At 64.1% G+C, this 228,418-nt stretch carries 214 protein-coding genes, 1 tRNA gene and 4 pseudogenes (1 of these 219 cut by a window edge); 105 read left to right on the top strand and 114 right to left on the bottom strand.

What is annotated here, in order from left to right; translation table 11 throughout:
* Nucleotides 1-515: 515 nt before the first annotated feature.
* Both I6F20_RS20610 and I6F20_RS20615 read right to left on the bottom strand, forming a co-directional pair.
* Nucleotides 516-3,257, bottom strand: coding sequence for an EAL domain-containing protein (locus I6F20_RS20610; RefSeq protein ID WP_225127613.1), 2,742 nt, complete (start codon nt 3,255-3,257; stop codon nt 516-518).
* A 47-nt stretch (nt 3,258-3,304) separates the two neighbouring features.
* A complete protein-coding gene (locus tag I6F20_RS20615) occupies nt 3,305-4,546 on the bottom strand; it encodes a FecR domain-containing protein (protein WP_225127614.1) in 1,242 nt (413 codons plus the stop codon).
* A gap of 131 nt (nt 4,547-4,677) precedes the next feature.
* Between I6F20_RS20615 and I6F20_RS20620 the strand changes: the two genes are divergently transcribed.
* Together I6F20_RS20620 and I6F20_RS20625 are read left to right on the top strand one after the other, a co-directional pair.
* Nucleotides 4,678-6,474, top strand: coding sequence for a ShlB/FhaC/HecB family hemolysin secretion/activation protein (locus tag I6F20_RS20620; protein ID WP_225127615.1), 1,797 nt, complete (start codon nt 4,678-4,680; stop codon nt 6,472-6,474).
* Between the two features lie 531 nt (nt 6,475-7,005).
* A complete protein-coding gene (locus tag I6F20_RS20625; RefSeq protein WP_036007678.1) occupies nt 7,006-7,323 on the top strand; it encodes a c-type cytochrome in 318 nt (105 codons plus the stop codon).
* A gap of 279 nt (nt 7,324-7,602) precedes the next feature.
* Here I6F20_RS20625 and I6F20_RS20630 read toward each other — a convergent pair whose 3' ends face one another.
* Together I6F20_RS20630 and I6F20_RS20635 are read right to left on the bottom strand one after the other, a co-directional pair.
* Nucleotides 7,603-7,944 (bottom strand): phasin, encoded by a 342-nt coding sequence (locus I6F20_RS20630; protein ID WP_225127616.1) that lies wholly within the window; start codon nt 7,942-7,944, stop codon nt 7,603-7,605.
* Nucleotides 7,945-8,077: 133 nt separating this feature from the next.
* On the bottom strand, nt 8,078-8,263 hold the full coding sequence (locus tag I6F20_RS20635) for a hypothetical protein (protein WP_036007684.1): 186 nt from the start codon (nt 8,261-8,263) through the stop codon (nt 8,078-8,080).
* Nucleotides 8,264-8,833: 570 nt separating this feature from the next.
* On the opposite strand from I6F20_RS20635, the gene I6F20_RS20640 reads away from it, so the two are divergent.
* Entirely contained in the window at nt 8,834-9,190 is a 357-nt protein-coding gene (locus tag I6F20_RS20640; protein ID WP_225127617.1) for a hypothetical protein, read from the top strand.
* A gap of 45 nt (nt 9,191-9,235) precedes the next feature.
* Here I6F20_RS20640 and I6F20_RS20645 read toward each other — a convergent pair whose 3' ends face one another.
* Together I6F20_RS20645 and I6F20_RS20650 are read right to left on the bottom strand one after the other, a co-directional pair.
* Entirely contained in the window at nt 9,236-9,811 is a 576-nt protein-coding gene (locus tag I6F20_RS20645; protein WP_225127618.1) for a hypothetical protein, read from the bottom strand.
* 45 nt (nt 9,812-9,856) lie between these two features.
* A complete protein-coding gene (locus I6F20_RS20650; protein ID WP_225127620.1) occupies nt 9,857-10,393 on the bottom strand; it encodes a GcrA family cell cycle regulator in 537 nt (178 codons plus the stop codon).
* Nucleotides 10,394-10,548: 155 nt separating this feature from the next.
* Here I6F20_RS20650 and I6F20_RS20655 point away from each other — a divergent pair, with 155 nt between their 5' ends.
* A complete protein-coding gene (locus I6F20_RS20655) occupies nt 10,549-11,157 on the top strand; it encodes a S24 family peptidase (RefSeq protein ID WP_036045323.1) in 609 nt (202 codons plus the stop codon).
* Nucleotides 11,158-11,257: 100 nt separating this feature from the next.
* On the top strand, nt 11,258-11,533 hold the full coding sequence (locus I6F20_RS20660; RefSeq protein ID WP_057028627.1) for a hypothetical protein: 276 nt from the start codon (nt 11,258-11,260) through the stop codon (nt 11,531-11,533).
* A gap of 164 nt (nt 11,534-11,697) precedes the next feature.
* Here the strand turns inward: I6F20_RS20660 and I6F20_RS20665 are convergent, their stop codons facing one another.
* A complete protein-coding gene (locus I6F20_RS20665) occupies nt 11,698-12,672 on the bottom strand; it encodes a quinone oxidoreductase family protein (protein ID WP_036007700.1) in 975 nt (324 codons plus the stop codon).
* Nucleotides 12,673-12,895: 223 nt separating this feature from the next.
* On the opposite strand from I6F20_RS20665, the gene I6F20_RS20670 reads away from it, so the two are divergent.
* From I6F20_RS20670 to I6F20_RS20680, 3 genes are all read left to right on the top strand, one after another.
* Entirely contained in the window at nt 12,896-13,096 is a 201-nt protein-coding gene (locus I6F20_RS20670) for a hypothetical protein (RefSeq protein WP_036007702.1), read from the top strand.
* A 146-nt stretch (nt 13,097-13,242) separates the two neighbouring features.
* Complete coding sequence (locus I6F20_RS20675) at nt 13,243-14,190, top strand: AAA family ATPase (protein ID WP_036007771.1); 948 nt, start codon at nt 13,243-13,245, stop codon at nt 14,188-14,190.
* Between the two features lie 5 nt (nt 14,191-14,195).
* Complete coding sequence (locus tag I6F20_RS20680; RefSeq protein WP_036007773.1) at nt 14,196-15,575, top strand: vWA domain-containing protein; 1,380 nt, start codon at nt 14,196-14,198, stop codon at nt 15,573-15,575.
* Between the two features lie 19 nt (nt 15,576-15,594).
* On the opposite strand, the gene I6F20_RS20685 is transcribed toward I6F20_RS20680, so the two are convergent.
* Entirely contained in the window at nt 15,595-15,771 is a 177-nt protein-coding gene (locus I6F20_RS20685; RefSeq protein WP_225127622.1) for a hypothetical protein, read from the bottom strand.
* Nucleotides 15,772-16,122: 351 nt separating this feature from the next.
* Here I6F20_RS20685 and I6F20_RS20690 point away from each other — a divergent pair, with 351 nt between their 5' ends.
* From I6F20_RS20690 to I6F20_RS38180, 3 genes and pseudogenes are all read left to right on the top strand, one after another.
* Nucleotides 16,123-16,344, top strand: coding sequence for a hypothetical protein (locus I6F20_RS20690; RefSeq protein ID WP_225127624.1), 222 nt, complete (start codon nt 16,123-16,125; stop codon nt 16,342-16,344).
* Between the two features lie 135 nt (nt 16,345-16,479).
* Nucleotides 16,480-17,493: a formamidase gene (locus tag I6F20_RS20695; protein ID WP_225127625.1), complete on the top strand. Its 1,014-nt coding sequence runs from the start codon at nt 16,480-16,482 to the stop codon at nt 17,491-17,493.
* Nucleotides 17,494-17,530: 37 nt separating this feature from the next.
* Nucleotides 17,531-17,667 (top strand): annotated as a pseudogene (locus tag I6F20_RS38180) (C4-dicarboxylate transporter DctA); the annotation flags it as partial.
* Nucleotides 17,668-17,678: 11 nt separating this feature from the next.
* Here the strand turns inward: I6F20_RS38180 and I6F20_RS20700 are convergent.
* Nucleotides 17,679-19,052, bottom strand: a complete 1,374-nt coding sequence (locus tag I6F20_RS20700) for a hypothetical protein (RefSeq protein ID WP_225127628.1) — start codon at nt 19,050-19,052, stop codon at nt 17,679-17,681.
* 107 nt (nt 19,053-19,159) lie between these two features.
* Nucleotides 19,160-20,416 carry an allantoate amidohydrolase gene (locus tag I6F20_RS20705; RefSeq protein ID WP_225127872.1) on the bottom strand — a complete coding sequence of 419 codons (1,257 nt, stop codon included), beginning with the start codon at nt 20,414-20,416 and terminating at the stop codon, nt 19,160-19,162.
* A 397-nt stretch (nt 20,417-20,813) separates the two neighbouring features.
* On the opposite strand from I6F20_RS20705, the gene I6F20_RS20710 reads away from it, so the two are divergent.
* The 10 genes from I6F20_RS20710 (at nt 20,814) to I6F20_RS20755 (ending at nt 31,750) form a co-directional block, all read left to right on the top strand.
* Entirely contained in the window at nt 20,814-21,926 is a 1,113-nt protein-coding gene (locus I6F20_RS20710) for a BMP family ABC transporter substrate-binding protein (protein WP_225127630.1), read from the top strand.
* Entirely contained in the window at nt 21,923-23,035 is a 1,113-nt protein-coding gene (locus tag I6F20_RS20715; RefSeq protein WP_225127631.1) for an ABC transporter permease, read from the top strand. The genes I6F20_RS20710 and I6F20_RS20715 overlap by 4 nt, the downstream gene beginning before the upstream one ends.
* Before the next feature lies 1 nt (nt 23,036).
* A complete protein-coding gene (locus tag I6F20_RS20720; RefSeq protein WP_036007718.1) occupies nt 23,037-23,963 on the top strand; it encodes an ABC transporter permease in 927 nt (308 codons plus the stop codon).
* A 17-nt stretch (nt 23,964-23,980) separates the two neighbouring features.
* A complete protein-coding gene (gene biuH / locus I6F20_RS20725; RefSeq protein WP_057028619.1) occupies nt 23,981-24,664 on the top strand; it encodes a biuret amidohydrolase in 684 nt (227 codons plus the stop codon).
* The gene (locus I6F20_RS20730) at nt 24,661-26,193 is read left to right on the top strand and encodes an ABC transporter ATP-binding protein (RefSeq protein ID WP_225127632.1); all 1,533 of its coding nucleotides are present in this window, start codon (nt 24,661-24,663) and stop codon (nt 26,191-26,193) included. The genes biuH and I6F20_RS20730 overlap by 4 nt, the downstream gene beginning before the upstream one ends.
* 11 nt (nt 26,194-26,204) lie before the next feature.
* Nucleotides 26,205-26,690 (top strand): nucleoside deaminase, encoded by a 486-nt coding sequence (locus I6F20_RS20735; RefSeq protein WP_057028617.1) that lies wholly within the window; start codon nt 26,205-26,207, stop codon nt 26,688-26,690.
* A gap of 357 nt (nt 26,691-27,047) precedes the next feature.
* Entirely contained in the window at nt 27,048-28,619 is a 1,572-nt protein-coding gene (locus I6F20_RS20740; RefSeq protein WP_225111996.1) for an ABC transporter ATP-binding protein, read from the top strand.
* A complete protein-coding gene (locus I6F20_RS20745) occupies nt 28,603-29,694 on the top strand; it encodes an ABC transporter permease (RefSeq protein WP_109142970.1) in 1,092 nt (363 codons plus the stop codon). The genes I6F20_RS20740 and I6F20_RS20745 overlap by 17 nt, the downstream gene beginning before the upstream one ends.
* Entirely contained in the window at nt 29,681-30,598 is a 918-nt protein-coding gene (locus I6F20_RS20750; protein WP_109142969.1) for an ABC transporter permease, read from the top strand. The genes I6F20_RS20745 and I6F20_RS20750 overlap by 14 nt, the downstream gene beginning before the upstream one ends.
* A 75-nt stretch (nt 30,599-30,673) precedes the next feature.
* Nucleotides 30,674-31,750, top strand: a complete 1,077-nt coding sequence (locus I6F20_RS20755; RefSeq protein WP_192893407.1) for a BMP family ABC transporter substrate-binding protein — start codon at nt 30,674-30,676, stop codon at nt 31,748-31,750.
* Between the two features lie 110 nt (nt 31,751-31,860).
* Here the strand turns inward: I6F20_RS20755 and I6F20_RS20760 are convergent, their stop codons facing one another.
* Nucleotides 31,861-33,210, bottom strand: coding sequence for an 8-oxoguanine deaminase (locus I6F20_RS20760; protein ID WP_225127633.1), 1,350 nt, complete (start codon nt 33,208-33,210; stop codon nt 31,861-31,863).
* Nucleotides 33,211-33,356: 146 nt separating this feature from the next.
* Here I6F20_RS20760 and I6F20_RS20765 point away from each other — a divergent pair, with 146 nt between their 5' ends.
* The 3 genes from I6F20_RS20765 to I6F20_RS20775 are packed head-to-tail and all read left to right on the top strand — an operon-like array spanning nt 33,357 to nt 38,326.
* Nucleotides 33,357-34,184 (top strand): FAD binding domain-containing protein, encoded by an 828-nt coding sequence (locus I6F20_RS20765; RefSeq protein ID WP_225127634.1) that lies wholly within the window; start codon nt 33,357-33,359, stop codon nt 34,182-34,184.
* Entirely contained in the window at nt 34,181-36,904 is a 2,724-nt protein-coding gene (locus I6F20_RS20770) for a molybdopterin-dependent oxidoreductase (RefSeq protein ID WP_225127635.1), read from the top strand. Before I6F20_RS20765 ends, I6F20_RS20770 begins: the two co-directional genes overlap by 4 nt.
* 24 nt (nt 36,905-36,928) lie before the next feature.
* Entirely contained in the window at nt 36,929-38,326 is a 1,398-nt protein-coding gene (locus I6F20_RS20775) for a nucleobase:cation symporter-2 family protein (RefSeq protein ID WP_225127636.1), read from the top strand.
* A gap of 97 nt (nt 38,327-38,423) precedes the next feature.
* On the opposite strand, the gene uraD is transcribed toward I6F20_RS20775, so the two are convergent.
* The 4 genes from uraD to I6F20_RS38390 form a co-directional block, all read right to left on the bottom strand.
* Complete coding sequence (gene uraD, locus I6F20_RS20780) at nt 38,424-39,311, bottom strand: 2-oxo-4-hydroxy-4-carboxy-5-ureidoimidazoline decarboxylase (protein ID WP_057028791.1); 888 nt, start codon at nt 39,309-39,311, stop codon at nt 38,424-38,426.
* Between the two features lie 4 nt (nt 39,312-39,315).
* Nucleotides 39,316-40,251, bottom strand: a complete 936-nt coding sequence (gene puuE / locus I6F20_RS20785; protein ID WP_225127637.1) for an allantoinase PuuE — start codon at nt 40,249-40,251, stop codon at nt 39,316-39,318.
* The gene (locus I6F20_RS20790) at nt 40,252-40,665 is read right to left on the bottom strand and encodes a DUF3830 family protein (RefSeq protein WP_036045261.1); all 414 of its coding nucleotides are present in this window, start codon (nt 40,663-40,665) and stop codon (nt 40,252-40,254) included.
* A 1,222-nt stretch (nt 40,666-41,887) separates the two neighbouring features.
* Entirely contained in the window at nt 41,888-42,541 is a 654-nt protein-coding gene (locus I6F20_RS38390; protein WP_518513064.1) for a hypothetical protein, read from the bottom strand.
* 57 nt (nt 42,542-42,598) lie between these two features.
* On the opposite strand from I6F20_RS38390, the gene I6F20_RS20800 reads away from it, so the two are divergent.
* Nucleotides 42,599-42,850 (top strand): DUF2798 domain-containing protein, encoded by a 252-nt coding sequence (locus I6F20_RS20800; protein ID WP_057026603.1) that lies wholly within the window; start codon nt 42,599-42,601, stop codon nt 42,848-42,850.
* Between the two features lie 6 nt (nt 42,851-42,856).
* On the opposite strand, the gene I6F20_RS20805 is transcribed toward I6F20_RS20800, so the two are convergent.
* Both I6F20_RS20805 and I6F20_RS20810 read right to left on the bottom strand, forming a co-directional pair.
* The gene (locus tag I6F20_RS20805; protein WP_225127638.1) at nt 42,857-44,644 is read right to left on the bottom strand and encodes a chloride channel protein; all 1,788 of its coding nucleotides are present in this window, start codon (nt 44,642-44,644) and stop codon (nt 42,857-42,859) included.
* Nucleotides 44,645-44,657: 13 nt separating this feature from the next.
* Complete coding sequence (locus I6F20_RS20810; protein ID WP_193374969.1) at nt 44,658-45,311, bottom strand: L-fuculose-phosphate aldolase; 654 nt, start codon at nt 45,309-45,311, stop codon at nt 44,658-44,660.
* A 261-nt stretch (nt 45,312-45,572) separates the two neighbouring features.
* Here I6F20_RS20810 and I6F20_RS38395 point away from each other — a divergent pair.
* From I6F20_RS38395 to I6F20_RS20845, 8 genes and pseudogenes are all read left to right on the top strand, one after another.
* Nucleotides 45,573-45,773, top strand: a pseudogene (locus I6F20_RS38395) (DUF3606 domain-containing protein); the annotation flags it as partial.
* 6 nt (nt 45,774-45,779) lie between these two features.
* Nucleotides 45,780-46,598 carry a gamma-glutamyl-gamma-aminobutyrate hydrolase family protein gene (locus tag I6F20_RS20815; RefSeq protein WP_346276375.1) on the top strand — a complete coding sequence of 273 codons (819 nt, stop codon included), beginning with the start codon at nt 45,780-45,782 and terminating at the stop codon, nt 46,596-46,598.
* Nucleotides 46,599-46,601: 3 nt separating this feature from the next.
* Nucleotides 46,602-47,789, top strand: coding sequence for a carboxylate-amine ligase (locus tag I6F20_RS20820; protein ID WP_225127641.1), 1,188 nt, complete (start codon nt 46,602-46,604; stop codon nt 47,787-47,789).
* Nucleotides 47,790-47,875: 86 nt separating this feature from the next.
* On the top strand, nt 47,876-48,082 hold the full coding sequence (locus I6F20_RS20825) for a hypothetical protein (protein ID WP_036007833.1): 207 nt from the start codon (nt 47,876-47,878) through the stop codon (nt 48,080-48,082).
* Between the two features lie 104 nt (nt 48,083-48,186).
* The gene (locus tag I6F20_RS20830) at nt 48,187-48,753 is read left to right on the top strand and encodes a YciE/YciF ferroxidase family protein (protein WP_036042072.1); all 567 of its coding nucleotides are present in this window, start codon (nt 48,187-48,189) and stop codon (nt 48,751-48,753) included.
* Between the two features lie 168 nt (nt 48,754-48,921).
* A complete protein-coding gene (locus I6F20_RS20835; RefSeq protein WP_024342525.1) occupies nt 48,922-49,305 on the top strand; it encodes an Hsp20/alpha crystallin family protein in 384 nt (127 codons plus the stop codon).
* Between the two features lie 8 nt (nt 49,306-49,313).
* Nucleotides 49,314-51,692 (top strand): endopeptidase La, encoded by a 2,379-nt coding sequence (lon, locus tag I6F20_RS20840; RefSeq protein ID WP_225127643.1) that lies wholly within the window; start codon nt 49,314-49,316, stop codon nt 51,690-51,692.
* A gap of 5 nt (nt 51,693-51,697) precedes the next feature.
* Nucleotides 51,698-51,853: a hypothetical protein gene (locus I6F20_RS20845; protein ID WP_225127644.1), complete on the top strand. Its 156-nt coding sequence runs from the start codon at nt 51,698-51,700 to the stop codon at nt 51,851-51,853.
* Between the two features lie 70 nt (nt 51,854-51,923).
* Here I6F20_RS20845 and I6F20_RS20850 read toward each other — a convergent pair whose 3' ends face one another.
* From I6F20_RS20850 to I6F20_RS20865, 4 genes are all read right to left on the bottom strand, one after another.
* On the bottom strand, nt 51,924-52,226 hold the full coding sequence (locus I6F20_RS20850; RefSeq protein WP_018320691.1) for an HU family DNA-binding protein: 303 nt from the start codon (nt 52,224-52,226) through the stop codon (nt 51,924-51,926).
* A 345-nt stretch (nt 52,227-52,571) separates the two neighbouring features.
* The gene (locus I6F20_RS20855; protein ID WP_225127645.1) at nt 52,572-53,804 is read right to left on the bottom strand and encodes an acetyl-CoA C-acetyltransferase; all 1,233 of its coding nucleotides are present in this window, start codon (nt 53,802-53,804) and stop codon (nt 52,572-52,574) included.
* 243 nt (nt 53,805-54,047) lie between these two features.
* Nucleotides 54,048-55,508 (bottom strand): GH1 family beta-glucosidase, encoded by a 1,461-nt coding sequence (locus tag I6F20_RS20860; RefSeq protein WP_225127646.1) that lies wholly within the window; start codon nt 55,506-55,508, stop codon nt 54,048-54,050.
* Between the two features lie 159 nt (nt 55,509-55,667).
* Nucleotides 55,668-56,621 (bottom strand): LysR family transcriptional regulator, encoded by a 954-nt coding sequence (locus I6F20_RS20865; RefSeq protein WP_225125434.1) that lies wholly within the window; start codon nt 56,619-56,621, stop codon nt 55,668-55,670.
* 79 nt (nt 56,622-56,700) lie between these two features.
* Here I6F20_RS20865 and I6F20_RS20870 point away from each other — a divergent pair, with 79 nt between their 5' ends.
* Nucleotides 56,701-57,276, top strand: coding sequence for a YybH family protein (locus tag I6F20_RS20870; RefSeq protein WP_036007869.1), 576 nt, complete (start codon nt 56,701-56,703; stop codon nt 57,274-57,276).
* 75 nt (nt 57,277-57,351) lie between these two features.
* Here the strand turns inward: I6F20_RS20870 and I6F20_RS20875 are convergent, their stop codons facing one another.
* Entirely contained in the window at nt 57,352-57,759 is a 408-nt protein-coding gene (locus I6F20_RS20875) for a hypothetical protein (RefSeq protein WP_057026612.1), read from the bottom strand.
* Between the two features lie 61 nt (nt 57,760-57,820).
* Complete coding sequence (locus I6F20_RS20880) at nt 57,821-57,988, bottom strand: hypothetical protein (RefSeq protein ID WP_225127647.1); 168 nt, start codon at nt 57,986-57,988, stop codon at nt 57,821-57,823.
* Nucleotides 57,989-58,370: 382 nt separating this feature from the next.
* On the opposite strand from I6F20_RS20880, the gene I6F20_RS20885 reads away from it, so the two are divergent.
* From I6F20_RS20885 to I6F20_RS20895, 3 genes are read left to right on the top strand one after another with little or no spacing between them, the layout of a single operon-like run.
* Nucleotides 58,371-59,324 carry a sugar-binding protein gene (locus tag I6F20_RS20885; RefSeq protein WP_225127648.1) on the top strand — a complete coding sequence of 318 codons (954 nt, stop codon included), beginning with the start codon at nt 58,371-58,373 and terminating at the stop codon, nt 59,322-59,324.
* A 33-nt stretch (nt 59,325-59,357) separates the two neighbouring features.
* Nucleotides 59,358-60,875, top strand: a complete 1,518-nt coding sequence (locus tag I6F20_RS20890; RefSeq protein ID WP_109142952.1) for a sugar ABC transporter ATP-binding protein — start codon at nt 59,358-59,360, stop codon at nt 60,873-60,875.
* Nucleotides 60,872-61,897 (top strand): ABC transporter permease, encoded by a 1,026-nt coding sequence (locus tag I6F20_RS20895; protein WP_036007882.1) that lies wholly within the window; start codon nt 60,872-60,874, stop codon nt 61,895-61,897. Before I6F20_RS20890 ends, I6F20_RS20895 begins: the two co-directional genes overlap by 4 nt.
* Before the next feature lie 4 nt (nt 61,898-61,901).
* Here I6F20_RS20895 and I6F20_RS20900 read toward each other — a convergent pair whose 3' ends face one another.
* Together I6F20_RS20900 and I6F20_RS20905 are read right to left on the bottom strand one after the other, a co-directional pair.
* Nucleotides 61,902-64,373 carry a TonB-dependent receptor gene (locus tag I6F20_RS20900; RefSeq protein WP_225127649.1) on the bottom strand — a complete coding sequence of 824 codons (2,472 nt, stop codon included), beginning with the start codon at nt 64,371-64,373 and terminating at the stop codon, nt 61,902-61,904.
* Between the two features lie 164 nt (nt 64,374-64,537).
* Entirely contained in the window at nt 64,538-65,890 is a 1,353-nt protein-coding gene (locus I6F20_RS20905; RefSeq protein WP_192893121.1) for a histidine kinase, read from the bottom strand.
* Nucleotides 65,891-66,091: 201 nt separating this feature from the next.
* On the opposite strand from I6F20_RS20905, the gene I6F20_RS20910 reads away from it, so the two are divergent.
* Nucleotides 66,092-66,712, top strand: a complete 621-nt coding sequence (locus I6F20_RS20910; protein ID WP_036007891.1) for a response regulator — start codon at nt 66,092-66,094, stop codon at nt 66,710-66,712.
* Between the two features lie 69 nt (nt 66,713-66,781).
* Entirely contained in the window at nt 66,782-67,627 is an 846-nt protein-coding gene (gene fghA / locus I6F20_RS20915) for an S-formylglutathione hydrolase (RefSeq protein ID WP_225127650.1), read from the top strand.
* Nucleotides 67,628-67,786: 159 nt separating this feature from the next.
* Here fghA and I6F20_RS20920 read toward each other — a convergent pair whose 3' ends face one another.
* Nucleotides 67,787-68,356, bottom strand: coding sequence for a DUF3280 domain-containing protein (locus I6F20_RS20920; RefSeq protein ID WP_225127651.1), 570 nt, complete (start codon nt 68,354-68,356; stop codon nt 67,787-67,789).
* A gap of 60 nt (nt 68,357-68,416) precedes the next feature.
* Here I6F20_RS20920 and pedA1 point away from each other — a divergent pair, with 60 nt between their 5' ends.
* The 6 genes from pedA1 to I6F20_RS20950 all read left to right on the top strand — a co-directional run bounded on the left by pedA1 (nt 68,417) and on the right by I6F20_RS20950 (nt 73,273).
* A complete protein-coding gene (pedA1, locus tag I6F20_RS20925) occupies nt 68,417-69,598 on the top strand; it encodes a lanthanide ABC transporter ABC transporter substrate-binding protein PedA1 (RefSeq protein WP_225127652.1) in 1,182 nt (393 codons plus the stop codon).
* Nucleotides 69,599-69,606: 8 nt separating this feature from the next.
* On the top strand, nt 69,607-70,575 hold the full coding sequence (locus I6F20_RS20930) for a YVTN family beta-propeller repeat protein (protein WP_057026749.1): 969 nt from the start codon (nt 69,607-69,609) through the stop codon (nt 70,573-70,575).
* Nucleotides 70,572-71,378 carry a lanthanide ABC transporter ATP-binding protein PedB/LutE gene (pedB, locus tag I6F20_RS20935; RefSeq protein WP_225127654.1) on the top strand — a complete coding sequence of 269 codons (807 nt, stop codon included), beginning with the start codon at nt 70,572-70,574 and terminating at the stop codon, nt 71,376-71,378. Before I6F20_RS20930 ends, pedB begins: the two co-directional genes overlap by 4 nt.
* Complete coding sequence (pedC, locus tag I6F20_RS20940) at nt 71,375-72,223, top strand: lanthanide ABC transporter permease protein PedC (protein WP_225127656.1); 849 nt, start codon at nt 71,375-71,377, stop codon at nt 72,221-72,223. Before pedB ends, pedC begins: the two co-directional genes overlap by 4 nt.
* Nucleotides 72,220-72,834, top strand: a complete 615-nt coding sequence (locus I6F20_RS20945; RefSeq protein ID WP_225127658.1) for a BAR domain-containing protein — start codon at nt 72,220-72,222, stop codon at nt 72,832-72,834. The genes pedC and I6F20_RS20945 overlap by 4 nt, the downstream gene beginning before the upstream one ends.
* A 136-nt stretch (nt 72,835-72,970) precedes the next feature.
* Complete coding sequence (locus I6F20_RS20950) at nt 72,971-73,273, top strand: copper-binding protein (RefSeq protein ID WP_036007909.1); 303 nt, start codon at nt 72,971-72,973, stop codon at nt 73,271-73,273.
* Nucleotides 73,274-73,329: 56 nt separating this feature from the next.
* On the opposite strand, the gene I6F20_RS20955 is transcribed toward I6F20_RS20950, so the two are convergent.
* Both I6F20_RS20955 and I6F20_RS20960 read right to left on the bottom strand, forming a co-directional pair.
* Nucleotides 73,330-73,887: a PQQ-dependent catabolism-associated CXXCW motif protein gene (locus I6F20_RS20955; protein WP_036042023.1), complete on the bottom strand. Its 558-nt coding sequence runs from the start codon at nt 73,885-73,887 to the stop codon at nt 73,330-73,332.
* A complete protein-coding gene (locus tag I6F20_RS20960; protein WP_225127660.1) occupies nt 73,884-74,768 on the bottom strand; it encodes a substrate-binding domain-containing protein in 885 nt (294 codons plus the stop codon). Before I6F20_RS20960 ends, I6F20_RS20955 begins: the two co-directional genes overlap by 4 nt.
* Nucleotides 74,769-74,894: 126 nt before the next feature.
* Here I6F20_RS20960 and I6F20_RS20965 point away from each other — a divergent pair, with 126 nt between their 5' ends.
* Together I6F20_RS20965 and I6F20_RS20970 are read left to right on the top strand one after the other, a co-directional pair.
* Nucleotides 74,895-75,818 (top strand): quinoprotein relay system zinc metallohydrolase 2, encoded by a 924-nt coding sequence (locus I6F20_RS20965; RefSeq protein WP_225127662.1) that lies wholly within the window; start codon nt 74,895-74,897, stop codon nt 75,816-75,818.
* Nucleotides 75,819-75,872: 54 nt separating this feature from the next.
* Nucleotides 75,873-76,691 carry a quinoprotein dehydrogenase-associated SoxYZ-like carrier gene (locus I6F20_RS20970; RefSeq protein ID WP_225127664.1) on the top strand — a complete coding sequence of 273 codons (819 nt, stop codon included), beginning with the start codon at nt 75,873-75,875 and terminating at the stop codon, nt 76,689-76,691.
* Nucleotides 76,692-76,894: 203 nt separating this feature from the next.
* Here the strand turns inward: I6F20_RS20970 and I6F20_RS20975 are convergent, their stop codons facing one another.
* A complete protein-coding gene (locus I6F20_RS20975; protein ID WP_109142938.1) occupies nt 76,895-77,254 on the bottom strand; it encodes a hypothetical protein in 360 nt (119 codons plus the stop codon).
* An 87-nt stretch (nt 77,255-77,341) separates the two neighbouring features.
* Between I6F20_RS20975 and I6F20_RS20980 the strand changes: the two genes are divergently transcribed.
* The 5 genes from I6F20_RS20980 to I6F20_RS21000 are packed head-to-tail and all read left to right on the top strand — an operon-like array spanning nt 77,342 to nt 81,003.
* Nucleotides 77,342-78,316, top strand: a complete 975-nt coding sequence (locus tag I6F20_RS20980) for an ABC transporter substrate-binding protein (protein WP_109142937.1) — start codon at nt 77,342-77,344, stop codon at nt 78,314-78,316.
* 1 nt (nt 78,317) lies between these two features.
* On the top strand, nt 78,318-79,055 hold the full coding sequence (locus I6F20_RS20985) for an ABC transporter permease (RefSeq protein ID WP_036007920.1): 738 nt from the start codon (nt 78,318-78,320) through the stop codon (nt 79,053-79,055).
* On the top strand, nt 79,045-79,773 hold the full coding sequence (locus I6F20_RS20990; RefSeq protein WP_128263283.1) for an ABC transporter ATP-binding protein: 729 nt from the start codon (nt 79,045-79,047) through the stop codon (nt 79,771-79,773). Before I6F20_RS20985 ends, I6F20_RS20990 begins: the two co-directional genes overlap by 11 nt.
* Nucleotides 79,774-79,820: 47 nt before the next feature.
* Nucleotides 79,821-80,630 carry a pentapeptide repeat-containing protein gene (locus tag I6F20_RS20995; RefSeq protein WP_225127874.1) on the top strand — a complete coding sequence of 270 codons (810 nt, stop codon included), beginning with the start codon at nt 79,821-79,823 and terminating at the stop codon, nt 80,628-80,630.
* Between the two features lie 25 nt (nt 80,631-80,655).
* Complete coding sequence (locus tag I6F20_RS21000) at nt 80,656-81,003, top strand: hypothetical protein (RefSeq protein ID WP_225127666.1); 348 nt, start codon at nt 80,656-80,658, stop codon at nt 81,001-81,003.
* 23 nt (nt 81,004-81,026) lie between these two features.
* Here I6F20_RS21000 and I6F20_RS21005 read toward each other — a convergent pair whose 3' ends face one another.
* The 5 genes from I6F20_RS21005 to lanM all read right to left on the bottom strand — a co-directional run bounded on the left by I6F20_RS21005 (nt 81,027) and on the right by lanM (nt 83,731).
* Complete coding sequence (locus I6F20_RS21005) at nt 81,027-81,236, bottom strand: hypothetical protein (protein ID WP_036007926.1); 210 nt, start codon at nt 81,234-81,236, stop codon at nt 81,027-81,029.
* Between the two features lie 223 nt (nt 81,237-81,459).
* Nucleotides 81,460-82,329, bottom strand: coding sequence for a DUF6662 family protein (locus I6F20_RS21010; RefSeq protein ID WP_225127668.1), 870 nt, complete (start codon nt 82,327-82,329; stop codon nt 81,460-81,462).
* Nucleotides 82,330-82,557: 228 nt separating this feature from the next.
* Nucleotides 82,558-82,638: a pyrroloquinoline quinone precursor peptide PqqA gene (gene pqqA / locus I6F20_RS21015; RefSeq protein ID WP_008562446.1), complete on the bottom strand. Its 81-nt coding sequence runs from the start codon at nt 82,636-82,638 to the stop codon at nt 82,558-82,560.
* 218 nt (nt 82,639-82,856) lie between these two features.
* The gene (locus I6F20_RS21020; RefSeq protein WP_225127670.1) at nt 82,857-83,342 is read right to left on the bottom strand and encodes a hypothetical protein; all 486 of its coding nucleotides are present in this window, start codon (nt 83,340-83,342) and stop codon (nt 82,857-82,859) included.
* Nucleotides 83,339-83,731, bottom strand: coding sequence for a lanmodulin LanM (gene lanM, locus I6F20_RS21025; protein ID WP_036007934.1), 393 nt, complete (start codon nt 83,729-83,731; stop codon nt 83,339-83,341). The genes I6F20_RS21020 and lanM overlap by 4 nt, the downstream gene beginning before the upstream one ends.
* 317 nt (nt 83,732-84,048) lie before the next feature.
* Between lanM and I6F20_RS21030 the strand changes: the two genes are divergently transcribed.
* The 4 genes from I6F20_RS21030 (at nt 84,049) to I6F20_RS21045 (ending at nt 88,105) form a co-directional block, all read left to right on the top strand.
* Nucleotides 84,049-85,713 (top strand): methanol/ethanol family PQQ-dependent dehydrogenase, encoded by a 1,665-nt coding sequence (locus I6F20_RS21030; protein WP_225127671.1) that lies wholly within the window; start codon nt 84,049-84,051, stop codon nt 85,711-85,713.
* Nucleotides 85,714-85,724: 11 nt separating this feature from the next.
* Nucleotides 85,725-86,078 carry a c-type cytochrome gene (locus tag I6F20_RS21035; protein ID WP_225127672.1) on the top strand — a complete coding sequence of 118 codons (354 nt, stop codon included), beginning with the start codon at nt 85,725-85,727 and terminating at the stop codon, nt 86,076-86,078.
* Nucleotides 86,075-87,004: a substrate-binding periplasmic protein gene (locus I6F20_RS21040; protein WP_036007940.1), complete on the top strand. Its 930-nt coding sequence runs from the start codon at nt 86,075-86,077 to the stop codon at nt 87,002-87,004. Before I6F20_RS21035 ends, I6F20_RS21040 begins: the two co-directional genes overlap by 4 nt.
* A 111-nt stretch (nt 87,005-87,115) precedes the next feature.
* A complete protein-coding gene (locus I6F20_RS21045) occupies nt 87,116-88,105 on the top strand; it encodes a Bug family tripartite tricarboxylate transporter substrate binding protein (protein ID WP_036029360.1) in 990 nt (329 codons plus the stop codon).
* Between the two features lie 54 nt (nt 88,106-88,159).
* Here I6F20_RS21045 and I6F20_RS21050 read toward each other — a convergent pair whose 3' ends face one another.
* Nucleotides 88,160-89,128 (bottom strand): helix-turn-helix domain-containing protein, encoded by a 969-nt coding sequence (locus I6F20_RS21050; RefSeq protein WP_025037738.1) that lies wholly within the window; start codon nt 89,126-89,128, stop codon nt 88,160-88,162.
* 513 nt (nt 89,129-89,641) lie between these two features.
* Between I6F20_RS21050 and xoxF5 the strand changes: the two genes are divergently transcribed.
* The 7 genes from xoxF5 to I6F20_RS21085 all read left to right on the top strand — a co-directional run bounded on the left by xoxF5 (nt 89,642) and on the right by I6F20_RS21085 (nt 97,562).
* Nucleotides 89,642-91,447: a lanthanide-dependent methanol dehydrogenase XoxF5 gene (gene xoxF5, locus I6F20_RS21055; protein WP_036029357.1), complete on the top strand. Its 1,806-nt coding sequence runs from the start codon at nt 89,642-89,644 to the stop codon at nt 91,445-91,447.
* A 113-nt stretch (nt 91,448-91,560) separates the two neighbouring features.
* Complete coding sequence (locus I6F20_RS21060) at nt 91,561-92,052, top strand: c-type cytochrome, methanol metabolism-related (RefSeq protein WP_036007993.1); 492 nt, start codon at nt 91,561-91,563, stop codon at nt 92,050-92,052.
* 60 nt (nt 92,053-92,112) lie between these two features.
* A complete protein-coding gene (locus I6F20_RS21065; RefSeq protein ID WP_027574628.1) occupies nt 92,113-93,222 on the top strand; it encodes an S-(hydroxymethyl)glutathione dehydrogenase/class III alcohol dehydrogenase in 1,110 nt (369 codons plus the stop codon).
* A gap of 31 nt (nt 93,223-93,253) precedes the next feature.
* On the top strand, nt 93,254-93,817 hold the full coding sequence (gene gfa, locus I6F20_RS21070) for an S-(hydroxymethyl)glutathione synthase (RefSeq protein ID WP_036007953.1): 564 nt from the start codon (nt 93,254-93,256) through the stop codon (nt 93,815-93,817).
* Nucleotides 93,818-94,465: 648 nt separating this feature from the next.
* Entirely contained in the window at nt 94,466-94,918 is a 453-nt protein-coding gene (locus I6F20_RS21075) for a (2Fe-2S)-binding protein (protein WP_024342565.1), read from the top strand.
* A 1-nt stretch (nt 94,919) separates the two neighbouring features.
* Nucleotides 94,920-97,232, top strand: a complete 2,313-nt coding sequence (locus I6F20_RS21080; protein ID WP_225127673.1) for a xanthine dehydrogenase family protein molybdopterin-binding subunit — start codon at nt 94,920-94,922, stop codon at nt 97,230-97,232.
* A gap of 72 nt (nt 97,233-97,304) precedes the next feature.
* Complete coding sequence (locus tag I6F20_RS21085; protein WP_225127674.1) at nt 97,305-97,562, top strand: hypothetical protein; 258 nt, start codon at nt 97,305-97,307, stop codon at nt 97,560-97,562.
* Nucleotides 97,563-97,656: 94 nt separating this feature from the next.
* On the opposite strand, the gene I6F20_RS21090 is transcribed toward I6F20_RS21085, so the two are convergent.
* From I6F20_RS21090 to I6F20_RS21105, 4 genes are all read right to left on the bottom strand, one after another.
* A complete protein-coding gene (locus tag I6F20_RS21090) occupies nt 97,657-99,381 on the bottom strand; it encodes a methanol/ethanol family PQQ-dependent dehydrogenase (RefSeq protein WP_085972394.1) in 1,725 nt (574 codons plus the stop codon).
* Between the two features lie 130 nt (nt 99,382-99,511).
* A complete protein-coding gene (locus I6F20_RS21095; RefSeq protein ID WP_036007969.1) occupies nt 99,512-100,165 on the bottom strand; it encodes a QcrA and Rieske domain-containing protein in 654 nt (217 codons plus the stop codon).
* Between the two features lie 237 nt (nt 100,166-100,402).
* Nucleotides 100,403-100,867 carry a group III truncated hemoglobin gene (locus I6F20_RS21100; RefSeq protein WP_036029348.1) on the bottom strand — a complete coding sequence of 155 codons (465 nt, stop codon included), beginning with the start codon at nt 100,865-100,867 and terminating at the stop codon, nt 100,403-100,405.
* Nucleotides 100,868-101,004: 137 nt separating this feature from the next.
* Complete coding sequence (locus tag I6F20_RS21105) at nt 101,005-101,856, bottom strand: 3-hydroxybutyryl-CoA dehydrogenase (protein WP_036007996.1); 852 nt, start codon at nt 101,854-101,856, stop codon at nt 101,005-101,007.
* Nucleotides 101,857-102,153: 297 nt separating this feature from the next.
* On the opposite strand from I6F20_RS21105, the gene I6F20_RS21110 reads away from it, so the two are divergent.
* Nucleotides 102,154-102,852 (top strand): ABC transporter permease, encoded by a 699-nt coding sequence (locus tag I6F20_RS21110; protein WP_036007971.1) that lies wholly within the window; start codon nt 102,154-102,156, stop codon nt 102,850-102,852.
* On the opposite strand, the gene I6F20_RS21115 is transcribed toward I6F20_RS21110, so the two are convergent.
* Nucleotides 102,826-103,632 carry an ABC transporter substrate-binding protein gene (locus I6F20_RS21115; RefSeq protein ID WP_225127675.1) on the bottom strand — a complete coding sequence of 269 codons (807 nt, stop codon included), beginning with the start codon at nt 103,630-103,632 and terminating at the stop codon, nt 102,826-102,828. The two genes, I6F20_RS21110 and I6F20_RS21115, sit on opposite strands and share 27 nt — an antisense overlap.
* A gap of 453 nt (nt 103,633-104,085) precedes the next feature.
* On the opposite strand from I6F20_RS21115, the gene I6F20_RS21120 reads away from it, so the two are divergent.
* Nucleotides 104,086-105,219: a hypothetical protein gene (locus tag I6F20_RS21120; protein WP_225127676.1), complete on the top strand. Its 1,134-nt coding sequence runs from the start codon at nt 104,086-104,088 to the stop codon at nt 105,217-105,219.
* Nucleotides 105,220-105,487: 268 nt separating this feature from the next.
* A complete protein-coding gene (locus I6F20_RS21125; RefSeq protein WP_225127677.1) occupies nt 105,488-107,497 on the top strand; it encodes a putative bifunctional diguanylate cyclase/phosphodiesterase in 2,010 nt (669 codons plus the stop codon).
* Between the two features lie 89 nt (nt 107,498-107,586).
* Here the strand turns inward: I6F20_RS21125 and hutU are convergent, their stop codons facing one another.
* From hutU to hutI, 3 genes are read right to left on the bottom strand one after another with little or no spacing between them, the layout of a single operon-like run.
* Nucleotides 107,587-109,257, bottom strand: coding sequence for a urocanate hydratase (gene hutU / locus I6F20_RS21130; protein ID WP_225127678.1), 1,671 nt, complete (start codon nt 109,255-109,257; stop codon nt 107,587-107,589).
* 10 nt (nt 109,258-109,267) lie between these two features.
* Complete coding sequence (hutH, locus tag I6F20_RS21135; protein WP_225127680.1) at nt 109,268-110,827, bottom strand: histidine ammonia-lyase; 1,560 nt, start codon at nt 110,825-110,827, stop codon at nt 109,268-109,270.
* Nucleotides 110,824-112,038, bottom strand: coding sequence for an imidazolonepropionase (gene hutI, locus I6F20_RS21140; RefSeq protein WP_225127682.1), 1,215 nt, complete (start codon nt 112,036-112,038; stop codon nt 110,824-110,826). The genes hutH and hutI overlap by 4 nt, the downstream gene beginning before the upstream one ends.
* Nucleotides 112,039-112,125: 87 nt before the next feature.
* Here hutI and I6F20_RS21145 point away from each other — a divergent pair, with 87 nt between their 5' ends.
* The 7 genes from I6F20_RS21145 to I6F20_RS21175 all read left to right on the top strand — a co-directional run bounded on the left by I6F20_RS21145 (nt 112,126) and on the right by I6F20_RS21175 (nt 119,376).
* Complete coding sequence (locus I6F20_RS21145) at nt 112,126-113,484, top strand: formimidoylglutamate deiminase (protein ID WP_225127684.1); 1,359 nt, start codon at nt 112,126-112,128, stop codon at nt 113,482-113,484.
* Nucleotides 113,481-114,206 carry a histidine utilization transcriptional repressor HutC gene (gene hutC / locus I6F20_RS21150; RefSeq protein WP_225127686.1) on the top strand — a complete coding sequence of 242 codons (726 nt, stop codon included), beginning with the start codon at nt 113,481-113,483 and terminating at the stop codon, nt 114,204-114,206. The genes I6F20_RS21145 and hutC overlap by 4 nt, the downstream gene beginning before the upstream one ends.
* 105 nt (nt 114,207-114,311) lie before the next feature.
* Nucleotides 114,312-115,256, top strand: coding sequence for an ABC transporter substrate-binding protein (locus I6F20_RS21155; RefSeq protein ID WP_225127688.1), 945 nt, complete (start codon nt 114,312-114,314; stop codon nt 115,254-115,256).
* 61 nt (nt 115,257-115,317) lie between these two features.
* Nucleotides 115,318-116,091 (top strand): ABC transporter permease, encoded by a 774-nt coding sequence (locus I6F20_RS21160; protein WP_225114630.1) that lies wholly within the window; start codon nt 115,318-115,320, stop codon nt 116,089-116,091.
* Entirely contained in the window at nt 116,088-116,873 is a 786-nt protein-coding gene (locus I6F20_RS21165) for an ABC transporter ATP-binding protein (RefSeq protein ID WP_036041970.1), read from the top strand. Before I6F20_RS21160 ends, I6F20_RS21165 begins: the two co-directional genes overlap by 4 nt.
* Nucleotides 116,866-118,098, top strand: coding sequence for a Zn-dependent hydrolase (locus tag I6F20_RS21170; RefSeq protein ID WP_225127690.1), 1,233 nt, complete (start codon nt 116,866-116,868; stop codon nt 118,096-118,098). The genes I6F20_RS21165 and I6F20_RS21170 overlap by 8 nt, the downstream gene beginning before the upstream one ends.
* A 117-nt stretch (nt 118,099-118,215) precedes the next feature.
* Nucleotides 118,216-119,376 (top strand): MFS transporter, encoded by a 1,161-nt coding sequence (locus I6F20_RS21175; RefSeq protein WP_225114627.1) that lies wholly within the window; start codon nt 118,216-118,218, stop codon nt 119,374-119,376.
* Between the two features lie 70 nt (nt 119,377-119,446).
* Here I6F20_RS21175 and msrA read toward each other — a convergent pair whose 3' ends face one another.
* The 4 genes from msrA to I6F20_RS21195 all read right to left on the bottom strand — a co-directional run bounded on the left by msrA (nt 119,447) and on the right by I6F20_RS21195 (nt 123,675).
* Nucleotides 119,447-119,962, bottom strand: coding sequence for a peptide-methionine (S)-S-oxide reductase MsrA (msrA, locus tag I6F20_RS21180; RefSeq protein ID WP_036008049.1), 516 nt, complete (start codon nt 119,960-119,962; stop codon nt 119,447-119,449).
* Between the two features lie 269 nt (nt 119,963-120,231).
* Nucleotides 120,232-120,654: an OsmC family protein gene (locus tag I6F20_RS21185; RefSeq protein WP_036029314.1), complete on the bottom strand. Its 423-nt coding sequence runs from the start codon at nt 120,652-120,654 to the stop codon at nt 120,232-120,234.
* A gap of 20 nt (nt 120,655-120,674) precedes the next feature.
* Nucleotides 120,675-122,996, bottom strand: coding sequence for a molybdopterin guanine dinucleotide-containing S/N-oxide reductase (locus tag I6F20_RS21190; RefSeq protein ID WP_225127691.1), 2,322 nt, complete (start codon nt 122,994-122,996; stop codon nt 120,675-120,677).
* A 484-nt stretch (nt 122,997-123,480) separates the two neighbouring features.
* Nucleotides 123,481-123,675, bottom strand: a complete 195-nt coding sequence (locus I6F20_RS21195; protein ID WP_036029310.1) for a hypothetical protein — start codon at nt 123,673-123,675, stop codon at nt 123,481-123,483.
* Between the two features lie 87 nt (nt 123,676-123,762).
* Here I6F20_RS21195 and I6F20_RS21200 point away from each other — a divergent pair, with 87 nt between their 5' ends.
* Nucleotides 123,763-124,278 carry a YciE/YciF ferroxidase family protein gene (locus I6F20_RS21200; RefSeq protein ID WP_225127693.1) on the top strand — a complete coding sequence of 172 codons (516 nt, stop codon included), beginning with the start codon at nt 123,763-123,765 and terminating at the stop codon, nt 124,276-124,278.
* 64 nt (nt 124,279-124,342) lie between these two features.
* Here I6F20_RS21200 and I6F20_RS21205 read toward each other — a convergent pair whose 3' ends face one another.
* Nucleotides 124,343-125,200 carry an SDR family oxidoreductase gene (locus I6F20_RS21205; RefSeq protein ID WP_036029308.1) on the bottom strand — a complete coding sequence of 286 codons (858 nt, stop codon included), beginning with the start codon at nt 125,198-125,200 and terminating at the stop codon, nt 124,343-124,345.
* A gap of 249 nt (nt 125,201-125,449) precedes the next feature.
* On the opposite strand from I6F20_RS21205, the gene I6F20_RS21210 reads away from it, so the two are divergent.
* A complete protein-coding gene (locus I6F20_RS21210) occupies nt 125,450-125,947 on the top strand; it encodes an EamA family transporter (RefSeq protein ID WP_225127695.1) in 498 nt (165 codons plus the stop codon).
* A gap of 152 nt (nt 125,948-126,099) precedes the next feature.
* Here the strand turns inward: I6F20_RS21210 and I6F20_RS21215 are convergent, their stop codons facing one another.
* Genes I6F20_RS21215 through I6F20_RS21240 form a run of 6 tightly spaced genes read right to left on the bottom strand, consistent with a single transcriptional unit; the run spans nt 126,100 to nt 133,160 of the window.
* Complete coding sequence (locus I6F20_RS21215; RefSeq protein WP_109142917.1) at nt 126,100-126,735, bottom strand: pyridoxamine 5'-phosphate oxidase family protein; 636 nt, start codon at nt 126,733-126,735, stop codon at nt 126,100-126,102.
* 39 nt (nt 126,736-126,774) lie between these two features.
* Entirely contained in the window at nt 126,775-128,070 is a 1,296-nt protein-coding gene (locus I6F20_RS21220) for an ArgE/DapE family deacylase (protein ID WP_225127696.1), read from the bottom strand.
* Nucleotides 128,067-129,755 (bottom strand): dipeptide ABC transporter ATP-binding protein, encoded by a 1,689-nt coding sequence (locus I6F20_RS21225; RefSeq protein ID WP_225127697.1) that lies wholly within the window; start codon nt 129,753-129,755, stop codon nt 128,067-128,069. The genes I6F20_RS21220 and I6F20_RS21225 overlap by 4 nt, the downstream gene beginning before the upstream one ends.
* Nucleotides 129,752-130,585: an ABC transporter permease gene (locus tag I6F20_RS21230; protein WP_225127698.1), complete on the bottom strand. Its 834-nt coding sequence runs from the start codon at nt 130,583-130,585 to the stop codon at nt 129,752-129,754. The genes I6F20_RS21225 and I6F20_RS21230 overlap by 4 nt, the downstream gene beginning before the upstream one ends.
* Nucleotides 130,585-131,586, bottom strand: coding sequence for an ABC transporter permease (locus I6F20_RS21235; RefSeq protein ID WP_225127699.1), 1,002 nt, complete (start codon nt 131,584-131,586; stop codon nt 130,585-130,587). Before I6F20_RS21235 ends, I6F20_RS21230 begins: the two co-directional genes overlap by 1 nt.
* Entirely contained in the window at nt 131,583-133,160 is a 1,578-nt protein-coding gene (locus I6F20_RS21240) for an ABC transporter substrate-binding protein (protein WP_036029296.1), read from the bottom strand. Before I6F20_RS21240 ends, I6F20_RS21235 begins: the two co-directional genes overlap by 4 nt.
* Before the next feature lie 211 nt (nt 133,161-133,371).
* On the opposite strand from I6F20_RS21240, the gene I6F20_RS21245 reads away from it, so the two are divergent.
* Nucleotides 133,372-134,232: an AraC family transcriptional regulator gene (locus I6F20_RS21245; protein ID WP_036008091.1), complete on the top strand. Its 861-nt coding sequence runs from the start codon at nt 133,372-133,374 to the stop codon at nt 134,230-134,232.
* A gap of 538 nt (nt 134,233-134,770) precedes the next feature.
* Nucleotides 134,771-135,886 (top strand): L,D-transpeptidase family protein, encoded by a 1,116-nt coding sequence (locus I6F20_RS21250; RefSeq protein WP_346276401.1) that lies wholly within the window; start codon nt 134,771-134,773, stop codon nt 135,884-135,886.
* Nucleotides 135,887-135,900: 14 nt separating this feature from the next.
* Here I6F20_RS21250 and I6F20_RS21255 read toward each other — a convergent pair.
* A pseudogene (locus tag I6F20_RS21255) lies at nt 135,901-136,093 on the bottom strand (type III glutamate--ammonia ligase); the annotation flags it as partial.
* A 154-nt stretch (nt 136,094-136,247) separates the two neighbouring features.
* Between I6F20_RS21255 and I6F20_RS21260 the strand changes: the two are divergent.
* Both I6F20_RS21260 and I6F20_RS21265 read left to right on the top strand, forming a co-directional pair.
* The gene (locus I6F20_RS21260; protein WP_157784020.1) at nt 136,248-136,493 is read left to right on the top strand and encodes a hypothetical protein; all 246 of its coding nucleotides are present in this window, start codon (nt 136,248-136,250) and stop codon (nt 136,491-136,493) included.
* 141 nt (nt 136,494-136,634) lie between these two features.
* Nucleotides 136,635-137,546, top strand: coding sequence for a catalase (locus I6F20_RS21265; protein ID WP_036008212.1), 912 nt, complete (start codon nt 136,635-136,637; stop codon nt 137,544-137,546).
* Between the two features lie 27 nt (nt 137,547-137,573).
* Here the strand turns inward: I6F20_RS21265 and I6F20_RS21270 are convergent, their stop codons facing one another.
* Nucleotides 137,574-138,503, bottom strand: a complete 930-nt coding sequence (locus I6F20_RS21270) for a helix-turn-helix domain-containing protein (RefSeq protein ID WP_036008095.1) — start codon at nt 138,501-138,503, stop codon at nt 137,574-137,576.
* Nucleotides 138,504-138,884: 381 nt separating this feature from the next.
* Between I6F20_RS21270 and I6F20_RS21275 the strand changes: the two genes are divergently transcribed.
* The 10 genes and pseudogenes from I6F20_RS21275 to I6F20_RS21320 all read left to right on the top strand — a co-directional run bounded on the left by I6F20_RS21275 (nt 138,885) and on the right by I6F20_RS21320 (nt 150,075).
* The gene (locus I6F20_RS21275; RefSeq protein ID WP_036041930.1) at nt 138,885-139,841 is read left to right on the top strand and encodes a helix-turn-helix transcriptional regulator; all 957 of its coding nucleotides are present in this window, start codon (nt 138,885-138,887) and stop codon (nt 139,839-139,841) included.
* Between the two features lie 1,160 nt (nt 139,842-141,001).
* On the top strand, nt 141,002-142,219 hold the full coding sequence (locus I6F20_RS21280; protein WP_225127700.1) for an NAD(P)/FAD-dependent oxidoreductase: 1,218 nt from the start codon (nt 141,002-141,004) through the stop codon (nt 142,217-142,219).
* A 93-nt stretch (nt 142,220-142,312) separates the two neighbouring features.
* The gene (locus I6F20_RS21285; protein WP_225127701.1) at nt 142,313-143,242 is read left to right on the top strand and encodes an MBL fold metallo-hydrolase; all 930 of its coding nucleotides are present in this window, start codon (nt 142,313-142,315) and stop codon (nt 143,240-143,242) included.
* Between the two features lie 111 nt (nt 143,243-143,353).
* Nucleotides 143,354-143,560 carry a carboxymuconolactone decarboxylase family protein gene (locus I6F20_RS38400; protein ID WP_225127702.1) on the top strand — a complete coding sequence of 69 codons (207 nt, stop codon included), beginning with the start codon at nt 143,354-143,356 and terminating at the stop codon, nt 143,558-143,560.
* The gene (locus I6F20_RS21295; protein ID WP_036032483.1) at nt 143,560-144,207 is read left to right on the top strand and encodes an NAD(P)-dependent oxidoreductase; all 648 of its coding nucleotides are present in this window, start codon (nt 143,560-143,562) and stop codon (nt 144,205-144,207) included. Before I6F20_RS38400 ends, I6F20_RS21295 begins: the two co-directional genes overlap by 1 nt.
* A gap of 105 nt (nt 144,208-144,312) precedes the next feature.
* Entirely contained in the window at nt 144,313-145,341 is a 1,029-nt protein-coding gene (locus I6F20_RS21300) for an HlyD family secretion protein (protein ID WP_518513065.1), read from the top strand.
* A pseudogene (locus I6F20_RS21305) lies at nt 145,338-146,915 on the top strand (DHA2 family efflux MFS transporter permease subunit); the annotation flags it as partial. The gene I6F20_RS21300 and the pseudogene I6F20_RS21305, both read left to right, overlap by 4 nt.
* 30 nt (nt 146,916-146,945) lie before the next feature.
* Nucleotides 146,946-147,602 (top strand): TetR/AcrR family transcriptional regulator C-terminal domain-containing protein, encoded by a 657-nt coding sequence (locus I6F20_RS37980; RefSeq protein WP_225127877.1) that lies wholly within the window; start codon nt 146,946-146,948, stop codon nt 147,600-147,602.
* Entirely contained in the window at nt 147,599-148,612 is a 1,014-nt protein-coding gene (locus tag I6F20_RS21315) for a TetR/AcrR family transcriptional regulator C-terminal domain-containing protein (protein WP_225127703.1), read from the top strand. Before I6F20_RS37980 ends, I6F20_RS21315 begins: the two co-directional genes overlap by 4 nt.
* Nucleotides 148,613-149,304: 692 nt before the next feature.
* On the top strand, nt 149,305-150,075 hold the full coding sequence (locus I6F20_RS21320; RefSeq protein ID WP_225127704.1) for a hypothetical protein: 771 nt from the start codon (nt 149,305-149,307) through the stop codon (nt 150,073-150,075).
* A 37-nt stretch (nt 150,076-150,112) separates the two neighbouring features.
* On the opposite strand, the gene I6F20_RS21325 is transcribed toward I6F20_RS21320, so the two are convergent.
* The 15 genes from I6F20_RS21325 to I6F20_RS21395 all read right to left on the bottom strand — a co-directional run bounded on the left by I6F20_RS21325 (nt 150,113) and on the right by I6F20_RS21395 (nt 164,875).
* The gene (locus tag I6F20_RS21325) at nt 150,113-150,649 is read right to left on the bottom strand and encodes a tetratricopeptide repeat protein (RefSeq protein ID WP_085969012.1); all 537 of its coding nucleotides are present in this window, start codon (nt 150,647-150,649) and stop codon (nt 150,113-150,115) included.
* An 82-nt stretch (nt 150,650-150,731) separates the two neighbouring features.
* Nucleotides 150,732-151,136, bottom strand: a complete 405-nt coding sequence (locus tag I6F20_RS21330) for a hypothetical protein (RefSeq protein WP_036008116.1) — start codon at nt 151,134-151,136, stop codon at nt 150,732-150,734.
* A gap of 14 nt (nt 151,137-151,150) precedes the next feature.
* Nucleotides 151,151-152,806 (bottom strand): type II and III secretion system protein family protein, encoded by a 1,656-nt coding sequence (locus tag I6F20_RS21335; protein ID WP_225127706.1) that lies wholly within the window; start codon nt 152,804-152,806, stop codon nt 151,151-151,153.
* A 452-nt stretch (nt 152,807-153,258) separates the two neighbouring features.
* Nucleotides 153,259-153,675 (bottom strand): TadE family protein, encoded by a 417-nt coding sequence (locus I6F20_RS21340; RefSeq protein ID WP_225127708.1) that lies wholly within the window; start codon nt 153,673-153,675, stop codon nt 153,259-153,261.
* Nucleotides 153,675-155,048, bottom strand: coding sequence for a pilus assembly protein TadG-related protein (locus tag I6F20_RS21345; RefSeq protein WP_225127710.1), 1,374 nt, complete (start codon nt 155,046-155,048; stop codon nt 153,675-153,677). The genes I6F20_RS21340 and I6F20_RS21345 overlap by 1 nt, the downstream gene beginning before the upstream one ends.
* 8 nt (nt 155,049-155,056) lie before the next feature.
* A complete protein-coding gene (locus tag I6F20_RS21350; RefSeq protein WP_225127712.1) occupies nt 155,057-155,551 on the bottom strand; it encodes a hypothetical protein in 495 nt (164 codons plus the stop codon).
* 30 nt (nt 155,552-155,581) lie between these two features.
* Nucleotides 155,582-156,229: a methyltransferase family protein gene (locus tag I6F20_RS21355; protein WP_057026672.1), complete on the bottom strand. Its 648-nt coding sequence runs from the start codon at nt 156,227-156,229 to the stop codon at nt 155,582-155,584.
* Nucleotides 156,230-156,231: 2 nt separating this feature from the next.
* Nucleotides 156,232-157,140, bottom strand: coding sequence for a type II secretion system F family protein (locus I6F20_RS21360; RefSeq protein ID WP_036008129.1), 909 nt, complete (start codon nt 157,138-157,140; stop codon nt 156,232-156,234).
* Entirely contained in the window at nt 157,137-158,069 is a 933-nt protein-coding gene (locus I6F20_RS21365) for a type II secretion system F family protein (RefSeq protein WP_192893117.1), read from the bottom strand. Before I6F20_RS21365 ends, I6F20_RS21360 begins: the two co-directional genes overlap by 4 nt.
* Nucleotides 158,066-159,448, bottom strand: coding sequence for a TadA family conjugal transfer-associated ATPase (locus I6F20_RS21370; RefSeq protein WP_036008135.1), 1,383 nt, complete (start codon nt 159,446-159,448; stop codon nt 158,066-158,068). Before I6F20_RS21370 ends, I6F20_RS21365 begins: the two co-directional genes overlap by 4 nt.
* Nucleotides 159,445-160,647, bottom strand: coding sequence for a CpaE/TadZ family protein (locus I6F20_RS21375; RefSeq protein WP_036008138.1), 1,203 nt, complete (start codon nt 160,645-160,647; stop codon nt 159,445-159,447). Before I6F20_RS21375 ends, I6F20_RS21370 begins: the two co-directional genes overlap by 4 nt.
* Nucleotides 160,647-161,615 (bottom strand): Flp pilus assembly protein CpaB, encoded by a 969-nt coding sequence (gene cpaB / locus I6F20_RS21380; RefSeq protein WP_192893116.1) that lies wholly within the window; start codon nt 161,613-161,615, stop codon nt 160,647-160,649. The genes I6F20_RS21375 and cpaB overlap by 1 nt, the downstream gene beginning before the upstream one ends.
* 1 nt (nt 161,616) lies before the next feature.
* Nucleotides 161,617-162,123, bottom strand: a complete 507-nt coding sequence (locus I6F20_RS21385) for an A24 family peptidase (protein ID WP_225127714.1) — start codon at nt 162,121-162,123, stop codon at nt 161,617-161,619.
* A gap of 104 nt (nt 162,124-162,227) precedes the next feature.
* The gene (locus tag I6F20_RS21390; protein WP_346276409.1) at nt 162,228-162,476 is read right to left on the bottom strand and encodes a Flp family type IVb pilin; all 249 of its coding nucleotides are present in this window, start codon (nt 162,474-162,476) and stop codon (nt 162,228-162,230) included.
* A gap of 1,679 nt (nt 162,477-164,155) precedes the next feature.
* The gene (locus I6F20_RS21395; RefSeq protein ID WP_225127716.1) at nt 164,156-164,875 is read right to left on the bottom strand and encodes a hypothetical protein; all 720 of its coding nucleotides are present in this window, start codon (nt 164,873-164,875) and stop codon (nt 164,156-164,158) included.
* A 473-nt stretch (nt 164,876-165,348) separates the two neighbouring features.
* Between I6F20_RS21395 and I6F20_RS21400 the strand changes: the two genes are divergently transcribed.
* Both I6F20_RS21400 and I6F20_RS21405 read left to right on the top strand, forming a co-directional pair.
* On the top strand, nt 165,349-165,690 hold the full coding sequence (locus tag I6F20_RS21400; RefSeq protein ID WP_081494539.1) for an H-NS histone family protein: 342 nt from the start codon (nt 165,349-165,351) through the stop codon (nt 165,688-165,690).
* 983 nt (nt 165,691-166,673) lie between these two features.
* Nucleotides 166,674-166,910 carry a hypothetical protein gene (locus I6F20_RS21405; RefSeq protein WP_057026676.1) on the top strand — a complete coding sequence of 79 codons (237 nt, stop codon included), beginning with the start codon at nt 166,674-166,676 and terminating at the stop codon, nt 166,908-166,910.
* A 387-nt stretch (nt 166,911-167,297) separates the two neighbouring features.
* Here the strand turns inward: I6F20_RS21405 and I6F20_RS21410 are convergent.
* The 5 genes from I6F20_RS21410 to I6F20_RS21430 form a co-directional block, all read right to left on the bottom strand.
* Nucleotides 167,298-167,373: transfer RNA gene (locus tag I6F20_RS21410), tRNA-Lys, on the bottom strand.
* Between the two features lie 165 nt (nt 167,374-167,538).
* Nucleotides 167,539-168,126 (bottom strand): Spy/CpxP family protein refolding chaperone, encoded by a 588-nt coding sequence (locus tag I6F20_RS21415; RefSeq protein WP_225127717.1) that lies wholly within the window; start codon nt 168,124-168,126, stop codon nt 167,539-167,541.
* 198 nt (nt 168,127-168,324) lie between these two features.
* Nucleotides 168,325-169,329, bottom strand: a complete 1,005-nt coding sequence (locus tag I6F20_RS21420; protein ID WP_036025066.1) for a TRAP transporter substrate-binding protein — start codon at nt 169,327-169,329, stop codon at nt 168,325-168,327.
* A 118-nt stretch (nt 169,330-169,447) separates the two neighbouring features.
* Nucleotides 169,448-171,007 carry a 2-isopropylmalate synthase gene (locus I6F20_RS21425; protein WP_036006756.1) on the bottom strand — a complete coding sequence of 520 codons (1,560 nt, stop codon included), beginning with the start codon at nt 171,005-171,007 and terminating at the stop codon, nt 169,448-169,450.
* Between the two features lie 387 nt (nt 171,008-171,394).
* Nucleotides 171,395-171,658 carry a hypothetical protein gene (locus I6F20_RS21430; protein WP_225127879.1) on the bottom strand — a complete coding sequence of 88 codons (264 nt, stop codon included), beginning with the start codon at nt 171,656-171,658 and terminating at the stop codon, nt 171,395-171,397.
* A 182-nt stretch (nt 171,659-171,840) separates the two neighbouring features.
* On the opposite strand from I6F20_RS21430, the gene I6F20_RS21435 reads away from it, so the two are divergent.
* Both I6F20_RS21435 and I6F20_RS21440 read left to right on the top strand, forming a co-directional pair.
* Nucleotides 171,841-173,073, top strand: a complete 1,233-nt coding sequence (locus I6F20_RS21435) for an SMP-30/gluconolactonase/LRE family protein (protein ID WP_036006753.1) — start codon at nt 171,841-171,843, stop codon at nt 173,071-173,073.
* A 145-nt stretch (nt 173,074-173,218) separates the two neighbouring features.
* Nucleotides 173,219-174,529 carry an ABC transporter substrate-binding protein gene (locus tag I6F20_RS21440; protein WP_057026370.1) on the top strand — a complete coding sequence of 437 codons (1,311 nt, stop codon included), beginning with the start codon at nt 173,219-173,221 and terminating at the stop codon, nt 174,527-174,529.
* A 199-nt stretch (nt 174,530-174,728) separates the two neighbouring features.
* Here I6F20_RS21440 and I6F20_RS21445 read toward each other — a convergent pair whose 3' ends face one another.
* The 8 genes from I6F20_RS21445 to I6F20_RS21480 form a co-directional block, all read right to left on the bottom strand.
* Entirely contained in the window at nt 174,729-175,898 is a 1,170-nt protein-coding gene (locus I6F20_RS21445; RefSeq protein WP_225127718.1) for a Gfo/Idh/MocA family protein, read from the bottom strand.
* A gap of 113 nt (nt 175,899-176,011) precedes the next feature.
* Nucleotides 176,012-176,857 carry a CmcJ/NvfI family oxidoreductase gene (locus I6F20_RS21450; protein ID WP_225127719.1) on the bottom strand — a complete coding sequence of 282 codons (846 nt, stop codon included), beginning with the start codon at nt 176,855-176,857 and terminating at the stop codon, nt 176,012-176,014.
* A gap of 332 nt (nt 176,858-177,189) precedes the next feature.
* Nucleotides 177,190-178,128 (bottom strand): ABC transporter substrate-binding protein, encoded by a 939-nt coding sequence (locus tag I6F20_RS21455; RefSeq protein ID WP_225127720.1) that lies wholly within the window; start codon nt 178,126-178,128, stop codon nt 177,190-177,192.
* Complete coding sequence (locus I6F20_RS21460; protein WP_225114506.1) at nt 178,125-179,225, bottom strand: LLM class flavin-dependent oxidoreductase; 1,101 nt, start codon at nt 179,223-179,225, stop codon at nt 178,125-178,127. Before I6F20_RS21460 ends, I6F20_RS21455 begins: the two co-directional genes overlap by 4 nt.
* Before the next feature lie 20 nt (nt 179,226-179,245).
* On the bottom strand, nt 179,246-180,418 hold the full coding sequence (locus tag I6F20_RS21465; protein WP_225114507.1) for an acyl-CoA dehydrogenase family protein: 1,173 nt from the start codon (nt 180,416-180,418) through the stop codon (nt 179,246-179,248).
* Nucleotides 180,412-181,209 carry an ABC transporter ATP-binding protein gene (locus I6F20_RS21470; RefSeq protein ID WP_109144910.1) on the bottom strand — a complete coding sequence of 266 codons (798 nt, stop codon included), beginning with the start codon at nt 181,207-181,209 and terminating at the stop codon, nt 180,412-180,414. The genes I6F20_RS21465 and I6F20_RS21470 overlap by 7 nt, the downstream gene beginning before the upstream one ends.
* Nucleotides 181,203-182,225 carry an ABC transporter permease gene (locus I6F20_RS21475; RefSeq protein WP_225127721.1) on the bottom strand — a complete coding sequence of 341 codons (1,023 nt, stop codon included), beginning with the start codon at nt 182,223-182,225 and terminating at the stop codon, nt 181,203-181,205. Before I6F20_RS21475 ends, I6F20_RS21470 begins: the two co-directional genes overlap by 7 nt.
* Nucleotides 182,203-183,303, bottom strand: coding sequence for an ABC transporter substrate-binding protein (locus I6F20_RS21480; protein ID WP_225127722.1), 1,101 nt, complete (start codon nt 183,301-183,303; stop codon nt 182,203-182,205). The genes I6F20_RS21475 and I6F20_RS21480 overlap by 23 nt, the downstream gene beginning before the upstream one ends.
* Nucleotides 183,304-183,781: 478 nt before the next feature.
* Between I6F20_RS21480 and I6F20_RS21485 the strand changes: the two genes are divergently transcribed.
* Complete coding sequence (locus tag I6F20_RS21485; RefSeq protein ID WP_225127723.1) at nt 183,782-184,762, top strand: ABC transporter substrate-binding protein; 981 nt, start codon at nt 183,782-183,784, stop codon at nt 184,760-184,762.
* A gap of 318 nt (nt 184,763-185,080) precedes the next feature.
* On the opposite strand, the gene I6F20_RS21490 is transcribed toward I6F20_RS21485, so the two are convergent.
* Complete coding sequence (locus tag I6F20_RS21490) at nt 185,081-185,539, bottom strand: hypothetical protein (RefSeq protein WP_036006709.1); 459 nt, start codon at nt 185,537-185,539, stop codon at nt 185,081-185,083.
* Nucleotides 185,540-185,880: 341 nt separating this feature from the next.
* On the opposite strand from I6F20_RS21490, the gene glgC reads away from it, so the two are divergent.
* The 3 genes from glgC to I6F20_RS21505 all read left to right on the top strand — a co-directional run bounded on the left by glgC (nt 185,881) and on the right by I6F20_RS21505 (nt 189,076).
* Nucleotides 185,881-187,143, top strand: coding sequence for a glucose-1-phosphate adenylyltransferase (gene glgC / locus I6F20_RS21495; RefSeq protein ID WP_036006706.1), 1,263 nt, complete (start codon nt 185,881-185,883; stop codon nt 187,141-187,143).
* Entirely contained in the window at nt 187,140-188,594 is a 1,455-nt protein-coding gene (glgA, locus tag I6F20_RS21500; RefSeq protein WP_225127724.1) for a glycogen synthase GlgA, read from the top strand. The genes glgC and glgA overlap by 4 nt, the downstream gene beginning before the upstream one ends.
* Before the next feature lie 221 nt (nt 188,595-188,815).
* A complete protein-coding gene (locus I6F20_RS21505; protein WP_025037992.1) occupies nt 188,816-189,076 on the top strand; it encodes an SWEET family sugar transporter in 261 nt (86 codons plus the stop codon).
* 176 nt (nt 189,077-189,252) lie between these two features.
* Here I6F20_RS21505 and I6F20_RS21510 read toward each other — a convergent pair whose 3' ends face one another.
* On the bottom strand, nt 189,253-190,047 hold the full coding sequence (locus tag I6F20_RS21510; RefSeq protein WP_225127725.1) for a DODA-type extradiol aromatic ring-opening family dioxygenase: 795 nt from the start codon (nt 190,045-190,047) through the stop codon (nt 189,253-189,255).
* Nucleotides 190,048-190,201: 154 nt separating this feature from the next.
* On the opposite strand from I6F20_RS21510, the gene I6F20_RS21515 reads away from it, so the two are divergent.
* Entirely contained in the window at nt 190,202-190,381 is a 180-nt protein-coding gene (locus I6F20_RS21515; RefSeq protein WP_212290232.1) for a hypothetical protein, read from the top strand.
* A 7-nt stretch (nt 190,382-190,388) separates the two neighbouring features.
* Here the strand turns inward: I6F20_RS21515 and I6F20_RS21520 are convergent, their stop codons facing one another.
* Together I6F20_RS21520 and I6F20_RS21525 are read right to left on the bottom strand one after the other, a co-directional pair.
* Entirely contained in the window at nt 190,389-191,873 is a 1,485-nt protein-coding gene (locus tag I6F20_RS21520) for a carboxylesterase/lipase family protein (RefSeq protein ID WP_225127726.1), read from the bottom strand.
* Between the two features lie 77 nt (nt 191,874-191,950).
* Nucleotides 191,951-192,199: a hypothetical protein gene (locus I6F20_RS21525; RefSeq protein WP_036006688.1), complete on the bottom strand. Its 249-nt coding sequence runs from the start codon at nt 192,197-192,199 to the stop codon at nt 191,951-191,953.
* Between the two features lie 191 nt (nt 192,200-192,390).
* Here I6F20_RS21525 and I6F20_RS21530 point away from each other — a divergent pair, with 191 nt between their 5' ends.
* The 3 genes from I6F20_RS21530 to I6F20_RS21540 all read left to right on the top strand — a co-directional run bounded on the left by I6F20_RS21530 (nt 192,391) and on the right by I6F20_RS21540 (nt 195,893).
* Nucleotides 192,391-195,078, top strand: a complete 2,688-nt coding sequence (locus I6F20_RS21530) for a flavin-containing monooxygenase (protein ID WP_225127727.1) — start codon at nt 192,391-192,393, stop codon at nt 195,076-195,078.
* Between the two features lie 137 nt (nt 195,079-195,215).
* Nucleotides 195,216-195,488 (top strand): hypothetical protein, encoded by a 273-nt coding sequence (locus tag I6F20_RS21535; RefSeq protein ID WP_036006682.1) that lies wholly within the window; start codon nt 195,216-195,218, stop codon nt 195,486-195,488.
* Between the two features lie 84 nt (nt 195,489-195,572).
* Complete coding sequence (locus I6F20_RS21540) at nt 195,573-195,893, top strand: hypothetical protein (protein WP_036006679.1); 321 nt, start codon at nt 195,573-195,575, stop codon at nt 195,891-195,893.
* A gap of 318 nt (nt 195,894-196,211) precedes the next feature.
* Here the strand turns inward: I6F20_RS21540 and I6F20_RS21545 are convergent, their stop codons facing one another.
* The 15 genes from I6F20_RS21545 to I6F20_RS21615 all read right to left on the bottom strand — a co-directional run bounded on the left by I6F20_RS21545 (nt 196,212) and on the right by I6F20_RS21615 (nt 212,387).
* The gene (locus I6F20_RS21545; protein WP_192893313.1) at nt 196,212-196,367 is read right to left on the bottom strand and encodes a hypothetical protein; all 156 of its coding nucleotides are present in this window, start codon (nt 196,365-196,367) and stop codon (nt 196,212-196,214) included.
* 103 nt (nt 196,368-196,470) lie between these two features.
* Nucleotides 196,471-196,989, bottom strand: coding sequence for a septal ring lytic transglycosylase RlpA family protein (locus tag I6F20_RS21550; protein WP_225127729.1), 519 nt, complete (start codon nt 196,987-196,989; stop codon nt 196,471-196,473).
* Between the two features lie 199 nt (nt 196,990-197,188).
* Nucleotides 197,189-198,841, bottom strand: a complete 1,653-nt coding sequence (locus tag I6F20_RS21555) for an NAD-dependent malic enzyme (protein ID WP_074448138.1) — start codon at nt 198,839-198,841, stop codon at nt 197,189-197,191.
* A 204-nt stretch (nt 198,842-199,045) separates the two neighbouring features.
* Nucleotides 199,046-201,370 (bottom strand): mechanosensitive ion channel domain-containing protein, encoded by a 2,325-nt coding sequence (locus I6F20_RS21560; RefSeq protein WP_225127731.1) that lies wholly within the window; start codon nt 201,368-201,370, stop codon nt 199,046-199,048.
* 767 nt (nt 201,371-202,137) lie between these two features.
* Nucleotides 202,138-203,175, bottom strand: coding sequence for a patatin-like phospholipase family protein (locus I6F20_RS21565; protein ID WP_225127733.1), 1,038 nt, complete (start codon nt 203,173-203,175; stop codon nt 202,138-202,140).
* The gene (locus I6F20_RS21570) at nt 203,172-204,101 is read right to left on the bottom strand and encodes a polyphosphate kinase 2 family protein (RefSeq protein ID WP_225127735.1); all 930 of its coding nucleotides are present in this window, start codon (nt 204,099-204,101) and stop codon (nt 203,172-203,174) included. The genes I6F20_RS21565 and I6F20_RS21570 overlap by 4 nt, the downstream gene beginning before the upstream one ends.
* On the bottom strand, nt 204,061-205,080 hold the full coding sequence (locus I6F20_RS21575; protein WP_036025024.1) for a branched-chain amino acid ABC transporter permease: 1,020 nt from the start codon (nt 205,078-205,080) through the stop codon (nt 204,061-204,063). Before I6F20_RS21575 ends, I6F20_RS21570 begins: the two co-directional genes overlap by 41 nt.
* Nucleotides 205,077-205,958 carry a branched-chain amino acid ABC transporter permease gene (locus I6F20_RS21580; protein WP_109145936.1) on the bottom strand — a complete coding sequence of 294 codons (882 nt, stop codon included), beginning with the start codon at nt 205,956-205,958 and terminating at the stop codon, nt 205,077-205,079. The genes I6F20_RS21575 and I6F20_RS21580 overlap by 4 nt, the downstream gene beginning before the upstream one ends.
* 5 nt (nt 205,959-205,963) lie before the next feature.
* Nucleotides 205,964-206,668, bottom strand: a complete 705-nt coding sequence (locus I6F20_RS21585; protein ID WP_225127737.1) for an ABC transporter ATP-binding protein — start codon at nt 206,666-206,668, stop codon at nt 205,964-205,966.
* A gap of 3 nt (nt 206,669-206,671) precedes the next feature.
* Nucleotides 206,672-207,439 carry an ABC transporter ATP-binding protein gene (locus I6F20_RS21590; RefSeq protein ID WP_036037489.1) on the bottom strand — a complete coding sequence of 256 codons (768 nt, stop codon included), beginning with the start codon at nt 207,437-207,439 and terminating at the stop codon, nt 206,672-206,674.
* A 12-nt stretch (nt 207,440-207,451) separates the two neighbouring features.
* A complete protein-coding gene (locus I6F20_RS21595; RefSeq protein ID WP_225127739.1) occupies nt 207,452-208,774 on the bottom strand; it encodes an ABC transporter substrate-binding protein in 1,323 nt (440 codons plus the stop codon).
* A 93-nt stretch (nt 208,775-208,867) separates the two neighbouring features.
* Nucleotides 208,868-209,572: a hypothetical protein gene (locus tag I6F20_RS21600; RefSeq protein ID WP_036006647.1), complete on the bottom strand. Its 705-nt coding sequence runs from the start codon at nt 209,570-209,572 to the stop codon at nt 208,868-208,870.
* Nucleotides 209,573-209,602: 30 nt separating this feature from the next.
* Nucleotides 209,603-210,628: an ABC transporter substrate-binding protein gene (locus tag I6F20_RS21605; protein ID WP_036006644.1), complete on the bottom strand. Its 1,026-nt coding sequence runs from the start codon at nt 210,626-210,628 to the stop codon at nt 209,603-209,605.
* Nucleotides 210,629-210,780: 152 nt separating this feature from the next.
* Nucleotides 210,781-211,569, bottom strand: a complete 789-nt coding sequence (locus I6F20_RS21610; RefSeq protein WP_036006641.1) for an ABC transporter permease — start codon at nt 211,567-211,569, stop codon at nt 210,781-210,783.
* Nucleotides 211,569-212,387 (bottom strand): ABC transporter ATP-binding protein, encoded by an 819-nt coding sequence (locus I6F20_RS21615; RefSeq protein ID WP_036006639.1) that lies wholly within the window; start codon nt 212,385-212,387, stop codon nt 211,569-211,571. The genes I6F20_RS21610 and I6F20_RS21615 overlap by 1 nt, the downstream gene beginning before the upstream one ends.
* A 279-nt stretch (nt 212,388-212,666) precedes the next feature.
* Here I6F20_RS21615 and I6F20_RS21620 point away from each other — a divergent pair, with 279 nt between their 5' ends.
* Both I6F20_RS21620 and I6F20_RS21625 read left to right on the top strand, forming a co-directional pair.
* Nucleotides 212,667-213,449 (top strand): ATP-binding cassette domain-containing protein, encoded by a 783-nt coding sequence (locus I6F20_RS21620; RefSeq protein WP_225127741.1) that lies wholly within the window; start codon nt 212,667-212,669, stop codon nt 213,447-213,449.
* A complete protein-coding gene (locus I6F20_RS21625) occupies nt 213,446-215,002 on the top strand; it encodes an ABC transporter permease/substrate-binding protein (RefSeq protein WP_225127743.1) in 1,557 nt (518 codons plus the stop codon). The genes I6F20_RS21620 and I6F20_RS21625 overlap by 4 nt, the downstream gene beginning before the upstream one ends.
* A 70-nt stretch (nt 215,003-215,072) precedes the next feature.
* On the opposite strand, the gene I6F20_RS21630 is transcribed toward I6F20_RS21625, so the two are convergent.
* Both I6F20_RS21630 and I6F20_RS21635 read right to left on the bottom strand, forming a co-directional pair.
* Nucleotides 215,073-216,785 carry a sulfatase-like hydrolase/transferase gene (locus I6F20_RS21630; RefSeq protein ID WP_225127745.1) on the bottom strand — a complete coding sequence of 571 codons (1,713 nt, stop codon included), beginning with the start codon at nt 216,783-216,785 and terminating at the stop codon, nt 215,073-215,075.
* Nucleotides 216,786-216,995: 210 nt separating this feature from the next.
* Nucleotides 216,996-217,649: a TetR/AcrR family transcriptional regulator gene (locus I6F20_RS21635; RefSeq protein ID WP_225127747.1), complete on the bottom strand. Its 654-nt coding sequence runs from the start codon at nt 217,647-217,649 to the stop codon at nt 216,996-216,998.
* A 105-nt stretch (nt 217,650-217,754) separates the two neighbouring features.
* Here I6F20_RS21635 and I6F20_RS21640 point away from each other — a divergent pair, with 105 nt between their 5' ends.
* Entirely contained in the window at nt 217,755-218,375 is a 621-nt protein-coding gene (locus I6F20_RS21640) for a hypothetical protein (RefSeq protein ID WP_225127749.1), read from the top strand.
* Nucleotides 218,376-218,601: 226 nt separating this feature from the next.
* Here the strand turns inward: I6F20_RS21640 and ilvC are convergent, their stop codons facing one another.
* From ilvC to miaA, 8 genes are all read right to left on the bottom strand, one after another.
* Nucleotides 218,602-219,621, bottom strand: coding sequence for a ketol-acid reductoisomerase (gene ilvC, locus I6F20_RS21645; RefSeq protein WP_036006621.1), 1,020 nt, complete (start codon nt 219,619-219,621; stop codon nt 218,602-218,604).
* 133 nt (nt 219,622-219,754) lie between these two features.
* A complete protein-coding gene (locus I6F20_RS21650; RefSeq protein WP_036006650.1) occupies nt 219,755-220,357 on the bottom strand; it encodes a LysE family translocator in 603 nt (200 codons plus the stop codon).
* 8 nt (nt 220,358-220,365) lie between these two features.
* Nucleotides 220,366-221,241, bottom strand: a complete 876-nt coding sequence (locus I6F20_RS21655) for an EamA family transporter (RefSeq protein ID WP_036006618.1) — start codon at nt 221,239-221,241, stop codon at nt 220,366-220,368.
* Nucleotides 221,242-221,290: 49 nt separating this feature from the next.
* A complete protein-coding gene (locus tag I6F20_RS21660; RefSeq protein WP_036006616.1) occupies nt 221,291-221,986 on the bottom strand; it encodes a class I SAM-dependent methyltransferase in 696 nt (231 codons plus the stop codon).
* 3 nt (nt 221,987-221,989) lie between these two features.
* Nucleotides 221,990-222,532, bottom strand: a complete 543-nt coding sequence (ilvN, locus tag I6F20_RS21665) for an acetolactate synthase small subunit (RefSeq protein ID WP_018640841.1) — start codon at nt 222,530-222,532, stop codon at nt 221,990-221,992.
* 22 nt (nt 222,533-222,554) lie between these two features.
* On the bottom strand, nt 222,555-223,526 hold the full coding sequence (locus tag I6F20_RS21670; protein WP_225127751.1) for a threonine dehydratase: 972 nt from the start codon (nt 223,524-223,526) through the stop codon (nt 222,555-222,557).
* A 4-nt stretch (nt 223,527-223,530) separates the two neighbouring features.
* A complete protein-coding gene (locus I6F20_RS21675) occupies nt 223,531-225,306 on the bottom strand; it encodes an acetolactate synthase 3 large subunit (protein WP_036025002.1) in 1,776 nt (591 codons plus the stop codon).
* 327 nt (nt 225,307-225,633) lie between these two features.
* Nucleotides 225,634-226,575: a tRNA (adenosine(37)-N6)-dimethylallyltransferase MiaA gene (miaA, locus tag I6F20_RS21680; protein ID WP_225127753.1), complete on the bottom strand. Its 942-nt coding sequence runs from the start codon at nt 226,573-226,575 to the stop codon at nt 225,634-225,636.
* An 11-nt stretch (nt 226,576-226,586) separates the two neighbouring features.
* On the opposite strand from miaA, the gene serB reads away from it, so the two are divergent.
* Nucleotides 226,587-227,492, top strand: a complete 906-nt coding sequence (gene serB, locus I6F20_RS21685; RefSeq protein WP_074448134.1) for a phosphoserine phosphatase SerB — start codon at nt 226,587-226,589, stop codon at nt 227,490-227,492.
* Between the two features lie 144 nt (nt 227,493-227,636).
* On the opposite strand, the gene I6F20_RS21690 is transcribed toward serB, so the two are convergent.
* Nucleotides 227,637-228,418, bottom strand: partial view of a Do family serine endopeptidase gene (locus tag I6F20_RS21690; protein WP_225127755.1) — the 3' portion only. Its footprint extends 736 nt past the window's final position; the window shows 782 of its 1,518 coding nt (coding positions 737-1,518); its start codon lies off the right edge, out of view; the stop codon is at nt 227,637-227,639.

Consider the following 228,418-nt stretch of genomic DNA (forward strand, 5'->3'; position numbering starts at 1 on the left):
GTTCAGCGATGTCCAAAATCCGGGTCCGGAACCGGCCCCCGGGCGGCAAACGACCTAGGAATACGCGGATTTCTAGTCAAGAGGACCTGCAAAAATTTTTGCGCTACTTCAAGGTTCTTGTCCGGATCCTTTGGATGTGCCGCCGTCCCTGTCACGCCTGCTTGGCGGGCGAGGTGCATCGGCTTGGGCCCGCAAATCTCGAGAGCCGCCCTTACTGGTCATTTCCATGTGAGGATGATCCCATATAGCCCCTTGAGGTCCGCTTTGGGTCAAAAGCTGCCCTGCGCAACTTCAAGAGGCCTCCCGCTCAGCTTTCGAAAGCAGACCATGCGAGGCCAATCCCCGTGGCGCATTTCCGAGCTCAGATCGCGATGCGAACTCGCGGGAAGCAAGGAATGTGGGGGCACCGTCACTGGACGCTGAATACCGGATGTTGACCCGCGCGACGGTGCTCGCCAAAACAACGAGCCTCCATTCGGAGTGCTGGTGTCAACGCGCAGGCCAAAGCCGCTCGCTCAGGCGGCGCTGACAGTCTGGAGTTCAGCCGCCAGGAACTGTCTCTCAAACGCCTCGGCGGGCATCGGACGGCCGAAGAAATAGCCCTGCCCTTCCTCGCATCCCATGCTGACCAGGAAGTCGGCGGTTGCGCGGTTCTCGATGCCTTCGGCCACGACGGTGAGACCGAGCTGCTTGCTGAGGCCGATGGTCGAGCCGACGATGGCGGCGTCGTCGGAATTCGACAAAAGACCAAAGACGAACGACCGGTCGATCTTGAGACCGTCGAGCGGAAATTTCTTGAGATAGCTCAGGCTCGCATAACCGGTGCCGAAATCATCGAACAGGATCCGGACGCCGAGCTCCTGAATTCGCTTGAACATTTCGAGCACGCGGCGCTCGTCATGCAGCAGGATGTCTTCGGTGACTTCGATCTCGAGCAGCGACGGCGTCAGCCCGGTCTCTTCGAGCAGTGCTGCAACGGAATGCGCGAGGTCGCCGGACTGAAGCTGCGAGGGCGAGAGGTTGATCGCGACGCGCACATCGCTGCCCGACAATTCCCAGGCTCGCGCCTGGCGGCAGGCGGTCTCCATCACCCAGTTCGCGATCCGCTCCGACAGCGCAGAGGTGTTGACAACAGGCATGAATTCGGCCGGCGAGACGTAGCCGCGCACCGGATGCCGCCAGCGGATCAGCGCCTCGGCCCCGACCAGGCTGCCGTCGATCAGACGAACTTGCGGCTGGTAGAACAGCTCGAATTCGCTGCGGTCGGCGGCAAGCGCCAGCTCGCCCTCCAGCCTCAAGCGGTTCTCGAGCTCCTGCCGGATCGCGGCTTCGAATACGACGTGGCCGCCGCGCCTGGTCGCCTTGGCTTTCGTCAGCGCTAGATGGCCGTTGCTCAGGAGGTCATCGGCGTTGCTCCCGCCTTCAGGATAGACGGCGACGCCAACGCTGATCTTGACCCGGTGCTGGCGCGTGCCGGTTGCGAGAGGGGCTTCGAACGCGCGCGCGATTCGCTCGGTCACCGCCGCGACCGGCTCGGTGATCTCTGCGCAATCGATCGCGATGGCAAATTCGTCCCCGCTGAGCCGGGCGACGATCGCCTTCCCACCGACTTCGCTCCGGAGCCGCTCGGCGACCGCGCGCAGCACCAGATCGCCGGCGGAGTGCCCTAGCATGTTATTGATCTCTTGGAAGCCGTCGAGCCCGAGCACGAGCAACGCGACGCTCGAAGACCGTCGCTCCGCCGCGGCGATCAGATCGGTCAGGCCCACATGCAGCATGTTCCGGTTGGCCAGCCCCGTCAGCGCGTCATGTTCGGCGAGATATCGAATGCGTTCGGCTTCACGTTTGCGCACGGAGATATCGCGCAGGATGGCACCATATTGAAAGCCGTCCGTTCCCTGCCAGCCCGAAAAGCTCGCCTCGACCGGGAAGGTTTCGCCGTTCTTGCGCCGGCCTTCGAACTCGACGACGACGGCGCCGCCCGGAACCAGGAGCGCCTGGCGCGCGGCGTCGTGCATGGACGGTCTTGCACCGGCGTGTGCCGGCAAAGCGCACAGCGTTTCGAACGGGCGGCCGATGATCTCGGCCGGCATGTAGCCGAAGATCGCGCTGGCGCCGGGATTCCAGACCGTGATGCGGTGATCCTCGTCGGTGCAGACCAGCCCGTCGCCGAGCGACATCGCGATGCGATGAAAGCGGCTCTCGGCGATGCGTCCGAGCAGGCTGCGGAAGTCGATTTCGTCGAGCGCAATCGCGGTCAGGTAAGCGACGATGGCGATGTGGAACAGCGACGTATCGATGACCAGGGGCCATCTTGCCTGCACAAGGATTGCAGCCAGCTCGACCACCGCCCCGGCTGCGATCAGGATTGCGACGCGAAGTCCTGGCGCGATACGGCGCCACGAATACAGCATCAGCAGGCAGATTGCGCCCAGTCCGACCACCATGCCGACATCGGAGGTCCAGCGCAGGGTCCGGTTCTGAAGGATCGATTCAGCGGCGAGCGCCTGGAGGACTGGCCCCGAGATGATACTGCCGTTGGGAACGCTGAAACGGTCGCCGAGCTCGAGCGCCGTGGCGCCAATGATGACCTTCTTGCCTTTCAGCTTGTCGAGCGTGGCGCGATCGCCACGCAGCACGTCGACATAGGAGACGGCGGGAATGGAGGGCGCGCGAATGCTGAAATCGATCAGAAAGGGCGGTCGCCGATTGGCGTCCTGGCCCGCCAGCACGACGGCCATCGAAGGCATGAAAGCGTCGCCGAGCTTCTCGCCGAACGGATAGCGGCGAACCAGCCCGTCGGATTCGATTGCGACATTGACGAGAGCCGGCCACGACTGGTTGCTGAACGCCTTCAGCGGCCGGTTGACGTGGGCCGGGCCGCCCCTCGGTGTCGGCTGCTTGAAGGATGGCAGGATCGTCGAACCGCCGGCGTCTCGCAATGCCTTGGCGAAGGCCGCGTCGGAGGCGGGATCCGACGGCGTGCTGAAATCGACATCGAAGGCAACCTCCTGCGCGCCTGCCGCTTCCAGCCTTTGCAGCATTTCGGCATGCAGACGCCGCGGCCAGGGCCACACCCCGATCTGGTCGATCGACGGCGCATCGATACCGACCACGACGATGTCGCCGGTGGCCGCACGCGTTTGCCACTTGAATCGAAGATCGGTGAGCGCATTGCGAAGCGCAGCGTGCCAGCCCGTGGACAACACCACCGCGAGCGCGATCACGACAAGAATATGCGGCCGATAGCGTTTCACCCGAGCCTCCCCCCACACCCGCCCCGACGGACGCGTCCACCTAGAGTTCAGCGTCTGCCGTGCCCATTGCTGCCATTTCCGTGGCCGTGGCCGTTGTTGCCTCTGCCATTGCCGGTGGCGCCGTTGTCGGCATGGCTGCTGTTACCGTGACCGTTGCTGCCGCCGTTACCGCTATTGTTTTGATTGCCGCCGTTGCCGCTGTTGCCGCCATTGCCGTTGTTGTTACCCGAATTACCGTTGCCACCGTCCTTTCCGTTGTTTGCTCGCGGGGCATCGCTGGATGCGCCGGCCGTCGTTGCGGCGATCGTGGCGTTCGCGCTGGCGGCACCGCTGCTTGCCGCACCGTTGGATGCAGCCGGGCTCGTCTGGCCATCGTTCCAGACCGTCTGACTGTCGCCCCTGGCATTCGCGTTACGTGCCTGCCCCGGCGGAACGCCGCCGTGCGCAAGGCCGCGCGTCGCCTTGTGGACGTTCAGCTTGACCTCTCCCAGCGCGGCCGAAATGCGCACGGCTCCTGCCTTGGGGGCATGCCCCCCGGCCGCCTGCCCCGAGGCCTTGGGTGCGCCGGCCGCCTTGCTTCCCTTGTCGACTGGGCCGAGCGCATGGATGGCATGGCCATTGGCCGCATGGCGCGGCGCCGACAGGCCCGACTTCGGCACTGGGACACGCTCGATCGTGGGTGCACGGGGCTTGCCCTGCTCGATCGGATTGAGCGTCCCAGCACCGCTGAGGCTGAGACCGGGCTTGCCGTGTTCGAACACGGTGGCCGCTTGTCCGGGCATCACTTGCGCAATCTGTCCCGTCTTGAAATCGGAGACTTCGACCTGGCCGAGCAGCACGCCGACCTTGGTGCTGCCGGCACCGACCGTGACGCTGAACTGCGTTCCCTTGACCACGGCGGCGAGATAGGGCGTCTCGACCTCGAAATGCTTGACGTTGCGCTTCTCGACCTCGAGCAGGATCGAACCCGCCTGCTGGATGATGGTGGTCGACAGGCCGTCCTTCTTCTCGGCCGGCAGGCCCACCACCGAATTGGGAGAGATCAGGATCGTTTCCTCGCCGCGGACGAGGAGTACGCGCCCGTTGCGACCGGTGCGAATGGTATCGCCAGGTTTCAGCGTTCCTTCTGACGTCAACGACACTTGCTGGGCGCCGCTCGTGGCAAGCCAGACCTCGCCCGAGGATTTGCTGACGGACCACACACCGTCGTCCGCCGCGAATGCGCTGGAAGCCGTTCCCAGGATCAGCGCCGCCGCGAGGGCGCGCCGCACTCCAACTCTGCCGAACATGATGATCCTCAGCCCGCGTTTACAGCCAAGCCTGAGGGGTATCCGAAATCACTCAAGATAGGATTATCGGAAAGCGGCCAGCGGAGCGGCCGGATTAACCAATCGTTGACCATAAAAACCTATGAAAAATCATGCGGCTAACGAACCCTTACCGCCCCGTGGCAGATCCTCCGTCGAACTACGGAGACAAAGTCGACGCGCGCGGTGAGAAGCGGCATCTCCTTACCGCATTGGTATCGGCGGCAGTAATTTTCGCGGCGACTCCAGCGGCACTCGCTCAACAGGCGAACCAGCCGGGCTTCGATCCGCGCCAGCCCGAGAAATATTTTGATAACCAGACCGAGCAGGAATCGCTCGGCCGGCCGCCGGTCCGGTTGCCGAGCGTCGGACAGCCCACGACGGGCGGCGATACCAAGCCGCAATTCGTGCTGCGCGGCGTCAGCGTCGGCGGCGCCCATGCGGTTTCCCCTGATCGCATCGCCGCTGTCTACCAGCCTTATCTCGGCCGGAAGGTCTCGCAGGCGGATCTGGCCGCGATCGCAGGCGCCATCAGCGACCTCTACCGCGAAGCTGGCTTTCATCTGAGCCGCGCCATCGTGCCACCACAAGACATCGCCGACGGCCGTGTCCGGATTCAGGTCCTGGAAGGTGCGATCGTGCAGGCCGAGCTGAAGGGCGACGGTGCAGAGCGGTTCGGCATAAGGCCGATGCTGGCGCCGGTTCTGACCGAACATCCTTCGCGACTGGCAACGCTCGAACGCCAGCTCTTCCTGATCAATGGCAGGCCGGGCGTCCGGATCACCGACACTGCGCTGGAGGAGATCGGCGGTACGACGGGCCGCTTCCGCCTGACCATCTACTTGAAAACCTGGCACGTCTTCTCCTCGTTCGGCCTCGACAATCTCGGATCCTCGTCGGTCGGTCCCTGGCAAACCTACGCCACCGGCGCGTTCAACTCTTACCTCACGCCCGGCGATGCATTGGCGGTCAACCTGTCGACCATTGCCAACGACCCCCGCCAACTCGGCTTCGCACGGCTGTCGTACGATGCGCCCGTCGGCGTCGACGGTGTCCGCCTGGGTGCTTCCGTGCTGTACAGCGCGGTAAGGCCGGGCGATATGCGTCGGCTCGATAGCGACATCACCACGACCCACGCGTTCGAGCTGCGTGCCAGCATGGTCCCGTTGCAGTCGCAATCCTCCACGCTCACGCTGACCGCCGCCACGACCTTCAGCAATGTGTCCGAGCATGATCTTTACGGGCCCTGGTACAACGATCACATCAGGACGGCGAGCCTGACCGCCGACTACCGGCTATTGGATCCTTTTGGCGGAACCAATTTCGCGACTCTGACCTATCGTCAGGGGCTCGACGTTTTTGGCGCCTCACATTTCGAGGACGATCTGTTGTCACGCGACGGAGCCTCCTCGAACTTCTCGGTCCTGAACCTCTGGTTCACGCGCTACCAGACACTCAACGATGTCTGGTCGCTCAAGCTCGCTGCCGCGAGCCAGACGGCGTCGCGCCCGCTGTTCACTTCGCAACAATTCTATCTCGGCGGCGCGGCCTTCGGCCGTGGCTATGGCGCAGCCGAGATCAGCGGCGACAACGGCCTTGCCGGCTCGCTCGAGCTGCGCTTCGACCAGAAGCTCAATTTCCGCTACTGGACCGGCTACCAGCTCTACGCCTTTGGCGACGCTGGCGCAGTCTGGAACCACGGTTATCGCCTGAGCGACGGGCTGTCGCTGACATCGGCCGGAGCCGGTGTGCGCTTCTTCCTGCCGGACGACCTCCAGGCCGATTTCGGCGTCGCCGTCCCCTTAAGCTACCGGGCGCCGGACAACGAGCGTCGCAGCCCACGCTTTCTTTTCACGCTGTCGAGCGCGTTCCGGCTCTGCCCCGATCGCGGCCGGGCGAGCTGTCTCTAGCCGCCCGGTCCTTCGGGCGGGATGTCGCATCCTGACAGCTTTTCCCCGCGGCCATCCTTCGAGACTCCCGCTTGAGGCGGGCTCCTCAGAATGAGGCCGGAGTGCGCGGCCGGAGTTTCCACGGGCACAGACGCTGATGAGCCTCATCGTGAGGAGACGCTCGACCGCTTCCTGCGTGACAGCGCCAGCAGCGCGTTCACGCCTGCGGATACGAAGAGCCCAATGATCATGAACCCGGGCGACTATTGGCCGGGACGCTTTGCGGCAGATCAAGGCGGCTCCGACACGGCACGGTAAGAAACCACATGCTGTCGGAGAGACACGTGTCGCACTATACCGGAAGTCTTGGTACGAAAAGCCTTGTTCCGAAGGGCCTGCCCGCGGCGAGAGTGCCGGCATTCATGCGGCATCTCTATCGTTCGACCCGCAGGCTGCTGCGCTCGATCGTCGCTCGCATCGATCTCTCGCAATTTCCAGGATCCTGCTGCGGATGAGCGCGGCAGCCGCAAGCGAATGCAGAAAGATTGCCCTATGCTCCGACATGTGAGACGGATTTTCCTGCTGCTTGGCCTCGTCTCTGGCTTCGGCTCGTCGTCCGCTCTCGGTGCTGATGCCGGTCACGGCGCCGAACTCGCCAGGCGCTGGTGCGCGAGCTGCCATGTCGTGGCGAACGGACAGGCTCAGGCGAGCGCCGACGTCCCTTCCTTTGCGTCCGTCGCGCGTAGGCCGGATTTCAGTGCGGAGAGGCTCGCATTCTTCCTGCTCGATCCGCACCCGAAGATGCCGAATTTTCCCCTGAGCCGAACCGAAGCCGGCGATATCGCGGCCTACATCGCATCGCTGCGTTAGATGCCTGATCGGCCGCCGAAGGCCGCGCTCGCGCAAACCGAGCGGCGCGCTTTTCCGAAATCAGCAATAGTCTGAGCTTCATCCCGGATGGTCACGCCGGGCTGCACGAAGGCTGCAAATGCAAATCCCTGCCGGTGGACCGGCAGGGATCAGCAGAAAGGATGACAGACGGCGAATGAGATCATTCGGTGGCCCATCATGGACCTGCACCGGTATCGAAGCGCGGATCTTCAAGTCATACAAGATCAATTTGTGGGCACGCTGTACACAGACCGAAAATCAGGACTTGCCCTTGCCGGGTGGCATGAGACTGCCGGTCATCTGACGCATGTGATCTCCGGCGCTGGTGAACTGACTGCGGAGGAAATCGGATTGGATTCGCATCGCCTCCTGGAGGTCGGTGGCATGCACCAGCTTGCGCGCATGCTCGAAGGCCGACTTCATGTTCTGCTCCGTGAAAGCCAACGCCTGCTTCGACACCTCTGTCCCCGCCCCCGGAACGGACGACATCGATTTGGTCGCCGCTTCAAAGAACATGCCGAAGGCCTTTTCGGCCTGGTCGATGGTCTTCTCGGCCAAATCACGCAGTTCAGCCGGAACTTCGATTTTCGGTTCGATCATGGTCTCGCTCCTCCCTTTTTCCGTCTGAATACCACATTTGCCTGACCGCCATCCAGCCGCCAGCGCTCCGGCGAACGATGCCGGGGAGCCTGCTCTGGCAGGAAAATGGGCAGGATGGGCGCGCGGCCGGGCTCTAGGATAAGGGGTGCTCGGGAAGAGCTTCGTCGGTGGCGAGATCTTCGACCAGCTTGATCACCTCGAAGCGCTGTCGCGGCGCGAGCTTCAGGAAGGCCCGGAGCAGGCGCAGACTTTCCACGGTGCTGCCTGCAGGCACACCGAGCTTGAGATGCAGCTCAGCCGCGAAATTGAGGTTTTTCATCTCGCACCTATGACAAGCATCGGTCGTGATCCGCTCGAGAACCGAACGCCGCAACAGAACTATGGCGACGAACGTTCGGCCGAAGGGACCCGCCGGGTTGCAGGCTGAACCGCGTCCAAACGACGGCTTCCATCTGGTTGCAACTATGCCAAGCAACAACCCATCCGGCAAGCCCAACCGTGGGTATAGCGATGCTTGGTCTGCATCGCGCCACAGCGTTTTCCGGATAACAGGAATATCGATCGCCGTCACCCACCTGCGTCAAGAAGCGTCATCAATCACGCGCACAGCCCCTCTTGCTGTCAATCAACACGGGGTTTCGTCGTGTTTCCGATGTTAAATGCACGTTAGCGCGCACGAATTGGCGATTCTTCAGCAAGATACACGCATTTGTTGAATCCGTCCCGGCGGTTGCATTAGGCGCGTGAAAGTCGATCTGGCGGCCGGTCCACCGTGAACCGCCGTCCACGCGCGAGCGACCAAGCCATTGCGGCACGGCCACGCAGACACGGGCGCCATGGCTGAAAACTCTTCGATTTGGGCGCGCCTCAGCACCAAAAGGACGACGGCATGCTTTCTCGCTGCGATCTCATCAAGGGCGCCGCAATCGCGCTTCTCACCCTCTCGACACACGGCGCATGGGCGCAGGAGACCAAGATGAACCTGTTCAAGATCGTCACCGTCAAGGACGAAATCGTCGTCGGACTGTCGACGCAGGAGCTTCAGGCGCTCGGCGGCAATGATGCGAGCGCCGTTGCGCACGCGCTGGCACAGAAGGGCGATCTCACCGTTTGGCAATACAACGTGCATCGTGGCCCCAACGGCGAATTACAGCAGGCACCGACAGCCAAGATCGGGCTGCTGGCCCATGCCTCGCTGCGCGTCGAGCCCTACACCACGCCCTACCAGATCGTCCCTCACCCGTAAGCAATGGGCGGGACGCCGGCGGCCGAGACCGCCGACGCTCCGCAATCATCCACGTCGGCCCCCGCGCGCCGTTCCCGTCTCCGTCGCGAAACCGTAGATCAGCGCCAGCCGGTCCAGGCATTCGCGAAAACGCCGCGCGAAGTAATCGTTCCAGCGTTGCGTGCGGACGGCACGACGCTGCCCAACCTGATCCATGGTCAGACCCAGCACCAGCACGTCGTGCACCAGCGCGGCGCCGTCGGTGCCGAGCTCTCGTTCGATCCTGTTGAGCCGCAGCACCGCCTGGCGCTGGCTTTCGGTGACGACCTCACGCGTGCCCGTCCCATCGACATATTCGCGCGTCGTATCCACCGCCTGCGGGCCGCGCTCCGCCCGCTCCCAATCGTTCTGGAAGGCGCGGCCGCCGCGGTACTGCGCCTCGTCGATCTGATGGTGCGCGTGCAGCCGGCCAAGCGGATCGCCGCGGACCGACCGGATCGCCAGGATCTTCTCGCCGGAATCGAGCGCGAGCGGATTGTCGACCTCCACCTCCGCGATCTCGGCGTTGAACGGCACCTCCCGCGACCGCCGGTCGTAGATCTGCGCCAATTTGTAGGACTTGTTGCGTCGGGCATGAGCCACTCGGATCTCCTTGCAAGACTGAGAGTTGAACGGAGGGCGGCACCGTCAGAGCGCCGAGACCAGCTTCAGCACGACCGGGCCTGCGGCACGGGCCGCCGACGCAGCCTCGGAACGGCGCGACAGACGGCCATGCGGCGCGCAATAGCTCGAGCCCGGCTGGCGCGGGTGGCCGCAGAAGGTGATCTCCTCACCGTCCTTGTCGCCGCCATAAGGATAGCGGCAGTCGGCCGGCTCGAGCTCGACCAATTGGATCAGGCGCGGCTGGATGCCGACACAGCGCAACTTCACCCGCGCCGCAGGCTTCATGGCGGACTTCGGCGGCAGATTGAGGCTCGGCCACGCCACCCGGCGCGGCGAAAGCAGGCTTGGTTCACCAGGCAAGGGCGGCGCGAGCGCCGGGCTCGTCATCCATTGCGGCACGATGAGCCGGAGCCGCTTGGCGCGGCCGACCACCGCGCTGCGCGTATAAGCCGTTCCAAACCTTGCGTTTATCTGTCTTCCGATCTCCGCATAAGACATGCCTTTGTGAAAATAGTCGCGAAGCGCGTCGGAGTGCTCCGACGGCCAATGGCCCGGTTCCATGCTGCTGTCCTGTGATGCGCCTCCACCCGGGAGGCGAAACGCACATTCCGTTATTCCGAATATAGAGTCAAGCCGTATTTCTGATATTCATAATTGCATCAATTCCGAATTTCGGATTACAAGAGGCGAGACGGTGCGCAATCGAGGGAATCACCATGTTGGACGTAGCAATGATCGAGCGGGGCCTGGAGAAGACGGGCAAGAGCAAGGGCGGCCTGGCTGCGGCCATGGGCGTGCGGCCCGGCGCGGTCTCGGAGATTCTCGGCGGCGAGCGCCTGGTGAAGGCCTCGGAGATCATTCCGATCATGGAATATCTCGAGCTCAATCTCGCGCCGATCATGGGGCGCGTCGGAGCCGGCGCCGTGATCGAGCCGGACTACGAACAGGTTCCGCCGGAAGGTCTCGGCGACGTCGCGTTGCCCTTCCCGATCATGGAAGAGACGATCGCATTCGAGATCGTGGGCGATTCGATGCTGCCCAAATACGAAAGCGGCGACGTGATCGTCGTCTACAAGGACCAGCGCCACCCGCTGTCGAGCTTCTACGGCGAAGAGGCAGTGGTCCGCCTCAAGACCGGCGAGCGCTATCTGAAGACCATCGAGCGGGGCAAATCTCCCTCAGTGGTCAACCTCACGAGCTTCAATGCCAAGCCGATCGTCGGCGTCAAGCTTGACTGGGTCGGGGAGATCTGCCTGTCCATGCCCAAGGGACAGCTTGAGCGGCTGCGTGCGAAGTCGGCGCGGCCGCGCAAGAAGGGCAAATGAGAGCCGCCGCTTCTGATTAATAGAAATCACACTTGACATAGTTCCGATTTTCGGAAATAATCTGCCGCGTCCCGACCATGGGGCGCGGCAGGGTCGTTTCATGCAATACTTCGTCGTGATGATCGATTACGGACGGCGGGGCCGCGAGGCGGTCGTCGATCCCGAAATCACCCGGCGCGAGGTCATTTCCCGCCTCGCCTCGGGTGAGTATCGGAACGTCTCGTTCATCCACGAGATCGTGGAGAACTCGGTCGAAGATGTCACCGCGGCCATCCTGGCCGAGGCGGCCCTCCCACGGATCGAGCCCGAGGACGTCGATCTCCAGGCAATCCGCCTCGATCACGTCCGCGATCTGCGCAAGCACGAGAGGACGTGACGCAGGCCTAGAGCATGATCCGGACCTGAAGGGCCGCGTTAGCGCAAAGTGTGCAGCGGTTTTCCGAAACGATCATGATCAATCAACAGCGTAAAGCGCGATGACGTGACGATTCATCCTAATCGCATCGCGCTTTAGAGCTCGCGCCACCGTCCCGTTGGGCATTACACCAGGAGAACGGTCGATCCCGTGGTCTTGCGTGCCGCAAGATCGGCATGCGCCTTGGCGGCGTCCTTCAGCGGGTAGGTCTGGTGCACCTCGATCTTGACCGCGCCGGACTTGACGACGTCGAACAGCTCATTCGCCATCGCCACCAGATTTTCGCGCTTGGCGGCGTAGGTAAACAGCGTCGGACGCGTGACGTAGAGCGAGCCCTTCTGGGCGAGCAGGCCAAGATTAAGCGGCTCCACCGCGCCGGAGGACTGGCCGAACAGCGCGGCGACGCCGAGCGGGGCGAGGCAATCCAGCGATTTCAGGAACGTGTCCTTGCCGACGGAGTCGTAAACCACTGGCACTTTCTTGCCGCCGGTGATCTCGTCGACCCGCTTCACGAAATCTTCCCTTGTATAGATGATGACATGGTCGCAGCCATGCGCCTTGGCGAGCTTCGCCTTCTCGTCGTTGCTGACGGTGCCGATCACGGTCGCGCCGAGATGCTTGGCCCACTGGCTCAAGATCAGGCCGACACCGCCGGCGGCCGCATGCAGCAGGATGGTATCGCCGGCTTTCACCCGATAGGTCTGGCGGATCAGATATTGCGTGGTGAGCCCCTTGAGCATCATCGCCGCCGCCGTCTTGTCGTCGACGCCGTCGGGCAATTTCAACAGCCGGTCGGCGGGGATCAACCGCGCCTCCGCATACGCCCCGAGCGGCGAGGCGCCATAAGCGACGCGATCGCCCGGCTTCAGATCGCTGACGCCAGGCCCGACCTCTTCGACGACGCCAGCCGCCTCGCTGCCGAGCCCGCTCGGCAGTTGCGCCGGATAGAGGCCGGAACGGTTATAGATGTCGACGAAATTGAGGCCGACCGCGGTGTGGCGGATGCGCGCCTCGCCGGGCCCAGGTTTGCCGACGCTGACCTCCTCCCAGACCAGGACTTCCGGACCGCCGGTTTTGTGAAAGCGAATGGCATGCGTCATGGGCGTGCTCCTTTATCGTTGAAATGAAAGTTCGAACACCGGATCGGCCTGTGAAATAGGCATTTGGTCCGCCCGTTACAGTATAGAAGCCGTAACAAGAATGTCACAGCGAACCACAAACAGCCGCCGTTCCGCCTCCGTTCGAAAGAGTTGATGAGGGCCCCGCGGCGACCCGCAGTAGCCTTGCGCGGGGTTTGATGGTCGCCTGCGAAGGAGAGCCGAGATGCCAGCTTACGTTCAGCATCATCAGGACGTCGAAATCGCGCCAGTGAATTGCCCTACCTGTATGGGGTTCCTGCCGATGTATGTGCGCGAGGTCGAGCCGCATTGGAGCCTAGCCAAGATCGACTTCGTCTATGAATGCGCCGATTGCGGCGCCGAGCTCAGGCAGACGATCCGCAAGCCGGAGCTGCTGCGGCACTGATCGCGCCAACAGCGAAGCGCTTAACTATTTGCGCTTAGCGGAAAAAACGCCGTTCACGCGGGTCAGATGTCTCCCAAACGTGGCTTGTCCTTTGCCTGGAACGCAGGCAGAACAAGCCTCACGCAAGACCTTTGGGAGCGGCTTTCGTGGCTGATCAGAAGGCCTCGACCTCGATCGAGGCAGTGGAGAGCGGCCTCGCCGCGCAGGGCTACATCGCGAGCCGGCAGATCGCGACTGCCGTCTATTTGTCGCAGCAGATCGAGAAGCCGATCCTGGTCGAGGGCCCCGCGGGCGTCGGCAAGACCGAGCTCGCCAAGGCGATCGCGGCTTGGCGCGGCATGAAGATGATTCGCCTGCAATGCTATGAGGGCCTCGACGAGGCCAAGGCGCTCTACGAGTGGAAATACGCCAAGCAGCTTCTCTACACGCAGATCCTCAAGGACAAGCTCGGCGAGGTTCTCGGCGGCGCGCAGACGCTGCATGCCGCGCTCGACCAGCTCCACGATTTCGGCGACGTGTTCTTCTCCAAGGAATTCGTCGAGCCGCGGCCGCTGCTCCAGGCGCTTGAGCAGCCGGGCGGCTGCGTGCTCCTGATCGACGAGATCGACAAGTCGGACGCCGAATTCGAATCGCTGCTGCTGGAAATCCTGTCCGACTTCCAGGTCACGATCCCCGAGCTCGGAACCGTTTCGGCGATCACACCGCCAACGGTGATCCTCACCTCCAACAGCGAGCGCGACCTCGGCGATGCCCTGAAGCGACGCTGCCTGCATCTGCATATCGGCTTTCCCGAGCAGCGGCTCGAGGAGCGCATCGTCGAAAGCCGCGTGCCCGGCATCTCGCAGACGCTGCGGCGGCAGATGGTCGGCTTCATCCACGAGATCCGCTCGCTCGACCTGAAGAAGCTGCCCTCGGTCAGCGAGACCATCGACTGGGCGCGTGTGCTGGTGCTGCTCCAGGCTTCCGAACTCGATACTGAGATCGTCAAGGACACGCTCAACGTGCTCCTGAAATACGAAGCCGACATCGAGGCCGCGACGCCGCAGGTGACGACCTTCATTGCCAAGGCGGCCCGGTCCAACGTCTTCGGTTGACGCCGATGCGCGAAAATCTCCATCGCTTCTTTCGGGCGGCACGCGGGGCTGGCGTTCACGTCTCGCCGGCCGAAAGCATCGATGCGATGCGCGCCGTCGCGCAGGTCGGCATCTCCGACCGCGCCGTGCTACGCGATGCGCTGCTGCTGACGCTCGCCAAGTCGCAGGACGAGAAGCTCGCGCTCGGCGACTGCTTTGATCTGTTCTTCAGCCAGCCGGAGCCGCGACAGGAGCAGCCTGAGGCTGCCGGCGAAGACGATGCTGCGCAAGGCGAGGATCAGCCGCCCTCCGCCGGCTCGGCGAGCGAGGCGGGCGAAGGTCAGCCTTCCCAGGGCCTGGGTCCCTTGGCGCAGATGCTATTGTCGCAGGATCGCAACGCGATCGCTGCCGCGATTGCCAGCGCCTCCGGCGCGGCCTCCCTGTCCGACATCCGCTACTCCACCCAGCGCGGCATATTCTCCAGCCGCATCCTCGACGCCATGGGCCTCCAGCGCCTGCGCGACGATCTCGACCAGCTGACCGCGACCAACCCGTCGCTGGCCGAGCGACTGCGCGCCGCGCTCGACGCCTTGCGCGAAGCCGTGCGCGATACGGTCTCGCAAGGGCTCGCACTCTATGCCCGCGAGGAGGCCGAGAACCTCCGCAACGAGATCCTGCGCAACGCGCCGCTTGCCCGCATCGAGCGGCGCCAGGTCGCCGAGATGCGTGCCCTCATCCGCCAGATCGCACGCCGGCTGCGCGAGCGCTATTCCAAGCCGCGCAAGCGCCAGCGCCGCGGCCATCTCGACGTTCGCCGCACGCTCCGCCGCAACGCAGCCTGGGGCGGCGTGCCCTTCCTCACGGCATGGAAGCGCAAGCATCGCGACAGGCCGAAGATCGTCGCGCTGTGCGACGTCTCGGGCTCCGTTGCGCAAGTCTCGGACTTCTTCCTGCTGCTGATCCACTCGCTGCACGAGGTGGTCGACGACGTCCGCTCCTTCGCGTTCTCTTCGCACCTGATCGAGGTCAGCGAGATCCTGGAGACGAAGTCGCCGGAGGAGGCGATGTCCGAGATCATGTCCAAGGTCGGTTTCGGCTCGTCGGATTACGGCGCCTCGTTGGTCGATTTCGAGAAGGAGTTCATGAGCGCGCTGACGCCGCAGACCACGGTGATCGTGCTCGGCGATGCCCGCAGCAACAATCTCGACCCACGCGCCGACATTTTGCGCCGGATCTCCGAGCGTTCGAAGCGGTTGGTCTGGCTCAATCCCGAGGGGCGGCTCGCCTGGGGCTTTGGCGATTCCGAGATGCCGCGCTACGCAACCTTTTGCAGCGTCGTGCGCCAATGCGCCACCGCGCAACAGCTCGAACGCGCTGTTTCCGATATTGTGGCGACTTATCAATAAGCAATAACAGCCGCCTCCGTCAGGCGGCGTTCAGCTCGACCTGATTGCATTCCCGAAAGTGACGCGCGATTTCGTCGAGCGCGCGCTGCTCCCATTCTTCTGCCTGCGCCAGCCAGAACGGCCGGCGCTTCGAATCGAGCGCCGCGCGCTCTCGGCAAAGGAATTCCTGACTGCGAATTTCCACCAGCCTGTTCATGCACTCCACTCCGGCCGTGTGAAGCCATTCCCCGCAGGCCAAGGTAACAGAGTCCTCAATCTCCCGCCTCATCATTTCTGGGCATATCGCGACGCCAAATAGGACAGTGATGCTTGCCGTGCACTGCGGCAGCTCGCATCGCAACATCAAGTGCGGATCATCAATTAGTGATCGGAGAACGTGACGGTAGTCGTGCACTAACGACGTTAACTCTTGTGGCGCAACGAAGTGCCGCAATTTGTGAAGAGATGTTCTAAACAGCTGACCGAATTCCCGACTCATTGTCGTCGCATGGTCTTCATGCGGCGCCGCTAACAGGGGCACGCGAACCGGACGATCGGCTGAGGCACCATGAGCAACGATTTCGACCTTGATCTATCGACCGACCAGTGGGAAGCGCTAAAGGCGCTTCGCAACCCGGTGTCGAACGGTCGCCTCGCGAAGGCCTATCTCGTCGAAAGCCTCGCCAAGCTCGGCCTCGTTGTCATGAATGACGGCGTGCCTGCGATAACATCCACAGGACGCAAGGTGCTGGTGCGCGGCTCATGCCGGCTGCTCGATCTCGTGGCGTGACGAGATCGCCTGCTGCCGCGTAACTGCGCCATCGCCTGAAAAATAACCTTTAGCTCTTCATCGAAATCGGATTTGCTTCTTGCGACAAGATCTGGCGCGCGACGACGCTGCGCCAGACAGGCAAGGGAGCTGATCATGAACGGGCTTGGCGGGCTGAACAAATCCCCCAACGGTGTGGTTATCGGACTTGTGCAGCTGCAGCTGCCTAGCGTGGTGAGCGCGGCCGATCTCGCCAGGCAGACCGAGCGCATCGTCTGGATGGTCGGCAAGGCCCGCCGCAATCTCTCCACCATGGATCTGGTGGTCTTCCCCGAATACTCGCTGCACGGCCTGTCGATGGACACCAATCCGGAGATCATGTGTCGGCTTGACGGACCGGAGGTTGCGGCCTTCAAGCAGGCCTGTGTCGATAACAAGATCTGGGGCTGCTTCTCCATCATGGAGTTCAACCCGCATGGCAGTCCCTACAACTCGGGCCTGATCATCGACGATCACGGCGAGATCAAGCTCTACTATCGCAAACTTCATCCCTGGATTCCGGTCGAGCCGTGGGAGCCCGGCGACATCGGCATTCCCGTGATCGAGGGACCGAAGGGCGCGAAGATCGCGCTGATCATCTGCCATGACGGCATGTTCCCGGAGATGGCACGGGAATGCGCCTACAAAGGCGCGGAGATCATGATCCGCACCGCCGGCTACACCGCGCCGATCCGCGAAGCCTGGCGCTTCACCAACCAGGCCAATTCGTTTCAGAATCTGATGATCACCGCAAATGTCTGCATGTGCGGCTCGGACGGCTCGTTCGATTCCATGGGCGAAGGCATGATCGTCAATTTCGACGGCACGGTCCTGGCGCATGGTACGACCGGCCGTGCCGACGAGATCATCACCGCAGAGGTCCGGCCGGATCTCGTGCGCGAAGCCCGCATCAACTGGGGCGTCGAAAACAACATCTACCAGCTCTGGCACCGCGGCTATGTCGCGGTGAAGGGCGGCGCGATGGACTGCCCCTACACCTTCATGCAGGACATGGTCGCCGGCACCTTCCGATTGCCGTGGGAAAATCAGGTCAAGGTCACCGACGGCACCTCGTGCGGCTTCCCGGCCCCGACGCGGATGTTCGGCAAGACGGCGAAGGCGGCGGAATAACCTGGTTTCTCCGGTGAAACCGCGACAATCTGGCACCGTGGCCTGCGCGCTCGGCAACCTCGTCGGCAATTGCGTCGCAACCGTCGCGGTCGCGGCCTGGGAAGGCGATCTCGACCGGCCAAGGCGGCCAAGGTGCTGGAGGGCGGCGAGGTGGTCGACGTGACGGCGGGATAGAGGTTCGGCGATCAATCGTTCCACTGGAGGAGTGGCGTGCCGTAGGCCCTCCTCCAGACCGACAGAAAGCGCGGAAACCACGAGTGGGCCACGGCACCCTTATAGGCCCAGGTGCGATACTTCAGACCCTGCTCCGAAATCAGCTCCTGATAGCCGCCGTGGAGTTCGGTCGCGGCGCGAATGTCCTTCAGGATTCCTTGCGCGCAGGCCCGATAGGTATCGCCACCCGAGAACTCATCGTAATCCAGCATGCGGTCGGCAAATTCGACGTTGAACGTCGGCCAGGAGGAACGCCCCTGATATGCGGGAGCTGCAATCTTGTGGATCATCTTGGTCCGCGGGTTGTCCGCCGAAACCAGGAAGTGGAACGTGCTCGGAATGCGAAACCGTGGCTCGGCGATGATCAGATCCGTCGTGGCCGCGAACAGCGCGCGCTCGCTCGCCTCGCTCATATCCCAGAAGCCCCGATGCACGCTGACGAAATCCAATGCGACCGACGATGCCGGTGAGCTCGCCGGGCCGTCCAGGGAATGCCTGATGTAGCCGTTCTTGCCGAAGAGGCGGAGCAGATCCCTCTTGTGCTGCGCAAGGTCGCGCCCGAGCAGCCGCTTCAGCTCGTTCTCGCCGACGATCCCGAGCTGCACGCCCCACACGAAGGTCGTGTAAACGCAGGCATTGGTGACGAAACGCCGGCGCTCGGCGCGGGTATCCGTCGCCGCGGAGCGCGGGCCGTTGGCGTCGCACAGCAAATATCTGGTGCCGTCAGCGTCGAAGGACTCCAGCTCGCTCGCAAGCTTCAGGATCGCGCGCTTCAGGTCTCCGCCATATTCGGCCAGCAACAAGCGGCCGGCGTGCGCGCATTGCGACATCGCAAGGTAAGACGACGCCCTCTCCTCGGCAGAGATCATCTGCTGCAGACCGGCGAGAATGCCGAGCAGCGTATCCGAGGGTCGCGAAAAATAGTTCACGCCGAGATACCGGCCGCGCCCGGCCGGTACGATGGTCGTGGTGACCACGTCGGCGCGAACGGCCTCCAGCAGCAGGCGCACGCTCTTCTCGAGCAGACGGACCCGTCGCACGGCGTCCTGCGCATCCATGATGGTTTCAGGATCGAGAACGTCGGGATAGAACCAGGCGAAGTCGCGGGGGTAATAGGCCGAGGCGTGCGGTGCGCCGGTGACGAGGAAGGCCTCGGTCACCGAAAAGGCGCTGTCCATCGAGTGCCGATAGAGGTCCTCGATCGCCGACAACGAATGATGCGATTGTCTCAGGAATCGATCACCGAGGAAATTGACCGCCTGAAGGGCGTTGGCGACGAAGGTCGCAGCCATCCCCTGATAGAACCGGTTTTCACGATGTGATGGAAAAGAGATGTCGCTGTTCATGTCCGTCAATCGGCTGATTGTCTCGTGACCCTCGTGATGATGGCCACCATCTTAAACATGACTGATTCGTATCTCTACCCGGTGACTTGCGGGTTCGTGACGCTCGCCTAGGCCTTGCGCGGCCCGAAATTCTCGATCACCCGCAGCAGCACACGCGCTCCGGCATCGGCATCGGCAAGCGCGACATGCTCGTCCGGGTGATGGCTGATGCCGCCGCGGCAGCGGACGAAGATCATGCCGACATCGGCAATGTCGATCATCGCCATGCCGTCGTGCCCTGCCCCGCTCGGCAGCTCGAACACGGAGAAGCCTTCGGCTTCGATCGCTTGCGCGATCTGCTGCTTGAGCCAGGGCGCGCAGGGCGCGGTGCGGTTCTCGTGGGTAACGTCGAGCTGAAGCGCCAGCTGTCGCCGCTTGGCGATCGCCTCGATCTGGCGGACGACATCGGCCACCGCGCGCTTGCGATGCATGTCGGTCGGTGCGCGCATGTCGATCGTGAAGGATACCTCACCCGGAATGACGTTGGTCGCGCCGGGCCTCGCCTGGATGTAGCCCACGGTGCCGACGAGGCCGCCCTCGTCGGTGCGGCAAAATTGCTCGATCGCATTGATGCATTCGGCCGCGCCGGCGAGCGCATCTCGGCGCAGCGCCATCGGCACGGTGCCGGCATGACCGGCCATACCGGAGAGCCGGGCCGCAAGGCGCGTGGCCCCGGCAATGGCGGTGACGACGCCCACGGGCAGGTTCTGCGCTTCCAGCACCGGCCCCTGCTCGATGTGCAATTCGAGATAGGCAAGCAGCTCGCGCCGCGCGCGCGCGGCCGCACCGATATGGTCGGGGTCGAGGCCGAACTGCACGAGCGCCTCGCGCATCGACACGCCGTCGCGGTCGCGCGTATTCAGCACGCTCTGATCGAAGGTGCCGGCCACCGCACGGCTGCCGAGCAAGGTCGAAGCGAACCGCACCCCCTCCTCGTCGGCAAAGCCGATCACCTCGATCGCAAATGGCAGGCGCTTGCCGCGGCGGTTGAGATCGGCGACGCAAGAGATCGCCGTGATCACACCCAGCGGTCCATCCCATTTGCCGGCATCGCGCACGGTGTCGTAATGCGAGCCGAGCATCAGGCAGGGCATGTCCGGCCGGTCGCCTTCGTACCGTCCGCAGACATTGCCGATGGCATCGAGATGGGCGCTCATGCCGGCCTCGCGCATCCACTCCATAATGAGGTCCGCGGCCTTGCGCAGCTCCTTGCTGAGGAAGATGCGGGTGAGCTTCTCGGGCTCTTCCGAAATCGCGCCGAGCTCGTTGATCCGGCGAACGATCTCATTGCCGAGCGATGCATCGTGAACGGTACCAGCGCCCATCTCGGCGAGCTTTCCATCTTCTGAGGACACCGCGGTCCTGACGACAATCGATACAAGTTCGGTGCCAGCGGACATCCTCCGGCGCCGTCTCAGTCAGCGCGTGGTTAGCATGAATGCGCCTTGCCGGCCGACCGTCCGACGCGGGCCATGCACATGCGCGAGCAGGTTCTGGCTGCTCAACTCCTCTGCATACAATACCTTTATATTGCCTATAAATTAGACTGCCACTTTCCTCGCCAAGTTCAGAACGCACATCATTCGATATTTAATTCAAGTACTTATAAATAACTGCACGCTTCATAGTCTCTGGCACGAAGCTTGCGACATCTGATCCCGGCTCCGCCAAGCCGGCGCAGCCGTGAGATCAAGGCGGGGCATCCGCCAAGGGGAGCGAGCAATGGATTCTGGCAGGATTTCACGACGTCATGTGTTGCAGGGCGGCGCGGCCCTCACCCTCGGCGCGGCAGCGGGCCTCCACCCGGCTTTCGCGGCCGAGACCACCATCGGCTTCATCTATGTCGGCTCGCGCGACGACTACGGCTACAACCAGGCGCACGCGCAGGGCGCGGCGGCGCTGAAGAAGATTCCCGGCCTCAAGGTGGTCGAGGAGGAGAAGGTGCCGGAGACCGACGCGGTCGAGAAGACGATCGAGTCCATGATCAATCTCGACGGCGCCACCCTGCTCTTCCCGACCTCGTTCGGGTACTACAATCCGCACATGATCAAGATGGCCAACAAGTACCCGAAGCTCCGCTTCGAGCATTGCGGCGGCCTCTGGAGCGAGAAGGACCCCAAGAACGCCGGCAGCTATTTCGGCTATATCGACGAGGCTCAGTACATCTCCGGCATCGTCGCCGGCCTGACATCGAAGAGCAGCAAGCTCGGCTTTGTCGCGGCCAAGCCGATCCCTCAAGTGCTGCGCAACATCAACGCCTTCACGCTTGGCGCCAAGTCCGTCAATCCAAAGGCCACCACGCAGGTGATCTTCACCGGCGACTGGTCGATGCCGGTCAAGGAGGCCGAAGCCACCAACAGCCTGATCGATCAGGGCGTGGACGTGCTCACCTGCCACGTCGATGGGCCCAAGACCATGGTCGAGAACGCGGCGCGACGCGGCGCCTTCGTCTGCGGCTATCACACCAACCAGTCGGCGCTGGCACCCAAGGCCTATCTCACCGGCGCGGAGTGGAACTGGGAAGCGCTCTATCCGAAGTTCGTCAAGATGATCGCCTCCGGCGAAGGCATCCCGAATTTCTACCGCGGCGGCCTGAAGGAAGAGATCGTCAAGACCTCGCCCTATGGCGAAGCGGTCTCGGCCGAAGCGCGCAAGGCGGCCGACGCGGCCAAGGCAAAATTCCTGTCGGCAGAAGGCTTCGCCATCTTCAAGGGTGGGCTGGTCGACAACAAGGGCAAGACGGTGATCCCTGCCGGTACCGACCGCGGCCAGAAGGATCCTGAACTGGAGAAGATGGACTACCTGGTCGAGGGCGTGCTCGGAGCCACTTCGTGACGACGGAAGCGGCGGATTCCACGGACGCGGTCGGGACAGTCGCCCCGGCCGCCGATCCCGGTTTCCTCCAGCGTCACGGCGGCACGATCGAATATGTCCTGATCCCGGGCGCGGCGCTGGTCGGCGCGCTCGCGGTGTTCGGCATCTTCGTCGCGATGTTCGGCAAGAATCCGCTCGATCTCTATTTCTACATGTATTACGGCGCGTTCGGCACCTGGTTCTCCTGGCAGAACACGCTGACGCGCGCAGCGCCCCTGATCCTCACCGCACTCTGTACCGCGCTGCCGGCGCAGCTCGGCATGGTCATCATCGGTGGCGAAGGCGCGCTGCTGATCGGCGCGTTGTCGGCAACCAGCGCCGCACTCGCGCTTCAGGGCATGCCGCCGCTCGTCGTCCAGATCGCCATGGTCTGCGCCGGCGTGATCGGCGGCGGGCTGGGGATCATGCTCGCGGGTGGCTTGCGGCAATATCGCGGCGTCAACGAGACCATCTCGAGCCTGCTGCTCGTCTACATTGCGCTCGCGATCCTCAACCATCTCGTCGAGGGGCTGATGCGCGATCCCGCCAGCCTCAACAAGCCGTCCACCCGCGAGATCGGCGCCGCCAACATGATCGGCTCCATTCCCGGCACCGACGTGCATTGGGGCCTCGTGTTCGGCCTGATCGCCGCGATCGCCTCTTACATCCTGATCTATCACACCGTGTTCGGCTTCGCCGCGCGCGTGGCGGGCGGCAACATCCGTGCTGCGAAGATCGTCGGTCTCGGCGTCGACAAGCTGATCCTGACCGTCTGCTTCCTTGCCGGCGGCGCGGCTGGCCTCGCCGGCATGGTCGAGGTCGCCGCCGTGCAGGGACGCACCAACGCCAACCTCGCCGCCGGCTACGGCTTCACCGGCATTCTCGTCGCCTTTCTGGCGCGGCAGAATCCGCTCGCCATCATTCCCGTCGCGATCCTGCTCGGCGGCATCAGCGCCAGCGGCGGCCTGCTGCAACGCCGCCTGGGGCTGCCCGATGCGTCCGTGCTGGTGCTGCAGGGCATCATCTTCGTCTTCGTTCTCGCCAGCGATGCGCTCTACGGCCGCATCGGATTCCTGAAGGGAAAATCCTGAGATGGCAGACGGATCGATCGGCCTCTGGACCGTCCCGCTCGCCGTCCTCGGCGGCGCCATTCGCGTCTCCACCCCCTTCCTGTTCGTGAGCCTGGGCGAATGCATCACCGAGCGCGCGGGCCGCATCAATCTCGGCCTCGAAGGCACGCTGGTGATGGGCGCGATGAGCGCCTATGGCATCTCCTATCTCACCGGCTCTCCGTGGCTCGGCGTGCTTGCCGCCGGCATCACCGGCGCGCTGCTGGGTGCGCTGCATGCCGGCATCTGCTCGCTGCCGCGCGTCAACGACGTTGCCGTGGGCATCGCCTTGATGCTGTTCGGCACTGGCCTTGCGTTCTATCTCGGCAAGCCGCTGATCGAGCCGACAGCGCCGCGGCTGCCCGCCGTCGACTTCGGCTGGTGGAGCGACATCCCGCAAGTCCAGGCAGCGCTGCGCATCAACGTGCTGTTCCTGATCGGCGTGGCGCTGGCGCCAATCCTCTATTGGGCCTTCCGCACCACCCGCTGGGGCTTGCTCATCCGCACCGCCGGCGAGAGCGCGGATGCCGCACGCGCGATGGGCCATTCCGTGCTGCTGATCCGCCTGCGCGCCACCATGGCCGGTGGTTTCCTCGCGGGCATCGGCGGCTCGTTTCTGTCCCTGTTCTACCCCGGAAGCTGGAACGAGGGCCTTTCCTCGGGCCAGGGCATCACCGCCGTGGCGCTCGTGATCTTCGCGCGCTGGGATCCCCTGCTCTGCCTGTGGGCCTCGCTCGCCTTCGGCGGCGCGGCGGCGCTGGGTCCGGCGTTGCAATCGGTCGGCGTCACCTCTGGCTATCACCTATTCAACGCCGCGCCCTACATCCTGACGCTGGCGATCATGATCATCACCTGCTCGCCGAAGCGGACGCTGACCGGCGCGCCCGCCGAACTCTCGATCACACGGTAACACGCACGAGGTCGTCCATGCCCGAGCGCTACATCAAGTCCGAGCCCTATGCCTGGCCCTACAATGGTGATCTCCGCCCCGAGAACACCGCGCTGATCATCATCGACATGCAGACCGATTTCTGCGGCGTCGGCGGCTATGTCGACAAGATGGGCTACGACCTCTCGCTGACACGGGCACCGATCGAGCCGATCAAGCGGCTGCTCGCAGTGATGCGCAAGCAAGGCTTCCATATCATCCATACCCGCGAGGGCCACCGCCCCGATCTCTCCGACCTGCCCGCCAACAAGCGCTGGCGCTCGCGCCAGATCGGCGCCGGCATCGGCGATCCCGGCCCGTGCGGACGCATCCTGGTGCGCGGCGAGCCCGGCTGGGACATCATCGAAGAACTCGCGCCGCTACCGGGCGAGCCGATCATCGACAAGCCCGGCAAGGGCTCGTTCTGCGCCACCGATCTGGAGCTGATCCTGCGCGTGCGCGGCATCGAGAACATCGTGTTGACCGGGATCACGACCGACGTCTGCGTCCACACCACGATGCGCGAGGCCAACGACCGCGGCTTCGAATGCGTCCTGCTGCACGATTGCTGCGGCGCGACCGACAAGAGCAACCACGACCACGCGCTGAAGATGATCAAGATGCAGGGCGGCGTGTTCGGCGCAGTCTCGACCTCTGATGCCTTCATCGGAGCAATTTCGTGATCATCGGCGAAACGCCGCCGCCATCGGGCGCCTTCGGCGTCGATGCCATCGCCATGACCATGCGCTTCGGCGACTTCCTGGCGCTGGACAATGTCGAGCTGAAGGTGCGGCCGGGCTCGTTCCATGCGCTGCTCGGCGAGAATGGCGCCGGCAAATCCACCCTCGTCAAATGCATCATGGGCTATTACCACGCGACCGAAGGCGACATTCTCGTCGGCGGCCGCGAGCAGGCGATCGCCAACCCGAAGGATGCCCACGCGCTCGGCCTCGGCATGGTCTATCAGCATTTTACGCTGGTGCCGGCGATGACCGTTGCCGAAAATCTCGTGCTGGCGCGCGACGACGTGCCAGCCGTGGTGAACTGGCCGAACGAGATGAAGGAGCTGGAGGCGTTCTTGGGCCGCATGCCTTTCAAGGTACCGCTCTCCGCAAAGGTCTCCGACATCTCTGCCGGCGAACGGCAGAAGTGCGAGATCCTCAAGCAGCTCTATCTGAAGCGGCGCTTCCTGATCCTGGACGAGCCGACCTCGGTGCTGACCCCGGCGGAAGCCGACGAGGTGCTCGGCATGCTCCGCGACATGGTTGTGGAGGGCGAGCTGACCATCCTGATGATCACGCACAAGTTCCGCGAGGTCATGGCGTTTGCCGATGACGTCACCATCCTGCGCCGCGGCAAGCTCGCTGGAGCCGGCAAGGTTTCCGAGCTGACGCCGGACGCGATGGCCCGCACCATGATCGGTGCCGAGGAGTTGACGGTGCAGCCGCCGCGCACCGGCGAAGCCGGTCAGGCCAGGCTGGAGCTGCAAAAGCTCCGCGCGCTGGACGATGCCGGCGCCGTTGCCGTGCACGATGTCTCGCTCACCGTCCGCGCCGGCGAGATCGTCGGCATCGCCGGCGTTTCCGGGAATGGCCAGCGCCAGCTCGTCGAGGTGCTGGCCGGCCAGCGCGAGGCCGAAAGCGGGGAGGTGCGCGTCGCCGGCGATCCCTATCACGCAAGCCGCGAGGAGATGCGGCGGCATAGGATGTCGCTGCTGCCCGAGGAGCCGCTGAAGAACGCCTGCGTAGGCGGCATGAGCGTCGCCGACAACATCGCCTTCCGAGAATTCGACCGCGCACCCTTTGCAAGTGGCGGCTGGTGGCTCAATCCCAGCGCCTTTCGCGACGACGCGAGGACGAAGATTGCCCGGTACAAGATCAAGACCCGCACGCCTGACACGCCGATCTCGGCGCTGTCGGGCGGCAACGTGCAGCGCGCGGTGCTGGCCCGCGAGCTCGGCGGCGACGTCGAGGTGCTGATCGCGGCCAATCCCTGCTTCGGCCTCGATTTCGCGGCGGTGGCGCAGATCCATGCCGAGATCATGGCCGCGCGCAACCGCGGCGCCGCCGTCCTGCTCGTCAGCGAGGACCTCGACGAGCTGCTCGAACTGTCAGATCGGCTGGTGGTGATGTTCCACGGCGAATTCGTGTATGAAGCGCGGACCAGCGAAGCCGATCTCACGGTGGTCGGCCGCCACATGGCAGGACACTGAACGGAGGATCGATGGACGACGCATCCGGGCGCGACGAGCACTTGCTGCGTCTGTCCTTCGCGGTCGCCCGCCGTTCCCTCACCCATGGCAACCACCCCTTCGGCTGCATCGTCGTCGATGCCAGCGGCAAGGTGCTGATCGAGACTGAGAACGGCTACATGCCGGATCACGACGGCACCGCGCATGCCGAGCGGCTCGCAGCCACCCGGGCCTGCCGTACGCTCGATCGCGAGGTGCTGGCGAAGGCCACGCTCTATTCCTCAGCCGAACCCTGCGCGATGTGTGCCGGCGCGATCTACTGGGCCGGTATCGGCCGTGTCGTCTATGGCCTCAGCGAGCATCGCCTGCGCGGCATCACCGGCAACCATCCGGACAATCCGACGCTCAACCTGCCATGCCGCGAGGTCTTTGCCAGCGGCCAGCGGCCGACGGAGGTCGTCGGCCCACTGCTCGAAGACGAAGCCGAAGCGCTGCACGACGGCGTTTGGACGAAGTAGCAGCACATCCCAAAGGGGACGACACCGTGGAGTGCCGCATTGAGGCAGCCATTGCGGCCGCTGCGCTCCCCGCGATGGACGACCGACGCGTCCGTTGCTCAACATGGCGTCAGGTCTGCGCAGCGGGTTCCGATTTGCCTTGGACCGTCACAAATTTGCAACAGGCCGCTCGCAGACGCGATCGCCCCCAACCGTCCGGGTGCTGTTTGCGGGATATGATTGCTCGGAATCGATGACCGGCGCTGGGCCGAGAGCCTGCCGACGCGTTGAGCAAGGGATGATGCTTTTTCACATCTTACGCCGGGGTCCAAACTGGCCCAGTATTGAGGCACGTCACCCATGCAAGCGCATCAACGAATGTTAGATCCGACATCCAACGGCCAGCATTCCGGCGAGTCCCCGCTCCTGAGGACCATCGGCCTCACCAAACGCTATGGCGATTTCCTCGCCAACGATTGCATCGATATCGAGATCCGGCCGAGGGAAATCCACGCCCTGCTGGGCGAGAACGGCGCCGGCAAGTCGACGCTGGTCAAGGCGATCTACGGACTGATCCAGCCCAGCGCCGGCGAGATTCACTGGCAGGGCGAGCGGATCGTGCTGTCCGGTCCGTCCGAAGCGCGCATCCGCGGCATCGGCATGGTGTTCCAGCACTTCTCGCTGTTCGACAATCTCACGGTTGCCGAGAACGTCGCGCTCGGCCTCGACGGCAAGGAATCCTTCAAGGACATGTCGGCCCGGCTGGAACAGGTGTCGAAGACTTACGGTCTGCCGCTCGATCCCAGGCGTGAGGTGTGGCAACTCTCCGTCGGCGAGCGTCAGCGCATCGAGATCGTTCGCGCCCTGATGCAGGATCCGAAATTCCTGATCCTGGACGAGCCCACCGCGGTGCTGACGCCGCAGGAGGCTGACCAGCTCTTCATCGTGCTGGATCGCCTCAAGGCCGAGGGCCGCGCCATCCTCTATATCAGCCACAAGCTGGAGGAGGTGAAGCGGCTCTGCGACACGGCGACGATCCTGCGCGGCGGCAGGAAGGTCGAGACCTGCAACCCTCGGCTCGAAACCGCCGCCTCGCTTGCGCGGATGATGGTCGGCGGCGAGGTCAAGGAGGTGAAGGGCGCATCTGGCCGCAAGACCACCGTGCCGCGGCTCGTCGTCAACGATCTCTCGCTGGCTCCCGTCGAAGCGCACGGCGTACGGCTCGAGCACATCTCATTCGAGCTGAAGGGCGGCGAGATTCTCGGCATCGCCGGCGTCGCCGGTAACGGCCAGGACGAATTGTTCGCAGCGCTCTCCGGCGAGCGCCTCGCGAAGGCCCCCGGGACGGTGGTGATCGAGGGCATCGCCGCCGGTCACCTTTCGATCACCCAGCGGCGCAAGCTGGGGGCGGCCTTCGTTCCCGAGGAGCGACTCGGCCACGGCACCGCGCCGCGGATGAGACTGTCGGAGAACGCGCTGCTCACCGGCCATGCCGCCAGCGGCATGGTCCGTCGCGGATTCATCGATACGGCGGCTACGCTGAGAACGGTCGACCGCGCCACCGAAACCTTCGACGTCCGCAAGGCCAAGCGCGATCCCGAGGCCGCCAGCCTGTCCGGCGGCAATCTGCAGAAGTTCATCGTGGGACGCGAGATCCTGCGCAATCCCGCGGTGCTGGTGGTGAGCCAGCCGACCTGGGGCGTCGATGCCGGCGCCGCCGCCGTCATCCGTCAGGCGCTGCTTGATCTCGCCACCGCAGGCGCCGCGGTACTCGTGACCAGCCAGGATCTCGACGAGCTCGCCGAGATTGCCGACCGCATCGCCGTGATGTTCCACGGCAAGCTGTCGGCTCCGCTCTCGGCACGCGAAGCAAGCCGCGAGAAGCTGGGCCTTCTGATGGGCGGCAGCAGCCTGCAGCCAAAGGAGATCGCGCATGCAGCTGGTGCTTGAGAAGCGTGCCGAGCGCTCCGGCACGATCGCGCTGGTGTCCCCCCTGATCGCGATTGGCCTCACGATCGTGACCATGGTCATCCTGTTCGCGATCCTTGGCAAGAATCCACTGCTTGCCCTGCACGCCTATTTCATTGCGCCCCTCACCGACGGCTATTCGCTCCAGGAGATCGCGGTGAAGGCGACGCCGCTGGTGATGATCGCGATCGGCCTGTCGCTGTGCTATCTCGCCAACGCCTGGAACATCGGCGCCGAAGGGCAATTCCTGATCGGCGCAGTCGCGGGAAGCTGGATCGCGGTGAAGACGCAAGGTACTGATGCCGGCGCCTGGGTGCTGCCGGCTATGCTCGTCCTCGCCGCCGCTGCGGGCGCGCTCTATGCGCTGATCCCGGCGATCTGCAAGGTGAAATTCGGCGCCAGCGAGATCCTGACCAGCCTGATGCTGGTCTATGTCGCCGACCTCTTCCTCGACTATCTCGTGCGCGGCCCCTGGCGCGATCCGCACGGCTTCAATTTCCCGACCACGGCCGAGTTCGATCCGGTAGCGACCGTGCCGTTGCTGATCGAAGGCGGCCGGCTGCATCTCGGCTCGATCATCGCCCTGCTCGTCGTCGCGGCAGCCGCGATCCTGCTCGGGCGCACCATCAAGGGTTTCGAGATCCGCGTGGTCGGCGCCGCGCCGCGCGCCGCGCGGTTCGGCGGCTTCAACGCCAACCAGCTCATCATCCTGACCTTCGCCGTCTCCGGGGCGCTGGCCGGGCTTGCCGGCATCATCGAGGTGGCGGGTCCAGTCGGGCATCTCCAGCCCGGCATCTCGCCAGGCTACGGCTTTACCGCGATCATCGTCGCTTTCCTCGGCCGGCTGAACCCGCTTGGAATATTAGTTGCAGGCCTCTTCCTCGCGTTGACCTTTATCGGCGGCGAGCAGGCGCAGATCGCGATGAAGATTCCGCTGGACGTCACCAAGGTCTTTCAGGGCATTCTGCTGTTTTACGTGCTCGCCTGCGACTCCCTCATTCTCTACCGCTTCAAGCTGGTGTTCCCGAACAAGGTGGTGGCCCGTGGAGCTGGTTGAGGCCATCATCCTGGCGGTACTCGCCGCGTCGACGCCGCTGTTGCTGGCCGCGACAGGCGAACTCGTGGCCGAGCGTTCCGGCGTGCTCAACCTCGGGGTCGAAGGCATGATGATCGTCGGCGCGGCCTGTGGCTTTGCCGGCGCCTGGCTGACCGGATCGATCTTTATCGGCGCGCTGTTCGGCATCGTCGCGGGCACGCTGATGTCGCTCGTCTTCGCGCTGATGGCACTCGGGCTCGCCGTCAACCAGGTCGCAACCGGCCTCGCGCTGACCATCTTGGGTGTTGGCCTCTCGGGTCTGATCGGCGCCGGCTTCGTCGGCGAGCGCATCACGCCGGCCGTGCAACTCGTCATTCCCGGTCTCACTAATGTCCCCCTGATCGGCCGCGTGCTGTTCGGCGAGAATGGTTTCGTCTATTTCTCGATCGCACTGATCGTCGCGGTTTGGTGGTTCCTGTACCGCACCCGGGCAGGCTTGATCCTCCGCGCCTGCGGCGACAATCACGTTTCCGCGCATGCGCTCGGCTATCCCGTCCTGCGCATCCGCACCCTCGCCGTGATGTTCGGCGGGGCCTGCGCGGGTCTTGCGGGCGCCTATTTGCCGCTCGCCTATACGCCGTTCTTCATTCCGGGCATGACCGCCGGCCGCGGTTGGATCGCACTGGCGCTAGTGGTGTTCTCGTCCTGGCGGCCGGGCCGGCTCGTCATCGGCGCCTATCTGTTCGGCGCGGTGACGATCCTGCAACTGCATGCGCAAGGATGGGGCGTCGGCATTCCCTCGCAATTCATGTCGGCGCTGCCTTATCTCGCGACGGTCATCGTGCTGGTCCTTATCTCCCGAGCGCGCACCGGCGGCTCGACCGCGCCGGCTGCGCTCGGTACGGTGTTCGTGCCTGACCGCTGAGTTTCATTCCAAGGCGTGCGCGATGGGGCGCGCATGCTGCGGATCGTGGCTTCCCCCGAAGTTTGGAGATCGATGATGAGGAAATCACTTCTTGCACTGGCTGCCGGGCTCTTGCTCGCTGGGAGCGTCAGTGCGGCCTCCGCCGCCGACAAGCTGAAAGTCGGCTTCGTTTATCTCGGTCCGATTGGAGACCTCGGCTGGACCTATCAGCACGACCTCGGTCGCCAGGCGCTGGTGAAAGAACTGGGCGACAAGATCGAGACCACGTATCTCGAGAACGTGCCCGAAGGCCCGGACTCCGAGCGGGCAATCGAGCAGCTCGTCCGCGCCGGCAACAAACTGATCTTCACCACATCGTTCGGCTACATGGATCCGACGCTGAAGGTCGCCAAGAAATATCCGAACGTGCATTTCGAGCACGCCACCGGCTACAAGCGCAACCCGAACATGTCGACCTACTCGGCGAAATGGTATCAGGGCCGCTACATTCAAGGCCTGATTGCGGCCAAGATGTCGAAGTCGGGCGTGCTCGGCTATATCGGCTCGTTCCCAATTCCGGAGGTCGTCTCCGGCATCAACGCGACGATACTGGCGGCGCAGACCATCAATCCGAACATCAAGGTCAAGATCATCTGGGCCAACACTTGGTTCGACCCAGGCAAGGAGGCCGACGCCGCCAAGGCGCTGATCGACCAGGGTGCCGACGTCATCATGCAGCACACGGATTCGCCCGCCGCCATGCAGATCGCCAGCGAACGTGGCAAGCTGGCCTTCGGCCAGGATTCCGAAATGATCCAGTTCGGGCCAAAGGCTCAGCTGACCTCGATCATCAACAACTGGGGGCCCTACTATATCGAGCGGGTCAAGGCCGAGCTCGCCGGCACCTGGAAGTCCGAGGACACCTGGGGTGGTCTCGACAGCCGCATGTTCGCGATGGCGCCCTACACCAACATGCCTGACGATGTGAAAAAAATGGCTGAGGATGCCCAGGCCGCGATCACCGCGGGCAAGCTGCATCCGTTCAAATGCCCGATCGTTGGGCAGGACGGCAAGCCGGTCGAATGCAAGGGCGGCGGTCACCTGGATGACGGCCAGATCCTCGGCATGAATTTCTACGTGAAAGGCATCGACGACAAGCTGCCAGGCAAGTAGCACGCTTCTTGCATTGACTAAATCACCTGCTCCTCCCGGAGGAGGTTCGGAGGGGGTGGCCAGAAGCACCCGGCACTTGTGGCTGCCCCCTCTTTCTCTATTTCGCCCGGCTATCCAGCCTGCATGGCCCGCGCCGCGGAACTGTGGCGGCGGATGAGGTCTGCCACATCGAGACCCGGGATCGCACCGTCGATCACCGCCCATTTTCCAGCCACCATCACCCGGTCGGCGCGATGCGCCCCGCACAGTACGAGCGCAGCCAGCGGATCGCCGTGGCCGGAGAAGCGCAGCTCGTCGAGCCGGAACAGCGCAAGATCGGCGGCCTTGCCGACGGCGATGTCGCCGAGTTCCGGCCGGCCCACACATGCCGCCGAGCCCTTGGTGGCCCAGCGCAACGCATCCTTGTGGCTGACCTTCGTGACGCCATAACGCGCGCGTTGCAGCAGGAACGCGGCCCGCACCTCCTGCATGAGGTTGGATCCGTCGTTGGAGGCCGAGCCGTCGACACCAATGCCGATCCCGACGCCGGCCTCTTCCATGTCGCACACCGGGCAACAGCCCGACGCGAGCAGCTGGTTGCTGCACGCACAATGGCTGACGGTCGTGCCGGCCTTGCCGAGCCGTCTCATCTCGTCCGGATTGAAGAAGATTCCATGGGCGAGCCAGGTGCGCGCATTGAGCCAACCGCATTGCTCGAGATAGTCGAGCGGACGGCAGCCATACATCTGCTGGCAGAAGCTGTTCTCGTCCTCGGTTTCGGCGAGATGGGTGTGCAGGCGCACGTCGAGCTTGTCGGCGAGATCGGCCGTGGCGCGCATCAGCGACGTCGTCACCGAGAACGGCGAGCATGGCGCGAGCGCAATCTGCACCATCGCATCCGCGCCGCGCTGGTGATGCTTGGCGACCACGCGGGCGCTATCGGCGAGAATGGTGTCCTCGTCCTGCACGACACTGTCGGGCGGCAAGCCGCCGTCGCGCTGTGACAGGTTCATCGAGCCGCGCGTGAGCAGCACGCGCACGCCGAGGCGCTTCGCCACCGCCACCTCGATATCGACGGCGTCTTCGAGTCCGGGCGGGAAGACGTAGTGGTGATCCGTCGTGGTGGTGCAGCCGGAGAGCAACAGCTCGGACATCGCCACGGTGACGCCGAGCTCGAGCGCTTCCGGCGTCAGCTTCGCCCACACCGGATAGAGCGCCTGGAGCCAGGGGAACAGCTCGCGGTCCATCGCGGCCGGCAGCGCCCGCGTCAGCGTCTGGTAGAAGTGATGATGGGTATTGATCAGGCCCGGCAGCACGACGTGTTCGCCCGCATCGAACACTGCGACATCGGCGGTTGCGGGCACACCGCCCGCCGGCACGAGCTCGACGATCCGGCCGTCCTTCACGACAATGCCGCGCTCGGCCCCGTCGGCGAGGATGGCCAGGGGATCCCTGATCCAGGTCGAACTTGCCTCAGTCATGATCCTGCTTCTCCTCGCCCACCCTGACGGCGGACCTGCAAGGCCGAGGACGATTGCGTCCTTGCTTCGACTTGTTGTTGCCACTTGGCTCCCGTCTTGCAACACTTCGCTCGGACCATTCAACCGTCGGAAGCGTTGGCGCAGCCATGGACTTGAATACCATCACAGCCGTCGCCCATCCGCAAACGCGCGCGCAGCTGCCCGTTTGGACGGCAGGTGATGCTTGGCTCGCGGGCGGCACCTGGCTGTTCTCGGAGCCGCAAACGCATCTGACGCGACTGATCGATCTCACCGATCTGAAATGGCCGGCACTTGCGATCACAGAGAGCCACCTCTCGATCGCCGCCACTTGCACCATCGCAGAGCTCGATGGACTCGCCTGCCCCTCTGATTGGCTCGCAGCGCCGCTGATCAACCAGTGCTGCCGGGCCTTCCTTGCCTCGTTCAAGATCTGGAAGACCGCCACCGTCGGCGGCAATCTCTGCATGTCGCTGCCGGCGGGGCCGATGATCTCGCTGACGTCGGCACTCGACGGCGTCTGCACCATCTGGAAGGCCGGCGGCGGTGAACAGAGGCTTCCGGTCACCGAATTCGTCACCGGCAACCAGCGCAATCGCCTGACGCCAGGCGACCTGCTCCGGCAGATCGACATCCCGCTTCCCGCGCTGAAGCGCCGCACGGCCTTCCGCCAGATCTCGCTGGCGCCCGTCGGCCGCTCCGCGGCGCTGCTGATCGGCAGTCTCGAAGCCGATGATACGCTGACACTCACGGTCACCGCGTCGACGGTGCGGCCGATCCAGCTGCGCTTCCGCAAAGCCCCGGACGCAGGCGCGCTGCGCGCCGCGCTCATGCAGGAGATTACCGATGATCTGTACCACACGGACATCCATGGCGCGCCACTCTGGCGCAAGCACATGACGATGCGCCTGGCCGAGGAGATTCGCGGCGAGCTGCTGGGAGCGCCCCCCGCATGAGCCTGGAGGTCAACGGCAAGGCATTTTCCCAGGAGCCGCGCGCCGGCCAGTGCCTGCGCACGTTCCTGCGCGAGCTCGGCCATTTCGGCGTGAAGAAAGGCTGCGATGCCGGCGACTGCGGCGCCTGCACCGTACTGCTGGACGGCGAGCCGGTGCACAGCTGCCTGATCCCGGCGTTCCGGGCCGAGGGCCGCAGCGTGACCACGATCGAAGGCCTTGACGGCGATCACGGCACGCATCCGATGCAGCAGGCCTTCCTCGATGCGCAGGGCTTTCAATGCGGGTTCTGCACCGCCGGCATGATCCTGACCTGCGCCTCGCTGAACCAGGCGCAGCGCACCGATCTCGGCACGGCGCTGAAAGGCAATATCTGCCGCTGCACCGGCTATCGGTCGATCGAGGACGCGATCCTCGGCAAGACCAATGTCGAGGCGAGCGTCGAGGCCGGCGCCGCCTTCGGCCGCAGCCTGCCCGCCCCCGCAGGCCCCGATGTGGTCCGCGGCACGGCACGCTACACCTTCGACACCGCAATCGATGGTCTGCTGCACATCAAGCTGCTGCGCTCGCCGCATGCGCACGCGAGGATCGTCGCGATCGACAAGTCGGACGCGCTGAGCATCCCCGGAGTGCACGCCGTGCTGACGCACGAGGATGCGCCCTCCGTCCTGATCTCGACGGCGCGGCATGAGAAAGACTGGATGGACCCGGAGGATACCCGCGTCCTCGACGAGGTCGTCCGTTTCATCGGCCAGAAGGTTGCCGCCGTCGTCGCCGAGACCGAAGCCGCCGCCGAGGCGGCGTGCCGCAAGCTGAAAGTAAGTTACGAGGTCCTGCCGGCGCTGATCGATCCCGAGCTGGCGATGGCCCCGGGTGCGCCGCTCATTCATCCCGACCGCACCACTGCGAACCGCGTTGCCGATGCCCAGCGCAACCTGGTCGCGGAGACGCATGGCGAGTTCGGCGATGTCGCATCGGCCCTCGCCACATCTGCCGCCACCTATGAGGCCACCTTTCACAGTCACCGTGTGCAGCACGCGGCGCTCGAGACCCATGGCGGTCTCGCCTGGCTCGATGATTCCGGCGTGCTCACCGTCCGCACCTCGACGCAGGTGCCGTTCCTGACCCGGCGTGCGCTGTCGGACATCTTCCAGCTTCCCATGGACAAGGTCCGCGTGTTCTGCGAACGCGTCGGCGGCGGTTTTGGCGGCAAGCAGGAGATGTTCGTCGAGGACATCCTGGCGCTTGCCGCGCTGAAGACCGGGCGGCCGGTCAAGCTGGAGCTGACACGCGAGGAGCAGTTCATCGCGACCTCGACGCGGCATCCGATGCGGATCCACGTCAGGGCTGGCGCGGACAGCGAGGGCAAGCTCACTGCGCTCCAGCTCGACGTGCTCTCCAACACCGGCGCCTACGGCAATCACGCCGGCCCCGTGCTGTTCCACGCGCTGGCGGAGTCCATCGCCGTCTACAATTGCCCGAACAAGCGGGTCGACGGCGTCGCCGTCTACACCAACACCGTGCCGGCGGGCGCGTTTCGCGGCTATGGCCTGCCGCAGGCGCTGATCGCGGTGGAAGCGGCGATTGACGAACTGGCGGGGCAGCTCGGCATCAGTCCCTACGAGATGCGCCGGCGCAACATCGTAAGGCCCGGCGATCCCATGCTCTCGCCGCCGCCCTCCGAATATCACGACGTGCTCTACGGCTCCTACGGGCTCGACCAGTGCCTCGATCTCGTCGAGCGCGCGATGCAGGCCGATTCCCCGCAGCCGGAGCTGTCGCCGGATTGGCTGATCGGCGACGGCATCGCGCTGACCATGATCGACACCGTGCCGCCGGCCGGCCACTTCGCCGATGCGACGATCGCACTCAACGACGACGGAGGCTTCGACCTCACCGTAGGCACGGCCGAGTTCGGCAACGGCACCAGCACCGTGCATCGCCAGATCGCGGCGACCACGCTGGCGACCACCGTCGACAAGATTCGTCTGCGCCAGTCCGACACCGCCCATGGCGGCCACGACACCGGCGCGTATGGCAGCGCCGGCACCTTCGTTGCGGGCAAGGCGACGCATGCGGCCTCCATGCAGCTTGCGAGCGAGCTGAAGGCGGCAGCCGCCGACGCCTGGCTGTGCGATGTGGAGACTTGTGCGCTCGATGCGGACTCCGTCGTCAGCGGCGTCCGCCGCATGCCTTTTACGGAGCTGGCGAAGCTCGCCCGCGAGCGCGGCCGGCCGTCCGCAGGCAGCGGCACGTCCGGCGGCACGCCGCGATCGGTCGGGTTCAACGTGCAGGGCTTTCGCGTCGCGGTGAACAAGGCGACCGGCGAGCTCCGGATTCTCAGGAGCGTGCACGCCGCGGACGCCGGCGTCGTCGCCAATCCCATGCAGTGCCGCGGTCAGGTCGAAGGCGGCGTGGCGCAGGCGCTCGGCGCTGCGCTCTACGAGGAGATGGTGATCGACGCGAGCGGCCGCGTCACCAATCCGAAATTCCGCGACTACCACCTGCCCTCTTTCGCCGACGTGCCGCGCACGGAAGTGTTCTTCGCCGGGACGTCCGACACGATCGGCCCGCTCGGCGCGAAGTCGATGAGCGAGAGCCCCTACAATCCGGTCGCCGCCGCGCTCGGCAACGCGATCGCGGATGCCACCGGCATTCGCTTCACCGCGCCGCCCTTCAAGCCGGACCGGCTGTTTCCGGCGCTCCATGACAAATTCGGCTAGATGCATGTTTCGGGGGATACATCCATGAGCAACGACGTCCATCCCGTCGACGAGGTCCTGCCGGTCCCGCGCCTGCTCGCGCTCGGGCTCCAGCACGTGCTGGTGATGTATGCCGGCGCGGTCGCGGTCCCCCTCATCATCGGCCGCGCGCTGAAGCTGCCGCCGGAGGACGTCGCCTTCCTGATCAGCGCCGACCTGTTCGCCTGCGGACTTGTGACGCTGGTCCAGTGCCTCGGCTTCCCCGGCGTCGGCATCCGCCTGCCCGTGATGATGGGCGTGACCTTTGCTTCGGTTGGCCCGATGCTGTCGATGGCGGCTTCACCGGAAATCGGCCTGCTCGGCATCTACGGCTCCGTGATCGCCGCCGGCCTGTTCGGCATCGTCGTTGCGCCGTTCGTCAGCCGGCTGCTGCCGCTGTTTCCTCCCGTCGTCACCGGCACCATCATTCTCATCATCGGCATCTCCCTGATGCGCGTCGGTATCAACTGGGCCGGCGGCGGCCTGCCGACGCTGACGAAGGTGGTCGACGGCGTTTCCGGCAGCTTTCCCAATCCAGCCTATGGGCAATTGCAGGGGCTCGGCATCTCGCTGTTCGTGCTGCTCTTCATCCTCGGCCTGATCAAATGGGGCAGCGGGTTTCTCGCCAACGTCGCCGTGCTGCTCGGCATCATCGCCGGCGCGGTGCTCGCGAGCATTCTGGGCGTGATGCATTTCGACAAGGTCGCCGCCGCCTCCTGGGGCGCACTCGTGATTCCCTTCCGCTTCGGCATGCCGCAATTCCACCTGGTGCCTGTCATCACCATGTGCATCGTCATGATCGTGGTGATGATCGAATCGCTCGGTATGTTCCTGGCGCTTGGCGAGATCACCGGCAAGGCCGTCGACCGCGAAGCCCTGAGCCGCGGCTTGCGCGCCGACGGGCTCGGCACGCTGCTCGGCGGCATCTTCAACACGTTTCCCTATACCTCGTTTTCGCAGAACGTCGGCCTCGTCTCAGTCACGGCCGTGCGCTCGCGCTGGGTGACGGTGACGGGCGGCTGCATCCTGCTCGTGCTCGGGCTCTTGCCGAAGCTCGCTGCGCTGGTGGAGGCGGTGCCGCTGGTCGTGCTCGGCGGCGCCGGCCTCGTGATGTTCGGCATGGTGGCGGCCACCGGCGCACGCATCCTGGCCTCGGTCGATTTCCGCAACAACCGCTACAATCTGTTCATTGTCGCGATCTCGATCAGCTTTGGACTGATACCGCTCGTTGCTCCCGGTTTTTTCCGCAATCTGCCGCACGATCTGCACCCGCTGCTGGAGTCCGGCATTCTGCTCTGCGCGGTCGTGTCGGTGCTGCTCAATGCCTTCTTCAACGGATTGAGCGGTGGCGCTGCCGCCGAGGCCGACGCGGCGTCAGCCGCCGCATCGGCACAGCATGTCTAAGGCGCGATGCGACTAGGATGAATCGTCATCGCGCTTTGGATTATTGTTTAAGCATCATCTTGTCGGAAAACCGCTACGCACTTTTCCGGATCATGCTCTAGCTGCCGCGATAGGTCGAGTAACTCCAGGGCGTGACCAGCAGCGGCACGTGGTAATGGCTTTCCGGCTCGCTGATCGCAAAGCGCAGCGGGATCTCGTCGAGAAACGGCGGATCGGACAGCGGCACGTTGCGCGCGGCGTAATATTTGGCGACGCTGAAGCGCAGCTCGTAGCGGCCGATCGGCAGCGGACGGCCGCCGATCAGCGGCTGGTCGGTGCGGCCGTCGGCATTAGTCACCGTGCGCGCGATGACGCGATTCTCGCCAAGGCTCGCGAGCTCCACGAGCTCGATCGGGATGCTAGGTGCGGGCTTGCCGATCTGGTTGTCCAGCACATGGGTCGAGAGCCGGCCGTGCACCTTCAGCCTGTCGTCGGCGGCGACCAGCTGGTCGAGCCGCAGCGCCGAGATGCGGCCGATCTCCTCGATCGCACGCCTTATCTCGGTCTTGGCGATGTTGAGCAGCCGCGCCTCGAAGTCGCGCAGCACGGAATCCTTGGTGTGACGGCGCACACAGACGATGTAGGGGAAGCCGAACTTGTCGCGGTAGGCGTTGTTGGCCCGCTCGAACGCGGAATATTCGGCATCCGACAGCCGGTCGAGCCCGGCGCTGTTCTGCTCGTCGGTCGATTCCGCGGTGAGGCCCGCGGCGCGCTGCGTCTTGTTGGCGAGATCGGGATGCGCCCGGATCAGCGCCAGCTGCACGTCAGGCTCGGCACTCTGGATCGCGGCCATCAGCGCGGCGTGCAGCTCGTTGATGCCGGCGAACGGCCGCTTTGCCGCGAGCTGCTCGGCGATCCACGGCGAATATTCGACGACGTTGGCGAGCGCCGCGACGAAGTCGGCCGTGCTTGCAGCGTTGAGATCGGCGAGTGAAATCTGCGACATCATCTCACCCGATCTCGAATGCGTCGGCGGCAAGATGGGCGTGCTTCTCGTGCCAGTGCTGCGCGATCTGAAGCCGCGTCGGCACCCAGACGCGCTCGTGCTTGCCGATATAGTCGAGGAAGCGGATCAAGCCCGCTGCGCGGCCGGGCCGGCCCGCGAGGCGGCAATGCAGACCGACCGACATCATTTTTGGCGCGGTTTCGCCTTCCGCATAGAGCACGTCGAAGGCGTCCTTCAGATAGGTGTAGAACTGCTCGCCCTCGGCAAACCCCTGCGGGTTGATGAACCGCATGTCGTTGGCATCGAGCGTATAGGGAATGATGAGCTGCTTGCCGCTGGCGCCCTTGACCCAATAGGGCAGATCGTCGGCATAGGAGTCGCAGAGATAGAGGAAGCCGCCCTCCTCCATCAAGAGACGGTTGGTGTTGATCGAGGAGCGCCCGGTGTACCAGCCGAGCGGACGTGCGCCGGTCGCCTCGGTATGCACGCGGATGGCCTCGGCGATCTCGGCGCGCTCCTGCGCCTCGGTCATGTCCTTGTGCTCGATCCATTTCAGGCTGTGGCTGGCGATATCCCAGCCCGCCTCCTTCATCGCAGCGACAATCTCGGGATTGCGCTTGAGCGCGGTGGCGACGCCGAACACCGTGGTCGGCCAGCTCCGCTGGTTGAACATCCGCCACAGCCGCCAGAAGCCGGCGCGCGAGCCATATTCGAACATGGATTCGATGTTGGCGTGGCGCTGGCCGGGCCAGGGCTGCGCGCCGAGCACGTCGGACAGGAAGGCTTCCGAGGCGCGGTCGCCGTGCAGGATGTTGTTCTCGCCACCCTCCTCGAAATTGACGACGAACTGCACCGCGACCCGCGCGTCACCAGGCCATTGCGGATGCGGCGGGTTGCGTGCGTAGCCGCGGAGATCGCGCGGGTAGCGGGGCTCGGTCACTCAGACTTCCTCGAAGCGGATCGGCAGCGCGCCCTTCCACAGCACGCTCTTGCCCAGCGTTGCGAGGTTCTCCAGGCCCGAGGTCAGCGTGATGAAATGGTTGCCGGCGAGCTGGCCCATCTTGCTCGCGAAGTGCACGCCGCCATAGGCCAGCAGGATCTCGGTTTCGCTGATGCCGCCGGGATAGAGGATGATCTGGCCGGGGGCGGGATAGCTGGTGTGGTTCTCGTAGCCGACGCCGAAGTCGAGGTCGCCGAGCGGCATCCACACGCCCTCGCCGCTCCAGCGCACATGGATGATGTGGCTTTCGAACGGCAGCGCCTTGCGGAAGGCGGCGACAGTCTTGGGCGCCGCCTGCTCCTCGAAACGGGCATCGAAGGTGAAATCGCCGGCGCGGATAACGAGTTTGCTCATCTCATCTCTCTGGATCGGGGGCGATGCGCCCCCCGGGGAACTTTCAGCAAAAAGCACTCCGTCGGGCTTCGCGCAAGGGGCGCGAGAGGCTCTCGCATGAGTTGGGCACGCCACCCGGCCTGCTCGATCGCCTCAAAACTCGTCCATTGAACCGGATTGCAGGAGGTGAGTCCACCGACGGTTTTGCGGGGCAAAGGGCGCCGGCGCGGATGCGCTGCGTCCGGGGCACGAGAGCTGAGCGTGGTGCTGCGTTCGGAACGACGAAGATGAGGCGATGGTGCGTTCTCCAAGTAACACTGTCATTCCCGGCCTTGTACGCAATCGCGCACTGGAGCGGGGAATCCAGTACGCTGCGGCCTCTCGATTCAATCACTGGCGTCTCGGAGTACTGGATCGCCCGGTCAAGCCGGGCGATGACACCGAATGTGTGGACGCAGACGTGCGTATTCGGCCCCGCAGCGCATTTCGCCCGAGCTTTGCTTGATCTCGCCGCCCTCATAGCCAAGAGGGCGCAGGGAAGGCCTGGTGCCGGCGGCACCCGCGGTCCGCTGCGCTAGAGCACACGCAGGAAGAACCGCACAGCAGCATACAGGTGAAGCCCAACACACGGCCTTCCCTGCGCGATGGTCGGACGGCTTATGCCGCGCTCTCCCGGGAGCCGAGTTCCCTCTGGCCTCCCTCGCTCCCGCGAAAGTCGCCGGCGCCGCGCCGGTTGACGCCAATGCCGCATTCGCCAGAGCTTGACCGTAGCAACGACGGCCAGGACCACACGGTTTTGCCGTACGCGCGGTCCGTTGGCGCCGCAGGGTTCGACGGCGTTGTGCACGTTGCCATCGAAATGCCGGCGCGACGAACCTGACAGCGCCGCTCGTCCGTACGAAGCCTCGGGGCTCACGGAGAGCAATCCGCCCTGCCCTCAGCTCTCGTACACGACGCTGCCGCGTCCACCGCAAGCCCGGCTCGCGACAATGACGACCGCATGATCGCCCCTCGAGATTGAGCCGGGATGGGCGACACATACGATATTTCCGAATTTCGGTAAAGCGGAATATTTTCGCGCGAGCGGGTTGACAGCGCCGCGACACACCTCGGTCCCGTAGCCTGGATGGAGCGCCAGCGTAATCCGGGACAGCGCAAGATGCCGAGCGCGCAGCCCCGGATTACGCTTTCGCTCCATCCGGGCTACGAGAGACGAGATTGAGCTCGTCGAGACCTGGAGCGCTCAGTACGGTGCGTAACGATAGCCCGGATCGTAGTAGTAGCCGGAACCGCCGTAGTAACCAGGGCCGCCGTAGTAACGCGGGCCATAGCCATAATAATAGCGGTTTTCATAATATTCGCGGCGGCGGCTCTCGGCGATCGCGCCTCCGATCAGACCTGCGGCCATGCCCATGAAGGCGAGACCCGCGGCATTCGGCCCGCGTCGATAGTAACGCCGCCGGTGCGAGCTGAAATCGGTGACGTCGGAGGCAGCCTGGCCGGCAACGACCGCCTTGACAGCCGACTTGGCGTCCGGGCTCCCGGCCGACGCCGCTGCAGACGGGGATGCGGAAGCCGCAATCAGGGCGAGGCCAGCGAGCGCGACCACGATCGTGTTGCGGCCGGCTGCGGAAATCACGGGTCCAATACTCATGTTCGAATTTCCTCTGTTCTCGCCCAAACAAACATAAGCAAACGATCTATAATCCGCAAACCACTGAAATGGTTTCATGATCGCGGCGATCTGCCACGCTTTGAACGATTGTAAATCCCGAACCATCAGACCCAGCTTGAACCAGCCAACCTGAGCGGTTAATGAACAGCCGCGCCGTTTTCGGCCGCCGTAAGCGTTTACGTGAACCAACGCATCAACCGACGCCGTCGGGATCGATGCCATTTTCCGGGTTCAACCCAGGTTCAACGTGATCGACGCGTCCTTTCGTAGAGAAACCAGATGATCGTGGTTCGCAAACTGCCGGCGCGCTATGCGCCGATCGTGATGCCATTCGTGCTGTCCACCCTCATGACGGCGGTGGTATCGGTCATTTCGACGCTGCGGAGCCTGGGGGCAACGCCGGCGTTCCTGGCGACCTGGCCGGGCGCCTGGGGACTGTCCTGGCTCGTCGCCTTCCCGATCCTGCTCCTGGTGCTGCCGCTGGTCCGCCGGATCGTGGCCTGGCTCGTCGAGGCGCCACCCGGCCGGTAACCTCGCCTACGACAGCGCCCCCAGCACGCCTCTCGTCGCCTTGTCGATCTCCTCGACATAGCGGCGGCGGGCGAAGCTCTCGGTGAGGAAGCCGACCACCTTGCGGCTGTCGGTGGAATCGACCACCGCCAGCATCTCCGCCTCGGCTTCGTCGAACACCGCCATCGCCGACTTCACGTTCATTTCCGGGATCAGCACGACGTCGATCAGGCGGGCGAGCTCGATCACCTGGATGTCGTCGGCGATGGTGTCAAGGTCGCTGGAGAACAAATCGGGCAGCAGGACGAGGCCGATATATTCGTCAGCATTGTTGACGATGACGATTCCCGGCCGCGAGCCGAGCGCGAACTCGCGGCGCGCGGCGGCGATCGTCGTGGTCGAGGGCACCTTGCCGACGTCCGAGCGCATCAGGCGCTCGACCGTGAGATTGCGCAGCCAGCCGACGTCGTTGGCGCTGCGGATGGTCTCGCCGCGCAGATGCAGGCGCCAGGTCGAGAAGGAATGGCCGAACATGAAGCGCACGCAGATCGAGGTTACGATGCAGCCGGCCAGCACCACGGCGGTGACGTCGACGTTACGTGTCATCTCGAGCACGAGGAACGACATCGTGAGCGGGCCGCCGACGATGGCGACGCCGAGCGTCGCCATGCCGGTCAACATCGCCACCAGCGGATCGATCGCGAAGTTCGGGCTGATGAGCAGCAGCACCGCGGCAAAGAACTTTCCGATCAGGCTGCCGACGAACAGCGAGGCGAAGAACAGGCCGCCGCGAAAGCCGGAGGCGAGCGAGATCAGGCAGGCCGTCACCTTCAAGGCGATGATCAGCGCGATCAGGCCGATCGTCATGTCGTGGAAGAGATCGAGCACCATGGCGCCATGGCCGGCCGCGAGAACCTGCGGCGTGATGATGGCGAACCCGCCGACGATGAGCCCGCCGATCACAGGACGCAGCCAGACCGGCATCCAGGCGAACAGCCGCTCGAACATCGGCGAGGAGCGCATCACGGCGATGCCGACGCCGCTGGTGATGAGGGCGAGCCCGATCAGTGCCAGATATTGCTCGACGCCGACGGCGCTGACCTTGGGTATCTCCAGCGAGTATGGCGCGCCGCCCAGCCATTGCGCGGTCAAGGCGCCCGCGAGGGAGGCGGCGAGGATCGGCGCGGCACTGCCTACGGCATAGACGCCGACGATCAGCTCGCAGGCATAGAAGGCGCCGGTGATTGGCGCGCCGAACGCCGCCGCGATCGCCGCCGCGGCCCCGCAGCCGACCATCAGGCGCAGATCGTTGCGGCGGAGATTGAAGAATTTGCCGATCAACGAGGCGATGCCCGAACCGATCTGGGTGTAGCCCGCCTCGAGGCCGACGGAGGCGCCGCAGCCGTTCGAGATCAGGGTCTGGCCTGCGACCACCCCGCTGTCGCGCATCGACAGATTGCCGCCCCGCAGCGCGTTTGCCTCGATCGGATCGACCGCGTTCGATATCTTCATGCGCCGCCGCGACCATTCCATGATTCCGAGCACCAGCCCGCCGAGCGCAGGCGCGATCAGTGCCGCCCATGGGCTGACGCTCGCGTGGGCCGACAGGTGGACGTCAATGGGAATGCCGTAGATCACGACATGCGCGATCTGCGCGATGTGGGCCATCAGCGTCACGACCGCGCCCGCGAGCGTGCCGATCACGAGCGCCAGCGGGATCAGGTAGAACTCGTTGCTGCGCAGCAGGGCGCGCAGCCGAACCATGGTGCGGTTCGTCTTCTTGCGATCCACGAGATGTTTGATCCGCACTAACACCGTCTGGCCCGCCCTACCCTTCCGACAGGCCGTAGCCGGCCATGCGCTGACGGACCCGCTCGATCTCCTCGCTCGGGAGCAGCGGCGGTTGTCCGATCTGCAGACAGCCGTGATATTGCCGCGCCAGCGTCTCGACCTCGACCGCCAGCCACATCGCCTTGTCCAGGGTCTTGCCGATCGCGATCATGCCGTGATGATCGAGCAGGCAGGCGAGCCGGCCCTCCAGCGCCCGCACGGCGTGCTCGGACAGCTCCGCCGTTCCGAACGTCGCGTAGGGCGCGCAGCGGATGCTGTCGCCGCCCGCCGCCGCGATCATGTAATGCACGGGCGGGATCTCCATGCCCATGATCGCCAGGATGGTGCAATAGGTCGGATGGGCATGCACGACGGCGTTGACGTCGGGCCGCGACTTCAGGATGTCGCGATGAAAGCGCCATTCGCTCGACGGCTTCTGGTCGGGCGCGTGCGAGCCGTCCATGGCCATGAAGACGATCTGGTCCGGACGCATGGCCTCATAGGGCACGCTGGTCGGCGTGACCAGGAGGCCGTCCACATGCCGGACGCTGATATTGCCCGATGTGCCCTGGTTGATGCCGAGCGCGTTCATGCGCCGGCAGGCGTCGATAATGGCCTGTCTCTTGCCGAGCTCGTCCGCTGTCATCGACATGTCGATTTCCTGTCGAGGGCTTGTTGGACCGAGTTACGTCAAAGCAACATGACAGTGCAAGCGAAAGCGTCCCGGATCCCGCGACACTCCGGCCGAACGGGATAGCGACAGGTTAACAGATTGTCGCAGCTACTGGGGCAGGCCGATCCGGACCGACCCCGTTGATGACGAACTGCACGGATAGGCGGCGAGCAGCATGCCGAGGACGCGCGAGAGCCATAACAAAAGTTAAGGCTGGTGCGGAGGCAATGAGATCGAACGGTGCAATCGCAAAGCAACCATTCCCGACGATTGCCGTTTCACTGTGCATCGATACACGAACAGAAGCAGCCGAAGCAATTGCACGAGCCCCGTTCCAGAATTGATCCGCACGATCCCGTTGCCTGCAGCCGTTGGGCACTTCGATTAGGGACAAACGTCAGAGAGCTCAAGGCGGCGATTCATCAATTCGGCAGCGCAGCGGATGCCGTGGCGTACGGCCTTCAGCAGTGGCGGCGTAGCGCCTCGCGCGGGCAGTGGCAGGGGCGCAGCGGCGCACCGCAGATCGGCATTCTCTCCGATTCCATGGTCGCGCGCGGCGAACAGCTCGCCGCCGTTTCGATGGTCTGCGTCAATGCGGTCGGCCTCGTCGCCGGCGCCGTGCCGCGGATTCTGCCCGCGGCGCCGGAGGCTGACATCGATGCCTATCTGGACAGGCTCGACGGCCTCTTCGTCGGCGGCGGACAGACCAACGTCCATCCGTCCCGCTATGGACAAACGGTCGACGAGAAGCGTGACGGCCCGTTCGACGAATTCCGCGACGAGGTCGCGCTGCGCCTGATCCCGCGGGCGCTGGCGCGGGGCATCCCCGCTCTGTTCATCTGTCGCGGCTTCCAGGAGCTGAACGTCGCTTTCGGCGGCACGCTGGCGAAAGAGCCAGACGATTTGCCCGAGGAGCAACGCCATGGCACGCCCGACGCGGACAACGAGGATGCCCGCTATCGGCTGCGGCAGAAGGTGGGCTTGCGCAGGGGCGGCGTCCTGCAGCAGATCTGCGGCGCGGATTCGATTCTAGTGAATTCGCTGCACAGCTTCCTGATCGCCGATCTCGCACCGGGTCTCGTCGCGGAGGCCGTCGCCGACGACGGCTCGATCGAGGCCGTCAGCGTCGAGGGCGCCAGCGATTTTGCGCTCGGCACGCTTTTCCATCCCGATTATTGGGCGAGCTCCGACCACGCCTCGGCGCGCATTCTGGCGGCTTTTGGAGACGCGGTTCGCCGCCACGCCAAGGCACAAGGGGCGGCGTAGGCGATGCACCGCTACCGCTTCGGCATCGAGGAGGAATATTTTCTGGTCAACCGCCAGTCCGCGGCGCCGCGATCCGAGCTGCCCAAGCCCTACATGGCCGCGGCGCAGAAGCGGCTCGGCGAGCGGCTGACCACCGAAATCCTGCAATCGCAGATCGAGGTGGCGACCCCGCCGCTGACGTCTTCGGCCGATGCGCTGGCCGAGCTCACGCATTATCGCGCGGTGCTCACCGAGGTCGGCAAGGACCACGGCGTCGGCATCATCGCGGCCGGCACACACCCGCTGGCGCAGCCGCAGCAGCAGCGCATGACGCGCAAGCGTCGCTACAGCAAGGTCATCAGCGATCTCGGGATGGTCGGCCTCGGCAACCCGATCAGCGGACTGCACATCCATGTCGAGGTCCCCGAGCCCGATTTGCGCGTCGAGATCATGCACCGCCTGGTGCCGTTCCTGCCGCTGCTGCTGGCGCTCTCGACCTCCTCGCCGTTCTGGTGCGGCTACCCGACGGGATTGCTGGGCTACCGCAATGCCGCCAACGATGCCCTCCCCCGGACCGGCTTTCCCGAGATGTTTCGGAACCTTTCCGAATACGAGACCTACGTGAAGACCTTGGTCGATGCCGGCATCATCCCCAACGCCACCTATGTCTGGTGGGCGTTGCGGCCCTCGCTGCAGCATCCGACTCTCGAGCTGCGCATCACCGATTGCTGCACGGCGATCGCGGATTCGGTGGCGATCGCGGCGCTGTTCCGCGCGCTGGTCCGCCACGCCGTCCACCATCCCGAGCTGAACGCCACCTATTCGGCCGTGCACCGCGCGCTGGTGGAGGAGAATCGCTGGCGCGCCCAGCGCTACGGAACCGACGGCACCTATATCGACCTGGTCTCGTTCGAGCCGGTCTCGTTCAGAAGCTGGCTCGATTCGGTGATCGCCATGGTGGCACCCCACGTCGACCATCTCGGCATCGAAGACGACATCCAGCATCTGAAGTCGATCCCCAAGCGCGGCACGTCGGCCCACCTTCAGCTCGAATATTTTCGCGGCTTGCGCAAGTTCGGCCACTCGCCGCGGGAAGCAATCAGCGACGTGACGAAATGGCTGCGGACTTCCACCGAAGCCGGAGACTTCACCGCCCGGGGCGGCGAGCCGAAAGCGCAAGCGGTGCGGCAACCGCTGACCGACCCGGTCTGACGTCTCCGGCTGCGGTCGCATGGAACGAGGTTTCGACCGCCGACTTAGCTCAGCGTGATAGCAATGGACAATCGTGGAGACCAATCATGAGCGACAGCGGCATTAGCATGCTCCTGGGCCACGCCTCGGCCCAGATGCTCTGGCTCTGGTTCATCGGAGCGTTCGTGCTCGGCGGGGCGCTCGTTTACGGCGTGATGAAGGCGGGCAACTTGCGCCGCAGCGAGCGGGCGCAGCTCGATCGCAACACCGAGGCACGGCAGCGCCAGGAAGATCCCTACAAGCGCCCGACCTGAGCCTTCGCCGGTTGCAGTTTGGAACTTTCATTCATGGCGCGGCTTTGATCGCCTGAGGATTGAGGAGGGCGAGGCCTTCCCGTGTTACCTCATGAGGAGGACGTATGGCTAAACGAGCGAAGAAACGCACGACAAAGAAGACCGCGGCGCGCCGGCCGCGTCAGGCGCCGAAGATGCTCAGCGACCTGTTTCTGGAGACGCTGAAGGACATCTATTTCGCCGAGAACAAGATCATCAAGACCCTGCCCAAGATGGCCAAGGCCGCGAATTCCAAGGAGCTTACGGCCGCCTTCAACAAGCATTTGCGTGAGACCCAGGGCCAGGTCAAACGGCTCGACCAGATCTTCAAGATGCTGGGCAAGCCGGCACGCGGCAAGCCCTGCGAGGCCATCAACGGCATTGCCGACGAGGGCGCCGAGATCATGAAGGAGTTCAAGGGCGCGCCGGCGCTCGATGCCGGACTGCTCGCGGCAGCGCAGGCGGTCGAGCACTACGAGATCTCCCGCTACGGCACGTTGCGCACCTGGGCCGAAGAGCTCGGCATGCAGGACGCCGCAAGGCTGCTCCAGGAGACGCTGGACGAGGAAGAGGCGACCGATCAGACGCTGACCGAGCTCGCCACCTCTGTGATCAACCTCGAAGCGGAACAAGAGTACCGCGCGGCGGCCTGAGCCCGCGCCCTGCCAATGAACGGAACGTCGCGGCCGCATGCCGCGGCGTTCGCTTGCCTTGATCGCACGGCGGCGCATGGCACATCAGCGCCACTGCACTGGATTTCCATACTGGATTTCCTTGGAACCGGCCCCATATGCAGGCTTTCCCACCCCAGAGCCTGCATCATGCAACCCAAAAATCCCCTCGACTGGATGCTGTCCGAAGCCCTGGACTCGCTGACCCGCGCCGATCGGCTGCGCCAGCAGTTCGGCCGCCAGGAAGCCTGCTGGGAGCCGCCGATCGACGTGCTCGAGACCGAGCGTGAGCTCCTGATCCTGGTCGCGCTTCCCGGCGTCAATCCGGACAATGTCGAGACCGTCATCCATGACGGCGTGCTCGTCATCTCGGGTCAGCGCACCCTCCCGCCGGAGCTTCGCAACGCCCGCATCCATCGGCTCGAGCTGCCGCAAGGGCGTTTTGAGCGCCGCATTGCATTGCCCCTCGGCCGTTACGCCATCAGCCGCTTCGTGATGGACGGCTGCGTCGCACTGCGCCTCGCGAAATCCTGAGGTCGATCATGGCCACCGAACAGATGAACAACGAACAAAGCAATAACGACGTGAAGATCCCCGACGACGCGCTGATCATCGTCCCCGTGCGCGAGATGGTGCTGTTTCCCGGCGCGATCGCGCCGATCACGATCGGCCGGGCGAAGTCCATTGCCGCCGCGCAGCAGGCGCTGCGCGAGCAGCGGCCGATTGGCATCGTCCTGCAGCGCAGCCCCGAGACCAATGACCCCGGGCCGGACGACCTCTACAGGGTCGCAACCATCGCCAACATCGTGCGCTACATCACCGCGCCCGACGGCACCCATCACATCGTCTGCCAGGGCGTGCAGCGCGCGCGCATCCTCGACTTCCTGCCGGGGACGCCGTTCCCGGCCGCGCGCTTCCAGCAGATCCCCGAGCCGACCACGACCTCGCCCGAGATCGAGGCCCGCGCGCTGAACCTGCAGCGCCAGGCCATCGAGGCGATCGAGCTGCTGCCGCAGGCGCCGCCCGAGCTCGCCGCGATGTTCCAGGGCACCAGCGCGCCCGGCGCGCTGGCGGATCTGGCAACCTCGTTCATGGACATCAAGCCGCAGGACAAGCAGGAGGTGCTGGAGACCATCGACCTCGCTCTTCGCGTGGAGAAGGTGTCGAAGCACCTGGCCGAGCGGCTGGAGGTGCTGCGCATCAGCAACGAAATCGGCCAGCAGACCAAGGCCTCCTTCGACGAGCGGCAGCGCGAGGCGATCCTGCGCGAGCAGATGGCGACGATCCAGCGCCAGCTGGGCGAAGGCGACGGCAAGCAGGCCGAGGTCACCGAGCTGACGGCTGCGATCGCCAAGGCCAACATGCCGCCGGAGGCGGAAGCGCATGCCAAGAAGGAGCTGCGCCGCTACGAGCGCATGCCGGAGGCCGCCGGCGAGGCCGGCATGGTCCGCACCTATCTGGACTGGCTGATCGAGCTGCCCTGGGCGCTGCCCGCGGAGAAGCCGATCGACATCAAGGAGGCGCGAGCCATCCTGGATGCCGACCATTTCGGCCTGGAGAAGATCAAGAGCCGGATCATCGAATATCTGGCGGTGCGCAAGCTCGCCCCGCAGGGCAAGGCGCCGATCCTGTGCTTCGTCGGCCCGCCCGGCGTCGGCAAGACCTCGCTCGGCCAATCCATCGCGCGCGCGATGGATCGCCCCTTCGTGCGCGTCAGCTTGGGCGGCGTGCATGACGAGGCCGAGATTCGCGGTCACCGCCGCACCTATATCGGCGCGTTGCCCGGCAACATCATCCAGGGCATCAAGAAGGCGGGCGCGAGGAACTGCGTCATGATGCTGGACGAGATCGACAAGATGGGCCGTGGCGTGCAGGGCGATCCTTCCGCCGCGATGCTGGAGGTGCTCGACCCCGAGCAGAACGGAACGTTCCGGGACAATTACCTCGGCGTGCCCTTCGATCTGTCGCGCGTCGTGTTCATCGCGACCGCCAACATGCTCGACCAGATCCCGGGTCCGCTGCTGGACCGCATGGAGCTGATCAGCCTCGCCGGCTACACCGAGGACGAGAAGCTGGAGATCGCGCGGCGCTATTTGGTGCGGCGGCAGTTGGAGGCCAACGGCCTCTCGGCCGAGCAGGCCGAGATCGAGCCGGAAGCCTTGAAGCTGATCGTCAAGGGCTACACCCGCGAGGCTGGCGTGCGTAACCTCGAGCGCGAGATCGGCAAGGTGCTCCGGCATGCCGCGGTGCAGGTCGCCGAAGGCACGGCCGCGAAGGTCACGGTGACGGCAAAGGACATCGCCACCGTGCTCGGCCAGCCGCGCTTCGAGGGCGAGATCGCACTGCGCACCAGCGTTCCGGGCGTTGCCACCGGCCTTGCCTGGACGCCGGTCGGCGGTGACATCCTGTTCATCGAAGCCACGCGCGTGCCCGGCAAGGGCGGGCTGATCCTGACCGGCCAGCTCGGCGACGTCATGCGCGAGAGCGTGCAGGCTGCGCTGACGCTGGTGAAGAGCCGGGCCTCTCAGCTCGGCATCGATCCGCAAGCGTTCGAGAAGAGCGACATCCACGTTCACGTTCCCGCGGGCGCAACCCCGAAGGACGGGCCGAGCGCGGGCGTTGCGATGTTCACGGCGCTGACCTCCCTGCTCACCAACCGCACGGTGAGGAGTGACACCGCGATGACCGGCGAGATCTCGCTGCGCGGCCTGGTGCTGCCGGTCGGCGGCATCAAGGAGAAGGTGGTGGCTGCGGCTGCTGCCGGCCTGAAGCGGGTGATGCTGCCGGCGCGCAACAAGCGGGACTATGACGACATCCCGAAGAGCGCGCGGGACACCCTCGAGTTCATCTGGCTGGAGCGCGTCGACGAAGCCATCGCCGCGGCGCTCGAGCCGGCTGAAGCCAAGGAAGCGGCGGAGTAAAGGCGATGAAGAAACTGCTGGAAATAGCGAAGCGGTCGCGGAAGACGCAGCGGCTGCGCCAATTGCTCGATCGCGCGATCGACCGGATTCGCGATGGGCTCGCAGGACCCGAGCCGCGGCTTCAGCCTGCTACGGTCCGGGTGAAGCGCCGCAAGGGTTGAGCCCTCCGTCTCGAACCCTCGCGGCTACCCCAGACAAAAGGCCCCCTCGTTCGAGGGGGCCTTTGCGTTGTTAGCCCACGGCGTCCTTGGCGGCCTTGACCGGGCGGGCGCGGACGATCTTCCGGGCCGGCTTGGCCTTGAACATCATCTCTTCACCCGTGAACGGGTTGGTGCCCTTGCGCGCCTTGGTCGCGGGCTTCTTGATGACCACGAACTTGGCGAAGCCCGGCACCAGGAACAGGCCGTTCTTCTTGAGCTCCTTGTGGCCGACGTCGGTCAGCGTCTCCATGACGTTCTTGACGTCACGCTTGGAAAGCTCGGTGGCGGTCGCAATCTTTTCGATCAATTGCGATTTGGACATCTGGGTCGGCATCGTGTCTCCTCTGATTCGTTGCCGGTTGCATATTAGACCAACCGTTGAAGGCCTATAGCCTTCTGCACAGTTTTGTCGCGAAATTACGGGCTTTTCTGGCCTGCTGTGACAAAAAACCCTGCTTTTTAGCTACTTCCAGAGCGGAGGAAGCCTCGGGCAGCGGTTTTTGCCTTGTTTCAAAGGCCCGCACGCAACCTTGCTAGAACTGATTCGCCGCTTTCGACAAGCGACGACCGGCCTCTTTATGAGAGGCCGGTCGTGTTTCACCCTGAAAAATAAGGGTCGGATCGCTGGTCGCCGGTCTTCTTCCCCGTAAAAATGGGGAGAAAGTCAGTGGGCGATTGGCTAGACGCGCTCGATGATGATGGCCGGCGCCATGCCGCCGGCGGCGCACATGGTGACAAGACCGCGCTTGAGGTCGCGCCGTTCGAGCTCGTCCAGCACCGTGCCGATCAGGATCGAGCCGGTGGCGCCGATGGGATGGCCGAGCGCGATCGAGCCGCCGTTGACGTTGACCTTGGCCCGATCGAGCTTGAGGTCGCGGATATATTTTTCCGCCACCACGGCGAAGGCCTCGTTGATCTCGAACAGGTCGATATCGTCGATGGTGAGCCCCGCCTTGGCCAGCACCTTGCGCGTTGCCGGCACCGGTGCGTTCAGCATGAGGGTCGGCGAGTCCCCCATGTTGGCCATCGCGACCACGCGGGCCCGGGCTTTAAGGCCATGGGCCTTGGCGTAAGCGGGCGAGGCCAGCAGGATCGCGGCAGCGCCGTCGACGACGCCGGACGAGTTGCCGGCGTGATGCACGAAGTCGATGTCGAGATCAGGGTACTTTTGCAGGATCAGGCCGCGATAGGTCGTGCCCTTGTCGTCGAGCGCGTAGTCCGCGACGGCAGGAAATGCCGGCTTCAGGCTGCTGAGGCCTTCCATCGTGGTCTGCGGCCGCGGGTATTCTTCATGATCCAGCGCCAGACTGCCGTCCTCGCGGTGAACAGGCACGAGGCTGTTCTTGAAGTGGCCGTTTGCGATCGCGTGCGCGGCGCGCTTCTGGCTCTCCAGCCCGAGCGCGTCGACGTCGCTTCGGGTGATGCCCTCCAGCGTCGCGATCGCATCGGCGCAGACGCCCTGATGCGACTGCGGATGCCGTGCCCGCAGGCGCAGATTGCCGCTATCCATCATCATCGGACCGCCGCCGCGGCGTCCCTCCATCGACATCATCTCGCAGCCGCCGGCGATGACGAGATCCTCGGCACCGGCCATGATCGAGCTCGCCGCCATGTTGACGCTGGTGATGCCGCTTCCGCAAAAACGATCCAGCGTCACCGCGCTGGCACGCACGTCGTAGCCGGCATCGAGCGCCGACATGCGGCCGAGATCGCCGCTTTGCGTTGCCACCTGCGCGCTGCAGCCCCAGACGATATCATCGACGTCGACGGTATCGATGCCGGTGCGGTCGGCGAGTGCGCGCAGCACGGTCGCCCCGAGCTGCTGCGGATGAATGCCCGACAGGGCTCCCTTGCCGGCCTTGCCGATGCCCCGCGGCGTGCGGCAGGCATCAATGATCAGCGCGTCAGGCATTGGCGTCGTCCTCTTGTTTATGGGTGTTGAGAACGGTTTTGAATAAGGGGGAGAGGAGAGTCAATGTGCGGCGCTCGCCCTTCGCCTCTCCCCGCGTGCGGGGAGAGGCCGGATTTTACGCGCAGCGGAAAATCCGGGTGAGGGGGAGCCTCAGCAAGAACGGTGACAGGGTGACAGATGGACTCGCGGAGAGAGCCCCTCACCCCTGCCCTCTCCCCGTAAGAACGGGGAGAGGGAGAAGAGCTACGCCCCCGCCGCGTTCTTCGCGATCACGTTGCGGTAGAAGCTGGCGCTGAGTTTTGCCGTGCGGACCTGGGTGTCGAAATTGACGTGGTACAGCCCGAAACGCTTGTTAAGGCCATACACCCACTCGAAATTGTCCATCAGGCTCCAGAGGAAATAGCCGCGCACCGGCACGCCTTCGTCGGTGGCGCGCTGGAGCTGGGCGAGATAGTTGCGCAGATACATGATGCGATCGGTGTCGTAGATCTTGCCGTCGGGCGACACCACATCGTCGCCGGAGGTGCCGTTCTCGCTGATATAGATCGCATCCGTCTTCCAGATCTTCGCCGCCAGCTTCGGCACCCAGTAGATCGTCTCGGGCCCGACGCGCAGCCAGTCCGAATTCATGTGCGGGAACGATTTCGGGATCGGCAGCGGCTTGAAGCCCGCGCCCTGGTCGGAGGCCACCACGTAGTTCTGCGGCGCATAGATGTTGAGACCGAGAAAATCGACCGGCGAAGAGATGATCTTGAGCTCCGCATCGGTGTATTTCGGCGCGTTGGACCCGGCGTATTTCAGGAAGGCGTCGGTATAGCGGCCCGTCATGATGACGTTGAGGTAGCCGGCATTCATCTCGCGCAGCGCGATCTCCGCGGCCCGCACGTTTTCCGGCGTGTCGAAGGCAGGCGCGCAGGCATCGATGTTCTCCGCCGGCCCCACCCTGGTGCCGCGGCGGCCATGGGCGCGCACCGCCTGCACCGCGAGCCCGTGCGCCAGCGCACTGTTGTGCCTGATCTGATTGACATCGGCTTGCGGCAGCTTCAAGCCCGGCGCGTCGATGCCGACGCCGTAACCGAAATAGACGAAGCGCCCGCTCTCGTTCAACGTGAACACGTTCCTGACGCGGTCGGTGAGGTGCGCGGCGACATAGGCCGCGTAGTCGCCGAAGATCTTGCAGGTCTCGGTCGAACGCCAACCGCCGAACCGGTCCTGGAGCGACTGGGGCAGATCCCAATGATAAAGGGTCAGCCACGGCTCGATGCCGTTCTTCAGGAGCTCGTCGACGAGACGATTGTAGAAGTCGAGCCCCTTCGGATTGGGCTTGCCGTCGCCGTCCGGGAACAGCCGCGGCCAGGCCACCGAGAAGCGATAGGCCTTGCAGCCGAGCTCCTTGATGAGGGCGATGTCCTCCTTGTAGCGGTGATAGTGCTCGTTGGCGCGGTCGCCGGTGGTGCCGTCCTCGATCTTGCCGGGGATGCGGACGAACTTGTCCCAGATCGAGGCCCCTCGCCCGTCCTCCTCGACCGCGCCCTCGACCTGATAGGACGAGGTCGCCGTGCCCCAGAGAAAGCCCGCCGGAAAACCGCCTGCATTGCGCGGCGGCCGAGCCGGCTTGGCTTCGGCGACAAGGGGACTCGCAATCCCAGCTGCGGACAATCCCACCAGCTTGGCAAACCGGCGGCGCGAGACCCCCTCCGTCATTGATGCTGCTCCACTTCTTTTCGTTTCGGGCCGGCACAATGAACAGTTCCGGGCGATTTGAGAAGCGGGTGCAGGAGGTCCCAGATCCGCCACCGCAGGCGCGGCAGCACAATGCCGTTCCCTTGCCGAGATGAACGCCTATTGAGTTCAAACCGGATTCTAGCGTCGGCCTGCTCCGATTGAACCGACCACAATCTGCATCAGCCACGCGATGCCCGCGTCTTTCATAGCCGCTTTGGTCGCGATGGCCCGGATCGTATCCGGTTTGCGCGCGAAAGGCAGCTCGACCAACACGAGGCCGAAACGGCTGGCGTGCTGCTCCACCAGTCGGCGCGGCAATGCGGCGATCAAATCAGACCCGGAAAGCTGGGCAAGCGCCATCATGAAATTCGGAACAGTCAAAGCGATGCGGCGTTCGAGGCCGCGCTTTGCCAACATCTCATCAACGAAACCGCGCGGTTCCCCACTGAGAGAGACCAGCAGGTGCTGTGATCGCGCGAACGCAGCATGGGTTGGCGCTTTTGCGAAGGGATGTCCCTTGCGCATGGCCAGCACGAACTCCTCCTCGTAAAGCCTGCGCGCCTCGAAACGCGGTGATACCGCCGGCAGCGGCAGCATTGCGATATCGAGCTCGCGTCGTTCGAGCATGTCTAGGCTTTGCTGCCAAGGCTCTCCGATTGCGCCACCGCGCGGCGCAGGCATCAGGTGGATCAGCCCGATATCAATGTGGGGCGCCGCAGTCGCGATCGATTGCAACAGCGGACCGATCGCTGAGACCAGTACGGCATCGGGAGCGCCAATCGTAAATCGACGGCCACTTTGCTCCGGGTCGAACGGTGTGGCCGAGCCGATCAGCTGTTCGACGCGCGCGATGATCTCGGCCACCGGCTCTCCAAGCTCCAAGGCCCGCTCCGTTGGAACGACCCCCTTCGGGGTCCGCAGAAACAGCGGATCGTTCAGTAGAAGACGGAGCCGGCCAAGCGCATGGCTGACAGCCGACGGCGTCAGGCTCAGCCGAGCGGCTGCACGCGCGACATGGCGCTCTTCCAGGACCACGCGGAAGAGCACGAGGAGATTCAGATCAATCCTGGATAGATCAATTTGGTTCAGCATGTTGCTGAAATCATATCGCTGGATTCATTGGGATCAAGGCTTCATGCATGGGGCTCGTCGTTCGATCAGGAGCTGAGAAATGACAAACAAACCGTCCGGGCTGAACAGGTGGCCATGCGAGCAGGAAAAGATATCGCGGCGCTCGATGATGGCCGCTACCGCAGCAATTCCCCTGTCCGGTCAGCTTTCGGCCGATGCGGCCGCTGGAAGCGACGCGATAGCAGGCCTCGTCGAACGCGCCCGCGAGAAGAATGCCGCCTTCATGCGTGGCGATGTGGACCGCTGGTCCCAGCTTGTCCGCATCGCGCCCGATTTCACGCTGATGCAGCCCTTTGGCGGGCCTACGAGTCGGGGATTCGACGCTAGTCCCCAGCGTCTGGCTGCCCTCTCCCGATACTTCAGGGAAGGCCAAACCGAACTTGAGGTTTTGCAAACCTATGCATCCGACGCGCTCGTCGCTCTCGTCATGGTCGAGCGCCAGCGCGCCGAGGTGGGCGGGTTGCCGGCTCAAGACTGGTCGCTGCGCGTGACCGAAGTCTACCGCAAGGACGGCACGGATTGGCAACTCGTGCACCGTCATGCGGACCCGCTGGTCCGAAGCATCACCTTGCAACAGGCGGCGATACTCGCCCGGGGATGGCCGGAGGAAAAATGACGAAGCGCTGCAGATGAGCTGGATTCGGAGCCGGCCGGCGGTCAGTCGAGACGACGTGCGATTTCGTCGCGATGTTCAGCGCGAGCGCTTCGGCAATTTCGGCAGCTTGTCGGGATTGAATGCCGGCATCTGCCCTGGTGGTTCAGGTGGCGGCGGCTGTTGTTCCCTGAGGATGAGCGTTCCGTGGAGGATCATGCCCGGCGCCTGAGGTGCCGTCGCAGTGTAGGTCGCGATCTTGCCAGGGCAGCTTCCCTCGATCGTCAACGTCAGCTCTTGATCGTTGCCGAACACGGTGGCGCGTCCGTCGGTGTGACGCTTCGTCAATACGGTTGCGGTGAAGCGATCCCCATCGATCTGGCAGGTGCCGTGATAGGTCATCAGGCTGTCACGGCCCCAGATCTGGCCGTCTGCGACATGGACGATCCCGGTACCATGGTCGAGCGGCGTCTTGTACCACGCCGCGTAGGTGCCGTCCTTCAGCATGGGAGCAGCCTCCCCTGGTATTCCCACGCCGACAATTGGCATCATTAGCGCCAATAAACGGTTAATGACCGGGCCCGTGCCAATCCGGTCTTTGCTTGCGCAGCTCGGCCTCGAGCTCCTCGATGATGCTGTGAAGCAGACACGCTGCTAGCGGATCGGTCACCTCGCGCTCCAGATGCCGGTACCGCGCAATCTGGAATTCCTGCTCTCTCAATTGGTGCTCAGTCATCACGGGCCCTCCGGCGAACCGACGCGGAGACGGCCGGAGAGTTTCGTTACAATTTTCAGATCATTTGCGATGGTTTCCAATCGGTTAAAGGCGCAAGCGGGCTGCGGATTGCCCGAAAAGGCTGCCGCAGCACCGGCTGCACCAGCCTGAGCGCGGCGGTTGACGTCCAGACCGTTGCTTCCAATTGCGTGCGCGGCGGGCTTCTGCTAGCTTGAGGTACGTGCCTCATTTCACCTCGCCGGCCGGGTCGGTGACCCGCCTCTGCCGCAACGATGCGGGTAGCGGCTGATTGCCGTGCCGCTGGGGGTGAGGCATGCGCCCAATCTGGGCTCAAGCAGAGTTGGCCATCAAAAAGGGCCGACCGCCTTAGGGGAGGAATGATATGCAGCGTCTCTTGGTTGCAGGTGTGTCTGTTGCCTTCGCGATCGCAGCGGGTGTCGGCCCGACGGATGCGGCGGACAAGAAGGTTCTGGCCTTCGTCGTCAACGGGGCGTCCGACTTCTGGAAGATCGCCGAGGCCGGGATGAAGAAGGCGCAAGGCGAGCTGCCCAGCTACGAGCTCCAGTTCAAATATCCGGAACAGGCTGCGGCCGCCGTGCAGCAGCGCGTGATGGACGACCTCGTCGCCGCCGGTGCCGCCGGCATCATGGTCAGCGCGGTCGATCCAAAGAACCAGACCGAGCATCTCAACAAGGTTGCGTCCCAGACCGTGCTGTTCACCACCGACAGCGACGCGCCGAAATCCAAGCGCGTGGCCTATATCGGCTCCTCCAACACCGACCTCGGCAAGGAGGCAGGAAAGCTGATGGTCAAGGCGCTGCCGAACGGCGGCAAATGCGTCGGCTTCGTCGGCCTACCCGGCGCCGACAACGCACGCGAGCGCATCGAAGGCGTGAAGGAGACGCTCAAAGGCTCGAAGGTCGAGCTCGTCGACGTTCGCGGCGACGAGATCGACCAGACCCGCGCCAAGCGCAACGTCGAGGACATCCTCGCCGCCATGCCCGATGTGAGCTGCCTCGTCGGCTTCTACTCCTACAACACGCCGCGGATCTACGAGGTGCTCAAGGAGGCCGGCAAGCTCGGCAAGATCAAGATCATCGGCTTCGACGAGGATCCGATTACGCTCGGCGGCGTCAAGGAAGGCAGCATCGTCGGCACGGTGGTGCAGCAGCCGTTCGAATGGGGCTATCAGGGCATGAAGCTGATGGCGAACTACATCGGCGGCAACAAGTCCGGCATTCCGGCCAACGGTATCATCATCGTGCCCGGCAAGGTCATCGAAAAGGCGAATGTCGACGAGTTCATGGCCTCGATGAAGCAGATGCTGAAGAAATAGGAGAGATCCGCGCTGCCCGCCGTGCAGCCTGCCATGCCAGAACCGTTTCTCGAACTGGTCGACATCAGCAAGAGCTATCCAGGCGTGGTCGCTCTCGACCACGTCGGTCTCCAAGTGTCGCCCGGCGAGGTCGTTGCGCTGATCGGCGAGAACGGCGCCGGCAAGTCGACGCTGATGCGCGTGCTCGGCGGGGTCGTGGAGCCCAGCGGCGGCTTTATTCGTGTCGATGGCGCCGCGCGATCTTCGCTCACCGTGGCGGATGCGATCAAGGCGGGCATTGCCTTCGTCCATCAGGAACTGAACCTGTTCGACAATCTCGATGTCGCCGGCAACGTCTTCATCGGCCGCGAGCCCGTGCACGGCGGGCCCTTGCGGCTGATCGACCGCAAACGGATGTATGCCGATGTCGCGCCGCTGCTGGAGCGGCTGGGCTGCGATTTTGCGGCCGATGCGCCGCTCGCCGACCTGTCGCTGGCGCAGCGCCAGCTGGTCGAGATCATGAAGGCGCTTTCGCTCGACGCTCGTCTCGTCATCATGGACGAGCCGACCTCGAGCCTGACGCTCGCCGAGACGGACCGCCTGATGCGCACCGTGGCCGGCCTGAAAGCCCACGGCGTCAGCATCATCTTCATCACGCATCGGCTCAACGAGGTGATGCAGTGCGCCGACCGTGCGGTCGTGCTGCGCGACGGTCGCGTGGTCGGCGCGCTGACGCGTGCGGAGCTCTCTCCGGCGGCGATGATCCGCTTGATGATCGGCCGCGACCTGAAATCGCTCTACGTTCCGCCGGCCGCGCCGCCCGGCGACAGCGTGCTGGAGATCGTCGATGCCGTCACCGACACCTATCCCGGCCGCGCCGTGAGCCTGTCGGTCCGCCGCGGCGAGATCCTCGGGCTTGCCGGTCTCGTCGGGTCCGGCCGCACCGAGCTCGCCCGCGCCGTCTTCGGCATCGACCCACTGCGTGGCGGCACGATACGACTCGATGGCGAGCCGATCCGTATCGCAAGCCCACGGGCCGCCATCGAGCAAGGCATCTATCTCGTTCCGGAGGACCGCAAGGGCGCAGGCCTGCTGCTCGACGTCTCGATCGCCGAAAACATCTCGCTGCCGGATCTGGCGTCCTATATGCGCTTCTGGCTGGTAGATACGGATCGCGAGAACGAGAACGCGGTGCGTCAGCGGGAGCGCCTAAAAATCCGCGCGCCCGACGTCAAGACCGCCGTCGGCTCGCTGTCGGGAGGCAACCAGCAGAAGGTCGTGCTCGCCAAATGGCTGTCGATGCGGCCGAAGGTGCTGATCGTCGACGAGCCGACGCGTGGGGTCGACGTCGGAGCCAAGCAGGAAATCTACGGCATGCTGCGCCGCCTGACCGATGCCGGGGTGGCGATCCTGATGATCTCCAGCGACATGGAGGAGGTGATCGGGGTTAGCGACCGGCTCGCGGTGATGCATGAAGGCGCGATCTCGGGCTTCCTTGATCGCAGCCAGTTCAGTGAGCACAATGTGCTGCAGCTTGCCGTTGGCCACACAATCACGGCGGAGGGACCTTGAGCAAGAAAGACCTGAGCCTTCTCGTTCTGATTCTGGTGGTCGGGACCGTTGTCGCCCTGATCAATCCGAGATTCCTGTACGTCGGCAATCTCTCGAACACCGCCAACCAGATCGGGTTGTTCGGCATCTTCTCCATCGCCGAAGCCTTCATCATCATCATCGGCGGGATCGAGCTGTCGGTGGGTTCGGTGATCGCACTGCTGGGCGTCCTGTTCATCGACCTGATCGTCAATCACGACGTCAACTGGGTCGTAGCCCTCGCGATGATCGTCGCGGCCGGGCTCGTGATCGGCCTGGTTCATGGCACGCTGGTGACCAGGATGCGTATCCAGGCTTTCGTGGTCACGCTGTGCGGCCTTCTGATCTATCGCGGCGCGGCGCGCTATTACACCGAGGACGCGACGGCGGGCTTCGGCTTCGGCGCGAGCTTTCCGATGCTGGAATGGCTGGCCGCCGGCCGCACAAACGTGCTCGGATTCCCGCTGCCGCACAGCGTGGTGGCGCTCGCCGTGGTGGCCGTGATCGCCTGGGTGGTGCTTCACCGCTCGGTGTTCGGCCGCTATCTCCTTGCCGTCGGCAAGAACGAGGAAGCCGCACGCTACTCCGGCATTCGCACCAACCGCGTGATCATCTCGGCCTATGTCATCTGTGGCGGGCTGACTGCGTTTTCGGCGATCCTGATCGCGATGTACACCCGTTCGATTTCGCCGGCGGTGCACGGCTCGTTCTACGAGCTCTACGCCATCGCCGCCGCCGTGCTCGGCGGCTGCTCCTTGCGCGGCGGCGAAGGCTCGATCATCGGCGTCGTGCTCGGCACCGTGCTGCTCCAGGTGTTGCAGAATCTCGTCAACCTGCTGGGCATTCCGAGCTCGCTCAATTTCGCGGTGATGGGAACGGTGATCCTGGTCGGCGTGCTCGGCGATCAATATCTGGTGCAGCGACGCCACCGCGCGAGTGCGGCCAAAGGCCGGGAGCAGGCGAGCGTCGCTGCGGCTCCGCTCGAGCGCGTGAAGGTGGAGTGAAAATCTAGAACGTCACCCGCAACCCCGCGTAAAACGCGCGCGGCCTTGCCGGGCTCAGCGAGCGCGGGTCGGTGAAATCCGCGCCGCCATTGGTGAAGTTGGGCAAGGCGTCGCGGTCGAAGAACTGGCCGTAGGTCACGTAACGCTTGTCGAAGATGTTGTCGACGCGGCCGTAGAGCTGGACGTTCTTCGCGACCTGATAGGAGGTGTGGAGATTGAACACCGTGTAGGACGGCAGCTTCGCGAACTGGTTGGACTCGTCGCCGACCAGATACTGGCTGGAGACGAACAGCGCGTTGCCGCCGACCTTCCAGACGTCGGTCACGGCATAGTCGACGCCGACCTTGACGCGGTGGCGCGGGACTGCCGGGATCTGGTTTCCGGGCCTGACCTGAATGGTCTCGGAGGTATCGTCGGCAAACGGGCTTTCCGAGCCGAGCTCGAGCGGATCAAGGAAGCGGGCATCGACGAACGCGTAACTCGCCTGGAACTGCAGCGTCGGAGACTTGATGTTGACTTCGGCTTCGAGCCCCTGCCGCCGGGTGCGGCCTACGTTCGAAAAATAGCCGAAACCAGTCCGGCCAACGACCGGCACCGCCATGATGTCGTCGTGGTTGGTGGCGCGAAAGCCGCCGATCTTCCATCCGAGGGTGCCGATGTTCAACTCCTTGGTGCCCCGGAAACCGGCCTCCACGGTCTTGGAGACGACCTGCTTCAACGGTGGATCCGCAACCAGGAAGGCCGCGATGAGACAGGGCCTGGCGGGATCGGCGCAGCCGAGCTCGAGCGGTGTCGGCACGCGGTTGGCCTCGGAATAGCCGGCATAGGCGGTCAATTCCGGCGTGATCCTGTAGGTGCCGCCGATGATCGGATTGAAACGCGTGAAGGTGTGATCGCCGTTGAGCGCAGTCCCGAGCTGATCTTCCAACGTGATCCGCGCCGCATTGAAGCGGCCGCCCCCCGTGATGGCGAAGGCTTCCGTGACGTTGAACGTATCCATCGCGTAGAGGCCGTTATACTGATTGACGGTCCGCAGCGAGACCGGGCCGGCGACGGGGTCCGCCACAGGAGTCGGTCCCAGGAAAACGCCGCTGCCGCTGACGACGTAGTTCTCTCCCATCGAGCCGATTTCGGAGGAGGCGTTGTAGCGCGTGACGCTGGCGTCATAGGTTGCGCCCACCACAAAGCGGTTGTCATGACCGAACAACTGGTCGGTGTTGGTGGCCTGCCCCGACACGCCGAACGTGGTCGAACGGATCGAGCCGCGGTCGATCGCGCCGAGGATCGTGCCCGGCGCAAATGGGTTGGCAAGCTGCACGCCGCCCGCGCCGTAGGCGGGTGAGGTGTCGTCGCCAAAGCAGAGCAGCGCCGGATCTGCAGCGCACTCCTCCACATCGGTCGGGTTGCCGTCGACCACCTTTTGCTCGTACCTGCGCACACGCGCGATGCCTTCGAGCGTCCAGGTCGGCGTCGCGTCGACCTTGCCGGTCAGGTTGAGATAGCCGACGCGATTGGAGGTGGTCTGCGGCGTGGTGTAGGTCGCGCCCCAATATCTGTCGAGCAGCTCGGCCGGGACCGTGGCGCTGGCGCCGAAATCGTTCTTGGCCACGCCCATATTGGCGTGGAATTCGCTGTCGCCGGCCCTGTAGCCGACATCGCCGTAGAAGCGCCGCACGGTCGATTGGGAAAAATTGCGGAAGCCGTTGTCGCGCAGTCCTTCGAGCGCACCGTAGACGGCGAAGTTCTGGTCGACCTGCTTGCCCCATTGCGCCGAGCCCTGGATGCGGCCGAACGATCCGCCCATGAGGTCGAGCTCGGCGCCCTGATAGGTGAAGCCGTCCTTCATTTGCAAGTTGATCGCGCCGCCGAGTGCATTGAGGCCGAAGGCCGGATTGTTGGTCACCAGCGTCACCGACCTGATCGCGGCCGTCGGAATCAGGTCCCAATTGACGGCGTCCGAGAAGGCCTCGTTGATGCGGACGCCGTTCTGGTACACCGCAAGGCCTTGCGGCGTGCCCGTCACGGGCGAAGCGACGAAGCCGCGGAATTCGACATCCGGCTGGAACGGATTGCCGGTGACTTCGCTGATGTTGATGCCGGCGATGTTGTCGCGCAGCGCGTCCGTGACGTTCAGCGAACCGGTGCGCCTGATCTGGTTGGCATCGACGGCATTGATCGCCGACGGAACCTTGTCGACATCGAGACCCCGGCCGGTGCCCGGCGAGGTCGGATAGACGTAAAGGCGTGTCCTCGGCGCGGCCGATCCCGGCGCCCCCACGCGCGCAACAGGTCGCGACGGCGCCGCGCGCCGCGCTGCCGAAGGTGGTGCGGTCACCTCGACCGGCGGCAGGTTCTGGACGTTGGTCTCCTCGTCCGGCGCGGCCCCGGCAGGGGTCGCATAGACCAAGCCCGATACCAGCCCGGTCGACACCGAAGCCATCAACAAAGCACGCTTGAACGAAACAACCTTGCCCATCCCCGCCTTCCCATCCGTGACCACCGACTGTTTTGATGTTCCGCCGATTGGTCGGGACGAGTTTATTCGGCCGCAATGGGGACGCCAGCCACAAAAGGTCGGACCCTATCCACACCCATTTTCCCGACCAAATCGGGAATTTTTCCCGATCGCTTTGGATGCGATCAGGTTGCCGCTGTCGGCACCAGCGCTTCCACGGTCACACCGCCCTCACCCGAGACCACATTGAGCGTGCCGCCGAGCGCCAGGATCCGCTCGCGCATGCCGACGAGGCCGAAGCCGAGCTTCTGGCCTGGCTCCATGCCGCGGCCGTCGTCGCTGACCCGCACCCGGGCGCAGAAGCGGCCGCCGGCCTGCTCGACCGGCTCGATGACGACGCTGACCGAGGTCGCACCGGCGTGGCGGAACACATTGGTGAGCGCCTCCTGCACGATGCGGTAGATGGTGAGATCGGCGGTCTCGCCGGTGGGGCCCAGCGCCGGCGAGATCGAGGTCTCGATCGCAACGTCGGGATGCGACTCCCGCCACAGCCGCGACAGGGATTCGAGCGCCTGGCGCAGGCCGAGCTCGGCAAGGCCCACGGGCCGAAGACGCTCCAGCACGCGGCGATTGAACTGCTGGAGTGCATTGATCTGCTCCAGCATGGCGCTGCCATGTTTGCGCACGGCATCCGCACTCGGCTCGCGTCCGTCCGCCTGCTTCGCCAGCGCGCTCGCATGTGCGCGCAGCGAGAACAGATAGGGTCCGAACTCGTCGTGCAATTCGCGCGCGATCTCCTTGCGCTCGATGTCCTGCAGCGACACCGCGCGCTCGGCGAGGCGCCGCTTGTCCTCGACCGCTTCACCAAGCGTCGCGGCAAGATGGTTGAGCCTGGTGCAGATCGCCGCGAGCTCCGGCGCGCCGCCCGGCGCGACGCGGGCCTCGTAATGTCCGCTTTCGAGCTTCCCCATGGCGTCCGCCAGCGACTGTAACGGTGCCAGGGCACGGCCGACCACCTTCATCATCAGGAAAAACAGCGCAAGCGCGATCACCGAGCCGACCTCGAGCTGGGTCACGATGCCGTCCCAGATCTCGGCGATCTCGTCGTCGGGATGCGAGGTGATCACGAGCGAGCCGGGTTTGCCGCGAATCGAGACCGGCACGCTGACCGCGGTCTGCTCGGGATGGACAAGGCTGACGAACCAGGCCGGCGGGGCACGCGTGTCGACATCGGAGCCAAGCCGGCGGGGCGTCAGCGGGTTCCCACCGGAATCGTGCAGCGCGATGCTGACATGGCGCAGGCGGCTGAGATCGCGGGCGATCTGGTTCAGCCTGGCATCAGGATCGGGTGCCTCGTTGAGATCGGCAACGATCATCTCGATGAATTCGCGCGCGAGGCGGATCACGCTCTGGTCCTCGGCCTGCACGCGCGGGCCGGCCTCGGCGATCTGCCGGCCGATATTGACCGCGAGCCCCAGCGCCAGCAGCAGCGCCAGCAAGAGATTGATGCGCCCGCGCAAGGAAAGATTCTGCCACATTGGTCTCGCTCGTGCCTCGCGAAGGGTTGGCGCCTGTCCGACGACGTTGACAGAGGCGAACCGCCCGATATCTAATCGGAAGCGTACAGCAATCCCAGCCGGGTTGCATGAGCCGACACGAGACGCGCGTCTTGCCTGGTCAGTCTCATGCGGCGCAGAACAGGCAAGCTCCAAGGGAACGGGCTGTCGCGGGGAACGCCTATGCGCATTCTGATCGTCGACGATCATCCCATCGTCGCCTCCGGCTGCCGTGCCGTGCTGGCCGACGAAGGCGAGATCGAAATCTTGGAAGCCGCCGATGCCGAGGACGGCGAGTGCGTCTTCATCGTCGAACGTCCCGACCTCTGCATCATCGACATAAATTTGCCGACCGTCTCCGGATTCGAGCTCGCGCGCCGCATCCTCGAGCGCGCGCCCGAGGCCCGCATCATCATGTTCAGCATGAACGACGACCCCGCTTTCGCTGCGCGCGCGATCGAGTGCGGCGCCAAGGGCTACGTCTCCAAGACCGGCGACCCCGACGACCTCGTCGAGGCGATCCGCGCCGTCGGAAGCGGCGGCACCTATCTTCCGACCGCGATCGCGCGCAGCATCGCCTTCGCCGGGCCGACGCTGGCACAAAACCCGCTGTCGAAGCTGAACGCGCGCGAGATGGAGATTCTGCGGCTGCTCAGCGCCGGCAAGAGCCTGTCCGAAATCGCATGGCTGGTGCAATCGTCCTACAAGACGGTGGCCAATACCTCGTCCATCATGCGCCAGAAGCTCGGGGTGAAGACCTCGGTGGAGCTGGTGCGGCTGGCGATCGACAGCGGCGTCGCCTGACCACGCCACGAATTCGGTCACACAAGCGTTGCAATCTTGGTGTGGTGAGATGCCACGGAGTCAATGGGCATGACGATTCAGACTGTCTCGACCAACAAATCCCACGGCGGCGTGCAGGGCGTCTATCGCCATGCCAGCCAGGCGACCGGAACCGACATGGTGTTTTCGGTCTATGTCCCGCCGCATGCGGACGGGGCCAGGCTGCCCGTGGTCTGGTATCTCTCCGGCCTCACCTGCACGCATGCCAACGTCACCGAGAAGGGCGAATTCCGCAAGGCCTGTGCCGAGCTCGGCCTGATCTTCGTCGCGCCCGACACCTCACCGCGCGGGCCCGATGTGCCGGGCGATGCCAACAACGCCTATGATTTTGGCCTCGGGGCCGGCTTCTATGTGGACGCCACGCAAGAGCCGTTCGCGCGCAATTATCGCATGTGGAGCTACGTCACGGACGAGCTGCCGAAGCTGGTTGCGGAGAGCTTTCCGGTCGATGCCAAGCGGCAATCGGTGATGGGCCACTCGATGGGCGGCCACGGCGCGCTGACGGTGGCGCTGCGCAACCCGCACCGCTTTCGCGCAGCCAGCGCCTTTGCCCCGATCGTGGCGCCTTCGCTCGTGCCCTGGGGCATCAAGGCGCTGACCGGCTATCTCGGACCGAACAAGGAGGCCTGGCGCAATCACGACACGGTGGCGCTGATCGAGGACGGCGCCAAGTTCTCCGGCTTCCTGGTCGACGTCGGCGAGGCCGACAATTTCCTGAAGGAGCAGCTCAGGCCGGAGCTGCTCGAGGCCGCCTGCGCCAAGGCCGGCATCCCGCTGACGCTGCGGCGCCAGGCGGGCTACGACCACAGCTATTATTTCATCTCGACCTTCATGAGCGATCACCTGCACTGGCATGCGGAGAGGCTGAAGGGGTGATGTCTTTCTCCTTCTCCCCTTGCGGGAGAAGGTGGCGCGAAGCGCCGGATGAGGGGTTCTCTCCGCTCGCACGACCATTCGTGGGGATGGAAACCCCTCACCCGTCTCGCCGCTACGCGGCGAGCCACCCTCTCCCACAAGGGGAGAGGGAAAACCTCTTCACGGCTTCCCGTAATTCGGCGCCAGCAGGCGGTTGCGGATGAGATAGCTCATCGTGCGCGACCAGGATTCATCCGTGTTGCCGCGCATGTCGGCGCTGGCGACCGCGATCATGTTGCCGGTCTTCACGTCGCGCAGATAGATGTTGAGATTGATGATCAGGTTGGAGACCTTTTGCACGAGGCCGGTGATCTCCAGATCGGCGCCGAGCTGCCCGGCGAGCTTGAGGTCGCAGCCGCCGCAGGCCTGCAGGTTCGCGCGACGGGCGGCCTCCCGTACCGGCGCGATGTCGAGCACCTGGAACTTGCCCGACTCTGCCAGCTCCTTGCGCAGCTGCTCGCTGATGCGCATGAGCCGCGCCTCTTCCGGCTTGGAGCCGTAGAACTCGCCCGGCAGGCTGGTGTCGACCAACTCGAAATCGAACACCGCGAGCTTCGGTGGATCGGCGAGCGCGCCCGCCCCCGTCCACAGCAATGCTGCGGTTGCCAACAATGCTCGCATGATCGTGATGCCCGGCTTCGCGCGCGCGGGGACGAAATGCGGGGTTGCACGGCCTGACAAATTGGTCATGCTTGAAGCAGAGACAATTCTTCACCGGCGGTCAAGCCGGGGAGATCGTCTGGAGGAAACATGATCCGATGGTTGGCCGGCCTGATCGGCTTTGGTCTTGCCGCGACGAGCGCGCTTGCGGCCGATCCCGTCACGATCGGCGTCGGCTATCTCGCAATCGCCGGCACCCGATCAACGCTGTCGCTGGCCGAGCAGCCTGCCGAGAACGACGGCCTCGCCGGCGCGCGCCTTGCCATCGAGGACAACAACACCACCGGGAGATTCACCGGCCAGCGCTTCACGCTGGAGGAGCGCCGCATCAGGGAAGGCGAGGACGTGGCGCAGGCTGCGACCGCGCTCGCCGAGAAGAACGGCTTCATCATCGCCGACCTGCCCGCCGATGCGCTGTTGAAGGTCGCGGACGCCTTGCGCGACCGCGGCACGCTGCTGTTCAACGCCGGCGCGATCGACGAGCGGCTGCGCGAGACCGATTGCCGCGCCAACGTCATCCACACCGCGCCGACGCGTGCGATGCTGGCGGATGCGCTCGGCCAATATCTGGTGTGGAAGAAGTGGTCGCGCTGGCTGCTGGTGGTCGGCTCGCACGACGAGGACAAGCTGTTCGCGGATGCTATCAGGCGCACCGCGGCGCGGTTCGGCGCCAAGATCGTGCAGGAGCGGACCTTCGAGGACAAGGGCGGCGCGCGGCGCACCGATAGCGGCGTGGCGCAGATCCAGCGTCAGATCCCCGTCTTCACGCAGCAGGCACCGGCCTATGACGTGCTGGTCGCCGCCGACGAGAGCGAGGTGTTCGGCGCCTATCTGCCCTATCGCACCTGGGATCCGCGCCCGGTCGCCGGCTCCGCCGGCCTCGTGCCGCGCAGCTGGGACGCATCGCAGGATCAGTGGGGCGCGATCCAGATGCAGAACCGCTTCATCAAGCTGAATTTGCGCCGGATGACCGCGCGCGACATGCAGGCCTGGACGGCGGTGCGCATGATCGGCGAAGCCACCTCGCGCACCAATTCCGGCGAGGTCAGGAAGGTCACCGATTTCATCAAGGGCCCGGATTTCTCGGTCGCCGCCTTCAAGGGCACGCGGCTGACCTTGCGCGACTGGAACCTGCAGCTGCGCCAGCCGATCCTCCTGGTCGACGGCCGCATGGTGGTGTCGGTGTCGCCGCAGGAAGGATTCCTGCACCAGGTCTCCGAGCTCGACACGCTCGGCTACGATCGCCCGGAGAGCAAATGCAAGCTGAAATGAGGATGCAGATGTCGCGGATGTGGCGTGTTGGACTTCTCTCCGCATTGGCGCTGGCGGCAGCCCCAGCGCATGCGTTCATCGCCTATGTCTCGAACGAGAAGAGCAATACGGTCTCGGTGATCGATACCGACAGCTGGACCGTGACCAAGACCATCAAGGTCGGCCAGCGTCCGCGCGGCATCGACCTTACCCGCGACGGCAAGTTCGTGATGGTCGCGGTCGGCGACGATGACACCATCCAGGTGATCGACGCCAAGACCCAAACCGTGGTGGACAGCCTGCCCTCCGGACCCGACCCCGAGCTGTTCGCGCAGGATGCCGCCGGCAAGATGCTCTACGTCGCCAACGAGAACGACAACACGGTGACGGTGATCGACCTCGAGAAGCGCGCCCGGCTCGGCGACATCCAGGTCGGTGTCGAGCCCGAGGGCATGACCATCAGTCCGGACGGCAAGACGCTGATCAACACCTCGGAAACCACCAACATGGCGCATTTCATCGACACCGCCTCGCGCCAGATCGTCGCCAACGTGCTGGTGGACGCGCGGCCGCGCTACGCCGAGTACAAGCATGATTCTTCGGAGGTATGGGTGTCCTCGGAGATCGGCGGCACCGTCTCGATCATCGACCCCAAAAAGCACGAGGTGATCGGCAAGGTCACGTTCGAGATTCCGGGCTTGCGCAAGGAGGCGATCCAGCCGGTCGGCATCGGCATGACCAGGGACGACAAAACCGCGTTCGTCGCGCTCGGCCCCGCCAACCGCATCGCCGTGGTCGACGTCGCCTCGCGCAAGGTGACGAAATATCTCCTGGTCGGGCAGCGGGTCTGGCACATGGCGTTCACGCCGGACGAGAAATATTTGCTCACCACCAACGGTGTGTCGAACGACGTCTCCGTCATCGACGTCGCCGCGCAGAAGGTGATCAAGACCATTCAGGTCGGCGAGCTGCCCTGGGGCGTCGCGATCGCGCCATGACCAGCCCCGCCCCGATCGCCGAAGCCCAGGAGACGCCGAGACCCGAAGAGGCCGCGGTGCCGGCATTGTCGATCGACGGTGTCAGCCATGCCTATGGTCCGCGGCGCGCATTGACGAACGTGTCTTTCAATGTGCAGCCCGCGAGCTTCACGGCGCTGCTGGGACTCAACGGCGCCGGCAAGAGCACGCTGTTCTCGCTGATCACGCGGCTGTTCGGCATCCAGTCCGGCCGCGTCGGCATTTTCGGGCACGACGTCAGCAAGACCCCCGGCGAGGCGCTGCGGCTGCTCGGGGTCGTATTCCAGCCGCGCACGCTCGATCTCGATCTGTCGCTGACGCAGAACCTGCTCTACCACGCCGCGCTGCACGGCATCGGCCGACGCGAGGCCTCGGCGCGCAGCGCCGAGCTGCTCGGCCGCATCGGTCTTGCCGATCGCGCCGCAAGCAAGGTGCGCGATCTCTCGGGCGGACAGATGCGGCGGCTGGAGATCGCCCGGGCGCTGCTGCACCGGCCGCGCCTCTTGCTGCTCGACGAGCCGACCGTCGGCCTCGACGTCAAGGCGCGCGCCGACATCATCAGCCACGTTCGCCAGCTCGTGACCGAGCAAGGCATCGGCGTGCTCTGGGCCACGCACCTGTTCGACGAGATCATGCCCGGTGACGATCTCGTGGTGCTGCACCAGGGCAAGGTGCTGGCGCAGGGGCCGATGAGCCGCGTTATCGCCGCAACAGGCGCGCAAGACGTCAACACCGCCTTCATGCGCCTGACCGGCGCGCAAACCATGCCTGGAGGCGGCGCATGAGCAGCATCGCAACGCGCGAGGCGCCGCGCGGCTTCTCGTTCGCCGAGTACATGACCTGCCTCAGCGGCATCGTCTGGCGCGAGGGCCTGCGCTTCCTGCATCAGCGCGAGCGCTTCGTCTCGGCGCTGGTGCGGCCTCTGGTGTGGCTGTTCATCTTCGCCGCCGGCTTCCGCCAGGTGCTCGGCATCTCCATCATCCCGCCCTACGAGACCTACATCCTCTACGAGGTCTATATCGCGCCCGGGCTGATGGCGATGATCCAGCTCTTCAACGGCATGCAGTCCTCGCTCTCGATGGTCTATGACCGCGAGATGGGAAACATGCGCACGCTCCTGGTGAGCCCGCTGCCGCGGGGGTTCCTGTTGTTCTGCAAGCTGCTCGCGGGCACCGCGGTATCGCTGCTCCAGGTCTATGCGTTCCTGCTGATCGCCTGGCTCTGGGACATCACCCCGCCGCCCCAGGGCTATCTCACCGTGCTGCCGGCGCTGATCCTGTCGGGGCTGATGCTGGGCTCGCTCGGCATGCTGATCTCGTCGGGCATCAAACAGCTGGAGAACTTCGCCGGTGTCATGAACTTCGTGATCTTCCCGATGTTCTTCGCCTCCTCCGCGCTCTACCCGCTCTGGCGCGTGCAGGAGGGCAACCCCTATCTCTATTATCTGTGCGAGGCCAATCCGTTCACCCATGCGGTCGAGCTGATCCGTTTCGCGCTGTATGGCCAGATCAACTGGATCTCGCTGGCGGTGGTCGCGGTTTGCACAATCGTCTTCATGATCGGTGCGATCCTGGCCTATGATCCCTCGCGCGGGTTGGCGCGACGCGGGCCTGCGGGAGGCGAAGGATGATTGTTCGGGTTCTGGTCACCTCTGTACTGGTGCTCGCTGTCGCGAGCACGACGGCGCACGCCGCCGATCCGCGCTATCCGGACTGGCCGTGCACCCAGGCGAAGGTGCCCGAGATCTCGCTGGCGGCCGTGTGGGGCGGTCCGCCGCTCGACGACGTCCAGAACAAATGGAAGGACGACGCCAAGATCAGCGCGCTCGTTGCGAAACTGGCGGCGCGCAAGACGCCACTGGATGAGGCGGAAAAGCTGGTGAAGGAGTTTCTCGCGGGTTCCGCTGCCGACAAGACCGCGAACGCAAAGCTGCTGTTCGCCGGCCTGTTCGACACGCTCAACGCCCAGCGCTCCCAGGTCATGAACGGACTCGAGCGAGTCAGCCGCAAGCAGCGCGATGCCGCCGACAAGATCCGCGAGGAGGCAATTCAGCTCCAGGCCCTGCAAGGGGCCACACCGCGTGACGAGGCCAAGGTCCAGGCGCTCAGCAACGAGCTGATCTGGAAGACCCGGATCTTCGAGGACCGTAACAAGGTGGTGCGCTTCGTCTGCGAGGTTCCAACCTCGCTCGACCAGCGCCTGTTCGCGCTCGGACGCGTCATCCAGCAGGAAATGGAATAGTGTCAGTTACGCTGACCGCTCACGAAAAGTTCCCGCAATCGCCCCGGCAACGTTAACCTTTCGCCGCGCTATGTGCCGGAACCAAATCGATTTATGATGGCTTGTCGACGTGAACTCAAGACGTCGGGAGGCCTCGATGGGAACCACAAGAATCATGTTTGCGGGCGCTGCGGTCCTCAGCATGCTCGCAACCAGCGCCTTTGCTGACGACATGACCGGGATGATCACGCGGATCGATCGGCTCAACGGCACGATTTCGATCCAGCAGACCCAGAAGGGCACGGTCGGCGCCAGCACAGGCAGCGCCGGCGCGCTCCAGGAGTACAAGGCCAAGGATGCGGCGATGCTGGATGCCGTCCATGCCGGCGACAGGGTGAGCTATTCTGCGACCGAGACCAACGGTACGGGCACGTTGACGAAGTTGCAGAAGCAGAAATAACACCGTCGCTGCGTCTCCCGCTCACAGGGGGCGGCCAAGCACCTGCATCCAGTCATTTACTGGTCCGGGCGCGGCTCAGGCTGCGCGTCCTCCGTCGGGAGTTTGGCGCCCTCCCAGCCGTCGGTGCCGTCAGGATACCAGGCGATGTTGGCATAGCCGTAAGCGAGCGCACGCTTCGCCGCGTTCCAGGACATCCAGCAATCGGCGAGGCAATAGATCACCAGCAGCGCGGCCTTGTCGCCGCGTGAGGCGCGCGCGAGGCCACGCTGAAGATAATCGTCCATGGCGGGCGGCAAGTTGCCGTAGCCGGTGTCCGGCAGCCAGAAGCTGCCCGGAATGTTCCTGCGCGGCGCGTCACGCCACACCGTGCTCACAGGAAGGTTCTTTGGTTTCGGCGCGCGCGGCATCACGTCAACGAAGGTGCCGCTGTTCGCACGCCAGATCGCCTCCGCCTCGCCGGTCGTGAGCACGCGCGCGCCAGCGAGCGTCGCCGGCACCGGCGCGCGATAATTGTCGGTACGATATCCCTCGGGCTCGAACGGCTCCTGCTGCTGCGCCGACGCCGGGGCCACGAGCAAGGCAACGACGAACGCAGCGGCAAGCGGCCGGCTCATGGCGCCTTCTTGGCCGTCTCCGCGCCGAGCGGCCGGTTGTTCTCGTCCAGCAGCGGCACGCCGAAATCGAGCAGGATCTTGTTGATCTCGCCCTGGTTCTCCTGGATCACCCGGTTGAGCTGCCGCTTCCAGTTCTGGTCGGCGGGTCGCACGCCCATGCCGATGCGATAAACCAGCTTGGACCCGGTGGTCTCCTTGACCAGCGGCATGACGTGCAGCGAGGGGCCGGCTTTCTTCGCATAATAGCCGGCCATCGGTCCCCAGAGCACGCCGGCGTCGATCTTGCCGGCAGCGAGGTCGTCGATCATCGCCTGCGCGGAATTGTCGAAGCGCGTGTCGATCATCAGCTGATAGGGCTTTGCATCGCCCATCAGGCCTGCCAACGCCATATTGGTCGCCGGCGGCGTGCCGGCGACGATGCCGATATGCTTACCTTTCAGGCGTGCGTCCTCCAGCGTGTCGACGCCCTCGAGCCCGCTACCGGTCTTGGCAACCAGTGCATAGGTCGTGCGGTAATAGGGATTGGTGCCCTGCACGAGGTCGTCGCCCTGCGGGTAGCCCATGATGACGTCGCAGCGATGCGCACCCAACGTCATGCGCACGAAGCCGGCGGCCTGCGGGAAGAACACGTAGTCCAGCTTCTTCTGCAGCTTGTCCGCCAGAAACTCGGCGAGCTTGTTCTCGAAGCCCTCGCCCTTCTCGTTCGAGAACGGCAGGTTGCGCGGGTCGGCGCAGACGCGCAGCACCTTCGGGTCGACCAGCTCGAATGAGAGATCTCCGGTCTCGTTGGTCTGCGCGATGGCGAGATCGCCATAGGCACATGATGCGATCACGATCCAGAGTGAAAACCACCAGCGACGATGTCGTCCGGCCTGCGTCATCGCGCTTCCTCCTCGTTTTGTTTGAATGTAATCCATGCAACGCATGACGCGCCACGTGTGCCAACTTTTGCCGGCTTTGCTTTGTTGCAGTGCAATGAGGCCAATCCTTTGAACTGAGGCGGAAAAGTGTCTCGCATCGCTCTCGTGATCGCAGCCTTGTCCCTGGTAGCAGCTACGCTAGCACGCGCCGGGGCGGCCGAATTGCCTGTGAGCGAAGTCGCGCCGGGAATCTTCGTACACTCCGGGGCCATCGCGCTGATGAGCCGCGAGAATGAAGGCGGCATCGCCAATGTCGGCTTCATCGTGGGAGACGACGCGGTGGCCGTGATCGACACTGGCGGCAGCCTGCGCGAAGGCGAGGCGCTGCTGGCGGCGGTACGAGCGCGCACGCAAAAGCCGATCCGCTATGTCATCAACACCCATGGCCATCCCGACCATGTCTTCGGCAATGCTGCCTTCATGGGGGAGGGAACCAGCTTCGTCGGCCACAGCAAGCTGCCGCAGGCGCTGGCGAGCCGCGGGCCCTTCTATCTCGACAATTTCAGGCGCCTCATGGGCCCCGAGCTGATCGATCCCGTGAAGATCGTACCGCCGACCCTGCTCGTAACGGACACGCTCACGCTCGATCTGGGCTCGCGCCGCTTGACCTTGCGCGCTTGGCCGGCCGGGCACAGCGACAACGATCTGACCGTGTTCGACGAGAGCACCAAAACCCTGCTTGCCGGCGATCTCGTCTTTCTCGGCCACATTCCGGTGATGGACGGCAGCATTCGCGGCTGGCTCGCCACGCTGAAAGAGTTGGAGACGATCCCGGCGCTGCGCGTTGTTCCCGGTCACGGTCCTGTGAGCGACTGGCCAGCGGCGCTGAGCGATCAACGACGTTACCTGTCAACGCTGCTGTCCGACGTCCGCGCCCTGAACAAGAGGGGCGCGCCGATCCGCGCCGCTGCGGACAAGGCGGCGGCGGACGAGCGGCCGCACTGGCAGCTGTTCGAGGACTACAACGCCCGCAACGCAACTGCAGCATTTTCGGAAATTGAATGGGAATAGCGGGCGCGCTACGCTGGCAGGAGATCAGCTTCACCTAAACCGAGGAGCATGACCATGACGGCATGCACACGCCGCCTGCCCCTGATTGCCCTGCTCCTCGGCATCGCCTTTGCCGTGCCGGCGCAGGCGGACGAGGCCTACGATCCCTGGCCGGGCCTGGTGCAGGACATCTTCAGCAACCGGCCGATGAACGACGGCGCCGAGGTCATCGGCATCGAGATGCCCTATCGCGCCGAGGATGCCGCCATCGTGCCGGTGACGCTGCGCAGCAAGCTGTCGCCCGGCGACAGCAGACGCATCCGTTCGATCACGCTGGTGATCGACCGCAATCCCGCGCCGATGGCCGCGAAGTTCGAACTCGGCCCGGACGCCAATGTCACGGAAATCTCGACCCGTGTGCGCGTCAACAACTACACCGACGTGCACGCGGTCGCCGAGCTCAGCGACGGCCAGCTCTACGTCTCGAAAGTCTATGTGAAGGCCTCCGGCGGCTGCTCGGCGCCGGCTGCAAAGAACGTGGAGGAAGCCAAGAACCGGCTCGGCCAGATGCGCTACCGGCAATTCGCCCGTGAAGAGGGTCCGGCAAACCGGCTGCGCGAAGCGCAGATCATGATCGGCCATCCCAACAATTCCGGCCTGCAGATGGACCAGGTCACGCAGCTCTATATCCCCGCCTTCTTCATCAACCAGCTCAGATTGACGCAGGACGACAGCCCCGTGCTGTCGATGGAAGGCGGCATCTCGATCTCGGAAGATCCCAACCTGCGCTTCACCTATGTCTCCAACGGCGCCAAGCGCTTTCGTGCGGAGGCCCGGGATACGGAGGGGCATGTGTTCCGCAATGAATGGGATGTGGAGAAACCGGGGACTTAGTTTCGTCAGACTTGCGCTGAAGCCCCCTCTCCCCTTGCGGGAGAGGGTGGTTCACCGCGTAGCGGCGAGACGGGTGAGGGGTATGTTTCCGCGCCCACCTGCCTCTCATGCTGGAATATGCCGATAGAACCCCTCATCCGGCGCTTCGCGCCACCTTCTCCCACAAGGGGAGAAGGAAGATCGCACCGTCTGTGCCGCGATAGCTAAAAACACCTCACCTCGGCTTCCGCCTGCGCGCGCCTTAAGTCATTCACCGCCGAGTTGGCCTGCTCCGAGGTGCGAAACTGCACGCCGAGATCGCCGCGCACTTGCGACATGCTGAGCGCGGTCTCGGCGGTAACATAGCGCTCGTAGGGTATGATCGAGGCGACCACGTCGATGGAGCAGGAACATTGCTCGATCGCGGAGCGCGTCTCGCCATTGGCCTTCATGCAGCCATAGACGTATTCCGCGCGCGCCGCGGTGGGATAATCATTGGCCTCTTCGGCCCGTGCCACGCATACGCTGGCAGCGAGCGCCGTCAATGCGGCGACAATCGGTCGTAGCCGTCCGGCCAGATCCATGCGCGTCCTCCCGCTGGTTGCGACCAAGGCTATGCTATGCGTATTGTGCTGAAAAGCACTCTGTCAGAGGAAACGGCTCACAAGGTGATGACAGTTTTGGCGCGAATTTGGGCGCTCGCAACGGTGCTGGCGCTAGCCGCACCTGCCGGCGCTGCGGACACAATCCGCCTTGCGGTGCAGAAGACCGGAACATTCTCGTGGGAGCTGGCCGCGATCCGAAGCGCCGGCCTCGACAAGGAGGCCGGCCTGGCGCTGGAGGTCACCGAGCTCGCGAGCACCGAGGCCGGCAAGATCGCGATGCGCGCCGGCAGCGCCGACATCATCCTGTCGGACTGGCTGTGGGTGTCGCGCGAGCGCACGCTCGGTGCGAAGCTCACCTTCTATCCCTATTCCAGCGCGCTCGGCGCCGTGATGGTGCCGGCCTCATCGCCGATCAAGACGCTCGCCGACCTCAAGGGCCGCAAGCTCGCGGTCGCCGGCGGGGCGATCGACAAGAGCTGGCTGCTGCTGCAGGCGCGGATGAAGCAGGACGGCATCGACCTGAAATCGGAAGCAACCATCGTCTACGGCGCCCCGCCGCTGATCGCCGCCAAGGCGCTGGACGGCGAGATGGATGCGAGCCTCAACTTCTGGAATTTCTGCGCCCAGCTCGAGGCCAAGGGTTTCAGGCGCCTGACCGGCATCGAGGACATCTTACCGAAGCTGGGCGCCAAAGGCGCGGTCGCCGCGGTCGGCTATGTCTTCGATGAGAGCTGGGCCGCGAGCCATAAGGAGGCCGTCGCGCGCTTCATCGCGATGACCCGCAAGGCCAAGGAGTTGCTGGCGACCTCGGATGCGGCCTGGGACAAGGTCGCGCCGCTCACCGGCACGACGGATCCTGCCCTGCTCAGGACCTACCGCGAGCGCTACCGCGACGGCATTCCGCGCCGGAGCATCGATGACGAGGAAAAGGACGCGCGCGTACTCTACCGCGTGCTGGCCGAGATCGGCGGCCGCGATCTCGTCGGCCCCGCAGCCGAGCTCGACCCCGGCACCTTCTATCACGCAGTCCCCGGAGACTGAGGTGCTGCGCCTGCTGTCGTTCGCCCTGTTCCTCGCGATCTGGTGGATTGCCGCGCTCGCGGTCGGCGGCGCAAAGCTGCCCTCCCCGCCGGCGGTGCTTCAGGTGATGATCGCGGAAGCATCAAGCGGCGCGCTGTTCCTGCATCTCGGCGCCACGCTGGCGCGCGTCGCGCTCGCCTTCACACTCGCGATGTCGCTCGGCAGTGCCATCGGCTATTTGATGGGCCGGGTGAAGCTCGCCGACCGGCTCGGCGATCCCTGGCTGATCCTGCTGCTCAACCTGCCCGCCTTGGTCGTGATCGTGCTGGCCTATATCTGGGCTGGCCTCACCGAGGCCGCCGCGATCGCGGCGATTGCCATCAACAAGCTGCCGACCGCCATCGTCACCCTGCGCGAGGGCACGCGCGCGCTCGACCGTTCGCTCGACGAGATGGCGAGCGTGTTCGCAATGCCGCGCTGGCGCGCCTTCCGCCACGTCGTGCTGCCGCAACTGGCGCCCTATATCGCGGCCTCGGCCCGCTCCGGCCTGTCGCTGGTGTGGAAGATCGTGCTCGTCGCCGAGCTGCTGGGGCGGCCGAACGGCGTCGGCTTCGAGATCGGCGTCGCCTTCCAGCTGTTCGACACGCCGCGGCTGCTGGCCTATTCCCTCACCTTCGCCGCCGTCGTGCTCGTCATCGAAACCTTGCTGGTGCAGCCGTTCGAAGCCCGCGCAAACAGGTGGCGGCCCCGTGCGGCTTGAGGTCGATATCACGGGCAAGACTTTCAGGAGTGCCGCGGGCGGAACGCACGAGGTTCTGGCGCCCGTCAAGTTCGCGCTGCAATCGGGCGAGGTCGGCGTGCTGATCGGCCCCTCCGGCTGCGGCAAGAGCACGATGCTGCGCATCATTCTGGGACTGGACCACGATTTTGCTGGCAACGTCGCGCGACCGCCGGAGGCACGGATCGGCATGGTGTTCCAGGAGCCGCGCCTGCTGCCGTGGCGCTCGGTCGAGCAGAATGTACGGCTGGCTGCGCCCGATGTCGCTGATGCCAAGCTCGCCGAGCTCTTCAGGATTTTGGAGCTGGAAGCGCATCGCGACCACTATCCCGGTGAGCTCTCGCTGGGTTTGGCCCGGCGCGTGGCGCTCGCCCGCGCCTTTGCCGTCGAGCCGGATATTCTGGTGCTCGACGAACCGCTGGCATCGCTCGATGACGCTCTCGCCGGACGCTTGCGCGATGAAATTGCAACGCTCGTCGCGAGCCGGCCGGTGATGACGCTTTTGGTGACACACAGCCTGGACGATGCCGTGCGCCTGGGCGACCGGCTGTTCTTCCTATCGCCGCGACCAGCGCGGATCGTGGCCGAGGTGCCTATCGGCATCCCGCGCGACACACGCGGCGAAGCCGAAATTGCGGCGATAAAGGCCGGCCTCGCGCAACGAACTCAAGGCGACCGCACTGAGCGAGATGCCTCATAGCCGGTCGCCTGGCGGACGTGCTAGATTAGCGGGCGGCGGAGCTGATGATGACACGAACAGTCGCCTTCGCAACGCTTGGTCTTGCAGCGCTTAGCCTCGCACTCGTTGCGGTGACGGCGGGCGCGCAGGACATGATGCGTGGCGTCGACCTCACCTCCCCCGCGATGGTCTCGGCTGAAATGACGAGGCCGGAGGTCGAGGCCATGTTGGCCAAAGCGAGCCCAAAGCAGCCTGCCGATTTCACCGGCAAACGCCTGTCGGGTCTCGATCTCTCGGGGCTGGACCTGTCCAACACGGTTCTCCGCGCCGCGCGGCTCAACAAGACAATACTTCGAGACGCCCGGCTGGACGGTGCGATCCTCGATCAGGCGTGGCTGCTGGATGCGGATCTTACCGGCGCAAGCCTGAAGGGCGCCAATCTATTCGCCTCGCAAATGGCCCGCGCGCGTCTCGACGGTGCGAACCTGTCAGGAGCGCGCATCGCTGCCGACCTCACCGGCGCAAGCCTGGTCGGCGCCTCGATCGCGGACGCGAATCTCGGCGCCGATATGCGCAACCAGTCGATGGGACTGATGCGCGCGGTGCTGAGATCCGCCAAGCTGGAACGGCTGAACGCGCGCAACGCCGATTTGTCGCGCGTCGACCTCGAATTCGCAGTCCTCAGGGGCGCCGATCTGAGCGGCGCATCACTGAAAAACGCCCAACTCGGCGGAGCCGATCTGACCGGCGCCATCGTCATCGACGCCGATTTCGACGGCGCCGATCTCGTCTCGGCGAAGCTGATCGCACCAAACGGCCTTGACCGCGCCAAGAATTTCGACAAGGCAAAGAACCGCGAGCGCCTGATCAAGGAATGACGGCGCCCTTTGGGAGGACTGGCTGATGCGTGGGGTTCTTGCTTTGATCGCGTTGTTGACGCTTGCCGGCGAAGCCGCCGCGCAGACCAAGGGCAAGGGCATCAGGCTCTGGAATCTCACGACGGAGACCATCTCCGGCTTCCAGCTCGCACCCGCGGGCAAGACCGACTGGGGTCCGAACCAGTGCCTGAATGACAAGGACAAGGAGGTCGACCACGACGAGCGGTTGCGCATCAACGGCATCGAGCCCGGCCGCTACGACGCCAGGGTCAGCTACCCCAATGCACGGCAGTGCGTCGTCCGCGATATCGAGATCAAGGCGGATGCAGTGTTCTCGATTGCGGACAAGGATCTGAAGGACTGCACCAAGTAGCGCAGCGGCTTCCGTTGGAGCTGCTATGCCTTGTCGTTCGGGTGCGGATATTCGCAGCGCCACTTCACCGCGTGCCACTTCGGATGCTCACCGACCCATTGCGCGATATAGGGCGGCGCGGCCATCGCGCATTGCCGCGGCGACCCGGAATAGTGGAACACCAGATGCCGCTCCTCGCAGGTCGCAGGCGAGAGCACCGCGCACACAGTCACCACCAGGTCAATCGGGTTCATGCCGGGATCCTCTCGCAAGGGGGCGATGGAGAGATTAGCACATGAAGCTACGCGCGAAGGAGGGGGAAGTTTCATAGCGCCGAAGCCTCGTCATGGCCGGGCTTGTCCCGGCCATCCACGCCTTGCCTCGTGGAACAAAGAACGTGGATGCCCGGGCCGTCGCCTCGCCGAAGCGGCTTCGGCAGCGTAGCCGGGAGAAGCCCGGGCAAGACGATCTTCCGCGCTAGAAGTTCACGCCAAACACCAATCGCGCCTGATGTCGCTCGAAATTGACGAGGTCGAGATTGCCGCCTGAGCCGGCCGGGCGCCCCCAGGCCTGCATGCTCCAGCTTGCGGTGAGCCGGGAACGCTCGGAGAGCTGGAAATAGGCGGTGGGGCCGACAAACAGGGCCTGGCCTGAGAACTCGCTAAGGCCGATGCCCTCATATTGCCGGAAGTAGCGCATCTCGCCGCCAAGCAGCACATTGGGCCGCACGCGAACCAGGCCGGCAAACGCGGCCCCGATCGTCGAGCTCTTCTCGGATGCCCCTCCAACCTCGAAGCGCGCCCATTCCGGCTGGTAGATCAGGTTGAGGGCGCCGATCGCGAAGTTCGGAATGAGTTCGCGATCGAAGGCGAGCGTAAATTCGGTGCCGTACATCCGCCCTTTCGCGCCGCTGGTCTCGTCGATGCGGTCGCCGTGGAGCTCGGCCGCAATCGTGAAGCCGAATGGTGCGCGCTCACGGTCGAGCAGGCGATAGCGCAGGTCAAGCGAGATGCCCTGGAAGTTGAACTGGCGGCGGTCGTCGATGTCAGGGACGCCGGTAATGTGGTGCAAGCTGGCGGTGCCGCCGACTTCGACACGAAAATTCGGCAGCGGCACCACCTCGATCTCGACCTCATGTTCAAGGGCGCGATAAGCGCCCCCGCCTCTGCCGAAGCGTCCCGTCGTCTGGGTCTGGAATTCGCGCTCGCCGACATTGCCGATATCGGTGCCGATCATGAAGCCGAAGATGTGCTCGGTATCAAAACCTGCCTCGGCGCTGCTGCGCGCCGGCGCCAGCACGATCGCGCACACGATCACCGTCCAGAACTTGCAGGCTCTGCCGCCCATCCCGTGCCCCAAAGGCGCGCGCCGCTGTGATGCGGCAGCAGCGCTGACCGGGCGTCAGCGTAACACACTGCCGCAGAGCACGGTCGAAATTTTGCGGGGAAAGAATTGAAGCCCCTCCACGTGCGGCTTTCGCGCGATCCGCAAAGCATGGAGCACGGCGAGGCGCAGATCCGACACTGCCACGGCTCCGACGGCGTTTGCCATCGAAGCCGCGGCAGGTCGTCGGTCTTACTTGCGCGAGGCGCAGGCGTACATGTTGATTTCCATGCCGACCGGCACTTCCACGATCTTCGGAGCTTTCCAAGCCATTCGGGTCTCCCAAGGTATTGAGCGCGACATCGCGCGGCGAAAAACCTAGGGCTGCGTCGAGTGCAGTTCAAGCCTCGATTCGACTGCCGTCACGTCTGTGCCGATACTTCGCGGCCGCAATTTCTCTCTCGGACAAAGCAAGTTCCCTCCTGGTCAAACACGACCAGCGAGACACCGCCTTGTGCAATGCACCGCGCGTCCAATCGACAACGGTGCCGTCAGCAGTCCTTGTCGGCCATTTCGGCATTCGGCTTGGCGCCCGCGGCGCGCTGAGCCGCCGTCGGCTCGCTCTGCATTTGCCGCTGCGCATCCTCGGACGACGCCGGCGATTCACCGCTGGCCCGGTTCATCGTGCTGGTCGGCGGATGCTGGCTGCTATCGCTCGCCGAACCGGACGTGTGCGATTGCGCGGAGCCCACGGTGACAGGGCCAGAACCGGCATCCTTGTCGGTCTTGTCGGTGCTGGCGCTGCCGGTGTTGCAGGGACCGGCGACCGCAACCCCGGCGCTCAGCGTCAGGATTGCGCAGGCAGCAAGAAGGGAACGCTTCGTATTCATTTGCATCTCCTTTTCTCCCGCAGCGCAGCCCCGGCGCCGGCAGGACATGCGGAGAAACAGGCCGAGCAGCCCGATGTTCCCGAGCGTCAGGCCGGAATGATCGCAAACGTTACGCCCGTCATGCCCGTTCCGCTTGCGGCGCTTCACCGGAGCAATCGTACGAGCGCGCGCCCGGCACGCGAATTCAGCTCCTTCGCATCCAGCGTTCCATCCTTGTCGGGATTGGCTGCGTTGAAACGCTGCTCGACCACCGACAGATATTCGTCGAGGGTGAGGGTCCCGTCGCGGTCGGGGTCTGCCGCGGCGAGTTCTTTCGCGCTCAACCGTCCACGCAATTCGCGCGCATCGAGCGTGCCGTCGCGATCGGGATCGAGCTTTGCGAACGAGGCGGCGGCCACCTTCTTCACCTCGGCAAGATCGAGCGTGCCGTCATTGTCGGTGTCGAACAACTTGACCGCATTGCCGGAGGCCGACCACGCCGGACCGGCCGAAAGTGCAATCACAAGGGCAAGGGCAATCGAGCGAGCCGAAATCATCGAGACCTCCCTGACATACCCCCAGATCAATGGGGCAGAGCCGAGATAAACCCGCAAGCGGCCCTCGGTTCAAGTCCGGACCTGCAACTTGCGCGCGCCACAACCGGTAGAGATGCATTGCCCTGCTCCCAATAGTGCTTCGCGTCGCGGAATTTCTCAGCGTCTGCGCACAAGTTGGAGTTGCCTTTGTCAGGTTTCCGTCAGGTGACCGCCGACGATATCGGCACGGCAGTTACGACTTTCGTATTGACGCGTTTTGGTTTCCGACGGAGTGTTGCAGCCGCAGCGTCAAAAGGCGCGCATTTTGGGAGGAACGGATGAAACGCTTTGCGATGGCCGCGAGCCTCGTCATGCTTGCGTCAACCTGTGCAAATGCACAAACCACCGAGCAGCTGGTCAAGGGTGCGACCGACACATCGAACGTTCTCAATTACGGAATGGGCTACAATCTCCAGCGCTTCTCGACGCTGAAGCAGATCAACAAGGATACGGTCAAGAATCTCGTCCCAATCTGGAATTACAGCTTCAATGACGATCGGAGCGAGGAATCACAGCCAATCGTCTATCAGGGCGTCATCTACGTCACCTCGCACAATGCCACGATGGCGGTCGATGCCAAGACCGGCAAGCAGATCTGGAAGAGCAAGATCGAATATCCGGCGGAGACGCCGCGAATCGTCTGCTGCGGCATCATTAACCGCGGCGTCGCGATTCACGAGGGCAAGCTGTTCCGTACGACCCTCGATGCCCACGTGATTGCCATCGACGCGAAGAACGGCAAGGAGCTGTGGCGGCAGAAGGCAGCCGACATCAAGGAAGGCTATTCGATGACGGTGGCCCCGCTCGTTGCCGACGGCGTCGTCATCACCGGCATTTCCGGCGCCGAATTCGGCACCCGCGGCTTCATCGACGGCTGGGATCCGGCGACAGGCAAGCATCTTTGGCGCACCCATTCGATCCCCTCGCCGGACGAGCCCGGCGGCGACACCTGGAAGGGCGACACCTGGAAGCTCGGCGGCGGCTCGACCTGGATCACCGGCTCTTATGACCCTGAGCTGAACACGATCTATTGGGGCACCGGCAATCCCGGTCCGTTCAACTCGGCGGTGCGCCCCGGCGACAATCTCTACACCTGCTCCGTGCTGGCGCTGGATCCCAAGACCGGCAAGATCAAGTGGCACTACCAGTTCTCGCCGAACAATCCGTTCGACTACGACGCCGTGGCCGAGATGGTGCTCGCCGACGTGAACATCGAGGGCAAGCCGACCAAGACGCTGATGAATGCCAACCGCAACGGCTTCTTCTACGTGCTCGACCGCACCAACGGGAAGCTGCTCGCGGCTAATCCTTACGTGAAGGTGAATTGGGCGACCGGCATCGACATGAAGACCGGACGTCCGATCGAGACCGACATCTCGAAGGACGCACGCGAGGGCAAGAAGGTGACGGTGTATCCCTCGATCCTCGGCGGCAAGAACTGGGAGCCGATGTCGTTCAATCCGCAGACCGGCCTCGCCTATGCCAACACGCTCGCCTTCGGCGGCAGGTACAAGACCGAGCCCGTCACCTACAAGCAGGGCGAATGGTACCTCGGCATGGACCTGACCGACCTCTGGGAATACGGCGACGGGCCGCGCGGCCATCTCAAGGCTATCGATCCCATGACCGGCAAATCGAAATGGGAAGCGCCGAGCGACATTCCGCGCTTCTCCGGCGTGCTCTCGACGGCCGGAGGCGTCGTATTCTCTGGCGCGCTGACCGGCGAGTTCGAGGCCTTCGACGCCGACACCGGCAAGAAGCTCTGGCAGTTCCAGACCGGCTCCGGGATCGAGGGACAGCCGGTGACTTGGCAACAGGACGGCGTACAGTATGTCGCCGTGACGAGCGGCTATGGCGGCGTCTACTCGCTGTTCTCCGGCGACGAGCGGCTTGCCAACGTGCCGCCCGGCGGCTCGCTGTGGGTCTTTGCGCTCAAGCAGTAAACACGGGTACGATGCTGAAAGTGATCTCTCACAAGACGGCGGCGATGATCGCCGCCGTCGCGGTGCTCTCGGTCGCGCATGCGGCGACCGCCCGCGCCGATGACACCACCGGCAATTCCATGCAGGCGCAGATCGACCATGGTAAGTCGACCTACGCCTCGAAATGCTCCCACTGCCACGGCCCCAATCTGATGAATTCCGGCACCGTCACGCCGGATCTGCGTGCCATTCCCGACGACAAGACGCGCTTCGTCACCACGGTGAAGAACGGCAAGAACAACAAGATGCCACCCTGGGCCGACATTCTCAGCGACGACGAGATCGGAAACCTCTGGGCGTTCGTCTCCAGCCGGAGGAAGCCATGAGGGGCCGGCGCGTTGCCTGGAGCGTTGCGGCCGTTCTGTCCGCGATGGCGTCGGTCGCTCTCGCAGCCGACGATCCTCTGAAGGTCTGTCTCGACGAGGACCGGCCGCCGCTCTCGGTGCATCGCCGCGACAAGCCGGATGCCGGCTTCGACGTGCTGCTGGCGCAGGCGATCGCCGAGCGGATGGGACGCCCGCTGAAGATCCAGTGGTTCGAGAGCAGGCTGGATGAGGATTCGAGCCCGCAGCTCGAGGCCAATGCGTTGCTCTCGGACGGGCGCTGCTCGCTGGTCGGCGGCTACGCGCTGACGCAGGATTCGCTTGTCGCACCCGGGATGAAGACGGCGCGCTTGCCGGGTTTCGCCGGCGCCACGCGCGACGATCGGCGGCGCCGCGTCCCGCTCGGCGTGCTCGCGCCGAGCCAGCCCTACATCTATTCGCCGATGACGGTGGTGCTGGGGCCAAAGGCCCGTGGGCGCAAGGTCGGCGACATCGGCGATCTCGCCGGCCTTCGTCTCGCCATCGAAAGCGGATCGCTCGGCGACGCCATCCTGATGACCTTCGACAAGGGGCGCCTGATCGACAACATCACCCATCTCGTCCCCGGCCGCGACGATCTCCTCGGCGGACTCGAGCGCGGCGACCATGACGCGACGCTGATCGATCTTGCCCGCTTCGACGCCCATCGCGCCGCGCACCCGGACACGGCGATCACGGCGTCCGGCTACTATTATCCGATCGGAGCCAATCGCGGCTATGTCGGGCTCGCCAGCGATGGCGCGCTGATCGCGGCCGTCAACAAGGCGCTGACGGAGCTCACGGCTTCGGGCAAGATCGCCGAATTCGGCAAGCAGGCCGGCCTCACCTATCTGCCGCCGCGCGAGCCCGCGATCCTCGGCGATGTCTGGACGAAGATCATCCAGCGGTGAGGCTCCCGCGGCCCGAACGCAGTGCGAGCCAATGCGCCAATCTGTCTCGCCTGCGGCCCATGGCAGCGACGGCCTGATGCAGTAGGTTCGGCAAAAATCAGGGAGAGAATCATGTCCGCCAAGCTCGATCGCCGCCACTTCATCGCCGCCGGTACCGGTGCACTGGCGATGCCGTTCGTCGCGCGCGGCGCATCGGCGCAGGGTGGCTGGCCGGCGCGGCAGATTCGCATGATCTGCAGCTATCCCGCCGGCGGCCAGACCGACCTGCTCGCGCGCGCTTATGGCGAGTTCATCTCCAAGCAGGTCGGCAAGACCGTCGTCATCGAGAACAAGCCCGGCGCCTCCGGCGCGATCGGGACGGCGGAAGTCGCCCGCGCCGAGCCCGACGGCCACACCATCCTGTGCTCGATCTCGACCACCTACATCATGAACCGTGTGGTGATGAAAAATCCCGGCTACGACATGGACAAGGATCTGACGCTCGTCAGCGTCATTCCCGGCGCGGGCCTGTTGCTGGTCGCGAACCCGAAAACCGGGGTCAAGACGCTGGAGGATTTCGTCGCCTTCGCGCGCAAGAGCGGCAAGGTGAATTTCGGCACCTACAGCGCGGGCTCGGCCCCGCACATGACCGTCAACGAGCTCAACAAGCAGTATGGCCTCAACATCGAGCCGGTGCATTATCGCGGCGAGGCGCCGATGTGGACGGGAATGCTGGAAGGCACCCTCGATGCCGCGATGGGCAGCTACACGGCCGCGCAGTCGGTCCTGCAAAGCGACCGCGGCACGGTGTTCGCCGTGCATTCGAAGAAGGTCGATGCGATCCCCGCGATCAAGACCCTTCCCGAGCAGGGCGCCACGTCGAAATTCTTCACCGTGAGCGGATTCACCGGCTGGGCCGTGCCCAAGGCGACGCCGCAAGCCGTGGTCGACCGCCTGGCCGAGCTCTGCGTCGCCGCCAACACCGATCCGAAAGTGAAGGAGGTTCTCTCGACTTTCGTGCTCGAGCCCGCGATCGGCTTCAAGGAAACCAATGCGCTGTACCAGCGCGAGCTGCCGATCTGGATCGAGAGCGCGAAGTCGTTGGGCCTCGAGCCGGCCTGATCAGAAGTTGGGCGCATCAGGAGGACGGCCTCGCCGCTTCTGGAAAAACCGCGTCTAATGCTCGCCCGAGCTCGCAGCGCCCTGCTGTGCCTTGTGGATCGAGGACGGCACCACGCCGAAGTATTTCCGGAACACCCGGCTGAAATGCGATGAGCTGGAGAACCCCCAGGAGAAGGCGACGTCGGTAATGGTCTTGCCGGCGTGGGCCTCGAGCTCCTGGCGGCAATTCTGCAGCCGCGCCTGCCAGATGTAGTCGCTCACCGTGGTGCCGCGCTCCGAGAACAGCATGTGCAGATAGCGCTTGGAGCAACCGAGCTCGGCCGAGATCTGGTCGATGCACAGATCCGGGTCGCGCAAGTGCTCCCGGATGAAGAACTGCGCGCGCACATACATCGCTTCGGGCCCGACACGATCGAACATCGTGTCGGCTTCGCGCAGCGGCAGCAGCAACAGGTCGATCAGCGAATCGGCGACGCCGACCGCGCTGTTGGCCGACAGCTTTGCCGCCTCGTCGAAGGTGGCATGGACGAAATCGTGGGCGATCCGCCCGGTCCCCGTCTTCGCCGTCAATTTGCACGCCGGCATCCGCTGCGACGGGAATCCGCGGTCGCGCAGCAGCGCCTTCGGCACGATCACCACGTCGTGACGGGTAAAGGCGGGACTGATGATCGAATGTGGACAGGAGACGTCATAGGCGATGATGTCGCCCGGATTGATCTCGATGTGACGGCCTTCTTGTTCGAAATAAGACACGCCGTAGGTCTGGAAGTGGATCTTTATGTACGGGTGTTCATTGGCCTTGGCGCGCGCCAGCGTGTGCGCGATGCGATGCTGGCTGACCTCGATCTGGCAGAGCTTCAGGCGCGAGACCGTGGTGTAATCGATGCGACCTTCGAGCGAGGACGCTTCCAGCGGATCGACGTCGAAATGCCCGCACAGGCTCGTGAGCCCGTCGATCCAGCTCTGGATCTGCCGCTTCGGCGTCATCCCGGTCGTCGAGAGCGTGTGAATGGTGTCGGACATTAATCCAGCCACTGATTTGATCCGGAGATTCGGCGCGAATCGCAACCAGCGCTGCCGGAGCCCTCAGCCGTGATTGCGTGACGTTTACCTCGCATTTGAGCGGTCTCTTGCAACGAGCGCCATCGTTCCATTGCCACTCTTGAAACTTAATCCTCCGCCTTAGTTGCAGCGCCGTCAAGGGGAACCTGAGCGCCGAGGCGGCCTCAAGGGCGCACCGAAGCCGCTGAATTCGCTACTGCAAAATCAAAATCTTCACCTCCGTGCGCTGTCGAGCAAACCGCCTTCGCTCTTGGGCAAGTTTCCCGATGGCGAAGCCGTTAGGGATTGCGGCAGGAACAACAAAAACGGGCCGCTTCTGCACGTGGACCCGTGGCTCTCATCAGGAGGAGGAAACAGCACAGCATCGTTTCTGGTCCCCATCGTGACCGCCCTGCACGAGCAGACGCCGGACGAGAAGCCCGGCGATTGAGCAATGCTTCGGAAATAATAAACGAGACCAACGGAGGAATGACTATGCGCAAGGTGCTTCTGGCGACCTGTCTTGGTTCGGCGGCGGCTCTCGCCGTCGGCAGCGCTTCAGCAAATGACGAGCTGATCAAGATGTCGCAAAACCCGAAAGACTGGGTGATGCCGGCGGGCGACTACGCCAATACCCGCTATTCGAAGCTAAACCAGATCAACGCACAGAATGTCGGGAAACTCCAAGTTGCCTGGACCTTCTCGACCGGCGTACTGCGTGGCCACGAAGGCGGCCCGCTGATCATCGGCAACATGATGTACGTCCATACGCCGTTCCCGAACAAGGTCTACGCCATTGACCTTTCGCAAGAGAACAAGATCGTTTGGAAATACGAGCCGAAGCAGGATCCCAACGTCATCCCCGTTATGTGCTGCGACACCGTCAACCGCGGCCTGTCCTATGGCGACGGCAAGATCATCCTGCATCAGGCCGACACCAACCTCGTCGCGCTCGACGCCAAGACCGGCCAGGTGGCCTGGTCGGCGACCAACGGCAATCCCGCGAAGGGCGAGACCGGCACGTCGTCTGCGCTGGTCGTCAAGGACAAGGTCCTGGTCGGCATCTCCGGCGGCGAGTTCGGCGTGCAGTGCCATGTCACCGCATACGACCTCAAATCCGGCAAGCAGGTCTGGCGCGCCTATTCCACAGGCCCGGATGATCAGATCAAGGTCGATCCGGCGAAGACGACCTCGCTCGGCAAGCCGGTCGGCCCGGACTCTTCGCTGAAGAGCTGGCAGGGCGATCAGTGGAAGATCGGCGGCGGCTGCACCTGGGGCTGGATCTCCTACGATCCCGCTCTGAACCTCGTCTATTACGGGTCGGGCAATCCCTCGACCTGGAACCCGAAGCAACGTCCCGGCGACAACAAATGGTCGATGGCGATCTTCGCCCGCGATGCCGACACCGGCATGGCGAAGTGGGTCTACCAGATGACGCCCCACGACGAATGGGACTATGACGGCGTCAACGAAATGATCCTCAGCGATCAGCAGATCAACGGTCAGAACCGCAAGCTGCTGACGCACTTCGACCGCAACGGCCTCGCCTACACGATGGACCGCGAGAGCGGCGAACTGCTGGTCGCCGAGAAGTACGACCCGAAGGTGAACTGGACCAGCGGCGTCGACATGGACAAGAACTCGCCGACCTACGGCCGTCCCAAGGTCGTCGCACAATACTCGACCGAGCACGGCGGAGAGGACAAGAACACAAAGGGCATCTGCCCGGCCGCGCTCGGCACCAAGGACCAGCAGCCGGCAGCCTACTCGCCGGACACGCAGCTGTTCTACGTTCCGACCAACCACGTCTGCATGGACTATGAGCCGTTCAAGGTGAGCTACACCGCGGGTCAGCCCTATGTGGGTGCGACGCTCTCGATGTATCCGCCGCAGGGCGAAAGCCACATGGGCAACTTCATCGCCTGGGACAACAAGACCGGCAAGATCGTCTGGTCGAACAAGGAGCAGTTCTCGGTCTGGTCGGGTGCGCTCGCAACCGCCGGGGGCGTGGTGTTCTACGGCACGCTCGAAGGCTACCTGAAGGCGGTCGACGCCAAGACCGGCAAGGAGCTCTACAAGTTCAAGACTCCCTCGGGCATCATCGGCAACGTCACCACCTATGAGAACAATGGCAAGCAATACATTGCCATTCTCTCCGGCGTGGGCGGCTGGGCCGGCATCGGACTGGCGGCAGGCCTGACCGACCCGACCGCAGGCCTCGGTGCGGTCGGCGGCTACGCGGCCCTCAGCAACTACACGGCGCTCGGCGGTACCCTGACCGTGTTCTCGCTGCCGAACTAAACCCGTCAGCATCGCTCCGGCGCGTGGATCGCTCCACGCGCCGGCTCGTCTCCACCGAATGCCGACCGAGGAACAATCTCTTGCGTCAAATCTGCTCTGTCATTGCTGTGATGATGATCTTCGTTGTGTCCGGAGGAAGCGCGGTCGCAGAGGGTCCGGGCGACCCGACCGCCGTGAAGAAGGAAGACGACGGAAAGTGGCTCGATAAGGACGGAAACCCGACCTACAAGATTTCGGCCGACGGCACCGTGGACTGGTTCACCTATTCCGGATACCGCCGCTATCATTCGGACTGTCACGTGTGTCACGGCCCCGACGGCATGGGATCGACATACGCGCCGGCGCTGAGGGATTCCGTGAAGTCGATGAGCTACGGCGACTTCCTCGGCGTGGTCGCCTCCGGCCGCAAGAACATCTCGGCCGCGCAGGAGAACGTCATGCCGGCCTTCGGCGACAACCCGAACGTCGCCTGCTACATGGACGATCTCTACGTCTATCTCCGCGCGCGCTCCACCGACGCCTTGGGCCGGCAGCGTCCTGCGAAAAAGGAGGAGAAGACGGAGGCCTATACCCAGGCTGAAGACGCCTGCATGGGCAAGAAATGAACGTTACGAGGGCTGCCAGGACTACTTCTTGGCGCCTGATGAGAATTTGAGGAGCTACCGATGAAGACACGTGCCGCCGTTGCTTTCGAAGCCAAGAAGCCGCTCGAGATCGTCGAGGTCGATCTGGAAGGCCCGAAGGCCGGCGAAGTCCTGGTCGAGATCAAGGCGACGGGCATCTGCCATACCGACGCCTACACGCTCGACGGCTTCGACAGCGAGGGAATCTTCCCGTCGATCCTGGGACATGAGGGAGCCGGCATCATCCGCGAGATCGGCCCCGGCGTGACCTCGGTGAAACCGGGCGATCACGTCATCCCACTCTACACGCCGGAATGCCGGCAGTGCAAAAGCTGCCTCAGCCAGAAAACCAATCTCTGCACCGCGATCCGCGCGACGCAGGGCAAGGGCGTGATGCCCGACGGCACCAGCCGTTTCTCCTACAAGGGCAAGCCGATCTACCACTACATGGGTTGCTCGACCTTCTCGAACTTCACCGTGCTGCCCGAGATCGCGGTCGCCAAGATCCGCGAGGACGCGCCGTTCGACAAGAGCTGCTACATCGGCTGCGGCGTCACCACCGGCGTCGGCGCCGTCGTCAACACCGCCAAGGTGACGCCGGGCTCCAACGTGGTCGTGTTCGGCCTCGGCGGCATCGGCCTCAACGTCATCCAGGGTGCCAAGATGGCCGGCGCCGACAAGATCATCGGCGTCGACATCAACGATTCCAAGGAGGAATGGGGTCGCAGGTTCGGCATGACCGACTTCGTCAACCCGAAGAAGATCACCGGCGACATCGTTCAGCACCTCGTCGGCCTCACCGACGGCGGCGCCGACTACACCTTCGACTGCACCGGCAACACCACCGTGATGCGCCAGGCACTGGAGGCCTGCCATCGCGGCTGGGGCACCTCGATCATCATCGGCGTCGCCGAGGCCGGCAAGGAGATCGCCACCCGCCCGTTCCAGCTCGTCACCGGCCGCAACTGGCGCGGCACGGCCTTCGGCGGCGCGCGCGGGCGCACCGACGTGCCGAAGATCGTCGACTGGTACATGAACGGAAAGATCCAGATCGATCCGATGATCACCCACGTGCTCAAGCTCGAGGAAATCAACAAGGGCTTTGACCTCATGCACGAGGGCAAATCCATCCGTTCAGTCGTCGTGTTCTAGCTCGAAAACGTCACACCAAGGAGGATCGACCATGACTGTTGCACTCCATCCCTCGATTGACAACGGCATCAAGCAAGGCAGCGGCAGCTTCGCCGGCGGCACGCTGGCCTGCAAATGCAGCGACCATCCGGTGAAGGTCGGCATCAAGGGCGACGTCGCCCACAATCACGCCTGCGGCTGCACCAAGTGCTGGAAGCCGCAGGGCGCGACCTTCTCCGTCGTCGCCGTCGTGCCGCGCCAGAACGTCACCGTGCTCGAGAACGGCGACAAGCTCCAGATCGTCGACCCCTCCGCGGTGATCCAGCGTTACGCCTGCAAGGCCTGCGGCACGCACATGTACGGCCGGATCGAGAACAAGAACCATCCGTTCTACGGCCTCGACTTCATCCATCCCGAACTGTTCCAGGAGCAGGGCTCGCAGGCGCCGCAATTCGCCGCCTTCGTTTCCTCCGTGATCGAATCGGGTGTGAAGCCCGAGCAGATGGCCGGCATCCGTTCGCGGCTGAAGGAGATCGGCCTCGAGCCCTATGACTGCCTGTCCCCGCCCCTGATGGACGCGATCGCGACCCATGTCGCGAAGGCCAAAGCCGCTTAGGAAGACTGCCTGGACGCCCGCCTGAACTGGCCGGCCGCCGGATCTTGGCTACACCATCTGGAGCTCGCTGGCGTTCGTTGCCGCCAGCGAGCCTCACGGGTCCCCGCTGCCGGGACCACCGCGGCGCGATGCCGCCGCTTCTGCACCACGCGTGGGTGAGGACCATCGGCTCCTCAGTCCTGGTCTCTGAATGACTGCGCAGGACCGTCCGCTTCCTGCTTGAAGTTCGCGGTGCTCTGCGTTCTCCCTCCCTCGACTGAGGCCTACTGCTTCGTCCGTTCGGTGCAGCCGGCGGACGAAGCTTTTTTCGTTGCGCCCATTTGATGCGCAACGTGGCGGATGACGCGCCCTGCTTTTGACAAACCGTCGATGCAATCTTTTCCCGGTGAGAACACTCGGCTGTGAACGCCGGGTCGGCGCGATCTCTGCTAGGGTCGCGCCGTCACGATGCCGCACGACGTACAATCAATTAAGAAGAAAACGGGAGGTATCGAGCACATCCAGACATCGCTACCTGCGTTCCTGCCTCCCTCCGGGATTTGCTCGCGCGGGACTACGGCGGGATGTGGCGAGACGACGCACGAGCGGTCGCCGACCGGCGTCGGCGGACTTTGAATTTGGCATGCTTATGAAGAGCGAGGCACGATCATGATCAAGGTGAAGATCAACGGCCAGGAACAGAGCTGGGACGGTGACCCGGATCTCCCGCTACTCTGGTTCCTGCGTGACGAGGCCGGTCTCACCGGCACCAAATACGGCTGCGGCCAGGCCCTGTGCGGCTCCTGCACGGTCATCGTCGACAAGCAAGCGGTGCGCGCCTGCATCACGTCCGTCAACGACGTCGCCGGACGCGAGGTCACCACGATCGAAGGCCTGCATCCGAACGGCGATCACCCGGTGCAGAAGGCGTGGCGCCAGGTCAACGTGCCCCAATGCGGCTTCTGCCAGGCCGGCCAGATCATGCAGGCCGCGGCGCTTCTGATGGAGAATCCCAAACCCTCGCACGACCAGATCCGCGAGGCGATGTCCGGCAACATCTGCCGTTGCGGCTGCTATCAGCGCATCGAGAATGCCGTCCATCTCGCATCGACGGGAGTGTGACATGAACTTCATCGACAATCCCCGCAAGCTTCGCGGCTTCGAAAAGCACATCAAGGTCGAGAAGGTGTCGCGCCGCAGCATCCTGAAGGGGCTCGGCGTCACCGGCGGCTTCGTGCTCGCCGCCCCCGTGATGTCGCGCCAGGCGCTCGCCTATGAGACCGGCGCCGGCAAGATGCCGCATGGCGTCGTGGTCGATCCGCGCGTGTTCGTTTCGGTAGGCGCGGATGGCATCGTCACCATCGTCGGGCATCGTTCGGAAATGGGCACCGGCGTGCGCACCAGCCTGCCGCTGATCGTGGCCGAGGAGATGGAGGCCGACTGGTCCAGGGTCAAGGTGCAGCAAGCCCATGGCGACGAGGTCAAGTTCGGCAACCAGGACACCGACGGCTCGCGCAGCACGCGGCATTATCTGATCCCGATGCGCCAGATCGGCGCTTCGGCCCGCACCATGCTGGAGCAGGCCGCGGCCAAGCGCTGGGGCGTGCCGGCGACCGAGGTCAAGGCGGTCAACCACGAGGTCGTGCACAGCGCCAGCGGGCGCAAGCTCGGCTTCGGCGAGCTCGCTGCCGACGCCGCCAAGGAATCGGTGCCCAGCATCGAGGGCCTCAAGCTGAAGGACCCCAAGAACTTCCGTTATCTCGGCAAGGGCCAGATCGGCATCGTCGATCTCCACGACATCACCACCGGCAAGGCGAACTACGGCGCCGACGTGCGGCTGCCCGGCATGAAATATGCCGTGATCGCCCGTCCGCCGGTGACCGGCGGCAAGCTGGTCAAGTTCGAGCCGGCGGAGGCGCTGAAGGTCCCCGGTGTCGAGAAGGTGATGCAGGTGCGCGGCTGGCCGTGGCCCTCGAAATTCCAGCCGCTCGGCGGCGTCGCGGTGATCGCGCGCAACACGGGCGCGGCGATCAAGGGCCGCGACGCGCTGAAGCTGACCTGGGACGACGGTCCCAACGGCAAATACGACTCCGTCGCCTACCGCAAGGAGCTCGAGGAGGCCTCGCGCAAGCCGGGGCTCGTGCTGCGCAAGGAGGGCGATGCGGACGCTGCCCTGAAGAGCGCCGACAAGGTGATCGTCGGCGAATACTACCTTCCGCATCTCGCCCATGTCGCCATGGAGACGCCGGTGGCGGTCGCGGACGTCAAGGGCGACAAGGCCGAGATCTGGGCGCCGGTGCAGAGCCCCGGCGGCACCCGCGAGGACGTCGCCAAGACGCTCGGCATTCCCGAGGCCAACGTCACGGTCAACGTGACGCTGCTCGGCGGCGGGTTCGGACGCAAGTCGAAATGCGACTTTGCGCTCGAAGCCGCGCTGCTCTCGAAGGAGCTCGGCGCGCCGGTGAAGGTGCAGTGGACGCGGGAGGACGACATCCACAACGGCTTCCTGCACACCGTCTCGGTCGAGCGGATCGAGGCCGGCCTCGACAAGAGCGGCAAGGTGATCGCCTGGCGCCACCGCAGCGTGGCTCCCAGCATCGCCTCGACCTTTGCCGCCGGCACGGTGCATCAGGCGCCGTTCGAGATCGGCATGGGCCTGGTCGATATGCCGTTCGAGATCGCGAACATCTCGTGTGAGAACCCGCAAGCCGCGGCGTTCACCCGCATCGGCTGGTTCCGCGCGGTCTCGAACATCCCGCGCGCCTTCGCCGTCCAGTCGATGGTCGGCGAGATCGCGCAGGCAACGGGCCGCGACCAGAAAGACATGCTGCTCGAGCTGATCGGCTCGCCTCGCATCGTCAAGCCCAACGTGAAGGACCTCTGGAATTACGGCGAGCCCCAGGACAGCTACCCGATCGACACCGCGCGCCTGCGCAAGGTGGTCGAGCTGGTCGCCGAGAAGGGCGAATGGGGACGAAAGGTGCCGAAGGGCCACGGTCTCGGCATCGCCGTGCACCGCAGCTTCGTCAGCTACATCGCGACCATCGTCGAGGTCGCCGTCGACGACAAGGGCAAGCTGACGGTGCCGCGGGTCGACACGGCGATCGATTGCGGCACCTATGTCAACCCCGAGCGCATCGCTTCGCAGATCGAGGGCGCGGCGATCATGGGGCTCAGTCTCGCCAAATACGGCGAGATCACCTTCAAGGACGGCAAGGTGCAGCAGAAGAATTTTGACGACTTCCAGGTCGTCAGGATGGACGACTCGCCTGTGGTGACCAATGTTTACATCGTGCCGCCCGGACCCGACACGCCGCCGAGCGGCGTCGGCGAGCCCGGCGTTCCTCCGTTCGCGCCAGCCCTGATCAACGCGATCTTCGCAGCGACGGGAAAACGCATCCGCGCGCTTCCGATCGGCAAGCAATTGGAGGCGTGAGACGGAACCGAAGTGCGAGGCGGAACACAAGCCGCCTCGCGCCGTTTCCATCGATCTGACAGGAGCAGATCGATGACCAACATCTCAAGTGCGCTCGCAGTCTCGCTGTCGGGCGCCTTTCTTTTGACCGCCGCGGGCGCATTCGCCCAGAGCAACACGACGCCGCCGACCACCGCGACGCGCCCCACCGGCCCCGACCAGACTTCGCTGCCGAACGCCAATGCCCCGCCCGCCACCACCAACCAGACCACCGGGCAGCACAATCCGGATCCCAAGATTCGCGAGATGAACCAGAAGGAGAAGGATAAGGTCGAGCGCGAGGGGAAGTAGCTATCTGGCGCTGCGCAAACAAATGCGGCGGATGTTGCCATCCGCCGCATTCGCCACCCCCCGCTGCTCCGCTTCTTTCGATCCGCCCGCGGAGCTATTTCTTCAGCGCGAAGACCCAGACGACGCCGCCCTGCGGCACGTTGGCTTCAATGCCGATATTGTTGGTCACGAGTGCATCCTGGATGCGCTGCGCGTCGACGCCCCAGCCCGACTGGATCGCGATGTATTGCGTGCCGTCGATCTCATATGACACCGGCATGCCGACGATGCCGGAGTTGGTCTTCTGCTCCCACAACAGTTCGCCCGTCTTGGCGTGGAAGGCGCGGAAATAGCGGTCGTTGGTCCCGCCGACGAAGACGAGATCGCCCGCAGTCGCCGTGACCGATCCGAACAGATGCGACTTGGGGAAGTTGTGCTGCCAGACCTTCTTTCCGGTTGCGGGATCCCAGGCCTGCAGCTCGCCAAAATGATCCGCACCCGGCTTTACCTTCAGGCCGATGTCTTCCGGCTTGGTGCCGAGCCAGAGCTCGCCCGGCTTGAGTGGCACTTTCTCGCCGGTAAAGCCGCCGCAGAAATTCTCGTTGGCAGGCACGTAGACGAGGCCGGTCCTCTGGCTGTAGGCCGCCGATGGCCAATCCTTGCCGCCCCACAGCGAGGGACAGAACTCGACGCGCTTGCCGATCACCGGCTTGTGCGCTGGATCCACGATCGGCTTGCCGGTCTCGTCGATGCCCTTCCAGACGTCAGTGAAGACGAACGGCCATCCGGCGACGTAATTGATCTTGGTCGGAGTCCGCTCCAGCACCCAGAAGATCGCGTCGCGGCCGGGATGGACCAAGCTCTTGATGGTGCGGCCGTTGCGTTGCAAATCGATCAGCATCGGCGCGTCGACCTCATCCCAATCCCAGGAATCGTTCTGGTGGTATTGGTGATAGGCCTTGATCTTGCCAGTGTCGGGATCGAGCGCGAGCACCGATGCTGTGTAGAGATTGTCGCCGGGATGCGAGTCGCCGGGCCATGGCGCGGCATTGCCGACACCCCAATAGATCGTCCTGGTCTCCTTGTCGTAATTGCCTGTCATCCAGGCCGACCCGCCGCCGTTTTTCCAGTCGTCGCCTTGCCAGGTGTCATGACCGGGCTCGCCTTCACCGGGGATGGTGTAGGTCCGCCACAACTCTTTTCCCTCCTTGGCATCATAAGCTACGATATAGCCACGCACGCCGAACTCGCCGCCGGAGCCGCCGACAATGACCTTACCGTCGACGATCAAGGGCATCAGGGTGAGGTACTGCCCCTTCCTGTAGTCCTGCACCTTCGTGTCCCACAGCACCTTGCCGGTCTTGGCATCGAGCGCGACCACGTGGTCGTCCGTGGTGGCGAGGTAGAGCTTGTCCTCCCACAGACCAACGCCGCGGTTGGTCGGATGCAGCTGGAACAGATCGTCAGGAAGCTGCCGCTTGTAGCGCCAGTATTCGTCGCCGGTCTTCGCATTCAGCGCGATCACCTGGCCCATTGGGGTCGTCACGAACATCACGCCATTGTTGACGATCGGCGGGGCCTGATGGCCTTCGACCACGCCAGTGGAAAAGGTCCAGACCGGTGTGAGGTTCTTCACGTTGGAGGTGTTGATCTGATCGAGCGGGCTATAGCCGTGCCCGTCATAGGTGCGCCGGTAAAGCATCCAGTTGTGGGGCTCGGGGTTTTCCAGCCGCTGCGCGGTGACCGGAGAATAACTCTCGATCGGCCCCGATAGAGCGGCGGTTGAGGCAAGACACGTGAAGGCGACCAAGCCGGACAGTAACCATTGCTTCCTGATCATGGAAGTTTTCATGGACGTTCCCCTTTTTCATCCGCTTGAATTCTTTTTGTGATTTCTTGTCGTTCGTCCCGTCTTCCGCCCTTCGGCGGTGGCGGCTAGTCGTGAGGCGGGCCCAGCCCGCAACCGTCCATCATCCTGGCTGTGTGCCACCTACCTTTCCCATGAAATTGCCGGCGACGCTGAGCGAACCGTCAGCGAGCGCCAGCGGCAGCGCTGCTAGCCGCCGCGGCGCCGGCCCGAACACGACCTGCGCGCCCGCGCGGGGATCGAATTCGGAGTTGTGGCACATGCACTTGAAAACCTCCTTGTCGCCGACATCGCTCTTCACCCAGGCGGTGACGGGACAGCCGGCATGCGAGCAGATCGCCGAATAGGCGATGATGCCGTCGACGGCGCGCGCGCGGGTCTTCTCGTCGAGGTCGGCGGGATCGAGCTTGATGATCAGGATTTCGTTGAGCCGCGAGGCGCTGCGCACCACCGATGTGGTGGGGTCCTTCGGCCAGGCATGGATCGGCGGTCCACCGACCCGTAGATCAGCCGCAGTGATGAGCTTTCCCTCCTGGTCACCTTCGGAGAAGACGAGCAGATCGCCTTTCTGCGGCCGCTCATCCGAGCCGGGCGGATCCTCACCTGCGCGGGCCCTGGTTGAACAGCCGAGACACGCCGTCGTGGCCATCGCACCGAGCAGCAGGGATCGCCGTGTCTGTTCGGTGCCCGCTTCGACGTCGGGTTCCGTAGCATTTTCGGAAGATGATGAATGGGTATCGAACGATGCGCGAGCCATGCCCGCTAGCAGGCGCTGGAACTCTGCCGAAAACAAGGCGAAGACTTGGCGCCGCAGTGCATCAATATGGCTTTGCTCGCGCTGATTGCGTCGGAGTAAATGCGTTCAAGCGCGTTTTCGCGATTTCTACATGGCGTTGCGCGAATGGCATGATGATTTCGCAGATCAGATCCGATGATGGAGGAATTGCTGCGACGCCACGATGCGATGCGGAATCCCACGCAGGCATCGTGTCCTTCACGACCTGAGCACGTGACGCGGCGAAGCGATGCGGCCCGCAAGTGTTGCCGAGGCCATCTCAAAGCTGTCGGCGATACGACGCGCCTTGTCGATGAAGAGTGCAGCCGCCGCCGGCGGGCAGACCTCGCGCGCGGTCTGCTCGAACAGGTCGAGCCAGCGATCGAAATGGCCGCCGGCCAGGCTGAGCGGCAGGTGTGCCCGCATCGGTGAGCCATGATAGCGGCCGCTCATCAGCACGACCGACGACCAGAAATCCCTGAGCTTGGCGAGATGCTCGTCCCAATTCTGCACGACGCCGAAGACGGGCCCCAACAGCGCGTCCTCGCGCACGCGTCCGTAGAAGCGGGTGACGAGTTCTCCAATCATCTCCTCGGTGATCCCGGTTCGCTCGATCGCATCCTGGGTCAACAGGCTCCGGCGCGCGGCCGCAGCTTCCCGCTCGGCCTTCAGTCGATCCGACATGTCCTTTGCTATCCGTTCAGTTATCCCCGCAGGCCGCCCGTTCGACATTGTCGGGCCTATCGCACGCGGCGTCTTTGTCGCAGCGCAAATTGCGGGATGTGGCGGCGGACGCTGGGCGCCCGCCGCCAATGCCTTCGTCAGGCGGAATAAGTGTAGAAGCCCTGCCCGGTCTTGCGGCCGAGATGGCCGGCATCGACCATCTCTTTCAGCAGCGGCGCTGGCCGATATTTAGGATCGTTGAAGCCCTTGTAAAAGACCTCCATCACCGAAAGCATGGTGTCGAGCCCGACGAGATCGGCAAGTGCGAGCGGCCCGATCGGATGGTTGCAGCCGAGCTTCATGCCCGCGTCGATCTCTTCCGCCGTCGCGATGCCCTCCTGGAGCGCGAAGATCGCCTCGTTGATCATCGGACAGAGGATGCGGTTGACGGCGAAGCCCGGGCTGTTCTTGGCCGTGATCGCCACTTTGCCGACGCGCTTGGCGAAATCCAGCGCCTTGGCATGGGTGTCGTCCGAGGTCTGCAGGCCGCGGATGAGCTCGAGCAGCGCCATCACCGGCACCGGGTTGAAGAAGTGCATGCCGATGAAGCGGTCGGGACGGTCGGTCGCGGCGGCGAGCTTGGTGATCGAGATCGAGGAGGTGTTGGTCGCGACCAGCGTGCGCGGCGACAGGGTGGCGCAGAGATCCTTCAGGATCTTGACCTTGAGCTCCTCGTTCTCGGTCGCGGCCTCGATGACGAGGTCGCAATCCGACAGCTTCGCCCGGTCCGTGGTGCCGGTGATGCGCTTGAGCGTCGCCTCGCGGTCGGCCGCCGACATCTTCTCTTTTTTGACCAGCCGCTCGAGGCTTCCGCCGACGGTCGAAAGGCCGCGGTTCACCGCCGCATCGGAAATATCGACCATTACGACCGAGAGGCCGGCGGCCGCGCAGACCTGCGCGATGCCGTTCCCCATGGTCCCTGCCCCGATGATGCCAACGGTCTGGATCATTGCGTCACATCCTTCATCCTTGCGGGCGCGCCAGTCGCAGCCCGGCTCCATTGTTCCTGCATTAGGGTCTAGCACCGCCATTGGGCCGGCGCGACCCGATCCTGTTCCTTAGCGCATCCGAGGCCGGAAGAAAGCCGCCCGCGGGGCCGGCCAGGTGCCTCGTTGACCGATCATCCTGAGCCCTTCTCCAACGGCTCCGGCGGGGCTGCCCACCCCCTGGCCCCTTGATTATGGCAGCGGCAGCAGCGAGAAGGGCGGCGCGGGGCTACCGCGGAACAGGGGCTTGCCCGAGACCGGATGAACGATTTCGCACGATCCATCGGTGCCGCCTTTGCGCTGATCGGCGACGCCGACACCGAGCTATTGGGCATCGTCGCCCTGTCGTTGCGGGTCAGCCTGACCGCCAGCATCCTGGCGCTCCTGATCGGCGCCCCCTTTGGAGCCCTGCTTGCGATCACCCGCTTCCGGGGACGCCAAATCATCATCATTCTGACCAATGCCCTGCTCGGGCTTCCGCCGGTCGTGGTCGGGCTCGCGCTCTATCTTCTGCTGTCGCGGTCCGGCCCGTTCGGGGCGGCGGGCTTGTTGTTCACGCCGGCCGCCATGGTGATCGCGCAGACGCTACTGGCGACGCCGATCGTGGTGGCGCTGGTGCACCGGCCGGCAAGCCTGTTGTGGGCGGAGTATGGCGACCTGGCGCGGATCGACGGGCTGTCGGCCCTGCGCAGCATGGCCCTGCTGTTCGCGCTCGGCCGGACCTCGTTGCTGACGGCCTTTCTCGCCGCGTTCGGGCGCGCCATTGCGGAAGTCGGTGCCATCATCATCGTCGGTGGCAACATCCGTGGCTTCACCCGCACGATGACGACGGCGATCGCGCTGGAAACCAGCAAAGGCGAGCTGCCGCTGGCGCTCGGACTCGGGCTGATCCTGCTCGCTCTCAGCGTCGCGGTCTCGACCGTCGCCTTCGTCCTAGTTGGGCGCGTTGGGGAAAAATAGCTGCTCGCCGCCGACCTTGTACCCGGCGATCGCTTGCTGCCCTTGCGGCGAAACCAGCCAGTCGACGAAGGCCTGTCCCTCCTTTGCCTTCACGTTCGGATGCTTTGCAGGATTGACCAGCATGACGCCGTACTGGTTGAAGAGCCGCTTGTCACCCTCGGTCAAGATGGCGAGTTCGCCACGGTTCTTGAACGACAGCCAGGTGCCGCGGTCTGACAGGAGGTAGGCGTTCGACGACGAGGCCATGTTCAGCGCCGGGCCCATGCCTTGGCCGATCTCCCGATACCAAATGTCCTTGCCGGCACTGAGGTCGACGCCAGCCTCCTTCCATAGTCTCAGCTCGGCCGCATGCGTGCCGGACTTGTCGCCGCGCGAGATGAACGGCGCCTTTGCGGTCGCAATCTTGCGCAGCGCCTCGGCCACGTCCTTGCTGCCCGAGATCTGCGCCGGATCGCTTTTGGGGCCGATGAGGACGAAGTCGTTGTACATGACGTCGAAGCGCTTCACGCCCTGCCCTTCGGACATGAACCTGTCCTCGGCGGGCCTGTCATGGACGAACACCACGTCGGCATCGCCGCGCCGCCCGATGTCCAGCGCCTGGCCGGTGCCGACGGCGACGACCTTCACGCCGATGCCTTCGGCCTTAGAGAACAGCGGCAGCAGATGACCGAACAGCCCCGACTGTTCCGTCGAGGTGGTTGAAGCCACGGTGATGGTGCGATCCTGTGCGGATGCGATGGTGGACCAGAGCAGAACCGCGATGGTGACAAGCTTCCTCATGCGACGACCTCGGCCAGACAATGACGGCTCTGAATAGCGGCTCGCGAGGATGGCGGGAACCCCAAGCTTCGGATCGCAACGAGAGTTGATGCGGGCGGTGCACCTCGCAGAAAAAGCGCGCCGGCGCGCGCTAGGCACGCCTGCAAAACAAGAAGTGAAAAAACAACCCCATGCACAGTAGCGATGGGGTTGAAAGGCTTGAGCATTTCGGTGTTGCCGAAGACACGCTTGCGGCGTCGGGCAAAACAGGGGTATTATTGCATCATCGGCTGCTGTGCGGGTTGCGTAACTCGGGCGGATGCGCACTGGATGCGCGGATGTTCTGCAATTGGTCCACCCTACATTGACACGGATGTGACGGCCGGGGCAGGTTTTCATATTGCTGACGAATCAGCGATTGCCTCACGCCGAGCACCTCTTGGACAACTCCCAGTGCTTTCGAGACTGATATCGTTGCTGCGCCGCATCCCTGCGGTGAATTGGGCGTTTTCCCGACTCCGGCCTGTGCCGCACAGCGGCAACATTGAGGTCGCGCCGACCGCCACGGACGCTTCGCCCGCCATCATCGAAGACGTCGAGGTCCGGGCTCAAGCTCCAAGCGCCGAGATCAGCACCGCCCCGGTGCGCGACGACGCTGCCCCCGGCACCAAGGCTCTGGTCGCGGAGAACGATGCGGCTGTGTCTGTCGTCGCGGAGAATCCGTCCGACGAAATCCGTATCAGCGGGGACGCCTCTCCGGAGACCGTGACGGAAATCGAGGCGCCCGCGACGCCGCCAGTCTCCGAGGAGGTGCTGACTGCATCGGTCGGTGCGGAGAGCGGGCCAGTTGCAGCCTCTGATCTCGCCATCGTTGACGACGATGCATCGCCTGCTGAGATTCCTGCAGAGATCGACTCCGCCGTCATAGAGCAGGTTGTGATTTCGTCAGCGGACGTCACGACCGCCTTGACTGATGTCCCTGATGTCATCATCGAGGCAGCCTCCTCGCCCGACGTTTCCGCCGCCGTCGATCCGGTCGCTGTCGAAGAAGTCGAGCTTCTCCGCGCCGAGGCCGATAGCGTCACGACTGATGCCTCTGAAGCCAGCGCCGACAGCGAACCGGCGCCCGTTGTCGAAAGCCCGCAAGTCCCTACAAACGATGTTCCGCTCGCTGCGGCAACTAACGACTCCTTGAGCGGCGTCACCGCCATCGAGCCGGTTCAGCCTCTCGCGTCTCCCCCTTCCGAGCTCCGCCGCGTACCGAAAGTTCGCGCGAGAGCCGCAGAGCCCGCCGACCGCGCCGCGCTGATCCGGCAGCGCTGGGCGGAGAGCGGAATCAGGATGTGGAATCCGCGGCTGCACGGCACCGGCGAAGCCGCGCTGAACATCCAGGGAAGCATCGGGCTGCTGCCCCCGGCACCCGGCGAGACAATGCCGCGCTACGACAAGCTGGAATTCAGGATGCTCGGCGGACAGATCGTCTGTGAGGGCGTGATCGTCGAGGCACCGGTTCAGGCGAGCCATCGGAGCTTCACGCAGCTTGCCGAGCCGCGGACCAGCGAGCGCGTCCGCGAACCGGCGCGCGAGCGCCAGGCCGTCCTCGCCTGATCCGACCGTGGCCATGTGCTAGGCTGATGTCGCGCATGGGCGATAGCAGGCGGTAGCTGCAGCGATTTCGGGCGACCTCTGCCTGAGACGTGCGCACGCTGCGGCCGGATATCCTTAACGGGACCTCACCAATGCACGCGATCGGAAAATCGTAAGGCAGCGCGCAACCAGTGCTGGCCTGCCCGGGCCAGAATTGATCTAACGGGCCCTTTACCCCTGCCGTGCAAGATTGCCCACGTTTTTCAGGGGATCTGGGGCTCGTATTGCAATGCCTGTTGCCGATTTGAAATCTCATCTTGCCGCCGCGATGCGATTGTTTCGCGTTCCCGCCGACAATCCGGACCTGACGCGGGCGCAGTTCGACGCCTTCTCCAAGCAGATCCCGCTGCTCTACTTCATCCTCATCAGCAACACGATTGCGGTCGCCTACACCTATGTGAACGTGGCGCCGGACTGGCTGACGATGATCGTGCCGGCCGTGCTGACGGTGCTCGCGGCCTTACGGACTTTCTGGTGGCTGCGCCAGCGCCGGCTGGTGCGCAGCGATGCCGACATCCTGCGCAATCTGCGCGCCACCAACTGGCTGACCCTGCCGATCGGTGCCGGCTTCACCGCCTGGTCCTTCGCGCTCTACCCCTACGGCGATCCCTTCGCCAAGAGCCAGGTCGCGTTCTACATGGCGGTCACCGTGATCGGCTGCATCTTCTCGCTGATGCATCTGCGCTCGGCGGCGCTGATCGTGACGCTGATCGTCGACGTGCCCTATGTGCTGTTCTTCTTCGCCACGGGCGAGCCGACGCTGAAGGCGATCGCGGTCAACAACCTCCTGGTTTCCGCCGCGATGGTGACGGTGCTGTTCATCTACTATCGCGACTTCGCCGATCTCGTCGCCAGCCGCAAGTCGCTGCTCTCGCAACAGGCGGCGACGCAGGCGCTCTCTGACCAGAACTTCCGCCTTGCCAATCTCGATTCACTCACCGAGCTGCCGAACCGCCGCCGCTTCTTCGCCGAGCTGTCGAGCGCCTTCACCGATGCCGAACGCAGGAAAGTTCGGATCGCGGTCGGCATCATCGATCTCGACGGTTTCAAGCCGATCAACGACAATTACGGCCATTCGGTGGGAGACCGCGTCCTGATCGAGGCCGGCCGGCGCATCCGCGAGGTCTGCGAGAGTTTTGGTCCGCAACGGGTCGAATTCGCCCGATTAGGCGGCGACGAGTTCGGCCTGGTCGTTTGCGGCGACCCCGACGATGCGGACCTGCTGCGGCTGGGCCAGCGCATCGGTGACCAGGTCAGACTTCCCTATCAGCTCGACACTGCCCATACCGGGCTGTCCTGCTCGATCGGCTTTGCCTCGTTTCCCCAATCGGCAACGACCGCGGAAGCACTCTATGAATGTGCCGACTATTCGCTCTATCATGCCAAGCGCCATCTGCGCGGCCGCACCGTGATCTTCTCGAGCGAGCTCGAGGCCGAGATCCGCAGTCGCGGAGTCATCGAGAATCTGCTGCGCACCGCCGATTTCGGCACCGAGATGGACCTGGTGTTCCAGCCGATCGTCGATGCCATGAGCGAGCACACCGCCGGCTTCGAGGTTCTCGCGCGCTGGCGCAGCGCCCGCCTCGGCCTGGTCTCCCCGGCCGATTTCATTCCGGCCGCCGAGCGCATCGGACTGATCCGGCCGCTGACGCAAGCGCTGCTCGTGCGCGCGCTCGCCATCGCCAGGACATGGCCCGATCACATCCGCCTGTCGTTCAATCTCTCAGCCCACGATGTCTGTGCGGCGGAGGGCATCCTGCCGCTGATCTCGATCATCGAGAAGAGCGGGCTGCCGCCGCGCCGGATCGATTTCGAGATCACCGAGACCGCCGTCACCTTCGACTTCGTCCGCGCACAGCAATCGATCGCAACGCTGAAGGCAATGGGCTGCGGCATTTCGCTGGACGATTTCGGCACCGGCTATTCGTCGCTGAGCCACGTGCACCGGCTGCCGCTCGACAAGATCAAGGTCGACCGCAGCTTCGTTTCCGACATCAACGAGAATCCCGTCAGCCACAAGATCATCAAATCGCTCACCGGTCTCTGCGACGACATGGAGATCGCCTGCGTCGTCGAGGGCGTCGAGACGCGTGCTCAGCTCGACACCCTGCGCCGCCTGGGATGCGACTTCATCCAGGGTTACTATTTCGCCAAGCCCATGCCGGCCGATGCGATTGGCGACCATCTTGCGAAGGAGAGCCGGCGCCTCGACGGCACCGGGACCAAGGTCGTGGCCTAAAGCGCGATGCGCACTTTAGGTTATTGTTTGAGCATAATCTTTTCGGAAAACCGCTACGCACTTTTCCGGATCATGCTCTAAAGCCTCGTCTACTCCGCCAGACTCGGCAGATCGAGCCCCTTGTCGCGCGCGCACTCGATCGCGATGTCGTAGCCTGCATCGGCGTGGCGCATGACGCCGGTGGCGGGATCGTTCCACAGCACGCGCTCGATCCGCTTCGCAGCCTCGGGCGTGCCGTCGGCGACGATCACCATGCCCGCGTGCTGCGAATAGCCGATGCCGACGCCGCCGCCATGATGCAGCGACACCCAGGTCGCTCCGCTGGCGCAATTGAGCAGCGCATTGAGCAGCGGCCAATCGGACACCGCATCCGATCCGTCCTTCATCGCCTCGGTCTCGCGGTTGGGGCTCGCCACCGAGCCGCTGTCGAGATGATCGCGGCCGATCACGATCGGCGCTTTCAATTCGCCACGCGCCACCATCTCGTTGAAGGCAAGACCGAGGCGATGGCGATCGCCGAGGCCGACCCAGCAGATGCGTGCCGGCAGGCCCTGGAATTTGATGCGCGCCTTTGCCATGTCGAGCCAATTGTGCAGATGCTTGTCGTCAGGCATCAGCTCCTTGACCTTGACATCGGTCTTGAAGATGTCCTCGGGATCGCCCGACAGCGCGGCCCAGCGGAATGGCCCGACGCCGCGACAGAACAGGGGGCGGATATAGGCGGGCACGAAGCCGGGGAAATCGAAGGCGTTCTTCAGGCCCATGTCCTGTGCCATCTGGCGGATGTTGTTGCCGTAGTCGAGCGTCGGAATGCCCTGGGCATGGAAATCCAGCATGGCCTGGACATGCTCGACCATCGACGTCTTCGAGGCGCGCTCCACTGCCTTCGGATCGGACGCGCGCTTGGCTTCCCATTCGGCAAGCGTCCAGCCCTTCGGCAAGTAGCCGTTGATGGGATCGTGCGCGCTGGTCTGGTCGGTGACGATGTCGGGCTTGACGCCGCGGCGCACCAGCTCAGGGAAGATCTCCGCGGCGTTGCCGAGCAGGCCGACCGAGACCGCCTTGTTCGTCTTCGCGGCGTCCGCCATGATCGCGAGCGCTTCATCAAGCGTTGCGGCTTGCCGGTCGAGATAGCCGGTCCGCAGGCGCATCTCGATGCGGCTCGGCTGGCATTCGACCGCAAGCATCGAAGCGCCGGCCATGGTCGCCGCCAGCGGCTGCGCGCCGCCCATGCCTCCCAAGCCGGCCGTGAGAATCCATTTACCGGCGAGGCTGCCGCCGTAATGACGCCGACCGACCTCGACGAACGTTTCATAGGTGCCCTGCACGATGCCCTGGCTGCCGATATAGATCCAGGAGCCCGCCGTCATCTGGCCGTACATCATCAGGCCCTGGCGATCGAGCTCGTTGAAATGATCGAGCGTCGCCCAATGCGGCACGATGTTGGAATTCGCGATCAGCACGCGCGGTGCATCGGCATGGGTGCGGAACACGCCGACCGGCTTGCCGGACTGCACCAGCAGCGTCTGGTCGGCCTCGAGCTTGCGCAAGGCCGCAACGATCCGGTCAAAACTCTCCCAGTCGCGCGCGGCGCGGCCGATGCCGCCATAGACGACAAGCTCGCTCGGGCGCTCCGCGACGTCAGGATCGAGATTGTTCATCAGCATGCGCAGCGGCGCTTCGGTCGACCAGCTCTTGGCGCTGATGTCGCTGCCGCGGGGAGCGCGGATGGTGCGGTCATTGTCCAGACGGCGGTTCATGCGGACCTCTTCAGACGAGTCTCGGAAACGGATCGGTGGGAAGCTGGGCGAGCGCGGCAGCTGGAAGCGCATCGGCTTCGATCAATGCAGCGGCCTTGGCGAGATCGCCGGCCATGTAGCGATCGGCACCCAGTGCGGGCACCTGCTCACGCAACGCGGCAATGACGGCGACCAGCGGCGCACTGGTTGCATGCGGCGCGCGCAGCGTGATGCCTTGGGCAGCGACCAGAAGCTCGATGCCGAGGATGGCGGCGAGATTGTCGGCCATGTCGGACAGGCGCCGCGCGGCATGCGCGGCCATCGAGACATGGTCTTCCTGGTTGGCGCTGGTCGGCGTCGAGTCGATCGAGCAGGCGAGCGCGCGCTGCTTGTTCTCGGCATAGAGTGCGGCCGCCGTCACCTCGGCGATCATGAAGCCGGAATTGATGCCGGGATCGGGGGTGAGGAACGGCGGCAGGCCGAAATTGAGCGCGGGATCGACCAGCGTCGCGATGCGCCGCTCGCTGATCGCGCCGATTTCCGACAGCGCCAGCGCGATGGCATCTGCGGCAAACGCCACCGGCTCGGCGTGGAAATTGCCGCCGGAGACGATCTCCCCGGTCTCGACCAGCACCAGCGGGTTATCGGTGACGGCATTGGCCTCCACGATCAGCGTGCGCGCGGCCTGCGTGATCAGATCGAGCGCGGCACCCGCAACCTGTGGCTGGCAGCGCAGGCAATAGGGATCCTGCACGCGTTCATCGCCCTCGAGATGCGACAGCCGGATGTCGCTGCCGTCGAGCAACGCATTCAGCGTCGCAGCCGCCGCGATCTGGCCGGCATGGCCGCGCAGCGCCTGGATTTCGGGGCGGAACGGTGCCGTCGAGGCCATCGCCGCATCCACCGACAGTGCACCGGTCACCAGTGCGGCGCGGGCGAGGCGATATGCACGCAGCACGCCCGATAGCGCGTAGGCGGTCGAGAATTGCGTGCCGTTGATCAGCGCGAGGCCTTCCTTGGGCCCAAGCGTCAGCGGCGTGAGGCCGGCGGCCGCAAGTGCCTCGCTGCCGGATACAGTCTTGCCATCGATGATCGCCTGCCCTTGGCCGATCATCACGGCCGTCATATGCGCAAGCGGTGCCAGATCGCCGGAGGCGCCGACCGAGCCCTGCTGCGGCACCAGCGGATAGACGCCACGGGCCAGCATGTCCTGCAACTGCTCGATCACCGCGCGGCGCACGCCGGAAGCGCCGCGGCCGAGCGAGACGATCTTCAGCGCCATCATCAGGCGGACGATGGGCTCCGGCGTCGGCTGGCCGACGCCGCAGCAATGCGAGACGATCAGGTTGCGCTGAAGCAGCGCGGTCTGGTCCGGCGGAATGCGCTTCGACGCGAGCTTCCCGAAGCCGGTGTTGATGCCGTAGACGGGGACGTCGGCCTGCGCGGCCTGCGCAACGATCAGCGCAGCCGCATCGACACGCGGCCAGAACGAAGGATCGAGCAAGACGGGAGCACCTTCGAGCACGCGCGCGAGATCGTCGAGGCTCACTGTTCCCGGCTTGACGACGATCGCTGTCTCCTGCTCCGTCATTGCCCCCTCCATACCCGCTTGTGCAGCGGATTGAAGCCGATGCGGTAGACCAGTTCGGCCGGCCGCTCGATCTCCCAGATCGCGAGGTCGCACCATTTGCCGGCATCCTGTGTGCCGGTCTCATGCAGGAGGCCGAGCGCCCGCGCGCCTTCACGGGTGACGCCGGCGAGGCACTCGGCCACATTCATCCGGAACAATGTCGCGCCCATGTTCATCGCGAGCAGCAGCGAGGTCAGTGGCGAGCTGCCGGGATTGCAGTCGGTCGCCAGCGCCATGGGAACGTTGTGCTTGCGGAACGTCTCGACCGGCGGCTTCTGCGTCTCGCGAATGAAGTAGAACGCGCCCGGCAGCAGCACGGCGACAGTGCCGGCCCTCGCCATGGCGGCGGCACCGGCTTCATCTGTATGCTCGAGATGATCGGCCGAGAGTGCCGAGAATTTCGCGGCAAGCGCGGCGCCGCCGAGATTCGAGAGCTGGTCGGCATGGAGCTTGACTGGCAGTCCAAGTCCCCTCGCCGTTTCGAACACCCGCGCGGTCTGCTCGGCGGAGAATGCGATGCCCTCCATGAAGGCATCGACGGCATCGGCGAGGCCCGCTTTTGCGACCGCCGGCAGCATCTCCTTGCAGACGAGATCGATGTAACTATCCTTGTCGCCACCCGCCTCGACCGGCAGCGCATGCGCACCCAAGAACGACGTGCGGATCGTAACAGGCCGCTCACGGCCGAGGCTGCGCGCAGCCGCGAGCTGGCGCATCTCGGTTTCTGTGTCGAGGCCGTAGCCGGACTTGATCTCGACCGTAGTGGCGCCCTCAGCCGTCAGCGCGTCGAGCCGCGGCAGCGCGCCTGCGACGAGCTCGGCTTCGCTCGCCTGGCGCGTTGCCGCCACGGTCGAGACGATGCCACCGCCGGCGCGCGCGATCTCCTCGTAGCTCGCCCCCTTCAGGCGCAGCTCGAATTCATGCGCGCGGTTGCCGCCATAGACCAGATGGGTATGGCAGTCGACGAGACCAGGCGTGATCCAGCGCCCCTTGCAATCGATCCGCTCGATAGCGTCTGCATCGGCGGGAAAATCCGCTTTCGCGCCCGCATAGGCGATGCGACCGCCGCGTGCGGCGATGACACCATGCTCGATCTCGCCAAGATCGGGACGATCGACCCGCATCGTCGCGAGGCGGGCATTGTGCCAGATCCGGTCGAAGCGCTCTGCCATGCGGGTATCCCTTCGCCCTGGGGATGCTTGACTTATATGTCTAGACATATAATCGTAAGGCGGTTCTGTCCAGCCGGCGTGTAGATCATGACCCGACTGCATTTCGCTTCCGCGCTCCTGCCTTCCGGCTGGGCCAATGACGTGCAGGTGGTGATCGCCGCCGGCGCGATCGCCGCGGTGACGCCGGGCGTGGCGCCGTCCGCCGGCGACGAGCGCCATGCTATCGCGCTTCCCGGACTTGCGAGCCTGCACAGCCACGCCTTCCAGCGCGGCATGGCAGGCCTTGCCGAATTGCGCGGCGATTCCACCGACACGTTCTGGACCTGGCGCGAGACGATGTATCGCTTTGCGCTGGCGATGACGCCTGACGACGTCGCGGCTGTGGCGACGCTGCTCTATGTCGAGATGCTCGAGCAGGGTTTTACCCGCGTCGGCGAATTCCACTATCTGCACCACGACCGCGACGGCTCGCCCTACGCTGACCCCGCCGAGATGGCCACGCGGATTGCACAGGCGGCCGAAGCCTCGGGCATTGCGCTGACGTTGTTGCCGACTTTCTATGCGCATGGCTCGTTTGGAGGCGCAGCGCCGCATGCCGGGCAGCGCCGCTTCATCTGCTCGGTCGATCAGTTCGCCGCATTGATGACGGCCTCGCGCCAGGCGATCAGCGCCTTGCCCGGCGCCAATATCGGCATCGCTCCGCACAGTTTGCGCGCGGTCACGCCGGACGATCTCGCCGCGATCCTTCCGCTCGCCGAGGGCGGGCCGGTGCACATCCATGCCGCCGAGCAGGTGAAGGAGGTCGAGGATTGCCTCGCCTGGTCGGGCCGGCGTCCGGTGCAATGGCTGCTGGAGCACGCGCCTGTCGATCGGCGCTGGTGCCTCATTCACGCGACCCACATGACGAGTGAGGAAGTGACGGCTTTCGCCAAGACGGGCGCGGTCGCCGGCCTTTGCCCGATCACGGAGGCGAGCCTCGGCGACGGCACTTTCTCGGCGCGGGAGTTTGTCGACGCCGGCGGCTTTTTCGGCGTCGGTACCGATTCCAACGTGTTGATCGGCGCCGCAGACGAGTTGCGCCAGCTCGAATACGGCCAGCGGCTCAAGCACCGCCAGCGCAACGTCCTCTCCGGCGGCGCAGGTCGCTCTACGGGACGCTCGCTGTTCGACGGGGCGCTCGCCGGCGGCGCGCGGGCGCTGGCGCAGCCGACGGTCGGCCTCACACCCGGCGCGCGCGCCGATATCGTCACGCTCGACACGGCGCATCCATCGCTGGCGGGACGCGCGCAGGATGCCGTCATCGACGGCTGGATTTTTTCTGCCGGCGGCGCCGCCATCGATTGCGTCTGGGCCGGGGGCAACAAGGTGGTCGAGCGCGGTCAGCATGGATTGCGCCAAGCCGCACGCGAGCGCTTCAACGCATCGATGCGGAGGCTCGTTGCATGAGCCTCGTCACCGATGCCGACAAGCCGACGCTCTACAAGCGCATCCGCGCCGACATCGAGCAGCGCATCCTGACCGGCGAATGGCCGCCCGGACATCGTATTCCCTTCGAGCATGAGCTGGTGGCGCGCTATGGCTGCTCGCGCATGACCGTGAACAAGGCGCTGTCTGAGCTGGCGCAGGCCGATCTGATCGAGCGGCGCCGGCGCGCCGGCTCGTTCGTGCGACGGCCGCAGCATCAGTCGGCGGTGCTCAAGATCGCCGACATCCGCGCCGAGATCACCGCGCTCGGGCGCAGTTACGGCTACGAGCTGATCGGCCGCAAGCTGCGCGCGGCGACGGCTGCCGACCGCGACCGGCTCGGCGTGAAGAAGGCCGGCAAGGTGGTCGCGATCACCTGCCGGCACAGCGCCGACAAGGTCCCGTTCGCGGTCGAGGACAGGCTGATCGACCTCTCGTCTGTGCCCAATGCTGCGACCGCGGATTTTTCGCGCGAGCCGCCCGGCTCGTGGCTGCTTCACCATGTCCCATGGACCGAGGCCGAGCACACGATCAGCGCCATCGTTGCTGACGACCGCGCGGCGGAAGCGCTCGCGATCGCCGTCGGCGCCCCCTGTCTCGTGATCGACCGCTATACCTGGCGCAGCGCACGCACGATCACCGCCGTGCGCCTGCTCTATCCCGGTGACTCACACCGCCTTGTCGCGCGATTCAAGGGAGGCTGAGAGGATATGTCGGCACAAATCGTGCAACGCTTCGCGGAACCGCCCATATGGGCCGGCAGAGATCAACAGGACGTCAAACCATCGATCGGCAAGAGGACGATAATCATGCGTAGTTCGACAGTATTTGCGACAATCATTGCTCTCGCGGCCTCCACTCCGGCGCTCGCCCAGGACGTCAAGGTCGGCATCGGCATTTCCGGATGGACCGGCTTCGCACCCCTGACACTGGCGAAGGAGGCCGGCATCTTCAAGAAGAACGGCCTCGACGTCACCATCAAGAAGATCCCGCAGAAGGACCGCCATCTCGCCATCGCCTCCGGCGACATCCAGTGTGCGGCGACCACGGTCGAGACCTGGATCTCCTGGAACGCCAACGGCGTCGCCACCAAGCAGATCTTCCAGCTCGACAAGAGCTACGGCGCCGACGGCATGGCCGTGCGCAACGACATCGCCGCGATCAAGGACCTGAAGGGCAAGACCGTCGCCGCCTCCGCGCCGGGCACCTCGCCCTACTTTGCACTGGCCTGGATGCTGAAGAAGAACGGCCTCACCACCAAGGACGTGACCGTGGTGAACCTCGAGCCGGCGGCGGCCGCGCAGGCCTTCGTCTCCGGCCAGAACGATGCAGCGATGACTTATGAGCCATACTTGTCGACCGTGCGTGCCGCGCCGGACAAGGGCAAGATCATCGCCACCACGCTGGACTATCCGATGGTCATGGACACGTTCGGCTGCACGCCGAAGTTCCTCACCGACAATCCCAAGGCCGCCAAGGCGCTCGCCGACAGCTATTTCGAGGCGCTCGAGATGATCGCCAAGGACCAGGCCAAGTCCTACGAGATCATGGGCGCCGACGTGAAGCAGACCGCCGAGCAGTTCGGCAACTCGGCGAAATACCTGCGCTGGCAGGACAAGGCGGCGAACCAGAAGTTCTTCGCCGGCGACTTCCTGACCTTCAACAAGGAGGCCGCCGAGCTCCTGCTCGAGATCGGTATCATCAAGGCCGTGCCAAAGGTCGAGGACCTCTACGACGCGAGCTTCATCAAGTAACGTTCTCCAAGCTGCCGGTTCCGCCTCAAGCGGAGCCGGCGCACCATTCGGATACAGTTTGATGCGTCCCCTGGATCCCGTGACATCGAAGCAACGTGCGGCATATGGCCTGGCGTTCTTCGTGCTGTTCGTCGCCCTCTGGTCGTGGGCGACGTTCGGCGGCCATGTGTCGAAGACCTTCCTCGCCAATCCGCTCACCATGGTGCAGGAAGGCGTCGAGCTGCTCACCAAGCACGGTTTCCTGTTCGACATCGGCATGACAATCTGGCGCGTCGTCGGCGGCTTTGCGCTCGCGGCGGTCATTGCGGTGCCGCTCGGCGTGCTGATGGGCGCCTACAAGCCGGTCGAAGCCTTCCTCGAACCCTTCGTCTCATTTGCACGCTATTTGCCCGCCTCGGCCTTCATTCCGCTGCTGATCCTGTGGGCCGGCATCGGCGAGCTGCAAAAGCTGCTCGTCATCTTCATCGGCTCGGTGTTCCAGGTGATCCTGATGGTCGCGGTGACGGTCGGCGCCACCCGGCGCGATCTGGTCGAGGCCGCCTATACGCTTGGCGCCAGCGACCGCGGGATCATCCGCCGCGTGCTGCTGCCTTCCTCCGCGCCGGAGATCGCGGAGATCCTGCGGCTGGTGCTGGGCTGGGCCTGGACCTACGTCATCGTCGCCGAGCTGATCGGCTCGTCCTCGGGCATCGGTCATATGATCACCGACAGCCAGGCGCTGCTCAACACCGGCCAGATCATCTTCGGCATCATCGTGATCGGATTGATCGGCCTGATCTCGGACTTCCTGTTCAAGGCGTTCAACGCCTGGCTGTTTCCCTGGAAGCTGGCATGACCATTCTTAGGATCGAGCAGGTCTCGCGCACCTTCCCCGCGCGCCACGGCAACGCGCCGACCAGGGCGCTGGAGCCGACCGATCTCACCATCGGCAACAACGACTTCGTCACCATCCTCGGTCCCTCCGGCTGCGGCAAGTCCACGCTGCTGCGCATCGTCGCCGGCCTCGACCGTCCGACCGGCGGCCGCGTCACGCTCGACGGACGCGAAGTGACCGGCCCGGGCGCCGATCGCGGCATGGTGTTCCAGTCCTACACGCTGTTTCCCTGGCTGACGGTGCGCGAGAACATCGCCTTCGGCCTGCGCGAGCGCGGCGTGTCCGAGGCGGAGCGACACAAGATCGCCGATGCCTTCATCCGCCAGGTCGGGCTGTCCGGCTTCGAAAACCATTGGCCCAAGCAACTCTCCGGCGGCATGCAGCAGCGCACCGCGATCGCACGCGCGCTCGCCAACGACCCGAAGATCCTGTTGCTCGACGAGCCGTTCGGCGCGCTCGACAACCAGACCCGCGCCCTGATGCAGGAAATGCTGCTCGGGATCTGGGAGCGCGACCAGAAGACCGTGCTGTTCGTGACTCACGATATCGAGGAAGCCATCTTCCTCGGTAGCCGCGTCATCGTGATGAGCGCGCGCCCCGGCCGCATCAAGGCGGACATTCATGTAGACCTGCCGCATCCCCGCTCCTACAAGATCAAGACCACGCCGGAATTCGTCCAGCTGAAGGAACGGCTGGTCGAGGAGATCCGAACCGAGGCGCTCAAGGTTGCCGAACATGCCTGACACCCAGCCCCGCGCCGACGGACATCGCGTTCTCGCCGACCTCCATGCACTGCGCGCCTTTGGCGCCTACAAGACCGGCGTGCACAAACCGACCTTCTCCGAGCCGCACAAGCTGTCGCTGGAGTGGCTCGTCCAGAAGCTGCCCGAGGCCGAGCTCTCCGCGACGGTCGACGGCATTGGCAATGTGTTCGGGACGAGCTCGAAGCCCGGGCCGAAGCTGCTGGCGGGCTCGCACCTGGAAAGCCAGAACTATGCCGGCTGGCTCGACGGCCCGCTCGGCGTCGTCTATGCGCTGGAGGCGGCGCGCGTGCTCAATGCCGACACTTCGGTGAACGGCGCGGTCGAGGTCGCCGCCTGGTGCGACGAGGAGGGACATTTCGGTCATTTCCTCGGCTCGCGCTCCTATGTCGGACAGGTGACCGAGGCCGACATCGACGCCGCGCGCGACCGCACCAGCGGCCGCAGCATGCGCGATGCCCTTGCCGACATGGGGCTCGCGGGGCGCCCGCGCATCACCACCGAGCCGGGACGGCACGTCGGTTATCTCGAGGCGCATATCGAGCAGGGCGACACGCTCGAAAGCGAGCGCCTGGCGATCGGCGTCGTGACCTCCATCGTCGGTATCTGGCAGTACCAGATCAACTTCGTAGGCGAGCAGAACCATGCGGGCACCACGCGCATGGCGGTGCGCAAGGATGCGGGCCTGGCGCTGGCCAAGTTCTGCGTCGCGATCGACGAGCGTTTCCCCGCCGCCGCCGGCCCGCGCACGGTCTGGACCACCGGCCGCATCACGCTCGATCCGGGCGCGCCCAGCATCATCCCCGGTGGCGCCGAGATGCTGTTCCAGATCCGCGACGACGACCCGACCGTCATCGCCCGGCTGGAGCAATTGCTCCGGACCATGGCGGACGAGGCCAGTGCCAACGGCCCCTGCACCGTCAGCGTGACGAAGCTGCGCACCGGCGCACCTGCGATGATGAATGCGGGCTTTCAGGACGCGATCGAGGCCGCAAGCAAGGCCGTCGCCGGCGGCCGCTCCATCCGCATGCCCAGCGGCGCCGGCCACGATGCGCAGATGCTGGCGACCGTGATGCCCGCCGGCATGCTGTTCGTGCCGTCGATCGGCGGCATCAGCCATCACTGGACCGAGAACACGGCGGATGCCGATATCGTGACGGGCGCAGAGGTGTTCGTCGAGGCGTGCCGGCGGATCCTCGGGGGCTAGGTCGAGGCATGCAGCCGTTGAGCGCCTGCCACGACCATTCGAGCAGGGCTCTGCCATAAAGCCGCGGCAATCCTCGGGCCTGTCGACCGTCTCCTCCCCTGCTTTCCCGGAGTTCCCATGTCTTCTGCCGACCGGCCGGCGACCCGCCTCGCCACCCGGCTTGCCTTCCTCGTTGCGGGCTTCGGCATCGCGTGCTGGGCGCCGCTGGTGCCGTTCGCGAAGGCGCGGCTCGCGGTCGATGACGGCGTTCTCGGGCTGCTGCTGCTCAGCCTCGGCATCGGCTCAGTGATCGCGATGCTGCTGACCGGCGTGCTCAGCGCGCGCTACGGCAGCAAACCGATTATCATCGCGGGCGGACTTGGTCTCACGTTGGTGCTGCCATTGCTGGCCATCGCGGCGTCGCCCGCGACGCTCGCGCTGGCGCTGTTCGTCTTCGGTGCCGCGCTCGGCTCGATTGACGTCGCCATGAATATCCACGCCGTGGAAGTGGAGCGCGCCGCGCGACGCCCGCTGATGTCCGGCTTCCACGCCCTGTTCAGCATCGGCGGCTTCGCCGGTTCCGCGCTGATGACGGCGCTGCTCTCTCTGCAGCTCGGCGCGCTCGCCTCGACGTTGATCTGCTCCGTGCTGATGCTGATCGCGATGCTCGTGACCTGGCCGCGCCTGCTTCGATCGGTGCAGGTGCAGGAAGGCCCATTGTTCGTGCTGCCGCATGGATCGGTGCTGCTGCTGGCGCTGCTCGGCGCCATCACCTTCCTGGTCGAAGGCGCGATGCTCGATTGGGGCGCGCTGCTCGTGATCGGCGCCGGGCTCGTCAGCGAGGCCCAAGGCGGCATCGGCTACATCGTGTTCTCGATCGCGATGACGATCGGCCGGCTTAGCGGCGACGCCATCGTTGCGCGCATCGGAGACCGCACGACATTGCTGTGGGGCAGCCTCATCGCGATCGCCGGCTTCGTGGTGCTGCTCACCGCGCCCGTGGCGGCGGTCGCCATCGCCGGATTCCTGCTGATCGGGCTCGGCGCCTCGAACCTCGTGCCCGTGCTATTCCGCCGGGCGGCGCAACAAAAGGTGATGCCCACGGGACTTGCGGTCGCGGCGATCACGACGGCCGGCTATGCAGGCGTCCTGCTGGGCCCTGCCGGCGTCGGCTTCGTCGCACAGCTCGGCGGACTGCCGCTGGCATTCTGGCTGCTCGCTGCCTTGATGGGTCTCGTCACGTTGACCGCCCGGACCGTCACCGCGGAGCAGCGCCGGACCTTGCATGTCGATGCGTGACCGGACTCGCGTCGGCTTTGACCGATGAGGAGGTGGACCGCCACAGCCGGCGAGCCACCTTCTTCAGGCTCTAGCCTCCGACTGCCGCAGCGCGCCGCGGCAGCTTCCAGCCCGGCCGGATGAAGTGGCAGGTGTAGCCGTCAGGATAACGTTCGAGATAATCCTGATGCTCGGGCTCGGCCTCCCAGAACTCGCGCGCGGGCGCGACCTCGGTCACCACCTTGCCGGGCCACAGGCCGGACGCCTCGACGTCGGCGATGGTGTCTTCGGCAATCCGCTTCTGCTCCTCGCTGGTGTAGAAGATCGCCGACCGATAGCTCGTGCCGATATCGTTGCCCTGACGGTTGAGCGTGGTCGGATCATGGATCTGGAAGAAGAACTCCAGCATGGTCCGGAAGCTGGTCCTGGCCGGATCGAACACGATCTCGATCGCTTCGGCATGGCCTTCGTGATTGCGGTAGGTGGCGTTCTTGACGTGCCCACCGGTGTAACCGACGCGGGTGGAGATCACGCCCGGCTGCTTGCGGATCAGATCCTGCATGCCCCAGAAGCAGCCGCCGGCCAAAACTGCGCGTTCCGTCGTCATGTGATGTGCTCCCAATGATCGCTCAAAAGCTTGTCCATCATATAGGCTTTCGGCCGCCCGGCCGAAAGCCGCGCGTTGACGCCCACCCGGTCGCTAGGGCTCGGTGCAGCCTCTCCCGCTTACGGGAGAGGTCGCGCCGTAGGCGGGGTGAGGGCTTTCTCCTCCAGGAGACTATCCCATTGCGGAAACACCATCTCCCCAACCCTCTCCCGCAAGCGGGAGAGGGAGCGCACCTCCGCCTTTGCAGCGATTAGCCTCAGTCCATCGCCCTAGACCAGCTTGGCGTCGAGCGTGATGGCGGCGTTGAGCACCTTGGACACCGGGCAGTTCTTCTCGGCCTCGCCGGCGAGCCGGGCGAAGCCGGCATCGTCGAGACCAGGCACCTTCGCCCGCAGGGTCAGGGCGGATTTGCTGATCTTGAAACCCTTGCCTTCGGGCTCGAGCGTAACGGCGGCTTCGGTCGACAGCTCGTCCGGCGTGAAACCCGCCATCTGCAGGCCGAAGGCTAGCGCCATGGTGAAACAGCCGGCATGGGCCGCGGCGATCAACTCTTCGGGATTGGTGCCCTTCTCGTTCTCGAAGCGGGTCTTGAATGAATAGGGCGTCCCGGCAAGCACGCCGGATTCGCTCGACAGATGGCCCGTGCCATCGCGACCAGTGCCCTTCCAGACTGCTGTTGCCTTGCGGATCATCTAAAGGTCTCCTTGTTTGCCTAAACCGGATCGAACGCGCGGATCGGCGGTAGATTGCCGGTGAACTTCTCCACCTCGACGGTCGTCAACTGGCCGGTGCAGCCCTGCGCCAGGGACGAGGTGCCGACGTCGCGGGTCAGCACGTTCGGATTGCCGTGAACGCAGAGCGGCGCCTCGTCTTCCGGATCCATCGGATCGTACCACGCGCCGGTCGGCAGCTGAACCACGCCTGATACGATGCCGTCGGTGACGCGGACCGCGGCGAGACAGGCACCGCGTTCGTTGAACAGGCGGATGATGTCGCCGTCCTTGATGCCGCGCGCCTGTGCATCGACCGGGTTCATGCGCGCGACCTCACGGCCGCGATGCTTCGAGCCCAGCGAATGTCCGCCGAAATCGAGCTGGCTGTGCAGGCGCGTCACGGGCTGGTTGGCGACGAGGAAGCACGGTGCCCCCGGCTTGGGAACATCGGTCTTGTCGAGCCAGACCGGATGTCCGGGACAATCCGCATCACCGTGCCCCGCGATCTTGGCCGAGTAGATCTCAATGCGTCCGCTCGGCGTCGGCAAAGCGTGATTGATGGGATCCTCGCGAAAGCGGCGTAGCCGGCCGCCGTCATCGGGCTGCTGCGGCACGACCAGGCTGCCGCGCGCCCAGAATTCTTCGAAGCTCGGCGCTTCGAGGCCGCGTTTGGCAAGCGATGCGCGGGTCGGCTCGTAGAGATGCTCCAGCCATTGCCGCGACGTGCGCCCTTCGGTGAACGGCTCGCGCGCCCCAAGACGCTCGGCGAGATCGGCGAAGATATCGTAATCGTCACGCGCGAGCCCGAACGGCTCGGCGATCCGGTGCATCGCGACCATCAGGGGATCGTTGGTGGAATAGCCGATGTCCTCGCGCTCCAGCGTCATCGTCGCGGGCAGCACGATATCGGCGTGGCGGGCGGTGGCGGTCCAGGCGAGCTCGTGCACGACCAGCGTGTCCACCTTCGCGAAGGCCTTGCGCAGGCGGTTGATGTCCTGATGGTGATGGAACGGATTGCCGCCCGCCCAGTAGACCAGACGAATATCCGGATAGGTGCGCGTCTCGCCGTTGTAGCGATACGTGGTGCCCGGATTGAGCAGCATGTCGGCGATGCGCGCCACCGGAATGAAATCGGCAACGCCGTTGCGGCCCTGCCCCAGCGTCGGTCCCGGCACGTCGTTGACGCGGCGGCCGTAATAGCCGATCGCACCCAGCGAATAGGCATAGCCGCCGCCGGGAAGGCCGATCTGGCCGAGGGCCGCCGCCAGCACCATGCCCATCCACACCGGCTGCTCGCCATGCTCGGCGCGCTGCAGCGAATGGGAGACGGTGACGAGCGCGCGCTTTCCGGCGAGACGCCGCGCCAGCTTGCGGATCGCATCCGCACTGACGCCTGAGATCGCGGCGGCCCATTCGGCGTGCTTGGCTTGCCCGTCGCTCTCACCGTTGAGATAGCGCAGGAAGATTGCCCAGCCCTCGGTGTAGCGGTCGAGGAAGGCCTGATCGTGCAGGTTCTCACTGACCAGCGTATGGACGATGCCGAGCATCAAGGCAGTGTCGGTGCCGGGCACGCAACTCATCCATTCGGCGCCGGCCTCCACCGGCAGATCGTCGCGCAGCGGGCTGACCAGGATGAACTCGCAGCCGCGCGCCCGCGCCGCCGCCATGGCGCCGCGCTCGACATGCTTGCTGATCGAGCCGCCGGCCACCATGGAGTTCTTCAGCGCCATGCCGCCGAACGCCAGCACGATGTCGGTCTCGGCCGCGATCTGCTGCCAGGTGACGTTGCGCTTGGTGATGTCCTCGTAGCCGGCCAGGATCTGCGGCAGCAGCATCGAGGACGCACCGGACGAATAGGTGTTGACCGAGCGCACATAGCCGCCCAACGCGATATTGAGGAAGCGATGCACCTGGCTCTGGGCGTGATGGAAGCGCCCGGCGCTCGACCAGCCATAGGAGCCGCCGAACACGGCGCCGGGTCCGCGGGTGTCGCGAATGCGGCCAAGCTCGTCGCCGAGAAGATCCAGCGCCTTCTCCCAGCTGACGGAGACGAACTCGTCGCGGCCGCGGCGATCGTCGGGGCCCGGCCCGCGCTCGAGCCAGCCGCGGCGGATTGCCGGCTGGGCGATGCGCGCCTGGTGGCGGAGCGCGCCGGGAAAATTGTCGATGATGCCGTTCGGATCGGGATCGCCCGCATAGGCCCTGACCTCCAGCCCGGCCGCGCCCTGGCGCGCGGAGAACACGCCCCAATGCGAGGTGTGCGGCTTGAAGCCGTCCGACAGGTCAAGACCGGGGTCGGGGAAGCCAATCGTATCGTCCATCTCTGATCCTTATTCCGGCGGCGTCGGCATGGGTGGTAATATACCGATCCGCTCCGGACGTCGTCGAGATCAGGGTTGACGGGAACGCTGACCTGCCCCGCGCAAAGCCAGCCTCAAGGCCGTTGACACTCCCGAGCGTCGTCGAGCGCGTCATGTCGCTCGTTTTGGCGCCGACGCTGCATCATCCACGTGCGCAGCAATCGACCAGCAGATTCCAGATCCGCTGCGTCTCTTCTCTCTTGTTCGCCTCCGGCACGTTCTCCGCGCTCGACCGATCGAACGCGGCGATGGTGTGGGGTTGGCGAGGCACGATCCACCGCTCCGAAATCGGGTCGTACCATTTGCCGATATTTTCAGTCACGTCGGTCGACTCACAGGTTGACAGGCTCGGGCGATGCGCCCCGCGCGGTCCTCGTTGGAGCCCGTGTGGCGCCACCCGATTCACCAATCAGGAGATCGCATGTTCGTTCCCAGCCCGCCGGCGTCAGCCCGGCCGGGCCGGATGCAGCGTGCGCGGATGCCGCTCGTGCAGCAATCGCGCCAGCTCCTCACGCTCGGTGTCGCGGCCCTTCATCGCGGTCTCGAACAGTGCCTCCTGGATGTCGCGAGGCATGTCGCCCCATACGTCCATCGCCGCACGTCCGAGCAGGCCAACAAAATGATCCACTCCATCGCTCATTCGGCTCTCCCGATCTGCACACGGGAATGGAACAGCGGCGGCCGCTCCGCGTTCCACTGCCATCATTGTGAAAAGGAGACGTCTTTTATGGGATTCTTCACCAAGGACATCCAATCGATGGAAGACCTGCTGCTGCACGGGCTCCAGGACATCTATTACGCGGAACAGCAGATCCTGAAGGCGCTGCCGAAAATGATCGACAAGGCCACCAACAGGGATCTCGTCGCCGGGCTGAAGGCGCATCTGGAAGAGACCACCAAGCAGGTCGAGCGCCTCGACAAGGTCTTTGCCAAGCTCGGCAAGGAGCCGAGCGGCACGCATTGCCCGGCCATCGACGGCCTGATCAAGGAAGCCGACGAGACCGCCGGCGAGATCGAGGACAAGGCCGTGCTGGACGCCGCGATCGTCGCCAACGCACAGGCGGTGGAGCATTATGAAATGTGCCGGTACGGCACGCTGATCGCCTGGGCGGAAGAGCTCGGCCACGACGACATCGTGCGCTTCCTCACCACCAATCTGAACGAAGAGAAGGCCGCCAACACCAAGCTGAACACGGTGGCCCTGCGTAAAGGCGTCAACGCCAAGGCGTCCAGCGCTGCGTGATTGAAAGCTACCGATTGAGAGTGGGGGCGCCGGTAGTGCGGTGCCGCCACGGTGCTCGCCCGGATCAGATGAAAGGCTTGCCGCCGGTGACGGGCAACGTCGCCCCCGACGTGTAGCTCGAAAGCGGATCGGCCAGCATGACATAGGCCGTCGCGAGCTCGGCCGGCTGGCCGGCGCGCTGCATGGGCACCTGCTTGCCGAAGTTCTTGACCCTTTCCTCCGACATGGTCGAGGGAATCAGCGGCGTCCAGATCGGCCCCGGGGCCACCGCATTGACCCGAATGCCCTTCTCGGCCAGCATCTGCGCAAGCCCGCCAGTGAAATTCTGGATCGCACCCTTGGTCGTGGCGTAGGCCAGCAGGCTCGGATTCGGCATGTCGGAGTTCACCGAGGCCGTGTTGATGATCGCGGAGCCCGGCCGCATGTGGGGGACGGCGGCTTTGGCCAGATAGAACATGGCGTGGATGTTGATCTCGAATGTCCGCCGCCATTCGTCGTCGCTGATATCCGCGATGTCCTTGAACGTCGCCTGATGGGCAGCGTTGTTGACGAGGATGTCGATGCCGCCGAGCTCCTCGACGGTGCGGCGCACGATGGCGCTGCAATGTTCGGGATTGCTGATATCGCCCGGGATCAGGACGGCCTTGCGTCCCTCCCGCTCGACCAGCGCCTTGACCTCGGCCGCATCCTCGTCCTCGTTCAAATAGGAGATGACGATATCCGCGCCTTCACGCGCATAGGCGATCGCCACCGCGCGGCCGATGCCGCTGTCGCCGCCCGTGATGATGGCCTTCTTTCCGGCAAGACGGCCGGAGCCCTTGTAACTCTCCTCGCCATGATCCGGGCGCGGCTGCATGGCCCGCGTCGAGCCCGGCATCGGCTGCTGCTGCGCAGGATAAGGCGGCTTTGGATAATTGGTCATGGACAACTCCCGGCGTTTGCTGCGCTAACGGAGCGCCGCCGGAAGTGTTCCTGGCGTTGATTCCGTCATCGCACAGCGTGGCTGCACCCCAGAGATCCGATTACAGCGGCTTGCGGAACTCTCGGCTAGAAAAACTCCCAAGGATCGCTCACCATGGCGGCACCTTGGAGGGCCATGTTGCGGAGAGCATCTTGAAACTCGCAGGTGTTTTAAAGTGCGCTAAGATATCTCAAGCAATCGGACACGGGCTTGACACCTGTAGCCAAATCGAACGAGCGGATTTTCGGTCTCCTGAGCGCAGCTGGCGTGTTCTGCATCTGGTCCGGCTTTCTGGTCTTCTCGAGGGCCGGCATGCAATCCGGCCTGACACCCTTCGATTTGACCGCACTTCGGTTCCTGGTCACCGGCGCCCTGGTTCTTCCGTTCGCCAAGGCCTGGTGGCCGCGCCACCTGCCGCTGCACGCAATCCTGTCGATGTCAATTTGTGGTCCCGGCGCGCTATACAGCATTTTGATGTACTTCGGGTTGAAGGGGGCGTCGGCGGCATACGGGGGAGCGTTCGCCAACGGCTCGCTGCCGATCTTCACCATTCTGCTAGGATTGCTTGTCGCACGGCGCGTGCCGTCCCAGCGGCAACTCATTGCAGTTCTCATTCTGCTCGTCGGCGCAGTGCTCGTTGCCATTCCGGGCATGCGCGCCGGCGGCAACAGCGTGGCATCGGCCATCGGGTTCTTCCTCGCAGCGTGACGATGCCGTTCCGTTCGGATTCGTCGCGTCTGTGCGCTCAGTGCTGCCGCTCGCTACCTACCTCGCAGACATTTCACGGCGGCAGGCTGCGAGCATGTAGCGTATCGTCGAAACTTTCTGCAGGGCGGACCGCTAGATCAGATTGGTCATTCTCAGTAGAGCCTCGTACGGTATCCTTCTTCCATCGTCTTCTCGGCCTCTTCGACCGCGATGGCGACAGTCTGCTCGGCGATGATCCGGCCGAGCGTCGGGAAACTGTTGCGCTCGACCTGAGCAGCCGGATTCCAGAGCTTCGAGCGCATCAGCGCCTTGCCACAATGAAAATAGGTCTCCTCGACATGGATCTTCAGCCCGATGATTGGGACCACGTTCTGCACCGCGAGCGGCGTCAACAGCTCGGCATCTTGCGAAATCTCGGCGCGGCCATTGACGCGCAGGGTCTCGTTGATCCCCGGCACCAGGAAGATCAGACCGATGCCGGGGGAAGCGATGATATTGCCGAAGGTGTCGACGCGGTTGTTGCCGCGCCGGTCCGGGATTAACAGCGTCTTGTCGTCGAGCACGGCGACGAAGCCCGGCGCGTCGCCGCGCGGGCTTGCATCGGCATGACCGTTGCCGTCGCTGGTGGCAAGGACGAGGAACGGGGAAAGCGCGATGAAGTCGCGACAGAACCTGTCGAGATGGCTGAGAACCTTCTTCTCGGCGAGCGGGCTGAGCTGCCCGAAATGCGCGCGCAGATCCTCTTGCGTCTTGACCGGCGGCTTGCCGCCTGCACCCTGGCTGTCCATTCGCGAACTTCCCTTTTGCGGTGAGTTTCCTTCTTTCGGCTAATTGGCCTCGATGCCGCACCAGCTCGCGGTGAACAGCGCAAGCGCCTTGGTGACGCGCTTGACCGAGGCGAGATCGACGCGCTCGTTGAAGCCGTGCGCGCCTTCCATCGTGGCGCCGAAGCAAAACGCAGGCACGCCGAAATCGAGACCATAGAAGCGCGCATCGGTCAGTGCGGTTGACGAGAAGCTGGTCAGCTTGCGGCCGAACACATGCTCGTAGACCGGAGCGAGAACCGCCTCGCTTTCCTGAATCTCCGTCGCCTCGTAGCCCGGCGACAGGAAGCCGGACCAGACGATCTCCGGCGGATTGTTGGCGAGGAATGGATGCGAGCGCGCCGCCTTGGCGACGAAATCCACGATCTCGGCCTGGGCGTCGGCGATCTTCCAGCCGGGCAGCACACCAATGCGGCAATCGACATCGCACCAGGCGGGCACGCTGGAGGCCCAGTCACCGCCCTTGATGATTCCAGGATTGAAGTTGAGCGGATGCTCGACCGATTTGAACGAGGGGTGCGTCTTGGCGCGCTCGTTCCATTCGGCCTCGAGACCTTCGAGCTTCTGGATCAGGTGGATTGCAGCCTTGATCGCATTTGAGCCGGTGCCGGCGCGTGCGACATGGACTGGTATCCCGCGCACTTTCAGGCGGAACCAGATCACGCCGACCTGGGCACGCATCAGCTTCTCGTCGGTCGGTTCGGGCAGGATGCAGACATCGGCACGATAGCCGCGCTGAAGTGTGGAGAGCGCGCCGAGGCCGGTGCTCTCCTCCTCGATCACCGATTGCAGGTGGATGCGGCCCTTGGGCCTGTAGCCCGCGGCCTTGATCGCATCGAGCGCGTAGAGCGCCGAGATTGTACCGGACTTCATGTCGCCGGCGCCGCGACCATAGAGCCAACCGTTCTCGACCACCGGCTGAAACGGTGGCCGCTCCCACATGTCGAGCGGACCTGCCGGCACGACGTCGCAATGGCCCTGAAGGATCAGTGAGCGGCCCTCTTCCCTGGCCGGCCGGAAGGTGCCGACAACGGAGCGGGCACGCGAGAAGTCGGTCTCGACCGGCCCGTAGCCCGGCAGCGCCTTCAGATCGTCCTGGTTGATGACCCACTCATCGACCTCGTAGCCGCGATCGCGCAACAGCTTTGCGAACATGTCCTGACAGGGCGCCTCCGCGGCGCGCGTGCTCGGGATCGCCGTGAACGCGATCGTGGTGTCGATCTGCTCGTCGAAGGCGGCATCCACAGCGGCCTCGATGCGCTCGCGCGCGCCGGCTGGAAGGGGACGGCTGTCGGTCATGAACTCATCCTCGCTGTCGGTAGTGCGCCGGTCACGCTGGCAAAGCCCGGCTGGTCGAAGAAATCGCGGCCCGGGATCGCATCGAGCAGCTCGCGTGTGTAGGCGGCTTGAGGGGCCGTGAAAACGTCCGCGGTCGCGCCCTCTTCAACGATGCGCCCCTTCTGGAGCACGATGACGCGGTCGGCGATCTCGGCGGCGATCCGCAGGTCGTGGGTGATGAAGATCATGGCGAGCTTCATCTCCTGACGGAGCTCGGCAAGCAGCGCCAGCACCTGAGCCTGGACGGAAACGTCGAGCGCCGACACGGCTTCGTCGGCGATGAGCACGCGCGGCTTGAGTGCCAGTGCGCGCGCAATACAGATGCGCTGGCGCTGGCCCCCAGAGAATTCGTGGGGGTAACGATCGGCGGCGACGGCGTTGAGGCCAACTCGCACCAGCAGCTTCCTCGCCTGCTCCATCGCTTCCGTGCGCGACGTGCCAAAGGCCATTGGTCCGCGCGCAATGGCATCGCCGACCTTCTGGCGCGGATCGAGGCTCGCAAACGGATCCTGGAACACGATCTGGAGCTGTTTTCGCGCTTGGCGGAGCGCCTCGCCGCGAAGCTGGCGCAGATCCTGGCCGTTGAAGCGGATGGCACCACCATCCGGCTCGGTCAGACGCATGATCATGCGCCCGAGCGTCGACTTGCCGGACCCGGATTCGCCGACGACGGCGAGCGTCTCGCCCTCGTACAAGGTCAGCGAGATGCCGTTGGCCGCGACGACCTCGCGCGGCGGCTGCAACAGGCCGCGCTTGACCCGGAATGTCTTCTCAAGACCGATGACTTCGAGCAGCGGTGTAGGATGGACCGCGGTGCGGCGGATCTCGTCGAGCCGCGCCTTCGGAACGGCATCGATCAACTCGCGGGTGTAGTCAGCCTTAGGACTGCGCAGGACTTCCTCGACCGTCCCCTGCTCCACCACCTTGCCGTGACGAAGCACCACGACGCGGTCGGCGACATCGGCAACGACGCCAAAATCATGGGTGATCAACAGCACGCCCATGCCGCGGTCGCGTCGGAGATCGTCGATCAGGCGCAGGATCTGACGCTGGGTGGTGACGTCGAGCGCTGTGGTCGGCTCGTCAGCGACCAGGAGTGCCGGACGGTTGGCCATCGCCATCGCGATCATGACGCGCTGGCGCTGGCCGCCGGACAGCTCGAACGGATAGCTCTTCTCAAGCAGCTTTGGATTTGGCAGCCCGACCTGCGTCAGGAGCTGCTGCACGCGTTCGTGCACCTCAATTGCCGACGGCATCGGCTTCTGGTGGGTGAGGATCATCTCCTCGATCTGCCTGCCAACCCGCTTGAGCGGATTCAGCGAGGACAACGGCTCCTGAAAGATCATCGCGGCTTCGCCGCCGCGCAGGCGGCGCAGCGCCTGCCGGTCGAGCTTTGCCGGATCTTGTCCTGCGACAGTCACGGCGCCCGCGGCAATATTGACGCTCTTCGGCAACAGCGACAGCACCGCATGGGCGATCATCGACTTGCCCGAGCCGGACTCGCCGACGAGACAGACGACCTCGTTGGGCTTGACCTGGAAGGAGACGTTCTCGACCGCGAACGGGCGATCGCCGCCTTCGGGCAGCGCGATCGAGAGCCCCTCGACGGACAGAACGGGTGCCTTGGCTTGCACGGCCTCGCTCATGACCGACGCCTCGATACACGCGGATTGAGCACATCGGAGAGACCTTCGCCGAACAGGTTGATGGCAAGCACGGTGATGAGGATCGCGAGCCCCGGAAACACGCTCATCCACCAGGCATTACGGATGACGGTGCGGCCGGCTCCGATCATGAAACCCCAGGACATCAGATTGGGGTCGCCGAGGCCCATGAAGGACAACGCGCTTTCGAGCAGGATGGCGGTGGCGACCGTCAGGGAGGTCACGACCAGGATCGGCGAAATCGCATTGGGCAGGATATGGCCGAGCACGATCTGCAAGGAGCCCTCGCCCTGGCACAGCGCGGCTTCGACGAACTCACGATTGCGCAGGCGCAGGAACTCGGCGCGGGTGAGGCGCGCCAGCGGCGGCCAGCTCACGGCGCCGATGGTCAGGATGATCGTCAGCAGCGACGGGTTGAAGGTCGCGACCAAGAGGATCGCAAGCACGAAAGCGGGGATGGTCTGAAACAGCTCGGTCACCCGCATCAGCACGAGATCGACCTTGCCGCCGAAATAGCCGGAAATTGCGCCGATCGTGACGCCGATCACCATAGCCGCCATGGCCGAGGCGATGCCGATGACGAGCGACACGCGGGCACCATAGGCAACGCCGGCCGCAACGTCGCGGCCGAGCGTGTCGCCGCCGAGCAGCAGGCCGTCCTCGCCGGGCGGCGTGAACGGCGCGCTGACCATTTCCCAGGGCGAGACCGGAAAGACGGTGGGCGCGATGAGCGCGATGACGACCACGACAAGCAGCACTACGAGGCCGACCATGCCGCTAGGATGACGCAGGAAGGCGCGAACCGCATCCATCACGCAGCTCCTGTCGTCATGCGGGGATCGATCAGCCTGTAGATCAGGTCGGTCAGCAGATTGAGCACGATGACCACGATCGACAGAATGAGAAAAATGCCGAGCAGCACGGGATAATCACGCTGGAGCAGCGCATCGAAGGTCAGCCGGCCGAGGCCCGGCCAGGCGAACACCGTCTCGATGACCACGGCGCCGCCGACCAGCGCGCCGGCCTGCATGCCGGCCACGGTGACGACGGGCACCAGCGCGTTGCGCAGCATGTGGCCGACCACAATGCTGGGCCCGGACAGGCCCTTGGCGCGCGCGGTCTTGATGAAGTCCTGCTGGGCGACCTCGATGATCGAGGACCGCATCAGCCGGGCATAGATCGCGAGATAGATCGCCGCCAGCGAGGTCACCGGCATGATCATGTGCTTGGCGATGTCGAGCGCATGCTCCAGCGGCGAGAGCTTGACGTTGATGGTCTCGTAACCGAACGGCGGCAGCCAGCCGAGTGTCACGGAGAAGACCAGCACCAGCATCAGCCCCAGCCAGAACACCGGCGTCGCATAAAGCACCAGCGACAGCACGGTGAAGACCGTATCGAGCACGCTGCCCGCCGCCAGCCCCGCGAGCGCGCCAAGGGTCGTGCCGATCAGCAGCGCGAGGCAGAAGGCCGTCACCGTCAACAGCAGCGTCGCCGGCAGCCTTTCCAGGATGAGATCGACCACCGCGCGGCGCTGGCGGTAGGAATAGCCGAGGTCGAGCCTGACGACGCGGCCGAGATAGCTTGCGAGCTGCACGGCGTAGGGCTTGTCGAGCCCATATTCCTTGCGCAGATCTTCCAGCAGCTTCGGATCGGACGCGCCGGATTGGCCGGCCATGACCTGGGCGGGATCGCCAGGGGCGGCCCGCACCAGCACGAAGTTGAAAGTGGCGATGACGAGGATGACGGCGACGAGCTGGGCAATCCGGCTCAGTACCATCAGCCCGATCGTCGCCGCGCTGCCGAGACGGATCACGATTTGTAGACCGACCCGAAGGTTTCGTGCGAGCCGATGCCGGTCGACACGATGTTCTTGAACGCCTTGTCGTAGATGATGGGATATTCGAGCTCCAGCGTCCAGGCGACCGGCACGTCCTCGACCAGGATCTGCTGCACCTTGGAATAAAGCTCCAGTCGCTTGGCCTCGTCGAGCGTGACGGCGGCCTCGTCGAACAGCCTGTCGACCTCAGGGTTGGAATAGCCTTCGGTGTTCGAGAACAGGATGCCTTTCTTGATGTTCGACGACACGTAAGTGCGGGAGACGCCGAGCGCGGGGTCGCCGAGCTGGTAGAGCAGGTTTTGGGTCATCTCATAGTCCCAGTTGCCGACCTTCTCGGCCCAGCCGGCCATGTCGGTGCCGACGAGGACGAGATCGATGCCGACGCGGGCAAAGCTCTGGCGGAAGAACTCGCCGGCGCGCTGATAGGATTCGCCGTAAGGCGGCACGATGTATTTGATCTCAGCGCGCTTGCCGTTGGTGTCGGGCTTCAGCCCCATCTCGTCGAGCAGCGCCTTGGCCTTGTCGATCGAATAGTCGTAGCGCTTGACCTTGCCGTCGTAGAACTTCGTCTTGGACGAGATCGGGCCGGTCGCCACCTTGGCGCTGCCGAAATAGACCCGCTTGGCGAGCGCGTCGCGGTCGATCAGGTGCATCACCGCCTGCCGGAAGCGCTTGTCGTTCATCGGCGCGATACGGTTGTTCATCTCGAGCCACTGGTGCGGCGCGAAATACTCATAGCCCTTGGTGGTGACTTCGAGGTTCTTCTGCGCCTTGAAGCGCTGCACGTCGAAGAACTCGACGTCGGTCCATTGCGCGAGTTGCACCGTGCCGTTCTCCAGCGCCAGCGCGCGCGATGCCGAGTCCGGGATGATGCGGTAGATGATCTCATCCAGGTACGGCTGGTCCTTCAGATAGTATCCTTCATGGCGCACCAGATGGACATGCGAGCCGCGCACCCATTCCTTCAGCTTGAATGGGCCGGTGCCGATTGCCTTGTCGTTCAGCGGGTTCTTGCGGTAGTCGGTGCCTTCATAGATGTGCTTTGGCACGATCGGCGCCGAGGTGCAGTCAAAGCAGCCGAGGAACGGCGCAAAGGGCTGCTTCAGCTTGAACACGACGGTGAGCGGATCAGGCGCCTCGGCCGAAGCGACGCGCGCAAAATTCTGCCGCGCGCGCGGATGCGTCTCGGTCAACACCTTCATGCAGCTGAACACGACGTCCTCGGACGTCATCGGCTTGCCGTCGTGGAAGGTGATGTTGGGAAACAGCTTGAACGTATAGGTCAGCCCGTCCGGCGAAATCTCCCAGGACTGCGCCATGCCCGGCATCGGCTTGAGGTCAGCGCCATATTTGAGAAGACTCTCGTAGATCTTGCCGCCGAGCGTCAGCGTCGGCTGCTGCTGGTTGAAGGCGGTGACCAGCAGCGGCGGCTCGGGCTGGATGATGGTGTTGAGTGTTCCACCGCGGGTCTGGCCGGCCGCTCGCGTGATGCCGAAGGGGATAGCGGCGCCGGCGGCCAGCATGGCCTGGGTGAATTCGCGTCTGTTCATCGAGCTCTCCGTGTCGCATATCGGCGTGAGAAGGACGTTGCCAGACGCCGTATTCGGCTTTGACGAATCTGGCCGGCGCGAGCATTGTTGCCAAACGCCCTGTCCCGCGCTACCTGATCGGGGACAAGAACCATCGCGATCGGGCCATATCTGGCCCGGAAGATGCATAAGAGCCTTGCAGAAAAGGACTTGGATCGGGAGTTCACGACACGTGAAAGTCGTAGCGCGGCGAGATGTGACTGGCGAATTGCGCACCTGCAGCAAACAGGAGGGCCCCGCAGCGGCCGCCAACTATGCCGGACAACTTCAGACGATCGCGCGGCCGGTCGCCGCGATGACCGCAACTTATCCGAACGAGAGCACCAGCACGCGGCACGCGCATCGGCGCGACCAGTTCATCCTGCAGATCACCGGCGTCACGGCGATGATGACCGAGCGCGGTCATTTCGTGGTTCCACCCGGCCATGGTTTATGGATTCCGGCTGGCGTTGTACATCAGTCGCGCGCCTGGGGTGAAGTCGAGGCCCAGACGATCTATGTCACGCCTGATCGCCGACGAGGAACGTCGGAGACGTGCCGCCTGATTCGTGCATCCTCGCTCGTCGAAGCCCTGATGGACGAGGCGGTGCGGATGCCGCAGACCTACGACCAGGACGGACGCGACGGCAAGCTTCTCGAACTCCTGCTCGCCGAGATCTCACTCATGCCGGAGGTGACGCTTCACGTGCAGGTGCCACCGGACCCCCGCCTTGCGGCGATCTGTAAGGCAGTGCTTGGCGACCCCTCCTCGGACCTCACGCTCGACGACTGGGCAGACAAATGCAGCCTCAGCCGGCGAACGCTGACGAGGCTGTTCCGCCGCGAGACCGGTCAGAGCTTTTCAGTGTGGCGACAACGCGTGCGGCTCTTGGAAGCTTTGGCACGCCTGGGCGCAGGCGAACCCGTCACATGCGTAGCGCTGGACGTGGGCTATGACAGCCCGAGCGCATTCGCCGCCATGTTTAAGCGCGAGCTAGGCGCTGCACCGCGGCATTATCTTCGCTGGACAGATCAAGAAGTCGTGCTGCGCTAGTCGCTAGCGACGACGCCGATTCGTCGAGATGAAAGCCGCGCCGAGACAGCCATTTTGTAGTAAAGGTGGTCGCGCCAGCGTGTGCGTTCGCCCGTAGCGGGGACCATCTTGCAGCAGAACCATGATGTGTCATCGCGTGCTGAAGCGTACAGGCGCCGTGATGGATCGCCTGGCGCCTGCCGGAGGTACCGGCGAGGCACGGTGCACCAGCGCGATCACCTCTCGTCGAGTTCAGCCGAGCCTGCCGAACCGGCGAGGCTTGCGGAGAGCACCTTGCCTCGAGGTCGTTCACTCCGTAGACGATGTCGTTTGATTGATCCATAGTATTGCAATCGAACGACTTGTGTTGCGCCTTCGCGTGCTTGCCGGCGCGGCGTCGAACTGCTGAAACAGCGTCCGGTGGTTCGGCGACATCGGGGGTAGAATGAATAGACTTTTCCGGCGAATGCGATGGTGTCGGAGCGGAAGTCGGTCGAGGAGGCTACGATGTTCGTCGGATTTGAGAAATAGCGGCGCGCGGCGGGCCGGAGGTACAGCAGTGATACGCGCCATGGTCCGACACGCAATTGTGCTGGCGGCGGCTTTTGCCGCTGCCTTAGCACCTGCCACATGCTTTGGCGAAAGCAGCAAGCCGTTGCCCGCCAAGGCGACGCAGGAATTGCCGGCCGAGCTGCTCGCGCTGCTCGAACAGAAGAAGATGCCGAAATACTCCCCTATCCTTGTGCGTCTTTTCAAGGACGAGGCAGAGCTCGAAGTCTGGAAGCAGGACACGGCCGGCCGTTTCCAATTGCTGAAGACCTATCCGATCTGCCGGTGGTCGGGCGATCTCGGGCCGAAATTGTACGAGGGCGACCGACAGGCTCCGGAAGGGTTTTATACAGTTACGCCTGAGTTGATGAACCCCAACTCCAATTTCTATCTCTCGATCAACCTCGGCTATCCGAACAGCTTCGACAGGGCAAACAAGCGAAACGGCAGCTTCCTCATGATCCACGGCGACTGCTGGTCGAGCGGTTGCTATGCCATGACGGACGAGCAGATCAGCGAGATTTATTCGCTGGCGCGTGACTCATTCCGCGGCGGCCGAACATCGTTCCAGGTCCAGGCCTATCCGTTCCGCCTGACACCGGTGAATCTGGCGCGCCATCGAAACAATCCCAACCTGCCCTTCTGGGAAATGCTCAAGGTCGGCAACGATCATTTCGAGACGACACAACTCGAACCCAAAGTGGATGTGTGTAACCGCCGCTATGTGTTCGATGCGCAACCTTCCCCGAGTTCGCCGCACCCTCTCGTGTTCAATCCGATCGAGAAATGCCCTCCCTTTGTCGTCAATCCGGAAATCGCGCGAAGGGCGCTGGAAAAACGGCGCGCCGACGAGCGCGCGTACGCGCAATTGCTTGAAGACAACGTGCCAGTTGCCCCGATCTACAGCGGATTCGACGGCGGAATGAACAAGGCTTTTCTCGCACGGTACCCGGGCAGGGTGACGCTTGCGAAAGTGATGCCATATGCATCCTACCTGCCGCAATTGCCACCGATCCCCTGGACCGACAATGATGGTTCGTTGACGAGCAAATGGTTTGGTACCTGGTCCTCCGGATCGTCTATGTGTGATACGGCGCGTGCCGGCTTCCCATCGCGCCAGTGCTGAACACCTGTTGCGACTCAACAGTCCAGAGTGTTGTCTCGCTCCCATTGGGTCAGATGGCGTGCGTCATCGTTCCACTCCTCATGCTTCAGCTTGAGATAGGCGGGTACGAACTCCCCGAGATGATCCCGCAGCACGCTTGAAATGTTCGAGCGCTCGCAAGGCATCGAGCAGATTCATCGGGAGCTGCTTGGCCGAGGTCACGGTGTGCCTGAAGGTCTCGCGGAACCTGCGGAGGCCCGACCGATTGGCCGGGCGCATGCATTAGCAGCAATCGCTCTGTAGGTACGGCAATCGCTCTGGCGCAGCAGCAGACCCGATCCGCTAAATCATCGGCCGACATCCAAGCGGACGGAGAAGAACGATGATCTGGAAAAACATTGTCAGTCCTCGTGTGATCGCACCGGCTTCTGCGCGCTGGTCCGCAAAGTCTGTTTTTTGTTCGAAGACGGCTGTGACCGTGTCCGACATCGCCAGCATTCTTCAGAACCTGTTTTTGGACCTACGCGATAGCTACCGGCCCGAGCTGCACTACATGCGTGGTCCTGGCCCGAAATGGCGGGCCAAGCATCAGCCTTGGCCAAAGTTCGCCGGACCAGAAGCGAACTGAGGGCCTGCGAACGGTACGCATCGGGGATGCTGCCGTCGGCAAGCTTTGTCGCAGAAACGGACAAGGCGGGAAGGATTCGGGAAAGACGCCCAAGTTGTCCTGCCCAAGAACTTTACCAACTCTAGATCACGAGGTCCCGTCCTGCCCAAGTTCCCCCGCGGCCTTGCCGGCTCCGCATCCATAGTCGCCGCCATGAAGACGGTTGCCGGCCTTCCGCCAAAGTCACGTGCGAGCTTTGCCAATGGCCGCTGCGTTCGCGGCACCTATACCCCATCGGACCAGGCCAAGGAGATCACGAAATCCTGTAGCTTCACCAAGCCTTCGCGCCTCCTGGCGCGCTTCTCGGTGGCGGAAGGCCCAGACACCAACTACCTGTTATTGCGCGGATTCAGCTTCCGGCTTGGCAGCGATGGCGAGCGCTCGGATATTTTAACCCAGAGTGCCCCGGTTCATTTCGCGAGGACCCCCGACCAGATGCTGGCTTTCCTTCGAGCACGTACTCCAGGACCCGACGGCGAGCCGGATCTGGGAATGGTCGAGACATTTTCAGTTGCCAATCCCGAGACGCTGCATCAGGCGAGCTACATCGTCGCGCATCCGCCTGCCGCAAGCTTTGCCTCAACAACCTATTGGGGCGTGCACGCGTTTCCCGCGACCAATTCAAGAGGCGAGACAAGGTTCATCAAGTTCAAGGTCACGCCAGTCGGCGAACAGGCGGCGAGGCGCAGGGCCGCAGCCAATGCAAAACCCACCGAGCTGCTGCACGACCTCGAATCCCGGATCGCGGCTCGCGATATGAGGTTCAGTGTGATGGCGCTGCTGGACCGTCCGGGCGACCCGGTCATGGACGTGACCGTCCGATGGCCCGATGAGGACGGACGCGAAGCGGTACGGCTGGGAACGATCGTGATCACTGGTGTCGAAGAAAATGATGCCTGCGACGAACCCATGTTCAATCCGGCAACTCTGGCCGATGGAATCGGTCATCCGTTGGACGAGATGTTTGCGGTGCGTCGCGCCGCTTACGCAATCTCGCAGGCAACGCGTCGCTGAGCGAAAAGGCTTCTGCCGGGGCTCCGATCACTTCTTGCTTTCCGGCGCACCCTGCGCCTCGCGGCGCCACGTTCCCGGGCTGACGCCGACCACAGACGAAAACACCCTCGTGAAGTGGCTTTGATTGGCGAACCCGGCCGATATTGCAATTTCCGACAGCGACAGGTCGCGAACCGTCATCAGTTGCTTGGCCGCCTTCACACGCTGGCGCAGCAGCCACTGGTGCGGCGGCAGGCCGGTGGAGATGCGAAACGCGCGCGAAAAGTGGCTGATCGAAAGATCGAACTCGGCCGCGATTTCCTGCAACGAAAGCTTTCCGCCGAGATCGGACTCCAGCCTTTCGCAGACGCGCTTGACCTGCCACGGCGCAAGGCCGCCGCGATTCGGTTCAGAAGGACGTAGCCCGCCGTAGGCCTGGGCGACGTGTGCGGTGAGCGCGAGCATCATGTGATCGATGAAAAGCTGGTTCGTCTCGTCTGGTCGACGCAGCGCTTGTTGCAATGACGCGCCGATATGACGGACGACCGTGTCGTCATGGCCTACCCCGAGTTCACAGGCAAGCTGACCGACACGCGGCATGCGGGGCTGCTCAGTGAGGCCGTCGAGCGCCGAGCGCGGCAAATAGAAAAACAGGGAGTGGAACGGCTTGTCGATCACGTAGCGCGGATCGCGCTTGAGATCGTACAGATAGGTCGCTCCCGCGGGAACATCCGCTTTCATCACGCACTTGCCATTTTCCCAGAGTTCGCAGTCGGGATAATCGTGAAGTTTGAGGCTGACGACGAAAGCATCCTCCGCGGTAAAGGAACCGGAAAGACCCGGCACTGGATTGTCATCCCGGGTTTCGGTGACCGCGAGCTCCACCCCGCGCAGCGAACTCGTTATCAGCGAGGGCGGCGCATCCTTCAGATGCAAAAACCGCCCGAGCTTCCGGCCGAAGGCGCTCGCCTGGGTCATAGGATAACTCTCTCAGCGAAGTTGGACTGACAAGCGCCCGCACGTGATTTCGTGAACCATTATCTGACGCTAGCGCACGGTCGTCCAGTTTCGTCGTGGCAGTTTCGTGACACAAAGCTCGATGTCTGCTCGAGAACGTCAGCGATTTTGTCCATTCGCTGCCGCTTACGACGGCTCCCGGCGTCGATTGCCTATTTCGACAGCAGTTAACCGCCACCGTCCGCCGCGCTGATTGCGACTTTAATCGCGGCGCGGGCGCCTAGCATCAGCTTACAGCAGGATCAGGCAAAGCACGGGAGTTTTGAGAAAGACGCTGGGCCTGTACCCGCTTACAACGCGCGCCGAACGCTCAACGATGCTCCTCGAAGCTAGGACAGGTTCATGAGCCAGCCAATCTTGCGCGATCATTCGCACCAACAAAACCAGTCAGACGCTTCCGGCGCGCAGCAGCGTTATTTGCAGGTTTCCGACCGCCGTCCTGCCGATGTTGAGATGGCACGCGTGCTTCACACCAAACCACTCAGCATGGCTTTGGACCCCTCTGGGAGCGCGATCGCTCACTGGAAACATGAGCCATTGCACGACGTCGTCGAGCCTATGAGCCATCACGTCATCATGGCTTACAACGGCTCGATGCAGCGCATGGAGCGTCGGACAGGCAGATCGGTTGCGATCGGAACGTTTCGGCCTGGTGTATTGATAATCATTCCGGAAGGATCAAGCTCACGATGGGATATTCCGAAACCTGTTGATGTCGTTCAGCTCTATCTTCCTCACGCAGTGCTCAAGCGCGTCGCTGACGAAGCCAACACCGCCACACCGATCGACCTCGTGGAGCGAACGGCGCATCACGACCCCATTACGTCCCGATTGATCTTGAGCGCGACGGATGTCCTGGAGAGCAATGAGGCGCTGGATACGCTGTTCAGGCACCAATTAATAGACCTCCTGGCCACGCGTCTTCTGGCTGCGCACACCGGCTCGCCAACGACGATCCAGCCAACAATGGGCGGGCTTTCGCCGAAGGTCCTGCTCCGTGCCACCGACCGCTTGCGCTCGGACAGCGATTCGGACGTCTCGCTCGCGGCGCTGGCTTCGGATGCCGGTCTATCGCGCTTTCATTTCTGCCGTGCCTTCAAGGAAAGCACCGGGCTTTCGCCTCATGCCTGGCTGCGCCAGTACCGGCTCGAGCAGGCCATGAGCATGCTGCGCGATAGCGATGAATCCGTCGTCTCGATCGCGGCGGCCCTCGGCTACTCCTCCCAGACCGCCTTCGCCGCGGCATTCAAGAAACTGACCGGCGAAACGCCAAGCGACTGGAGACGTCACAAGCGTTGACGGCATTCGTTCTACCGTAACAAGCTTTTCCCCACAGCGGGAAATGTCCACGACGCAGTCGCACTTATGGCCGACCACGTCCATGGCTCTCCCCCACGGCATCACTGCGGTTCTAGCGGTGAGTGGGATATCGGCGGTGTTTGGAGCGGCGCGTTCTCGCACGATGACACTCATCGACCGGGCTCAACCTCGCGATGGGTATTCCCGGGTTCTTGAAACATGATGCTGTAATCCGCAGACAACAGTCGAGCGCGTTGTCCGGCACGGCATCCCCTGCGATCTCTTGGACCGCGATCCAGCCGGTCATTGACGCGTTGTCGCCGATGGCAATGCCGCCGCACCGGCGAACACTTGCGCGGACATCGATACCGATGTCTCACTCGCGAGGCGGGCCTGTCGAGCTTCCACTTCTGCCGAGCCTTCAAGGAAAGCACCGGGATCTCGCCGTCCGTTCGGCTGCGCCACAGTACCGCTCGATCACCATGAACATGCTGCAAGTCGCCGACGCATGGTTTTTTGTCGCTGGCGGCGGAGCTCGGCTACGCGGTCCTCGTACGCCCCGCCGTGGCGTTCAGCGATTGGGCTGGGCGAAAGCCCTAGCGCAATGCCGCGTGCGTTAGCAGCAATCGCTCTGCAGGTACAGCAATCGCTCTGGCGCAGTCGCATCTTCGGTCCGCTAGATCATGAGGGTGCCCCACGCCCCAGCAGACGGAGACAACATGCTCAGGAAGAACTTGGTCGACCGGCTTGCAATCACTTCACGCCGAAAAGGCTTCGTGACCGCACTCGTGTACGGACTTTCATTGGGAGTTCGCTTCACTTCAGCAGCGGGGGAGGAGGTGGAAATTCCAGCGCAGGCCGTGCAACGGACCAGTCCCGTGATTTCCATCATGTCCAAAGTAGGCGCCCAGCTCCCCTACCAGAACTGGGGCCCGAGCCCAGCTTTGCCCGTGACCCTTAACCGTGGCTGGGCATCCCCTTTCGGAGGCTGCCGCGCGGCTTGTGAAAATCCCACGCCGATGTCTTCGGCACCGAACTGCCTACCATAGGGCCCGCCGGTCTTCGGTCCGCCTGTTCGCGTCGACGTCGATCGGAGGATGCTTGCCGCCAAAGAGAAGCGGCGGGCACTACCGAGAAAATCAAACCAAGGAGTAGATCACATGCGACTTGTTATCATAGGAGCCGGCTTCGCTGGCATGTACGCCGCACTTTCCGCAGCCCGCCTGCGCGATATCCAGGGCGTTTCGCCCGAGGAGCTCGAGATCGCGCTGGTCGCGCCAGAGCCAACGCTGGTGGTCCGGCCGCGGCTGTACGAACCGAAGCCCGAGACCCTGACGGCGCCGCTGCTGGATGTGCTCAAGGCCGTCGATGTTACTTACGTGCAAGGCAGCGCCGAAACCATCGACGCCAAATCCCGCACGGTGGGCATCGTCGCCACCAAGGGTGCGAAGAAGACCCTTTCCTACGACCGGCTGGTGGTGGCGACCGGCAGCCGGCTATTCCGTCCGAACATTCCGGGCCTCAGCGAGCACGGATTTAGCGTCGACTCGCTCGATGATGCAGTCGCCCTCGACAAGCATTTGCACGGCCTGGCGAAACGGCCGGCGGCGAACGGGCGTGACACGGTTGTCGTTGCCGGCGGCGGTTTCACCGGCATCGAGGCGGCCACCGAGATGCCCTCGCGACTGCGCGGAATCCTCGGCAAGGACGCCAAGACGCGCGTCATCATCGTCGACCGCAACAAGGCGATCGCGCCTGATATGGGCGAAGGCCCCCGTCCTGTCATCGAAGAGGCCCTGCGCAAGCTCGGCGTGGAGACCCGGCTTGGCGCCGGCATTACATCGCTGGACGAATCCGGCGTCACGCTTTCCGACGGCGAACACATCGAGGCCGCGACCGTGATCTGGGCGGCAGGTATTCGCGCGGCACCGTTGACCCAGCAGATCCCGGCCGAGCGCGACAATTTCGGCCGCCTACTGGTCGACCGGGATTTGCGCGTGCCATCAGTGCCAGGTGTCTTCGCTACCGGTGATGCCGCCAGGGCCGCAAGCGACGATATCGGCAATTACGCGCTGATGTCGTGTCAGCACGCCACGCGAATGGGCGCTTTTGCCGGCAACAACGCCGCCGCCGAACTGCTGGGCGTTCCGACCAAGCCCTATCACCAGAAGGGCTATGTCACCTGCCTCGACCTCGGCGAAGCCGGTGCCCTGTTCACCGTTGGCTGGGAACGCAAAGTGGCGATGGTCGGCGAGGTCGCCAAGAAGACCAAGCAGGAGATCAACACCGTCTGGATCTATCCGCCACAGCCCGAGCGTGCCGCCGCGCTGGCCTCTGCCGATCCGGAGCGTGTGACTGACGTGAGTGGCTTCTTCTAGGCTTCACGCGAAATGGGCCGCGCCTCTCGCTGGCTGCGCGGCCAACTCAACCGAGATCAGCCAGTACCTTGAACATGAAACAGGAGATCGAGCATGGACGTCGACACGAGCTTAGCCAACACCTCACACTCCGGCGGACCGGGGCCCAACGAACTGGTTCCGTCGCGCTACGCGGTTCAGGTCGGCGACATTGACGTGCTGGTGGTCAGCGACGGCGTGCTACCGCTCCCAACCGCGATGCTGGCACACAACATCGACCCGGCCGTCCGGGCGACCTGGCTGAAAGACATGTTCCTGCCGCCCGACGCTTACGATTGGGCGCTGAATGTGGTCGTGGTGCGCAGCGGCGACCGGACCATACTCGTCGATGCTGGGCTTGGGCTCGACCCGGACTTGCACTTGCCGCGCGCCGGGCAATTGATCAAGCGACTGGAGGCCGCCGGCATCGATCTTGCGTCCGTGACCGACGTGGTGCTGACCCACATGCACATGGACCACATCGGTGGGCTGCTCGTCGAAGGGGTCAAGGAACGGCTACGTCCGGACCTGCGGATCCACGTGGCGGCCGCCGAGATCAAGTTCTGGGAGGCGCCCGATTTCTCCCACGTCGCCATGCCGCCGGGTTTCCCGGACGCGCTTCGATCGACCGCCAAGCGCTTCGTGAAAGAGTACCGCAGCCAGCTACGGCCGTTCGAGGAGGAGTACGAGGTGGCACCGGGAGTGATCGTCACTCGCACCGGCGGCCACACCCCCGGGCACAGCGTGGTCCGCGTGGCGTCCGGCGGCGACCGGCTGACGTTCGCCGGCGACCTCGTGTTCGCGGTCGGGTTCGAGCACCCCGACTGGTACAACGGCTTCGAACACGATCCCGAGGAGTCGGCCCGCGTTCGTATCAGTCTGCTGCGGGAACTGGCTGAGACCGGTGGACTGCTGGTGGCCACTCACCTGCCGTTCCCGTCCGTCGGACATGTGGCAGTCGACGGCGACGCCTTTCGTTGGGTGCCGGTCTTCTGGGACTACTGACCGCACAGTTCGATCGAGAGGCGCCTCGTAAGCGCTTTATTCGATACGGGCCGCGTTACCGGCGCCGGAGCGCGGCCCGCTCACTCAAAATCCTTTTGGAGCTCGACCTCGATGAAACGCGAGACCGTGCGTGCTTCGCAGGTCAACGGCTGCGCCTTCTGCGTGCACATGCATATCAAGGAAGCCACCCGCCACGGTGAGTGCCCGCTCCCGTTGATGACCCCGGCGCAACCTGAGTGTCCGCGCAAAGATGCTGCTGGCTTCACGGACCCTCCGCACGGCGATTGCGCCTCGAAGCCGCGCGATGGGAGAGTGTGATGAACGTCGTTGTCTTTGGTTCAACGGGGTCGACAGGACGGCTCGTCGTTGAGTCCGCCTTGTCCGCGGGTCACGTCGTCACTGCCTTTGTCCGTGACCCGAAGCGCATGCCCTTGACGCATCCGAATCTCAGGATCGTCGAGGGCGATGCAATGGATGCAGCCTCGGTGGCCTCTGCGGTCCAAGGTGCGGATGCGGTGATCTGCACGTTGGGGATGGTACCTCAGGCGAAGGAGGATCTGGGTCGACGCCAGCCCGGTGTCCCGGTTTGCTCGGTGGGAACCAAGAACATTCTGGCCGCCATGCCTCCAGGCCAGGGCCGACTCATCGTTGAGAGCTCGGTGAGTGTCGGTGAGAGCTACCGCACCGGGAGTTTTGGCGCAGGCTTCATGGTCAAGCTCGCACTCAAGGAGGTGATGGCAGACAAGGAGGCGCAGGAGGCAGCTGTCCGGGAGAGTGACTGCGATTGGACGATCGTTCGACCGGCGACGCTGACATTCAAGCGTGCTCGCGGAAACCTGAAGGCCGGGACCGATCTGCGCTGGAACATCACCTCAACAGCCACCCGCGCGGACGTGGCCGAGTATTTGGTCAAGATCCTCGATGACCCCGCGACATACAAGAAGGCCATAACGGTGCGCAACTAGGTTTGGCGACGAATTGCGGTGAAACCGCGATCTCCGCCGGTGGCGGCCGGAAAGCGAGTGAATTGGCAGAGCTGTCAGCGACAACAACCGTTGCAGGAGGGTATCGTGGTGCATGCTAACAAGAAGGCGGTCGGCTTGGTGCTGTGCCTCGGCGCTGTCGTGCTTGTGGCTGGTGGCTGGGCGTATGCCCATTCGAACGAGACATTCACCGACAACGCGTATATTCGCGGCGAAATGACCTCGCTCGCGCCGAAGGCTGCAGGCTACGTCACGGCCGTGGAGGTTCAGGATAACCAGACCGTTCGTGCAGGCGACGTCCTGTTCCGGATCGACGATCGCGACTACCGCGCACGTCTGGCGCAAGCCGAGGCCAATGTCGAAGCCGCCCAAGCCCGCCTCACCAATGTCGATGCGGAGATCCAACTCCAGCATGCCCTGATACGGCAGGCCGAAGCTCAAAGACTTGCGAGCGTGGCCGAGATGAATCTGGCGCGCAAGGCCTCCGATCGCCGCCGCGAACTGATCCGCACCAACGCGATCAGCCAGGCGCAGGTCGATGAAAGCGATGCGGCGTTATCGAGAACCGAGGCGGGCGTGTCGGCGGCGGCGGCAACGGTGGAGGCCCAGCGGGCACGCATCGCCGTCCTTGCCAGCCAGCGCGAAGCTGCACTTGCTGCAGTGGCGCAAGCGCACGCCGCACGCGACCTCGCCCAGATCGATCTCGACCACACCGTGGTGCATGCGCCGGTCGACGGCGTCGTCGGCAACCGCCAGGTTCGCGTCGGCCGGCTTGTCGCGCCGGGCACCTCCTTGCTCGACATCGTTCCGGTCAAGGACGTGTGGGTGGTGGCGAACTTCAAGGAAAGCCAGATCGAACATATCCGGCCCGGTCAGCGCGCCCGCATCAAGGTGGACGGCTATCCGAACCAGACGATTGAAGGTGTGGTGGACAGCTTTGCGCCCGGCAGCGGTTCTGCGTTCACCCTGCTCCCCGCTGACAATGCGACGGGGAACTTCATTCGTGTCGTTCAACGGGTGCCTGTGAAAATCCGCTTCGACAGAAATCCATTGCCCGGCCGCGTCGTGCCTGGCCTGTCGGCGCGTGTCGAAATAGATCGAGGAAGCGGCACATGACCGCGATCGCCGACGCCACGCCAGGCTACGACAGACGCGCGGCAGGAAGCATTCTTGTCGCAGGCATCGTGCTCGCCACTCTGACGGAGGCGATCGCAAGCACCGTCCTGTCGCTCGGACGCAACGACATCATTGGCGACACCCATGCGACTCCCGACGAGTTCGCCTGGCTGGACATCGGATACACCGCAACAAAGCTAGTCGGGTTCATGGCCGCCTCCTGGCTCATGACACGCACCAGTCCGCGCCGCCTGATGATCGGTTCGACGCTGGTCATGGGCACGGCCTGCGGAATCGCCGCCATCACGTATCGGTTAGATCTGCTGGTCGCACTCCGCATCATACAGGGCTTCTCCGGCGGCACCTTGCTTGTCGCGGGACAGTCGATCATTTTCCTCGCCTATCCGCGATCCTACCAGCCGATCCTTCAGGCTCTGTTTGCGATGGGGTCCGTGGTCGCTCCTGCGACCATCGCTCCGGCGCTCCAGGGATGGTTGATCGACAGCCAGTCGTGGGCATGGATCTTCTTCGGCGTTGTTCCGGTAGCCCTCGCCGCTATCGGACTTCTGCTGATCGCAGACGGCCCCAGGCCCGTTGCGGCTGCGCGCCTTCCGTTCGACTGGGTCGGCTTCTTGCTGATCTCAGTCACATTCTTCTGCTTCACCTATGTTATCAACCAAGGCAGCCGATGGCGCTGGTTCGAGGAGCCTCGCATCGCGTGGCTGACCGTGATCGGCGCAGCCGCCTTGCTGGCGTTTCTCGGCCAACAGGCGATGGCCAAAAGCCAAGGCCTGTTCGATTTCACCTTGTTCCGGTCGAACGATTTTTCCTTCGCCTTTATCGTCAGTTTCGTCGCCGGTGCCGCCTTGTTCGGCAGCGCGTATCTGATCCCATCGTTTGCCGTGTCCGTTCTCGCGTTCACGCCAAGTGAGGCCGGCCAGCTCCTATTGCCGAGCGGCGCGCTTTTCGTCGGCGCGCTCCTCATTGCTGCCTTTCTCATGCAGGTCAGGGGCGCTCCCCCTATCGCCACGGTGCCGTTCGGAATCCTGATGATCATGGCCGCGATGTGGATGCTGTCCGGCTCGACCAGCGAAAGTGGCGCCGACGACATGATGGCCGCCATCCTGCTTCGCGGCTTTGGACTTGGCTTCCTCTTCCTGTCGATCACCCTTATCGCTTTCAGCGACCTCAACAACCGCAATCGAGCGTCCGGCATCGGTCTTTTCAACGCCGGGCGCCAGCTCGGTGGCCTCATGGGGGTAGCCGGGCTCCAGACCATGATCGACCACAATGTCACCACCAATGCCACGGTGCTCAGCGCCAGTGTCACCGCAGGCCTTCCCGCGGTCAGCGAGCGGCTGGGAACGACGAGTGCCATGCTCGCAGCACGAGGAATGGACAGCGTGGCCGCCGGCCGGACTGCGATGGGTCTGTTGGGTCGAGCCCTCACCGGTCAATCCACGGTGATCGCTTTCGACACCGCGTTCGCTGCCATCGCTCTTCTTTTCGTCATCGCTGCGCCGGTTCTGGCCACCATCAAGATCGCGTTTGCCCTGCACGCGAAGAAGCGCGCGGCGCAGTTAGCCCGAACCGAGGAGCCGTACATGACATACCGCGCGCAGAAACCCTCCCGCCAAGCCAATGCCGTGTCGAGGCCAGACGCTCGCGCCGAGATCGTGCTGGCGGTCAGCGAGGCTCTCGCCAATCCGAGCGACGCGCCCGCTCACCTCGACAATATCTTGGATCGAAGCGGATACTCGAGGGAAGACATTCTATCGGCATTCGAGAGCGTCGACGATCTCATTGTCGCGATCGCCGAACACAAAGCCTCCCTCATATCGCAGCCGTTGGTGAGGAGAGCGCACCCCGGCACCGTAGATGATGCACGCGAAACACTCATCGCGTTCGGCCGCGTTGCCTGGGAGGAATACTCGACCACCCTGGTCGGGTTCGTTCGGATGATGATGACCGAGGGTGCACGCAATCCTGCGCTGAAGAAGCGGGTGCACGAGGCGGGACAAGCGATTGTCACACTCAAGCTACGGGAGTTTCTGTCCGCAGCAAATGAGCGGGGGATCCTGTCGATATCGGACGCTCAGCTATACGCCGAGCAATTGCTGGGACTACTGAGAGAACCGCTCTACCAGGCGCTGATGCTGACTCCGGCAATGAGCCTGGAAGCCCCAGCCGCCGACCGCGTCAGAGCCAGTATCGAAAGCTTCATTCATGGATGCGGGAGCACGCGGAGTATGAAGCGATGAGCGCAGCCAATGATATTGGCCGGTCAAGATGGTCTGGCCCGAGCGAGAGCCCTTCAAGACTGAAGGTTGTCGGCGACGTCCCGGCGGACCTGGCGAACAGCATCGACGATAATGGGTCCCTGGTGACAGTCGACCCCGCCGACTGGATCGTCTGTTTCGTGCCCGGCCTTCGACGGCAATGGTGGCATCGCTTCGTCCATCACAGGCATAAGCATGTCTTTGCCATGCGGCCCACGAGCACGGGGAGTTGGCTGCTCGTTGAGCCGTGGTGGACGCGCATGATGGTGACGATCCTGCCACCGGCCGATGCCGTCAGATTTCTTCGGTGGGGTGCGACGGGCGATATCCTGCGGGTCCGCGAAGCGGTCCCGGGCAAGGCGAGCCAGCTTCGCGGTTGGTCGAACTGCGCGGTTCTCTCGGCGTTCTTGCTCGGCCGACCGAGCTGGACATGGACACCGCACGGTCTCTACCGGCAGCTACTGCGCGAAAGGTCAACGCGGCGCGAGAACGTGCAGCAACTTCTCGTCGACCAGTTCACCAAAGTCGTCAGCCATTACTCGTCCAACGCGCTGAGCGTCAGTGCCGACCAGCTTTCCTTGCCACTCAGGGAACTACTCATCATCATTGGGCGCAATCTCCTCGAAACGATGATGACGCCGTCGTTGCTGGAGGTCTGTTATACAGCCATACTTGAAGCGGACCGCTACCCCGATGCGACACGGGCCTACGCGCAACACGGACCTACGCCGGCCATCGCGGTCCTTACGAAAAGTCTGGCAAAAGCGAAGCAGGCCGGAGAAATCGATCTAGCACATTGCGAAGCCGGCGCCCGTCAGTTTCTTGGGATGCTCCATGGAAACGTCCATCTGGAGGCCGTGCTTCAGCTCGGCGACCTACCAACGCTTTCCGACATCGATTTGCGCGCTCGCACCGCGGTGAAAGTCTTTCTCGACGGCGCCGAGCCTGACGAGAGGACAGGAATCGTTGCGCGAGCGGCATTGACGGCATGACTGGTGCCACTCGCAGCGACAATCCTACTGTGAGGTGGGGTTGCCATGGCCAGGATGCGCCGGTCTCTCTACATACTCGCAGCGCGGCGCAGCTGCCCCCATGGGTCGCCGACGACAAAGAAACGAAGTGGGAAGATGCCGGCTATGTCGGCCGGCTCTAATCCAGACAGAACGTTGAAAGCGGTTCTGTCGGGCGGCCTTCGAGTCGGCTTCGCCTCCGCCTCGGCGCGTAAAGTAGATCACAATGCCGAGAGTGGCCTCGCCGATTGGTCGCCAAAATCACCGTTTGAAAAACCGTTTCAGTTCGGTCGTCTCAAACGGTTCGCGAGGGCAAGTCCTTGAAGAACTTGGTGGGCGCACCAGGGCTCGAACCTGGGACCCGCTGGTTAAGAGTCAGCCTTGGGTTGAGAACGATCAATGACTTGCTGGTCGCACGACCGGGCTTATCCGACTGAAAGTGGGCGTTCGTCGCACGATCAAAGTGCTGCATTTCACCGGCTAACATCCGCGCGGTCGGAGCATCCGCGGGGTAGACCCTGGTTGGCGCCGTGTCTCTTGCAAGCTACCGTTAGAGCGGCTCACGCGGCGGATTGGAGCCTTTTCCGTTCCGATTGATCGAATCCTCGGGTACCCTCATTCCGCCGCGTCGGCGGAACTGGCGAAGTTGATAGATGGCTGCATGGAGAGCGGAGATGGGCCGGCTCGATAAGCAGATGGATCCGTTCCACCCTGCCGCGCATCTGACGACGGCGGATCGCGTCCCCCACAATCTTGGGCTTGAGCAAGTCGACACGTCGTCGTCCGTTGAACCGGCCCGAGAGAAAGCCGCCTCGTCACCCGCGCATTTTGGGTCGGGCCGGGCGGGGACCGGTGTAACGGGCTCTACCAATTGGATCGACCGAGCACGTCGCATCTGGCGGCGCCATCTCCAGCGCGATCAACTCCCCCGAACGACCGGGGGGTCGACGGGAAACTTCGAGCGCTGGTTGATCGCACTGCTGAGCGTCGGCTTCGTCGTGAGTTGCGTTTGCGCGATCATTGTCTTCATGCAGGTCAACGCGCGCAAATTGGAGATCGCAACACTGCAACGTGATATCATCGCACTCAAGCTACGCGTAGCCAGGCTCGATCAGATCGCAAGCACGAACGAGATGCGCGAAAAGGCAAGCCGTGGAATACCCAAACCGCCGTCGGAGATCCAAGGCGACCAGGCTCCGCTCATCCTGTCACGTGAAGAGATTCAGCTTGTCCGAGACTATATCAAGCCTGCACCAGTTGCTGGCCCCGCGACTGAGACGACAAAGGTCGGCGATCCCGTCGTGGGAGAAACCGTTCCCTTTTCCTCTCCGATCACGGACAAGGTGCGGAAGCTGCTCGGCGCGAGATTTACCGTTCGCAATGGCGTTGTTGTCATCGTCCGCAGCGGCAGCCGTCACGCTGATGCTGTAATTGGGCCCAATTGACGAGAACTGGCCGCGATCGCAGTAGTCGATCGCCCTCTTAAGGCTGGTTGTTCGGTGGTCTTTCAATGAACCGCCGGCTGCCATTGAGAAGCTCGAGGTTATTGGCGATAACCGGGTTGCCTGGATCGAGCGAATAGGCCTTCTCGAACTTTCGGCGCGCCGCACTCAGATTGCCGCGCAGCATGTACGAATATCCCTGGTCATTCAGGACCTGCACGGTTTCGCCGCCCAGCCGGATCGCTTGGGCATAGGCCTGATCGGCGAGATCAAAGCGACGTATCCGATCATAGCTCGCCGCGAGTCCAACCCAGGCCGTCACATCCTTCGGCGATTTCTCGACCGCATCCCTGAAGTAGCGATTGGCTAACCCATAGCTGCCGCGGTTGAAATGCTCCAAGCCCAGCCGTACCGGCTCGTCCGAGGGATAATATTTGACGTCCGTCGGCTCCTGCACCGGGTCCCCCCCAGGCGGCTCGACGGGAGCGACGACCGCAGCCTGCCTCAGCGTATGATCACACCCCGCAAGGCCGATCCCCAACCAGCAACAGGTCAGCATGAAGATGATACGTCGCATAACCCCTTGGTCCCCCGCACGTCGCAGCAACTTCACTGCGCCGTTCGCAAACAAAATCGCCAAAACCACGCACTAAAAATCGTTACCTGCCGCCTACGCCTACTCCACCAACCGGCACTGATACTCCAGCAGTCGATCCAGCCCCCAATCCTTCTATGTTGACGTTCTGGGTTGGGGCAGTCCGCACGCCCATTTGTTTCGTCGCATCGCCGATGTCGGGAAGCTGATCCACCGGCTGTTTCGTGTTGCCATAGCGAGTTACGGCGGCGCCCACGCGCCGGGCGTCGTACGTGATCCTGCGATCACCGACGTTTCGCGGCCATGGATGGATTGTGTGGGTGACCGCGTTGACCTCCTTGGCATTGCCGGCACTCATCGTGATGGTGTCTGAACGCTGGAAATAGCGGTCCACCTCGTCATGACCGGCCACCCCGTAACATCCCCCGAGCAGCAGCGGTGCGAACAGAGCCAGATACCTGATGGTCATCTCCCGCTTCCTTCTCAGTTAAGCGTTTTTACGACCGGCTGGTTCGCAACAGCCGGTGCCGGAATGGTCGCAGTGAGCTCGGGAGCGATGATGTGACCATAAGGTCCTTTAACGTCGCCGCCGGAGTTGACGTAGTCATTGTAACGCTTGCGGACTTCCATCTGGCCATTGAGGAAGAAGTCGACGTCGTTGGCCGGAAGGCGGGAGTCGAGCGGTGACGCCAATTGCTGACCGGGCGCGGCCGGTGCGACCAGGCGCGGCGTCACGATGATGACGAGATCGGTTTCCTCCTGCTGGTACGACTTGCTGCTGAACAAGGCTCCAAGCACGGGCACCGAACCGATCCAGGGCAATTGCGAAACGTCCTGACGGTTGCGGGTTTGCAGCAAGCCGGCGATCGCAAAGCTCTGGCCGTCCCGCAGCTCCACCGTGGTCCGTGCATCGCGGCGGGTCAACGCCGGAACTGTCGTCCCCTGAATCGTCACTGCATTGGCGAAATCAAGCTCGCTGACCGACGGCTCCACCCGAAGGTTGATGACCCCCCGCGAGAGCACGGTGGGGACAAAGGCCAGTTCGACACCGAACTTCTTGTAGTCGATGGTGATGGTCGGAAAGCCGGCTGCGGTCGTGTTCGGAATCGGCACTGGAAACTCACCACCGGCCAGGAAGCGCGCTGCATCTCCGGAAAGCGTGGTCAAGTTCGGCTCGGCCAACCTGCGAGCCAATCCTTTGGTTTCCAGCGCAGAGATCAACAAGTCCACCGAACCGCCATTGCTGGTTCGGACGATGCTGGTCAACAAGCTTCCGAACGGGATCGGAGCTATGCCGCCCGCTGTGCCAAGAAGCGTACCAGCTGTTCCGAGTAACGGCAGGCTGCCGGTTGGGGGGGCACCGACAGCGCCGCCGCCAACGCCCAGGGGGCTATTGGCGGTGTTGATACCACCAATCGGTCGCCGGCCCGCCGTAGTGCTCAAATTGCCACGTCCCGTATTCGCGACGTTGGTCCCGTTGGCATTCGCTGCGTACAGGTTCACACCGAGGTCGCGGCCGGCATCCCGGGTAACCTCGAGAAAACGCACCTCCAGCATCACCTGCTGCGGCGCCGCGACACTCATCGCGTTGACGACAGTGCCCCCCTTCGCGACTGTGCTGGTGGCGATCGCCATGGCCCGCTCGGCCGTAACCGCATCGGCGGCCGTTCCGCTGAGCACCACCTGGCCCTCGGAAGCCGAGACGCGGATCCCGTGCCCGCCAGTGCTGCTGCGGATATTCTGCTGGAGATTGCCGGTATCGATCACGACCTCGACGTCGAGGATGCCGATCTGCTTCATCGAGGAGTCGAGCAGGATGACGTTGGTGGTGCCGGTCTGCTTGCCCTGGACGTAGATCAGGTGATCGCTGAGCGACTTCACGTCCACAATGTCGGGCGAGCCGGCCACGATAGTTGCGAAAGCCGTATCGACCTTGAAGGTGCGTGACTTGTTGACCACCACCTTGACCCGCTGGACATCGTTCATTTCGCTGACGAAGACGCCGCCGCCGGAGGAGCCCCGCCGGTCTGCCGCCATCGCGCGGTCAGCGGACGCAAAGGAGGCGAGCGCCGCACCAAGACCCATCACGCTGAAGGCGAGAAGCTCCCTTATCTTACCTGAAATGCGATCGCCACCCATTCGAGTCCCCCAACTGCGATCCGCGGCTCCCCCGCAAATCTACGTGCTCGACATCCCCAATAGTTCCCCTCTGCGCACCACGCCGCAGAGCTTACAAGATGTCCGACTACAATTCGTTACTTCGCGTTTCCAAGATCATCGTCCTTGATGCTGCCTGCTTGCAAGAAGAGACGCTTACCGCACAGCCTCAAGTCGCAAAGAAAACTTTCCAATGTTGCGGGCGCGCATCATTTCTCTCTGCAGCTCCGTTCAGAACTGCTGCAGCACGACCACGTTTGCGCGAGATTCCGTCGTGGCTCACGATCGAACGGCGTCGGCTCGTCGTCTCCAAACGGCACTTGGCCAGGCTCAGATTGCTTTGGCGCAGTTCGATTCCGAGGGGTTTGTCCAGCTCGAGCGCCGACCCGAGGCGATGTCGGTCAAGATGGGTAAGGCACGTTGCCATATTTTGCCTAAAAGGGAATCTGCGTTGACGCGCTCGGCGCATTGAGTGCTGTGCCCCATATCGGCATCAGCATGGTGAAGCCGGCTTGAGAAGCGGTCACGGTCAAGTTGCTGCCGCTGGATGCCACGCCCAGCGTCGGCGTGAGACCGCCGCGATACAGGAACGGCGCGGCAGTCTGCTTTGCGGTCGTGGACATCGGATCGCCCGCGCAGCTTGACGGCGACTGAGGCGGGCTTTGAAGCAATGCAGGCGTGTAGCAGTTGATCATGACCGCTCGGGCCCCGGCGCTCGCGAGCGTCCGCAAGGACTGCATCGTGATCGCATAGCGTCCGAGATCGAAGATGGCGAAGATCAACATAAAAAGGGACACAAAGGCGAGGATGAACTCGAACGATGCGATGCCCCGCTGATCGAGCTTTCTCATCACTGCACCAAGCGGACAACTTGGGTGTAAGGGACGGTGACCGGATTACATCCATCCGTGCTCAGGAAGCCGCCACCGCCCATGGTGAGTGTCTGGGCGATCACTTGTGAACAGGTCGTATTGGTACTTTGTGTCGCTCCGTTCCAGGTCACGTCGACATGCGGGAAATACATCGCACCACCCAGCCTTACCGTACCGCCGGTGATGTTGACTTTATTACTGCTCTTGCTCGGCGCCTGATCATCAATCAGAACGCCGTTCAGATCGGAAGAGAAGGTGTTGGTGTAGGGAGCGGACAGCTCAACGCTGGCGCCGCCAGAGATGGAAATGCTCGAATCCCCGAGTAATACCAGAGTGACGCCTTCGCCCGTGCCTGCCGGTGGCCAGGGCCTACAGGCACTGCAAGTGATGGTTCCGCCATTGAATCTTATCGTGCCATTGTAGAAGAAGTACGTGCCCGGACTAAAATCTACCGCGTCCCCGGTCGTGCACGCTAGGTTGCGGTACAGGTTAGTGCTGCTCGGCGGGGTATTGGGCACCAACGTACCGCTGCATGCCAAGTCGTTTGGCCTCCCGCTCGAGGTCAAGCTGTTGAACGATTGGCTGTCCAATTTGCTGAGCGGATTGTTGGCGTACGGCATAAAGTAGTTGTACGTGACGCCGGGATTGGCGCAGGTGCTGGCTGGACTACAGCCGGTTACACCCAAGACGGCCCATCCCGAACCGGTGAAAGAGGCAGTGCTGGCAAACTGAACACTGGCATCCGACATTATCGGGCAACCCATGCCGTTGTTGCTGACGTTACCGGCAATCTTAAGCGCCCCTCCGCCGCCGTTCGGATCAGGTCCGAGCGCCAAGGCGCACACCTTGCTCGGCAGTTCGACCAGAGCGATGGCTTGGGCGGGGATGTTGACGGTCGTCAAACCCAGCACTGCCGACAAGTAGGCCGGCTGCTGCTGGCTGACCATGGCGCGAACGGCGTTACCGCCGCCTCCTGCGGGCGGCGTTGTGAACGCACCCGCACTGCAGCTGCCGATATCGATCTGCACGGCCCGCGAGATTCCTGCTGGAAGGCTTGTCGCACAGTTGGTGCCCGGATAGGCCGTGTCACCGGAGTTGCAGAACCCGTTCTGTGCCGCGAATTCCTTTGCTTGATAATCCACTGATGTATCGCAGAGCACACCAGCATTGTCGCATGCAAGTCGCAGGGCGCCCGAGTAGGCCGCTGCATCGGCGGCATTCTGCGCGTGCTGCCTGGTGACGTACCACGATCCCGCCTCGGCCCCGAGTGCGACCACGCCGATGAGCGGAATCAGCACGATGACTGTTGCGAATGCGGCCGAGCCTCGTCTGGAACGGAGCAGACTGCGCATGAGAACACCTACTGGAAACGTTCGGAGTAAGGCAGCGTGTACGTGCAACTGCTGGGGCACAGCACCGACGTCAACACAATCGGGGCCAAAGTGACGGTCGTCGAAAACGTAAAGTACTTGGGAGTCAAACCAAGGTTGCCGGAGTTGCAGGCTGTGCTTCCGCACATGACCTGGATGTTGCCGATGGTATGCCCGGCGACCGTTGTCTGCAGCGTCGACACCCAGGTCCCCGGGTTCGCCGGGTCGGGCGGAGTCTTGTATTGAATGTATTGTCCGAATGAGCGCAAGGCCGACCACGCAGAGATAAACCGGAAGCCCGCGGCAGCGACGTCGGCAAGCGGCATCAGCAGGAACGACACCATGAAAATGTAAACGATGACTGTCTCAAACGCGACGGCGCCGCGCTGATCGGCGACGAAGGACCCTTTACGATACGCGCGCCTGCCTCCACGGGGACTTGCCACGTGCGATCGCGTCACCCGAGCCGCAGCGATCTGAACCATGTCCACCACAATCCGGCCACGCATAGCCGCTCACCAAACGTAAGGAATCACTCGCCAACGTGATGCTTCGTAACTCGAATACTCGGGGCAATTGCGCCGAAGCAGGTCTTCTTCGTAAAGGATTCGGCAGACCTGAATGCCTATATGCAGAACCAGGACCATCACCGTGACCGGTGTCAGGTATTGCAGCACGACGCCCAGCACCACGATTTCTTCGGCGACATAGAGCGGGTGCTTGATCCATCGATAGGGTCCGGTCTGGACCACCGAGCGCGCCTGCGGCACCAGGCTGAACGACCGACCCAGATGTCGGATGGTGACGAGCATCATGATCGTGCCGACCAGCACGCAAGCCGTCGATGCCAGGTTGGGCAGCGTGTCGTCGGTTTTGCCGAGGAAGCTGATCGACCACGGCAGATAGCTGCCGACGAAGGCAGCTATTCTTGGAAGCAGGCCATCGGCATGCGCCTTTGCCGGTGAGCGCGTCATGATCAACAGCGCCAGGAGCATGTAGAAGATGCCGAGGCAAAAGCTCGACAAGAGCGAGGGCCACGGATCGTGCAGCGACGCCCCAATCCTGACGGCGACGCAAAGAGCCAGCAACAAGAACCACAAGCTGCCAAGCAGCCGCATGATCCGGTCGTAAGATCCGCTCTTGGAGAGGGCAATTGTGCTCATGGCTACTTTCCGAAGCTGGCGAACGAACGCACGAGGTGAAGAACGGGACTTCCCCCCATGATGACGAACATGGCTGGGAGCAGGAACAGCACCATCGGAATGGTCAGCTTGGCGCCCAACTTGTGCGCCCTTTCTTCCAGCTTGGTGATGCGTTCCCGCCGCAGGTCGAGCGCGATACTGCGCAGCGCCTGGCCCAACGGCGTTCCGTACTGCAAGCTCTGGCTGATCATCGTGCCGAACCGGCGAAGACCATCCGAAGTGACCGCCAAATTCTCGAATGCTTCGACGCGGCTTGGCAGTATCCGGAGATCATCAAGGAGTCGGTGCAGCACCCAGGCCATGGCAGGATTGGTCGACTTCATTTCTTCGGCGACACGCCCCAGCCCGCTTTCCAGGCCCATTCCCGCCTCGCTGCACACGATCAGCAAATCGATCATATCCGGCGTGCCCAGCCGAATGGCAGCATCAAAGCGCCGCTTCATCACCGACAGAGCCAATCGCGGACCCAAGATTCCGATCACCACACCCATCAGCGTGAAGACCAGCACGTCGGCAGGTCTCCTTCCCGAAAGTTGCGCCAGAAGCAGCGCAATGACCGGCAGCGCGAACATGCTGACGATCTTGATGCCGATCCAGATCGGCAAGGTTCTATGATGATTGAATCCAGATGAGTGGAGGACCGTTCGTAGCTCCTCCAGATTCTCCTCGGCGTAGAAGCGCCGATAGCGCATGCCCAGCCACGAGAACCAACCGGTCAGGTCTTTGAAGGGGGCTGAACGGTAAGGGATACCCATCACGGCGTTTGAGACCCGCGTGTCCAATGCACGGACGTGTAGTTCGCGGATGATCAACATGAAGGCCGCCGTTCCAGCTACGACTGCGAGGGCCGCCAGCCCGAGACCAAAAGTCATAGTTCTGTTTCCCGCCTGACCATCCAACTTATCACCAGATGCCCGATGAGCACCGAGACTACCGCGTAAGCCAGAAGCTTGTTTCCGGTCGGGTCAGTGAACAGCAGATCGACGTTCTGCGGATTGGCCGCGTATAGCAATGCTCCGGCAATCAGGGGCGAGATCGTGAGTGCTCGCGAGGAAAAGATCACTTCTCCCGCCAGCGCCTTGGCGCGAGCAGCGAGCGCAACACGCTGACTCACCGTGTCGCCCAGCGTCTGCAAGGTCTCGGCCAAGCTGCCGCCGGACTTCAATTGAACCGCAAGTGTCACCGCAAACATCGCATACTCTGCCACTTGCGTTCGCCGATAGACGCCTTCGACGGCTTCCTCCGGAGGTCTTCCCAGATTCATTTCGCTGCATACGATTGCAAATTGTCCAGACGTCGGTTGCGGCATTTCGCGCGCGATGGTGCGAAATGCTTCGTGCACAGGCAGACCCGATCGAACCGTACTCGTCACCAGCTGAATGGCGTCAGGCAGCTGCCGGAAAAGTTGACTGGCGAACCGACGTTGCTGCCAGCCAAACAGACCTCGCACGACTACCACGGCGGCAACCGCAGCCGCGACAGACACGTAGAAAACGGAAAATCCCAGCAGGCGATTAGCGTAGAAGATCGCTGCTACGGCGATAGCGGCAGCAAGCAGCACATACGCCGGATGCCAGGCGTGAACCATCTCGGGCCTGTAATTGGCCAAACGGTGGAGAAGCAGATATCGGGAGCCGGTCTCCGCCCGGCGAATGGATGGCAGGCTGGCCGGATGGGAGGCCGGTAGAGCGACCGCCAGCCGGCGGTCCATGCGTCGCTCCCGGCCGTCGAGCCATAACGAGCCGACGGCTGCGCACATCGCGAGCACCAGAACAGCGACGATCACGGCCTCAGGTATCATATCTGCCTCACTGCCTCGGCCCAGGCGCGATCGAGCCCGAAATAGACGAGACGGCTCTTGAATTTCGGGACTGCAAGGGTGGCCCGGTAAGTGCCCGAGATCCGCCCATTGTCGTCCTCCTCCTGGTATTCGAATGTTGCGATGTCATTGGTGGTGATCACATCCGATTCCAGCCCCATCACCTCGCTGATCTGGATAATGCGACGTTGCCCATCGCGCATGCGTTCGACTTGCACGATGAGATCCAGTGCAGCGACGATCTGAGTTCGAATGGCTCGCGACGGCAGATTCACCTGCCCCATCTGCACCATGTTCTCGATGCGGGTCAGGGCGTCGCGAGCACTATTGGCATGGACCGTGGAGATCGAACCATCATGGCCGGTGTTCATCGCCTGCAGCATGTCAAACGCTTCGGCCCCGCGCACCTCGCCCACGACGATCCGGTCAGGACGCATGCGCAGCGCATTCCACAACAGATCGCGCTGTGTCACCTGCCCCGTGCCTTCAAGGCTGGGAGGCCGGGTCTCCAGGCTGATCACGTGCGGCTGCTGGAGCTGCAACTCCGCCGCATCCTCGATGGTGACGACGCGTTCGCTGTGATCGATGAACTGGCTCATGGCGTTGAGCAGCGTCGTCTTGCCGGACCCGGTGCCGCCGGAGACCAGGACATTGAGCCGACACCGGGCGGCAATCTCCAGCAATTGTCCGACGGCTGCGGTCATCGAGCCGTTTTCGATCAGTGCGGCGATATCCAGGCGGCGGCTCGGAAACTTTCTAATCGAGATGCAGGGGCTGTGGATCGCCAGCGGCGGGAAGATGATGTTGACGCGGCTGCCGTCGGACAAGCGGCAATCCACCATCGGACTGGATTCGTCGATGCGCCGTCCAACTTGCGCGGCAATTTTCTGGGCCACCGATGCGATGTGATCATTGTCGCGGAAGCGCACCGCGATCCGCTCCAGCTTGCCGGCTCGTTCGACATAAACGTTGCTCGGCCCGTTGATCATGATGTCGTTGATCGATTGATCGAGCAGAAGCGGACGCAGCGGCCCATAGCCGGTCATGTCGTCGGCAATCTCGTCCGCCAGTTGAAGCTGCTCGCGACCCGACAGTTCGAGCCGTTCCTCATTGGCGATGCCATGGATGATTTCCTCGATCTGGCGCCGAAGGACGTCACGCGAAACAGTTGCGGCCACCGATGGCTCAATCTGCTCGATGACGCGTTCGCGCAGTGAAGCTGGCATCACCGGCCGGTCAATCGAAGCCTCGTCGCGCCTTGAGGTTGATGCAGGCACGCTCGGCGTCGTTGCAGCCAAGCTCGGCGTCGATGCAGGCAAGCGAACCGGCGTTTCCTCGTCGCGCCTACCAAACTTTCTCATAGCCCCAGCAGCCTCCGCAGCCGTCCCTTCTGCTCGGCGCCAAGCCCCGTGATCTCCCGTACGATCGGCGCGAGATGGCGTCGCAGTGCAGATACGTGCTTCAGCGCGGGAATTCCGAGATTGACCGCCTGGGTCATGCCCTTCCCGAGATCGGGTACGACCATGTCAGGCTCTGTCCCCAACGCCTTGACCACCGCGGCCCTGGGAAGGCCCCCCGGGCGATTGGCACGGTTCAGCAAGGTGAAGACCCGATCCCTGCCGGCAATGTTGGTGACGGCGGCCCGCAGTGCGTGGGCATTGCGAAGTCCGGTCACCTCCGCCTCCAGCAGCACCAGCACGTGCCGGGAAAGAGAAATCACCGGATGGATGGATGACGGAAACGGGACCGGGACATCGACAACGATGTAGTTGAATCGTTGGCGGAGCAGGCCAAGGACGTGCCTCACGCCCGCTTCGGTGATGTCGAGCTGAGCGTCCAGTTCCTCATCGGCGGAAATCAGGCTGACTCGCTCGTTGACTGCGATTGCGGCGCGCTCGAGGAACAACGTGTCCGCCCGCATCGGGTTCTCCAGGGCGATGCGCAGGCCTGGTCCGGGCTGAACACCCAGCATCACGGCTGTTTCGCCGCCTTGAAGATGAAGATCGAGCAGCGCGACCTTGGCCTTGGTGGTCTCGGCCAGTTGCAGCGCGAGATTGATGGCGATGCTCGTTGCGCCGGCACCGCCCTGCGCACCGCAGATCGAGATCACATGGCCGCCTCGGTCGGTCGGCGCCGGCGCACGATCGCCCAGCAGCTTTGGGCGCAGCTGGTCCAGCACCATGTCCCGCGTGATCGGCCTCGGCAGGTACTCGGTCAGGCCGAGCTCCATGAGCGCGCGATAGAAGGTGATCTCCCTGCTTTCACCGATCAGAGCCACCCGGACATCGGGCGGACAGACGCCGGCCAGCCGCTCCAGTTCGGCAAATGGATCATCGATACCACTGATGTCCGTCACCAGGGCGAATAGTTCGGTGTCCGTTTCGAGCATCCGTATGGCATTGCGGATCGTGCCCCGCTTGATCGAAATATTGCTGCCTTCAAGGCCCTTGCGCAGAGCCGCGGCACTCAATTCGTCATTGACGAAGCAGACGATTCGATTGCGGGCCACAACAGACGTCGCTTCTTCGGGCGTACTGATGGCCGCTATGTTAACGCTCATCAACGTTTCTCCAGCAACTTGCCTGCCTGAACCACCATCGTCGCCCCGCGGCGGGACACTTCCGACCCGTCGCAGTTGATCGGAACGTCGCCATCGGCAGATTCCTGTTTCCTGACCGAGTATTGCTTTATCTGACCACCGGAATGAACAACGACCGCTGCTGTCCGGCCGGCAATCGCATTTTGGCGGGCGATTTCCGGCGACACATCGCAGCTGGACATGGCGCCAGTGTCCGCCGTATCCCACTGCTCGACTGCGGCCCGCACCGCCAGGGAAAGCGTTCCGAGCTGCCTTGCGACCGTGATCTTCTTGACCTGGTCCGGGGCAAGCTCCAACGATACAGTCTGCGCTTGCTTGCCGGCCACCGAGCCGGCTACCGAGCTTACGGTTCGGCCACCCTGCATGATTTCCTGGTCAATCGCGATGACTCGAACGTTTCCTAGAACGGTCTCGCTCAGGGCCCGGCGCGCGGGATCTGCCTTCTCGAACACCTGGGTCAACAAGACATCAACATGATCACCCGGCCTGATCAGCCCCGACACGCCAGACTCCTCGTCCACCTTGATGCTGATCGCGCGGCTATCCGGTGCCAGGACGCTGGCCAGGAAGCCACGATCCCGAGGTCGCAATACGTCCTGCAAGGTGATGGGACTGCCAGCGTCGACGAACTTGCGGACCAGAGAGCCGGGAAGTCCGGCCTTCGAGTCCGGTGTTTCCAGGATCGCCCCTGCGGGAAGGCGTTCAGGCGACACCGAGCGCACGGCGAAATCTTCTTCGCGGGCCAATGTACCTTTCGACAGCGGACGTGCCGCGACAAAATACCCGACAGTCGAAGGAGGCGCCGGCCCTTGCGCCGTAACCGTTACGGGAACCTGTTTCGGCAGGTTCATGTTGTAGGCGATCAGCCCGAATGCGGTGGTTGCGAGCAAGAGCACCAGGATGATCGAGAGGCGCAACGTGGATGACATGTCAAAATCCTCTGCTCGAGATGGTCCAGATGCCACCGCACGCTATGGCCACCCCGTAAGGCAGGGGCGCGTGTCGCACGTGGCGCCAGCGCTCGATCGCGTAGACGCGCCGTGCGAGCGACGAACCGACCGGCGCCAATTTCGGATATGGCAGGACGCGCATCACCAGATGCACCAGGGCAAGAACGCCCCCGGCCAGCGCGGTTACCGCCAGCAACTCAATCAAGCCCGTCGGCGGCAGGCCAATGGCCAAACCTACCAGTAACTTGACGTCGCCTCCGCCAATCCCGCCACGCTGGTAGAGCGCGAGCAGCAGCAGGAACAGGAGCGTCGCGGCGATGAGGGATTCGGCAAGTTGCATTGGGCTGGCAAGCTGACGGGCGATCCCGAGCAGCGCCAGCAAGAGACAGACGTCATTTCGGATCGTGCGGGTCGCGACGTCGAGCGTTGCGACATACAGCAACAACGAGATTTCCAGTATCGAGACGATGGAAGAAACCCAGCTCATGCATGCCTCAGGGTGGTGGGAAGGCACAGCAACAATAAGAATGGAGAGAAATAACATTCGGAGGGGGACACATTCCGATGCCCCCCTCTGGCCGGACGGCCGTATCAGACCGCCGCAGTAAAAGCGGTGGTGATCGCGGTGATCCCGCCTGTCAGCGCGGTTCCGATCGCACCGCCGGCCCCAACGCCGAACACAGCCGACACTGCGCCGATGATGCAAACCGCGACGATGATGTACTCGAATGACACCACGCCGTCCTGGTCCGTCCGCAGACGCTTCAACGCTTCCTTGGTCTCGATGAAATGATGCAACATAGAGGAATCCCTTCTTTCAAGATGGAATTTTTCAGACACCTTGGCAACTTCAGCGGCTGCGGATTTATCTCCGGCCCCGCCAGCGACAAACTATTCATTAAATACTTATTAGCGTCAACATTTAATATATAATTCCGATTTTAAATCGACGCACTGCGAAGCGAGCCGTCACAACAATCTCAGAATCGACAAAAGCGCCGTAAATCAAATACGATAGCCGAACCAACAATCGGATCCTGGGCAGAGCGTTGGCTGGAGCCGGTAAGCAATCACCGGATTATTACGGATGAGCAGCGCTATAATATGATTAATAGGTAATCATGTGAGGGCGATATAATCGACCGGATGCTGCGCCCCTGGCCCGCGCACATGGAGCAATTTCGCGACGTGCGAAGGCGCGACGCAGCACATCTGTCACGACGGGTGAGGTGATCCGTTCGAAGATTCCGATCGCACTGATCGCTGCCTTGCAGCCGCATGATTCCCGTCAGTTGCACCGGTGTGCCGCAATCATAGAGGCTCCTGGACCCCACCTTGCGAGGCGGACCATCGCGGGATGGTGGTACGCTCTAGAGCGTAGCGCGCAGCCAGGACCCGTCATCATTGTTACGGGCTCGGTAGCCGGCGCATCTGCCCTGGGTGCGGAGAAAAGCAAAACAACCGATTATTTTATTATCGTATATAATCATGATGACTCCATCACAAAATTAAAAAATATGTTGGGGAAAAGAAAACATGGGAGGTTGGAATGGAAGCTGCCCGCCGCTTTCGCGCAATGGCCTTGCTTTGCCGTCAGACTGCTGTACTCCAACCTGCGCGAAGCTGGAAATTGCTTGCAGAGGCAGAGTACTGGGAGCATCTGGCCGCCGCGGCCTTAGCTCGTTGAGCTTCAGTCGGGCGTTCTTTGTCTTCCGTTTTCGTCGACTTCCTAGTTAAGTCCTTTTCTGAGGCATGTGATGAGTATGCGTCAAATTTCCTCTAGTGCTGTTCTGAGCGAACGGCACCAGGCGCTTCTGGAGGAGCTCAGAGAGGTGGAGAAACTTCGAAGTAAGCTCCGACATCTAGAAACAAAACCAATCGGCAGAAGGCGGCGTACCAAAGCGAGCGGCAGAGCTAGAGCCGTTTAGAGACCCGCCGGATCCGAAGGATGACCCGGCTCACTCGCGCGATTTGATGCACGGATTGCCCGCGTTCCTCGCGTCCACCTCTACCTTGAAAGAGGACTGGGCGGCTTTCATCTGCGCCTAGCGAGCCTCGGCGATGACGTCGCTACGACGCGTCGCCAACCAGCCAGGCCGGGGTGCCTCACAACAGTTGAACGAACTCGGCGGCGAGACCGGCCGCCCATTCAGGGTCGGGCGTTAGCTCCGACTTTCATTCGACGTTGCACTTCGGAACACCGCAACGAGCCGATCGCCTTCCCAAAGCTCAACGTCGTGCTCGTCATGCATTTGCTCGGCTCGGCGTCTCGCCGCCTGCTCGTCAATACAGTCGAGCTTTGCAGTGCAGATCACTTGCCGGCTGCCGTCCACCACGAAAACCTTATACCGCATGATGCCGTCCGATCCAAAAAGGTGACGATCATCGTACCCGAATGTCCGGTTAAGGCAGCGCCAAACTAAGTGCGATGCAACGGAACCATTGTACGTGGCAGTTCGGCGATACCTGCTCGTTCAATCCGTCGGTCGCGCGGCGGCAGTACCTCGTATGTCGCCACCTCAGTGGCGTAGTCTCACTGCGTGCCGAAGCGTGTGGCTCGAGCTTAAGAGCGAGAGGCCACCAAGCGCCATCAGCAGCCCACCGAGCCAGCCCGTCCAGCTGCGCGCTTCGTCGTGCCCCTCTGCAGTGCGCGGGCCCAGCGGCATATCTTGAGGTGGGTCGGCAGGCGCGGCGGCGAGAAACTGCCCAACGTTGACTTGATCCGGCACGGAGTGTTCGTGCTTGAGCTGGTTGCGGGGAATATCTCCGACGGGAGCCGCCGACATCAGGGTAGCACCCGTACCGAGATCGGAAGTGGCATCTGCTACCTGCATTTCCGTTACAGGCGTCTGGGATTGCTCGGGCGGTGCAGAGCGCAGCAACTCCGCACGCGCATCAACGATCACGCTCCGCGTGGTCTGCGTGGTCCGGTTCTCGTCGAAACTGGCGCTACGGTCTTTGGCCGCGGGAGCCCGAATGGGTTTCTTCACCGTCGCGATGCCCTCGGCCAGGAACCAGCATCTGCGACGACCGTCCGTTCGGTAGACCCAATGCTGTCCGCCACTGGTCGAGGTACCGGGACGCGGCGCGCATTCGGCTTGCGGCGGAGGGGTGGTTACCGTGGGTTGGGACGTAGCAGTATTGAAGAAGTCGGTTAGAGGATTGGAAGACGCAGGCGTCGCCGAAAAACCTCCGACAAGGAGCAAACTGGCGAAGTACAATCGCAAATGTCCGGACATCGGAAACTCCCGGGTGCGCCCCCGCTTGAGCCTTAGCGGCGACAACGGCCCCCATGCGGCTTAAATCGGGCAACGCGATGAATTAATGGTATTCTTGGCCACCTAATTTATATGCCGGTCCAGCACTCCAGGGATGCCTGCAACAAGGATAGGCCGATGGATTCATCGGTCATCTGAGTTGCGCCGGGCCTCGATCCGCGGCGTAGCCGCCCGGTCGATTGCGATAGTTGCGCCCGTTCCCGAACACCAAAGCAAAACTTGCCGAGGGATGAGTTCGTGGATGTCGCGATAGGTGGACACCCCCGCTACGAATTAAATACTCCATCGCGATATTGCCATCGTCGCGCCTTTCTCCCTGCCACCTAGCGGATTTAAATGTGGATTGTACGATCAATATTTAACTGACGGCTTGCCTGCTCCCTGATTCCCGACTTGTGTGCCCGGGCCTTCTGCCCAAGATTCGGATTGGAGCCATGAACACCGCGCATTTTAGTTCGCTCTCCGTTGACGAGCTCTGGACCCTTCACCAAGAGGTCGCCGCCAAACTCACTCAGAAAATGTTGGTGCAAAAAGCACGTTTGGAGGAAAGGCTGCGCAGCATTAGACTGGCCAGCGAGGTCACACGGCTCAATTACAAGCGCCGTCGTCCATATCCGCCCGTCCGTCCCAAATATCGCAATCCGAAGAACCCAGCGGAGACATGGTCGGGTCGTGGCAGGCAGCCGCGATGGCTGCGGCCGCAGCTTCGAAGCGGCCGAGACTTGGACGATTTCCTGATCGATCAGGCTTCAGCTCAAAAGCGGCAGACAAATTGAGCGCCGATTGCGGCATTTTGGGTTGGGAATGCTGGCGCCGGCTGTTTCCCGATCTGAGATTTTCACATTATCGTTTTAACGCGGGTCATGACTATGGTTGGAGCCATTGGCCGTAGCGACCGCACTTGCGATCCGGCTGACGGTCTCGCTGAATCGCTCGGGGGGCCCGCGGCGCAGTGAAGACATCGACGAGAACTCAAGCGCACGATGGCCCGACTCTAGTCGTGATGCTCTCTGAAGTGCCGCCTAACCGCATTCCACGCTCGAAGGGCTGGAAGGAGGAGGACGACGAAAAGAACTCTGATTGCAACTGGAGTCATCCCGCGCTGCAGGAGTGGTGGTTCGCGACCATCCGAGCGACCGGCCGTCGTGTTGATCGTCGCGGGAGATGGAATTGCTGCGTGCCGAGCAGGTGCCGGTCTGCGCGAGGGCAGGACAGCTACAACGAACAGAACGTTCACCAGCAGCCATATTCCCACTATGAGAAGGACACTACGCACGAGAACGACCATCGTTGATCTAATCTGCCGAGCTTATTCCTGCCTCATGCCCGGCACGCAGCCGGCAACACTGCGTTCGCGGACGGAACCGCTTCGCTGCAGCCGGCACATTCGGCATCCGCCGATGCCATCGGGCCCTGAGCGCTTCGCGAACGCCCAGGATCGCTCGCAGCCTAGTCGGGGCCAACACTCGCGTCTGTGCGCTTTCGAACATTCATGCCCCTTCAGGTATGCCCGTTCTGTGCATCATCGGGCGAGAGCCGGACAGAGATAGCTCATCAGCCAGGACGGCCGACCTCAGCCCGCAGTCCCTGAACAGGGGCCGGGTCATGGAGCATGGCCAAATATCGCAGCACGATGAGCGACGAATTTGGCGGTCCGCATCGAACCAGTATCGAGTTTCGGCAGTTGACTCCCGGTGAATCCGAACAAGCAAACTGATTGTTCGGGCCGAGGATAATATTAAAAGCTACGCCGGCACACATGAAGGACCTCCGACGACGTTTGGAAAAGGTCCGCGCTGACGCCAGAGAGTTTGCGCTGATGAGTCAGCGGGCGACGGACATAGAGAAGCGCGAGCTGTTCAAGCGCTTGGCGGATGAGCTCGCCTTCGAGGCTCTCGAGCTCGAGCTGATCGTGAAGAAAAATCAGCCACCTGATCGGTGCGACAAGCACGAGGTCGTGGAATTTACGTTACCCTCTCAGCGAAAGCGCGGCTGACGCGAAAGAGGTTAAGCCGGCTAGTTCGTGCGTGCATAACGGATCTTTGCGCATGACTCCGCCAGCGATCGCTGCGCCGCATCGAACTGCGCATTGCGCTTCGGGGGCCCAGATCCGGAACCTTCTGGTTCTGGTTCTGCAGCAAGCGGTATCTTGCTGCGACGGACAGAACACACCGTCCGTTCTGCCCGCTCCAATTTCCTAATCTACGACAAGCACGTGACCGACTTGTCCCATCGGATCTGCGCGCTGCATCGAATGGGTGAAGATATAGAAACTAGGGAAACACCGAATAGCAAACCGGCCGTGTCCACTCCAACAAAAACGTCGCACCAGACGCGCTTTGCTCTATCGAAGAATTTAAAAAAGCCCCTGCGGGCTTAAAGGTGGTGGGCGCACCAGGGCTCGAACCTGGGACCCGCTGATTAAGAGTCAGCTGCTCTACCAACTGAGCTATGCGCCCGAAAGGCGGTCAAGGCCTTGCGAGGCCGGTCGTTTAGCAAAGCGTTCCGGGTCTGGCAAGCGATCGGACGCAAGTTTTCCAAGGTCTCGTCCGCAGCCCCGGAAATGCGAAAAGCCGCTGGATTCCAGCGGCTTCGCCAGGTTTACGGCCTGAGAACCGGTCCGTTCAGAGCCGGCCCTCCCGGTCCCGGTCGGGACCGCGGTCACGGTCGAAGCGGTCATGGTGGAAGTGGTCCATGCCCCGTTCCATCATGCGCTCCATGAAGTGGTGGTGGCGCGGGCCGTCCCCGCCGCCGCCGAACGGGCCGCGGTGCCGGGTCAGCACGGCGAGACGCCGTTTCTGGCCCTCATCGAGGGTCTTGTAGAGCGGATCGGCGGCATCGGCGATCTTCTTCAAGGCGGCGGAGCTGGCGCCCATGTCCTCGGCGCGCTGGCGCAGGCGGGCGATCGGATCGTCCGGTCTGTCGGCATCGCCCGGCCCGGCATTCATTCGCGCATTGGCGCGGTCGATGCGCAGCTTGGCGAACTCCCGCACCGCCGCCTCGACCGGCGGCCACAGCTTCTCCTGATCTGCGCTCAGCTTCAGCCCGGCATGGACGGCGGCGATCCGCGCATCGACGAAGGCGGCCCGGTCCTCGGGGTTCATGCGCATGTGGCGGACGTGCTCCATCCACGGGCGATGATATTGGGCGTAGACCGCGCCCGAGCCGGCGATGCTGAGCACGGCGATGGCTGCGATGGTGAATTTCTTCATCCTGACCTCCTCTGGAAAGGTGCCCGTAAGGATGAGCGCGAGGGGGCTGACGCGCAACTTACAACTTGGACAGGAAGCGCGTCCTTGCAGAGATGTAATCGCCGTGAATGTCCGTTCAGATGCGAACAAAAATAATTCGCAACAAAAAGGGCTTCCGTGCGCTGCGCGGAAGCCCTTCGTTGGGGTCGCCCGTCGAGGTCAGTTCGTCGGGCTCTTGGCTTCCTTCAGGAACTCGTCGATCAGCCCCTGGCCGATGCGGCCCGCGGCCTCCTTGTAGACCGGCTCCATCGCCTTGCGCATCGCCTCGTCCTGATCGGCCGTCAGCTTGATGATCTCGCTCTTGCCGCTCTTCTTGATCTCGGCCAGCGCGTCATCGTTCTCCTTCTGCGACTGCGCGTTGCTGAACTCGGTCGCCTCTTTCATCGCCTTTGACAATGGGTCACGGATGTCGGCCGGCAGATCGTCCCAGAATTTCTTGTTCACGATCACCACGTAGCCGATGTAGCCGTGATTGGTTTCAGTGATGTACTTCTGAACCTCGTGCATCTTCTGGGTGTAGATGTTCGACCAGGTGTTCTCCTGGCCGTCGACCACGCCGGTTTGGAGTGCCTGGTAGACTTCCGAGAACGCCATCACCTGCGGCAGCGAGCCGAGCGACTTGAACTGGGCCTGGATCACGCGCGAGGATTGGATGCGGAATTTCACGCCCTGATAGTCGGCCGGCGTGATCAGCTTCTTGTTCGCGCTCATCTGCTTGAAGCCGTTGTCCCAATAGGCAAGGCCGGTGATGCCCTTGGCATCCAGCAGCTTCAGCAGCTTGGTGCCGAGCGGCCCTTCCGTCACCTTCCGCAGCGTCTTGATGTCGGGCAGGATGTAAGGCAGGTCGAACACCTCGAACTCGCGGATGCCGAGCGGCCCAAACTTGGAGTTGGACGGCGCCAGCATCTGCACGCTGCCGAGCTGGAGCGCCTCGAGCTCTTCCTTGTCCTTGTAGAGCGTCGAGTTCGGATAGACTTCGACCTTGACCTTGCCGCCGGTATACTTCTCGGCGAGCTCCTTGAACTTCTCCGCGCCCTTGCCTTTCGGCGTGTCGGTGGCGACAACGTGGCTGAATTTGATGATGATCGGTGATTGGGCCGATGCCGGCCCGCTCAAGCCAAGTGCCAGAACCGCGATGGAGGCGGCGATCGCCGAGGTGCGCATGGTCTCTCCCTGTCGTTTGTTTGAGCCGCCCGGCGGCGCCGGGTGGCCAGTCTTATGCCGGCTGCATCAATAGCGGCTCGCTTACACAGCCGCTATTGTCCCTTAGCAGGGCAGCCATTCAGCTCGCCGCCGCCGTCACATTGTCGCGCTGGCGCTTCATGACGATCTTGTTGAGCGCACCGAGATAGGCCTTGGCCGAAGCCACCAGGGTATCCGGGTCCGCCGCACGTGCGGTCATCGAGCGGCCGTCCTGCGCCAGCCGCACCGACACTTCCGCCTGCGCGTCGGTGCCCTCGGTGACTGCGTGCACCTGGTACAGCTCGAGCTTGGCCTCGTGCGGCACCAGGCGCTTGATGCAGTTGAAGACGGCGTCGACCGGGCCATTGCCCTCGGCTTCCTCGATCTTGATCTGACCGTCGACGTCGAGCTTCATGGTCGCGCGCTGCGGACCGTGGGTGCCGGCGATCACCGTCAGCGAGGTCAGCTTGATGCGGTCGTGCGAGGCCGCCATCTCCTCGTCGACCAGCGCCTCGATGTCCTCGTCGTAGATGTCCTTCTTGCGGTCGGCCAGCGCCTTCATCCGCGTGAACGCATCTTCCAACTGGTTCGGACCGAGCTTGTAGCCCATCTCCTCCAGCTTGTGCACGAAGGCGTGGCGACCGGAATGCTTGCCCAGCACCAGCGACGACTGCTTCAGGCCCACCATCTCGGGGCGCATGATCTCGTAAGTCGAAGCGTCCTTCAGCACGCCGTCCTGGTGAATGCCGCTCTCATGCGCGAAGGCATTCCGGCCGACGATCGCCTTGTTGTATTGCACCGGGAACGAGGTCGCCGCCGAGACCAGCTTCGAGGCGCGGGTCAGCTGCGTCGTGTCGATCTTGTTCCAGTAGGGGAATTTGTCGTTGCGCACGTTGATCGCCATAACGATCTCTTCGAGAGCGGCGTTGCCGGCGCGCTCGCCGATGCCGTTGATGGTGCACTCGACCTGGCGCGCGCCGCCCGTGATGCCGGCCAGCGAGTTGGCGACCGCCATGCCGAGATCGTTATGGCAGTGCACGGAGAACACCGCCTTGTCCGAGTTCGGCACGCGCTCGATCAGCGTCCTCATGAAGTGGGTATATTCCTCCGGTACCGTATAACCGACGGTGTCGGGGATGTTCACCGTGGTGGCGCCGGCCTTGATCACGGCCTCGACGATGCGGCACAAAAAGTCCATCTCGCTGCGGGTGCCGTCCTCGGCCGACCATTCGACGTCGTCGATCTGGTTGCGGGCGCGCGCGACCATGGCGACCGAGGTCTCGATCACCTGCTCGGGGGTCTTGTTCAGCTTCACCCGCATGTGCAGCGGCGAGGTCGCGATCACGGTGTGGACGCGGCCGCGCTTGGCGAACTTCACGGCTTCGGCACAGCGGTCGATGTCGGCGGGATGGGCGCGCGACAGGCCGGCGATGACGGCGTTCTTGGAGCGGCGGGCGATCTCGCTGACCGCCTGGAAGTCGCCTTCGGAGGTGATCGGAAAGCCGGCCTCGATGACGTCGACGCCCATATCATCCAGCAGTTCGGCGACCTCGAGCTTCTCCTCGAAGGTCATGGTGGCGCCGGGGCACTGCTCGCCGTCGCGCAGCGTGGTGTCAAAAATGATGACGCGGTCCTTCTCGGACTTGTTCACGGTGGCCATTCCTAGATTTCCTTTTGAGCGTTTGCGCCGTTCAGAGCCGTTTCAGTCCCTTGGCGCTTGAGGTGTCCGTTGATCTCGACCAACCCCTGAGCGCCCAGGCGCATGGCGCCCAGCCGGCCCTCAGGGGCAAGTAAGAAGAAGGCCGCCAATAAGGAGGGTGGGCAGCAGCGCAGCCGGGATCGCGGCGGCGGCCAGAGCCACCTCCCCCGAAATCCCCTCGATTTGGCCGCGAATCAGCATTGCCAGACCCTGTAGAGCCTCAAATCCTCGGTCAAAACCGTTGACGGTTGGTTTCGGGAGAGGCCCGATGTGGCCGTTTCTAGACGAGAAATGGCCGCAACTGCAACGCCAAAAAGAGGGTCAACATAGATGACCTAAAAGGTAGGCCTAGGCCGTGCCGGTGCGGCGGGCGCGCGCCCTGTTCTCCCAACGGTTCAGCATTTGGCCGAGCTCGCCGGTGGGCGCAGCGGTGCCGGTCTTCGCGACCTCGTTGGTGTTGGCCGGCGCATTGGCTGAGAGCCAGTCCGGCTCAGCGTACTCGCGCCAGCGGCGTGCCTCCGCGCGCCTTTTTCGGGAGACGTAATCCCGCGTGAAATAGCCAGCCGCAAAGGCAAACGAGAGAAGGATGACCAGGATGACGACTTGCACAATGAGCTCCGGCTTTATCCCCCGCTAGCGCCCTGCAATCCAAACGCACTCGAAGGTGACGAAATTGCGACCTGCGATCACGCCGCGGTTTCAAGTCTGCCTCTCGCAACCGGACGCGGACCGGACTAACCTTCGCCGCGCTTGGCCGGATCAACCGGCCGGCCGAACGTAACCGGGAGGATACGATGACACGCCAGGAGGCTCCTGAGCAGGAGCAGCGTGCGCACGATGCTGCGCTTTCACGACGAACGCTGGTCGGGGGGCTGGCGCTCGGCGCCGCGGCCACGTTGGCGGGCCCCGCGCTGGCCCAGACCGGGCCCGCCGCACCGCCGACGACGATCACGACGCCGCCGCGCGACTTCGGCCCGGGCGGCGCGCCGACGACCTATTTCTGGGACCCCGACATCATCGCGGTCGATCCGTCCTTCAACGATCTCGCGCAGCCCAACACCGCGATCAAGCGTCTCTACACCGGGCTGCTCTGGGCGGAAGGCCCGGCGTGGAGTGCGCAGGGCCGCTATCTCTTGTGGAGCGACATTCCCAACAACCGGCAGATGCGCTGGACCGAGGACGACGGCCGCGTCAGCGTATTCCGCTCGCCCTCCAACAATTCCAACGGCAACTCGTTCGACTTCCAGGGCCGCCAGCTCTCCTGCGAACACCTGACGCGACGGGTGACGCGTTACGAGCATGACGGTACCGCCACCGTGCTCGCCGAGTCCTACCAGGGCAAGAAGCTAAACTCGCCGAACGACATCGCCGCGCATCCCGACGGCAGCTATTGGTTCACTGATCCGCCGTATGGCGGCCAGCTCTACGAAGGCGAGCCCGACGTCGCGGGCGGCCCGAGCAATGCAGGCGGCAAGCTCAATCCACGGATCGGACAGCCGGCCGGCTTCGTGCCGGGCAAGCGCGAGCTGCCGACCAATTGCTATCGCATCGATCCCTCCGGCCGCATCGACCTCGTCGTCACCGAAGACCAGGTGCCCGACCCGAACGGGCTCTGCTTCTCGCCCGACTACAAGAAGCTCTACATCGCCTCGACCGGCAAGGGACCGGGCGACACCGGCCCCGGCGGCAAGGGCGAGATCTTCGTGTTCGACGTCGGCAGCGACAACAAGCTGTCGAACCTGAAGAAGTTCACCGATTGCGTGATCGACGGCGTGAAGTGCGGGCCGGATGGCCTGCGTTGCGACGTCAACGGCAATCTCTGGGCCTCCAGCAATGCCGGACGCGCCGTCGGCTACAGCGGCGTCACGGTGTGGTCGCCGGAGGGCAAGCTGCTCGGCCGCATCCGTCTGCCGGAAGTGTGCGGCAACGTCTGCTTCGGCGGCCCCAAGCGCAACCGCCTGTTCATGGCCGCAAGCCAATCGCTCTACGCGGTGTATACGGCGACCCAAGGCGCCGGGCCGGGCTGAGCGGCACCACCCACGAACGAACGCGCCGGCGTGAAGCGCCGGCGCCGAAGAACCTCGACTTTCGCGATATTGACTTTCCGCCGCCCCGCTCCCCATACTTTGCGAACAACAACAAGATCGAACGACGGTTTTGAGGGAGGATAGGATGCCGACTTCACGCAGGCAGCTGCTGAAGACATCGGCGGCTGCCGCCGCCGCACTCAGCCTCGATTGGACACGCGCCCAGGCACAAGCCGAGACTATACGCATCGGCCTGATCTACGACCTCACCGGCCCCTTCGCCGCCGGCGGCTCGGTCGCCTCCTCGATCGGCGCGCAGATCGCCATCGATCTCGTCAACGAGAAAGGCGGTGTCGGCGGCAAATACAAGGTTGCTCCGGTCGCCGCGGATTCGCAGAGCAAGCCGGACGTTGCGATCAACGAGGCCGAACGCCTGATCAGCCAAGAGAAGATCGACATCCTCAACGGCGTCTATGCCAGCTCGCATGCGGTGCCGCTCGCGGCCAAGGTCGAGCAGCAGAAGAAGATCCTCTGGATCACGACCGCGGTCTCGACCGCCGTGTTCAAGGACAAGAACCTGCAACACGTATTTCGCGCGCAGATCCATTCGGATCAATACGGCCAGGCCTTTGCAAGCTTCCTCACCGAGCACGCCAAAGCCAAGCTCGGCATGGATCCGAAGGAGGTCAAGGTCGCGTTGATCCACGAGGACGGCCCTTATGGCGTCGGCGTTGCCTCCGCTGACGAAGCCTATGCCAAAGAGGCCGGCATTCCGGTGGTGCTGCGCGAAGGCTATTCGGCCTCGGCGCCCGACCTGTCGGTGCTGGTGACCAAGATCAAGCGGGCCAAGGCCGACGTGATCTCGCACGCGGGCTATAACCCTGACATCACCCTGTTCCTGCGCCAGGCCCGCGAGAGCGGCCTGCGCTTCAAGATGCTGTTCGGAGCCGGTGCCGGCTACAGCCAACTCGACAAGTTGCGCGCCACGTTCGGCGCCGACATCGACAATTTCTGCAACATCGACCCGGTGCCGGCACAGCTGCTCGATCCCGCCAAGCTCGCGCCCGGCATGGGCGATCTGATCAAGACCATGGTCAGTCGCTACCAGGCCAAGACCGGCGCCACCGACGTGCCGCCGCACTGCTCGATGGGCTTCAACCAGACCTGGGTGCTGCTCAACAACGTGCTGCCTGTCGCCAAGGAGAAGTACGGCAGCTTCGAGCCCGAGGCGATCCGGAAAGCGGCGCTCGACGTCGACATCCCCGCGGGCGGCACGATCCAGGGCTATGGCGTGAAATTCTTCCCGCCGGGCACGCCGCTCTCCGGCCAGAACGAACGTTCGACGCCGGTCGTGATGCAGAACGCCGGCGCGCACATCTCCGTCGTGTGGCCGACCAACATCCGCACGCAGGACCCGGTCTTCCCGCTGCCGAAGGGCTCGACCTACGGGGCGTGAGGGGGCGGCACGGGCAGTGTACACCCTCTCCCCTTGCGGGAGAGGGTGGCTCGCCGCGTTGCGGCGAGACGGGTGAGGGGTCTCCCTCCGCGTGTTCAACTCTCATTGGGATGCGCGGAAACAATCCCTCATCCGGCGCTTCGCGCCACCTTCTCCCGCAAGGGGAGAAGGGAAGCGTGCCTGCGGAGACACGTTGCTTTCACAACATCACCCGCCGCCCCTCCTCCGCCGCCCAATATCCTGCGTAGTTCACCTTGATCGTCTCATAGGCCAGCGCGAGGTCCGACAGCGGCTGGCGGCCCGTCGCGACGCATTCCATGAAGTCCTGGATCTCCTGCAAATAGCCGCGCGTCCATTCCTCCTCGAGGCAGACATATTGCCAGCCGGTTTTGCGGTCGACCTTCTCGGTGATGTAGACGGAAGCGAGCTTCTCCTCGCTGGTCTGATAGCTCATCAGATGATTGTTGGGCGTGATGTTGGCAAACAGCGAGCCGCCGCTCGTATAGGTCTCGATCAGATTGCGCACGCCGCCCATGATCATGTCGCCGGAGAACACCGTCGCCTTGGTGCCGTCCGAGAAAGTGGCGGTGAGCGTGCCCCAGTCCTCGACATCGACGGGATTGGCCTTGATGTAGCTGCGCTCCTCCGGCTTGAGCCCGGCGGTGACGTTGCCGACATCGCCGGTGACGCTGGCGACGCGGATGCGCTCGCCGCGCGCCTTGGCTTCGACCTGCTTCAGATACAGCACGGCCGAGAGGGGATGGCAGCCCATGCGGATCAGCGAGCCGCCGCCGGTCATCGCCCATTGCGCGGCATGCGCGGCGTGCGAGCCGGAATGGCTCTCCTCGCCCTTCATGAACAGAATCTTGTCCTTGGTCGCCTTGATGATCTCGGCGGTCTTGGTTACGGCCGGCGCGTAGATCCAGTCCTCGGCATACATGAAGAGCTTGCCCGTGCGCTCGATCGCGGCCCGCGTCCTGTCCATCTCTTCGATCACGCGTTCATACATCAGCGCCTTCGGCACGTGCTTGCCGATCGGCTGCTGATCGCCTTCGCGGCCGAAATAGCCGGCGAACGGCTTTTCGCAGATGACGTGCTTGCCGGACTGCATGGCGGCGACGATCATCTCGGCGTGAAGATTGGGCGGGGTGCAGATGTCGACGACGTCGAGATCGCGGTCGGCGATCAGCTCGGCGAAGCTGCGGTAAACACACGGGATATTGTGATGCCCGGCAAACGCGACAACCTTGTCGCCGCGGGCAGCAACCGCCGCGACCTCGACGTCAACGCCATAGACGCGCCGGAACGCATACATGTGCAGCTCCGACACGAAGCCGCAGCCGACGAGTCCTACCCTGATCCTTGTCATAGCGCCCCCTTTGCATTGGGCGGCACTATAGCGCGCTCGGACGCCTAATCCACCGAGACCTGAACGACGCCCGCGCCCATGATGCATGGACCCGGCAGGGCCATCACACGTTGTTACTGCCGGTGGAACACCAGCGTGCGGACTTCGATGCTCTCGCGGGGCGCAGCATCGGCCGGCGTGGTCGGATCGACGAATGCGGTATGCGGCCCGAAACGGGTCCGGCCGTCGGTTGCGGAATCGTAGCACTTCAGCAGCAGCGCCTCATCCGGCGTCATCTCCGGGAAATAGAACCAGCGGTGGTTCGGATTGTATTTCACCGAATAGGTCTCGCCGCGGCGGTTGGGATAGATCAGGTCGGAAGCGACGAGGTCTTCCGGCTTGACCGTGGTGCCGTCGGCCATGGCGAGCGGTGAATCCCGCAAGGGACCGCGGATCGGCCGCCACAGATTGATCACCTGCACGCGCCCCTTCAGCAGCTCGTCGGCTTCATCAGGCAGATGCTCGCGGACGCGGTTGGTGCCGGACGCGATGGTCTGGTCGACATGGACGCGCGTGGCCGGCTGACGCGGGCCACCGTCGCGGATATCAGGCGCGCCCTCGACACGCTTGCGCACAGTGTGGTCGAAGATGACGACACGGTCGGCCTTCAGCGTCGCGCGCAGAAAGGCCTCCACGGCGGGATAATAGACCGCCCTCACCTCGTCCTCGTTGTAGAAATCCTTCACCTGCGTCGGATGACGCACCAACGCAAAGCCCTCGCGATCCAGCGAGAAGTTCTGCGCGATCAGCCGCGCATCGAAGATCGGCACCTGATGCGGCTCCGGCAGCGAGGTGGTTTTCGGCTCACCCGGCGGCGGATCGAACGCGTAGGTGCGCGGCTTGCCGTCGATCGGTGCGAGATAATTGAGTTCGGCGGTGACGAAGGGAAGCGATTCGATTTTTGTTTCTTGCAGGCCCATGGCCGGTCTCCCGATGTGGTCGTCGGATTGATCTTTGCGGGAGTGCGCCGTGCCGCAAGAGCTGCGGCGCAAATAGCAATAAGGGTGTTGTCGCGAGCGCTATGGGCAGGAGGATTGTTTCGAGGAACGCGATCAAGTTGGAAGTTGTCTTCCTGCTTCACGGATGCTTGAGCGCTTGAGAGGTCTCGTGCCCCGGACGCAGCGCATCACGAAGTGGTGCGCTGCTGAGCCGGGGCCCATCTAACCAAACGCAATCGGTGCGCCATGGGGCCGGCTCAGCGCAGCAGCGTTTCACGCTGCAGCGCGTCCGGGACACGAGAGTTGCGTAAAGGCTACAACCCCACCTTCGCGATCGCGTCCGTGAACGAGCGATCGACGATCTCCGCGGCATCCAGCTTCTGCTTGATCAGGCCCCAGCGGAAATAGAGGTCGATCGTCGCCTGCTCGTCTTTGACCACGCCGTCATCGATCGGCGCGATCCTGATCTTGGCGCGTGACAGCCAGTTCTGCGGCACGGCGGTGGGGATGTTCATCAACCTGCCCCAGGTCGCGGCATAGCTGTCGATATTTTTTAGCGACCAGGCCCGCGCCGCGGTGAGGCGGCGGATGAAATCGGTCAGCTCGGCGCGCTTGTCCCTGATCGCGTCGGCCCGCGCTACCTGGAAGCTCAGCCCCGGCGTCAGCCCTTCCGAGGTGATGACGCGCCGCGACTTGAACAGCACCTCCTCCTGGCTCACATACGGCTCCCAGGTCGACCATGCATCGACCGAGCCTTGCGTGTAGGCGATCTTGGCGTCGGACGGCGCCAGGAACGCGATCTGGACGTCGTTCGCGCTCCAGCCGTTCTTCTCCAGCGCAGCAAGGATCAGCTGATGGCCGATCGAGCCGCGGCCGGTCGCGATCTTCTTACCCCGGAGATCGGCAAAGCTCTTGATCGGCGAATTCTCGGGCACGAGGATGGCGAGCCCCTCGCGCGTCTGCCGGATAGCAGCGATCGCCTTCACCGGCGCGCCCGACGCGGCGGCGAAGGTGAAGGGCGCATCGCCAACGAGGCCGGTCTCGATCGCGCCGGCGCTGAGCGCCTCCAGAAGCGGCGCGGCCGCCGGAAACTCTCTCCACTCGATCTTGTAGGGCACATCCTTGAGCACGCCGGCCGCTTCCATCACGGCCTGCGCATTGCCCTTCTGGTCCCCGACACGGAGCGTGGTTTGCGCAGCTGCGACTTCGAACGAAGCGAACAGCAGCGCGCCGGCCAACATGAGGCGGATCATTCTGCGGCCTCGCCGCGAACGGCCTGGCGCTTGGCGACCAGCTCGCGTGTCAGCGGGATCAGCTCCCGGCCGTATTCGATGCTATCGATCAGCGGATCGAAGCCGCGGATTAGGAAATGGCTGATGCCGAGATCGTAATAGTCACCGAAGACCTCCGCAACCTGCTCGGGCGTGCCGACCAGTGCCGTGGTGTTGCTGTTAGCGCCGGTCAGCTTTGCGATCTCGGTCCAGAGCCGCTTGTCGATGCGGCTGCCCTGATCGGCGAGCGCGAGCAGGCGCCGTGCGCCGGCGGTGGCATGCCCGTCAGCGGGCTTGCGATAGCCGGTCTTGTCCTGGAGCGCGGTGGCGCGCGCGAGAATTTCCTCCGCCTTCTCCCAGGCCTGCTTCTCGGTCGGTGCAATGATCGGCCGCACCGACAGGCTGAAGCGCGGCGTCGGCCGCCCCTGCCGGACCGCGGCGTTGTGCACGCGCGAGGTGATATCGCGCACCTGCGCGTAGGATTCGCCCCATAGCGCAAAGGTGTCGGCATGCTTGCCAGCGACGTCGATCGCCGCATCCGAGGCGCCGCCGAAATAGACGCGGATGCCTTCGGGGCGATACGGCTTCACCTGCGAGAAGGCGTTCTCGACCTGGTAGTACCTGCCCTTGTAGCTGAACGGCTTGTCGCTGCTCCATTGCAGCTTGAGCACGTCGAGGAATTCAGAGGTGCGGGCATAGCGCTCGTCCTTGTCGTCGAGCGTGTTGCCGTCTTGCCGCAGCTCGGTGGCGTTGCCGCCGGTGATGACATGGAGCGCGACGCGGCCGCGGGAAAACTGGTCGAGCACGGCGAACTGCCGCGCCAGCAATGTCGGGGCGGTAAAGCCGGGCCGCTGCGCGATGAGCACGTTGAGCTTCTCGGTGTGATTGAGCACGTGCTGGGCGACCTGGAGCGCATCGGGCGAGGTCGAATGAAACGCCAGCAGCGCGCGGTCGAAGCCGGCATTCTCATGCGCCTTCGCCACCGTCTCGATATGGGTCGGATTGAGCACCGGTCCTTCCCGGACGATGGTCTCGGACGAATTGTTGTTGCTGATGAAGCCGATGAACTCGATCGACATGATCGTCTCCCTGTTGATCCCTAGAGGCCGAGTGCGAGGCGGCCGAGGCCGATGCGCGTGGAATCATCCTGCGGCGTGTGCACGCGGCCGCACAGCACGTCGCGATAATGCCGCTCCAGCGGATTGGCGCGGCTGAGCCCGTGGTTACCGGTCAACGACAGCGCGTCCTCGACGACGGCAACGGCGTTGTTGGTCACGGTCAGCTTGATGACGTTGGATTCACCGGCAGAGAGATCGACGCCATCGTCGAAGTCGCGGGCAGCCGTGTCGATCAAACGTGCGTTGACCGCAAGCCGCGCCTCGATGGCCCCGACGATCTCCTGCGCGCGGGCTAAGGTCGCCAGCGGCGCGCCGAGGCTGGCAGGCACGCGCTGCTTCAGGAAATTGATCAGCCAGTCGCGCGCGGCGCGGGCAATGCCGTCGTAGATCGCGGCGATGAAGACGGTGTGCACAGTCTGCTGCGTAACGTCGAGCGTGCGCCAGTCCGCCGGCTTGCGCAAATCGACCTCGGCATCGAGCGGGACCACGACGTCGTCGAAGATGACGTCGTGGCTGCCGCTGGCGCGCAGGCCGTGATGGTCCCAGGTCTGGACGATGCGCGTGCCCGGCAGGCCCGCCGGCACCAGGAACTGGCCGACGCGCGGCTCCGCCTCGTCGGTGCGCGCCCAGACCAGGTACCATTTCAGGATCGGCGATCCCGTCGAGTAGATCTTGTGGCCGGAGAGGCGCCAGCCGGTTTCGGTGCGCCGCGCGATCGTCGCCGGCAACCCTCCGCGCGCAGGCGAGCCGAGCTCCGGCTCCACGCGCAGGGCATTGATAAGGGCGATGCCCTCAACACTTTCGCGCGCGAGCTTGCGCGACAGTCGCGCCGGCCAGTTCGGACTGCGCGCCATCACGAGATGATTGATGTAGTGCATCGACAGCACCAGCGCGGTCGACGGATCGGCCTTGCCGAGAATGCCGAGCACGCGCGCGGCATAGCGCGCGCCGGCACCGGCGCCGCCATGAACCGCCGGCACCGTCAGAGACAGCAAGCCTGCCTCCGAGAGCTCGCGAAAATTCTCGAAGGGAAAGCTGCCGAGCCGGTCGTGCTCGGCCGCGCGCGCCGCAAAGCTTGTGGCAAGCGTCGCGGCGCGGGCGATGTAGTCCGGTTCGCTGTGAGCCGTGCGGCCCTTGGCTATCGAGGTCACCATGTGGCGTCCAGCCCCAACAGGCCAAGGATCTGGCGGCGCAGCTCAGCCAGATACGGATCGCCGCGATGGCGCGGATACGGACGATCGACGCGGATGTCGGCCTTCACGCGCGCGGGACGATCGCTGAACACGATGACGCGGTTGGCGAGCACCAGCGCCTCCTCCGCATCATGCGTCACCAGCAGCGTGGTGAACCCCTTGCGCTGCCAGAGCGCGACGAGCTCGGCCTGCATGGTGATGCGGGTCAGCGAGTCCAGTTTCCCCAGGGGCTCATCCAGGATCAGGATCTTGGGATCGTTGACCAGCGCCCGCGCCAGCGCGACGCGCTGCGCCATGCCGCCGGAGAGCTGGTGCGGATAGGCGTTGCGGAACGGCGAAAGCCCGACGAGGTCAAGCGCGTCATCGACGCGCTGGCGCTGGCTCCTCAAAATGCCCTGGGCCTCAAGGCCCAGGGCGACGTTGTCCCAGACCGACCGCCAGGGAAACAGGGTCGGATCCTGGAACACGACGACGCGCGAGGGATGCGGGTTCCTGATGCGCTCCTCGTCCTCCCGCAGCCTTCCCGCCTTCGGCTTGTCGAGGCCGGCGATCAGCCGCAGCAAGGTCGACTTGCCGCAGCCGGACGGGCCGAGCAGCGCGACGAACTCGCCGGGCTCGACCGAGATGCTGACGTCGCTCAGCACCGGCAGCTCGGTCCCGTCGATGTCGAAGGCGTGGCTGACCTGCTCGATATCGAGCGCGGCGCCGGTGGCCGGATGCGTGACCGCTTCGGCGAGAGCTGTGGCTACCATTTGACGGTCCCCTTCTGCCAGACCAGGAGGCGATCGCGGATCGCAAACAGCAGCGTGATTGCGCCGGAGCAGAGCAGCGACATCACGATCAGCGCTGCATACATGTTGGCGTAGGCGGCCCAGCCCTGCGCCCATTGCAGGTACCAGCCGAGCCCGGCCTTAACGCCGATCATCTCGGCGACGACGAGCACGGCAAAGGACGAGCCGAGCCCCATGAACAGGCCGACGAACACGTGCGGCAACGCGGCCGGGATCGCGACCTTCAGCACCAGGAACGAAGGCTTTGCCCCCAGCGTGCGCGCGACGTCGTAATAGGCGTTGCTGACGCTCGCGACGCCCGACCAGGTCAGCACGGTAACCGGGAAGCCCGTTGCCAGCGCGATCAGGAAGGTCGAGGCGCTCCAGCTCGACGGAAAGGTGAAGAAGGCGATCGGCAGCCAGGCGGTCGCCGGCAGTGGGCCGATGAAGCGCAGCACCGGATGCACCCAATAACCGACCGCGCGCGACCAGCCGATCGAGACGCCGGTTAGAAAGCCAATCGTGGCGCCGATCAGATAGCCGCCGAGCTGGAGCTTGATCGAGGCAAGGACGCTGTCGAGCAGCTTCGGCAGATCGTCGGTATAGACCTCGATGATCGCCTGCGGCGGCGGGAAGAACGGCAGCGGCAGCCAGGCGAATTTTGCCGTCGCGACCTCCCACACCGTCAGGAACACCCCGAGCGCGACCAGCCACGGCGCCCGCTTGTGCAGCGCCTGTCCCGCCGCTCCCAGATAGTCGGCACCGACAGTGCCGAACAGCGCGATCGCCGCGATGATGAAAGCCGCAATGCCAAGTGAATGCGTGCGCGACCAATCGCCGACATCCTGCCACCACAGGCAGGACAGGCCGAAGGCGATCCAGGCGATGCTGGCGAGAACGCCGGCGCCGGATTCTCGGACCCAGCTCGCCAGCAGCGGCACGCGCGAGGTGCACGGCGCGCCCGAGGCAAGGCCGTCAGACAGCGAATACGTCGACATAGATGCGCTCCGCGAATTTGGCGGTGTCGGTGCTCTGCTTGAAGACCTGCACGCTCTTGAGGTCGTCGGCATAGGCCTTGAGCTCGCGCTTCAAGATCTCGCCGACGGGATGATGATGGTGGGTGTGGTAGCGCACCATGCCCTCGATATCGGCGAGCGTCGCCGCCTTCGGCGCATAGGGCTGGAATGATTTCGCCGCGACCGTCGCATTCTGCGCGGTGAACATCGCGGCATCGAGCAGCGCCTGGGTGATGGCGCGCGCGACTTGAGGCTCTTCGCGCACGAGCGAGCCGCGCAGGCCGAGGATGCAGCAGCTCTTCTCGCGGTACTCCCCATCGAGATTTGAGGCGACCTCCTTGTACTGTGTGTCCTTGAGCCAGAGATAGGCGAGCGGATCGGACGACAGGAACGCCTGCACCTCGCCCTTCTCCACGGCAACGTTGAGCAGATTGCCGGGATAGGCGCGCCAGTCGACGTCCTTCACCGGATCGATGCCGAGTTTGGCCAATTGGATCGAGAAGAAGTTCTTGTCGGGACCGGCGAGATCGCCGACCGCGACGATCTTGCCCTTGAGGTCGGTCAGCTTCGAGACGCCGGAATCGGTGCGCGACAGCACCCGCATGCAGCCGCCATGGGTGCCCGCGGCGATCTTGACGTCAAAACCCTGCTCCAGCGGCTTCAGCCAGCGCAGCGCCATGCCGAGACCGGCATCGCTTTTGCCTGTCGCGATGGCCTCGAGCAGCTGGTCGGTCGAGCCGGAATAGTTGACGAGCTCGACGTCGAGATTATGCTTCTTGAAGAAGCCGTGCTCGATCGCGACCGGCACCGGCGCGAGGCAGACGGCGCCGGCATTCCACGACAGCTTCAGCTTGCGCGGCGCGCCAGTGAGCGCGGGTGCGTCAGAGGCCGTGCGGCACAGCGGAAACTCGGAGAAGTCGACACCCGGCGCGATGGCGCGCGGTGCGAAGGCCTGCGCGCCCAGCGCGCCGAGCGGCGCTGCGAAGGCCGCGGCAAGCCCTGCCTGAAGCAGGTGGCGCCGGTCGAGTTTCGACCCGCTGCGCTGGTTGTCGTTGGTCATTGGCCCCTGGCTCCTGCGCTGGCACGGCTCCGCCGTGTGCGCAACGGGTCGCGTTGCGCATGTTCCGTGCGGAGCTGCGTCTAAGAGAAAATTGTTCCGTCGGCGCTTGGCGCGCCATGTTGATGCGATGCGCAAATCATGCGGCGCGTTCGCGGCATCGTCAATGAAATGGATTTTCGAATGTTGCGCGAAGGGAAGACATTCTCTCCATCCGCGCATGGGCAAGCGATGAAAGGATTTTCGCAGATGCATAGGCACGCAGGGTCAACCGCGACTCCATCGCCTGCTGCATCCCTGTGCAGCGTCTGCCGCGCACGCTGCGCATTCTCGAAAGCGCCGGCCCGCTGAAACGTCATTGCCTGAAGCACGCACAATACGGTTGGCCATTTCATTGACGGCGCACCGCGCGCTCATAGACTTGATCGTCTCGCTGCACCGTTCGCTCACGCATCGTGAGCAACGCAACAAGACGGATCCAATGAGCATCAACTTCCACGACCATTCCATCACACGCCGGCTCGCCACCTCGCTGCTCGCCGCCGCCATCACGCTATCGACCGCTGCCGCATCGCTCGCCGCCGACATTGTCGTGCTGCGCGTCGGCGACCAGAAGGGCGGCAATCGCTCGCTGCTCGAAATCTCCGGCTATGCGAAGGACCTGCCTTACAGAATCGAATGGTCGGAATTCCCCGCGGCCGCGCCGATCCTCGAAGCGCTCAATGCCGGCGCGCTCGACGTCGGCTACACCGGCGATCTCTCGTTCCTCTCGGTCTATGCCGCGGGCGCGCCGATCAAGGCGATCGGCGGCACGCGCTCGGATGCGAAGACGCAGGCTATCCTGGTGCGTCAGGATTCGCCGATCAAATCGGCGGCCGACCTCAAGGGCAAGCGGCTCGCCGGCACACGCGGCGGCTGGGGCCAGTTCCTGATCGATGCGACACTGGAGAAGGCAGCGATCAAGCTGGAGGATGCGACCTTCGCGCCGCTCGGCCCGGTCGATGCCAAGATCGCGCTGCTCGCCGGCTCGATCGACGCCTGGGCGGTGTGGGAGCCCTACGTCTCGTTCGCGACGTTGAAGGACAAGGCTCGCGTCATCGCCAACGGCGAAGGGCTGACGCCGACCATCACCTTCATCGTCGCCTCCGACAACGCCATCGCCACCAAGCGCGCGGCGGTGCAGGATCTGGTGCAGCGCTTGAACAAGGCGCGACTGTGGTCGCTGGACCATGTCGCCGAATACGCCAAGAACACGGCCGAATTGACCAAGCTGCCCGAGGACGTGCTGCTGTCGGCCTACACCGCGCAGCGCACCGGCCCGATCGTGATCGACGAGAACGTGGTCAAGGAGGTGCAGGAAGCCTCCGACCGCGCGACGCGCTACGGCATCCTGCCGAAGAAGCTCGACGTCAGCAAAGCCGTCGACCGCAGCTTCACGGCTGCGGTCGCGGGATCGAACTAAACGATATGACCTTCGAACGGAGCCGCGGTGCCCGCTTTACCTCTCCCGCTTGCGGGAGAGGTCGTCGCAACGCGCCGGGTGAGGGCTTTCTCCTCTGGGGGTTCGCGCTCGCGGAAACACCCTCTCCCCGACCCTCCCCCGCAAGCGGGGGAGGGAGAGCACCATGTTCGCGGCCACAGGAAAATCCAACATGGCAAAGGGCCGCCGAATGCGCAGGCTTCGCCTCAGGCCAGGGCTATTGCATCTCGCCGCGATCCTGCTCATGCATGTTTGCATGCATGAGCCTGATCGTGTGGCTGTCATTCTAGCCGCGCGGTCTCACCAGTAGCCGCGGTAGTAGGGACGGTAGACACCAAACGGGCGGTGATAAACCCGGTACGGCCGGTAATAGCCATAGCTGTAATACGGACGGTACGGCCGATAATATCGCGGATAGACCGGTGCGTAGCCGTAGCCGCCGTAATAGGCGGGGGCGTAACCATAGCCGTAGCCCGGATATCCGTAGCCGTAGCCACCGTAATAGGGCCGGCCATAATAGCCGTAGCCGTAAGGAGACCCCGCGGCGATGGCGCCGCCGATGAGCGCGCCGGCTGCGAGACCGCCGAGGGCAAAGCCCCAGCCGCTGCCGCGCCAATGCACCGGTGTGACATTGTCACCGGCCGCAGCCTTCATCGTCGCAACGTTGGTCGGCATCGGGGCCGCCGTGGCCTGCCCGATCTGGGCCACCATGACCACCCCGGCCAATGAACAGGCAATCGCCGTCTTCCAGATCCTCATCGTCCTACTCCCTGTCTGACCTTTCGCTTGGAAAAAGGATCGCAGCGTCATGATCGGACATCCTTGCGCCAAGTCAAAGCATTGAATTTCAAAGCCTGGAGTTTGCGTGCACCGCACAAGACGCTTGCCTCCGTTCTGATCAACCGGTGCCCGGCGACGTCATCGCCTGTGACAGCCGCGCGACGGTGGCTGAGGCCCGATCACCCCGGCAAGGCATTAAGCTTCCCGTGCATTCGCAACCAACAACCACCTTCACGATTTACTATTCGTGCCATTACTATCGGTTCCAATGTGCGCGGCCGGGAGGCTTCTCGCGAGCGCCAGAGTTGTGGGAGGATCACATGAGTGCCGCGAGACCCGAGCCGCTTGCCCGTCAGGCGCTGGCGTTTGTCCTGGCCGGAGGACGCGGCAGCCGCCTGCTGGAGCTGACCGACCGCCGCGCCAAGCCGGCGGTCTATTTCGGCGGAAAGTCCCGCATCATCGATTTCGCGCTGTCGAACGCGGTGAACTCCGGCATCCGCCGTATCGCGGTGGCGACCCAGTACAAGGCGCACAGCCTGATCCGGCACCTTCAGATGGGCTGGAACTTCTTCCGCCCCGAACGCAACGAGAGTTTTGACATCCTGCCCGCCAGCCAGCGCGTCTCCGAGAGCATGTGGTATGTCGGCACGGCGGACGCGGTGTACCAGAACATCGACATCATCGAATCCCACGCCTGCCGCTTCATCGTCGTGCTGGCCGGAGACCACATCTACAAAATGGACTACGAGGTGATGCTGCGCCAGCACGTCGAGAGCGGCGCCGACGTCACCGTCGGCTGCCTGGAAATGCCGCGGACCGAATCTTCCGGTTTCGGCATCATGCATATCGACGAGAACGGCTGGATCCAGGAGTTCCTGGAGAAGCCGAAGGATCCGCCGCCGATGCCGGGCAAGCCGGACGTCTCGCTCGCCAGCATGGGCATCTACGTGTTCGACGCGAAATTCCTGTTCGACCAGCTCAAGCGCGATGCCGAGGACCCGAACTCGAACCACGATTTCGGCAAGGACATCATTCCCTACCTGGTCAAGAACGGCCGCGCGATGGCGCACCAGTACTCGACCTCCTGCGTCCGCTCCGGCAGCGACACTCGCGCCTATTGGCGCGACGTCGGCACGGTCGACGCCTATTGGGCCGCCAATATCGACCTTACCGACGTGGTGCCCGAGCTCGACCTGTTCGACCGCGCCTGGCCGATCTGGTCCTATGCCGAGATCACGCCGCCGGCGAAATTCGTCCATGACGAGGAGAGCCGGCGCGGCCAGGCGGTGAGCTCGCTGGTCTCCGGCGGCTGCATCATCTCCGGCGCGTCGCTGCGCCGCTCGCTGCTGTTCACCGGCGTGCGCATCAACTCCTACGCCAATGTCGAGAATGCCGTGATCATGCCTTACGTGAGTGTCGGCCGCGGCGCCCGCTTGAGGAACGTCGTGATCGACCGCGGCGTCGAGATCCCGGAAGGGCTCGTCGTCGGCGAGGATCCCGAGTTCGACGGAAAGCGCTTCCGCACCACCGAGCAGGGCATCTCGCTGATCACCCAGCCGATGATCGACAGGCTCAATACATGACGCCTGTTCGCGTCCTCGCGGTCGCCTCTGAAGTCTATCCCCTCGTCAAGACCGGCGGCCTCGCAGATGTCGCCGGCGCGCTGCCGGTTGCGCTGAAGGCGCATGGCGTCGAGATGCGCACCTTGCTGCCGGGCTATCCCGACGTGATGCGCCTTTTGTCCGGCACAGAGGAACTGCGGCGCTGGCCCGATTATTTCGGCGGCCCCGGCCGGCTGCTGGCGGGCTCGCATGCCGGGCTCGATCTGTTCGTGCTGGACGTGCCGCATCTCTATGCGCGGCCAGGCAACCCCTATGTCACCACTGACGGCGTCGACTGGGCAGACAACGGCGTGCGCTTCGCCGCGCTGTCGCGCGTGGCGGCCGATATCGGCCACGGCCTCGTGCCGGCCTTCGTGCCCGATGTCGTGCATGCCCACGACTGGCAGGCGGGGCTCGCGCCGGCCTATCTGCACTACGACAATCGTCCCCGACCCGGCACCGTGATGACCATCCACAACATGGCCTACCAGGGCAAGTTCGCCCCTGAGCTGATCGGATCGATCGGCCTGCCCTGGCATGCCTTCAACGTCAACGAACTGGAATATTTCGGCGGCATCAGCTTCTTGAAGGCCGGCTTGAGCCTTGCCGATCGCATCACCACGGTATCGCCGACCTACGCGAAGGAAATCCAGAGCGACGAAGGCGGCATGGGCCTCGGCGGCCTGCTTCGTGAACGATCCAACGTGCTGAGCGGCATCCTCAACGGCATCGACACCGAGGTCTGGAATCCGCAAACCGATCCCCACATCGCCTACCGCTTCGGCGCGGAAGACCTGACCTTCCGGGCCGCGAACAAGGCGGTGCTGCAGCAGCAGTTCAACCTCGATTCCTTGGACGAAGCGCCACTGCTCGGCGTCATCAGCCGGCTGTCGTGGCAGAAGGGGCTCGATCTCCTGATGGAGGCCATCCCGACCATCCTGCGCGAAGGCATGCAGCTCGCGCTGCTCGGCAGCGGCGACCGCGATCTGCAGGATGGCTACCAGGCCGCGGCCCGCGCCAATCCGGGCCGGATCGGCGTCGTGATCGGCTATGACGAGATTCTCGCGCATTTGATCCAGGCCGGCTCGGACGCGCTGATCGTGCCGTCGCGCTTCGAGCCGTGCGGCCTGACCCAGCTCTGCGCGCTGCGCTATGGCGCCGTGCCGCTCGTCTCGCGCGTCGGCGGCCTCGAAGACACCATCGTCGATATCGGCGAGGCCGACGCGTCCGGCCACGATGCCACCGGCTTCAAATTCGCCCCCGTGACGGCGGATGCCCTCGCCGGTACGCTGCGCAAGGCCAACACCGCCTTCCACGACAAGCTGACCTGGCGCCGCCTGCAACGCAGCGGCCTTGCGACCGACGTCTCCTGGCGCAACCGCGCCGGCGACTATGCCGCGCTCTATCGCGGGCTGATGGCGGCCCGCGCGTGAGTCTGCAAGCCGGTCGCGTTTGATAGTGGCTTTCGTAGCCTATCCTTCGAGACGCCCGCCTCCAGCGGGCTCCTCAGTATGAGGACGGAGAACGCGGCAACAAGTTCGGTGCTGCTGAGCCTCATCCTGAGGAGGCGCGCAAGCGCCGTCTCGAAGGACGAGGCGCGCGCAGACTGCCGCCCGAAGCGTGACCGTCGTCGAATCCATGCTATAGAGCGCGCATGGACCCGCTCATGATCAAGCTGATCGGCTTTGCCGCCGCCACCTGCACCACCGTCGCTTACGCGCCACAAGCCATCAAGGTATGGAAGACCCGCTCCACCGGCGACATCTCGCTCGGCATGTTCCTGGTGATGGTGCTGGGCCTCGCGCTCTGGCTCATCTACGGCCTGCTCTCGGGCGATGGCCCCCTGATCGCCTCGAACGCCGTCACCATGCTGCTCGCCGGCGGCATCCTGGTGATGAAGCTGAGATACGGGTGAAGTTGCGACGCTCCTCTTCCTTCTCCCCTTGTGGGAGAAGGTGGCGCGAAGCGCCGGATGAGGGGTTCGCTCCACGAGTTCATTGCGCGAGATTCCCCGGCGGAGAGAGACCCCTCACCCGTCTCGCCGCTTCGCGGCGATCCACCCTCTCCCACAAGGGGAGAGGGTAGAAGAATTCATCCAAACACATACGAGGCCATCGCCACATGCGCGACCTCGTCGACGAAGACGCGCCGTCCGACGTCGCTTCCCGCAGCACCGGCCGCCACCATCAGCGGCAGCAGATGGTCCTCGCGCGGATGTGCAAGGCGTGCGCTCGGCGCGTTCTCCCAATCGACCAGCATGGCATTGCGGCGCGCCGCATCGGGGTTGCTGATCGCCTCGTTCAGATAGGCCTCGAAATCATACGAGACGGGCTTGGACTCCGGACGGTTGAAGCCGCGCATGTTGTGATAGGTCAGGCCGCTGCCGACGATCAGGATGCCTTTGTCGCGCAAGGATGCGATCGCCTGCCCCACCTTGACGTGCTCGGCCGCGTCATAGCTGGACTTCAGCGACAGCAGCACGATCGGCATGTCGGCATTCGGATACATCAGCCCGAGCGGAACGAACGTGCCGTGATCGAAACCCTGGTCGGGATCTTCGCGGCAATCGAGGCCGGCATGCGTGAGCAGCGCCTTCACTTGCGCGGCAAGCTCGGGCTTGCCCGGCGCCGGATATTTGATGTGGTAGGTATGCTCGGGGAAACCGTAATAATCGTAGACCATCGGTGGATGCGGCGAGGTCGACACCGTGAAGGCGTCGGCTTCCCAATGCCCGGTGATGACCAGCACGGCCTTCGGCCTCTCGGGCAGAAGCTGCGGCAAGTTCGCGAACGCCTCGGCGGTCTTGGCATATTGCACCCGCCTGTCCTCCATGAAGGGCCAGGGGCCGCCGCCATGCGACAGGAACAGGGTCGGAAGTCGCGTCATCGGCTCGTCTCGTTGACAACAGGCACGTGCGAGCGGTCCGCACGATCGGCGATGAGCATAGGCAAAGCGGCATGGTTAGCAAGTCGTTAACGATTTGCCGCCCAGAATCCCCGCTGGGCCGAAGCAGTCGGCCTGAAGACAAGTGAGACGTACGATGAGGAAGTTTGCGCTGGGGGACGTCGTCAACAGTGACAAGGGCCGCCGCGGTGTCGTCCGCGCCGCCTTCAAGTCGCGGGATGGCCTGCAATTCTATGCGGTCGAGAAGGACGGCGCGATGGATTACCTGGAGGAAGACCGGCTCAGCCCGGCGCCGCGCGTCGAGCTCGCGGCTTAAATCCGCTTCATCTCCGGCCCTCATTTGCGAGCCGGTCGAGACGATCCGCGATCGGATCGTCGCCGCTCGCGATGCCATCGTTCGTGATCAGCAGCAGGCGATCGCCGCTAGCTGCGTCCCAGCGTGGCAGGTCGGGACCATGTAGGTCGGGACCATTGGGATCGCCACTTCGGGCGAAGTTTATCCAATAGGCGCGCATGCGGCCTGCGACCTCGCGGTCGCGCCGCGACAGGATGCCCGCACCGGGCACGCCTTCCGTACCGAAGATGAACTGCAGCTCGCGCCCGTGGCCGACGTCCGGATTGGTGCGCCTGGCCTCCGGCACATAGGCGAAGCGGTAGCGAAAGGTCGGCGCGCCGCCTGCCGCGTGCAGACGTGCCAGCAGCCGCACCGGCTCGGAAAAGACCTTGTCGGTGTAGATTCTTGCCGCGAGATCCGAAGGTCTGGTGAGATCGGGATAGAGCTTGCGCAATTCGCCGTCGCCCGCGCCCGGCGGCGCAAGCTCCCCCTTGATCGCGGTCTCGTTCTCCAGGCCGGTCTCGTCCTCGTTCGAGCCGATGATCAGGGGAATGCGGCTCTGGCGTCCGGCCGCAAAGCCCGCGGCGAGGTCCTCGGTCGCGAGACGTCCATCCATCATCGGTGCAAAGCTGTGCGGCGATGTCTCCAGCAATTGTTTCTCGGCGGCCAGCAGGCGCCGCGGCTCGACCGCGCGCAGATCCGTCTTCGGCGAAAGCGCGGCCACGAACTCCCGGCCGATGGCCTCCGCCTCTTCCGCCGAGCGCAGGCGCGCGCGGCCGGGCACCGATTGCAGAATGGCCTTGTGGAACAGATCGCGCGCTTGCGCGGACAGCATCAGCAGCGCAATCGATGTCGCGCCTGCATCGCTGCCGAACAGCGTGACGTTATCAGGATCGCCGCCGAACGCCGCGATGTTGTCGTGCACCCAGTGCAGCGCGGCGATCTGGTCCATCAGGCCGAAATTGCCGGAGCCGCCGTCCGACAGCGCGGGATGCGAGAGCCAGCCGAGCGCGCCGAGACGATAATTCACGGTGACCACGATGAGGCCCGCCTGCGCCAGCTTGGCGCCAACGAACAGCGCATCGTTCGCGGTGCCCGTGACGAACGCGCCGCCATGGATGAACACCATCACCGGCAACGGGCCGTCGACCCCGAAAGGACGAAACACGTTCAGCGTCAGGCAATCCTCGCTCGCCGCCGGCAGCGCCGGCTGAAGGCACGGCGCGCCGTAATCGTAGGCGGTGCGCATCTCCGAGCTTTCGGTCGTCGGCTGCGGCGGTTGCCAGCGCAGCGCGCCGAGCGGCGGCGCCGCGTAAGCCAGCCCCTTGAACGAGGCCACCTCGCCTTCCACGGCGCCGAGCATCTGCCCTTCACGCGTCAGCGCGAATGGAAACTGCCCGACCGGCTGGGCGACGGCCGAGCCGGCGCCACACAAGACTGCAATAGCCGCAACGAATGCAAGCAGGGCCCGCATCTTCGCAACGATCTCGATGAAGGGTTTTGGCAGGTTATGTCCAGAGCCGTCGGCAAGGCAAGCCTCGCGCCTTGAGCCTAACCGCCTTTGCCGATCAGCTCCGCGAGCGCGTGGCGCGCGACGATGCCGAGCTCGCCGAGCGTGGAGTGTCCCGCCCGCGCCGCCTCGATCAGGCGCTCGGCGATGAACCTGCGGCTGTCGTGATCGCCGCCATGCGGCAGTTGCCGGCACGTCTGCTCGAGGACGACGTCCATGTTCGCTTTGGTGCGTTCACTCAACTCTGTCATGACGCCCGGGCGGTACGCGTGGCTTGTAAGCGCAAGCATACACAGAAGGACGATGGCTGATTACCCCGGGCGATCACGGCCATTGTGCATCGCGGTGCGTGTGGTGCCGCAAGATTCGCGCGGTCACGAAGCCGCCGCAAACGACCACCCTAAGATTGCACTTGCTCTAATGACAAGCTGAGCCTGCGGCGATAGCCTGCCGCCAAAACAAGACATCCGGGAGGAATACCATGCCTGACGCAATGGTTGCCACACGTGCCTCCGATGGGCGCGGAACCGCTCTGCAGGTCGATGTTGCCGTGGTCGGCGCCGGATTTGCCGGCCTCTACCTTCTCCATCGCCTGCGCAAGGCGGGGTTCTCGGCGGTCGGGCTCGACGAGGCCGGCGATGTCGGCGGCACCTGGTATTGGAACCGCTATCCTGGCGCGCGCTGCGACATCCAGACCATCGATTACAGCTACACGTTCGATCCGGAGCTCGAGACCGCCTGGACCTGGTCGGAGAAATACGCGACCCAGCCCGAGATCCTGCGTTACCTCGGCTTCGTCGCCGATCGCTACGATCTGCGCCGCGATATCCGTTTCAAGACCAAGGTCACCGAAGCCAGATGGGACGAAGCGTCGGAGCGCTGGCTCATCACCACGGACAATGGGCCACCCGTCTCCTGCCGCCATTACATCATGGCGACCGGTTGCCTCTCCGCGCCAAAGCCGCCGGAGATCGACGGCGTCAAGGACTTCAAGGGCGAGGTCTATTTCACCGGGCGCTGGCCGCATGACGGCGTCGATCTCACCGGAAAACGCGTCGCCGTGATCGGCACGGGCTCCTCGGCGATCCAGTCGATCCCTGTGATCGCCGAGCAGGCTGCGCATCTGACGGTGTTCCAGCGCACACCGAATTTCGCGTTGCCGGCGCACAACGGCCCTGCGCCCGCGGACCGCATGAGCCTGTTGCAGAGCGACCGCGCGGCCTATCGCGAGCAGGCGCGGCAGTCGATGGCCGGCGTGCCCTACCCGCAGCAGACGGTCGTGAGTTGGCAATTGAGCGATGCCGAACGTCGCGAGCGGTTCGAGCGCGCCTGGGCGGCCGGCGACCTCGTCCACATCCTGACGCAGCTCTGGGCCGACCAGGCCGTAGACGTCGACGGCAACAAGATCGTCCAGGACCTGATCCGCGAGAAGATCCGCGTCGCCGTCAAGGATCCCGAGACCGCCGCGGCGCTGATGCCGGACGACCATCCTTTCGGCGCAAAGCGCCCCTGCCTCGAGACCAATTATTACGCAACCTACAACCGGCCGAACGTCACGCTGGTCAATCTGCGCAAGGAGCCGATCAAGGCGATCACCGCGAGCGGCATTTCCACGAACGGCCGCAGCTTCGACGTCGACGTCATCGTCTTCGCAACCGGCTTCGACGCCATGACCGGCGCGATCCGTGCCGTGCATCCGATCACCGGGCGCGGTGGCAAGTCGCTGTCCGATGTCTGGGCGCAGGGACCGCAGACCTATCTCGGCCTCACGGTCGAGGGCTTCCCGAACTTCTTCATGATCACCGGACCCGGAAGCCCGTCGGTGCTGTCGAACATGGCGGTGTCGATCGAGCAGCATGTCGACTGGGTGGTCGATCGCGTTGCATCGCTGCGCGATGCCGGCTTCACCACGATCGAGCCGACCGAGACGGCACAGGCCGGCTGGAACAGGCACATGGCCGACTGCTCGATGCTGACGCTGCACCGGCTCGCCAACACCTGGTACACCGGCGCCAACGTGCCCGGCAAGGTGCAGGGCCTGATGCCCTATACCGGCGGCGTCGGCCCTTATCGCAGCATCTGCGACGAGGTGGTCAGCCGCGGCATGCTCGGCTTCAAGCTCACCGGCCCCGATGGCGCCGTCCAATGCAATGACGGCGAGGTGGTGCGCCTGCAGCCGGACGTGCGGCTGGTGCTGAACCTGCTCGCCTCGCTCAACCTGCCGCCGATCGAGTCGATGGGCGCGCTCGGCGCCCGCGCCTTCGTCAACGAGTTCAACAAGGGCCGGCCTGCGGGGCGGCCGATCGGCGAGATCGTCGACGGCACCCTGCTCGTCGCCGACGGTGCGTTGCCCTACCGCGTCTACAAGCCGGCAACGCCGGGACCGCATCCGGTCGTGGTCTATTTCCACGGCGGCGGCTGGGTGCTTGGCGACGAGCAATCGGACGAGCCGTTCTGCCGCGACATGGTGCGGCGGACCGGCATGATGTTCGTCAGCGTCGGCTATCGCCACGCACCGGAGCATCGCTTCCCGACCGCGGCCGAGGACGGCTATGCGGCCACGCGCTGGATCGCCGAGCACGCCGCCGAGCTCGGCGGTAGGCCGGGCCCGGTGCTGGTCGCCGGCTGGAGCGCCGGCGGCAACATCGCCGCCGTCACCTGCCAGCTCGCGCGCGACCGCGGCGGGCCCTCGATCGCCGGCCAGCTTCTGGTCTGCCCGGTCACCGACTGCAGCTTCGATCGGCCCTCCTACAACGAAAATGGGACCGCCTACTTCCTGACGCGCTCGCTGATGTACTGGTTCTGGGACCTCTATTGCTCGCCGGCGGACCGCACCGACCCGCGGGTCGCCCCGCTGCGCGGCAAGGTTGCCGGCCTGCCGCCGGCCCTCGTGGTCACCTGCGAGTTCGATCCGCTGCGCGACGAGGGCATCGCCTATGCCGAGGCAATGGCCGCAGCGGGCGTGCCGGTCGAGCAATTGAAGGCGCGCGGCCACTTCCACTCGTCCTTTGCGATGGTGGACGTGGTGATCACAGGCGTGTCGGGACGGGTGCAGATGGCGGAAGCCTTGCGGCGCTTCGCCGGACTGCCGCCCAAGGTCGGCAGCAGTGACGGTCACGGAGATGGTCACGCCAGCCCGCGGCACGAGATCGCGGCCGCCGCGAGCTGACTCAGCCAAGAGGCGGCCGGGAACCTTTTCCCGGCTGCCGCGTTGGCTGACCTGTGGCATTGAGATGCAGCGACAGATGTATGGGCCCCGGCACGCGAGCACGTGTGCTGGGGTCGTGTTTTGCGTGAGGCAGGGCGATGGGGGACGTGGTCGGGGATTCAAAGGTCAATTTCGGCGCGCTTGCGGTGCTGCATAAATGGCCATCACTTGCCAATCAGCGCCAGCCTGACCGGGAGCCCTACCAGCTCATCGAAGGCACGCTCGACGATTGCATCTCGGCTTTCATGCAGAAACCGGCGACGACCCGGCACCTCTACGAGATCCGCACCGTAGCGCAGCCGCCGCTCGTCACCGAGATCCTCTCCCCCGAACACGTCCTCGAGCTGTCGCGCTTGAGAGAATTTCTCTGACGCCCTTCACAAGCGTGCGAGCAGGAACCTTCTTCCGGTTCTTCCCGTTGTCAGGGATCAAAGCAATGACGTGAGCGCCTCGAGATGTTTGACGCCGGCGTATCATCACCGATCGTGCCTTACGGAGCGGACCAGACCCTGTTCGTGGTGGTTGATCGCCGTGACGAGGCGACCGAAATCCGCATCGAGCGCAGCGATCTCGACACCACGATCGGCGAGCTCGTCGCCGGCTGCTTCAATGACCCGATCAAGGTGATCTCGTTCAACACGCTCGAGCACTGGATGAAGGATATCTCGTGCGACGTCGCCGGCGAGATCCGCGCACGCTGCGACATCTATGGAATAGAGCTCCCCGATTATCTCAGCGACTTCATCGAAAGCCATTCCCAAAGCGCGATGAAATGAAGCTCACTTGCCGAAAAGGACGGAGGTGCGCTCCCTCCCTGCTTGCGGGAATGACTATCGCATTTGGGAGTTTTTCTCTGCGGCCATCCTTCGAGACGCCCGCTTTGGGCGGGCTCCTCAGGATGAGGGCGGAGTGCGCGGCAGCAGTTCCAACGAGCACTGATGCTGATTAGCCTCATCCTGAGGAGGCGCGTCAGCGCCGTCTCGAAGGACGAGGCGTGCGCGCAGGCCGCCGCCACAAGTCATATCCGATAGCCCTGCGCTTGCGGGAGAGGGAGTGCACCTCCCTTGTAGCAATCGAACCTGATCCATCGTGCTTTAGTTGCGGCGGCGTTTGCCGGCGATGACCTCGATCTCGCGGCGGCGTTCGCCCGCGAAGGTCAGCAGCTTTTCGATCGTCAGCGTATCCGTAATCCGTTTGGCGAGCCGCTCGGCGCGCGCAGCCTGGTCTTCGAGATACTGGATCGTGTTCAAGCGTCGCCTCCCCCAAAGCCCCGAATTGTGCGGACAGCCATGCTGCTTGAGAAGCCGCTAACAGCCGGTTAAGCGCGCCCGCACGGTCGCGACGCGTGGCGCCCTATTGCACGACTTCGAGCCTGACATTGGTAATGCCCTTGTCGACCATGCCGAGCGCCTCGGCGGCCGACGGCGAGATGTCGACCACGCGTCCGCGCACGAAGGGCCCGCGATCGTTGACCCTGACCGTAACGAAACGGCCGGAGGAGGTCTCGGTAACGCGCAGCTTGGTGCCGAACGGCAGGGTGGGATGCGCCGCGGTCAATTCGTTCCTGTCGAACTTCTCGCCGCTCGCGGTCTGCGTATCCGAATAGAAGCTGGCGATGCCGTGCGAAGCGGTTTGCTTTGCGTCACGGTCGGTGACGCGCGCCCGGCTGATGGGGCGTGGATGCAGCGCCGCCACCCTGTGCGGGCGCTCGACCGCGGCTTGCCGGGTTGTTCCGGCGAGATCGGCTGTCTGACGGCCGACCGGCGATTGCGAGCAGGCAGCGAGCGATGCGGCACCCAGGACCGCGAGCAATAACCGGCTCGAGCTCGCCAGCGACATCCGGGCAGTTTCGGCACTTGCAATGCGAGACATGATGCGCCCTCCGAACAACCCCAAGTTTCGGTGGGCAATGAGGGCAGAACCTTGTCGGAACAAAAGCGGCTCTGGGGCCGCCTTCGTTTCGCGCCAGCTGTGGCGATTCCACCACAGTGACCTGTTCAGAATCGGGACAGATCAGCGAAGGATCAGCCCGATACGCCCCGCGAGCCGCGTTTTCGGCGCGGCCCGATTTCTAGTACTTCGGCTCGTACATCTGCGACTGGACCAGGGCCTTCACGTCGTTGGGCGCGGGTCCGTCGGCGAGCGCGCGTTGATAGGCCACATCCGCAACCGCCGCCGCGATGCGCACGGAGACCTCGCGGATACGCGGCAGTGCCGGATAGAGGCTGCCCTGAGCGAGGTCCTCCTTGCCGACGCAATCGGCGAGCGCGTGGGCCGCCGCCATGAACATCTCATCGGTCACGAGGCGCGAGCGGCTGGCGATGACGCCGAGGCCGACGCCCGGGAAGATGTAGGAATTGTTGCCCTGGCGCGGCACGAAGCTGCGGCCGTTGAGCTTGACCGGATCATACGGACTGCCGCAGGCGAACAGCGCGCGTCCCTCCGTGTAGCGATAGGCATCCTCCGCCGAGCACTCGGCTTTCGAGGTCGGGTTGGAGAGCGCGAACACGATCGGCTGCTCGTTGAGCTCGGCCATCGCCTTGAGCACGTCGGGCGTGAAGGCGCCGCCGACCGCGGCGACGCCGATGATCGCCGTCGGCTTCAGCGTCTTGATGGCGGTGAGGAAGTCGGCGATCGGCGCCTGACCGGCATGGGCATAGCGGAGCTTATGGCCAGAAAGGCCTTCACGGCCGCTGACGACGAGACCGCGGGAATCCACCAGCCAGTTGCGGCGAAGCGCGTCCGCCTCGGACGCGCCTTCCGCCATCATGGCGGAGACCACGAGGTCGGCGATGCCGGTCGCCGCCTCGCCCGCGCCGAGGAACAGGATCTTCTGATCCTTCAGCTTGCCGCCGGAGATGCGCAGAGCCGAGAACAGGCCGGCGAGCGCCACCGCCGCGGTGCCCTGGATGTCGTCGTTGAAGACGCAAGCCTCGTCGCGATATTTGTGCAGCAGCTTGAACGCCGAATGATTGGCGAAGTCCTCGAACTGGATCAGCACGCCCGGGAACGTCTTGCGCGCGGCTTGCATGAACTCGTCGACGAAGCTGTCATAGGCCTCGCCCGTCAACCGCCGCTCGCGCAGGCCGAGATAATAGGGATCGTTCAACAGCTCTTCGTTGTTGGTGCCGACATCGAGCACGATCGGCAAGCACGCTTCCGGATGCACGCCGGCGCAGGCCGAATAGAGCGATAGCTTGCCGACCGGGATGCCCATCCCGTTGGCACCGAGATCGCCAAGTCCCAAAATGCGCTCGCCGTCGGTGACGACGATCAGCCTGGCCTGGTAGGGCCAGTTCTTCAGGATCTCCGCGATCTGGCCGCGGTCGCGCGAGGAGATGAACATGCCACGCGGCCGCTGGAAGATCAGGCCGTATTTCTGGCAGGCAAGCCCGACCGTCGGGGTGTAGATGATCGGCTGGATCTCGTCGATATTGTCGACGACGACGCGGAAGAACAGCGCCTCGTTGCGGTCATGCAGCGCGTTCAGGGCAACGTATTTTTCCAGGTCCGTCGGCAGCGTGCGCAGATTGGTGAGCACGCGCTGAGCCTGGGTCTCCATCGTCAGCACGCAGGGCGGCAACAGGCCGCGCAAGCCGAGTGCGGCGCGCTCTGCTTCCGTGAAGGCCGTGCCCTTGTTGAGCAGGGGGTCGCGCAGCAGCGTCATGCCGTGCGCGGTGTCGGATGATGTCGAATGGGCGCTGACCCGAGCAGGTCTATTCACGATTCCCCCAAGGAGTTTCTTATTGAACCACGACCATTGTCGGCCAGCGTTCAATCGAGATCAAGGAGACTCCGGCCGCGATCGTGATCTCGCACCGCAGCAGATTTTGCAAACGCCTGGCACTTGCGCGCGAAAAGGTTGAACGCGCCAACCGGGGCGCGCGTTGGCGGACCCAAATAAAGGCAGGCCGGAATTTGGGACTGCTTATCCCGCCGCCCGCCGGGGCGTCAGATTGGCAGCGCTGTCCGCCGGCGGCGCGATGTGCATCAGGATGGTCTGCACCGGCGATGCGACCTCGATCCCGTTCTGCTGGAAGCGCAGCTTCATGCGGCGGTTGAATTCGCGCTGGACCGGCCAGCGGCCGGCCTCGGTGCAGCGGATCTGCCCGACGATCGACACCATCGCGCCATCGACTTTGTCGACGCCCCACAGCTCGAGGTCGCCGCGGATGAGCGCGCGGAAGTCCGCTTCACGGCGCATCTCATCGACGATGTCCTTGAGGATCTGGCCGGCGCGGTCGGTGTCTTCCTTGTAGGCGACGTTGACGCTGACCGAGGCGTTGCCGGCGCCGCGGCTGGCATTGGTGATGGTCGTGACCGCGCTGAACGGCACGATGTGCACGGCGCCGTCGCCCGCGCGCAGGCGGATGGTGCGGATCGAGACGTTCTCGACGACGCCCGACAGCCCGGACACACTGACGGTGTCGCCGACCTGCACCGTATTCTCCAGCAGCAGGAACAGGCCGGTGATGAGATCCTGCACCAGCTTCTGCGAGCCGAAACCGATCGCAATGCCGACAATGCCGGCGCCCGCGAGCAGCGGGGCGACATTGACGCCGATCTCGCTCAACGCCGTGAGGCCGACGATTGTCGCGATCAGGCAGAGCAGCGCTGTGCGCAGCATCGGCTGGAAGGTGCGCAACCGCGCGGCGCGGGCATAGTGCCCGTCCCGCGACAGCGTATTGATCTGGCGGTCCAGGAGCGCATTGCTGGCTTCCCAGATCGCCGCGGCGATGAGCACGGCAAGGCCGATGGTCACCACGGCCGAGATCAGCCGGCTGCCGATCTGGCCGCCATAGAACCAGACGATCGCGTCCACGCCCCAGACCTCGAGCACCGCCACGAAACCGATGAAGGCGATCACGCCGGATACGATCCTGCGGAGCAGCGGCAGATAGCGGTTGGCACGGATCTCGAGGCCGGGAAAGCGCTGGAGGATCTCCGGCTTGATGCGGAAACCGCGATCGATCAGGCTCAGCGTCAGCATGATGACGACACGTGCGACCAGCGCCACTACGATGGTGCCGACGAAATATTGCAGCAGCAGCGAATAGCCGTTGCGGATGTTGAGCGCCCACACCGCCCAGAGCGCGAGGTCGAGCGCGATGGCAAGATAGTGCCAGCCGCCGGCGACGCGGTTGCGCAAACGAGCCGCGATCCCCTGCCGCTCGGCCGGGGCGCGGATGGCATCGGCGACCTGGCGGCGGCATTGCAGGACGATGACGGCGATGAAGAGGTGCACGACCAGCATCACCATGCGCAGCAGCGCGGCGTAGCCGGCGCGGTGCAGGCCGAGCAGCAGCGCCACATTGGCAAAGGCGATGCCGGAGATGCCGACGCCCACGATACGGCGCGCCCAGATCTCGACATAGGCGGCGGTCTCCGCGCGCACCGGAAACAAGCCGAACGGCCCCGCCAGCGCCCGAACCAGGCAGATGAGCCCGCGCGAGAACGCATAGGCGTTGACGACGGCGAGGATCACGAGGCGGACGGTTGTCGGTTCTCCAATCTCCGTCCCGAGCAGCGCGGTGGCGACGCCGACGAAGACGAGCACGGGAAGCAGCTCGAGCACGAAACGGCCGAACACGAAGGGCAGGCGCAGCATGATCTGCCAGACCCGCGCAAGGCTGTGACGTCGCTCCTGCATTTCAGGTGCAGGCGTAACGTCGGCGACTGACGATGGCGGATCGGCAAGCGGCAACGCGGGTGCCGGCAGGCGCGCGGTTTGCGGCACGCGTCCCTCCAGGAACGCGACCGGCCGGCGGATCAGGCGGAAGATCACCCATTCGGCCAAGAGGGCGCAGCCGAGCACCAGCGCAAGCTTCCAGGCGATCTCGAGCAGAAGATTGTAAGCCGCGGGATCGTTCGCGGTGCGCACGATCCAGTAGTAGAACGCCGGAAAATGCGTGAGCGTCCGCGCGATGCCGGCGATCTCACGCGAGATTTCGCCGATCTCCTCCGAGACCGTCAGCATGAGCTGCGCACCGAGGCCGTCGGCCGAAAGCGGGATCGGCGAATTCGGCTGCGGCGCGGCCTGTTGCGGACCAGACGCGTTGGCGATTGCACGGAGCGTATCGATCATCTGCGCGCGCTTCTTGTCGTCCTGAAGCGTGTCCAACGCACGCTTCGCCTCGTCCGGCGATAGCGCCGCGGCACCGTTCGCGGCCGGCGCATCGGCGCGGGCGCAGGAGAGAGAAGAGATTGCAAGGAAAAGAGCGGCGAGAAGCGCCGGGACAAGCTTTTGCGACACGCAGATTCCCTGGAAAAGTGAATGTGCTCGCAGGTAGCGTGGCCGCCACCGCCGAAGCACATCCGTCATGTCGGATCGGCGCTATTCGCCCCCCGCCTGTGTCGGAAGTTGGCCTTTGGGACGACATTCTCTTGGCATTTGCCGCAATGCAGGATCGGGAGCTGATGTCCCGTCAGTGCGCGCAAAGACCCGTTTGCGGATCGACCAGCAGGATTGAGACGAGCGGGGTGTCAAAAAAAATTGGTGCGGCGGCCTTCACGGCCATCCGACACGATCAAAATACAGCGCCGGGAAGGTAGGGGCTTTGCCTCACTGATGCAGCCCGCTAAACCTTGTCCCGGCGTGCCGTTCGCGGTTTCCGCCGCTATGCGATAGTCCGAACGAGCTCCATCGCAATTAACGCGGCTGGATTTGCGGAGGTGGTGTCATAGACCTCCCCTTGCTCATGAGGTGGACGTTGCGCGTCGCTTGTTTGCGACCATTGGCATGGTCCCCCTGCGACACAAAACTGTCAAGCGGGATCAATGATCTGACGATCACATTTGACGATCCGAGTTCCGCTGTGCAAATCGCTTCCGCGCGAGGTGAGGGATTTCCGAAGGCAGCCGGCATGGTGACATCATGCCCCTGTTTTGCCCGACGATGCAAACGAATTTCGTTAAATCCGCATTGCGGATGATGGGAGTCGATAAGCCATTGATTCCGCTATGCCCGGCTACTGTGCATGGGGTTGTTTTCACACTTTTGCTCGATGGCCACCCGGCCATTTAGAGAAACATCTCCGCGAGGTCGACCGTCGAGGCCTTTCCGATCTGGTCGAAGTTTCGCGCCAGCCAGTTGCGCGCCGCCGCGCGGCCCTCATCGCGCAGGCGGCACAACAGGCTCCATTCGGGGTGGAACTGCGTGGCCGTGCCGAGCTGCGACATCAGCGCGTCGTTGCCGATCCAATGCATGTACATGCGGCTGTGCTTGTTGCTGTCGAGCTCGCCGTCGTCGATCAGCCGGGTGGCGAAGGCGATCGCGCGCATCTCGCGCATCAAAGACGAATTGAAGCTGATCTCGTTGATGCGGTGGAGGACATCGGCGGCACTGGCCGGCAGCTCGTCGCGCCGGATCGCCGTCACCTGCACGATGACGACGTCGTGACTGCCTTTGCGGTAGATTAACGGATAGATCGCCGGATTGCCGAGATAGCCGCCGTCCCAGTAATGCTCGCCGTCGATCTCGACGGCCTGGAAATAGGGCGGCAGGCAGGCCGACGCGAGCACGGTGTCCGCCGTCAGCAGCGGGCTCTGAAACACCTTGATCTTGCCGGTGCGGACGTTGGTGGCGTTCAGAAACAGCTGCGGCGCCTCGGGCGACGAATTAAGCCGGTCGAAATCGATCACGCGCTGCAGCAGCGCGCGGAGCGGATTGAACTGAAAGGGATTGAGCAGGTTCGGCGGCAGCGTGTGTGTCAGCGTATGGATGAAGGCGTGGACCGGATGATATTCCGGCGGCAGCTTCAGGGCCTGGATCCACTGGTTCAGCGGCGACATCAGATCGTACGCCATGTCCATGCGCGACACTTCGTACCAGAACGCGTGCAGGCTCTCCCGCGCGGCCTCCGCGCCTCCATGCGCCATGCCCGAGGCCATCGCCACCGCATTCATCGCGCCGGCACTGGTCGCGCTGATCGCCTCGATCGCGAGCCTGCCGTCCTCGAGCACCTGGTCGAGCACGCCCCACACGAAGGCGCCGTGCGCACCGCCGCCCTGGAGCGCGAAGTTGACGTTCTTGCAGTTCGTGGTCCCGCCGGCTGTCACTTTGCTTGCCTCTTGCCTCCCGTGCCTTCTTTCTCCAGCGCCTTGCGCACCTGCTTGAACTCCTCCAGCGAGGCCTTGTCGGCACGGGGGAAGCGCAAGTCGAGCTTTTCCAGCTCGGCATTGATCACCGAGCCGATCACGACGCGGGCGAACCATTTGTGGTCGGCGGGCACGACATACCAGGGCGCATGGGACGTCGCCGTGTGCCGGACGATGTCCTGGTAGACCGCCTGGTAGCGCGGCCAGAGCGCACGCTCCCTGATGTCGTCCATGGAGAACTTCCACTGCTTGGCCGGATCGTCCAGCCGCGCGAGGAAGCGCTCGCGCTGCTCTTCCTTGGACAGGTTGAGGAAGAACTTCAGCACCACGGTGCCGTTACGGCAGAGATAGCGCTCGAAGGCGGAGATGTCCTCGAACCGCTCCTTCCAGATGTTCTTGGTGACGAGCTTCGGCGGCAGCTTCTGCTTGGCGAGAATCTCGGGATGCACGCGCGTCACCAGGCATTCCTCGTAATGCGAGCGGTTGAAGATGCCGATATGGCCGCGCTCGGGCAGCGCGACCGCATGACGCCAGAGGAAGTCGTGGTCGAGCTCCTTGCTGCTCGGCGCCTTGAAAGCCGTGACCTCGCAGCCCTGCGGATTGATGCCCTCGAAGATCGCCTTGATGGCAGAATCCTTGCCGCCGGCGTCCATCGCCTGGAATACGATCAGGAGCGACCAGCGATCCTGCGCGTAGAGCTTCTCCTGAAACGCGATCAGCCGCTTCTTGTTGGCGTCGAGGATCGCGAGCGCCTTCTCCTTGTCGAGATCGCCCCTCTCGTCGGTCTTGTGGTCCTTGAGGTGAAACTTGCCCGAGCCATCGTAGCGAAACGGCGTGATGTAGCGGTCAAGCTCCTGGGCGAGCGACTTGGACGGCTTTTTGCTCATGAGCGCGGGGCACCTTGCGTTGCAACTTCAATCGGTCGAGCAAGCTACCAAGGATGCCCTTGGGAAGGAATATGATGAAAAGCACGAGCAGCACGCCGTAGACGAGATTGTCCCAGCCGACCGCCTTGGTGCCGAAACCGATGCGCAGCGTTTCCGCCAGCAGGATGGTGATGATGGCGCCGACGGTCGGACCGAGCGAGACGAACAGCCCGCCGACGATCGCGGCGAACACCATCTGCAGCGAGACCGCGATGCCGCTGACCGTGTCGGGCGTGATGAACATCTGGTACTGGCAGTAGATCGCGCCCGCCAGAGCCGTCATCAACGCGCTGAGCAGCGTGATCTTCAGCTTCTCGGCGGTGACGTCGACACCGGCCGCGGCGGCGGCGTCCTCGTCCTCGGAGATCGCCTCCAGCGCATAACGCGCCATGCTGCGGTCGACCCAGTGCCAGACCACGATGCCGAACAGCCAGACCGCAAGCGCGATCAAGTACCAGGTGGTCTTGTCGTCGAATTGCAGCGCCAGCAGCCTGTTGCCGGACGCGCGGTTCGGGGTGTAGCCGAGCGAGCCGCCGGTATAGTCGCGCGTCGCGGTGATGACCTGGAGCACGATGCCTGACAGCGCCAGCGTCACCAGCACGAAATAATGCCCGGTGATACGAAAGCGAAAGCAGGGATAGCCGACGATCATCGCCAGCGCGCCGGCCGCCGCCATGCTGATGGGAATGCCGATCCAGGGCGACAACCCTGCGTGATTCCACAACAGCGCCGTAACGTAAGCGCCGATCCCCATGAAGCCGCCATGGCCGAGCGAGACGAGGCCGAACCTCCCCATCATCGACCAGGACGTATAGGCGAACGACCAGATCAGGATCAGCACCAGGATGTGCAGATGATAGGGATCGCGATAGACGAAGGGCAGCGCGACCAGCGCCGCCAGCCCCACGCCCCATGCAGCAAGCCGCCCCTGCCCCATCATCGGCGCCTCGCAAGCAGGCCCGCGGGCCGGATGAACATCATGACGATGAAGAACGCGAAGGCCAGCACATAGCCCCATTCGAGGTCGGAGAACAGGCCCCCGAGCGAGATGATCTCGGCGAACACGAAGGCGGCGATGAAGCCGCCGATGAAATTGCCGAGGCCGCCGAGCACGCAGATCAGGAAGGTGATCGGCCCGAAGGACAGACCGACGAAGGGATGCACGTCGTATTGCAGCACCAGGAGGCAGGCGGCGAGGCCGGCGAGCGCACCGCCGAGCGCCGACGTGATCAAGTAGATCCGCTTGGTGTCGACGCCCATCAGCGCCATGATCTGCCGGTCCTGTGAGATGGCGCGGATCGCAGTGCCGGTGAAGGTGCGCGTCATGAACAGATAGACCGCGACCATGCCGACCAGCGCGGCGGCGAACGAAAGCAGTCGTGCGTAGCTGAAATTCATGTCGCCGAAGGCGAGCACCGGCAGGCGGATGCCGAGATTGCGGAAGTCGATGCCGAAGGCCACGGTGGCAAAGCTCTGCAGCACGAACAGCACCCCGCCGGTCGCGAGCAGCTGGTTGATCGGTGGCGCGGTCAGCAGCGGCGCGATGACGAGGTAGTGCAGCGCCGCACCAAGCACGGCGACCAGCAGGATGGTGAGCGGGGCGGCAACGAAATAGCTGACGCCGTAATACTGCACCATGAAATACATGCCGTACATGCCGATCATGACGAGCTCGGCGTAGCAGATCCAGGTCACGTCGATGACACCGAAGATCAGGTTGAGCCCCAGCGCAAGCAGCGCCAGCACGCCGCCGAGCAAGATGCCGTTGATGACGGCCTCCAGCAGGTAGATGTCGAATACGTCCAGGAACGCCTGCATGCCCATCATACCCCGAGATAAGCTTCCTTGACCGTGTCGCTCGCCAGCATCTCGGCCGAGGTGCCGGACGCGCGGATCGTGCCCGCCTCGATCAGATAGGCGCGATCGACCACCTTCAGCACCTGCTGCACGTTCTGCTCGACGATCAGCACCGTCAGCCCGCTGGCGCGGATCCGCTTCACCAGCTCGAACACCTGCTGCACCACCACCGGCGCGAGCCCCGCCGAGGGTTCGTCGAGCAGCAACAGTTTCGGATTGGACATCATCGCGCGGCCGATGGCGCACATCTGCTGCTCGCCGCCGGACATGGTTCCGGCCATCTGGTGACGGCGTTCCTTCAGGCGGGGGAACAGGTCGAACACCACCTCCAGCTGCTCGGCGTAGTGGTCCCGCGCCTCCTTCATGAAGGCGCCCATCTTGAGATTGTCGTCGACCGTGAGCTGCGGAAACAGCCGCCGGTTCTCCGGCACATGCGCAATGCCGAGGCTGACGATCTTGTGCGACGGCGTCGCGACGAGGTCGACGCCCTCCATCCTGATCGATCCGCGCGAGGGACGGATCAGGCCGGAGATGACGCGCATCAGGGTGGTCTTGCCGGCGCCGTTGGGGCCGATGACGCCGACGGCTTCGCCGGCCTTCACGTCGAGGTTGACGTCGAACAGCGCCTGGAAGGTGCCATAGCCAGCATTGAGGCCGCGAAGCTCCAGCATCACCTAGCCCCCTGCGCGGCGGCGCGCTTCGGCGGCCGCGGCCTGCGTGGTCTCGGCGTCGGTGCCGAGATAGACCTCGATGACGCGCGGATCGCCCGCGACCGCGCTCGGCAGGCCTTCCGAGATCTTCTCGCCGTGATCGAGCACCATGACGCGGTCGACCACGCGCATCAGGACGCCCATGATGTGCTCGACCCAGATGATGGTGATGCCGAGCTCGTCGCGGATGTTGCGCAGCATGTCCGCAGCCTGGTCCATCTCGGCCTCGTCGAGACCGCCGAGGCTCTCGTCGGCGAGCAATAGCTTTGGCGCGGTGGCGAGCGCCTTCGCCAGCTCCAGCTTCTTCAGCCCCGCTGCGCCAAGCCCATCGACGCTAGCATGGCGATCGGTCGGCAGGCCGACCATCGCCAGCGACCGCTCGGCCGCCTCCTCCGCCTTGGCGCGGCTGTGGCGGCCCTGGCCGTAGAAGCCGGCAAGCGCGACGTTCTCGAAAATGCTGAGGCGGCGGAACGGCCGCGGGATCTGAAAGGTTCGACCGATGCCGCTGTTGATGATCCGGTGCGGCGCAAGGCCCGCAATCTCGTGCCCGGCGAACAGGATCGATCCGGAGGTCGGCGCCAGCGTGCCGGACAGCATGTTGAAGATCGTGCTCTTGCCCGAGCCGTTGGGACCGATCAGGCCGAGGATCTCACCCTGATCGACCCGGAACGAGACGTTGTTCACGGCGGTGAAGCCGCCAAACCGCTTCACCAATCCGCTGACTTCCAACACCGCAGAACCCCGCTATTGGTTGCTATAGGTGGTGCCCTTGGGCAGCGGCAGCACGGCCTCGCGCTGCGCCTGGCTCTTGGGCCACACCACATAGGACTTGTCGTCGACGTATTGGATCACGACCGGGAACGAGCGCTCGTTCTGGCCGGCCATTGGCGAACCCTCGCCGTGGAATTTGACGCCGAAGCCGAGCATGGTGCCGCCTTCGGGTATGTCGGTGTCCAGTGCTGCCTTGCGCAGGGAATCGGGATCTACGCCGCCATACTTCTTGATCGCTCGCGGCAGCACGTCGTTCAGGAACAAATAGGTGTTGGACGCAGCCATGCCGACATGGGCCGAACGGATGGCGACACCCGGCTTGCGCTTGTCGAACTCCTCGCCGACCGCCTTGATGATCGGCGGTAGCTTCGGATCCATGCTCTTCTGGTTGGCGAGCCAGATCGAGATCGGATCGGTGTTGAAGACATAGTTTACGTCGGCGCCCAGGCCTTCCTTCAGCTTCTCATAGACCCCGTAGCCGGCGCCATGTCCTACCAGTGCGCCGAACTTCAGCCCTTGTTCGCGGGCTTGCCGGAGCAACAGGGTGATGTCGGGATTATAGCCGGTATGGAACACCACATCCGGCTTGGCCCGCTTCAGCTTGGTGACCAACGCAGACAGATCCGGGGCCGTCGCCGAATAGCCCTCTCTGAGCACGATGTTGAAACCGGCCTTCTTGGCACCGGCCTCGTTGCCTTTGGCAACGTCGACGCCGTAGGCGCCGTCCTCGTGGATGATGGCGACCCGCAGGTCCTTCGGGTCCTTGCCCAGCTTTTCCTTCGCGTTCTGCGCGATGAAGTCCATCGTCATCATGCCGAACTGGTCGCCAGAGGCCTGCGGTCGAAACACGTATTTGTAGTTCTTGTTCTCCAGCACCGCCGACGAAATGCAGGTCGTGATCCACATGAACTTCTTCAGCTGCTCGACCCGCGCGGCCACCGGCACGCATTGCGCCGAGGAGAAGAAGCCGAGCAGCATGTCGACCTTTTCCTGCTCGATCAAACGGATCGCTTCATTGATGGCGATATCCGGCTTGCTCTGAGCATCGGCATAGATCGCCTCGATCTTGTAGCCTTCGACGTCTTTCGTGCTGTACTGATCCAGCATGATCCTCGCGCCGGTGTACTGAAGCTCCGAACCGCCGCCGGCGAGCGGGCCAGTCAGATCGTAGATGACGCCGATCTTGAGCTTTTTCTCTTGAGCCTTGTCTTGGGCCGCGGCAGACACCGCCAAGCCCGTCGCTGATATCGCGACCAACAGCCCACGTACCAAGCGGGCAGCCATGCGCAGGCGCATTAAAACCTCCCTGGACGATTTGTGCATTGCATTCTTGGTGCAATTCTTCGGCCCATCACATGGGCTGCGCGCGGCGATGTCAAGCCTCGCGCATCAGCGCGCTGCGAACTGCTGCTCGACGAAGGCCGTGACAAATCGCGGCATGGACGGCCTGAGATCGCTGGTCCCGCGCACGAGATGAATGGCGGACAGCTCCGGCTCGATCTCGCGCGCAAGGTTGGCTTCGATCCTGGCGCGGGCCGCATCGCCCGGCATGTCCAGGTTGATGACCTGCAACATTGCGATCGTGGGGCCGGTAACCACGCAATGCCAGCCGGGCTGGATCCGATAATCGGCCGCGGTCAGGCCGGTCTCCTCGCCGAGCTCGCGGACGACGCTGCCGGGGATGTCGAGCGCGCCGTCCCTGACGTCGTCGAGATCAGGCGTTCCCGAGGGGAAATAGATGCGGCCCGCATTGGCGGTGTGGGGCGCCATCTCGCCCATGATGAAGGTGCCGTCGGAGGCGCGCAACGCGCCCATGCCAAAGCCGTTGAACACGGCCTTGTCGGGAAAGCCCCAGTCGCGCCAGGCGAGAAAGCTTGCGAAATCGGTCTCGAAATAGGTCGCCCTCAGGTAACCGTCGCTGAACACAGCGTCGCGCCCGAGCAGGATGCGGCCGTTCCAGATCTTCGGCCGCTCGCGCTGCTTCTCGGCGAAATGCGCCGCGATCTCGGCGCGGCGCTCCTCGGCGAACGGCCAGACGATCGGCCGCACGGCAAGATCGAGCGTCGCGACGCGATGAATGACCGGAGACTTCATGACGGGTCGGTTACCACGCCTTCGCGTCGGCTATTTGACGCTCCCGGTGGTCTTCTTGGCCTGCTCGACGAATTTGTTGGTGAAGGTCTTGCTGACGTCGATCTTGGCGTTCGCCACCTCGGGCGAGCCGACGCTGAACACTGCAAGCACGGCGTCGGCACCCTTCGGGTCCATCTTGCCGGTCTCGGAATACATCGGGATCGTATTCTTCAGTGCGGCAAGATAGAGATCCTTGTTCTTGCCGACGGTCTGCTCGGGCATCTTCGCCATGATCTCCTCCGGCGTATGCGAATGGATCCAGGCGAGCGTGGCGAGGATCGCATTGGTGAGCGCCTGCGCCTCCTTCTCATGGCCGTTGATCCAGGCCACGGTCGAATACAGCGCGCCGCCCGGATATTCGCCGCCGAACGTCTCCAGCGTATCCTTCTGGGTACGGGTGTCCGAGAGGATACGCAGATCCTTGTGGCTGCCCTGCAGCACGGTCACGGACGGATCGAGCATCACTGCCGCGTCGATCTGGCCCTGCTCCATTGCGGCCACCGCAGTGGCGCCGAGGCCCACCCCGATCACGGCGACGCTGGTGGGATCGAGCCCGTTCTTCTTGAGCATGTATTTCAGGAAGAAGTCGGTGGAGGAGCCGGGCGCACTGACGCCGACCTTCTTGCCGGCGAGATCCTTGACCGACTTGATGTCGTTGGTGCGCGAGGGCGCGACCACCAGGACGAGGCCGGGATAGCGGTCATAGACCACGAAGGATTGCAGCTCCTGCTTCTTGGCGGCGAGATTGACGCAATGGTCGAAATAGCCGGAGACCACGTCGGCGCTGCCGCCGAGCACGGCTTTGAGCGCATCCGAGCCGCCCTTGAGGTCGACGAGCTCGACACTGACGCCGGCCTTCTCGTATTCGCCGAGCTGCTTGGCCAATACCGTCGGCAGATAGCACAGGCAGGAGCCGCCGCCGACCGCGATGGTGACCTTGCTTTGCGCCGCGGCAAGCGAGGTGGTGAGCGTCAGCGCGAGCAGTGCGCCGGCGAGCCTGGCAATCGTGTTCTTCATTGGTTTCCTCCGTTCGGCCGCCGGCACCATAGAGCAGCGGGCCTGGCTTGAGAAGCTCCGCCTGAGCGGGCTGGCCATCAGCCCCTCGGCGCAATAGCGGTGCCCAACACACGTCCGCGATCGCATCGACGCGATCAAAATAGACCTGCTTCCTACCCCCGCCCGTCCGACGCGGCCGGCCGCCACACCAGGAGGCGCCGCTCCACCAAGGTGACGCCGAAATCGATCAGGATGACGAAGGCCGACAGCACGAACATGCCGGCGAACACGCCGGCGACATCGAAGATGCCCTCGGCCTGCTGGATCAGATAGCCGAGCCCGGCCGCCGATCCCAGATATTCGCCGACCACCGCGCCGACCACGGCGAAGCCGACGGAGGTATGAAGCGACGAGAACATCCACGACAGCGCCGACGGCCAATAGACATGCTGCATCAGCTGCCGCTCGCTCATGCCGAGCATGCGGCCGTTGTCGAGCACGGTCCGGCTGACCTCCTTGACGCCCTGATAGACGTTGAAGAAGACAATGAAGAACACCAGGGTGACGCCGAGCGCGACCTTGGACCAGATGCCGAGCCCGAGCCACAGCGCGAAGATCGGCGCCAGCACGACACGCGGCAGGGCGTTGACCATCTTCACATAGGGGTCGAACACCGCGGCGACCAGCGGCTGGCGCGCGAACCAGAAGCCGACCAGGACGCCGCCAAGCGATCCGATCACGAAGGCGAGGATCGATTCCGCGAGGGTGATGCCGAGGTGCTTCCAGATCACGCCGGAGGCGAACCATTTCACGATCTGGCTGAACACGTCCAACGGGTTGGAAAAGAAGAACGGCGGCAGCAGGATCTTGCCGAACACGGGAACGGTCGACAGCACCTGCCACAGCACCAAGCCGACGACAGCGACCAGGATCTGCAGCGCAAACAGCGTCGTGCGCGACATCAGACCACCTCCGCCGCCTGCGTGGACTGTGCGTACCCCTTCATCACCTCGTCCTTCAGCACGCTCCAGATCTCGCGATGGAGCGCATGGAATTCCTTGTCGAGGCGCACCTCGAAGATGTCGCGCGGGCGGGCCAGGCCGACGCGCCAGTCACCGATGATGCGCGAGGACGGCCCCGCCGACATGATCACGACGCGGTCGGCGAGCGCGATGGCTTCTTCGAGATCGTGGGTGACGAACAGCACGGCCTTGCGGTCGGCACTCCACAGATCGAGCAGCAGATTGCCCATGACCTGGCGCGTCTGCGCATCGAGCGGCCCGAACGGCTCATCCATCAACAGGATCTTCGGATCGCGGATCAGCACCTGCGCCAGCGCCACGCGCTTGCGCTGGCCGCCCGAAAGCATGTGCGGATAGCGGTTCGCGAAGGCGCCGAGGCCGACGGCGGTCAGCCATTTCTGCGCCTGCGACAAGGCCTCCGTGCGCGGCGTGCCCTTGACCTCGAGTCCGATCGCGACATTGTCGAGCGCAGTCTTCCAGGGGAACAGCGCATCAGCCTGGAACAAATAGCCGGCATCCCGATTCAGCCCCGCCAATGGCTGGTCGAAAATCCTGACGCTGCCCGCGGCGGGCTTGAGCAGGCCCGCCGCGACGTTGAGCAGCGTCGATTTTCCGCACCCTGTGGGCCCGACAATGGCGACAAACTCGCCCTGTGCCACCGCGAGATGGGCCTTCTCCACCGCCGTATAGACCCGGCCGTCCCCCAGCCGGAACGCAACCTTGGCATCTTCCAGCGCCACTGCCGTGGGCGTCGTCATGTGCTTCCTCCAACTCAGGCCGATGCCTTAGCCGCTCGTGCGGCCAAGTTCAATCAAGCCGCCAAGCGTGCTACGCATGGGGACTTGCCGTGCTCTCACCCTCCCCTGGAGGGGGAGGGTCGGTGCGCATGAAGCGAAGCGGAATGCGAACCGGGGTGGGGTGGACGGTTTCTCCGCGTCGAATACTGCCCGCGTCGACAGATCACCCCACCCCGCTCGCGCTGCGCGCGATCGACCCTCCCCCTCGGGGAGGGTAAGAGAAAAGAGAGCTCTCCCACGATGTCTTACAAGCTGGCGATCAGCTACCAGCACGTCACCAAGCGCTTCGGCTCCCTTGCAGCCGTCGATAACGTGTCGCTCGACATCGCCGAGGGTGAGTTTGTGGCCGTCGTCGGCGGCTCGGGCTCGGGCAAGACCACGCTGCTGCGGCTCGCCAACCGGCTGATCGAGGCCGATAGCGGCACCATCACCGTCGAAGGCGAGGACGTGCGGAATGTCGATCCGGTCGCGCTTCGGCGCCGGGTCGGCTACGTCTTCCAGAGTGGCGGGCTGTTTCCGCATCTGAGCGTCGCCGACAATATCGGCATCACGCCGAAGCTGCTCGGCGAGCCGGCTGCGGCCGTTGCAGGGCGCGTCGACGAGCTGCTGGAGCTCGTGCAGCTCGACCGCGCAACGCATCGCGACCGGCTGCCCGAGGCGCTCTCCGGCGGCGAGCGCCAGCGCGTCGGCGTGGCGCGGGCGCTCGCGGCAAGGCCCCGCATCGTGCTGATGGACGAGCCGTTCGGCGCGCTCGATCCCCTCACCCGCGATGCGCTCGGTGACGATTATCGCGCGCTGCACCGCAAGCTCGGCCTGACCACCGTGATGATCACCCATGACATGACCGAGGCGATCCTGCTCGCCGACCGCATCGCAGTGATGCGCGGGGGACGATTGCTCGCACAGGGTACGGCTGCGGAGCTCTCGAGCAGCAGCGACGATTACGTGCTCGAGCTGTTGCGTACCCCGCGGCGCCAGGTCGAGCGGCTGAATGCGTTGCTGCCGATGGGCGGTGCGGCATGAGCCTCTTCACCGATCCGCGCTGGGGCGAGGCGCTGTCGCATCTGCCGGACTACCTCGGCAACCATGTGCAGGTGAGCCTCGCCGCCCTCGCGCTTGGCCTCGCCGTGAGCCTGCCGCTGGCGATCCTGACGCGCAACCGTCCGGCGCCACGCGGCATCCTGCTCGCGTTGGCCAGCATCGTGCAGACCGTACCCGGGCTGGCGCTGCTCGCGCTGTTCTATCCGCTGCTGCTGCTGGCTGCTTCCGTCACGGTGGCTTGGTTCGGAATATCCTTCTCCGCGTTCGGCTTCCTGCCGGCGATGCTGGCACTGGCGCTGTATTCGATGCTGCCGGTGCTGCGCAACGGCATCACCGGCCTCAACGGCATCGATCCCGCGCTGATCGAGGCTGCCGAGGGCGTCGGCATGACCGCGCGGCAATCGCTGCTGATCGTCGAGCTGCCGCTCGCGCTACCGGTGATGATGGCCGGCATCCGCACCGCGGCGGTGTGGGTGATCGGCACCGCGACGCTGTCGACGCCGATCGGGCAGACCAGTCTCGGCAATTACATCTTTGCCGGCCTCCAGACCCAGAACTGGGTCTTCGTGCTGTTCGGCTGCGTGGCTTCCGCTCTCCTCGCGCTCGCAGTCGACCAGTTGCTTGGGCTGATCGAGAGCGGCCTGCGCCGCCGCAGCCGCGCGCGCAGCGGCCTCGGGGCGCTCGGAATCGCGGCGCTGGTTGCAGCAACGCTGGTGCCGACCATGGGGCGCTCGTCGTCAGGCTATGTGGTTGGCGCCAAGACCTTCGCCGAGCAATATGTCCTGTCGGCATTGATGAGGGACCGCCTCGAGGCGGCGGGCCTCTCGGCGGCCGCACGCTCCGGCCTCGGCTCCAGTGTGATCTTCGGGGCGCTGAAGGCCGGCGACATCGATCTCTATGTCGACTATTCCGGCACGCTCTGGGCCAACCAGCTGCATCGCACCGACATCAAGCCGCGCGCAGAACTGGTGGCGGAATTGAAGACGGCGCTCGCCAAGGACGACATCACCCTGCTCGGCGAGCTCGGCTTCGAGAACGCCTATGCGCTGGTGATGCCAAGACGACGTGCCGATGCGCTCGGCATCCGAACCGTCGCCGATCTCGCCGCACATTCGGCCACGCTGTCGATTGCCGGCGACTACGAGTTCTTCTCGCGGCCCGAATGGGCTGCCCTGCAAAAGGCCTATGGGCTGCAGTTCCGCGCCCAGCGCCAGATGCAACCGGACTTCATGTATGCGGCCGTCGCCAGCGGCGAGGTCGACGTCATCGCCGGCTACACCAGCGACGGCTTGATCGCCAAATACGAGCTCACGGCGCTCGACGACCCCAAACGCGCGATCCCGCCCTATGACGCCATCCTGCTGCTTGCGCCGAAGCGCGCCGGAGACGAGCGACTGCAGGCGGCGCTCAAGCCATTGCTCGGCAAGATCGACATCGCCACCATGCGCGAGGCGAACCTGCGCGCCAGCGGCAATGATGCGAATTCATCGCCCGATGCTGTGGCGAAGTGGTTGTGGGAGAAGATCAAACAGTAGGTCCGCCGCCGCTTGATGAGCACCTCAGGGGTGACGGTCGAGGAGTTGCGTCCGCGATCCAAGCGAGAGGCTACAGCCCCCGGATCATCCCCGCGTCGATCAGCAGCCGGTTCAGCCGCCGCGCCTCGGCGCCATCCTTGCAGCCGTAAAAGATGCCTTTGCAGCGGAGCATGATCTCCTTCTGCTCGGCAAAGGACGGGTCGAGCGGGATGCCGGCGGCTTCCTGAACCACCAGCGGCAGATAGGGACCGTCAATCGTGTCCATCACGGCCTGGCTTCCGACCGGTTCGAAATTGATGGCGTCGATGGCATAATAGGTCGCGTAGAGGCGCGGATCGTAGGCGTCGAGCTTCTTGCCGATGGCGCCCTCGTCGAGCCCGGGCTCCAGGATAGCAGCCGCAAACTCCGGCTGATGATCGCCGTAGCGCACGATCAGGAATGGCTCGCCGGGAAAGGTCTTCTTCAAACCGGCAACGAACGCCTTGTACTGTTCGGCGCTCATGGTCTGGCGGCGCAGATATTCATCGATGGACGGCACATTGCCCGGCGCGCGCCAATTCGGCAGCAGATCGGGACGGAAGCGGGTCTCCCAGGGGAAGTGGTTGGCACCGAGATAGATGAAGGCGAACAGCGGCTTGTTCGGCGGCTGCTGGCCGATCAGCTGAAGCGCCTTGTCGTAGAAGAAGCTGTCGGGCTCGACACCCTTGGCGCCCAGATCCTTGGAATCGAGGAAGCGCTCGATTCCCGTCGTCATCTGGAAGCTGCGCGCGCCCATGAAGCCGCCATGGGCGGGATAGAGCGACAGCGTGTCATAGCCGCAGCGGCGCAGCGCCAGCGGCAGGCCGCGCTCGACCCGGTTCGAGGCGATGCGCGTGACGAAATAGGCGAAGCGGCCGAATGAACGCGAGGAAAGCCCTGCGAGCACGTTATACTCGGTGAACCAGCTCGGCCCGCCATTGCTCTCGGCGAGGAACGTGCGCTGCTTGCCGTCCCACGATTTGAAATAGTCGCCATAGCGCGGCGGCACCTTGATGCCCTGGGCGGCGCGGATGTCGAAGCTCGATTCATCATGGATCATGATGATGTTGGGCCGGCGGCCAGCCGGGTGGCAGGCATCGACCAGCGGCATGTTGAGCCGCTCGCCGGTCGAAGCAGACGCCTCCATGAAGCCGTATTGCGCAAAATCGGAGACGGCCGTGACGCCCGAGCGGAAGAATTTCGAGAGATAGCCGTCGTCGTAATAGCCGCGCCAGGCCTCGTCCGGGTGATAGAGCGAATAGCAGACCAGGGCGGCAAGGCAGGCGAGCTTGCAGGCGAGCGCCGGCAGGCGGCGGATGCGGAACGGATCGAGCCACCACAGCGCATACATCAGCGGCAGCGTGACCAGACCGGCCAGGATCACCGACCAGCGTAAGTTCGGGAAGATCGTGAACAGGAACGCGACGGAGTCGCGGTCGATCATCATCAGGTCGATGAAGTTGACCGTCATCTGCACGACGTCGTGCTTGAGCCGCGACAGCAGCACCAGCACGACCACCATGGTCAGCGACAGCGCACCCGACAGCGCGGGGCGACGCAGCAGCGTGATCCAGAAGAAGTTGAGGATGCCCCAGGCCAGCGCGAAGGACAGGCGCGAGCCGAAATCGGTCTCGGTCTCGTACATCAGGGCGAGTGCCGCCAGATGCGGCGCTGCAACCGCGAGCAGCCGCCAGATGCCGAGCGCGGCGACGCTCGCCAGCACGGCCGTCGTGGCAGAAGGACCTGGATTGGGCGCGGACGCCATCGACGACACGCAACTTCTGGTCCGGCGCGGTGATGCCAAGCCTGGCTGGCCGACCCAAAAACAGCCAGGGCGTCCGGAGCAGCCGGAAGCCTGCACCGTGTCATAAAACTGTAACGGAATGATCAAGGAGAGGCAACGCGCGGCGCGGTCCGACCTTCGCTTAATGTTAGCGGGCTGCGCCGTACGGCATCGACCAGAGCCGCTGGCCCGCTAGGGCTTTGCGATACCTGCGATGAACAGGTCGATCACCCCCTCCGCCATCCGCTCGATCTCGCCCTCCCCGACGCCCCAGCGCGGGAAATGGCCGTCGAGATTCATCCGAGCGAAACCGTAGACGAGGGCGCGCCCGGCGACCTGGATACGCTTGAGGTCGGCCGACCGCAGCAGGCCTTGCTCTGCCGCGTCGACCAGCATCTGCTCCGTTAGCGCGATCAGCTCGGCGTTGTCTCGTGTCAGGTCCGGCGAGCTGCCATGGGCAAAATAGCGCCCGGTCGAGATGATCTCGAAATGCGCGGGATTGCGCATGGCCCAACGCAAATAGGCGAGACCGAAGGCGCGGAAGCGGGCGAGCGGGTCGGCGGCCGGAGCCTCGCGCAGCGCCGCATCGATCTCGACGCGAAAGCGCCGCTGCGCCTCCTCGGCCGCGGCCGCCATGAGCGCATCGCGGTTGGGAAAGTGTCGGAACGGCGCCCCCGGCGACACCGCGGCCCGGCGCGCGGCCTCCCGCACTGAGACTTCGGCGCCTTCCGCTGCGAGTTGCAGCGCAGCATCGATCAACACGCGGCGGAGGTCGCCGTGATGGTACGGCCGGGCTTCCGTGGCAGGGCGGCGGACGCGCGGCTTGGACGGCTGACGAACAGGCATGGATCCTTCTAGCCTCACCCGAACGTGAATGTAAGCAATGATTACACAGTTGACGGCGCATTCACGCCAAATGTAATCGATGATTACATAGAGAGGGAGGTCGCCATGTTCGAACGTCGAAGCTGGCTCGAAGGCTGGCGCCTGCTGGCCGTTCTCTGCGTGAGCCTCGTCGCACTCAGCCTATGGATCGCCTCGATGCGGCAGTTCGAGGTCGAGGGCGTTCGCACGGTGATCCGCTTCACGGCGCGAAGCTCGCTCCTGTTGTTCTGCCTCGCCTTCAGCGCCGCGGCGCTGGCGCGGCTGTGGCCCAATGCCTGGACGCGCTGGCAGAAGCGCAACCGCCGCTATCTGGGCCTTAGCTTCGCGGCCTCCCACGCCATCCACGCGGCGGCGATCATGACGTTTGCCGGGATGGATCCGGCCGGATTTGCCGAGGCCACCTCGGCAGCCTCCTACGTCTTCGGCGGCATCGGCTACGGCTTCATCATCGCAATGGGCGCGACATCGTTCGACCGCACCGCCGCACTGATCGGCCCGCGCGCCTGGCGGGCCCTGCACCTTGTGGGCGGCTATTACCTCTGGCTCCAGTTCATGGTCTCGTTCGGCAAGCGCGTGCCGACGATGCCGCTCTATGCCGTCTTCCTGCTTCCGCTGCTCATCGTGCTGGCGCTGCGCATGATTGCGATGGCCCGCGATCCGCGTGGGCAGACCGTCCCGGCGGGCTGATGCGACGCCGTATTTGGCAGGAGCCGAGCCGCTCAACTGCGCTTCAGGCCGCGGAAAGAATGAGCGAGCGATGTCTCGCCGAGACGAAAAGAGCGAGACCGCTGTTTGCGATCTCGCTCGACCATAGCCGCCAAGGTCCAAGATTTGGCTTGGCGAGCGAAGCTTGAATTTCGCTCGTCATTCCGGGGCGCGCGCTGAGCGCGAACCCGGAATGACGGCACAGACGTCAGTTCTTGCTCTTGTCGACCAGCGCGCCCTTCTTGATCCAGGGCATCATGTCGCGCAGCTTCGCGCCGACTTCCTCGATCGGGTGCTCGGCGAGCTTGGCACGGGTCGCCTTGAATGAGGTCTGGTTGACCTTGTTCTCGAGCATCCAGTCGCGGGCGAACTTACCGCCCTGGATGTCGGCCAGAACCTTGCGCATCTCCTTCTTGGTCTCGTCGGTGATGATGCGCGGGCCGGTGACGTACTCGCCGTACTCGGCGGTGTTGGAGATCGAGTAGTTCATGTTGGCGATGCCGCCTTCATAGATCAGGTCGACGATCAGCTTCACTTCGTGCAGGCACTCGAAATAGGCCATCTCCGGCGCATAGCCGGCTTCGACCAGAGTCTCGTAGCCGCCCTTGATCAGCTCGACCAGGCCGCCGCAGAGCACCACCTGCTCGCCGAACAGGTCGGTCTCGCACTCTTCCTTGAACGTGGTCTCGATGATGCCGGCGCGGCCGCCGCCGATGGCGGAGGCGTAGGACAGGCCGAGGTCGTGGGCGTTGCCCGAGACGTCCTTCGCAATTGCGATCAGGCAGGGCACGCCGCCGCCGCGCTGATATTCCGAGCGCACGGTGTGGCCGGGGCCCTTCGGCGCGATCATCAGCACGTCGAGGTCGGCACGCGGATCGAGCAGGTTGAAGTGAACGTTGAGGCCGTGCGCGAACACCAGGGCAGCGCCCTTCTTCATGTTGTCGTGCAAGTGCTCGCGGTAGATGTCGCCCTGGAGCTCGTCCGGGGTCAGCATCATGACGAGGTCGGCCCATTTGGCAGCTTCCGCAACTTCCAGCACCTTGAAGCCGGCGGCTTCCGCCTTCTTCGCCGAAGCCGAACCCTTGCGCAGCGCAATGGCGACTTCCTTTACGCCGGAATCCTTCAGGTTGAGCGCATGGGCGTGACCCTGGCTGCCGTAGCCGACGATGGCGACCTTCTTGCCCTTGATCAGGTTCAGGTCGGCGTCGCGATCGTAATAAACACGCATAGGTCGTTTCCTCGTTCAGGGCCGAAATCGGCCAATGGTCAGTGTCCGAAGGGTGAAATTTGCGGATTTCGGGGGCTGTCTAGAGCATTTTCAGCCCTGAGGGAAACCCGTTTCTGCATGGAAATCCGCGACATCATGCATCCATGAAAACGGGGTAGAGGGAGGCCAGCAGCAGGATCGCCATCAGGATGTTGAAGGCGCGGACCAGCCGCTCGGAAGTCAGAACCGGCCGCAATGCGGTACCGAATAGCGCCCAGACTACCGTCGAGACCGTGCCGACGACGAGGCTGATCACGGTCTGAATGGCGATGTTGAGCGGGAATTGGGCGATCGCCGCATAGGCAGTGATGGTGCCGATCACGATCACCCAACCCTTGGCATTGATCCACTGGAACATGGCCGCGCCCCAGAAGGTCATGGGGCCGCGGCCATTCTCCTCGCCCGGCTTGGCCGGACCGGCCATGGCGATCACAGCGGCGAGATAGATCAGATAGGCGGCACCGGCATATTTCAGGATGGTCTGGAGGATCGGATAGGCCAGGAACACGGAGCCGAGCCCGAGGCCGACCGCGGCGACCATGAAGGCGAAACCGAGCACGATGCCGACGATGTGCGGGATGGTGCGCCGGAAGCCGTAGGTCAGGCCGGAGGACAGCAGCATGATGTTGTTCGGCCCGGGCGTGAAATACATCACGACCATGAAGACGAGGAAGGCGTAGAGCAGCGAGTAGGTCATCATCACCCTCACGCAGTCTTCGGTAGAACTTGCGGGCGCTTCGCCAGCACCATCACGGCGATCCCAAAGATCACGGTCAGCATGCCGGCGAGGCGCAGCGGCCCGAACCGTTCGCCGAACACGATGCTGGAGGCCGCCGAGCCCACGAACGGCACCAGCAGTGCGAACGGCACCACTTGTGCAGCCGGATAGTCGCGCAAGAGGCGGCCCCATAGCCAATAGGCGATGCTGGTGGAAATGCCGCCGAGCATCAGCATGCAGAGCGCCGATGTGAGCGACATGTGCGTCAGCGACGTCCAGGTCGGCGCCGGACCGTTGGCGATCAGCGCCAGCACGAACAGCGGCACGGCCGAGGCGAGACAGAGCCAGGCGAAGAGATCGAACATCGGCACGCCGCGGGCGCCGCGCAGCAACAGATTGCCGATGGCGAAGCTGAGCGGCGAGACCATCAGAACCGCGAAGGCGCCGACGCTGAAATCATAGCCGACGGTGCCGCAGATCATCAAAAGGCCCGCCGCGGCAACGACGATCCCCAGAGTCTGCACCGGCGTCGGCCGCTCACCGAACGCGAGCGCGGCAAAGCCGATCGTGAACAGCGCCTGGCTCTGCACCACGACGGAGGTCAAACCCACCGGCACGCCGTGGGCGATACCATAGGCCTGAGACAGGAACTGGCCGAGGAACAGCGTGAAGCTGATCGCGACCAGCAGTGACCAGGCGACCTTCGGCTTGGAAATGAACAGGCACGGCACCGCGGCGATGGTGAAGCGTAACGCCGTCATCAACTCCGGCGACAGCTCGTCGAGCGCGATCCGGCTCGCCACGAAGGCAAGCCCCCAGATGATCGCCACCATGACGGCGATGAGGATGTCGGCCGGCTTCATTGTTGTTTCCGGTTCTGCTTTGTCTCGCAGCCCTGTTTGTTGTTCTGGTCTAGCCTTGCTCGCCGGCTTTCGGTTTCCGCAGCAGATACGTGCCGTGCATCGGCGCGTGGTAGTCGGCCGCGACCAGGGTGAAGCCGACGTCGGTCAGCATCCGCTCCATCACCCAGCCGAAGGTGGAATATTCATCGCGCATGTGAGTCACCACGCCCTCGCGGGAGAAATCGTGGTTCTTGATCTGGAAGTCGGCCCATTGCTCGACGTCACGCTCGATCGCGTCGGGCATCGATGAGTAAACGATGTCGCGGAGATAAAATGTCGCCCCGGGCTTGAGGGCGCGAAAAATCCGCGACATCGCCACCGCCTTCCAGAAATCCGGCAGGTGGTGCAGCGTGAACTCGCTGACGATGAGATCGTAGGATTCTGGCCGGTAGGCGAAGCTGAGCAGGCCGGCGGATTGGGTGCGCACGGGCGCCTTGCGGTCGCGGGCGTAGATCTCGGCGAGCGCCAGCATGGCCGGCGAAATGTCGATGGCGTCGACGTCGGCCCCCATCAACGCCGCTTCGGTGGCGAGCACGCCGTTGCCGCAGCCGATATCGGCGATGCGCCAGCCGCGCTGGACCCCGAGCATCTTCAGCGCGGCGCGCGCGCGCAGATCGGCATCGTCATGGTTGTCGTAGATCGAGGCCACAGCGGGCTCGATCCCCATCCGGTTCCGCTCGTTGTAGTACCAGTCGCGCGCCAACATGGCTCACATCCCTTCAGGCCCGCGACCTATCGCGGCAACACCCGTGCGCGACACCTCGACGAGGCCGAGCGGGCGCATCAGATCGATATATTGATTGATCTTGTCCGTATTGCCTGTGATCTCGAACACAAAGCTCTCGGTGGTGGCGTCGATCACACGGGCGCGGAACGCATCCGCCAGCCTGAGCGCCTCGACCCGATGCTCGCCTTGCCCGCGCACCTTGACCATCGCCAACTCGCGCTCGATCGAGCGCTTGGTCTGGGTCATGTCGACGACCTGGTACACCGGGATCATGCGGTCGAGCTGGTTCTTGATCTGCGCGATCACCATCGGCGTGCCCGTGGTGACGATGGTGATCCGCGACAGATGCTTCTGGGCCTCGGTCTCCGAGACCGTGAGGCTCTCGATGTTGTAGCCGCGCCCCGAGAACAGGCCGATGACGCGCGCGAGCACGCCCGGCTCGTTCTGCACGAGCACCGCAAGCGTATGCGTCTCGTTGGGATCGTGACGGTCCTCGATGAAATAGGCGGATGCGGGCTGGTTCATTGTCGTCCCCTCTGTCTCTCCGTCACGCCGTCGCCGGCGCATCCGTCCCGACCCAACGGCGGAACAGATCGAAATCGATATTGCCGCCGGACAGCACGAGACCGACGCGCTTGCCCTTCAGCTTGCTCTTTTCCTGCAGCGCCGCCGCCAGCGCGGCAGCACCGGCGCCTTCGGCGAGATTGTGCGTGTCGGTCCAATAGGCGCGGATCGCGAGCGCGATCTGATCGTCCGTAACCTGGACGATGCGCGAGGCGCCCTTGCAAACAAGCGCAACAGCTTCCGCGTCCGGAAAGCGTGTCGCCACGCCATCGGCCAGCGTGTTACTGGTCTCGGTCGTTACGACCTTGCCGGCCGCGAACGAAAGCGCATATGACGGCGCCTCGGTCGATTGCACACCTATGATCTCCGTCTTCAGGCCCAGCAAGTCGCGCACCAGGATGCAGGCGCTGATACCGGAGCCCTGCCCGATCGGAACGTAGAGCACGTCGAGATCGGGCACCGCGCGGAACAGTTCCAGTGCGTAGGTCGCCACCCCCAGCACGAGGTCAGGGTGGAACGACGGCACCATGTGCAGGCCTTCGAACTGCGCGCGGCGCCCGGCTTCTTCGCGCGCCAGCTGGAAATCGTCGCCGTGCTCGACCACATCGGCGCCGAACGCGCGCATGGCATGGTTCTTCTCAACCGAATTGCCTTTTGGCACGTAGATCACGGCGGGCACGCCGTGACGCCGCGCCGCGAAAGCAAGACTCTGGCCATGATTGCCGCGGGTGGCCGAGATGATGCCCGGCACGTTCGGCCGCTCTCGCTTCAGCCGATCGAGATAGACCAGGCCGCCACGCACCTTGAAGGCGCCGGTCGGCGTGTGGTTCTCGTGCTTGACCACGACCGCGGTGCCGAGCCGGCGGCTGAGCAACGGCCAAGCATGCGCCGGCGTCGCCGGCACCGCCTGCCCCACGATCGCATGTGCGCGCTCGAGTTCGTTCAGGTCGAACATGGCGTCACACCAACGCCTTGCCGCCGGCGAATGCCTTCGCAGTCGCCTCGTCGTTGGCCTGCTCCGGCAGCAGCATCTCGTTGTGGGCCTTGCCGGAGGGGATCATCGGGAAGCAGTTTTCGAGCGCCGCGACGCGGCAGTCGAACAGCACCGGGCGCTTGACCGAGATCATCTCCTTGATGGCGCCATCGAGATCGGCCGGCTTGTGCACCTGAAGCCCGACGGCGCCGTAGGCCTCCGCGAGCTTGACGAAATCCGGCAGCGCTTCGGAATAGGAATGCGACAACCGGTTGCCGTGCAACAGCTGCTGCCACTGGCGCACCATGCCCATGTACTGGTTGTTCAGGATGAAGATCTTGATCGGCAGCTCGTACTGAACCGCCGTCGACATCTCCTGCATCGTCATCTGCACCGAGGCATCGCCGGCAATGTCGATGACGAGGCTGTCGGGATGGGCCACCTGAACGCCGACCGCGGCCGGCAGGCCGTAGCCCATGGTGCCGAGACCGCCCGAGGTCATCCAGCGATGCGGCTCCTCGAAGCCGTAGAACTGCGCCGCCCACATCTGATGCTGGCCGACCTCGGTCGTGATGTAGGTATCCTTGCCGCGCGTCTGCTCGAACAAGGCCTGGATCGCGTGTTGCGGCAGGATGACGTCGCTGCTCTTCTTGTAATAGAGCGAGTTGCGGGCGCGCCATTGCGCAATCTGCTGCCACCACGACTTGATGTCGGGCTTCTTCGCCTCCGCCTTGAACACCTGGAGGATGTCGCCGAGGACGTTGCCGCAATCGCCGATGATCGGCACGTCGACGCGGATGTTCTTGTTGATCGAGGACGGATCGATGTCGATGTGGATCTTCTTCGAGCCGGGTGAAAACGCATCGACGCGGCCGGTGATGCGGTCGTCGAAGCGCGCGCCGACGCACAGCATGACGTCGCAATCATGCATGGTCATGTTGGCCTCATAGGTTCCGTGCATGCCGAGCATGCCGAGCCAGTTCTTGCCCGACGCCGGATAGGCGCCGAGGCCCATCAGCGTCGAGGTGATCGGGAAGCCGGTGACCTCAACCAGCTCGCGCAACAGGTGGGTCGCCTCGGAGCCGGAATTGATGACGCCGCCGCCGCTGTAGATCACGGGACGCTTGGCGTTCGCGAGCAGCGATACCGCCTTGCGGATCTGCGTCGCATCGCCCTTCACGCGCGGCGCGTAAGAGCGGTGCACGTCGGACTTGCGCGGGGGATGGTAGGTGCCGGTGGCGAACTGCACGTCCTTGGGAACGTCGACCAGCACCGGGCCCGGACGGCCCGAGGTGGCGACGTAGAAGGCCTCATGCAGCACCTTGGCGAGATCGTTGACGTCGCGCACCAGCCAATTGTGCTTGGTGCAGGGACGCGTGATACCGACAGTGTCGCATTCCTGGAACGCGTCGTTGCCGATCAGATGCGTCGGCACCTGGCCGGAGATGCAGACCAGCGGGATCGAGTCCATCAGGGCATCCGTCAGCGGCGTCACCATGTTGGTGGCGCCGGGGCCGGAGGTCACCAGCGCAACGCCCGGCTTGCCGGTGGAACGCGCATAGCCCTCGGCGGCATGGCCCGCGCCCTGTTCGTGGCGGACGAGGATGTGCTGGACCTCGCTCTGCTGGAAGATCTCGTCATAGATCGGAAGCACCGCGCCGCCGGGATAGCCGAAAATGTCGGTCACGCCGTGATCGATGAGTGCGCGGACGATCATCGCGGCGCCCGTCATCTGGTTCGGATCGTGGCTCTTGTCGCTCATTGGCTTGCTCCGGATGCGCTGTTGTCAGCGGCTTCGTTCGTGTCGGGTTCGGGAAATAAAAAAGGCCCCGAAGAGGGCCCATGCACACCGCCTGTCATGTGGATGGCAGCTAGCCACCCCCGGCGGTGTGCCTGGGTACGACGGCAATAAGGAGTTTGGTAATAATGTTACGCATGGCGGCGCTCGGCTTCCCAAAGGTTGCGCGAAACATAGCGGCCAAACCTTGGATGTCAAGGCAATGCGGCCGTTCCCGCGCGATTTCGGCAGTGTAGCGGTGTTCCCCGGGTTCGGCGAGAGGTAAATTCGGGAACCCGGCACAAAAGCGCGTCAGTCGGTGCGCCGTTCCGCCGGCACGGCCGCGGCGAGCCATCCGCTCGCTTGCTCCGGCCTCACCCATTCGAAGTCCGGCAGCTGGTGCCGGAACCAAGTGAATTGCCGCTTGGCGTAATGGCGGGTATCGGCGCGGCCAATGTTGGCGGCCTCCTCCAGGCTGAGCTCGCCGCGCAGGTGCCGGATCAAGGATGGCACGCCGTGGGCCTTCATGGCCGGCAGCAGCGGATCAAGATGCCTGGCGGCGAGCCGCTCGACCTCCTCGAGCGCGCCGGCGCCCAGCATGGCATCGAAACGGGCATCGATGCGGGCATAGAGCTCGTCACGTTCGGGCGCGAGGAAGACCGCGCGAAATCTGTCCTTGGGCAGCAGCGGTGGCTGTCCCTCCCGCTGCCAATCGAGCAGCGAACGGCCGGTTGCCTCGATCACCTCGAGCGCGCGCGCGATGCGGGTGCGGTCGCGCAGGTTCAATCGCTCGGCCGCGCGCGGATCGCGGCCTGCGAGTTCCGCGTGCAGCGCTTCGACGCCGTTCCGTTCCAGCCGCGCGCGCACATCCTCGCGCAGCTCGGCAGGGATCGGCGGCACCACGGAGAGACCTGTGGTCAGCGCCTTGAAATAGAGCCCGGTGCCGCCGATGAAGATCGGCAGCCGTCGCTGAGCCCTCGCCTCGTCGAGCGCCTTCGCCGCATCGCTTACCCAGGCACCGGCCGAGAAATTCACGGCGGCATCGACGTGGCCATAGAGCCGATGCGGCACGAGCGCCTCGTCCGCTGCGGTCGGCCGCGCCGTGATGATGCGGAGGTCACGATAGACCTGCATGGAATCGGCATTGATGACGACGCCGCCGGCGGCGCGCGCAAGCTCGAGCGCCAGCGCCGACTTGCCGCTGGCGGTCGGGCCTGCGATAAGCACGGCCTCGCTGGAATACCCCTCGCTCACGAAAACCTCAAATGTCCCTCGTCGCCACGCTGATCTGCAACCCTGACAATCCCGCGCTCGACTCGACCATCGTCGATGGCGCCCGCGCCGTGCTGCCGCAGGCGGCGCCCGCGCACTGGCTGTTCGACGGGGTTGCGGTCGACATCCCCTTCGGCGCGGACAGTAACCTCGAAGGCGACCGCAACGCCATCGAGCAGCGGCTCCGCGAGCTCCGCGGCGATTTGCCGATCGACATCGTCGTGCAGCCTGTCGGCTTCCGGCGCAAGAAGCTTTTTCTCGCCGACATGGATTCCACCATGATCGGCCAGGAATGCATCGACGAGCTCGCCGATTTCGTCGGGGTCAAGGCGCATGTCGCTGCCATCACCGAGCGTGCGATGCGCGGCGAGATCGAGTTCGAGCCGGCGCTGCGCGAGCGCGTCGCGCTGCTCAAGGACCTGCCCGCCAGCGCGGTCGACGAAGTCCTGGCCAAGCGCATCACGCTGACGCCGGGCGGCCGCGAGCTGGTCGCCACCATGCGCGCGAACGGCGCCTATACCTGCCTCGTCTCTGGCGGCTTTACGCTATTCACGAGCGCGGTCGCCGCCAAGATAGGTTTCCAGGAGAACCGCGCCAACGAGCTCGTCGTGCGCGACGGCAAGTTCACCGGGGAAGTGAAGGAGCCGATCCTGGGCCGCGCGGCGAAGCTCGCGACCTTGGTGGACCTGATGGAATCGTTCGATCTCGACGACATCGACTCGGTCGTGGTCGGCGACGGCGCCAACGATCTCGCGATGATCCAGGCCGCGGGTCTGGGCGTGGCCTATCACGCCAAGCCGGCGGTGGCTGCCGCCGCGGCCGCGCGGATCGATCACGGCGATCTCACCGCGCTGCTGTATGCGCAGGGGTATCGGCGGGACGAGTTCGTGGAGGGGTAAAGCCTCCCCTCTCTCTGTCATCGCCCGCGAAGGCGGGCGATCCAGTATTCCAGAGACAGCGAAGCTAGAACCGAGAAGCCGCGGCGTACTGGATGCCCCGCCTTCGCGGGGCATGACAGTTGAATGTGGCGCGAACAGCGCCCACTACTGCACGCTCAGCGCGACGAACCGCAGCTCGCCCTCGCCGTTCGAGACCAGCAGCAGCACCGATTTCTTGCCGTCCTTCTTGAGCTGATCGACCCGCTTCTGGATGTCGCCGCCACTCGACACCGCCTCCTGCGCCACCTCGACGATGACGTCGCCGGCGGACAGGCGCTTCTCGGCGGCATCCGAATTGGCGTCGACATTGGTGACGACCACGCCCTTGACGCTGTCCTTGATCTTGTAGCGCGTGCGCAGATCCTTGCTCAGCGTTGCGAGATCGAGGCCGAGCGCCTTCTGCGTCACCGGCTTCTCCGGCGCCGGTTCGTCGGTCTTCACCGCTGCCTGCACCTTGTCGGGATCCTGCAGGCGGCCGAGCGTGACCTTCTTGATCTCTTCCTTGCCCTTGCGGATGATGACGACGTCGACCTCCTTGCCGACCGCGGTGTCGGCGACGACGCGGGACAGGTCCTTCGGGTCCTTGACGTCCTTGCCGTCGAACTTGACGACGACGTCGCCGGGCTCGATGCCGGCGGGCTTGGCCGGGCCCTTGTCGTCGACACCGGCGACCAGCGCGCCCCGCGCGGGCTTGATGTTGAGGCTTTCGGCGATCTCGTCGGTGACGCTCTGGATGCGCACGCCGAGCCAGCCGCGGCGCAGCTCGCCGAACTGGCGGAGCTGGTCGACGACGCCCACCACCGTCTTCGACGGCACGGCAAAGCCGATGCCAATGGAGCCGCCGGACGGCGAGATGATCAGCGTGTTGACGCCGATGACGTCGCCGT

It is taken from the genome of Bradyrhizobium sp. IC3123 (genome assembly GCF_020193625.1).
GTDB lineage: Bacteria > Pseudomonadota > Alphaproteobacteria > Rhizobiales > Xanthobacteraceae > Bradyrhizobium > Bradyrhizobium yuanmingense.

Coding starts and splice junctions, on each gene's coding strand:
- I6F20_RS20615 (WP_225127614.1), bottom strand. CDS start 4,546: ATGTTCGGCAGAGTTGGAGTGCGGCGCGCCCTCGCGGCGGCGCTGATC.
- I6F20_RS20620 (WP_225127615.1), top strand. CDS start 4,678: ATGCGGCTAACGAACCCTTACCGCCCCGTGGCAGATCCTCCGTCGAAC.
- I6F20_RS20625 (WP_036007678.1), top strand. CDS start 7,006: ATGCTCCGACATGTGAGACGGATTTTCCTGCTGCTTGGCCTCGTCTCT.
- I6F20_RS20630 (WP_225127616.1), bottom strand. CDS start 7,944: ATGATCGAACCGAAAATCGAAGTTCCGGCTGAACTGCGTGATTTGGCC.
- I6F20_RS20635 (WP_036007684.1), bottom strand. CDS start 8,263: ATGAAAAACCTCAATTTCGCGGCTGAGCTGCATCTCAAGCTCGGTGTG.
- I6F20_RS20640 (WP_225127617.1), top strand. CDS start 8,834: ATGCTTTCTCGCTGCGATCTCATCAAGGGCGCCGCAATCGCGCTTCTC.
- I6F20_RS20650 (WP_225127620.1), bottom strand. CDS start 10,393: ATGGAACCGGGCCATTGGCCGTCGGAGCACTCCGACGCGCTTCGCGAC.
- I6F20_RS20655 (WP_036045323.1), top strand. CDS start 10,549: ATGTTGGACGTAGCAATGATCGAGCGGGGCCTGGAGAAGACGGGCAAG.
- I6F20_RS20660 (WP_057028627.1), top strand. CDS start 11,258: ATGCAATACTTCGTCGTGATGATCGATTACGGACGGCGGGGCCGCGAG.
- I6F20_RS20665 (WP_036007700.1), bottom strand. CDS start 12,672: ATGACGCATGCCATTCGCTTTCACAAAACCGGCGGTCCGGAAGTCCTG.
- I6F20_RS20670 (WP_036007702.1), top strand. CDS start 12,896: ATGCCAGCTTACGTTCAGCATCATCAGGACGTCGAAATCGCGCCAGTG.
- I6F20_RS20680 (WP_036007773.1), top strand. CDS start 14,196: ATGCGCGAAAATCTCCATCGCTTCTTTCGGGCGGCACGCGGGGCTGGC.
- I6F20_RS20685 (WP_225127622.1), bottom strand. CDS start 15,771: ATGAACAGGCTGGTGGAAATTCGCAGTCAGGAATTCCTTTGCCGAGAG.
- I6F20_RS20690 (WP_225127624.1), top strand. CDS start 16,123: ATGAGCAACGATTTCGACCTTGATCTATCGACCGACCAGTGGGAAGCG.
- I6F20_RS20695 (WP_225127625.1), top strand. CDS start 16,480: ATGAACGGGCTTGGCGGGCTGAACAAATCCCCCAACGGTGTGGTTATC.
- I6F20_RS20700 (WP_225127628.1), bottom strand. CDS start 19,052: ATGAACAGCGACATCTCTTTTCCATCACATCGTGAAAACCGGTTCTAT.
- I6F20_RS20705 (WP_225127872.1), bottom strand. CDS start 20,416: ATGGGCGCTGGTACCGTTCACGATGCATCGCTCGGCAATGAGATCGTT.
- I6F20_RS20710 (WP_225127630.1), top strand. CDS start 20,814: ATGGATTCTGGCAGGATTTCACGACGTCATGTGTTGCAGGGCGGCGCG.
- I6F20_RS20720 (WP_036007718.1), top strand. CDS start 23,037: ATGGCAGACGGATCGATCGGCCTCTGGACCGTCCCGCTCGCCGTCCTC.
- biuH (WP_057028619.1), top strand. CDS start 23,981: ATGCCCGAGCGCTACATCAAGTCCGAGCCCTATGCCTGGCCCTACAAT.
- I6F20_RS20735 (WP_057028617.1), top strand. CDS start 26,205: ATGGACGACGCATCCGGGCGCGACGAGCACTTGCTGCGTCTGTCCTTC.
- I6F20_RS20740 (WP_225111996.1), top strand. CDS start 27,048: ATGTTAGATCCGACATCCAACGGCCAGCATTCCGGCGAGTCCCCGCTC.
- I6F20_RS20745 (WP_109142970.1), top strand. CDS start 28,603: ATGCAGCTGGTGCTTGAGAAGCGTGCCGAGCGCTCCGGCACGATCGCG.
- I6F20_RS20755 (WP_192893407.1), top strand. CDS start 30,674: ATGAGGAAATCACTTCTTGCACTGGCTGCCGGGCTCTTGCTCGCTGGG.
- I6F20_RS20760 (WP_225127633.1), bottom strand. CDS start 33,210: ATGACTGAGGCAAGTTCGACCTGGATCAGGGATCCCCTGGCCATCCTC.
- I6F20_RS20765 (WP_225127634.1), top strand. CDS start 33,357: ATGGACTTGAATACCATCACAGCCGTCGCCCATCCGCAAACGCGCGCG.
- I6F20_RS20770 (WP_225127635.1), top strand. CDS start 34,181: ATGAGCCTGGAGGTCAACGGCAAGGCATTTTCCCAGGAGCCGCGCGCC.
- I6F20_RS20775 (WP_225127636.1), top strand. CDS start 36,929: ATGAGCAACGACGTCCATCCCGTCGACGAGGTCCTGCCGGTCCCGCGC.
- uraD (WP_057028791.1), bottom strand. CDS start 39,311: ATGTCGCAGATTTCACTCGCCGATCTCAACGCTGCAAGCACGGCCGAC.
- I6F20_RS20790 (WP_036045261.1), bottom strand. CDS start 40,665: ATGAGCAAACTCGTTATCCGCGCCGGCGATTTCACCTTCGATGCCCGT.
- I6F20_RS38390 (WP_518513064.1), bottom strand. CDS start 42,541: ATGGCATCGATCCCGACGGCGTCGGTTGATGCGTTGGTTCACGTAAAC.
- I6F20_RS20800 (WP_057026603.1), top strand. CDS start 42,599: ATGATCGTGGTTCGCAAACTGCCGGCGCGCTATGCGCCGATCGTGATG.
- I6F20_RS20810 (WP_193374969.1), bottom strand. CDS start 45,311: ATGTCGATGACAGCGGACGAGCTCGGCAAGAGACAGGCCATTATCGAC.
- I6F20_RS20820 (WP_225127641.1), top strand. CDS start 46,602: ATGCACCGCTACCGCTTCGGCATCGAGGAGGAATATTTTCTGGTCAAC.
- I6F20_RS20825 (WP_036007833.1), top strand. CDS start 47,876: ATGAGCGACAGCGGCATTAGCATGCTCCTGGGCCACGCCTCGGCCCAG.
- I6F20_RS20830 (WP_036042072.1), top strand. CDS start 48,187: ATGGCTAAACGAGCGAAGAAACGCACGACAAAGAAGACCGCGGCGCGC.
- I6F20_RS20835 (WP_024342525.1), top strand. CDS start 48,922: ATGCAACCCAAAAATCCCCTCGACTGGATGCTGTCCGAAGCCCTGGAC.
- lon (WP_225127643.1), top strand. CDS start 49,314: ATGGCCACCGAACAGATGAACAACGAACAAAGCAATAACGACGTGAAG.
- I6F20_RS20845 (WP_225127644.1), top strand. CDS start 51,698: ATGAAGAAACTGCTGGAAATAGCGAAGCGGTCGCGGAAGACGCAGCGG.
- I6F20_RS20850 (WP_018320691.1), bottom strand. CDS start 52,226: ATGCCGACCCAGATGTCCAAATCGCAATTGATCGAAAAGATTGCGACC.
- I6F20_RS20855 (WP_225127645.1), bottom strand. CDS start 53,804: ATGCCTGACGCGCTGATCATTGATGCCTGCCGCACGCCGCGGGGCATC.
- I6F20_RS20860 (WP_225127646.1), bottom strand. CDS start 55,508: ATGACGGAGGGGGTCTCGCGCCGCCGGTTTGCCAAGCTGGTGGGATTG.
- I6F20_RS20865 (WP_225125434.1), bottom strand. CDS start 56,621: ATGCTGAACCAAATTGATCTATCCAGGATTGATCTGAATCTCCTCGTG.
- I6F20_RS20870 (WP_036007869.1), top strand. CDS start 56,701: ATGACAAACAAACCGTCCGGGCTGAACAGGTGGCCATGCGAGCAGGAA.
- I6F20_RS20875 (WP_057026612.1), bottom strand. CDS start 57,759: ATGCTGAAGGACGGCACCTACGCGGCGTGGTACAAGACGCCGCTCGAC.
- I6F20_RS20880 (WP_225127647.1), bottom strand. CDS start 57,988: ATGACTGAGCACCAATTGAGAGAGCAGGAATTCCAGATTGCGCGGTAC.
- I6F20_RS20885 (WP_225127648.1), top strand. CDS start 58,371: ATGCAGCGTCTCTTGGTTGCAGGTGTGTCTGTTGCCTTCGCGATCGCA.
- I6F20_RS20890 (WP_109142952.1), top strand. CDS start 59,358: ATGCCAGAACCGTTTCTCGAACTGGTCGACATCAGCAAGAGCTATCCA.
- I6F20_RS20900 (WP_225127649.1), bottom strand. CDS start 64,373: ATGGGCAAGGTTGTTTCGTTCAAGCGTGCTTTGTTGATGGCTTCGGTG.
- I6F20_RS20905 (WP_192893121.1), bottom strand. CDS start 65,890: ATGTGGCAGAATCTTTCCTTGCGCGGGCGCATCAATCTCTTGCTGGCG.
- I6F20_RS20910 (WP_036007891.1), top strand. CDS start 66,092: ATGCGCATTCTGATCGTCGACGATCATCCCATCGTCGCCTCCGGCTGC.
- fghA (WP_225127650.1), top strand. CDS start 66,782: ATGACGATTCAGACTGTCTCGACCAACAAATCCCACGGCGGCGTGCAG.
- I6F20_RS20920 (WP_225127651.1), bottom strand. CDS start 68,356: ATGACCAATTTGTCAGGCCGTGCAACCCCGCATTTCGTCCCCGCGCGC.
- pedA1 (WP_225127652.1), top strand. CDS start 68,417: ATGATCCGATGGTTGGCCGGCCTGATCGGCTTTGGTCTTGCCGCGACG.
- I6F20_RS20930 (WP_057026749.1), top strand. CDS start 69,607: ATGTCGCGGATGTGGCGTGTTGGACTTCTCTCCGCATTGGCGCTGGCG.
- pedB (WP_225127654.1), top strand. CDS start 70,572: ATGACCAGCCCCGCCCCGATCGCCGAAGCCCAGGAGACGCCGAGACCC.
- pedC (WP_225127656.1), top strand. CDS start 71,375: ATGAGCAGCATCGCAACGCGCGAGGCGCCGCGCGGCTTCTCGTTCGCC.
- I6F20_RS20945 (WP_225127658.1), top strand. CDS start 72,220: ATGATTGTTCGGGTTCTGGTCACCTCTGTACTGGTGCTCGCTGTCGCG.
- I6F20_RS20950 (WP_036007909.1), top strand. CDS start 72,971: ATGGGAACCACAAGAATCATGTTTGCGGGCGCTGCGGTCCTCAGCATG.
- I6F20_RS20955 (WP_036042023.1), bottom strand. CDS start 73,887: ATGAGCCGGCCGCTTGCCGCTGCGTTCGTCGTTGCCTTGCTCGTGGCC.
- I6F20_RS20960 (WP_225127660.1), bottom strand. CDS start 74,768: ATGACGCAGGCCGGACGACATCGTCGCTGGTGGTTTTCACTCTGGATC.
- I6F20_RS20970 (WP_225127664.1), top strand. CDS start 75,873: ATGACGGCATGCACACGCCGCCTGCCCCTGATTGCCCTGCTCCTCGGC.
- I6F20_RS20975 (WP_109142938.1), bottom strand. CDS start 77,254: ATGGATCTGGCCGGACGGCTACGACCGATTGTCGCCGCATTGACGGCG.
- I6F20_RS20980 (WP_109142937.1), top strand. CDS start 77,342: ATGACAGTTTTGGCGCGAATTTGGGCGCTCGCAACGGTGCTGGCGCTA.
- I6F20_RS20995 (WP_225127874.1), top strand. CDS start 79,821: ATGACACGAACAGTCGCCTTCGCAACGCTTGGTCTTGCAGCGCTTAGC.
- I6F20_RS21000 (WP_225127666.1), top strand. CDS start 80,656: ATGCGTGGGGTTCTTGCTTTGATCGCGTTGTTGACGCTTGCCGGCGAA.
- I6F20_RS21005 (WP_036007926.1), bottom strand. CDS start 81,236: ATGAACCCGATTGACCTGGTGGTGACTGTGTGCGCGGTGCTCTCGCCT.
- I6F20_RS21010 (WP_225127668.1), bottom strand. CDS start 82,329: ATGGGCGGCAGAGCCTGCAAGTTCTGGACGGTGATCGTGTGCGCGATC.
- pqqA (WP_008562446.1), bottom strand. CDS start 82,638: ATGGCTTGGAAAGCTCCGAAGATCGTGGAAGTGCCGGTCGGCATGGAA.
- lanM (WP_036007934.1), bottom strand. CDS start 83,731: ATGATTTCGGCTCGCTCGATTGCCCTTGCCCTTGTGATTGCACTTTCG.
- I6F20_RS21030 (WP_225127671.1), top strand. CDS start 84,049: ATGAAACGCTTTGCGATGGCCGCGAGCCTCGTCATGCTTGCGTCAACC.
- I6F20_RS21035 (WP_225127672.1), top strand. CDS start 85,725: ATGCTGAAAGTGATCTCTCACAAGACGGCGGCGATGATCGCCGCCGTC.
- I6F20_RS21040 (WP_036007940.1), top strand. CDS start 86,075: ATGAGGGGCCGGCGCGTTGCCTGGAGCGTTGCGGCCGTTCTGTCCGCG.
- I6F20_RS21045 (WP_036029360.1), top strand. CDS start 87,116: ATGTCCGCCAAGCTCGATCGCCGCCACTTCATCGCCGCCGGTACCGGT.
- I6F20_RS21050 (WP_025037738.1), bottom strand. CDS start 89,128: ATGTCCGACACCATTCACACGCTCTCGACGACCGGGATGACGCCGAAG.
- xoxF5 (WP_036029357.1), top strand. CDS start 89,642: ATGCGCAAGGTGCTTCTGGCGACCTGTCTTGGTTCGGCGGCGGCTCTC.
- I6F20_RS21060 (WP_036007993.1), top strand. CDS start 91,561: ATGATCTTCGTTGTGTCCGGAGGAAGCGCGGTCGCAGAGGGTCCGGGC.
- I6F20_RS21065 (WP_027574628.1), top strand. CDS start 92,113: ATGAAGACACGTGCCGCCGTTGCTTTCGAAGCCAAGAAGCCGCTCGAG.
- gfa (WP_036007953.1), top strand. CDS start 93,254: ATGACTGTTGCACTCCATCCCTCGATTGACAACGGCATCAAGCAAGGC.
- I6F20_RS21075 (WP_024342565.1), top strand. CDS start 94,466: ATGATCAAGGTGAAGATCAACGGCCAGGAACAGAGCTGGGACGGTGAC.
- I6F20_RS21080 (WP_225127673.1), top strand. CDS start 94,920: ATGAACTTCATCGACAATCCCCGCAAGCTTCGCGGCTTCGAAAAGCAC.
- I6F20_RS21085 (WP_225127674.1), top strand. CDS start 97,305: ATGACCAACATCTCAAGTGCGCTCGCAGTCTCGCTGTCGGGCGCCTTT.
- I6F20_RS21090 (WP_085972394.1), bottom strand. CDS start 99,381: ATGATCAGGAAGCAATGGTTACTGTCCGGCTTGGTCGCCTTCACGTGT.
- I6F20_RS21095 (WP_036007969.1), bottom strand. CDS start 100,165: ATGGCTCGCGCATCGTTCGATACCCATTCATCATCTTCCGAAAATGCT.
- I6F20_RS21100 (WP_036029348.1), bottom strand. CDS start 100,867: ATGTCGGATCGACTGAAGGCCGAGCGGGAAGCTGCGGCCGCGCGCCGG.
- I6F20_RS21105 (WP_036007996.1), bottom strand. CDS start 101,856: ATGATCCAGACCGTTGGCATCATCGGGGCAGGGACCATGGGGAACGGC.
- I6F20_RS21110 (WP_036007971.1), top strand. CDS start 102,154: ATGAACGATTTCGCACGATCCATCGGTGCCGCCTTTGCGCTGATCGGC.
- I6F20_RS21115 (WP_225127675.1), bottom strand. CDS start 103,632: ATGAGGAAGCTTGTCACCATCGCGGTTCTGCTCTGGTCCACCATCGCA.
- I6F20_RS21125 (WP_225127677.1), top strand. CDS start 105,488: ATGCCTGTTGCCGATTTGAAATCTCATCTTGCCGCCGCGATGCGATTG.
- hutU (WP_225127678.1), bottom strand. CDS start 109,257: ATGAACCGCCGTCTGGACAATGACCGCACCATCCGCGCTCCCCGCGGC.
- hutH (WP_225127680.1), bottom strand. CDS start 110,827: ATGACGGAGCAGGAGACAGCGATCGTCGTCAAGCCGGGAACAGTGAGC.
- hutI (WP_225127682.1), bottom strand. CDS start 112,038: ATGGCAGAGCGCTTCGACCGGATCTGGCACAATGCCCGCCTCGCGACG.
- I6F20_RS21145 (WP_225127684.1), top strand. CDS start 112,126: ATGACCCGACTGCATTTCGCTTCCGCGCTCCTGCCTTCCGGCTGGGCC.
- hutC (WP_225127686.1), top strand. CDS start 113,481: ATGAGCCTCGTCACCGATGCCGACAAGCCGACGCTCTACAAGCGCATC.
- I6F20_RS21155 (WP_225127688.1), top strand. CDS start 114,312: ATGCGTAGTTCGACAGTATTTGCGACAATCATTGCTCTCGCGGCCTCC.
- I6F20_RS21160 (WP_225114630.1), top strand. CDS start 115,318: ATGCGTCCCCTGGATCCCGTGACATCGAAGCAACGTGCGGCATATGGC.
- I6F20_RS21165 (WP_036041970.1), top strand. CDS start 116,088: ATGACCATTCTTAGGATCGAGCAGGTCTCGCGCACCTTCCCCGCGCGC.
- I6F20_RS21170 (WP_225127690.1), top strand. CDS start 116,866: ATGCCTGACACCCAGCCCCGCGCCGACGGACATCGCGTTCTCGCCGAC.
- I6F20_RS21175 (WP_225114627.1), top strand. CDS start 118,216: ATGTCTTCTGCCGACCGGCCGGCGACCCGCCTCGCCACCCGGCTTGCC.
- msrA (WP_036008049.1), bottom strand. CDS start 119,962: ATGACGACGGAACGCGCAGTTTTGGCCGGCGGCTGCTTCTGGGGCATG.
- I6F20_RS21185 (WP_036029314.1), bottom strand. CDS start 120,654: ATGATCCGCAAGGCAACAGCAGTCTGGAAGGGCACTGGTCGCGATGGC.
- I6F20_RS21190 (WP_225127691.1), bottom strand. CDS start 122,996: ATGGACGATACGATTGGCTTCCCCGACCCCGGTCTTGACCTGTCGGAC.
- I6F20_RS21195 (WP_036029310.1), bottom strand. CDS start 123,675: ATGAGCGATGGAGTGGATCATTTTGTTGGCCTGCTCGGACGTGCGGCG.
- I6F20_RS21200 (WP_225127693.1), top strand. CDS start 123,763: ATGGGATTCTTCACCAAGGACATCCAATCGATGGAAGACCTGCTGCTG.
- I6F20_RS21205 (WP_036029308.1), bottom strand. CDS start 125,200: ATGACCAATTATCCAAAGCCGCCTTATCCTGCGCAGCAGCAGCCGATG.
- I6F20_RS21215 (WP_109142917.1), bottom strand. CDS start 126,735: ATGGACAGCCAGGGTGCAGGCGGCAAGCCGCCGGTCAAGACGCAAGAG.
- I6F20_RS21220 (WP_225127696.1), bottom strand. CDS start 128,070: ATGACCGACAGCCGTCCCCTTCCAGCCGGCGCGCGCGAGCGCATCGAG.
- I6F20_RS21225 (WP_225127697.1), bottom strand. CDS start 129,755: ATGAGCGAGGCCGTGCAAGCCAAGGCACCCGTTCTGTCCGTCGAGGGG.
- I6F20_RS21230 (WP_225127698.1), bottom strand. CDS start 130,585: ATGGATGCGGTTCGCGCCTTCCTGCGTCATCCTAGCGGCATGGTCGGC.
- I6F20_RS21240 (WP_036029296.1), bottom strand. CDS start 133,160: ATGAACAGACGCGAATTCACCCAGGCCATGCTGGCCGCCGGCGCCGCT.
- I6F20_RS21260 (WP_157784020.1), top strand. CDS start 136,248: ATGATCTGGAAAAACATTGTCAGTCCTCGTGTGATCGCACCGGCTTCT.
- I6F20_RS21270 (WP_036008095.1), bottom strand. CDS start 138,503: ATGACCCAGGCGAGCGCCTTCGGCCGGAAGCTCGGGCGGTTTTTGCAT.
- I6F20_RS21275 (WP_036041930.1), top strand. CDS start 138,885: ATGAGCCAGCCAATCTTGCGCGATCATTCGCACCAACAAAACCAGTCA.
- I6F20_RS21280 (WP_225127700.1), top strand. CDS start 141,002: ATGCGACTTGTTATCATAGGAGCCGGCTTCGCTGGCATGTACGCCGCA.
- I6F20_RS21285 (WP_225127701.1), top strand. CDS start 142,313: ATGGACGTCGACACGAGCTTAGCCAACACCTCACACTCCGGCGGACCG.
- I6F20_RS38400 (WP_225127702.1), top strand. CDS start 143,354: ATGAAACGCGAGACCGTGCGTGCTTCGCAGGTCAACGGCTGCGCCTTC.
- I6F20_RS21295 (WP_036032483.1), top strand. CDS start 143,560: ATGAACGTCGTTGTCTTTGGTTCAACGGGGTCGACAGGACGGCTCGTC.
- I6F20_RS37980 (WP_225127877.1), top strand. CDS start 146,946: ATGACATACCGCGCGCAGAAACCCTCCCGCCAAGCCAATGCCGTGTCG.
- I6F20_RS21315 (WP_225127703.1), top strand. CDS start 147,599: ATGAGCGCAGCCAATGATATTGGCCGGTCAAGATGGTCTGGCCCGAGC.
- I6F20_RS21320 (WP_225127704.1), top strand. CDS start 149,305: ATGGGCCGGCTCGATAAGCAGATGGATCCGTTCCACCCTGCCGCGCAT.
- I6F20_RS21325 (WP_085969012.1), bottom strand. CDS start 150,649: ATGCGACGTATCATCTTCATGCTGACCTGTTGCTGGTTGGGGATCGGC.
- I6F20_RS21330 (WP_036008116.1), bottom strand. CDS start 151,136: ATGACCATCAGGTATCTGGCTCTGTTCGCACCGCTGCTGCTCGGGGGA.
- I6F20_RS21335 (WP_225127706.1), bottom strand. CDS start 152,806: ATGGGTGGCGATCGCATTTCAGGTAAGATAAGGGAGCTTCTCGCCTTC.
- I6F20_RS21340 (WP_225127708.1), bottom strand. CDS start 153,675: ATGAGAAAGCTCGATCAGCGGGGCATCGCATCGTTCGAGTTCATCCTC.
- I6F20_RS21345 (WP_225127710.1), bottom strand. CDS start 155,048: ATGCGCAGTCTGCTCCGTTCCAGACGAGGCTCGGCCGCATTCGCAACA.
- I6F20_RS21350 (WP_225127712.1), bottom strand. CDS start 155,551: ATGGTTCAGATCGCTGCGGCTCGGGTGACGCGATCGCACGTGGCAAGT.
- I6F20_RS21355 (WP_057026672.1), bottom strand. CDS start 156,229: ATGAGCACAATTGCCCTCTCCAAGAGCGGATCTTACGACCGGATCATG.
- I6F20_RS21360 (WP_036008129.1), bottom strand. CDS start 157,140: ATGACTTTTGGTCTCGGGCTGGCGGCCCTCGCAGTCGTAGCTGGAACG.
- I6F20_RS21365 (WP_192893117.1), bottom strand. CDS start 158,069: ATGATACCTGAGGCCGTGATCGTCGCTGTTCTGGTGCTCGCGATGTGC.
- I6F20_RS21370 (WP_036008135.1), bottom strand. CDS start 159,448: ATGAGAAAGTTTGGTAGGCGCGACGAGGAAACGCCGGTTCGCTTGCCT.
- I6F20_RS21375 (WP_036008138.1), bottom strand. CDS start 160,647: ATGAGCGTTAACATAGCGGCCATCAGTACGCCCGAAGAAGCGACGTCT.
- cpaB (WP_192893116.1), bottom strand. CDS start 161,615: ATGTCATCCACGTTGCGCCTCTCGATCATCCTGGTGCTCTTGCTCGCA.
- I6F20_RS21385 (WP_225127714.1), bottom strand. CDS start 162,123: ATGAGCTGGGTTTCTTCCATCGTCTCGATACTGGAAATCTCGTTGTTG.
- I6F20_RS21395 (WP_225127716.1), bottom strand. CDS start 164,875: ATGTCCGGACATTTGCGATTGTACTTCGCCAGTTTGCTCCTTGTCGGA.
- I6F20_RS21400 (WP_081494539.1), top strand. CDS start 165,349: ATGAACACCGCGCATTTTAGTTCGCTCTCCGTTGACGAGCTCTGGACC.
- I6F20_RS21405 (WP_057026676.1), top strand. CDS start 166,674: ATGAAGGACCTCCGACGACGTTTGGAAAAGGTCCGCGCTGACGCCAGA.
- I6F20_RS21415 (WP_225127717.1), bottom strand. CDS start 168,126: ATGAAGAAATTCACCATCGCAGCCATCGCCGTGCTCAGCATCGCCGGC.
- I6F20_RS21420 (WP_036025066.1), bottom strand. CDS start 169,329: ATGCGCACCTCGGCGATCGCCGCCTCCATCGCGGTTCTGGCACTTGGC.
- I6F20_RS21425 (WP_036006756.1), bottom strand. CDS start 171,007: ATGGCCACCGTGAACAAGTCCGAGAAGGACCGCGTCATCATTTTTGAC.
- I6F20_RS21435 (WP_036006753.1), top strand. CDS start 171,841: ATGACACGCCAGGAGGCTCCTGAGCAGGAGCAGCGTGCGCACGATGCT.
- I6F20_RS21440 (WP_057026370.1), top strand. CDS start 173,219: ATGCCGACTTCACGCAGGCAGCTGCTGAAGACATCGGCGGCTGCCGCC.
- I6F20_RS21445 (WP_225127718.1), bottom strand. CDS start 175,898: ATGACAAGGATCAGGGTAGGACTCGTCGGCTGCGGCTTCGTGTCGGAG.
- I6F20_RS21450 (WP_225127719.1), bottom strand. CDS start 176,857: ATGGGCCTGCAAGAAACAAAAATCGAATCGCTTCCCTTCGTCACCGCC.
- I6F20_RS21455 (WP_225127720.1), bottom strand. CDS start 178,128: ATGATCCGCCTCATGTTGGCCGGCGCGCTGCTGTTCGCTTCGTTCGAA.
- I6F20_RS21460 (WP_225114506.1), bottom strand. CDS start 179,225: ATGTCGATCGAGTTCATCGGCTTCATCAGCAACAACAATTCGTCCGAG.
- I6F20_RS21465 (WP_225114507.1), bottom strand. CDS start 180,418: ATGGTGACCTCGATAGCCAAGGGCCGCACGGCTCACAGCGAACCGGAC.
- I6F20_RS21470 (WP_109144910.1), bottom strand. CDS start 181,209: ATGGTAGCCACAGCTCTCGCCGAAGCGGTCACGCATCCGGCCACCGGC.
- I6F20_RS21475 (WP_225127721.1), bottom strand. CDS start 182,225: ATGTCGACGTATTCGCTGTCTGACGGCCTTGCCTCGGGCGCGCCGTGC.
- I6F20_RS21480 (WP_225127722.1), bottom strand. CDS start 183,303: ATGACCAACGACAACCAGCGCAGCGGGTCGAAACTCGACCGGCGCCAC.
- I6F20_RS21485 (WP_225127723.1), top strand. CDS start 183,782: ATGAGCATCAACTTCCACGACCATTCCATCACACGCCGGCTCGCCACC.
- I6F20_RS21490 (WP_036006709.1), bottom strand. CDS start 185,539: ATGAGGATCTGGAAGACGGCGATTGCCTGTTCATTGGCCGGGGTGGTC.
- glgC (WP_036006706.1), top strand. CDS start 185,881: ATGAGTGCCGCGAGACCCGAGCCGCTTGCCCGTCAGGCGCTGGCGTTT.
- glgA (WP_225127724.1), top strand. CDS start 187,140: ATGACGCCTGTTCGCGTCCTCGCGGTCGCCTCTGAAGTCTATCCCCTC.
- I6F20_RS21505 (WP_025037992.1), top strand. CDS start 188,816: ATGGACCCGCTCATGATCAAGCTGATCGGCTTTGCCGCCGCCACCTGC.
- I6F20_RS21510 (WP_225127725.1), bottom strand. CDS start 190,047: ATGACGCGACTTCCGACCCTGTTCCTGTCGCATGGCGGCGGCCCCTGG.
- I6F20_RS21515 (WP_212290232.1), top strand. CDS start 190,202: ATGAGGAAGTTTGCGCTGGGGGACGTCGTCAACAGTGACAAGGGCCGC.
- I6F20_RS21520 (WP_225127726.1), bottom strand. CDS start 191,873: ATGCGGGCCCTGCTTGCATTCGTTGCGGCTATTGCAGTCTTGTGTGGC.
- I6F20_RS21525 (WP_036006688.1), bottom strand. CDS start 192,199: ATGCTTGCGCTTACAAGCCACGCGTACCGCCCGGGCGTCATGACAGAG.
- I6F20_RS21530 (WP_225127727.1), top strand. CDS start 192,391: ATGCCTGACGCAATGGTTGCCACACGTGCCTCCGATGGGCGCGGAACC.
- I6F20_RS21535 (WP_036006682.1), top strand. CDS start 195,216: ATGGGGGACGTGGTCGGGGATTCAAAGGTCAATTTCGGCGCGCTTGCG.
- I6F20_RS21540 (WP_036006679.1), top strand. CDS start 195,573: ATGTTTGACGCCGGCGTATCATCACCGATCGTGCCTTACGGAGCGGAC.
- I6F20_RS21550 (WP_225127729.1), bottom strand. CDS start 196,989: ATGTCTCGCATTGCAAGTGCCGAAACTGCCCGGATGTCGCTGGCGAGC.
- I6F20_RS21570 (WP_225127735.1), bottom strand. CDS start 204,101: ATGAGCAAAAAGCCGTCCAAGTCGCTCGCCCAGGAGCTTGACCGCTAC.
- I6F20_RS21575 (WP_036025024.1), bottom strand. CDS start 205,080: ATGATGGGGCAGGGGCGGCTTGCTGCATGGGGCGTGGGGCTGGCGGCG.
- I6F20_RS21580 (WP_109145936.1), bottom strand. CDS start 205,958: ATGCAGGCGTTCCTGGACGTATTCGACATCTACCTGCTGGAGGCCGTC.
- I6F20_RS21585 (WP_225127737.1), bottom strand. CDS start 206,668: ATGCTGGAGCTTCGCGGCCTCAATGCTGGCTATGGCACCTTCCAGGCG.
- I6F20_RS21595 (WP_225127739.1), bottom strand. CDS start 208,774: ATGCGCCTGCGCATGGCTGCCCGCTTGGTACGTGGGCTGTTGGTCGCG.
- I6F20_RS21600 (WP_036006647.1), bottom strand. CDS start 209,572: ATGAAGTCTCCGGTCATTCATCGCGTCGCGACGCTCGATCTTGCCGTG.
- I6F20_RS21605 (WP_036006644.1), bottom strand. CDS start 210,628: ATGAAGAACACGATTGCCAGGCTCGCCGGCGCACTGCTCGCGCTGACG.
- I6F20_RS21610 (WP_036006641.1), bottom strand. CDS start 211,569: ATGTCGCGCACGACGCTGTTTGCGCTGCAGATCCTGGTCGCTGTCGTC.
- I6F20_RS21615 (WP_036006639.1), bottom strand. CDS start 212,387: ATGACGACGCCCACGGCAGTGGCGCTGGAAGATGCCAAGGTTGCGTTC.
- I6F20_RS21620 (WP_225127741.1), top strand. CDS start 212,667: ATGTCTTACAAGCTGGCGATCAGCTACCAGCACGTCACCAAGCGCTTC.
- I6F20_RS21625 (WP_225127743.1), top strand. CDS start 213,446: ATGAGCCTCTTCACCGATCCGCGCTGGGGCGAGGCGCTGTCGCATCTG.
- I6F20_RS21630 (WP_225127745.1), bottom strand. CDS start 216,785: ATGGCGTCCGCGCCCAATCCAGGTCCTTCTGCCACGACGGCCGTGCTG.
- I6F20_RS21635 (WP_225127747.1), bottom strand. CDS start 217,649: ATGCCTGTTCGTCAGCCGTCCAAGCCGCGCGTCCGCCGCCCTGCCACG.
- I6F20_RS21640 (WP_225127749.1), top strand. CDS start 217,755: ATGTTCGAACGTCGAAGCTGGCTCGAAGGCTGGCGCCTGCTGGCCGTT.
- ilvC (WP_036006621.1), bottom strand. CDS start 219,621: ATGCGTGTTTATTACGATCGCGACGCCGACCTGAACCTGATCAAGGGC.
- I6F20_RS21650 (WP_036006650.1), bottom strand. CDS start 220,357: ATGACCTACTCGCTGCTCTACGCCTTCCTCGTCTTCATGGTCGTGATG.
- I6F20_RS21655 (WP_036006618.1), bottom strand. CDS start 221,241: ATGAAGCCGGCCGACATCCTCATCGCCGTCATGGTGGCGATCATCTGG.
- I6F20_RS21660 (WP_036006616.1), bottom strand. CDS start 221,986: ATGTTGGCGCGCGACTGGTACTACAACGAGCGGAACCGGATGGGGATC.
- ilvN (WP_018640841.1), bottom strand. CDS start 222,532: ATGAACCAGCCCGCATCCGCCTATTTCATCGAGGACCGTCACGATCCC.
- I6F20_RS21670 (WP_225127751.1), bottom strand. CDS start 223,526: ATGTTCGACCTGAACGAACTCGAGCGCGCACATGCGATCGTGGGGCAG.
- I6F20_RS21675 (WP_036025002.1), bottom strand. CDS start 225,306: ATGAGCGACAAGAGCCACGATCCGAACCAGATGACGGGCGCCGCGATG.
- serB (WP_074448134.1), top strand. CDS start 226,587: ATGTCCCTCGTCGCCACGCTGATCTGCAACCCTGACAATCCCGCGCTC.